We start from the raw sequence: 228,812 nt of genomic DNA on the forward strand, positions 1-228,812 counted from the left end.
GCGTGGCGTTCGCGTGGTCGGCCTGGACCTCCAGCGCCTCGAGTTCGTGGCAGAGCGTTCCCTGCGGCGATCGCTCGACGTAGCCGTTCCAGCGATCGCGATCGTCGATCGTGGCGAGGCGGACATCAATACTCATGTCGCCGATCCCTCCACAACGGCGGATAGATCGGTCGGTACTCGGTGTTGCATACGCATTCGATCGAGTCTGACGTACTTTGTAAGCGATCTATTTACGTTCCCGATCGCACGGAGCCACTGTCACCCTGATTTCGTTCGCTAAACGACTTCCGTGTAGGCTCGCCGTACGGGTCGTCAAGTCCCCCACTCACCCCGCGATCAGTCTCGGACGGCGTCCGGTTTAGCGACCGACACCGTCGACGATTCGGTCGGCCTGGCGAGGAATCCCGCGGTCCGGGTAGCGAGACCCTATCGACGGTCAGGCTGATCCTGAGGCCCACGCGTCGACAGCCTTCGCCCACTCTCGACAGCGCGTCCATCCGTTCGAAGCGAAGGTGCGGACCTGAACTCGTAGTAAATAGGGAATAACAAGGATCGAAATAGCTGTACCCACGTGACACTAGATGAGCTACCACTCTTCGCACGACGGCTTCCTTTGCGAGAAGCTCGTCCTCACGGCCGGTTTTCTCGCGGTGATCGCCGGCGTTGGAATCGCCCACCGCACGCCTGCATCGGGATACGAACTCTCGATGTACGCGATGACGCCGTCGATCGTCTGGATCTGTCTGGGCATCGCCCTCCTCAGTTCGCTTTCCGTCGCCGTCGCGTTTCGGGCGCGGGCCGTTCGGAGTCTCCGTGCTGGTGCGCTCCTCCTTGGTGGCGCCGTGACGACCGTGTTCGTCGGTATACCTATCATCCGCGGCTACCACTTTAACGGACACAACGACGCGCTGACGCATCTCGGCTGGGCATCCGGCATCAGTGACGGCGTTATCTCCCCGTTCGAGCTATTTTATCCAGGTATCCATACTGTCTCTGTCGTCATCAGTTCGACGCTGGACGTTCCGCTGACCCGGTCGCTCCTCTACGTGTCACTGCTAGCTACTCTGGTATTCTTCGTCTTCGTTCCGCTCGCCGTTCGCGAAATCGATCCTGACCCGTCGTCCGTCGTCGTTTCGGCGTTCTGTGCATTTTTGCTCTTGCCGATCACGACGATCACGACGAATCTATACCCGCATGCGATGTCGCAGACGATACTGCTCTCTGCACTCCCAATTTACGTCCTATTGAAGTACATCACTACAGATTCGCTCACACGGATATCGGCGATCGGCGTCCTGTTTTTCGTTCTTACCGTTGCGACCGTCGTCTATCATCCGCAGTACCTTGCCCACATGATCATCGCCGCCGCCGGAATCTGTTCAGTGCAGTATTTCGCGAAACGGGTTGGATACGGAGGGGCCATCGACGCGCATCGTCCGCTATACGGGCAGGTTCTTCTGATGATCGTGGTGTTCGTACTGTGGTCCGGTAAGCACGGGTTCTTTGCTGGGTTCGCAAGTCGTGCTCTCGGTTCGGCTATTACGTTTCTGCTGACTGGATCGGGTCAAGCAGGCCACTCCGTTGCGAGCCAGGGCGCGTCGTTGCAAGCTATCGGCGGCGGGCTTGGTGAAATATTCGTGAAACTGTTCGTCGCTCACCTGGTAGTCTCACTGTTCGCGGGCGGACTGCTCCTTCGATCGATGTTCAGGGGTTACTCGATCCGATTTCCACACGTTTCCGCTGTCGGCCTGTACATCACAGTGGTTCTCTTCAACCTGGGCTTCCTGTTCGTCCTGTATTTCGTCAGCCAAACGTCCGAGATGTACTTCCGAGTCTTCGGACTCATGATGGTTTTCGTTACGATATTTGGGGCCGTAGCGATCAATCGGACGGTCAATGTCGCGAGTCAGATGGTCGATCAGCGAATCGTCAACGGCGTCTTCGTCGTCGGCTGTGGAGTTTTGCTCGTGCTGTCGCTCCTTTCGGTGTATCCGTCCCCCTTCGTGTACAATCAGTCACATCACGTTTCCGAGATGCAGATGTCCGGATACGAGACGGCGTTTTCGAACCAGGATGCTGAGATCGAATTCGTCGGATTTCGGAACGCCCCGAACCGATACGACGACGCGCTCAGAGCCGACGCCGATCGCAGTCGGGGCCACGATTCGGTTTCGGAATCCACCTTCGAACAGCCACTCAGATCTGCTTATGAGGAGGAAACGTATCTCGTCCTCACCAGGATCGATTACGAGCGGGAAGTGAGTGCGTACGAAGGGTTGCGATACTCCGAAGAGGATTTCGCGGTCGACACCGCGCAGTCGGGAATCAACAGGGTCCAATCCAACGGGGAGTACGAACTCTATCACCTCACCGGGAGTGCCGAATAGCGGTCAGTCGGACGTCCGGTCGTCGTCCGAAACGCCCTCTTCCCTATCGTCTCCGCCGAACGAACTCACAACGACGCCTTAACGGCGACGAAATACCACCTGCGACGGATCTCTTTCGAGTATTGGACTACGAACTAAATGCAACACTGGATCGTTATCGGGTATACGATGTTCCATCTCACCGGATTTCAAAAGGACTGTCTCTTCGCGATCGCAGTCGACGGTCCACGTCGAATCGGGTCGATACGGCGAACCCTCGATCGATGTTACCGATCGATATCCGAAGAACGCGTCGAAAGCGCGCTCTCTACGGCGCTTCGAACGGGATACGCCGAGAAAACGTCGGACGGGACCTCGGCCCGGTACTCGATTACGGAGCGCTGTGAGCGACAGCTTGCGGGCGGGCTCCTCACGCAGGTCGTCGAAGAGGGGCCGAAGAACGGACTCGTCAGGGTGTCGAACGTCGTCTACCACAATCTCCCGCCACGAGTTGTCGTGGCAACGCGGCGCTGGGCAAACGCCCTTCGGTACGATGCGCCACCCGATCCGACGCAGCGGATATGGATCGACCCCGACCGAATTACGCGGCGGATGGACGTTCGAGCGTTCAGTAACAGAAACGATCGGGGGAAGGTAGTCTCAGGGGAGTGGGACCGTGTGATCACTTCCTTCGCCGATCATCCGATCTACTGGGGGCTGGAAGAACGATTCGCGAACGGAGCGCCGTGGCGCGAAACTCCGTACTTTCGCTGGTGCAAACTCCGGCTCGAGGGGCGGGGTCGGGCATTCGGCTGTACGACGGAATCGCAACTGCTCACGGAACGCTGCGAATTCGTCGACGACCTGTACACCAGTATCGCGGAGAACGGATACCGAACACAGGATCGGACGGACGTGCAGTACGGTCACCGGCGCCACGATCAGTCGACAGAGATAACCGCCAACGTCGGCAGAGACGGGGAATTACTCCTCTACGACGGCCACCACCGGCTCGCGATCGCGAAACTTCTCGACGTCGAAACCGTCCCGATCGAGCTGGTCGTTCGCCACAGCGAGTGGCAAGCGGTACGAAACTCGGTACAGGCTTCGGTCACCACCCCCGGTGATGAACGGAAACCGAATCGAATCGATCATCCCGACTTGCGAACGCTCGGCGATACCTGACCGGTCCGATCGAATCGCTCGGCGATCCAAGTAACGTCGATTTGGCCCGTTCCATGACCATTGCTCGCTCACGACGTCGTTTCCGTAACTGCTCTAGAATTTCGGCCAGGAGGGAACTACCCGGTTCCGCCCGCTTATCGTGGTAGCGAGCTGAAAGTAACGCCGGAGGATATCAGTCGTTCAGCTATTTCGAGTCAGGCAGGTATCGACGGAGAAACGGGATCTTCAGGTTCAAGCGCTGTTCGACGGCCGACACCGCGAGTCTATCCTCCGGCTGGAGACAGCCGGTCGTCGCGACGAGGCCGAGGCTCGCCAGTCCGACGCCACACAGGAATAGCGGCAGCGTAGTGAGCGTCAACGAAACCCAGTTGTCGATGACCAGGGCTACCGGAAACAGGGTCGCAGGCAGCACGACGAACGTCCTCGTAGACCACTTCGAAAACGGTGTGATGCCGTATTTTAGGTTCAAGATCAGATACACGATCAGGTTTAGCGTCACGAACGATGCCGCAGAGGCGACGGCCGCGCCCAGATATCCGTACCGGGGGATGAGAACCAGGTTCAGGATCACGTTGCAAAGGAAGGCGATGCCGTTCGAGATCATGATCGCGACGGTGAATCCCAGCGCGGACAGTGTTTCCCTGTTTCGTCCGAACGAAGCACTCGTGAAAAATCCGAGAGCGAGTATCGCCAGCGCGGTTCCCGCTTCGTGGTATGGTTCGCCGAAAACGATTCGCAGGACGTCCGTCGGATAGACCACGAGGGTGAGGAACAACGGGAACGTGAGGACGTACACCCACTTAGTCGTCAACTTGTATATCGCATTGATCTCCGTCTGCCGATCGTTGGCGTCGAGTCGCGAAGCGAGTGGAAGGTACAGGAATCCGAACGACGAGAGAATTAGCAATAATCCGCTCGCGAGCGGGTAGGCCGAACTGTAGAGTCCAACTTCGTACGACGGGCGAAAGTACCCGAGCATCAACGTATCGGTCCGGGTCAACAGCCGGGAGAGAATTGTCGCGAACACGAGCGGAACCGAAAAGACGATCATTTCACGGATCCGGAGAGTGACGTCTCCCACTAGCGGAACGAGGCGGTTCAGTAATCCGTACGCGACGACCGATGCGATCGCTGCAGCGCCGACGTACGCCATCCCCGCGGCCTGAATGCCGAACCCGAGGAACAGGAACGTGACGAGGAGTACGATCCGGGATACCGGGTAGACGAGATCGTTCGCGTACGTCCTGTAGATCGTGTTCTCCTGACCGCGGATTCCCGCAACTCCCAACTGGAGGCCGACGACCAACGGAACGCAGACGAGAAAGAACAGGAGTAACGTCCGCGACCCGTCCGTCTCGAAAAACGTTCCGAAGAGCAAATCGATATTGGCCATCAGAACTCCGACGAGGACGAGACTGCTCAGACTGGCGATTAAAACCCCAGTTACCCACGCTCCTCGTTTATCACGCTTCGTGTCGTATCGCGACATGAAACGCGGAATGCCTTCTTTGACGCCCAATATGCTGATAGTCGTCCCGAACGTCAGTATCGCGAGGCCGATACTCACTTCCCCGTAGGCGTCCGGCGTCAGCAGTCTGGCGATGATCACCCGCTCTCCCAGTTCCGTGAGCGAATAGATTACCTGTCCGATGAAGATCAATGCGGCGCTTGATACGAGTTTGTCGACGTCCGATTTTTTGACTTTCATTCTACGTATCCGAGACTTTCTAGCCGATTGACAACCTCGTCATCGGCACCCGGATCGGTTTCCGTACCGTATTTAACGTCGATGTAGTGACTCCTCTCTGTCGAGCGACGGACGAGTTCATCTGGAACGGTTCCAGTCATCCCTTCTGGAACCGGTTGACCAAGCAACGCCATGGCGATCGGTGCGACGTCGGTTATCGAGAGGGATTCGGCCAGCGAGCCGTCGGCAAACCCGGGACCGGCCCCAATGAAAACCCCTTCTGATTTGTGGTTGTATTTATCGATCGGGACGAATTCGGTGCCCAACAGGTTGGTCGCGACGAGATTGTTCATCTTCGCCGGCATAAATAGCACGTCGCACGCCGCCTCTGCGTGCGGTCCATCGTAGACGGCTTCGCGTGGTTTCACCCACTCGAAAGCGAGTTCTCCGTCGGGTGTGCGTAACTCGGAGAGGATCTCGATGAGTTCGTCGCGAACGCGATCGTACGCTGATTCGCTCACCACGCCCGCCGGTTCCCGTCCGTCCAGATTGATCCGGACGCCGAGTTCCGGACCGCTTCGACAGTACGCCATCGATCGTCGCCAGTCGACGTGCTCTCCGATCCCTGCAATAGCGCCGTCGGGCAGTATCCGTTGAACGGCGTCCTCTACATTCAGTCGTTGTGCGACGGAGTAGACGTCGCCGGGCGTTACGTTGACCGTCGAGAGCAGTGTTTCGACCGCTGCTATCGATCGCGCTCTCGCTCCTCCCGAATCGGGTGCTCGCTCGTTGTTCGTTAACTCGGTCTTCGTTTCTCCCAGCGTCGGGGTGTTCCCGTCCGTCGTCGCCTCTACGAACCCATGTCGCCGAAGGATTTCGTTGATGTATACGTTGTATCCGTCAGTGCGGCCGATGCCGTGATCCGAACAGACGAGTATGTTCGCGTCGTCGACGGTCTCGAGTATCGATCCCAGAAGTGCATCCGCAGCCTGGTACACTCGCTCGAACGACGATTCGTCCTGGAATTTGTGGAAGACGGTGTCCGTTTTTTGCATCTGAACGATCGCGAGTTCCCAGTCCGATCGCTCGAGTACTTCTACTGCTGCCCGCCGCCGGTGATCGATCAACGAGACGAACTCGTCGACGGTAACGTCGATTTCCGAATCTCCTTCGTTGGGCGCGTAAATCCGGTACTTTTCCCCGATTGCCGTCGAAATATCCTCGCGGATCAATTCAGGGTAGCCGTCCGTCTCCTCCGGAGCGAGATATCCGGGCACGATCGTTCCGTCGATCGGTTCTGCGGGATGCGTAACCGGCACGTTGAATACGACGCTAGGAACGTCTCGAGCCGAAAGGTAGTTCCAGATTGCGGGTGATCTGACGTGGTTCCGCGTGACGACGGACGCCTCGTCCGGATACGTCCCCTGGAAGTCGAAAAACGAGTAAACGCCGTGATGATCGGGGTCGACACCCGTACACAGGGAGGGCCACGCACTTCCCGTCCACGGCGGGAACGTTGATTCGAGAGTCGTTTCGATACCGTCGGACCGAATTGCGTCGAAATGAGGAAGATCGAACCGGTCTAGATAATCGAACGACAGTGCATCGAATCCGAGGATGATCGTTTTGCGGGATGACATGAGTGATTCGTTCGTCTCTGAACGAGAGAAAGATTGGCCAATATGAGCCTTTGTTAGGTATGAATTATACCAAATCACGTATTTCGCCCAACGAAGAACGCGAATTGGGCACGACCTACCGGGCCGTTCGTCTACGCGTTCTCGGATCAGCAGTCGAAACACTGGCCGTAGATCGGTTCCGATTCGAAGGTACCGTTCGGCTGGAAGAAATGACCGGTAAACCGTACTGATCGGTGACGGAGGTTCCCTCGGCCGAATACCCGGCCGTTCGCTGCGCTACCGTAGGCCGGTCGGGACCCCGGCCGTTAGGCCCCAAGTAAGGTGATCGTTTCTCGATCCGAGTCGTCGTCGGTCGCCGCGGACACTTGGAATTCGATGTCTCGATACACCGTGAGGGTCTCGGTAGTGAGGGTAACCGTCGTCGACTGTCCCGGATCGAGAGAGACCGTATCGCTATCGACCGTGTACCCACTCACCTTCAGGGAGACGTCGTCGGTTCCACCGCCTTTCCCAGTGTTTGTGACTTCTACGCGCACGTTTAGGTCCTCACCTGCGGGGAGGGGGGCGTTTGTCTTCACAATTGAGATGTCGAAGACCGGTTCGCCGTCTGTCTGGTCGTCCTGCGTGCTGTAGTCGTCCGGGTCGATCGCCTCGCCGTCGACGTAGATGGTCGGTCCGTCTTCGATTTCAACATCGAGTAACTCGCCGGTGAATTCGAATCCGTCGATGCCACCACGGACGAATCCTTCGATCGACTGCTCACCGACGGTCGCGTTGTTTCCCCACTCGCTCAGGTCGTCCCGCTTTGCTACCTCGCCGTCGAACAGGAGTCGATAATCGGACCGCTCCGAACTCCCTTCGCCATCGATCCGTAGCGTCGATGCCGATTCTGAATCGTCTCCATCCTCGCCGTCGTCTTCGGTCTCGTCAGAGGTGGCGTTCTTCAGGTCCTCGTCGAACGGATCGACGTACTCCCGTCCGCCTGACGCGGCCATCTCCGCCGATGTCGGTACACCGCCCTCCGAGAGAACCGATGCAGTGGGTGACTCGGTCAGGTTCGTAATGTTGACTTCGGCGCTCCCCGGGCCTTCTGCGACGAGGTTGGGTGCGTCAGAATTGACGTAACAGTCAGTGACGTTCAGGACGCAGCGGCTCCCGCTCGATTCGTCGTGCATCCGCGCGTGGAACGTGTTACCTCCTTCCGGATCGGACGGGGAGACGTAGAAACAGGAGTTCTCAACGCGAAGGTTATTGTTGTGCCACGCCCAGACTCCGCGTGCCGTGCGCGAACTCCCGGAGATGTAACTCCCGCGCTCGAGATCCGGGTCGTCGACGATTCCCACGGAATTTCGGACGATCGAGCCCGACGTCCCGATGCGGAACTGGGACACCGTGTTGTTGCAGTGATAACAATTTTTGTATGCGACCGTTCCACCGCCACCCTGTCGACCGGGACGGTCTGCGTACGAGGCGTTGTTGCCCATCCCTTCGATGTACGTGTGACGAATATCGATATGCCCGGAGTGTGACGGGCGAATGTATATTCCACCCATCGGCGTGTTGGACGACTGTTCGTCGTCTGGCGTGGGGAGGTTACTGATGTAGACGTTTTCGACCGTTCCGTTTCCACTCAACAGCATGTGCTGGTTGGCGGCCGAATCGTTCGATCGATCGCCGATGCCGTAGAAACCGATATTACGGACGGTGAAGTCGTCGACGTCCCGGGCGCGAATCGCGAACGTCGCGCCGGCCGCGGTTTGATCGATGAGTTTGTTCTCGAACGTTTCGCCGTCGTCGAGATCGTAGGTTACCGCTTCGTTCGCGTCGAGTTCGATCACGTCGTACTCTTCGCTCGCGCTCGCTGATCCAATCGCTGCAGTGCTCGCGATTGCCGCCGTCGCAGCGCCTGTCAATTTCAGATACGATCGTCGGCCCAGAAGGGAGTCGCTATCCGCCTCCGCGTCGGGCGTAGTCGGTGTGTACTCGCTGCCATCTGCGGGTCGTTCCACCATATTCGATCAAGCGAACCTGATTCTCAAGGGATTGTGTATGTCCAAATCCACTCTTTATATGATCGTGACTATCAGGATCAGCTGTCAATCAGGATTGTGCTACTGTCCAGCTACCGTACTCCGTCCGTTCGACGAGCGAAACCACGAACGTCGATCCGAGAGACGGGTGAGGTTCGGGTCCCGGAACAGAGTAGCGGTACGTACGGCCGCGTGTCCGGCACCGATATCGTAGCAAATCGGGACGATCAGATCGCACGTCCGCTGTCCGACTGGTCCGGAACGTCGCTGTTCGTACTAACACGACTGGTGGCGGATACCGATCGTCCGACCATGGTCTTTACAAGCGGTCTATGAGAATGTCCTGTGGCCTGACCCCGAGGCGATTCGCTGTCTCCAGGTAGTGCCGGAAACGGGACTCGAGTCGGTCAGGCGCTCGCGTGACCGACCCGTTTCTGATTGTCACCTACACGTCTGTTACAGAAGGTGAGTTCGATCGCTCCCTGCGTCGATCATTACCCCGCGTCTGTGGCGGCGATCCCGCCTCGGTGGGTTACGTCTGGGGCCTGCTCGCGGTACAGTTCGAGCAATTGGGTGGTGATATCTTCCCAGGAGTACCGTTCGAGGATCTCGGAGCGATTCTGGCGACTCATCTGTTGCACTCGTATTGGTGACTCGAGGAGGGACCGAAGTCCACTGTGCAGGTCGTCTACGTCCCCCGACTCGACGAGCACGCCGTTTTCGTCCCCGATCACTTCCGGAATGCTCCCGACGGCCGTCGAGACGATCGCGTTCCCCCCGGCCATCCCTTCGAGCATCGCGATCGGGAGTCCTTCGGCGTAGGTCGGCAGAACGTATATCGAGCCCTCGTTCAGTAACGATCGTTTCTTCTCCTCCGACACGTAGCCGTGATAGGTTACGTTCTCGTGTTTGTCGGCGAGATCGCTGACCGTGTCGGATAGCGGCCCCTTGCCGGCGAAACTCGCCCGGAACTCGACGTCGCTCGATCGCTGCAGTTCGTCGACCGCTTCGACGAGTTCCTCGACCCCTTTTCGAGCGATCATATTGGAGACGAAGACGACGTGCGGCATGTCGTGTTCGAACGTCGGATCGTAGTGGCCCGGTTCGACGGCGTTCGGGAGGACGACGATCCGACTTCGGTCGGTCCGTTCCGAGACGACGTCTTTCCAGTACTCAGAGAGGACGACGATCCGATCGCTCGAATCGAGCACGAACGACTGGTACCAGGCGACGAGTCGCGAGTCGGTCTCGACGAACTCGTCGAACGAAGACCCGTGGACGTGTAACACGACCGGGCGTCGCCAGACGAACTTGGTGAAGAGAACGTACACCGAGGAGCGGTAGAACGAGTACCGGTACGACGTGTGAACGTGGACGATATCCGGCCGAGACCGAAATGGGAACGTGAGTGCGGCCCACAGCCCCATCACGACGGCGTTCAGGAACCACAGAACGCCGCTTCCCGCCGGCGGCATCGCCATGTCGTGGCTCTCGACCGAGAGCCGATCACGGAGGCGACGGTGTTGTTCCTCCACGTACTGGTGGATTCCCCCGCCGCCGTACGTTCCAACGATCAATACGCGCGTCTGATCTGTCGCCATCCTGTTGACGTCGAGCGTACGCGGAATTTGTTATGTCCCGACTGAAGGGACGAACGCATCGGAGGCGATTTTCTGAGGCGGGTGACGACAGCCGCATGCATTCCATTCGATAGCTGATTCGCAAATCGACTTTCGGACTCGCGTATCAGGAATCGTCCATGGTTCGGGAACGAGGCGGACCCGCGTCCCTCCGGTAGGCAGCCGTGATTGCTCGTCACTCGCCGTTGATAATTCGGGTATGGGCTCCGATGAGTGCGTCCTGTAGGCTCAATTCGGTAAGAGTCGTCTCCCGGTCGACGATCGACGATCGGATCTCACAGTCGCGAACCGTCGCGTTCGGGAAGACGATCGAGTGCTCGAGGTGCGTATCGATCACTTCGGCGTCGGCCATGATCTGGACGTTCTCACCTACCGACGATCGATCCACCGTCGCGGTTTCCGCAACGTGGGTTCGACCGTCGAGATACCACGCGAGCGCGTCCAGGTAGCTCTCGGGTGTCCCGATGTCGAACCAGGCTTCGTCGAAAGTGAACGCGAAAACGTCCGCTCGATCCTGAAGCCATTTGACAAACCAGCCGGGCTCGTCTGGATTGTTCCCCTCCTCGAGATACGTCTCCAACCGATCGAGCGTTGCTGTCGGAAAGCCGTAACAGGCGATCGAGACGAGGGTGCTGTTCGGATTTCGCGGTTTCTCCTGGAAGTTGGTCACGCGATCGTCCTCGAGTTCGACGACGCCGTAGGACGTCGCCCGGTCGGCGGTTTCCACGTCGTAGGCCGCGATGCAGGGTGCGTCGGTTCGCTGAAAGAAATCGACGAACTCGCCGACGTCGAAACTGAGCAGGTTATCCCCTGCGATCACCACGGTGTCTTCGTCGATCCCCTCTCGATCGACGAGTTGGGCCAGCGCACCGATGACGCCGAGTTTCTGGCTCTCGGCGGCCGTCGCTTCGACCGTCAGCGTGGGCTTCTCGAACCGGCTTTCGGAGAGGTATTCGTCGAAGTGACCGGCAAAACGCCGGTTCGTACTGACGAACACGTCGGAGATCCGCTCGTCGGCCTCGAGTTCGGAGAAAATGCGATCGATCACGGTCGTATCGCCGATGGGTAATACCATCTTCGGCCGCTGCTTCGTGATCGGCCACAGCCGAGTCGCGTAGCCGCCGGCGAGGACGATTGCCTTCATGAACTCGTATCGGGTCACCGGACGATCACGTATAGTTATGAATTTGATAACTACTGACCGGCGTTCGTTGCAGTACGCGAGGCTCTCGTCGTCGCGCTCTCTGTTCGCTTCCGTCGCTCTCCTAGCCGGAAACGGGCATATAACCAATATCGAAATACACGAATCGCGACATACTCATGACCGAGGGCGTACGCGACACGGACCGATCGCTCAGAGTATCGGCCGACTCGCACCCGGATGCGTCGATCGGCCGCGTGTTCCCCTGGGGTGTCTGAATCGGATGCGCCTCCACGGCTTTTACGACGGAACCCTGTACGGATCGCGCTGTCGAACCGTCCTTCGCGAATCTTCGTCCGGACCGGAGCCGTTCACACCGATCGGAGAACTACCTGTCCCTCCGACGGGCCGGGACAGTCTCCCCTACCACGTCAAAACGACCCGCGGACTGAAGTCCGCCCTCAGCCGGGTCGTCGGACGGTTTCCGTCGGTCAACGTCTGGCCGATTTCCGAAACCGACCTGCTCGCGACTGCAGACAGGTACGTGTTCGTTTCGCGAGACGGCGGCGCGACCTGGGACGTCAGTCGAACGCTTCCCGACTCTTCGAGCACGATGGGTGTGCTCCCGAGTGGGCTCTGCGTTCACGACGACGTGATCTATCTCGGCGAGTATCCGCTCGCTTCGTCGGACACGCCGCGAATTCTCCGTTCGACCGATCGCGGCGAAACGTGGTCGACAGTGGCCGAACTCGAGGGGATCCGCCACGTACACTCGATTCAGACGGATCCGTACACCGGCGACCTGTGGATAACGACCGGGGACTCCGGTGCGGAGTGTCGGATCGGCCGGCTTCGAGACGACGAGTTCGAACCCGTCGGGAGCGGGAGCCAGCTGTGGCGGGCCGTCGAACTCGCGTTTACTCGCGATGCGATCGTCTGGGGAGTGGACAGCGTCTATCGGGAGACGAATCCGATCGTGAGGGTCGACCGAGATGAATTCGACGACGATCCGTCACCGGAGGTTCTCTACGAGGGGCACAATTCGATCTACTACGCGACGACGGTATCGATCGATTCGCGGACCTGGATCGTCGTTACGACTGCGAGGGAGGCTGGAACGGACAGTACCGGTCCGGCGGATCAGCGGGCTCGTTCCGGCCGAGCGCGGGTTCTCGCCGCCTCGTCCGCGACTGATTTTACGACCTGGCACGAACTCGCATCCTACGGGAAGCGGTCGGTTCCCGTGGATCGATGGAATCCGCGTGACGTTGCGCCGATTGCGAACGCGTACGTCTTTCTCACGGCCGATCCGACCCGTGGTGTCGTCACGAACCCGTACAATACCGCGCGGGACGACGGGGCGCTCGTCCTGTACACGCCGGCGTTTTTCGACACCCTCGAATCGTCGCGTTCGCGTGTCACGGGTGCTCGGCTGGCGTAATAGACTCGATTCTCGTCTCGTTTCAGACACCTGGACAATAGCGGGGGCTCTCCTCTCACCGATCGGATCGAAACTGCCGTTTCGACTCTCCGTCCCGTGACGCTACATGTAACCGAGATCTTTGAGCTGTGCCTGAACGTCGGAATCGATCTCGCGAGTCCTGGACTCGACGGGGTCGCTCTCACCGAAGGCTCGCACTCGCTCGGAGAGCGTCTCACGACACTGGTCCAGAATGGCCTCGTCCGGACCGGGGAGCACTTCGTCCGTCGAGCGATCGAACAGGAACTCCTCGCTCGCGTCGTTTCGGACGTACTTGTAATCGGCGTCGGCGGCGATCCGCCACCGGGTGATGTCGGCCGGCGCATTGCGGCCGGCGTGTGGCACGAAGTCCTCGACGATCGCAACGTCACGGGTGTACCGACCTGGATCGTAGCCGCCGTCTCGGACGACATCGAAGAGGCTGGGCAACTCGAACATGTCGTCGACGGATTCCCCGCCCGACTGGCCCGGACGCTTGACGAACAGTGGGACGTTCAGATTGATGTCACGAACGTAGTGTGGTGGGTTTCCGTTCCGATCGTAGTCGCCGAGTGTCTTCCCGTGGTCGGAACAGACGATCACCAGCGTGTCGTCGAACGTCCCGTTCTCCCGGAGCATCGCGAACAGTTCGCCGACTTTCTCGTCCTGGTACCGCAAACTCGCGTCGTAGTATTCCATCACCCGCCGCCGTTCGTCTGGAGCGAGATCCCGTTTGCCCATGACGTACGCGAGCAGTTTCGTATTGAGGATGCGCGGTTCGATCGAACTCGGGGGCTCCAGTCCGAGCTGGCGGAACGAGCGCTTCGGCGGGAAGTACGGACTGTGTGCTTCCATGAGGTTCATGAAGGTGAACGTCGGGGCGGACGACCGGGCTGTCCGCTTCAACCAGCGCCTGGCTCGAGTCACGAGATTATCGGTGAAGAATCGACGTTTTAGGACGAACGCGGGTTGGCGCGCCGCTTTTCCGAGTACCGTGTGACCGGCGGAGAGCGCCCGGTCGCGCACCGAGTGCATCGAGTCTTCCCTCGATCGGGAAATCTCGAGATCCCACTCGACGTACTCGTCGAAACCCCGATTCAACCCCGACAGGGATCCAACCCAGGGATTGTTCGAGAACCCACCGGTTCGGTACCCCTCGTCGGACAGGTGTTCGGCGAGCGTCGTCGTTTCGTCGGGAAGACGATTCATTCGATCGGAAAAGCCGTTCGTCACGCGGTGTTCGGACGGGAACTGTCCCGTAAACATCGACGTATGTGACGGTAACGTCCACGGCGTCGACGTGATCGCGTTCTCGTAGGTCGTCGCGCGGTCACTGAAGCGTGACAGTACGGGTGTCGTGGGTCGATCGTTGGCGTACGCCGAGACGCGATCCTTGCGCATCGAATCGAGCACGAGAAACAGAACGTTCGGTCGGTCGGGCATAGCTACCTGTGTGTTCCCGAGACAGTCCTTTGTTAGACACATTCTACCCGCGATATCGGTTGGCAGACCGTCTTCGATCCGATCGAATACGTCTCTACTTCGTTCGGTCACCCGGTTCGACGAGCGCGGTTATTTCGTCGCTCGCTCGGTGGCTTCAGTTCGCGACCGCTGAACGGGGAGTCGTTCGTCGGCCCGGCAGGCAAGCAGGTACTCCGACAGCGCGTACGACATCCACGCCTGACACCACCGCATCAGCGTCACGCGTTTGGTGTGATAGCGGTACTTGCGGTAGTAGAACTGTCCCTCGCGGACCTGCAGGTTCTCGAGGACCCACTGGAGGATCTGCTCTGCGAACTCGAGATCGCCCTCTCGCGTGAACACGAGCAGTCCCTGCGTGCTCGCGTGGATGTCTCGCGGATAGGCGTTCCGTTCGTCGAAGTTCGGCGCTCCGTCCGATTCGAACAGTTCCTGACGGTAGAACTCGAGGGCCGTGGAGAGCGTCTCCTCGTACCGCTGGTCGTCGACGACGTCCCGGTATCGCTGGAACGACTCGATGATGAACCCGTTGTGATGGTTGTCCATCGACAGGTGCGAGGCGTCCGCGGGGATCCGGTACGGCCAGCCGCCGAGGTCGGTCTGCTGTGCGGCGACGTGGTCCAGTATCTTCGTCGCGTGCTCACGGAGGCCATCGTCTCCGAAGTACTCGTAGAGATCGACGAGCATCTGCGCGCCGAGAGCGGCCGCGTTGAGCGTGTAGGAGTCCTCGGGATGATTCATGTGGTAATCGATCTTCGCACCCTCCGGTACCTCCCGGTAGTTCAGGTCCTCGATCAGGAACGCCGTCGCCGATCGCGCGACCGCGGCGTACCGATCGTCGCCGCCGTCGGCGCGCGCGGCGCGCAACAGCGCCTTGACCGCGTAGGTCGTGGAGACGATGTCCGCGTCGTTCGGAACGCCCTTGCAGTGCATGTGCTGGATCTCGTGCCGGTGACCCCCGCAGAACCCGTTGTACCCGGTGCACCGTTCGTCCAGGAGCCACCCGACGAGCCGTTCCGCCTCCGCGAACGGATCGAAATCGGGTGTCGGTAGCCGACCCGACGTCGAGAGGACGTGGTAGTTCAGATTCGCCATCGAAAACAGCGCGACGCCCTTGTAATTGCGGCGGTGTTCGACGCGGAGGAGCGGCCGCACGTTTATCGGCGCCCGTTTGACGACCTCCTGAACCGCGAGGTTGAGCCACCGGTTCTCGATCGGAACTCCCCGGAGGAGTTTGCTGCTCATCCCGTCGCCGTAATCCGGGCCGGCGTAGTCCCGCTCTCGGGCGTACTCGAGCGTCGCGTCGAGAACGGAACCGTATCGATCCAGCGGGCGCGGTTCCGTCTCCGAGTCGGCCGGGCCGCCGGTCCGTCTCACGTCCGCACCCTCCAACTGGCGCTGTGAGGAGGCCGCACTCAGCACCTGATTCGCGACCAGATCCGAAATACTGTGAGACTGCATCTATTGCCATCTCGAAAATTGTATATATTATTATACGCTCGTTACCGTGCCTGTGACCGTCCGTTCGAGACGGACGTCGATCTTAGTCGGTGCTGAACGCCTCGCAACCGGTTCGAGGCAACTCCGAAGAGGTCCTCGATCGATCCGACAGGACCTCTCGAACGTGGGATCGATAGAGACGCTCCGGATTCGTCGACGCCGAACGCCGACCCTGCTAGCCGATCGATCGGAGCGGGGCGGTGTCCAGGGCCGCCGGAGAGTCCGGTCGAACCCGACCGCCGTCGATACGCCGTCAGCCGCGCCGCCGTTTCGCCGTGATCAGCAATCCGGCACAGAGAAGCGTGCCAACGGTCAGGCCGATCCCGATCCCGTAGAGGGACGACGGCGACGAGGGCGTCTCGTCGTCTTCCTGCGCCGGTGCGACGGTTACGGACGAAAGCGACGAGACGTTCGCGGTGAACCGATACGCGTCGTCGGATTCATCATGAAGCGTCGTCGGCGATTCGGTCCACGCCTCTCCGTCCTCGACGTAGAGCGCCACTTCCTCCGGCGCTAGCTCCCGGTCTTCCAGATACGATTTATTGACGGTAAACGAAACGGTTGCTTCGGCGTCGCTGATACCTGCCTCAGTCGTGATCGACAGATCGGTGAACGTCTCGTTCCCGCCCGGCAACGTCGACGGGGCGCCCGTTCGACCGTTCGCGAACGAAATCGAGCCGTCGGAGTCGACGTTACTCAACTCGACCTCCTCGAATTCGATCGCGTCGTTCGATCCCGTCGTCGGCGTCACTGCCACGCGATCGTCCGGGTCCGCGCCCGTGATCGTCGCCGAGATCCCGTCGTCAGTCTGTTCGTAGGTAACGGACGGGTCGTCACAGGTTCCGGACCGGATCGTAACGGGTTCGTCCATCGACAGGGATTCCCGATCGGGGTCCTCGGCGCTCCCGGAGAGGACCTCCCAGTCCGTGAGTTCGCCGTCCTCGAAGAAGTCGGGATCGTACAGGTCCTCGTTGTCGTAGTGTTCCGCCTCCTCGTTGAACGCCGGGTGGATCGTCACGGCGAACTCGCCGTCGAGGCCGCCCCGGATCGCCCCGCCGTCGGTGCGAGCCTCGGACCAGATCCAGGACGCGCCCGCGTACCGTTCGCCGCGGTACCACTCTGCCATGTTCGTTTCACTGTCGTAGAGGTCGTCCTGGACGACCCACTCGGCGTCGCTCGGGAGTCCGACGACGTCGAACGTCGCAACGCCGCCACTCGTCTCGCCGCCCAGCCGATCGTGAACCATCACCAGGCTCGTTCCGTTCGTGCCCTCGTGGAGGAAGAGGATGCTCGTATCGTCCTCCTGGAGGTGCGTCGTCCCGTGCGAGCTATACTGTCGTTCGACGTCCGCTGGATGCGTCTCGTGATTCCGGTAATCGTAGAACTCTTCGACTGATTCACCCGATCGTATCGGTTCGATTCGCTGGCACTCGCCGCCCTGTTCGACGACGTACGAATCGCTCTGCTGGGCGGGGGAGGGCGCCGACGCCGCGGCGGTTTCGATCCCGGCCTGGTGTATCGGCGCGGCCGCGCCGCTACCGAGCAGTGCGATCGCGGTGATCACCGCGAGGAGTGTGCGTCCGTTCATAATCCTGTTCCCGTTCGTCTCGTCTCGACACCGACCAGCCGTTCGCGATCCGGTCGGTCCGATCGTCTCGCTCGTGGGGTCACGGTCGGGCCATCGCTTCACACGTACTTTGTAAGTAATCTATTTCCGTCATCCGCGATGATCGGTTCCGATCGGCACCGGCCGACTCGCGGCCGAGGAAAACGTCTAGGCTCGCGTTACGACAGCCCGAACCGGTATGGAGGACGTCCCGAAAATTGCCCGTTCTCGAGAGTTTCGTGAGATCTGTGGCGTCTGTGCCGTCGCCCTGCCGAAGCGATCGAACGGCGTCGGTTGCCGTTTCTCTCCCGCCGTTCTACTCCTGCAACGGCGGAGTCCGCCCGTTTCGAACGGCAGTATCCGACAACTAACAATGGGCGCCACTGTTGAGCAGTCGATAATTGATACCGCCTATGAAAGACGTACTGACGAAACCGTTCGCGGTGCTCCAACGACGAGGCAGATCGTATCTCGCCGGCGCACCGGTCGACCTGTTTCTCACGGGTGCATTCGTTCTCGTCGCGACCGTCCTGCTGGCCGTCGTGGACGTCTCATCACTGCTCGTCCGCGCGGCGATCGGATTTCCGCTGTTGTTCCTCGTCCCGGGGTACGTCACCGTTTCGACGTTGTTTCCGCGGGAGTCGCCCGCGCGCGCAACTGTAACCGACACGTCGCTGCTCGTCACGCAAACCCGATCGATCAGCGATGTCGAGCGCGCAGCGCTCTCGTTCGGCCTGAGTTTTGCCCTGTTACCGCTGCTCGGACTGGTGATCGCGGCTACGCCGTGGGGATTTACCCAAACCGTCGTCGTCGGAACGGTCAGCTGCTTCGCGCTGATCGGCATCGCAGTCGCGACCGCTCGGCGGCTCCTGGTTCCCCGGGACGCTCGATACGAAGTACGATTCGGTCGTCGACTCGAGGCCCTGCGTACGGCGATCTTCGGGACGAATTCGACGATCCAGACGGCCGTCAACGTCGCGCTCGCGCTCAGTATGCTGCTTGCGCTCACGTCGGTCGGATACGCGCTCGTCTCGCCACAGCAGGGTGAACAGTACACCAGTCTGCAGTTGCTCACCGAGAACGAGTCGGGTGAACTCGTCGCGTCGGGGTACCCGGAGGAGATCCAGCCGGGAGACTCGATCCCGCTCGTCATCGGGGTCGAGAACCAGGAACAGCGGGATCTGAATTACACGGTCGTCGTTCAGGAACAGCGCGTCGAGGATGGAGAGGTCGTCGAGCGAACGGAGTTACGCCGGATCGATTACGTAGTCAACGACGGCAGCACCGCGTACGGCGAGCGCGATATCACGCCCACCACTGCGGACGGACCGGTCCGGATTTCGGTCCTCCTCTACCAGGACGAGGTTCCCGATACGCCGACCCAGGAGAACGCCTATCGATACACGCACATCTGGACCGAGGTGACCGAATCGGCCGGCGTCGATGCGGACGAGAGCACGGGCGGTGACGAAGGTGGCGGTGGTGACGAAGGGGAGACGGACGACGAAACTGACGATGGCGGCGACGAAGACGAGACGGAACCGGACGACGGTGACGGAGACGAAGACGAGGACGAAGATGCGGACACCGACGACGAAGACGAGGACGACGGTGACGGAGACGAAGACGAGGACGACGGTGACGGAGACGAAGACGAGGACGACGGTGACGGAGACGAAGACGAGGACGACGGTGACGGAGACGAAGACGAGGACGGAGATGCGGACGATGATGACGGTGAGGAATGACGACATTGTACCGATCGGCGGACTACTGGCCGAGCCAGGTGGAGCCACGACTGTCGCCAGCGCACAGGAGGCCGCCGACGAATCGGCCGCCTACTCGTTCGTCCGGGGCGACGACTGCACTCCCGTCGAACCCCTCGTGACGGGTACGGCGTGGGGACGTTCGCAGTCCCGGTCGCGGTGGGCGGCGATCGAGTCGGCAACCGTCACGCTCGACGGCCCGACAACGGACACCGCCGGAATCGGACGGTACGACCGACGTGACGGTCACGGAGGAAGACGGAAGCGACGTGAGCGGGATCGGCGGAACTGCGGTCGTCGTGTCGGCGGCGATATCGCTGCTCGCGATCGGCATGCGTGCTCGACGGACCTGATCCGGACTCGACGGCGTGGTTTGACTCCGTTCCGACTCCGTTGCCCATCGCGAGCGGCCGACTCGTGGCCGGTGTCCGCCGCGCTTCGAACCACGGACGTCGCGGGGCGCCGTCGGCTGTTCGACGGGTGATGGCGCTCATTACGGCATGCGCTACGCGCGTCCTACGGGGTACAGCGGCGTCGTGTTTCGCCCGTTCAGTCCGATCGTCCGCGGGAAACGGCGGGTTTCGCGAATCGATCGCCGATGCTCTCGGCACCGTATCGTTCCGCGTTTCGAAACCGGAACGTTCAGCGGAGCAAACGATGTCATAACAATTGGAAGAAACGGTGTCGTCCGAGGTGAGATGAACCAGTCTCAGAAAGATCGAAGTCCCAATCGGCTGCGCTCGGTGATCGCAACGATCGCCATCGTGACGGCCGTCGTCATCGGTTCGACGGTTGCCGTCGCCATGGTCGGTACGGCCCAGGCGCAGGAAGACTCGGACAAGTACTCGGTGATTCAGGGGGACAAGTGTATCAACATCGAACCGCTCGGATTCGGGCATCAGTCCTCGGAAGAGTTCTACGACTATCGGACTCCGGATACCGAACCGAATTCGTCAACGTATAGTTCGCACGGAACGATGAATCTCCAGGAGGACGATACGAGTATCCTCTTCCTCCACGAGAGCAGCGACGGCCTCAGTCTCGCGTTCGTCCACGATCGAACCAACGGCAACACCTCCGGCGGTGCGGCGACGTTCCAGATCGGTGACCTGCCGGAAGACGGCGAGTGGGTCGTCGAAGACGACAGTTACGACGGCGCCGACGACGAGTTCGACCACCGCAACGATTCGAGTCGCATCTCCTGGGCCTGGTCCGAAGGCCGATCCGACGGCGCCGTCTTCAACGGGGGACTCGAGGACGACTTCGCGATCGAACTCTACCCGGCGTTTAACGACGAAGCCGACCTCGACATCTACGACGGCGAGATCACGGACTGGGAGGTTATTTCCGGCCCACCCAACGATCGCGAGCGGACCTCGCTGGATATGAACGAGCCGATCACGATTCAGTCCGGCGGTTGCGATTCGTTCGGCGTCACCGAACTCAACGTGGACGACTCGGTGTCGACGGATGAGCCCGTCGACATCGAAGCGGTCGCGGAGAACGACGGCGAGTCGACGGTGACCACGACCGTCGAGTTCACGGTCGACGACGAAACTGTTGACAGGAAGGACGTGACGCTCGAACCCGGCGAGTCGACGTCCGTAACGTCGACGACCGAGTTCAACGAATCGGGAACCTACACCGTCGCGGCGGGCGAGCAATCGAAGGATGTGACCGTCGACGAGGGCGAATCACTGCCCGGCTTCGGCGTCACCGCAGCGGCGCTAGCGGCGCTTCTGGCCGCACTCGTCGCTCGCTATCGGCTGTAGCGCGTTCCCGTTAGATTCGCTGCCCCTCGCTTACCCGGACGTCCACAATCGTTTCCCTCTTTTCCGCTCGTCCGCCGGTGGAAGGGGCGGTCGTTCCACCGCTCCACTCGCGGTCTGCGATCGACCCGAACACGCGGTTTGCGATCGTCGTATCTGGTTTCACGCGCCGAGCACCGATCACCGTCGGGACGCGTCGATCGCGCTCCGATCGAGGGTCCGTCTCGAGTGTCGGTGCCGAGTTTCGTCGTTCGATCGGGTTCGATATCGCCTCGATGGGGACGCGTCGCTCTTTTCCTCGTTCGATCGCCGTCCGACCCCCGTTCCCCGATCCGGGCTACTGCCCCGGGTGGGGCTCTCGTCGGGGTTTCGCAGGCGGGCCGCCGCGGTTCCGACTGCGGTCCTCGATGACGTCGCGGTAGACGCCGTGGATCCGTTCCGCCATCCGCTCCTTGCTGATTCCGTTCGCCTGCTCCCGCCCGTTCGATCGGTCCCCTCGTTCGAGAATGGACGCGAGCGCGAGGCGGAGTTCGTCGTCGGTGTGACACACTTTCGACGGCGTCACTCCCGCGAGTCGTTCGCGGACGTCGCCCACGTCGAGCGACACGATCGGGAGGTTACACGCCATCGCCTCCTTGACCACGTTCGGCGATCCTTCGCGGTCCGAGGTTAACAGGAGACAATCCGCGGCATTCATGTACAGGGGCATCCGCGAGTGTGGTACGTCGCGGGCGGTCTGGAGATGTATCGGTTCGGGAACGTCCGTTCGAACCGCGTCCACGACCCGTTCCGCTCGCGGATAGTTCTTCACCTCGCGTTCGGGTTTGTATGGAAAGAGTACGTGTTTCGCGTCCGGGTCCCATCCGAGGCGATCGATCGCCGTCGACCGCGGCATGGGTTCGAACAGCTCGAAATCGACCCCGTGCGGAATGACGTAGCACTCCTGTTCCAGGTCGCGTTTCATCGCCTCGGACATGACGATCGTGGCGTCACAGTAGTTCGAACACAGCCTGCTGAGCCAGCCGAGTTCGCCGTCCAGGTCGGTACCCCAGAGCGACAGGACGACCGGGAGGTTCGGCTGCGCCAGTGCAAAGGGCGCCGTCAGTCCGTAGTTCGCGTGAACGAGATCGTATGATCCGAACGACTCTTTCAGCACGGTCGGGTGAAATCGGAGGTAGTCGAGGATCGAGCGACTCGTGTTCGCCGTAACCGTTCCCGGTACGGAAAGGGTCGTACACTCGATACCCCGGTCCTCGAGAGCCTCCACCTGGAGTGCAAACGGTGGTGAACTCTCTTTGGACGTCAAATTGAGAACATTCATGCTGAGAGGGGGTTCACGAGACGGTTTTCGACTATCAGTCTTTGTTATCTCCTCATCGTCAGTTGTACGTGTGAATTAGCGAAGATCAACGCGTGTGACTGTCCGGTGTACCGGTTCGTTTTCACTACCGTTCTACGTCGATACCGCCCTCTGTAGGGGGTGTCTTTGCGCTACTATCGGCGCATTTTGTAATTTGCTTTGCAATACTGTGCCGAATATATCAAATATACTCGGTCGATCACGTTGTGTCAGATCGCCGTTCTCGCCGGTTCGCCGCGGTTCGTCCGGCGCGATCGACGCTTCGAAGTCCGCTGCATCCGTCCTTCCGCGCTCTGCGATCGACGGCAAAGCGACTCCGGCGAGCACGGTGTACCGTTCTACTGAGTATAAATGGCTACTACAGCCTATCATAGCCTGCATAACAAGGACGAACCCGACGGATAGACCGATAATGTCACATGCGGGATCTGGTCCGTCGCTAGGGAAGCGTGCACTTCTCGTCGTCGGGTTTCTCGCGCTCTCCGCCGCCGTGCTCGCGGCCCATACGGCGCCGGCAAGCGGGTACGAACTGTCCCCGTATACGGAGACGCCCATCGTGTTCTGGACGTTGTTCGCGTGTACAGTCGTCGTCGCCGCGATCGTCTCGCTCGGGTCGACGACACCCGGGAATCGCCGTGCAGCACTCCTCCTGGGCGGGGCGGCTGCGGCGGTATTCGTCGGGCTGCCGTCGCTCCGCGGATACCGCTTTTACGGTGCCGGCGACGCGCTCACGCACCTCGGCTGGATGCGTGGCATCGAGGCGGGAACGTTTCCCCCATTTGCGCTCGAATATCCGGCGTTGCACACGCTCGCGGTCTTTCTCTCCGCGACCCTCGACGTCCCCCTCACCCGTGCAGCGACGCTGGTCATCGTACTTCTCGCCTGCCTGTTCGTGCTCTTCGTGGCGCTTTCGACTGATGTCGTGTTCGACGGTCGTTATAGCACCGCCGTCGGCACGTTCTCGGCGCTGCTGTTCTTGCCGATCACGACGCTCAGCACGTTTATGGTGCCACACGCGATGTCGCAGGCGATCCTCTTCTCGTCGGTCGTCTTCTACCTCTTTCTGCGGTACGTCAGTCCCACCGACTCGCTTCGACGTCGATCCGCGACGGGGCTCGGCCTTTCGATCGCGCTGATCGCTCTGGTCGTGTACCATCCGCAACTCGCGGCGCACCTGCTCGCCGCCCTGTGTAGCGTGTACGCGTTACAAAGACTCTACCGTCGGTTCAGATCGAACCATCCGATCGCGAACCACCGCTCGATCGTCGGCCAAATGGTCGTCCTCAGCGCCGCGTTTCTCGTCTGGACGTCGAACCACGGGTTCTTCACGGGCGTGATCGAGCACGCCGCGTCGAGCGCCGCCGCGTACTTCCTCGCCGACGGGTCGGCCGGCGAATCAGTGGACTCTCAGAGCGCCTCCCTCAGCGAACTCGGCGCGAGCGTCCCCGAACTGTTCCTGAAACTCTTCGCCCCGAGTCTGGTTTTCATCGCGCTGCTCGGCCTCGTGGTGCTGTGGACGATCCTCGAGCGCGACGGAACGATGACCCGCGGGACCGACGGACTCCTTCCCTACTTCATCGCCAGCCTGTCCGGGCTGAGCGTGATTTTCGCGCTGTACTATCTCGGTTCCTACGGGACGATGTACTTCAGGGTGCTCGGACTGATGTTGCTGCTCATCACGATCGTCGGCGCCGTCGCCGCCTCAGCCGCCATTGCCGGACTCTCGCGCCGACTTCCCACCGGAATCGTCCACGGGGTCGCGGTCGCCGCGTTCGGGCTATTGATCCTTTTCTCGCTGATCGCCGTGTTCCCCTCACCGTACATCTACAGCGCGTCGCCCCACGTCACCGAAATGTCGATGTCAGGCCACGAGACGGCGTTCGAGAACCAGGATCCGGAGATTACGTTCGCCGGCATTCGGGCCGGGCCGAACCGCTACGCGGACGCCTCGAACGGCGACCTGGAGCGGACGAGACACTACGAGGGGGTTACCGGCGAAGAGATCGACGAGGGCCTGACGGAACAGTCCGCCGACGACAGATATCTCACGGTAACCCAGACGGATCGCGAACGGGAAATCCGCGCGTTTCAGGAGTTGCGCTACACGGAAGCACAACTCGATTCGATCCCGTCCCAGTCCGGCGTTAACCGCGTGCAGACGAACGGCGAATTCGAGCTGTACCACGTTCGCGGAGAGGGCGAGTGATCGCTCGTTTCCGGCCGGACCGCAGGACTCGAACCGCGAACCGGTAACCCAGTCGGACGCCCGATACTCATGCGCGTAGAAAATAAGATTGCGCGAGATCGCCCGTGCGCGGAACAGCCGTCCCTCACTCCAGGTATCCGAGCCCCCGAAGCCGATCCTCGACGTCGTCTCTCTCCTCGGAGACGGAATCGTTCGCCTCGTCCGTCGTCCGCTCGACGTACCGTCGGGTTCTGACGGTGCCGATCGAATCCCGATCGAATATCTCCTCGAGGATTCGACCGTCGGCCGCTTCCGGAATCGGTCGTCCGGCCCCGTGAAGGACCGTCGGTGCGACGTCGACGACGGACGCGTCATCGACCCTGACGCCGGCGTCGACGGATGGTCCCCACGCGAGGAAAACCCCCTCGGGACGGTGACTCGCTGCTTTGTTTCCGGCCGGTTCGAACGGGTCGTCAGTCACGTTCGTCTTCTCCTCGTACTCCCCGCGTCCGACCGCGATCAGGTCGGGCGCGTCGGGATCGGTCTGGAACAAGTCGTCCCCGTCGCGAACGTCGAGCACGCGGTTGCCCGTGTCGGGATCGGTCACTTCGGACAGCGCGGTCGCGACCTCGTGTTTGACCGTCTCGACGTCGCTCGGTGGGACGATCCCGTGCTCGAATCGCTCAGTGTCGTTGATGTAGATCTGACTCGGATCGTGGGCGAACGCGACGGTGTCGTCGAAGTCGACGTCGTACAGCCAGTGGTCTCCCGGGATCTGTTCGGCGACTCTGTCGACGATCGTGTCCGGGAGGTGGGTGACGAGCGCGGTAGGCGTGATCCCGACGCGATCGAGCGAGTCGAGGACCGTCGCTTTCGTCACGCCGAGTCGCTTCAGGGAACGGCGCGCGCCGTCGTTGTCCTTGCGAGTGAGGAATCCCTCCGCCGAGAGCAGCGAGTTGAGGTTGACGAACGTCGAGATGGGACCGAACCCGTGATCGGAGACGACGTACAGCGTCGCGTCCGCCTCGGTCGCGTACGCCATCGCCTCCCCGATGATCTCGTCCAAGTGTCGGTAGTGCTCGAGGATGACGTCTTCGTCCCAGATGAGGTGCTGGAGCCGATCGGGGGCGGTGTAGACGAAGAAGAACAGTTCCCAGTCGCGCTCTTCGGCGAGTTTGTTCATCAGCGCCCGCCGCGCCGACACGAGGTTCTCCAGGTCGTCGACGAACCGATCCTCGTCGTCGGCGTACTCGCTCCAGTCGAGGGCGATTCGGTACTCCGGAATCTCGCGTTCGATCTCGTCGCTCAGCTCCGGCGGATGGGTGAACCCCTCGCCGATCTCGGGCGTGAACATTCCGGAGACCATCGCCCCGTCGATCTCGTCCGCCGGATACGTCATCGGGACGTTGCCGGCGACGGCGGGCGATACGATGTCCCAGAGTGCCGGCCGACGGCGATCGGTCCCGTCGTACCACCGATGGGTGTAATCTCCCTCTAGCGCGTGGAAGCCGTAGATGCCGTGTTTGTCGGGCCACGTTCCGGTCGCGATCGACGGCCAGGCGAGCGGTGTGGTCGGCGGGCTCGTGCTCGTGAGGGGTCCCGACGCCCCTTCCTCGAGCAGTTTCCCGACGTTCGGCAACTCCCCCGTTTCTCCCCACTTGCGAAGGAGATTCCACGGAACGCCGTCGATTCCCAGTACGAACGCTCTCTCTGCTGTATCTTCGGTCATGATATAAGAACGATCTCTCCGTTCGACTGTCCGGTGGTACTGCCGATCCGGCCATTGTTATTCGTCGCTTGCGCGATCGGGCCGCTTCGGAGAACGGAACCGCCCGCAGGCCGCGGAGCAAGTTGCTTTCGGGCACCCGACGGAGTGCGACGGAATCCGGGCGATCGGGCTGCGATTCCGATCAGCGTGAGGCGGGCCCGGATCTCTTGCCCTGTCGTCGCGACCGTTTGGGCCGGTGCCGTGGCGCTCGACGGTTCCAGATCGATTTCCGCGCGGGCGATTGCAGGACCCATCGACGCTCGCTGCGCACCGGCCGTGCGGGGCGGTAGTTTTCGAGTACACGTCGGTATTCGCGGCGAACAGTCGGTAGATAGATTATAACAATGGATGCTCCGTCTGCGAGTGATGAGTAGATGAATCGGTACGATTCAGGCGACGATACCACGACGGTAGCGACCGGTGAAGGCCAGTCCGAGACCGTCACGGCCACTGACGACGGCGGCGTCTCCCTCGCGTCTCGTAGTTCTGTTTCGCGCCCGGCGTCGTCGCCGGCCCGATGGTGTGACGGTCCGAGATATCGGCTACGTGAAACGACCGTCGACGCCGTCCGGGATGTCGATCGTCGCCCGGGGTATTGTCTCGCCCGGCCCGCTGGGATCCGTGACGTCCCCGGAGTGGTACGATGAGTTCGGCGGCCCGCTCGGACGCCAAAACGGTTATCGTCGGCTTCGACGGGATGGACTGGCGCTACGTGTCCCGCTTTTCGGACCGACTGGACGTCCTCCCGGAACTGCAGGAGCGCGGCGTCTCGGCCGATCTGACGTCGACGTTTCCACACTGGACCGGGAGCGCGTGGCCGTCGATGTACACCGGGGTCACGCCGGACCACCACGGCGTGTTCGACTTCTTCGACTACGAGGGCTGTTATCCGGATTCGGCCGCGGCGGTCACGAAAGCGGACGTCGAGGCGCCGGCGATCTGGGACTATCTCACCGATCGCTCGATCCCGTCGGTCGTGATGAATCTCCCGGTGACCCATCCCGCCGAACCGATCGAGGGCGCTCTCGTCCCCGGCTATCTCGCGCCGGAGGACGCACCCGGCTACCCCGAGGGAATCCGCGACGAGATCGCCGACGCGATCGGTGAACCGTACCGGATCTACTCCGAGTACGAGACGGCCGCCGATACCGACGTGAAAATCGACGGCTACGTCGATCTCGTCGACCACCGCGGCGCGGCCGCAGAGCACCTGCTCGCGTCGAGGGACTGGCAACTGGCGATCGTCCAGTTCCAGAAGACCGACGCCGTGTTTCACAATTCCAGCCGGACGGCGGACTTCGAGCGCGTGTACGCGGCCGCCGATCGGGCGCTCGGACGGGTTCTGGACGCGTGCGACGACGATACGAACGTTATCGTCTGTTCCGATCACGGCATGGGTCCGGTCGACGGCTACCAGATCCACGTCAACCAACTCCTCGAGGACTGGGGGTATCTCGAGTCCTGTCGCAATCCTACCGGTACCGGCGGCTTCAAACCCGTAGCTGAAGACGAGTCGACGGACGGTTCGGTCCCCGACGAGATGTTCGACCAGCTGCTCGCGTTCTCCTCGAAGGTCGGACTGTCGCCGTCGAGGGTTCACGGCGTTGCCGATCGCCTCGGTATCGCCGAACCCCTCGTCCGGGCCGCTCCGGACTGGGTCACCCACGGCGTCGAACGCGGCGTCGACTGGGAGACGTCGGCCGCCTACTGTCGGAGCCAGTCCGAACAGGGGATTCGCCTCAACGTCCGCGGCCGCGATCCGTCCGGCGTCGTCGATCCGGGCGAGTACGAGTCCGTCCGGACCGACCTCGTCGATCGGCTCTCGAACCTGCGGACGCCCGACGGGAAACCGGCGTTCGAACTCGTCAAACGGCGCGAGGAGGTCTACGACGGCCCTCGGACGACCGGGGCCTGCGACATCCTCTTCAGGACGACCGGGATGAATCACGTGATCTGGCCGAAACTACACGGGGTGCAGTTCCACCCGATTACGTCTTTCGACCACAAGCGAACCGGCGTCTTCGTCGCCGCCGGACCGGACGTCGACGCGGCCGCTGACGTCGATCGCCTCTCGCTGACCGACGTCGCACCGCTTGCGATGGCGCTTCTCGAGCAACCGGTTCCCGAGCGGATGACCGGGAACGTACCGTCGTCGCTCGTCACCGCTTCGTATTCGCGGGCCGCGTACGACACCGCCGTCGGGGACCGTGGCGTGTACGAACAGGATCAGGACGACGTACGAGAGCGACTGAGCGACCTCGGCTACCTCTGATGACAGACGAGACGGACGACCTCGCGAAAGTCCTCCTGAGTGCGGGCCTCGTGTTCGTCGGGGCCCTCCTGGAGAACTTCGCACGGCTGGCGGAGCGGGTCCTCATCGGCCGCTCGTTGTCGGCCGACGCGTACGGCGAGTTCAGCATCGCCCTGGCGATTCTGACCCTCTCGTCGACGTTCGCGATGGCCGGATTCAGCCAGGGAATACCGCGGTACATGGCCCGCTTCGACGACCGGGCCGACGAACGGGGCGCGTTGCTCACCGGTCTCGTCGTGACGCTGCCGATCGCGCTCACGCTCTGTGCCGTCCTCGTCCTCGCCGGAGACGTGATCGTCGCGACCCTGTTCGAGAGCATCGAGTCACAGTTGTTGCTCACGCTGTTCGTCGTCACGATTCCGCTCGTCATTACGTTTCAACTCGGAATCGCGGCGATTCGCGGGTACGAAAACACCTCGTACAAGATCCTGACGCAGAACGTCACCTATCCGGGCGTCCGTCTCCTGCTCCTCGGCATCTTCCTCTCTCTCGGCGTCGGCGTCCACGCGACCGGGTACAGTTACCTGATCGCCGCCGTCGTTACGACGCTCGTCACCTACGCCCTCCTGCGACGATTGGTCTCTCTCACGGGTCCGTCGCGGTTTCACGTTCGGGAGATGACGGCCTTTTCGGTGCCGCTGATCGTCTCGACGGTCGCCGCGACGCTCCTGACGAAGACCGATACGCTCATGCTGGGATACTTCCGGGCCTCGAGCGAGGTCGGAGTCTACAACGCCGCGTTTCCGCTGGCGAACTCGCTCGTCGTGATCCTCGGCACGTTCGGATACATGTATCTCCCCGTCGCCTCTCGTCTCGACGGCGACGGCGAGCGGGAGTCGATGAACCGGGTGTACCAGATGACGACCAAGTGGGTGTGCGTGTTGACGTTTCCGCTGTTCGTGACGTTCGTCGTGATGCCGTCCGACGTAATCGCACTCGTCTTCGGCCAGCAGTACGCACGCGGCGGCATCGCCCTCGCGATACTGTCGATCGGCTTTTTCACCAATGCCGCGGTCGGCCGAAACCGGGAGACGCTCTCGGCGCTGGGGTATACGAAATTCATCCTCATCACGAACGTTTCCGCACTGGGGATCAACGTCGTCGCCAACGTGGCGCTCATCCCTCGCTACGGATTCGTCGGAGCGGCGATCGCGTCGGCAGGTTCGTTCGTCGCGATGAATCTCTTCGTGTACCTGTTCCTGGCTCGGAAGTTCGATATCCGTCCGTACAACCGAACTTCGCTTCGACTGCTCGGATTACTCCCCGTGCTCGTCCTCCCGATGGGCTTCGTGCTCGACGGCCTCCTTCCGGCCACGCTCACCGGAGTCGGTCTCTTTCTCGTGAGTACGAGCCTGCTCACGCTCCTCGTCGCGGCGGGGTCCGGGGCTCTCGAACACGGTGACATCGTCATCGTCGAGTTCCTCGAGGACGCGCTCGGCACCGAAATTCCGTACGTCCGCGAACTGATTCCGGACCCCGAGTGACGGGTCACGACCAGTTGACCCCCGTTTGTTCCGCATTTCGCAAACGGTTCGCCGTTGCTCGATCAGTCAAGGCGGTTCCGGTATTTCGTTTCGTTCCCGACCTCTGTGATAACGACTGATAGCAACCCCTCTTATAAGCAAACAGGCAAACCTCGCCTTTCATCATAGTCACGTTCGTTGCCAACCTACTTGTGAACCCGCCTCACCCCCGCTCTGTGTGGTACTTTTCGACCACTTTCAGTTGTTTCTGATCTTCTGCCTTTAAAGACTGTACCTGTTAACAGCTGGTTAATTCCGGATAGGGGTTTTCCGACGGGCTGTATGACCGATAAGACCGGAGACGAGTTCGATTCAAATAGGAGGATCAGTCGCCGCTCGTATCTCACGGCCACTGCGGGAGCGATCGCCGCTACAGGCGTCGGAACGGCGAGCGCGTCGAACGACTTCGAGGTGATCGAAGTCGGTGCGGGCGAGACCTACGACGTTAGAATTGGCAATGGAGAGAGTCTAGAAAATGTCCTCATCGATATTACAGCTACCGGTGCGGGCTACCGAATTATCGCGAACGGCGACGACTGGTCGATCAGAAATCTCGGTGTCAGGGGGAAGTGGGATTACGAGCCAAACGGTTCACCGTTCGCGTGTCAGGTTCGGAGTGAGAACGCAACTGCGGTAATCGAAAACGTATATCTCGGCGACGGGACGACAGCATCGGGGACTCTCAAATGGCGTAATCCGACCGGCATCTTTGTTCACGCCAATCACGCCGGGACGTTAAAAATTCGAAATCTAAACGTGCAGGGATATATGGGCCGAGGTGTCTACGCGGCTGGTCCGGGTAACGGTGCCGAACATCCCGCACCCGGGGCCGGCGGAGAAGTTCATATCGAGGATTCGTACGCCAGTAATAACCGCTCGACCGGGTTTAGCCTGGGATCGGAGGGGAGTTACTGCAAGAATTGCGTAATGGTTGATAACGTCGTTCGGGACTACTGGGGCTACTACGAGCACACCGAACTCATCGATTGTGATGTCGGCGGCGCCCCGAACTCGATCAACGTCGGCAACGGAAGCTGGGACAAAGGACGCCGAGCCGAGATCACGGCGACCGATACTCGCTTTGCCGAAGCGGACGTCAAACTGGTCTCGGATACGAACCAACTGCACGGGGATTCGGTTGGTCGGCCGCGAGATCAGTACCCGGATGGTGTCCCGACGTCACCGGAAGAAGCAGCGTCGGGCAGCGGGTTCAGTTCGAGTGACAGTTCGTCCGACGTTGATGGGTCCTCCGGAGAAACCGACGAGAACGAACTCTCGAACGTCGTCGTCTTCGACGGCACCGGAACCAGCGACACGACGGATTACGAGTTCGTCGTTACCGAGGCGGTCGAACCGAGCACCGACGACGACGCAACGATCGACCCGGAAGCCGAAGTCGATGGCACGCACGCGAGCGGCGTGGTGGCCAACTATCTCGACGCCTGGCGGTTCAACGGCGAAATCGAACAGCTCAGCGTCGACGGCGACGCGACCGTTCGTGTGAACGGCGTCGAAGTCGATCCGGATGACTTCGACGACGTTGACGACGGCAGGACCGTACTCCCGAACGTCGTCGTCTTCGACGGCACCGGAACCAGCGACACGACGGATTACGAGTTCGTCGTCAATGAGGCGGTCGAACCGAGCCTCGACGACGACGCAACGATCGATCCGGAAGCCGAAGTCGATGGCACGCACGCGAGCGGCGTGGTGGCCAACTACCTCGACGCCTGGCGGTTCAGCAGCGAAATCGAACAGCTCAGCGTCGACGGCGACGCGACCGTTCGCGTGAACGGCGTCGAGGTCGATCCGGATGACTTCGACGACGTTCTCGAGAGCGCGTTCTGACCGTCAGTCTCGGCATTCTACCGTCAGCGAACGGTATCAGTCTCGTCCGGGGACCGCTGATCCGTCACACTGAATCAGCTCCGAACATTTCTGACGGAGTGGCCAGAGCGCCGTCTTGGTATTCAATTTTCAAGTCCGGAAACGTGTAGCGATTGACGGCTGTACTGTGGTCTATCCCCTGTTTGTCGAACTCATCGAATTCGTGTGTGGGGAAACTCTCTCGGCGCCCTGAACAGGGGGATCTGCGAGACCCTCGGCTACCAGAACGGCTGTGTAAATAGCGTTCAGTCCGTACGGTCGATAGGATTCGTGGTTATCGACGATCGCATCGATTTGCTCTTCCGATAACGGTGCGATGCTGGAGGATCTCGTGAGAACTGACCGTATCTCATTCGAGATGTCGGTGGTGGTACCGGGCTTATCCTTGAGAACGCTGACTGTGAGGTCGTACAATCGTCGGTGTTGGGTTAGGAAATCGTACACGAGTTTCTTTATTTTGTACTCGGTGGACGTGAGAGGTGCTCCGAAGTCGGCATACTCGAACTCGAGGAGTTCGGGGGCCAACTCGCGAAGGAATGCCGAATAGAGAGTGCGGTCGCGCTTTTGGCTGTCCGGGCAATTGATAGCGTACTCGAAAAACGGGAGTGAATAGAACGGCGTGACGCTCCACGCGTAGTACCGGTTGCGGTCCTCGCCGTGATGGAGCAGATTGAACCCGCGTTCTCGAAACTGGAAGTGAACGTATCGTTGGTCCAGATCCGATTCAGGATACGACAGTAGTTGTTCGTGGATCGACTCTAGAAGACGCCGTTCGTCTATATTTGCTACGTCGGCGGCTTCTGCTGGTGGAATATGACCGTTGGTCTCGATAAGCAGATCGATGAGACTTTCCATGGTCTCCGGGTGGCGAGGGGGAGTGAGATCGACGAGTAATTTATCCCCACCATCGCCCGTGACGTACGTGATGCGATCGTGGTCATCGCGTAACTGCTCGAAAAAGTCGATGATGAAGGACATTCCCACCCCATTCATCCCCTGTTTCATATCGAGCAATTCGGAGCGATTGGTTTCGGACTTTTCTGCGGTATATTTGCTCCACTCCACCCCGAGCGTAGCTGCAATAGATTCGGCGACGTCGAGCTCCGATTCGTATAGCCCTTTCGTATTATCGAACGTGGCTGTCGTAAATGGCACTTCCGCAGCGTGGTACCCTGCAGCGACTGCTCGAGAGTCGAGTCCGCCACTCAGAGACAGTACGGAGGTCGATCGAACCCGCTGTCTGTTCTTACAGGCGGATACAAACCGGTCGGCCAGGTTCTTTGCGTTCTCTTCAACGCTTCTATCGGCGTAGTCGTCGGTCGAGAAGTCGAACTGGTGCAGTCGTGTTAGTGAAATGTCGGATTCAGATACATGAAGCAGGGAGCCCGGGGGGATCGAATTCACATCGGCGAACGGTGTTCGAGTCCCGAGCGTGTGTTTGAAAAGCAGTTGCTGAGCGACTGCCAGTTGATCGATATCGAGGGGAGACCCGCACCGGCGTGCGAATTCACGGACGAACTTCAACTCACGCGAAATTATCGTTGTCTCTCCGATCGTCGTATAGTACGTCGGGAGGCGGGCGAGCACGTCGGTGAGCAGTGTAACTGTCTCATCGTGTTTCCAGTAAATCGTTACGAGGAAATCACCGTCCTGCTCGAGAAGCCAGTCCCTGAGATCGTCGTGGCGCCGTTCAGAGACGAGGGTTATCAGAGCATCGGGCGTAATCCGTGACTCGTACATCTGTCCCTCGACGAAAAGAACGGCTCTGTCGGTCTCGTAGCGATGTACTGGATACTCCCTGTACCCGGTCTTGGTAATTATCGTTCGGGACGAGGCGATTTCCCGATCGATCTCATAGTTGTCGAGAAAACGGATCGAATCGAAGAGACCCCGCATGTCGTTTATGTTGTCTCCATACGATCCGTGTAGTACGCTCAATCCGGGCATTAGTGGTTTTTCACTCGACCCGACTATTTCGTTATACAGAATGTACCGAAATCGGGTCTGTGGTTGCCGGGAATAACACAATATTTTTGCTATATTCGGTCTCGGATCATCGGTGTTTCCTCGGAAGGGGTACTCAACTTAGAAATCACGAGTCGTGTTTCTCACCCTGCTTCGACGACTCCGCGGAGAGCGGGGCCGAGATCGCGACCAGACGGTTCAGGAGATGGTGACCGCAGGACCGGTGGAGCGACCGGATCGGTGAAGCGCTGTAGACGATATTTGCTGTCGGGCGCCGATCGGTTCCCGTTCGATGCCGTCCGGAATTATGCGGCCCGACTGATCGACGGATTTCCAGCCCTTTCGGCCCTCTCGGAGGGGCAGGACTACGACACACGGCCTCACGGGTGAGAATCTCACTGATGAAATTTCCCCCACCATATAATCGGCGCACTCGTTAATGAGGTCTTAGTTCCGTTATGGGGGTTTTTCCTGACCCGTATGTTCGACAAACCAGACGCCGACCACGAATCGTCCCGACGACTGAGTCGCCGCTCGTATCTCACAGCGGCAGCCGGAGCGGCGGCGACGGTCGTCGCAGGCTCTGGAATCGCGTCGGCCGACGACGAGTACGAAACCGTCGAAGTCCCGGAGAACGGGACCTTCCAGCGAAAACTCAGTGACGGTGACGTCCTCGAGAACGTCCTGATCGACATCTCGGCGACGGGCGCGAGTTACGACATCGACGCGAAAGGCAGCGACTGGACTATCCGGAACGTCGGCGTCAAGGGAGCGTGGGACCACGAGCATCCGACGTCGCCGCTTCGAGTCGCCGCCGCCGCCGACTCCACGTGCCGAATCGAGAACGTCTACCTCGGCGACGGCGTGATTCCGGATCTCCCGGCGTCGTCCAATCCGACGGGCATCTACGCCTGGTGGGACCACGCGGGCACGATCGAGATCGATCGCGTGAACATTCAGGAACACCCCGACAACGGGATCTACGGTTCCGCGCCGGGCAACAGTAGCGATCATCCCAATCCGGGCGGCGGTGGCGAGTTGCACGTGACTAACTCGTACGTCCGCGCGGGGAAGACGGCCAGCATCCGCCTCGGGACGGACGGCTCCTACGCGGAGAACTGCGTCATGTGGGGCAACTCCCACCGCGGGTACTGGGGCTACTACAACGAAACCGAACTGATCGACTGCGACCTCGGCGGTTCGCCGACGGACATTCACGTGGGATCCGGTTCGTGGAGTGCCGGACGCGAAGCGACCGTCTCCGTCGAGGATTGCCGCTTCGAGGCGACGGAAACGGCCCAGAACACGAACGAGATCGTCGGTTCGTCCGTCGGCGAACCCGAAGACCGGAAACCCGACGGCGTCCCGACGACGGCGACTGAGGCGGCGTCCGGCGGCGACTGAACTCCTTCTGTACCGCACTCGGTCGCGATCGCCGATCGACCGCCGGTAATCGCGGATTTCCACCCGGTAGTGTTTCGTATCGACCGATACGTCTTCGATCGGATCGAACGACATATCGTGCGAACTGATCCCACAGAGACTCTGACTACGAGGTCATAAAGACTGTACCGGTTAACGGTGTTTTAATTCCGGATCGGGGGACTCGGCTGAGTTGCATGACCGACAAGCGCGATTCGGATCGACGGTTGAGTCGCCGTTCGTATCTCACGACAGCAGTCGCCAGTTCTGCTGCTCTTTTCGCTGCCGGAACCGGGATGGCTTCGGAAACTGAGGAGTACGACGTCGTCGAGGTTCCACCGGGTGGAACGTTCCAGCGGACACTACGGGACGGCGACGTTCTCGAGAACGTCCTGATCGACATCTCGGCGAAGGGTGCGAGTTACGACATCGACGCGAAAGGGAGTGACTGGACTATCAGGAACGTCGGCGTCAAAGGAGCGTGGGACCACGAGCATCCGACGTCGCCGCTCCGGGTCGCCGCCGACGCCGGCTCCACCTGCCGGATCGAGAACGTCTACCTCGGCGACGGCGTGATTCCGGATCTCCCGCCGTCGTCCAATCCGACGGGCATCTACGCCTGGTGGGACCACGCGGGCACGATCGAGATCGATCGCGTGAACATTCAGGAACACCCCGACAACGGGATCTACGGCTCCGCGCCGGGCAACAGTAGCGACCATCCTAACCCGGGTGGCGGCGGTCAGTTGCACGTGACCAACTCGTACGTCCGCGCGGGGAAGACGGCCGGCATCCGCCTCGGGACGGACGGCTCCTACGCGGAGAACTGCGTCGTCTGGAACAACGCGCACCGCGGCTACTGGGGGTACTACGGTAACACCGAGGTCATCGACTGCGACTTCGGCGGATGCAGAACGGATCTTCACGCCGGATCCCGTTCGTGGAACGCCGGACAGAAGGCGACCGTCTCCGTCGAGAACTCTCGCTTCGGTTCGACGAACAGGGCAACGAGTTCCAACGAAATCATCGGTTCGTCCAGCGGCGCCCCCGAACACCGGATCCCCGACGGCGTCCCGACGTCGGCGGCGGAAGCGGCGTCGGGAGGCGGATCCGTATCCACGTCGGAGGAAACGGATTCTACGTCGGTGGAGACGGATAACGAACTCGAAAATACGCTACTCGTCGACGGGAGCGCGAACGGCGACGTCACTCAGTACGAGTTCACCGTCTCCGGGGCTACCGAACAAGCGACGTACGAGGGCGCCTCGATCGACGACGAGGACACGATCGACGGTGGCCAGGTTACCGGTGCCGTCGCCGACTGGCGGGACGCGTTCCGGTTCAGCGGTGACCTCGAGGAACTGACCGTCGACGGACCGGGTCGAGTCATCGTCAACGACGAACCGGTCGATCCAGCGGAGTACGGCGACGCTCAGGGATCGGACGATCAGGACCTGCCCCCGCACGCGCTGGTGATCGACGGGACCGAAACCGACGGGACGACGTCCTACTCGTTTACCGTCGACGGCGAGGTCATCGCCTCGAGTTATCGTGATGCCTCGATCGATTCCGGCGACGTGATCGACGACCGAACCGTCGACGGGTCCGTCGCCGACTGGATCGACGCCTACTGGTTCGACGGCGACATCGTCGACTTCAGTCTCTCCGGTGACGCGAGCGTCGACGTGGAGTACAACGTCCGTCAGTAATACCCTCGTACGTCGCTCTCGAACCTCGATCGCTGTCCACCCCTCGAGCGTTTCGGTCGGTCTCTTCCGTTTCCGTTCGTCTCGCGGTCGCTATCGTTCCCGTACTGTCCTTCGGTCCTGGTTTCGTTCGTTTCCGAATCACGCAACTGACGATGAACGACTCGGCACGTCTACCCGACGAGAACGGCGTGCGCCTACTGTCCAGTAGGGTTACTGCACGTTCGTCGCGTTTGGTAGTAGACGGATAATTACTATTGCTGCATTTCACAGACTAATCGGACATATCCGGAAGAATGATCGAACGTTCACCCAACATATTCGTCCTGACGATCGATTCGCTCCGGGGGGATGTATACGACGAGCTCATGCGGGAGGTCACCGCCAGTATCCAGGGAGTCGAATTCACGAACGCGTTCGCGTCCGCGAGCAACACCGGAAGTTCGATGCCGGCGCTGGCTGCCGGGGTGTTCTGCGACCGCGTCGCGAACGGCTCTCCCAATCTCAAACTCGGCGTATCGAGGGACGACGACGACGTCGTCACGATGGCGGAGGCGTTCGCCGATTCGGGATACGACTGTTCGCTCTGGAGTGACAACGTCATCTTCGGATCGGAACGGAATTACGACCGCGGGTTCGCCGACGGTCGGACCGGGACCCCGAGCTGGAAAAAGCGCGCGCAGAAACTCGTTCAACGGACCGGTTCCGATCGGTTCTTCAACGCGTGCCGGTGGGCGTACTTCAACGTCGTCGGTCGTCTCGAGGAACGGATCACCGCTGAGAGCAATTATTACGTCTCCGCCGACACGCACCACCGGGCGGTTCTCGACTCCCTCGAGGGAACGTCCGGCGGGCAGATGCACTGGATCCACTACATGGACGTCCACCATCCGTTCGAACCGCCAGCCGACTATCTCGCGTCCCGATCGCTGAACACCGATCGCAGTCCGTCCGAACTCGGCGAACTCTCGTCCCGGGCGATCATTCAGAATCGCGGCGAGGGAGTGACCGACGACGACATCGAGGATATCGTGCAGGCCTATCGTGCCGCCTGCGAATACTTGCGAGACCGACTCGTCGACTTCGTCGAGAATCTCATCGACCGCGATCACTACGTTCCGGGTCACGACGTGATCGTTCTCACTGCGGACCACGGGGAAGGGTTCGACCGCGAACGCCACGGAATGCTCGGTCACACGCCGACACCATCGTTTTGGGACGATCTCGTCCACGTTCCGCTCGTCGTCAGCCATCCGGACTGGGATCCGGGGACGATCGATTGTCAGGTCAGTCTGATCGATCTCATGCCGACGATTCTCCACGCCGTGGACGTCCCAGTTCCGCCTTCGGTCGATGGAACGGCTGCCGCCCAGCCGACCGAGCTGTGTCGGGAGCACGTCTTTTTCACGGCGACCGGCCCGTACAGAACCTATCACGGCGTTCGGAGCGACTCCGGCCGGAAACTCTTCTCCGACCGAATCAGTGATTCCGAGTCCGTCGAACTGACCGGTTCCGACGATCGCGGCGATCAGGATCACGAACGCGTGGTGCTCACTTCGGTGGACGATGCCACCGAGTCGATCGAGTTCGAATGCCGACTCGATGCGAACGCGCGTCCGTCCGAAACGGGTGCCCGGGAGCAGTGGCGGGACCTGCGGCGACGACTCCGCGAACACCGGGGCCAGATCGCGACGAGGCGATTCGACGAAATGTTGAGCGAGGAAACGGTGGCCCAACTCGAGCAACTGGGCTACGTCGATAACATTCGTTGAGAGTCGCCGAGAGCGGTGTGTTCTCCCGTTGTGGGCCGCCAGTTGGAGTCCGTCGGCCGACGCCCGGATGGCTCGACGAGACGCGAGTCGGAGATCACCGCGTTCGATGCAGAATTCGGGCGGAGAGTCGATCGAGGACGAGAAACGACGGACGTGAAACCGACTCTTCGGTCCGAGATCGCCATCGGAAACCGGCGCAGGACCGAGCCACGGACGCGTACGCATTCGCCCCTCGATACGCGGCCGTGCCGCGACATACCGACCGGACGGCTGCTGTCGCTACCCTTTGGTGAGCGAGCCTGACAACTTCTGGTAGGTCGACTTCGCCAGTTGCATCTCGAGCCCGGCCGATTCGACCACGTAGTACGGGCGAAGTTCGCCGTTGAACTTGCCCTTGTACTCACAGAGCCGTTCCGTGTTCGCGCCGACGAGGTCGTACCCTTCGATCGAGTCGAACTGTGGATCGGTCACGAGATCCTCGAGGATCGTCCGATGCAACATGGTGTTCACGCTCACGTTCTCGTAGGACGCGACGACGCCCCCCTGCCAGTAGTAGGCGAGATCGTTCGAGAACAGGGTGACGATACCGCTCTGGTACTCCCCGTCCAGGTTCCGCGCGACGTAGACGCGCCAACGATCGTCGTCCAACGAGGACAGGAGATCACGGAGGAACGCGCGGGACATCGGTGCGATGTCGCCGTGCTTTTCGAACTGGTCCACGACGTCGTCGTAGATTCGCAGAGCGGAGTCGATCCCTTCGGTTTCGATCGAGAGGTCCACGTCGTCCAGGCGACGCATTTCGTTCCGGAGACTCTTGCTGAACCCTGCCATGGCCTCCTCGATGTCGGTGGCGTCGGCCACGTCGACGACGTACGTGAACTCGGGTTCCATCGCGAGGTCGTTCCAGCCGTAGGGCCGCGGATCGGCGTAGTCGAGCGGACAGGTCATCCGGAAGAGCGTCGTCCGATCGTCGAGGCCGAGTGCGTCGATCACCCCGTTAGCCAGTTCGCTGTTGATTTGCTCCCACTTGCGTTGCTTCGGGCTGTGGGGGTCGATGATCGGACCGAGTCGGGGGACCCCCTGGGAAACGGGCGGTGAGAACACCGCTCGGCCGATCGATCGATCGGCAACGAACAGTGGAACCATCCCGACGATGTGGTCCCCTTTGTACGCCGCATAACAGTGCAGTTCCGCGTTAGAATAGTCGTCGAGGACGGATAGTGCGTCCGGGTCGTGAAATATCTCGAACCCGTTCGCCGGAAGCGCATCACTCCATTCCTCGAGACCGATTCGTTCGATGTCCATACTACTCTCCGGTGGGGTAGCGACGAGTCTTGTTATTCACACTGTACGGTTTCGATGATACTCATTGGCGACGATTAACGGTCCGTAGGCGGGCCGCTCGGTTCGCGACGGGTTCGATCCGCAGCGGAAGCGATCGATTCGCCCTGGTCCCCGTTCACGACGATACCAGCTTTCCGTTCGTGATCGATCTCGTCCACGTCCTGCGAGGGTTCATACGGATCGTTGTAACGTTTTCCTGGTGATCGCCCAGCCGGGGCGGCGATCACCGGTAACGAATCACAACAGACCGTATCGGCCGATGCACGGCCACCGTTCGAACGGCATTATCGACCAGTTCCTTCGGTTTGGCCGTTCGACGGGAACGATCGGCGGCCCGTCGGTTCGTTCCGATGATCGGTGGTCGTCGATCGGTACTGATCCGATCGGGACCAGCCGTCGGCGGGGAGTATCCCCCTGCTACTGTCCCGGACGAGTCGCCCGGATTTTCGGTGCCGTCGGATACGGGAGGTATGAAGTAGATAACAAACCCCGTCGATTGCCTCATCGTCCGATCAGGAGACGGTGGCCTTCAGCATGAAATATTTGTTTTTCACGAACACGCCTGCACACGTTCACCTGTACAAACACGCCGTCCGGGCGCTTCGCGAGGAGGGCCACGAAACCCTCATTCTCGCTCGTGACTACACCTGCACGATCGACCTCCTCGAGTGGTACGATCTGCCGTACGAGGTGTACGGCTACTGCGATACCTCGAAGGGGTCGCTGTTGAGTCGCCTGCCGGCCCACTACGTCCGGGCGTTCCGGTTGGCGCGACGGTTCGATCCGGACCTGATCTTCGGGATGGGGAGTTACGCGGCCCACACCGGTGCGGTTGCCAGGGCGCCGACGGTCCTGCTGATCGACTCCGAGCCAGCGTCGCTGGACCACACGGTCTCGACGCCGTTCGCTCGTGCGATCCTCACGCCGAACACGTTCAGGAAGGAACTCGGGGACGACCACTACGTGTTCCCCGGGTTCAAGGAGTGTGCGTACCTCCATCCGGAGATTTACACGCCCAATCCGTCGATCCGGGACCAGCTCGGCCTCGGGTCCGACGAACCGTACGCGATCGTCCGCCTCAACGCGTTCGGTTCGCAACACGACGTCGGCAAGCGGGGGATAACGGGTGAGCAACGCTACCACCTCATCGAACGGTTGAGCGACGAGGCGACGGTTCTCGTCTCCGACGAGGGTGCCGAGACCGATCTCGAAGGGCTGCCTGCGCGCCCGTTCGACCTCCACCCCGCCCTGATGCACGACGCGCTCGCCGAGGCGGAGTTGTTGGTCGCCGACACGCAGACGATGGTGACCGAGGCAGCGCTGCTCGGGACGCCGGCGATCCGGTCCAACTCGTTCGTCGGCGATTCGGACATGGGGAATTTCGTCGAACTCGAGGAGCAGGGCCTGATCCACAACGTCGCCGCCTTCGACGACGTGTTAGAACTCTCGGTGTCGCTGCTCCAGGACGATCGGACCGACGCGGAGTGGCAGCGTCGGCGGAACGATTACCTCTCGGATAAAGCGAACCTGACGGACCTGATCGTCGACGTCGCGTCCGTTCGGGGCCACGTCGACGAACTCGAGTCGCTCTCCCGGTTCGAGCGCGCGTCGGGCAGGACGCCCACAGCGACCGTTGGCGTCAATGGGGACTGATCACTGACCCGGTCGGACGTCTCGCGGTCTCCGTACGACGGGGACAAGAGCCGATCGATACCGACTGCGCTGCCCGTAGCGACCGATCGGATTCCGATGGTCGATCGGTTCGTAACTCAGCCCTGCCACTACGACCGTCGTTCAGTCGGGTGAGGACTCGGTGGCCTCGAGAGAATCGTCCGGCTGATCGGGGTTCGACGGCCGAGAGTCGTCGGTCGACCGATGATCGAGGATCGTACAGAGCCGTCGCGGCGTCCCGACCCACGCGCCGCGATCGAGCGCCGTTTCGACGAGCCAGCGGTAGAGCGTCCGGTAGCCGGGGAACTCCCGGTCGTTGAAATACCGGGGGTGCCAGAGCGCCGTCATCACGGCGTCGTTGGCCGCGGCTTCGGCGAGCAACTCGTCGCACCTGTCGCGGGCGGCGTCGAAGTTGGTGCTGGGATCCGGGAGGGCCTGTTCCATGATCGTCAGCGGAAACACCCGGAACTCGTCGCCGAACGGACGGATCGGCCGGTAGCCTGCAGTGAACCCGCACGTCGTCCCCGATCCGAGGCTGGCGTCGTAGCGGAGGCCGATCGATCGATAGTGCCGCCACGTCTCCGGGACGGACAGCCTGAGATGGTGCTGTCGCCCGCCCGCGACCGGTCCGTCGAGCACCGACTCGAGGACCGCCTTTTCCTCGCGTAACCGGTCCGGATCGGTCGCCGTGTGGTAGGACCCGTGGAGGCCGACTTCCCAGCCGCCGTCCGCGAGATCCCGGATCACGTCGACCATCTCGGGCGCGGTCACGTCGTACCGACCGAGGTGTTCGATCCAGTTCGACGCCGAGAACCAGTCGCGCGCCGGCCGATCGGCGAGCAGGTGCTGTTCGTTCAGGAAGTAGAACGCAGAGCGGACGCCGAGGTCCTCCTCCAGCGCCATGAGTTCCTCGAACTGCCAGTAGGGATTCGACGAGGAGAGGGCCGTTCGGAGGTGATAGCCCGGTCGACCCTGGGCGGCCCGGTAGAACGATCGGAACCCCTTGTACGGCCGGTCGACGTCGTGGGTCAGACAGAGGGCAAAGGACGCGTCGCCGGGGACCGGATCGTCGTCCCGTGATGCGTCGGCGACCCACTCCGGCGTCGCCGAGTGCGCCGTCCCACGGGTCTCGTCGCTCATTGAACCACCGCCCCCGTCGGGACGTTCTCCACCGATCGGTCCGATGGGTGCGTAAACCGTCTGCTGATCGAGTGCGCGGTAACCATGGATCGGTCGAACTCGTCAGTTCGATGAACTGGAAGTAGCTTAGTAAATAGTCGCATTACGAGGATCTTACGCCTGATACTCGGGGATCGCACCGGGCCGATCGGCGGCGTTTCGCACCGTTCGATCGCCCCCTGCGTTCCGGATGCACGGTTACGAAAGACTTATTTTCAGTTCTGGAATACTGTCCGGTATCACTGTCTGATGGGCCTCTCTAACTTGCTGTCCACGCTGCTCCCCGCGTCGGACTCCGAACCGGAGCCGGAAACGCCGGCGTCGGCAGCCACTGCCGAAGATGCGACCTCCACGGACGTCGTCCACGAGTGTCGAACCTGCGGCACCAACGTATCGGCCGACACGGTTCGCTGTCCGGCCTGTGATGGCGAGGACATCGTGACCTACTCGATCGACTGAGTCGCTCGCCGGGCGTGACTGTCGGTCCGGTCGTCCGGCGGTACTTCGAGCGGTTCGTTCTCCTCGGCGTCGAGCCAGATCGCGATCCCGAGCGAGACGATGCCGAGCAAGACGGCGACGAACGACGCCAGGGCGGCGGTGAACCCGTCGCCGTCGCCGGCCGCTCGCCGGATCGAAGCGGCGAGTCCAGCCCCGCCACCGACCAGACCGGTCGTTCCGGCACCGTAGAAGACGACCGCGGGGTGGAACTCCTGAACGACGTACCGCGTCTTCAGCCGCCAGAGAAAGCTGCGGAGCAACAACAGGGAGACGAACCTGACGAACGGCAGGTACCGGATACTGCTCTCCTCGTCGCCGTAGACGGCCGCCATCGGCACGTCCGCGACGCGACAGCCGTGGACGTTGAGGTGCGTCAGCAGGTGATTGAGGAACCCGTACCGATCGGTGATCGCGTCGAGGTCGAGTTCCTCGATCGTCTCCCGGGAGATGGCGGTGTAGCCGTTCTGCGGATCGCCGATCGACCAGTAGCCCGAGGCGAACTTCGAGAGGCCGGTCAGCATGGCGTTGCCGACGAATCGGAACGTCGACATCCCCTCCCGATCGTCGGGGGAGCGCAGCCGGTTCCCCTTCGCGTAGTCGGCGTCGCCGGTCGCGACGGGATCGACGATCAGGTCTAAAATCTCGGGATCCATCTGGCCGTCGCCGTCCATCACGGCGACCACGTCGATCCCGTCTCCAGCGGCGCGTTCGTAGCCCGTCTTCACGGCACCGCCGGGCCCCCGGTTCTCCTCGTGGCGGATCGGGATGACCCGTCGGCTCTCGCCGCCGTCGGCGATCGTCTTCGCGGATTCGGTCCGCTCGTTGATCCGGGCGGCGACCCGCTGAATCACGTTCCAGGTGTCGTCCGGCGACGCGTCGTCGACTACGTAGATCCGATCGACGAACGCGGGGATGGTCTCGATCACCCGGCCGACGAACGCCTCCTCCTCGTAGGCGGTCACGACGACGCCGATCGAGTTGCCCTTATACATCCTCGCCCCCGTCGGTCTCGGTGCGACCGGGTTCGGTGGACAGGTTATCCGACGTCGGGCCGGTAGAGAGGTCTTCCCGACCGAACTCGCGCGGCGGGCGGCCGTCGCGAGACCCGGCGAGCGTGTACGTCCGGTGACCGGTGCCCGCAAGGTCGAGCGCGTCGCGGCCGTCGACGACCACCATCGGATCGAGGTCGGCCCACGGGATCCGATCGAACGCCTCGTGAGGGGTCACGACGACGGCGGCATCGAGGTCTGCGTCGGCGAGATCGTCGATCGCGAGCGGGCGGGCGCCGTAGGCCGCCGGATCGACGAGCGGGTCGACGCCGGCGACGGCCGCGCCGCGCTCGTCCAGTTCGTCCACGACGTCGAGCGCCGGTGAGGCGCGAGTCTCCTCGACGCCGGGACGGTAGGTCAGCCCGAGCACGGCTACAGAGGCGTCCGCGAGGTCGGTCCCGACGACCGCGAGTTCCCGCTCGAGGCGATCGACCACCACGGACGGCATGCCGTCGTTGACGTCGCGAGCGGTTCGCGTCAGCGCCATCGGTTCGTCCAGTTCGGAAAGCAGGAAGTGGGGGTAGTAGGGGATACAGTGGCCGCCGACGCCGGGGCCGGGATCGTGCAGCTGGCACATCGGCAGGTCGTTCGCGGTGTCGATCGCCTCCCGGACCGAGACGTCGAGTTCGTCGGCCAGCCGACCCAGTTCGTTCGCGAGGGCGATGTTGACGTCGCGGTAGACGCCCTCGAATACCTTCACAGCCTCCGCGGTGGTCGCGTCCGAAACCGGGTGGATTACGTTGCTCGAGAGTTCGTCGTAGACGATCGCGGCCGCGCGAGTGCTCGCGTCGTCGACGCCGCCGACCACCTTGGGGTACTGGCCGCGGATGTCCCGCAGTGCGGTTCCCGAGGAGGTCCGTTCCGGGCAGAACGCGAGGCCGAACTCGCCCGGTTCGAGTCCGCTTTCCGCCGCGAGATGCGGCAGGAGAACGTCCCGGCAGGTCCCCGGCGGGAGGGTCGATTCGGCGACGACCAGATCTCCGGGTTCCAGGCCGCCCGCGATGTCGTCCGCGACGGATTCGACCGTGGTGAGGTTCGGCCGATCGTCTTCGTCCAGTAGCGTCGGAACGATGACGACGTGTATCCGCGCGTTCGCGGCGGCCGCCGGCCCGTCGGTCGTCGCGTCGAGTCGATCCGCACTGACCTGGTCCGCGACGAGGTCGTCGAGACCGGGTTCGCCGACGACGTGACTCTCGCCCGCAGTGACGGTCTCGACGACGTCCGGATCGACGTCGACGCCGGTCACGTTCCCCGTCGTTTCGGCGTAGACCGCGGCCAGCGGCAGCCCCATCTTGCCGAGTCCGTAGACGGCAACCGGGATCTCGCCCCCGGTCAGGGCCGCCCGCAGTCGGTCTTCCGACCGTTCGGAGTCGTAGAGTCCGATCGCGTCGCGATCGGTCGTCCGCTCCCGGTCCGTCACGCTTCCACCTCTCGTTCCCGTGCGGTGCCGTCGTCCGCGATGAGCGAGTCGATCCGCTGGATCGTCTCGAGCGCGGCGATGCCGTCTTCGGGGGTGACTTCGGGTGCCGAACCGGTCCGGACGGCGTCGACGAACGCCTCGAGTTCGTGACGCAGCGGTTCGCCGTTCGAGACTCGCGGCCGTTCGACGACGCTCTCGTGTCGGTACCGATTCTGCCCGTCGTCCGTGAGGTACTCGGGATACGAGTCCCGATGGATCAGGACGGACTGTTCCAGGTAGTCGACCTCTACGAGGCACTCGCGGGCGGTCACCGTCAGTTTCCGGACCTTCTTCTGCGTCAGGCGACTCGCCGTCAGCGACGCGATCACGTCGTCGTACTGCATGGTTGCCGTCGCGTACTGGCCGTTCTCGGTTCCCGTCGCGGTCATCGCGTTCGGCTGTTCGTCGAGGATCGACCCGACGACGTCGACGTCGTGGACCATCAGGTCGAAGACGACGTTCCCGCGAGCCGTCCGATCGACCGGCGGTCCGAGCCGCTCGGCTTCGACGGCGATGACGTCGAGGTCGTCGATCAACTCGGTCAGCGTCTGGACGGCGGGGTTGAACCGCTCGATATGGCCCACCTGCAGCACCAGACCCTCCTCGCGGGCCTGCGCCGCGAGCGCACGCCCGTCCGCGACCGTCTCGGCGATCGGTTTCTCCACGAGGACGTGGGTCCCGGATTCGAGACAGGTCGAGACGACGTCGTCGTGGACGTGTGTCGGTACGGCGACGGTCACGAGGTCACAGTGATCGAGCAGCGCCTCGGTGGTGACGGCCGTGGCTCCGAACTCGCCCGCAACTCGGCGGGCGACGGTTCGGTCCCGATCGCAGACACCGACGAGGTCGACGTTCGGGAGTTCGCTGTACACGCGTGCGTGGTTCTCGCCCATCGAGCCGACGCCGATGACGCCGGCCCGGAATCGATTGTCGTCGGTCATGAACTGGTGTAGTGATCCCGCACTGCTTCGACCACGGTCCGGCGGTCACGCTCGGAGAGACCGGGGTGAACGGGCAGGGAGAGCACGGCGTCGGCCGCCCGCTCCGCTCGCGGCAGTCGCGTCGCGGCCGTGCTCACCGACTCGTAGGCGGACTGGCGGTGGATCGGCGTCTCGTAGTAGACGGCGCTGTCGACGCCGTGGGCGTCGAGCGTGGCCGCCAGCGCCGATCGATCGTCCGTCCGGACCGTGTACTGGTGGTAGACGTGGCGATGCCCCCGCGGCTCCGTCGGCGTCTCGATCGGCAGGTCGGCTAGTTCCTCGTCGTAGACCGCCGCGTTCTCCCTGCGGGCGTCGTTGAACGACGGCAGGCGTTCGAGCTGGGCGCGTCCGATGGCCGCCGCGACGCTCGTCAGGCGGTGGTTGTGACCGAGTTCGACGTGGTCGTAGCCGCCGGTCCCGGTTTCGCCGCGACCGTGGTTGACGTAGCGGGCGACCCTGTCGGCGACGTCCGCCCGGGTCGTTGTGACCATACCGCCCTCTCCGGTCGTCATGTTCTTCGTCGGGTAGAACGAGAAGCAGGCGGCGTCGCCGAACTGGCCGACTCGCTTGCCCCGGATCGTCGCGCCGTGGGCCTGGCAGGCGTCTTCGACGACGAACAGGTCGTGCCCGTCGGCGATATCGAGCAGCGCCGCCATGTCCGCGGCCAGCCCGTAGAGGTGGACGGGCAACAGGCCGACGACGTCGTCTCGTTCCCCGACGATCCGCTCGACGTCGTCGGGATCGATCGTGTAGGTCTCCGGGTCGATGTCGGCGAAGACCGGCGTCCCACCCGCGAGCCTGATGGCGTTGGCGCTCGCCACGAACGAGAACGGAGAAGTGACGACCGCGTCGCCCTCCTCGAGGCCGAGTGCCTCGAGCGCGGCGTGCAGGGCCGTCGTCCCGTTCGAGGTCGCGACGCCACGGTCGGCCCCACAGAAGGCGGCGAATTCCTTCTCGAAGGCTCTCACTTCCGGCCCGTCGGCGAGCGTGCCGTCCTCGAGAAGCGACTGGACCCGATCGACGGCGTCCCTGCTGAGGGCGGGATCGGCGATCGACACCCTGCCCTCACCGTCGGCCGATCCGAGCGAGTCAGCGCCACTCCCGGCGTCGCTGGGTTCCGTTCCGGCGTCGATGCCCGTCTCGACGTCGGTATCGGTGTCTGTGTCCGTCATGCGAGCTGGTTCGGTCCCTCCAGGGGCTCGGGAAGCGATCGTTCGGTGGCCGGCGCTCCGACGGCGAGCGTGTCGGGCGGCACGTCTTCGGTGACCACCGCTCCCGCAGCGACGAACGCGTTCGCCCCGACCGTGACGCCCGGGAGAACCGTCGCGTTCGCACCGATCGACGCGCCCTCCTCGATCGTCGGGCCCTCGAGACCGTCGTCCGTCCGGATCGGGTAGTCGTCGTTGGTCATGACCGCACCCGGACCGACGAAGACGTTGTCCGCGATCGATGTCTGGGTCGGGACGTAGACGTTCGTCTGCAGGCTCACGTGGGAGCCGATCGTCGTCTGGCCGTCGATGACGGTCTTGGTCCCGACGAGCACGTCGTCGCCCGCGGTCGTCCCCTCGCGGATCAGCACGTCGTGACCGGTCCTGAAGTCGTCGCCGATCGTCACGTCGCCGTAGACGATCGATCCGGCCCTGATCGTCGCCCCGTCGCCGACCCGCGTCGGGTCGTCGAACTCACCGTAGCCGACGGTGGCGCCGTCGTCGACGGTGCAGTTCGTTCCGCTGACGAACTCAGCCACGGCGATACACCCCGGTTACGGTCGGCCGTACCGACCCGCTCGTCGTTCGTTCGTCGATGAGATCCGTGCCGTTGATATGGTACATGGAGTATCGATACCCGCGTGGGCAATCGTCCTGACACAGCCGGTAACGAGGCTTTGTTATCCCCGTCTTGAGTGGTTCGTAGTCACGAACTACAGCGGGAACGAAACCGGGATCGGGAGACCGTCGTCCTGGAACCAATGGAACACGAATTCTGCGTCTCAGGTCGTTCTCGATGCTGGAAACGTTGGCTTAGCCGTCAGTCACGAGGCCCAACTGGTACAATTCCCTTTCTCGAGGGTAGCTGAGCGATAGTAAAGGGTCTCAGTGTGTCACACTGTCGTGTGCGGTATCCGAACACACCCGAGGCCGGGACCGCGAGCGCATCCCATGACTGACAGTGAACTCACCCAAGCTGAACTGTTCGACGTGTTCAGCAACGCCCGGAGACGACGGACGGTCCAGTACCTGAAACGAAACGGTGGCACGTGTGACCTCGCGCCCCTCGTCGAGCAGGTCGCCGCCTGGGAGAACGAGACGTCCACCGAAGACGTAACCCGGACGCAACGTCGCCGTGTCTACATCTCGCTCTACCAGACGCATCTGCCCATGCTCGAGGATCACGGCATCGTCGACTGGAACCCCGACGATCACACCATCGAGCTCCTGCCCAGCGCGGAGCTGTTCGAACCCTACCTCGACCGACGCCTCGAGGACCAGCGATCGTGGCACCGGATCTACGCGTCGGTGACGTCCCTCGGCGTCGTCGGACTCGCGATTTCGTGGTTCTCGATCGGCCCGCTGTCGACCGCGATCGCGCCTGCCGTCGCCCTGGTAGTATGTGTCATGGTTCTCTTTATCGCGCTCGCACAGCACGTCGCCCGCCGGCCCGATATCGGCCGCTCTCTCGGGAGCGCTGGCCGGTAACGAACCCGTTTTCAGTCACCGTTCGGGTCCGTCGACGGCTCGATCGACCGGCCGTCGACTCGCTGTTCTGCCGTCCGCGGTCGATCGTCGGTCCTCGCCGCGTCCGGCGTCGATACTGCGTCACGTGTCGCCGAACCCGTCGACGACCTGCCGTCAGTTGCGTTCGCCCGGGAGTGCGATCGGCGGCCCTACCCCGTCGTGACCGTCACCCAGAAGTAGGTGTCTTCCAGCGCGTTCTCGTTGGTCGGCTCGGCCGGCGGTTCCTCGTCGTACAGGAGGACGCTGATCCGAACCGTCTCGCCGGGTGCTGCGGTCGGCGTAATCCCCTGTTCGCCGGTTCCGGTGTTCCCATCCGACACGGTGGCGTCGATCTCGCGTAGCCGTTCTCGCTCGACGACCTCGCCGTCTTCGACGGTCTGTTGCTGGACGACGACCGTGTAGTCCTCGTGGTCACCCTCCTGGTTCTCGATCGCGATCGTGACCGGGATCGTCTCACCGGGAGCGATCTCGTCGGGTAGTTCGCCGGCGACCAGGTCACCCTCCTCGTTCTCCGTGTACAGTGCCAGTTCGGTAAAGCCGCCCGCCGAGGCTGGCGCGAGCAGAGCGAGCACCAGTGCCCCGCCGGCGACGCCGATCGCAACGACCAGCACCACCGAAGACAGTCTGATCGTACCGCTCCCCGTCCCCCGGAGTCGTCCGAGTGCGGCCAGCGGCGACACGGTGAACCGCTTCGACTGTGGCGTCCGAAGCCGGCGAACGACGCCCAGTTGTGCCAGTCCAACCGTCACGACGACGAGGCCGACCGTCGACGACGCCGTATCGAATCCCCGGTCGGTCAGGGGGAGCGCGAACGCCAGCAGCGCCACGATGGCCAGCGAGAGCGGAATCGCCAGTCCGACCCGTTCGATCGCGTCGATACCGCGGGGTCGCTGTTCGCGTCGTCCCGTCGCCACGGCCTGGCCGTCACGTGCGGCGGCCGGGAACAACAGCGAGACGAGGGCGTATCCCGGAAGGAACAGCACGAGCGGGATCGTCACTGCCAGCCGTAGTGTACTCCCGTCCGGGAGATTCGATATCACGACGAAGGCCAGGAGCGCCGCGGCGGACACGATCGCGAGATCGATCGGGTACTGTCGGACGCGTTCGAACCGCGTCCAGGTGTTCGTTCGATGACTCATCGATGCGTCACCACGTCACCCAGTTGTCGTCGGCTGCAGACGATACGTCGTCCATATCCGACTCGTAGTTCGTTTCCGATCGCTTTGTTATGTCACTCGTACGTGCCGACGACGATTCGTTTCCGAGAAAGCTATGCCGATACGGCGACACCGGTTCGCCGACGCGATTCGGCCGGGGAAAACCGGGTCGAGTCAGGCTGAGCCAGGGCGACGGCGGCCCGAGAAGGTAGCGGCACCGCTGATACTGGGGTCGATCGACACGGCCTGATCACTAGAAGTCGACGTACTGTTCTTCCCACTCCCGTCGCTCCTCGATCTGCTGGCGACCGGCGTCGGTGATCGCGTAGTAGTTCGTCCGTCGATCCAGTTGTCCTTTCTCGACCAGTTCCTTGTTGACGAGGGTGTCGAGATTGGGATACAGACGGCCGTGATTGATTTCGGAGCTGTAGTAGGTCTCGACTTCGTCTTTGACGGTCTGGCCCGACGGTCGGTCGGCACCCGCGATCACGTACAGGAGGTCTCGCTGGAAGCCGGTCAGATCGTGCATTGCTCAATCACACTGACCGTTCCACTGAGTAGATATTTGTTATCCGTATCATACAGCCGTATTAGTGCTTCTTTCAGAATTCGATCTCCGGACGAAACTGTCCGTTCCGGCGACAGTTCTCCGTCTCGAACGTTCACTGCGATTGGTCGGTCTGGTTAGCTTTCGGTGCGTGCAACCGTCACCTCGATTCCATCTGCCCCGATCCTGACGGAGAGAGTCTCGGCCCGCGCTTCGTAGGCGGTCGTGTGTGACCCGTCCTCGTCGAACCGCACGCACTCGGCCAGCAGGTCGCTTTCGAGGAGATTGTTGATTCGTCGATACACGGTCGCCGAGGAGCTATCCGTTCGTTCGGTCAGTTCTTTCGCCGTCTTCGGACCGTCGCTCGTCGCGACGAGAATCGTCCGGGCACACTCGTCCCCGAGGACGTCGAGTTGGGCTGCCGGTTCGTCCGAGGGCTCCGATCGCGTGTTACTCGCTTGCGTTGACATGCTCGTGATCACCCATAGTCGCCGGGTCGGTTCGCTCGCTCTCGGTCTCGAGAGGCGTCAGTGCTCGCTGTTGGGGCTCGCAGTCCACCACTCTCGCGAGGTCCTCCATTTCTTCCAGCGATACAATCGGTAAGCGATAGTGGTATTTTATAACGATGTACTTTATTTTCCGAAGGACGCTCATTCGATCGCGAAACAATACGTTACGATCGAGAAATTATCGGTTTCCGCGAATCGACGCGAGATTCAATCGGTTGTTTTGCCGTCGAATGCAGGCCAACCCGAGTGAATTCACGTTGAGATCCAGTTCTCCGAACGGCCGGTAAGTGGCTCCCCCACGGCTTGTACCCCCGAATACTGGTCGGAAACTGCGTGTTTCGCGCCCCGCCGAACCGCATCGGAGGTGAACGGTCTACGTCCTTTATTCACGTCTGCTTCCCTGTGATGGGTGATGCCGGACGAGTGCGTCCCACGAGGCCATCGGCCACCGAGTTCCGAACTCCGGCCACGGGGACGACTGCGGTTCGTGCCCGACTCTCGACGACCGCACACCCGCAACCCCACTCGTTCGTGTCCAAACCCCCCAACATGACTCCCACACAGCACAACTGGAAGCCGATGGAATCGTCGACGGCAGGTGCCCGCTGTCGAAACTGCGGAACCCACGTCACGCAGCAGTTCGCGCGCGTATTCGGTGACAACGGGGACGTCGTCCACGGCTGTCCCGCCTGCACGACCTATCGGGAGATGCAGTCCGGCGGGCATCTCCCCGGCGACTGATCGCCTGCGTTGCGGTCCTGATCGTTCGTCCACGTACCGAACTCGCCGATCCTGCCGGTTTTATTCTCCCGCGAGACACTCCGCAACGAATACCGCACGTTAAAGTTAGTGGTTAGCGAACAGGGTAGTACATGGTACGAGGTGGTGGACTGTCCGTCGATCGCGTTTTCTCCCCGATCAATGTCCGTTCAGAGGAACCGAACTGAGTCGCTCGCGGAAAGCGAGGTCTTCCACATCCTCGGAAACGATAGACGGCGGGCTATCGTCCAGTTGCTCGCCGCCGAGTCGGGGACGGTCGACGTCTCCGACGTCGCCACCGAAATCGCCGCGAGCGAATCCGACTCCTCGCCCGTCCCGAACAACCTCTACAAGAGCGTCTACGTCTCGCTCCAGCAGACGCACCTGCCACAGCTCCAGGAGGACGCCGTCATCGAGTACGACTCCGATGCGAAGACGATCCAGCCCGGTCCGAACTTCGACGACGTCCTCACGTACGTCGACGGCGAGGACACCGATCGATCGTCGGTGCTCAGGTTGCATCTCGGGCTCTGCGTCCTCGGACTGGTCGTGATCGCACTCGCGGGACTCGAACTGCCGCTCTTCGTCGCGATCGATCCCGTCCTGTCGAGCGTTCTCGTGATGCTCGCTGTCGCCGCAAGCAGCCTCTACAGTCTGTTTTCCTGATCGGCTCGTTCTCCCGGCCGCCTTCCCGATCGGTTCCCTCGATCCGATCGTCGGCGTGTCGTCCGGGCGTGGGTACAACGTCGGGGCGCGATCGACGCTCTCTAGCGTGTCGAGTCGATCGGCCCTGTACGCCCCTCGATAAAAAGACGCCCTGTCCGTTGGGTGGTAACGACAGTTAGCTGTTCGCGTAGCCGATTACCGCTGCGTCCGCCTCGGTATCGTTGTCGTCGGTTTCGTTGTCGTCGGTCTCGTTGTCGTCGAAGTCGTCACCCTCGTCGTCGAGGCCGTCGTCTTCGTCGGTTTCGTTGTCGTCGAGACCGTCGTCGTCATCGAGTTCGTCCTCCTCTGCTTCGGTCAGTTCGATATCGGCGACCTCACCGAACTCGTCGCTGAGGACCATGTGAACGTACTCGCCGGGTTCGATGTCGGACGTGTCGACGTCGAACTCGACGGTTTCGTTCTCCCCAGCGTCCAGCGTCACGTCCTGTGAGTCGACGAGGTCACCCTCGAGTCGGAACTGGATCTCCTGGGTGTCCTCCTCGTCGTTGGGGTTCGAGACATCGGCGGAGACGGTGATCTGGTCACCGACGGTCGCGCTTTCCGGCGCGTCGAGGTTCGCGACGGTGAAGGAGTCGGATTCCTCCTCGTCGAGGTCGTCACCGTCGTCGGTGACGTTGTCGTCGGTGTCGTTGTCGTCGAGATCGTCGCCGTCATCAGTGACGTTGTCATCGAAGTCATCACCGTCGTCAGTGACGTTGTCGTCGTCAGTGACATTATCGTCATCAGTGACGTTGTCGTCGAAGTCGTCATCGTCGTCGGTGACGTTGTCTTCGAGGCCGTCACTGTCGTCAGTGACGTTATCGTCGAGGTCGTCTTCCTCCTCGACGTCGTCCATCGGCTCCTCTACTTCGTCTTCGTCGGTGACGTCACCGATGACGAACACGTAGACGGTCGCCTCTTCGATGGTAATCTCGATGGCGCGATCCGCCTCGTCGGGTTCCTCTTCGACGGGTTCTTCCTCAACCGGTTCTTCGTCGACCGGCTCTTCCTCAACCGGTTCTTCGTCGACCGGTTCCTCTTCGTCAGGTTCTTCCTCGGCAGCTTCGACCGTCAGCGTCGCGGTCTGGTTGGCGTCTTCGGTGTACACGCCGTGCGTGTAGTCACCGGGTTCGAGCGCTGCCGTATCGATCCCTTCGAACGTGACGGTCTCGTTCTCGTCACCGGCCAGGGTGACTTCTTCGCTCGCGAGCGCCTCGTCGTCGACGCGGAACTCGACCGTCTGCGTGGCCTCCGCTTCGCCGGTGTTCGTGATCGTCGCGGAGACGTCGATGACGTCACCCTGGGTGACGGTCACGTCCATCGGCTCGAGATCACTGACGTCGAAGACCCCGGCTTCGGGCTCTTCGGTTTCTTCGGAGTCGTCAGGTGCTTCGTCGACCGATTCCTCGTCGACGGCGCCGTCCTCGACGGTAACCACGGCGTCGTCGGTCACGGGTTCGCCGTCAGGCGTGAGGTACGGACCGTCCTGTTGCCCCTCGGTCTCGACGAAGTCGTACGTCTCATTGTTGTTCGTGTCGCGGTGGGGCATCGCGATGAGGGTCTCGTCCTCTTCGAGCGGTTCGTCGAGCGTCACCGTGACGTTCTCGTGCGTTCCCGGCTCGAGATACTCGGAGGTGCCGACGACGCTCCCGATCACGTTACCCACGAGCAGGCTGCTGTCGTGGATCGTGACGAAGCCACCGCTGGCCATCGTGACCTCGTCGACGACGACCGTCTCACCGTCGGTCGTCTGGTCCTCGAACGTCACCATCGCCGACTGGGTTTCGTTCTCGGTATCTTCCTCGAGACCGTCATCGGGTGTCTCATTGTCCGCCGTCTCGTTATCGTCGTCCGAGACCGTCTCGTTATCGTCGTCCGAGACCGTCTCGTTGTCTGTCTCGATATCACCGTCGCTGGCGTTGTCGTCCTCCTGGACGGATGCCGCAGGGGCAGCCCCTGCAACCATCGCCCCGCTCGAGGACAACAGCATCAGCGCAGTGAGTACTACGAGTACTTGATTGCGTGCGTTCATGTCTTGTGCCGTGAAGGCATTCCCGAATCGATGGCTGGAGCGTATAAACCGACACTACCATTACGGCGAGAAACTGGATACTACGCGCGCAGCGGCGGTTTCAGTGACACGTTCGACGCTGGAAAACCACGATTGCTGATACTCCTCGATCGCGACTCTGTCATCATCGACAGACGATCGGCTCCGGAATCGCCCGATCGGACAGTGCAACCGAGAGCGTTAGTCGTTCTGCGGACGTTCCGGCGATTTCGAAGCGGTCGGTTCGTGGCCGGACAGGCACACCAGGTTTTCCCGCCCGAGACGGAGTTTCGTCACCTGCCCGTCCTCCTCGAGATCCGCGAGGAGTCGGCTCACTTTCGCTTTCGACCAGTCGACGGCGTTGACGATTTCCGACTGTTTCATTCGGCCCCCGTTCTCGGTGATTAACTGACGGACTTTCTCTCGATCGGTCAGGAACTCGTCGGTCCCCGTTTCGGAATCGGCCGTCGACGTCATCGAGTTCGCGGCCTCGAGTCGGTTCCGGAGCGCGAGAACACCGCCGAGAACCGCCAGCGCAACGATCCCCGCTAGCGCTGCCAGGTGAGGCCCCCATTGGAGTTGTACGGGTACCACCGGCTGGACGGCGTCCGAAATCGCCGTGAGAACGGCCGATGATGCGAACGCGACGGCGGTTATCGATGTGTGGAGGGTCATGGCAGCTAGCATGGGTAGTCCTCGCTCACGGTTCTCCCGTCCTGTACCGTCGTGACCGGTCTACAAAGTATTTCTTATAAGACATGTTGTGTTACGATTCGGTCTGTATCTCATCCCGTGTGGAACGTTCGATCGACCAGCCCGCAGGGGAGTTCGGCGTCGGCCGCATTCAGTAGGTGCCTACCGGTTCCTCCTGTCGGCTCGCCGGTCGGTACGGACGTCGTTCGTGAGGCTGATACGCAGTTGCTCGAGGGGTCGAATAAACACGAACGGACGTTCGTAACTATTAGCGCGAATTATATCCGAGTTTGCGGAATAAGTGATTGTTTCGATGATTGTACGTCCACACTACATGCTCGCGGACGTGTTTTTCTCCAGTACTCTTATTAGGTTCGAGACCTGCCAGTACACTAACGCACCCGTCACTGTGGCATCGATCCTCGCGAACCACGTTCGGGTACGGGCTACACAGATGACTTCGCTCACACAGACGATCCGGGCCTGGTCACGCGCATCCGACCACGTCGTCGCGAGTATGCGGGAAGCGAACAGGGCGACGTTCGCCGCACTGGGAGTTCCCACGACGGCGGACGACCGCGACGGGGCCGGTGGAATGACAATCGCCGACACCGGTGACGAGCAGTCGATCGGCGACGCGTCGTCAGCGTCGACGATCGCTCACGAGGAGTGGACGACCAGTCGGACGGTCGACGACCCGTCGGCGATCGCCGTCGGCGACACCGTGACGTTCGCCAAGACGATCGACGAATCGGACGTCGCGGACTTCGCGTTCGCCAGCGGCGACACGAACCGGCTCCACCTCGACGATTCGTTCGCCGGGCAGACCCGGTTCGGCGGCCGGATCGCACACGGCACGCTCGTTTCCGGTCTGATCAGCGCCGCACTCGCCCGGATTCCGGGCGTCACCGTCTATCTCTCGCAGGACCTCGAGTTCCGCGGGCCGGTCGCCGTCGGTGACGAGTTGACGGCGACCGTGGAAGTCCTCGAGGACCTCGGTGGCGACCGGTACCGCCTGGAGACGATCGTCGAAACCGCGTCCGAACCCGTCGTCACCGGTGAAGCAGTGGTCCTCGTCGACCCGCTTCCGGACTCGGCCGTCTAGACTCCCGGCACGCCGGCGGCCTCGAACCCCATCACGCCGAGGATCGCGAGGACGTACAGGACGACCAGGACCGAGAGCCAGGCGACGATGGTGATCGCGGCGGCGTCGACCCACCCGCCGGGATAGCGCGCGTTGATCACCGCGAGGTACGCGATGAAGACGAGCAAGGGGCCGAGTAACGGGATCCATCCGAAGAAGAATCCCACGAGCCCCCAGACGATCGCCCCGATGAGTGCGGTGACGATGGCGTACGTGTAGTCCGCCGCGTCGACGACCACGCTTGCACCGACGTAGATTCCCAGTGCACCGATGAGTAGGCTCACGGTGAAGACGATCGCGCTTTCGAGTAGCGTCATACGGATCAGTGAGGCCGTCGATACCGATAGTTATCTCTCACCTACGCCGATGAGAAGCGGGGTTACCGACCCGTGCGGTGGCGATGACGCGGTTTCAGGCTCTCGGCCCCGTGGACGAAATCAAGCAGTGATTTCGTAACGGTTATCGACCGTTTTGTCCCCTCAGCGAGGTGGTTCGAGACGGTCCGGTATCGACGAACGTCGTCGATCCGAACTCGATTCTCGAAAACTGGGCGCGTGGTCAGCTGTAACTGGTGTGTTCGGCGTTCTGGTCGGCCGTCCCGTCCACGATCGGCGCGATGGACGTCCCGTCGGCGAGCGATCGAAGCCCCGATTCGAGGCTCACGCGGGGTTCGAATCCCAGTTCCCGCGTCGCCCTGGTGAGGTCGGCACCGCTGTGCCTGATGTCGCCGGTCCGTGGCTCCCGGTGGACGATCGGGGACGACGAGTCGGTCACGTCACGGATCGTCTTCGCCAGGTCCTCGATCGAGACCCGATCGCCGGTGCCGACGTTGTACGCGGCTCCGACCTCGTCGGTCGTCGCCGCACGCAGGTTCGCCCGGACGACGTCGCTGACGTGGACGAAGTCGCGCGTCTGGTCGCCGTCGCCCTCGATCGTGATCGGCTCGTCCGCGCGCGCCTGCTCGAGGAACGTCGAGATCACGCCGCTGTAGGGGCCGCGCTGGCGGGGGCCGTAGACGTTGAAGTACCGCAACGCGACGGTGGGCAGATCGTACAGGTCCTCGTAGAGCCGGGCGTACTGGTCGATCGCAAGCTTCTGGACGCCGTAGGGCGAGGTCGGCTCGGCCGGGGCGGTTTCCGGGACCGGCAACTCCGACGGGTGGCCGTACACGGCCGCGCTCGAGGCGAAGACGACCCTGGCGTCCTCCTGTCTGGCCTGCTCTAGCACCAGCAGGCCCGCGTCGAGGTTGGTCCGGTTCGACCGGCGCGGTTCCTCGACGGTCCGTGAGACGCTGACGACCGCAGCCTGGTGGAAGATTACGTCGACGCCGCGAGCGGCCTCCTGGAGCGCGATCGGGTCGCGAACGTCGCCCTCGATCACCGTCACGTCGTCGGACAGGTGCTCGCGAGATCCGGTCGAGAAGTCGTCGAGAACGCGAACCTCGTTGTCCGGAACCAGGGTCTCGACGAGGTGGCTGCCGACAAACCCTGCACCGCCGGTCACCAGTACCGTCCTGTCGCGGAGCCGTTCGGGCGCGTGTGTTCCCATCGTCCTCGACCACGGGCTTTGCGGTGTTTAGTATCGCTTCGGTACCAGCGGCTACGCCCGTCCTACGATCGAGTACCCCGTCGATACAGGTCCGTCGACCGCGTGGCCGCCTCGACCGGCGAGCGGGCAACAGAACCTATATGCGCGCCCCTCCACAACCCCCGGCAATGACCGTCGACCTCGTCGTGCGAAACTGTACCGTCGTGACGCCCGCGGGGCGGACCCCCGGGGCTGGCGTCGCTGTCGAGGACGGCCAGATTGCGGCCGTCGGCCGGAGCGGTCGACTTCCCGAGGCCGATCGGGTCCTCGACGCCGACGGCGCCGTCCTCGTCCCCGGCATCGTCGACTGCCACATCCACAACCGCGAACCCGGCCTCGAGTACAAGGAAGACTGGGAATCCGCGACCCGCGCCGCAGCGGCGGGCGGCGTGACGACCGTCGTCGGGATGCCCAACACCGACCCGGTCATCGATCGGCCCGAGCACCTCGCGTTGAAATACGAGCGCGGCGAGGCGTCGGCACACGTCGACTTCCAGAGCTACGCGGTCGTCACCTCGGAGAACCTCGACCTGATCCCGGACCTCGACCGAGCGGGCGTCCTCGGCTACAAGATCTTCCTGGGGTCCACGGTGGGGGACGTCCCGCCGCCGAACGACGGCGAGATACTCGAAGCGATGGAGCGGATCCGCGAGACGGGCAAGCGACTCGGCTTCCACGAGGAGAACGGGGAGATCATCGACCACTACACCGAACGGTTCAAAGCGGCGGGGCGGAACGAACCGATCGATCACTCCCACTCGCGGCCGGTGATCGCGGAGCAGGAGGCCGTCGAGCGGATGGTCACCTTCGCCGAGGAGACGGACGCGAAGGTCCACATGTTCCACGTCTCGTCGGGGTCGGCCGCCGAGGCCGTGGCCCGCGGAAAGGACCGGGGCGTGGACGTGACCGCCGAGACGACGCCGCACTACCTCTGGTTCACCGAGGACGTGATGCGCGAAAAGGGGAACCCGGCGCGCATCCAGCCCCCCATCCGCGACGCCGCGGAGCGGGAGAAACTGTGGCGTATCGGCATCGACGACGGCGCGATCGACTGTTTCGCGACCGACCACGCGCCGCACACCCCCGAGGAGAAGATGGTGGACGATCCGTTCGGCGACACCTGGGACGCTATCTCGGGCTTCGTCGGCCTCGAGACCGAGGTGTCGGCGATGCTCACCTTCGTCGACCAGGGCCGGTTCACGCTCGAGGAGTGGGTGCGCCGTCACTCGACCCGCCCCGCGCAGGTCTGGGGGATGTACCCGCAGAAGGGGTCGCTCCAGATCGGTACCGACGCCGACTTCACGATCGTCGACCCCGATCGGGAGTGGACGCTCGAGGACGCGTCGGAACTGCACTCGAAGAACTGCGTGACGCCGTTCGAGGGCGAGTCGTTCGTCGGGAAGGCGATCGCGACCGTCGTCCGCGGCGAGGTCGTCTTCGAGGACGGCGAGGTGGTCGGTGAGTCGGGGTACGGGACTCGAGTCACAGTAGACGAGGCGTAGGGAGCGGAACGCAGTCCCTTCCGGATAGCTATCGGAAATAGCCGTTTTCGACGGTCGTGACGCGAGAGAGTGGGTCAATACAGTTACAGGTACGTTTCGATCGAGAATCGATCGATCAGTGACGACCTGCGATCCCCCTCGACTGCGAAGCCGTTCCCTGACGAGATAGAGGGGTTCTCTAGCCGGTATCCTGCCTGTGTATATATACGCCCCTCCGTGTCGCCCGTTCTGGTACCCTAATTCAGGGGACTCGGCCTTCGGCTGGCTCGAAGGCTCGTGGCGCGGTGTGGCCGCGTCGTGGGGGATCACCTCGCGGTGACTGTCCCCTGATCAGGGGGTGGAAACCTATGACGGAACAACCAAATTCGAATCCGGTTTCGAGGCGAAACGTTCTGGGGGCACTCGGCGCGATCGGCGTCGGTGGAGCTCTCGCAGGTGCAGGGACGAGTGCGTTTTTCAGCGACAAGGAGACTTTCGACGGCAACCAGCTCGTTGCCGGTGCGCTTGATCTCAAGGTCGACTGGCAGGAACATTATAGCGACTGGAGTGACGACGAACTTGACGGGATAGACGAAGAAAACGTGATGATGGAGAAACCCGAAAACTCAGAGGATTACGTCGGTTTCCCCACGCAGGCCGAGGAATACCTCCTGTGGGTCCACGAAGATGACGTCGGTCAGTTCATGACGAACACGGCTATCGAGGCGTTTCCGGATACCGATAATGACGGATACCAGGATATGCCAGATGGATGGACGAAACCGAAGTCACCCAATTACTTCTGTAATGTGGATGCCGATACTCCATACGTGCTCAACTCGGGCTGGCGGACCGATTCCAGTGGGGAAGGAGGAATCGGTGGCGAACCGAACCCTCAAGTGACGGCACCCGGGGATCCGTTGATCAACATAAGCGACGTCAAGCCGGGTGACTTTGGGGAACTGACACTCAGCTTTCATCTGTGTGATAATCCTGGTTACGTCTGGCTGACAGGTGCACTGGTTGAGGCGCGAGAGAAGGGGACCACTGAGCCAGAATCTAAAGACCCGCATGAAGAGGGAGATCCCTATGAAGTTTCAACCTCGATAGACAACAATGTCGAACTACTCGATGCAATCCAAACGCAGTTCTGGATAGACGACTCCGACGAGGGCGACGCTGAACCCGGCGATAATATCTATCAAGACGATGAACGACTGCTCTTCGAGAGTCCGCTTTCGCTGCGGGAAGCCCTGAGGCTTCTGGAATCCGAAAACGAGGGTATCGGGATTCCACTCCAACCCGAAGCCGATAATAACGACCTTACACCCGGTACCTGTGATCCAAAAGGGTATGACAGAGATGAAGAGGTTGAAGGGAATCCGACCTGTGAGGATTACGGGTTGGTTGAGGCGATCAAAATCGAAGCAGAGTCAGATGACGATCTCCTCCTTCCTGAAGCAGAAGAGAATGCGTGCGAGACATACACGACACCCTATGGTGATATCAAAGTATGTGTTGAGGAAGTTAAGGACGAAGATGATGATACAGAGGTGAGGGGGATCAGTTGGGAAACAGATCCTGGCGATTCTGATGGATTCTGTGTAGACAAGGTTATCATCAAAGGCGGTCCAAGGGCGACTGTATATGACTACGACGGCGGTAGCAGTGGCGATGAGCAATCGCTAACCCCCCCTGACAATGCAGGAATCAGTCACGTGAGTTTCTGCGTCTCCCTCGAACCTGACGGTGATGGTGACCGCGAATGCTTCGAGAACTCGACAACTAACTATGTCGGCTTCTCGTGGTGGCTACCGGTCGACCACGCCAACGAGATCCAGACGGACTCCGTGTCGTTTGACCTCGGCTTCTACACCGAACAGTGCCGCCACAACGACGGCTCCGGCATGGAACCCGAAGACGAGAAGAAGGAGGAGTGATTATCGCGGTCACGTCGTGAATCGGCGGTGGCGATTTTTACGGTCGTCGCCGTTCGCGTCACTCGTTATGTCCCGTGTCAGCCCGAGCGTCGATCCGCGTCCGGTGTCGACGTCTCGAAGCAGTTGCTCAACGCCGACGTCAACTATCACTTCCGATCGTTTCGAAGAACCCACACAAATGAAACCGACCACACAGTAGACGGCCGATGAGAGGAGGGATCACCATACAGGCGCATCTCCTGGAGTACGCCGACCGATTTACGCGACGAACCGTCGCTTTCGGTCGCGATCGGGGCACTCTTGTCACCCAGTGAGCGTTCGCGTTCGTCTTTCTTACGTTCGGGGTTCAGAAGTTCGTCGTCTCGGGACCGTCACCGGTCGACGAACCGATCATCGCAGTTGCGGACGCAAGCCGAGTCACGACGATCGTTCCCGTCGCCGTACTGCCAGCGATCGTGGGTGTCTACGAGGTGCTGCTCGGGCTGTGCTTTCTCCGCAACCGACTCGGGATCGCGACGCTGCTGTTCGTTCCGCACCAGGTCGTCGCGTTCCTCACGCTCGCGCTCGTCCCGTCGATCGCGTTCGCGCCGCCGATTCCGTTCGCGTACGACGCGTTCGGCGCATTCGTCCTGAAAAACATCGTGTTCGTCGGAGCGTTCCTGCTCCTGCTTGCCGGCACGGAACATACGGATTCGGACGAGTAGTCGAACGCGATCGATTCGTCCCATGATCACAGGCGCAGAACACCGACGGGCGGGCAGAGCCCTCCGACGTCGAAAAGCGAGGGCCTCAGTATTCGGGATCGGCAATGACTGACTCGGCGTCTCCGTCCTCGGGGTCGGTATCCGATTCCTCTCCGTCTTCACTCTCTGCCTCGATTTCGGATTGAGATTCGTTTCCGTCGGTTTCGTTCCCGGAGTCGGTCGCGTTTTCGTCGTCCGTGACATCCTCGTCAGTTCCGTCGGAGACGTTCTCGCTGTCGACCGTTTCGTTGTCCGTTTCAGTCTCGTTGTCCGTCTCGGACGCGTTCAGAGCCCCCTCAGTCTCGGTGTCGGTTTCTGCGATCGTCAGGGTACCTGACTCCGTCTCGTTTTCGACGGTGACTGACCAGTTGAGTTCACCGGCTTCAGACGTGTTGAACCCGTAGCTCGCGTTCCACGACTGGCCCCCGTCGAGTGTAACGCTGTCCGCTTCGATGGTCTCGTTGCGGACGACGATTTCGTACTCGGTGACCGTCGGTCTTGAGCCGTCGTTCGCGAGGGCGACCTCGAGCGTAGCGTTCTCGCTCGCGTTGACCCGGTCGGGCGCGTCCACCTCGAAGGCGGTCGGGCCCCACTCGGCGGCGCCGATGCTGTTGTCCTCGAACGTGCTCTCGTCCGAGAAGAACCCTGCCGTCGGCGCGATCGGAACGGCGGCGGCCGTCGCACCCAGGATCGCTATCGCCGCGACGAGCCACACGACGCGCGATCGAGTCATCGCTCGCCCTCCGTCCTCGCGGCATCGTTCCGTGCGCCGGGCTCAGGAGCGTCGTCGGCCGACTCCAACGCGGGCGCCTCGATCGTCTCTCCCTCGAGTGCCGGAGGTTCGCCACCGTCGCCGTCCGGACCGAGGATCGCCTCCAGAACGCGATCGACGGTCGGCGCATAGCCGAACTCCCGGAGCAGTTGCCAGCTCCCGGACGCGACGAGGAGCAGTCCGGGTGCGATCACGAGCGCGAAGAGCCCGAGACTCGATCGGGCGAACAGCAGGAGGTAACCGAGGTACGGAACGTGGACGTGAAGCGTCCCCTGGGCGTACTCGGCCGGGATGTAGCCCTCGTCAGGGTCCTCGTTCGCGTCACCTTTCGTCCGGACGTATCGCTCACCGTTCTCCTCCCGGACCTCGACGACGCGATGCGTGAGGGTCCCGGCGTCGGCACCGCTTCCGTCCTGGAACGTGACCACGTCGCCGGACTCGATCGCTTCAGGGTCGACGTCTTGCGTAATGATGACGTCGCCCGATTCGATCGTCGGCTGCATGCTGTCGGAGGTGACGATGTAAACGTCGTCGCCGCCGACGAGGCCCGGGAACGTAACGAGACCGACGAACACGAGCAGGGCCGCGAGAACGATCCCCACGGTGGCGTACCAGACGGTCGTTCGGTTCATGGCTCCACCTCCGCGACCGGCGGGTCGGAGTCGCCGCCGAGTCGCATCCGCCGATCGTACCTGACGTGGAACGCGGCGGAGATCGTAAAGAGCAGCGTGACGAGCAACGCCCCGCCGAGCGGAGCGACGAACGAAAACGGCGGCAGTCCCATCCACAGCGTCCCCACGAATCCGAGGCTGAGGATTCCGAGTCCGGCGTAGTACTTGCTCCACGGGATGTCCTCGTGTGGGACGACGTCGAGGTAGACCTCCAGTTCGGCGGCCGCGTCGGTGAGTGCGATCGTTCCACGGCCCTCCTCGAAGGAGACGATCCCCCCGTCGTCCAGTTTTGGCAGGTGCGACTGCCGAAGCGCGGTGTACACGCGCATCCGCTGTTCGTAGGTCACCTCCTCCGGCGACACCTCGTTCTCCCAGGCGGCGACCTGCGTGACGAGGTCCCGGAGTTCGACCGCGTCGCCTCGTTGTTTGAGACAGTGAATGACGTATCGCCGCCGGCGACAGCTCAACATCTTGAACGCCACGTCCTGTGACAGCGTGGACGCGTCGTCCGGGGACTCGCCGACGAGGTGTGAAACGCTCGCCGACTTCATGTCCCCGACCGGCGATCTGTTTCGGCTCGGGTCTCCGTGGCTGTCGCCACTCCCGAACCGGTATTGGACAGTTCAGTCGCTATTCCCCCAATCGTACGCATCGGTCCCCCCATCACGTCGTCGTTCCTGTCAGGTGTGGTTAGTTATGAGCAAGATAGACAGTCGTCGGAAGACACGTGAATCGGTTTGGTCGACAGTATATGATTTCTGCAGCCGATTACTGTCCCGAAGGCCGGAGATACCATTCACAATAGATACGTCACGGTGAAGTATCGGGAACCGGAACGATCCGCGGCAGTATTCAGCGCGTAACGCGTTTCGGGGACAGTCTCCGCTCGAACGGGGATCCTCGCTCCTCGCTCGAAGCGCCGCCTGTATTGCCACGGTGTGGACATCCGATCCGGTACTCGTATCCGTTCCCAGATCCTGAAAGTAGTGCTCACTTTATATGTTCTCGCTGGCCGTGCCACCGACTAACGTGGTACGATGACCGAGACCGAACCCGAGACGACCAAGACCGAACACCTCAGATCGGTGTATCTCTCCGTCACCGGCGGCGATACGGAGCCGGTGGTCGAACCGCAGGCGACGGAGTCGAACACGCGCGAACTCCCGGACGATCGGCCCGCGGAGGCCGTCGGGCCGGCCGAACACCACGGCCTCGACGACGCGATCGACGATCCCGAACCCGGCTAGCTCACTCCAGATCCGCGCCGATCGCGTCCTCGATCGAGGCGTACCCGTCCCGCTGGAGCAACGCGACCAGCCCGCGATTGATCCGCTTCGCGGTCGAGGGACCGCCGTAGACGAACCCGGTGTACAACTGGACGAGCGAGGCGCCGGCCCGGATCTTCGCGTAGGCGCTCTCGGCCGAGTCGACGCCGCCGACGCCGATTATCGGCAGGTCGCCGTCCGTGTACTCGGCGATCGATCGGACGACGGCGGTGGAGCGGTCTTCGATCGGCTTCCCGCTGAGTCCGCCCCACTCCTCGCGGTTCGGCGACTCGAGTCCCTCTCTGCTCGTCGACGTGTTGGTCGCGACGATGCCGTCGAGGTCGAACTCCCGGACGATGTCGACGAGGTCGAAGATCGACTCCTCGGGCGAGTCGGGGCCGATCTTGACGAGGATCGGCACGTCCGCGTCGTTCTCGGCTTCGAGCGTCTCGAAGATCGATCGGAGGTGCTCGGGAGAGCCCTCGTCGAACTCCTCGGGCGTGTTCGGACAGGAGACGTTCACCACGACGTAGTCGGCGAACGGCGAGAGTCGATCGAAGACCCGGCGGTAGTCCTCGATCGCCTCGGACTCGGAGGACGAGTTCATCTTGCCGATATTGACGCCCATCGGTACGTCGGGCGTGCCGTCGCGTTCGAGGCGGTCTTTCACGCGCTCCATACCCTGGCCGTTGAAGCCCATCCGGTTGACCATCGCCTCGTCCTCCCGGAGGCGGAACAGTCGGGGCCGGTCGTTCCCCGGTTGCGGGTACGGCGTGACGGTACCGATCTCGACGAAGCCGAAGCCGAGCGCCGCGAGGGCGTGGGTCACCTCGGCGTTCTTGTCGAAGCCCGCCGCCACGCCGACGGGGTTCGGGAACGTCGCGTCGAACAGGTCGACCTCGAGTGCCGGGTGCTCGTACCGGTAGGCGTACGACAGCGCGGTCCGCGTCGGCCACGTCGACTGGACGCCCCTGAGCGTCCGCTTGCCGAGGTCGTGGGCGGTCTCGGCGGGGAGTGTGAACGCGAGGGGGCGCACCCGCGAGTACAGCGTCATCGGGCGTACTTCGGAACGGCGGTCAGGTAAACCCCTCGAAACGACGCGTCAGGCGCGTCCGAACCGTCCTCTCAGGCCGCCTCGAGCAGCGCCATGATCGCCCCGCCGCCGCCGACGCTCATCCCAACGAGGCCGCGATCGACGTCCGGGTCGTCCCGCAGCTGGTAGGCCAGGCTGGTCGCGAGCATCCCGCCCGAAGCACCGATCGGGTGGCCGAACGCGACTGCACCGCCGCAGGGGTTCATCGCCTCGCGGGGAATGCCGAGTCGGTCCATGACGTACACCGACTGGGCCGCGAAGGCCTCGTTGATCCAGTAGGCGTCGACGTCTCCGGCTTCCAGCCCGTTTCGATCGAGCAGTCCCGCGACGACGTCGCCGACGGCCTCGTTGAACTCGTCGGGATCGCGGTAGACGAGATCGTAATCGACGAGTCGCGCCAGCGGGTCGAGTCCCCGATCGGCCGCAGCCTCCGCGTCGGCGAGCAAGACGGTCCCCGCGCCGTCGCTGAGTTTCGAGGCGTTTCCGGGCGTGATGGTGCCGTCCTGGCGGAACGCCGTCGGGAGTTCCGCGAGGTCCTCGAGCGTCGAGTCCGGCCGCGGGCCCTGGTCCTCGGTGACCGTCCCGCCGCCGGACTCGACCGGGACGATCTCGTCGTCGAACGCGCCGCCGTCGATCGCCTCGGCCGCCAGTCGGTGGCTCTCGAGGGCGTACTCGTCCTGGGCTTCGCGGGAAATTCCCTCCCGATCGACCAGCCGCTCGGTGATCTCGCCCATGTGGACGTCGAGGTTGACGTCCCACAGCGAGTCGAGGATCATCGAGTCCTTGATCTCGACGTCGCCGTGGCGACGTCCCTTCCGGTAGTCCGGCAGGATCCACGGCGCGTTCGTCATCGATTCGAAGCCGCCCGCGATGGCGAAGTCGGCCCGCCCGGCGTCGATTCGATCGGCCGCGAGCGCGATTGCGCGCAGTCCCGATCCCGACGCCTCGTTGACCGTCGTGACCTGGGTCTCGTTCGGAAGCGACGACTCGACGACGGCCTGTCGACCCGGTACCTGCCCGATCCCGGCCTGGATGGCGTTCCCGAGGCCCACCCAGTCGACGGCCTCGTCCGCGACGGACACGCGATCGAGCAGGCCGTCGATCGCGATCCGTCCCAGTTCGACGGCCTCGACGTCGGCGAGCGAGCCGAGGAGCGTCCCGTGTGGCGTTCGTGCGCCGTCGACGAGCACGACGTTCGTCTCGGGTTCGTGGTCCGGCATACCGTTAGCTGACGTGACAGGTACGAAAGAACGTTACTGTCCCGGACCGCGGCGCTCGAATCCGTCGCCGATCGTCCGGTCACTTACGCGTCCGCGGCCCGTCGATCGATCGACGTAGCGTCCGGGCCGAACTCCCGTTCGAGCAGGTCGGGAACGTCCGCGGCGGTCACGTCCGAGTACCACTCGTCGCGCGGCTGGATCGCGATCGCCGTCCCGTCCGCGCTACAGAGACCGAGACACGCCGTTTCCGTCACCGCGATCGGCGACCAGAACGCGTTCCGCTCGCGGAGCCAGGACCTGACGGCCGCCACGACCGCGTCCGCGCCGGCGTCGGCACAGCAGGCGTACTCCGAGTCGCGATCGTTCGTACAGACGAGTACCTGCGCGCCGATCCGCTCGCGTTGCTGGGCAGTGCGCCGGTTCATGCGGTGATCGGCTCGTTCTGCGTCGATGCAGCGTCGTCGACCATCCCCGCGCGATCGTGGAGCCACGCGAAACCGCCGGCCACGATCGCCCAGAGCGCGGCCTGGCTGAAGACGGTCAGGGCCTGGAACGCCGTCACCAGGTCGGCCGGCAACGGTGTCGTGGTGATCGTCGGCGTCACGAGCGGCAGAACGGTGACGGTCACGGCGACCGGAAGCGCACCGACGACGGCGGCGGGTCGCCAGTCCCCGATTCGCGTCGACGTCAGTCTATAGCCGAGGATCGACGCCGTCGCCACGATCGCGCCGAGGGCCATCAGCCCGGCGTAGATCGCGATGCGCGCGTCCGGCCCGAGCGACTGTTCGGCACCCGGCGTCGCCGGCGGGAGCACCAGCCAGGGAGTGACCGAGACCGTCAGGAAGCCGGCCCCGGCGAGTACGACGGCCTTGACGCGACCGCGTCCGGGCAGTGCCGGTTCGAGGAAGTAGAACGCGAGCGCGAACAGGCCGCCGAGGAGGATCCCCCAGAGGACGCCGCTCCCGACGCTCACCACCGCCGTCGTCGCCTCGCTGACCGCGTGTGCGGACTCGGCCGCCCCGTGTGCGTGGTCGTGTCCGTGACCGGCCTCGTGGTCCAGTTCTTCCATGTACTCGACGAGCGGGTTCGCCACCGCGGCGAGGTAGCCCCCGTAGCAGACGCCGCCGATCGTTCCCGCGAGGACGCCCCGCTGGAGGTAATCGACGAGCATCAGTGGCAGGTAATTCCGGCCCCGTGCCGGAAGTTGTGCATCGCGTCGTGAGCGATCGGTTCCTGCAGGAACAGGAGCGTAAAGCCGATCGCGGCCGCGAAGAGGACGATCGCCGCCAGCTGGAGCGGCGTGAGGTCTGCGCGTGCGGTGTCGATTCGGTCGTGAACGGTGTCGGTCGTGGCTTCCATAAACTCAGATTTCAATACTGAAATTGAATTTGTAAAACTTCCGGTCCCGATCGGAACCGCGAGCGTCGTCACTCCGTCTGGTGAGCGAAGGGGGACGGCGTCCGTCGAATCCAGTCCCGATCGACGACTCCGAGACGACCCGGAAGTCGTCGCCGAAATCCCGGCGCTGACCGGCGGATAACGAAATCGTTTTCCTGCGGGTACCGCTTGGTCCGATTAACGACTGGAGTCATGAGTATCCAACGACGGTCTCCACGAGGGAGCGCCAATGGCGGCTGAACGCCTGCTCGTCCCGCTGTCGGACACGGTGACCGTCCGGCAAACGGTCGGCTACGCCGTCCGGGACGCCCTCGAGTCGGCGGACTCGCTCGAGTGTCACCTCGTCGTCGCGTTGCCCTACGACGCGGACGTGCCCGAGAGCGACCGGCAACGCGAGGACGCGGAGCAGTTGCTCTCGCGGGCCCGAAACTGGGTCGAGGAGGACGCAGATGACGCCGACGTGACGATCGAAACCGCGACGCTCGGCGCCGACGAGTACCTCTTCGGTCCCCGCGACTACGCCGATAGCTTCGGCGACTACGTCGACGCACACGGGATCAATCGGATCGTGCTCGACCCGGAGTACCAGCCCGGCGTCACCGCACAGCTGCTCCAGCCCCTCGAGCGCGAACTCGATCGGCTCGGTCTGCCGTACGACGAGGCACCGGTCGAACGGCCGGCCCGGCACGGGCGACTCGTCGGGACCGGCGAGAGCTTCGATCGTCTGTTCGCTCTCTTCTGGATCTCCTACGGGTTCTATCTCGTCCTCGGGGATCCGACCTACTGGTTCGACCTCGTCACCGGCGCGGCGGTCGCCGGCATCGTCGCCGTCTCGCTCGCACAGGTGACCTTTTCGGTGCCGCTCGATCGGGTCCAGTCCCCCATCCGGACCGTGCGGTTCGTCGCCTACATCCCGTACCTGCTCTGGGAGATCGTCAAGGCCAACATCGCGGTCTCGATCGTGATCCTCCGGCCGTCGATGCCGATCGAGCCGACGTTGACGCGCGTCAACGCTCGCGTGAGAGGCGGCCTGCCGCTTCTCGCGCTCGCGAACAGCATCACGCTCACGCCGGGCACGCTGACGGTCCGGGCCAACGACCAGCAGCTGCTCGTGCACACCCTGATTCCGTCGGCCCGAGAGGACCTCTTCGACGGCGGCCTGGAACGGGCGATCCGGTTCGTCTTCTACGGCCGCGAGGCGGCTCGAATCCCTACGCCGCGCGAGCGAGACGACGCGGAGATCGTCGGGGGTGACGAACTGTGACGCCGATTCCGCTCTCCGAGGTCTTTCTCGCGACCGCGACGCTGTTCGTCGTGCTCGCGATCGCGATGTTCTATCGCGCCGTCGCGGGACCGACGACGCAGGATCGACTGCTCGCCGTGAACGTGCTCGGGACGAACACGGTCGTGATCCTCGCCCTGCTGGCCGCGGCGCTCGACCAGCCGTGGTTCTTGGACGTCGCGCTGATCTACGCCCTCCTGAACTTCCTGCTGTCGATCGCTATCTCGAAGTTCACCGTCGAGCGGGGTGGTGTGCTGTGATCGAGACGATCCGGTTCTGGCTGATCGTCGCCCTCCTCGGACTCGGCGTGCTCTTCACGCTCGTCTCGACGGTCGGGGTGCTCCGACTGCCGGACATCTACTCGCGAGCCCACACCGCGTCCCAGACGGACACGCTCGGGGCCGGCTTCGCGCTCGCCGGCGTCGCGCTGGCGTTCGGGTGGCAGCACGCGACGGTCTACACCGTCCTCCTGCTGTTCTTCGTGTTCCTCACGAACCCGACGGCGGCACACGCGATCGCCCGCTCCGCGGCGGAGACCGGCGTCGAGCCCCTACTCGCCGACGACCCGAACGACGAGTCCGACGTGACCGTCGACGCCGGGGGTGAGTCGCGATGAGCGCGTTCGCGTACGCGCTCGCCGTCTTCCTCCTCGCGACGGCGGTCGCCACGGCGCTGTTCCGGGACGTGTTGTCCGCGATCATCGTCTTCGGAGCCTACAGCCTGGGGATGGCGATCCTCTACACGTTCCTGCTCGCGCCCGACGTGGCCATGACCGAGGCCGCGATCGGTGCCGGCGTGACGACCATCCTGCTGTTGCTGACGATCGTCCGGACGACGAGACCCTCGACCGATCGGCTCGTCGAGCGGGTCGACGTCCCGGCAGTCGTCGTCGTGGGGGCGTTCGTCGTCCTCCTGTCGGCGACGGTACTGCCGGAGATGTATCCGGTCGGCGACCCGTCGGCCCCGGTCTGGTCGAACCCGGACGTCACGCAACACTACATCGAGAACGCGTACGAGGAGACGGGGGTCCACAACGCCGTCACCGCCGTCCTCGCTGCCTACCGTGGGTTCGACACCTTCGGTGAGGCGGTCGTCGTCTTCGCCGCGGGAATCTCGACGCTGCTCGTACTGAAACGCGAGGTGTTCGCCTGAATGTCCGAATCCGTCGACGATACCTACACCGAGAGTCAGGTCATCATGACCGCCGTGAAGATCCTCGCCCCGTTTACGCTCACGTACGGGATGTTCATGATCCTCCACGGGGCCGACACGCCCGGCGGGAGCTTCCAGGGCGGCGCCATCGTCGGCGTCACCGTCCTCATGCTGGGGTTCGCCTTCGGCATCGATCCGACCCGACGGTGGCTCCGCAACTCCTTCCTCGTCGGGCTCGTGACCGGCGGCATCGCCATCTTCGCCGGGATCGGGCTGGGGACGATCCTGCTCGGCGGGAACTTCCTCGAGTACGATCGGATCTATCCGACGCTCGGCATCAAGGGCAAGTGGGGGATGGAGGCCATCGAGGTCGGCGGCATCGCGCTGATCGTCTCGGGGGTCGTCATCACCCTCTTCTTCGCGATGGCCGCGGGGTTTACGCCCGTGCGCCGCGGTGGCGAACCCACCGAGTCGTCCACCTCGACGGTACCCGCCGACGAGACCGATCGGGAGGTGAGCGACGATGATTGAACTGCTCGCCAGCCGCTACGCCTACCTCCTGCTGTTCGTCCTGCTCGGGATCGGGATGTACATGATCATCGCCAACGAGAACCTCGTGAAGAAACTGATCGGCGTCAACCTCTTCCAGACGGCCATCTTCCTGTTCTTCATCGCCATGGCCTACGTCGAGGGCGGTGCCGCACCGATCGTCCCCAACGAGGGGAGCGAGGTCGCCAGTCCGCTCCCGCAGGTCATCGTGCTGACCGCCATCGTCGTCGGTATCGCGCTGACCGCGGTCGGACTGGCGCTGATCATTCGCATCTATTCGGAGTACGGGACGCTCCGCGAGGACACCCTCAGGGAGGTGCGTTCCGATGAGTAACGTCGACCTGCTCCCGGCGCTGCTGATCGTCGCGCCGATCGTCGCGGCGACGCTCCCGATCGCGCTCGGCCTGCGGTACGATCGAACTGGATGGGCCGTCGCGGCGGTCACGACGACCGGCCTGGTCGCCGCCGCCGTCGCCCTCGCCAGCGAGGTCTACACGGCGGGTCGGGTGATCCACAGGCTGGGTGGCTATCCCCGGACGTACGGGATCGAACTGGTCGCGGACCAGTTCTCGATGCTGATCGTCCTGCTCGTGACCGGCGTCGCCGCCGGCGTCCTCGCGTACACGCGCCGCGGCGGCCCGCGCGGGAACACCTTCTACAGCGCGTACCTCCTGCTGGTGGGCGGATTGCTCGGCATCTCGCTGACCGGCGACGTGTTCAACCTCTTCGTCTTCCTCGAGATCACGAGTCTCGCGACCTACGCGCTGGTCGCCAGCGGCGACGGCGCCGAGTCGGCGGTCGCCGCCCTCAAGTACCTGATCCTGGGGACCGTCGCCGCCTCGATGTACCTGATCGGCGTCGCCTTCGTGTTCATGGCGACGGGGACGCTCAACATGATCGAACTCGCGTCGGCGATTCCGGCCGCCGAACGCCCGCTCCTGGTTCGGGCCGGGCTCGGATTCATGATCGTTGGCTTCGCCACCAAGGTCGCCCAGTGGCCCGTCCACACCTGGCAGCCGAACGCCTACCAGCGGGCCCCCGACGGTGCGACGCCGCTGATCGCGGCGCTGGTTTCGTCGGCTTCCGCGTACGCCTTCGGGCGGCTGATCGTCACCGTCTTCGAGGTCGACTACCTCGCCGCGACGGCGAACGCGGCCCCGATCGTCCTCGCGATCGGCTGCGTGAGCGTCCTCGCGGGGACGACGCTGGCCGTGATCCAGACCGACGTCAAGCGGATGCTCGCGTACTCGTCGGTCTCGCAGTTCGGCCTGATCGTGGCCGCCTACGGCGTCGTCATCGCCGGCAGTTCCGAGACGGCCCTGGTCGGCGCCGCGATCCACCTCGTCGGCCACGGCCTGCTGAAAGCCGGTCTCTTCCTGGCGGTCGGCCTCGTCGCGGCGAGCTACGGCGCTCGCACCGTCGACGAGTACGCCGGTCTCGCGAAGGAACGGCCCGTCGTCGCCGGGTCGATGGCCGTCCTGCTGTTCGCGCTCGTCGGGATCCCGCCGAGCGTCGGCTTCGTCGGCAAGTGGTACATCGCCCTCGGTGCCGTCGAGTCCCAACTGTGGCCCGTCGCGGCCGTGATCGTTCTCAGTACGATGCTCACCCTCGCCTACGCTGCCCGCCTGCTCGAGAAGATGTACTTCACGCACCCGCCCTCGATCGAATCGATCCCGTCGCCGGAACCGGTCGCGACGGACGGCGGCGACGCCACCGCTCCGGACGGGGCGTCTCCTGACGCCGTCTCGATCGGCATGGTGGCGATCGTCGTCGCCGCCGCGCTCGCCGCCGTCGCGCTCGGCTTCGCCGGTGGCGCGATCGCCGACCTGCTCGCCCCATTCCTGACGGAGGTGTTCAACTGATGGTGGAATCGATCCGACCGCTCGCCGCCGTTCTCGTCTCGGCGATCGCGGTGGTCCTGATCGTCGCGTCGCACCGCCGACCGAACGTCCGCGAGGGGTGGTCCGTCCTGGCCGCGCTCGCGAAGTTCGCCATCGTCGCCAGCATGCTCCCCGGCGTGCTGGCCGACGAGGTCTACGTCTGGCGGCTCAGCGACGCGATCGGCGTCCAGTTCCTCGACGGGGTCGACTTCGTGTTGCGCGCCGATCCCCTCGGGGTGTTCTTCGCCCTGCTCGCCAGTTTCCTCTGGATCTTCACGTCCTTCTACGCCGCCGGCTACATGCGCGGCCTGGACGAACACGCCCAGACACGGTTTTTCGCCGCCTTCGCGGCGAGTCTGTCGACCGCGGTCGGGATCGCGTTCGCCGGAAACCTGGTGACGATCTTCGTCTTCTACGAACTGCTGTCGCTCGTGACGTACCCGCTCGTCGCCCACAACGAGGACGACGAGGCCCGGATCGCCGGCCGGAAGTACCTCGCCTACACGTTCTTCGGCGGCGGGGTCTTCCTGCTCGCCGGGACGGTGATGGTCTACTGGCTCACCGGTCTCGTCGGCACCTCGACGACGGCGTTCGAGGCCGGCGGCATCGAACTGCTCGCGGAGGCGGCGGCCGCCGAACCCGCGTACGCACAGGTCACGTTCTTCCTGCTGATCGCCGGCTTCGGCGTCAAGGCGGCGCTGATGCCGATCCACTCCTGGCTCGCCGACGCGATGGTCGCGCCGACCCCCGTCTCCGGCCTCCTCCACGCGGTGGCGGTCGTCAAGTCCGGCGCGTTCGGCATCGCGCGCGTCATCCTCGACGTCTACGGGCCGGGATTGATCCACGACCTGCCGCTTTCCGTCCCCGGTATCGGCGAGGTCGGGCTGAACATTCCGGTCGCGCTCATTGCCGCGTTCACGCTGACAGCGGCGAGTATCATCGCGCTCCGCAAGGACCACCTCAAGCGCCGGCTCGCGTACTCGACGACGGCACAGCTCTCATACATCGTGCTCGGCCTCTCGCTGTTGCACCCGTACGCGGTCGTCGGCGCGCTGTTTCACATCCCCGCCCACGCGTTCGCGAAACTCACCCTGTTCTTCTGTGCGGGGGCGATCCACGTCGAGACCCACACCGACTACATCAGCGAGATGGCCGGCATCGGGAAGCGGATGCCGCTGACGATGACCGCGTTCACCGTCGGTGCGGCCGGCATGGCCGGCCTGCCGCCGATCGCCGGCTTCGTCAGCAAGTTCTACATGCTGATCGGGGCCGGCGACGTCGGCGGGAGCTACTGGCTGTTCGCCGGAGCGCTCCTGCTCTCGGCCGTGCTCAACGTCGGCTACTTCTGGCCGGTCGTCTACACGGCGTTCTTCGAGAGCGAGGACCGCCACGACGCGAAACCGCTGCTCGAGTTCCCGCGGGGTGGCCTGCTGCAGTCCTACGCCGGTGAGGACGCCGAGCAGATCGCCGCCGACGGCGGCGAGACGAACCGCTCAGAAGCGCCGGACACGACGGGGTCGACCGACGAGACCGACGCGGACGACGAGGAGTACGAGTACGCGGTCGACGAGTACTCGAGCGATGCCGAGATACCCGACCGATCCGAGGGCGAGCAGGTCAGCAGCGTCGACCACCACGGCGACCACGACGACCACCTCACCGGCGGCCCGCCCGCCGAGGGCTGGCAACGCCGCTCGCCGTTCGCCGAGAGTACGTGGCTCATGCTCGCGCCGATCGCCGTCATCGCCACGGGAGCGATCGTCCTCGGCGTCGGCCCCGACTACGCGGTCTTCCTCGAACTGGCTGTCCGGATCGTCGAGGGCGTCTTCGGGATGCCGTTCGAGGAACTGAGTAACGTGCCGTTCGACGACCTCATGACGGAGGTGACCGACTGATGGAACTCGAACTCCTGTCGCTTGCGTACCCGCCGCTCGTGGTCTTCGCGGCGGCCTTGCTCGTGCTCGTACTGCCGCGGCTCGCCGGGTTCGCCGTCGGGGCGCTCAGCCTCGCGGCCGTACTCGCCATCTCGCTCGTCGCACCGTCGGGCCAGCACCTTGCCGGCACCTTCCTCGGGTTCGAGGTCGTCCCGTACTACGTCGACGACTTCTCCCGGATGATCGGCCTCGGGCTGGGCTTTTTGGGCGTCTGTAGCGTCGTGTATGCCTACTCGAGCGAGGCCAGCGAGACGCTCGTCGCGTTCGCGCTCGCTTACGTCGCCTCGTCGCTCGGGGCGGCCTTCGCGGGCGACTGGCTCGTCCTCCTGTTCATGTGGGAGCTGATGGCCGTTACCAGCACGCTGGTAGTCTGGCACTACGGCGGGGAGGCGGTCCGTGCCGGCTTCCGGTACGCCATCTTCCACGGCACCGGCGGGGTGCTCGTGATGATGGCGGTCGCCGTCCACTACGTCCAGGTCGGGTCGTTCAGCTACGCGGCTCACGACGGGATCGCCGGCGGGATCCCGGCCGTTCTCGCGGTCCTCGGAATGGGCGTCAACGTCGCGTTCATCGGCTTTCACACCTGGCTGCCCGACACCTACCCCCGACCGCACATCGCGGCCTCGGTGTTCCTCTCGGTGTACACGACGAAGACGAGCGCGTTCGTCCTCTACCGGGCGTTCCCGATCGGCAGCGAGAGCGAACTCGCGATCTACGTCGCGTACATGGGCGGCCTGATGTCCGTCTACGGCGCGACGTTCGCCCTGCTCCAGCACGACATGCGGGCGCTGCTGTCCTACCACATCCAGGCCCAGCTGGGCTACATCGTCGCCGCGATCGGCATGGGTGCGGCGATGACCTCCGAACTCGCCGTCGCCGGCGCGCTGTCGCACCTGTTCAACAACATCCTCTTCAAGAGCCTCCTGTTCATGGCCGTCGGCGTCGTCATCTTCCGTACCGGCGAAGAGGACCTCTACGAGCTCGGCGGCCTCTGGCGCGAGATGCCTCTGACCGCGATCGGGTTCGGCCTCGGCGCGCTCTCGATCACCGCGATTCCAGGGTTCAACGGCTACGTCAGCAAGGGGATGATCTTCGACGCGGCCGATCCGGGCTACTACGGCCAGCCCGAGTACCAGGCGCTGTACTGGCTGCTCTGGCTCGGCGCGATCGGCACCCTCCTCTCGTTCATCAAGCTCGGCTACTACGTCTTCTTCCACGGCGAGAGCGACTTCGAGGTCCCGGACGCAAAACCCGGCCAGACTGTGGCGATGCTCGGCCTCGGCGCTGCCTGCCTCCTCTTCGGGGTCTGGTGGCAGGGGCTGGCCGACCTCGCGCCGACGCTTCACGGCCACGCCGGCCACTTCTCGTTCGCCTACCCGGGCGGCGAGAGCGAAATCCACCCCTACAGCCCCAGCCACCTGGAGACGGCCGGAGTCCTGACTGCGGTCGCTGCCGTCACGTTCGTCCTCGTGCGAAAGCCGCTCTCGAAACTCGACCTCGGTGACCCGGCGATGATCGTCTACCCCGCGACCTACGCCGTCAGCCGGTGGACGATGCTCGCGGTGACGGAAACCTACGCCGCCGTCGACGCCGCCGTCGTCGGCGCGGTCAAACGGAGCTACTGGGTCGGGAACAATCCGGTCCTCGCCGTCGACGCGGCAGCGGGCCGACTCCCCGACTGGATGGTCGACGTCGACGAGCGCCGGCCGACCGACGGCGGCCGACCGTCGACGATCCACCTCCGGGCCGGTATCGGGACGACAGTGCTCCTGCTGACGCTCCTCCTGACGATCGTCCTGTGGCTGCTCGTCTGAGGTCCCGATCCTCCTGCCTCACGCGAGGATGACGATGCTGTCGGCTCGACACGCCGGACAGACGCGTTTCGCGCCCACGACGTCGTCGTCGACGAGCAGCCAGTTGAGTTCGTTCGCGGACCCGTGCCAGCCGCAGTGTTCGCAGTCTGCGTCCATGGATTGCCCTACGTCACGGGGTGTCATACTCCTTTTTTCAGGGACACTGGACGGTTCCGGAGCCGATCGCATTCGGACCGATCAACTCGGGGCGACACCACTGGGGGCGACTCAGAAACGTCGCGAACCCACTCCGGTTGTCCGGCGTTGCACTATCGGGCCGGTCCCGCTACCCTCAGTCGGTCGTCTCGTTCCGACTCGTCTCGTCATCGGTATCGAGTAACGACGGCTGATCTTCGGGGACGGCGATCGACTGCTCGTCGACGGATGCCCGAAGCGCCGGTTTCGAGGAGGTCGCCTCCCGACGGTATCGATCGTCGTCTGGATCGGCCCGGACGCCGCTCGGCGTCAGGTAATCGCCGTCGACGTCGACGTCCGCTTCCCGGCAGAGTCGTTTGAGGACCGATCGCGCACCTTCCGTCGTGATCGCCGGTGGCGCGATCGATCGGTCGCGGGCGAGTTCCCGTGCCGTCGACGACGAGAGCAGGGCGTCGATCTCCGCCTCGTCGTGGCCGCGTTCGGCGAGGACCTCGCGGACCCGACGCGCGATCGACGGGGCGTGGCGCGTCGGGAACAGCGGCCAGTCGTTCGCGGGCGGATCGAGGACGACCCGGTACTTGCGAAGCGGAGTCCGGGCCGGGGCAGGGAGCGGCACGTCCTCGAGTCGCTGGGATTTCCCCAGCACCCTGATCGTCCCGGTGTAGAAGTCGACGTCGTCCCAGGTCGCGCCCATTCTGCGGTCGTCTTCCGGCACTCGGAACAGTTCCGATCCCCGCACACCAGAGTGGGCGAGCATCGCGACCATCGCGTACTCGCGCAGGCGGGAGCGACGCTCCGTGGACTCCTCACCCGAGGACTCGAGCGCCCGGTCGCGGACGTACCGTTCCAGTGAGCGACGTTGCTCGGCCGTCCAGGACTCCGTCTCGGATCGATCGTCTCCCGACGGCAGTGCCGATTCGGCGTGGGTCGTCGCGGCCGGGTTCTCCTCCAAGATGCCCCCGCGGACACACCACGAGAGGAAGGCCCGGACGACCGCGTAGTACGTCCCGGCAGTTGAGGCCGTGTACTGGCCCTGTGCCGTCCGATCGTTCAGTTCGGCCGCGTAGGCGCGCATGTGCGCCGACTCGAGTTCGAACAGCGACGTGACGCCGTACTCGTCCGCGAGCCACTCCGCCCAGCGGCGCAGGATCGACTCTGCGTTCGTCGCGTACGTTCCCGCTCCCGACCCGTCCGGATCGCCGACGGCCTTCCGCTGGAGGTACGCGTCGATCGCGTCCACGACGGCGACGGCGTTCACTGGCCGACCACCCCGATGGCCCCTGACCACCGACCCCCGTTCGACGGGGACCGATCGACGGCACGCAGGTGCCCGCGACGCTCCGGACGAGACGTCGGGCTGGCGGAATCGACGCCGTGGATCATCTATGTGGACGCTACCGTTCCACGACCCTAAAGCTGTGTTTTTGCACACCGGCGGAACACGCGACCGGACGACACGGATGCGAACGATCCGGCTTCGGAACGACAGTCGCTACTGCCGGGCGATGCACATCCGATCGCGCGACGGCTGAGCGATCGGTTCCAATAGTTACTACAGCAGTTGTTGCAAACACTATTTCTCTATTCGTTCCGAGGGGTGATTTTATCGTACCGATGCCCCCGACGCACGTCGCGTATCGGATCTGCGGCAACCGACAGTGAGTCACGGGCGACCTGTGCGTCTGCGATCGGCGGCCACCACGACGAATACGACGGTCCAGATCACGACGACAGCGATACTGCGGGCGAGCGTATCGGGCGGATAGAACGCTTCGGTCGCGTTCCGCCAGCCGTGAAACAACATCGGCAGCAAGACGCTCCGCCCGGTCCCGTCGTAGAGCCAGGCGAGGAGCACGGAAATGCCGACTGTCTGAAAGCCGAACACGACCGGGTTCGTCGACTCGAACGGCAGGGTCGAAGACGCGAGCAGCGGGAGGTGCCAGAGCACCCAGACGACGCCGACGACAGCACCACCGCCGAACACGCCGTATCGACCCTCGACCAGCGGTTGTGCGACGCCTCGCCAGCCGATTTCCTCCTGACCGCCGCCGACCACGGTCGCGTACACGAAGACGAGGGGAAGAACGTAAACCGGCGGCCTGTACGAAGCAGTCGGCTCACCGCCCGCCGCGACGAAGATCACCCCCGCGATCAGCAGGATGCCGACAGGGAGCCCGAACGCGAGGAGGTACCACTGGAGCCCGACCCGCCAGCTGAGACGGCGCTCGAGCCAGCCTCGAACGCTGTCGCCGCGCGACCGAACGACCGCCAGCGCTCCGATCGCTGGCCCGAACGCGCCGAGTGACGTCAACTCGATGCCGCCCAGCGGCATTGCATCGACGAACGAGGGGACGAGCAGCGGGCTCCAGACGATCCACGAGACGGCGAAGGTGACCAGCAGAAAGAGCACGACCTCGCGGCGCTCTGCGGTCGCGTCGCCCACGACCGTCTTGGCCGGGTGAGCGGGCATGGTCGTTCCGTCCCACGCGTCGGAAATAAGCGAACTGCTGGTTCTCGTCTGCCGAGAGGGTGGCGAAGCGACCACGTCGCGCCGCTCGTGTGGGACTTGTTCGACCGGCGCGGCCTCGCTCTCTCATGGCAAACGTTCGCCCGCTGACGCTTCTCGGATATCGAATTGGCTTGGCTCGCCTCGAACAGCATTGGTCTGCGCTGCTTTGATGGACTGTCCGCGCGCATTCATAGTCGTGACAGCACCGTACGGGCCCGGCTTTCGCTCACTCACCTCGGAGGTCCACGATCACCGGCCACCGATCGACGGCACCATTCCGAACTGGCTCTCGGGGACGCTCGTTCGCAACGGCCCCGGACGATTCGAGGTAGGCGGCCACCGAGTCAACCACTGGTTTGACGGACTAGCGATGCTCCGGCGGTACGCCTTCGACCGCGGAGAACTGCGATACTCCAATCGCTTCCTTCGGACGGACACCTACGCCGACGCGATGGCCGGCCGGCTCACTGGTCAGTTCGCTACCGATACCCGCGGCTGGATGCGCGTCTTCGAAGCGCTTCGCTCGTTCGGTCTTCCCAAGCCAACCGACAATACGAACGTCCACGTCGCGCGGATCGACGGCGAGTACGTCGCGCTCACCGAGGCTCCACGCCGAGTCGCGTTCGACCCTGAAACGCTGGAGACGCGCGGCGAGTTCGCGTTCGACGACGACCTACCCGAACATCTCTCCGCTGCACATCTCGTCGATGATCCGCATCGCGAGGAAGTGATCGGCTTTGCCACCCAGTTCGGCAGGACGCCGCAGTATCATCTGTATCGTGTTCCACAGGGGAGCCGTCGGCGAGAGGAAATCGCCTCGATCGACGCTCGCGGCCCGGCGTACATCCACGACCTCAGCGTTACCCCCGAGCACGTACTCCTCGTCGAATCACCGCTCGTCCTGTCGGTGCTCCGAGCGCTCAATCCGTTCTCCCAGGGCGCACTTGACTTGTTAGACTGGCAGCCCGATCGCCCGACCCGCGTCCTCGTCGTGGATCGAGACACCGGCGAACTCGTCGCAGATCCGCTGTTCGAGGCGGTGTTCACGTTCCACCACGCTGGCGCCTATCTAGACGATGAGACGATCGTACTGGACCTCGTAGAATTCCCGGACAGCGACATCGTCGATGCGTTGGATCTGGACGCCCTCGAGGACGAGGGATTCCAGTCCGTTCCGGACGGTCGACTCGTCCGGTATCGTATCGACGGCGATACGAATACCGTCGATCGGTCACGGCTGTACGACGGAGGGATCGAACTGCCGCGCCTCGCCCGCCAGACCGTCGGTCGCCGACACCGCTACGTGTACGGCCAGGCAACTGACAGAGCGGGGGCAAACGGACTAGTGAAAGTCGACTGCGAGGCAGGCACCGCCCACGAGTGGTGGGAACGATCGGTCTATCTCGAGGAACCGATCCCGATTCGACGCCCCGACGCCACGAGCGAGGACGATGGCGTCGTGTTGGCGACAGCGCTCGACGTCGATCGCGAGCAGACGATGGTCTTGATCTTCGACGCAGAAACCCTCACGGAGCAGGCGAGAGCGTACCTCCCCCATCCGGAGCCGTTCGGGTTCCACGGTCGGTTCTTTCGAGACGTATAGCGGTCCGTTCGACAGATCGGTATCTCGATGGCTTCAACAGAGAACGGCGTCCCCGTACGTCCGCCAGTTGGAAATCGTGGCCGTCCCATCGGTAGAATCTGCCAGCAGGTAGCCCCCGAAAGCGGGTAACCAGATGACTAAGCGGATAACCCTACCAGTCATGATTCGTGGCCGTCGATCCAGTGCCGTACCACATTCTCTCGACCAGAAAAATCGGGATACTTTTCATATGTATCCCGAAACCATCCGGTAGCAGTGAGTGAGGAGACCGACCTGTCGACGGTGCTCGCCGTTCTCGACGACGATTACGCGCGGCAAATCCTCACCGAAACGAGCGTCGAACCCATGTCTGCTAGCACATTGAGCGAACGGTGTGACGCCTCCCTGCCGACGATTTATCGGCGTCTCGACCGTCTCGAAGAGTGTCAACTCGTAACCGAAGAGACGGAACTCGCCCCGGACGGGAACCACTACAGCATCTACAGTGCGAACCTCGATCGACTGGAACTGTCCCTCGAGGACGGGTCGTTCGAACTCGAACTCACCTACCGGGAGGAAGACGTCGCCGACAAGTTCACGCGAATGTGGGAGGGGTTGCGATGAGCCGCGAGGTCGTCCGGATCGGCGAGGCGTCCGTGTTCGAACTCCTGACCATCGCGACCCTCTTTCTCGTCGCGATCATGGGGACGCTCATCGCCTACCAGGCCTACCGGGGGTACCGGCGCAACGACGCCCGGTCGATGCTCTATCTCGCCGTCGGCCTCCTGTTGCTCACCCTGTGTCCGTTCCTGATCAACGTCGCGATCAACACGATCGCCAGCCCCGACCAGATCGTCACCGTGTTCTTCGAGAACGTGAGTCGACTGTTCGGACTGGTCGCGATCATGTACTCGCTGTACGGCGGCCACTAGCGAACAGGGCGTGGGGAGGCGACCGGCGACGATCGACGAGTCCGGTTACGGTTCGGGAGTACCAGTACCGACCACCGAAGAGCCACGGCGTTTGGCGAGAACCGAAATCGGGGCGACGGGTACCGATCGGAGGGCCGAAGCAACTGGAACGGACGACGGGAGGACGACGTCACGGGAGGACCGTGACACACGCGTCGTCGGTCACTCGGACGGTATCGAGCGAGACGGTCTGCTGTACCGATCTACCGGAGGAACCGCGAGGCGGCCGCGGCTGCACCGGAAACGACGTACAGTAGTCCGTGAGTGGGAACCGGTTGGTGGGATTCGGATTCCGTCGTTCCCCATAGCAATCGTCTCGCGGTTCCCCCTTCAACCCGCCCGCGTGTTTTCTAGGTCGGAAAACGCGATCGGATCCCTCGTGTCGGGGCGGCCCACTCCGGGGAGACAGTCCGGTCCTGATCGCGCAATCATATCAGTTCCGAACGGTAATCCGATACCTAAACGCGTTTCGTACCGCGAACGGGACACGGCGGTACGACTGTTCGGTCAGCCTACCGTCGGTTCGATCGCGTGACTGTCATCGAGGTCGAGGGGAAAGCAGACCATTAACAATGCGCGTACCCGTTAGAGGGTGGACAACGCCGATCGATGGATGTGCTCGCCCTCACGACGTACGACGATGCCCCGTTTATGGATCAGCAGATCACCGCACTCGAGCGACTCGGCGTGTCGTTCGAGCGTCTCACCGTTCCGGGGCAGGTGTCGGCGAGCGAATCCCGGAGCGCGAGCGACTACCTCCGATTCTTCCCCCAGGTGATCCGGGAGGCCCGCAACGAGTACGACCTCGTCCACGCCCACTACGGACTGACGGCCCCGATGGCGCTCGCCCAGCGTCGACTCCCGGTCGTGCTCACCCTGTGGGGATCCGACCTCAACGGGCCCGTGAGCCCCCTCACGCGGCTGTGTGCGCCGCGCTGTGACGAGGTCGTCGTCATGAACCAATCGATGAAACGAACCCTCGGCTCGGACTGTACGGTGATCCCGTTCGGGATCGACCTCGATCAGTTCGAGCCGGAAAACCGGGACCGAGCGCGGGCCAGCGTGGGCTGGCCGGCCGACGAATACCACGTCCTGTTTCCCTACTCCCCGGATCGAGGCGTCAAGAACTACCCGCGGGCGAAACGGATCGTGGCGGCCGTCGACGAACGCCTCGATCAGCCCGTCAACCTGCAGGTCGTCCACGGCGTCGATCACGGGACGATTCCGACGTACATGAACGCCGCAGACGCCCTGTTGCTCACGTCGGACAACGAGGGCTCCCCGACCGCCGTCAAGGAAGCCCTGGCGTGTAACCTCCCCGTCGTCTCGTTCGACGTCGGCGACGTCCGACGGCGACTCGCGGGCGTCGACCCGTCGACCGTGGGGACGACCGACGCCGAACTCGTTCGCGGACTGGTCGACGTCCTCGAGCGGGGCGATCGATCGAACGGCCGCGCCGCCGTCGCGGAAGTGAGCCAGTCGGTGACGATCGATCGGGTACTCGACGTCTACGAACGAGCGGTCGGCCGCCCGATCGCCGCCGATCGGCCGGAAGCGACCGCCGACCGGCGGTGACGACCACCGCCGCTACTTTTCGGTGACCGAGAGGACCTTGCCGGCGGCGACGGTCTGGCCCATGTCGCGGATGGCGAAGCTTCCGAGTTCTGGGATCTCGTCCGACGGTTCGATGCTGAGCGGTTTCTGTGGCCGGACCGTGACCACGGCGGCGTCCCCCGACTGAATGTAGTCGGGGTCCTGCTCCGCGACCTCGCCGCTCGATGGGTCCATCTTCCGATCGAGCGACTCGATCGTACCGGCGACCTGGGCCGTGTGGGCGTGGAAGACCGGGGTGTAGCCGGGCGTGATCACGCTCGGGTGTTGCATCACGACGATCTGGGCCTGGAACGTCTCGGCGACCGTCGGCGGGTCGTCGGCCGGGCCGCAGACGTCGCCGCGACGGATGTCGTCCTTGCCGATGCCGCGGACGTTGAACCCGACGTTGTCACCGGGTTCGGCCTCGGGGACTTCCTCGTGGTGCATCTCGATCGTCTTCACCTCGCCGCCCACGTCGCTTGGCTGGAAGGAAACCGAATCGCCGGTTCGCATCTGGCCGGTCTCGACCCGTCCGACCGGTACCGTGCCGATCCCGGAGATCGTGTAGACGTCCTGAATCGGCAGGCGAAGCGGGGCGTCGGTCGGCGGTTCCGTCTCCGGCAGGTCGTTCAGGGCCTCGAGGATCGTGAGGCCGTCGTACCACGGCGTGTTGTCGGAGGAGTCGGCGACGTTGTCGCCCTCGAACGCCGAAATTGGGATGAAACTCGCGTCTTCGGTGTCGAAGCGGACCTGATCGAGGAGTTCCTTGACCTCCGCGACGACCTCGCGATAGCGGTCCTCGTCGTAGTCGACGAGGTCCATCTTGTTGACGCCGACGATCAGTTCGTCGATGCCGAGGGTGCGGGCCAGGAAGACGTGCTCCTGGGTCTGGGGCGCGACGCCGTCGTCCGCGGCGACGACGAGGACGGCGTTGTCCGCCTGCGACGCCCCCGTGATCATGTTCTTCACGAAGTCGCGGTGACCGGGCGTGTCGACGACCGTGAAGTAGTACGTGTCCGTCTCGAACTCCTGATGGGCGATGTCGATCGTCAGGCCGCGCTCGCGCTCCTCCGCGAGGTTGTCCATCACGTAGGCGAACTCGAAGCCGCCCTTGCCCTTCTCCTCGGCTTCCTGGCGGTGCTGTTCGATGATGTGCTCCGGGACGCCCCCGGTCTCGAACAGGAGGCGTCCCACCAGCGTGCTCTTTCCGTGGTCGACGTGACCGATGATGGCCAGGTTCTGGTGGGGTTTGTCCGTCATGGCTCTTCACTGAAATCTACGTGGCGATCCCCCAAAGTTCTTGGTGGCAGTTAGCACACGACAAACGCGATAGCAACGGCCGAAATCGATTCTCGTCACGTCGACCGGTACCGAGTCCGCCGGCGGAGAACGAAACCGCGGTACGGTCGCGTCGATTACGGTTCGACGACGAGTTTCCCGAACACGCTGTCCTCGATCACGGCCCGCTGAGCCTCGCCCGCGTCCGCGAGGTCGTACGTGTCCGCGACCTCGATCGAAAGCGCGCCGGTCTCCATGAGGTGGGCCACGCCCCGCAGCGGCACGCGGAGGTCGGGCGTGTTGAACATGCTCATGAACTGGTAGGAGACGTCCTTCGATCGGGCCGCGCCGTCGTTCGTGAACCCTGGATCCGGCGAGTTCTCGCCGATACCGACGACCCGGGCACCGGTCGCGGCCACGTCGGCGTCGAACTGGAGGTAGTCGTCGAGTCGGTGGTCGAGTACGACGTCGACGCCGCCGTCGGACGCCTCGAGGACGGCCTCCGCGAGGTCGTCCCGATCGTAGTCGAGCACGGTCGCCGCGCCGTACTCCTCGAGGGCGTCGTGGTAGTCGGGCGAGGCGGTGGTGAGGACCCGCGCGCTCACCGCGGCCCCGATCTGGACGGCGGCGTGGCCCACGCCACCGGACCCGCCGTGGACCAGGCAGTACTCGGCCGGGTCGAGCGTCGCGTGATCGATCAGCGCCCGCCAGGCGGTGACGGCGACGACGCCGGCCGCCCCCGCTTCCGTCACGTCGACGCCGTCGGGGAGGTGAACGACGCGATCGGTCGGGACGGTCGCGTACTCGGCGTAGCTTCCCTGGAATGAGCCGTTGCCGATCCCGGTCCCGAAGACGCGATCGCCCGCAGCGAACGCCTCGACGTCGTCGCCGACGTCGGCGACGGTCCCCGCGAAGTCGACGCCGGGGGAGAACGGAACGGCGACGGGTTCGTACGATCCGTCCCGGAAGTAGGTGTCGACGGGATTCACTCCTGCGGCACCGACCTCGACGAGGAGTTCGTCCGCACCCGGGTCGGGTCGATCGACGTCGTCTACCTGCAACACGTCCGGCCCGCCGTGCTCGTGAAGGCGTACGGCTTGCATGTCGTTTGGGCCCACGCACCGAACCGTCATAAGAATGCAGATCGCTGGCGACGGATGGGCCGCGGACGGTCGCAGCGGGACGCGATCGGAACGCCCGGCACTGTACTGCCGCGACGGAACGTTTTACCCGGTCGGCGCTGGACCCACTGCTATGGATATTCATCACACCGCGATCGAGGTCTCCGATCTCGACGCGACGAAGGCGTTCTACGAGGACGGGCTCGGCCTCGAGTACAGCTACGACTTCCACGTCGACGGGACCCACAACTACTACGTGACCGGCGAGACCGCAGACACCGAGATCCAGTTCGTCCACGACCCAGACGACGACGCGCCGATCGACGCCGCGGGAATCGTCCACCTCGCGATCCTCGTCGACGACGCGGACGAGACCTTCGATCGGGTGGTCGGCCGAACCGACTGTCCGGTCGTGCGCGAACCGACGACGATCGAGGCGGCGAACGCCCGTGCGGCGTTCGTCGAGGATCCCGACGGGTACGAGGTCGAACTCTTCTCGCGTCTCGAGTGAGGGCGCAGGACGGGACGTCGCCGTGGCCAGTCACCGTCCCACAGGTTCTTCAGGAAACTCCTCCTGCAGCCGGTATGCAGTATCTCGTCGGCACCGAGTCGGTCCACACGACGGCAGCGATCTGTGACTACCTCGACGATCGGGCGACGAGCGACGACGAAATCACAGTCATTTCCGTGGCCCCGCCCGAGTCGCCCGCCGCGCAACGGGACGGGCGGGAGGCCCTGAACGTCGCCCCCGTCCGACTGGCGGCGATCGGATCGGTCGAGACCGAACTCCGCGAGGGCGAACCGGCCGCGGAACTGCTCGCGGCCGCCAACGAAATCGGCGCGGACGAGATCGTAATCGGCGCTCGCGGCGGCAGTCCAGAAGCGACCGCGGCGGTCGGATCGACGGCCCAGGAGATCCTCGCGAACGCGGTACGGCCCGTCGTGGTCGTCCCGATCCCCGACCTGTAGCGGTGGATCGGGGGTGAGTCACCGGGTTCGACGGGTCGGTCTCGAGGGTCGGCGGGTAGATTTATGCTCGCCGAGCGAACAGCCGTGGGAAATGGTCTCGCCGCACGACAGTTGGGAAGACGTCGAGAAGGGGTATCGGACGGAACGCGTCGGCGTGTTCGTCGAGCCGAGATCGATCGGGGGCGACGGCGGACCGACGCGATCGGAGCCGGACACCGGAGAACCGGCCGCGACCGTCTACGCCGTGACGATGCGTCGGCCGCTTGGAAGCGCCCTCGAAACAGAAGCCACGCTGGTCTCGTTCGACGACGGCAGGACGGCCTGGGAGTACGCGAACCTGGTCACGCACTTCGTCGCCGAATCCGCCGACGCGAACTTCGCGGAGTCACAGCTCCGGGGCCGGGTCGAACCGCCGGCCGATCGGTGGGAGCCGGACGGGCCAGTCTCCGACCGCGTCGCGCTTGCCGTGTTGCGCGAACAGGTCGGCCACCACGCGGACAAGATCGACCACCTCGTGAACGGGACGCCGGCGCTGGCGGAGTGAGCGGGCGATCGAACGACGTGCGGTTCGACTCCCGCCAGCGACTCGTGTCAATCGTCGCTCGTCGTCGTCTCCGGCCGGTAGCCGCGGCTGATAACCTTCCAGCGCCCGCTCGCGAAACGGTAGTAATTGATCGCCGCTGGCGTCGCGGTTTCCGCGACGAACGCGATGTAGAGCCCCGCAACCCCGAACGCCGGGATCGATACGCCGGGAACCGCCACGCCGAGCAGCGGGATCGTCCCCGGCGAGGGGATCGAGAGGCCGACGGCGCCGAGATACGCGATCGGGATCGCGAGCCCGAACATCCCGAGCAACTGGCCGTAGAACGGCCACCGCGTATCGCCGCTGGCCTTGAGCGCACCCGCTGCACCGGTGTAGACTCCCTGCAGGACCACCGCCACGCAGGCCGCGTGGACGAGCGAGACCGCGGTCGGAACCGACAGTTCGCCCGGATCGGTCGTGAACGCGAGGACGATCGGTTCGGCGAAGACGGCGACGATCGCGGCCGAGACGAGGTAGACGGCGACCGAGAACCGGACGATTTCGCGCCCGTACTGCTCGGCCCTGCGCTCGTCGCCGGTCCCGAGTTCTTGCCCGACGAGGCTCGAGGCCGCGAGGCCGAACCCCCAGCCGGGCGTGTTCATCAGCCCCCAGACGCGCCGGGCGATGACGTAGGCCGCGACGGTGTCCGACCCGAAGACGTCGACGATCGCCAGCATCGGGAACTCCGCGACGGTCCAGACCAGTTTCGTCCCCATGACGGGGAGGCCGATCGTTGTCAGGTCCCGAACCGTCCCGGCATGGACGTAGCTCCCCAGCGGATCGACGCTGACGGAGAACGTCCCCACACCCGGGAGCCGGCCCGCGACGAGTCCGGTCGCGAACGTCACGGTAACGACGACGTTCGAGAGGACCGTGCCCATCGCCGCCCCGGTGACGCCCATGTCGAAGCCGAAGATGAGCACCGCGTTGAGGACGATATTGGCGACGGCTCCGCCAGCGCGGACGACCATCGGCGTCCACGCGTCGTCCATCCCGACGAAGGTTCGGCTCCCGATCAGGTTGAGTCCCGCAAAGGGAATCCCGAACCCGACGATCCGCAGGTACGTCGCGCCGAGGTCGATCGCTTCGGGATCGGAACTGAGAAGCGAGATCAGTTCGGTCGGGTACGACCAGAAGACCGCGGTGATCGGCATCGACAGGAGGACGACGAGCAACGCGCTCGATCGAATCGCCTGGCCGAGTTGGTCGAACGCCTCCGCGCCGTAGCGCTGGGAGACGAGCGCGATCGTCCCGCCGGCGACGCCGCCGCCGACGGTGAACGCGAGTCCCCAGAACGGGGAGGCGAAGCCGACGCCCGCGATCGCGGCCGGGCCGACGGCGATCCCGACCATCGCGACGTCGACCGCGTTCTTCGACATCCGCGCGAGGCCGGTGATGATGCGCGGCCACGCGAGATCGGCGGTGCGGCGCGCTCGCTCGGCCTCGATGAGGCCGACGCTGGCGAGCGCGAGCCCGATCCAGAGGATGGACAGCCGGATCGGGTTCGGCGGACGGGAGACCACGAGAATCGGCTTGAGCTATCCAACTGCGACAAAAAGACCTTCCCGACGCGGCAGAGGCCACCGGTTTCGAAACGAAACAACTGGTACGATCCCGGGACCGCGGAACGAGCATGTCGGAGAACGGATTCGTCACTCGACGACGAGGACCGGGATCGACGACTCGGTCGCGACCTGCTCCGAGACGCTCTTTCGCAGGAATCGTTCGAGTCCCCGATTGCGGCCCATGACGATCAGGTCCGCTCCCGCCTCGTCCGCGTAGTCGAGGATCGCCTTGTGTCGCAGCCCGTGGGTAACGGTCGTTCGAACGTCCTCGACGCCCGCGTCTTTCGCGCGTGTGGCGACGTACTCGACTGCCTCCTCGCCGATCGGTTCGAGATCCTCGAAGTCGATCCCCGGCGCGATTTCGGCGGAGTTGATGACGTAGAGGGCGTGGACCGTCGCCCCGTGGACGGACGCGAGTTCGATCGCCTCGTCGATCGCCCGCCTCGTGTTGTCCCGTCCGTCGGTCGGGATCAGAATATCGTCGTACATGGGGAACCGTTCGACCACGTGCGTAAAAAGTGCTGAGATGGGCGCGAGACGCCTCCCGACGCGATCCGCCCGGGGATCCAATCCACCGGACGCCGGTTACAGCCGTTCGACGATCGTCGCGATCCCTTGCCCGAACCCGATACACATCGTACAGAGCCCGTACCGATCGCCGCGGCGATCGAGTTCGTGGACCAGTTTCGTCAGCAGCGCCGATCCGGTCGCACCCAGCGGATGCCCGTGAGCGATCGCGCCGCCGTTGACGTTCGTCCGGTCCCAGGGCGCACCGGTCTCGTTGAGCCACGCGAGCACGACCGAGGCGAACGCCTCGTTGATCTCGAACAGGTCGACGTCGTCGATCGTCATATCGGCCTTCTCGAGGACGTTCTCCGTCGCCGGAATGGGACCCGTGAGCATCGTGATCGGATCGACGCCGACGACCTCGGTCTGGACGATGCGCGCCATCGGCTCCCAGCCGCGTTCGTCGGCGGCGTCCGCGCTGGCGACGAGCACCGCGCTCGATCCGTCGACGATCCCCGAGGAGTTGCCCGCGTGGTGGACCCCCTCGCCCTCCGGCCGGAACGCGAGCGGCAACTCGGCGAGCGTCTCCGCGGACGTGTCCGGCTTCGGGTGACCGTCCTGCTCGACCGCGATCGTCTCGCCGTCGAGCGTCGTCTCGACGGGGACGATTTGAGAGTCGTACCGACCCGCCTCCCAGGCCTCGGCCCAGCGCTGCTGGGAGTCGACCGCGACGCCGTCGACGTCGTCCCGCGTCAGGTCCCACTCCTCGGCGATCCGTTCGGCCGACTCGCCCTGGCCGATCGCCTCGTCGTAGTGCTCGAAGTAGGTGTCGGTGAGCGCCTCCCGATCGATCACGCCGGTCTCGGCCTCGCCGTCCGAGCCCATCGGGACGCGGGTCATGTGCTCGACGCCGCCGGCGACGATCACGTCCTGGAAGCCCGCCCGGATCTCGCTGGCCGCCCAGTTGACCGCCTGCTGGCCGGAGCCGCACATCCGGTTGAGCTGGACCCCCGGTACCTCGTCGCCCCAGCCGGCCACGAGCGGCGCGAGCCGTCCGATGTTCAGCCCCTGCTCGCCGACCGGCGTCACGCAGCCGTAGACGACGTCGTCGACGATCGCCGGATCGAACTCGGTGCGCTCCTCGAGCGCCCGGAGCGGTTCGGCGGCCAGATCCTGCGGGTGCGTGTCCCGGAACGCGCCCCCGCGGTCGCCAAAGGGTGTCCGTACTGCGTCGACGATCACTGCGTCATCCATACCCGAAGGAGGTCTGGCTCACGATATCAAAGTACGGGATCGGGCCACCCGGGGCGACGATTTGTGGGACCCGATCGTCGCCGCTCAGACCCGGTCGAGCGACGCGAGCCACTCGAACAGCCGATCGAGGACGCGCGCGTCGGCCTCGTCGGAGAAGACGTGTCCCTCTCCCGCGAACGCCTCCACTACCACGTCGGTCTCGAGCGCGCTCGCGGCGTCGAAACTGTGATCGATCGGCACCGACTCGTCCGCGCGCCCGTGGAAAATCGCGACCGGGACGTCCTCGATCGCGTCGACGACCTCGTCGAACGGATAGTCCGCCAGGTCGTCGAAGAACCGTCGATCGATCCACCTGTCGTCGTCGAACCGACGGGCTCCCTCCTCACGGACCACCGACTCGTACTCGGCGAACGCGTCGTTTCGCGTAACCGGCGCGCGGGTCGCGATCGCCGCCGGGGCGACCCGATCGCGGGCCGTCGCGTGGAACGCGACCTTGCCGCCGAAACTCGATCCGAAGAGGACGAGCGAGGCCGGGTCGAAGTGGTCGACGACCGCCGCGAGATCGTCGAGTTTCGACCCGAGCGGCTGGTCGGCGAAGACGCCGTCGGACTCGCCACAGCCCCGTAAGTCGAACCGGACGGCGTTGAAACCCTGGTCGACCGCCCGCAGGGCGCGTCGTTCGTAGCTCCCGGACTTGTCGCTCAGGAAGCCGTGACAGAACACGACCCAGCGGTTCGAGGTGGCGGCGTGGTGGACGGCAGCGACCGATTCGTCGTCGGTGACCGCGATACGGTGTCGCTCGGCCATACCGCTGACTAGCCCGGCGGAGCAGTATAGTCGTACGGACCGGAAAGCGGTGGCTCACGATCGCGATCGAAGCGGGTGAGAAGAGGGCGGTGAGAGCACCCTGTCGGACGCGTCGATCGCGCCCGGGCAGACCGTCGTTCGACGGCAACTCGCCGACACCGGTGACGATGCCGGCGTGGGGGTTCCTGACGCCGAACCACGATCGAACGGCTCGTCCGCGTCAGTCTTCGACGTAGATTTCGGGGTCGACGACGGCGTCCGTGGAGAGTCCGCCGCGGTTGACGATCGTCACGTCGGCCACCTCGCCGGAGAACCGGAAGCGCTGCGTATCGGCTTCGACGGCCCCTTCGGCGGTCGTGCCGGAGACGATCGTCGCTTCCTCGGACGCGACGGCGTCCATCATCTCGATTTCGCCGTCGACGGTGATTTCGAAGCTCGCTGGCGTTCCCTGACCGTCGACCGTGATGACGTTCGGGAGGGCAGTTTCGTCTGTGCGCTGGTCCGTATCGAGACCTTCCATACCGGGCAACTTCGGCAGTTGGGCATAAGCTTTACCCTCTGATTATCACTAGTAATTAGCGAATGTATCCTGCGGCAAAACGAATCGAGCGGGACCGGGGACGCGAGCGCCGCAGTCAGGTATCCACGCTTATTGCGCTGGGGGGCGAACCCCCGGCGCGTGAACGCCGATCACCGGGACGCGGATCGCTGCACGCTGTGTGGCACACCCGTCGGTCCGGCGACCGGGGACGGACCGACCGGGTTCTGTTCGTCGGGTTGTCGGGAGGTCCACCGGGCGCTCGGGGCGGACGAACCGGGTGGTGACGGGGGCGCTCGGCCGACGGAGACGACCGATCGGACGGGGGAACGGGCCGATCGATCCGGGCCGACGGACCGGACCGGGACAGCGGCCGACGAGGACGGAGACGACGGCCGCGAGGAGGACGAAGCGGGAACCGAACGGGCGTACTTCCGGATCGATGGGATGTACACCGCCTCGTGCGAGACGTTCCTGGAATCGGTGGCCGAGGCCCAGGACGGCGTCACCGGCGCCGCGGCGAGTTACGTGACGGAGTCGATCCGGGTCGACCACGACCCCGATCGCGTCTCGAAAACGGCACTCCGGGACGCGCTGAGCACGATCGGTTACACCGCCTACCCCCGGGACGAGGCGACGAGCGAAGTCGACGGCGACGGCGGTTCGACCCGCCGCGATCGCGAGATGGCTGGGATGCGGAAACGACGCAGCGAAGACCTGTTCGAACTCCGGTACGTCGTCGGTATCGTCTTCGGGTCGTTCCTGCTGGTACCGTACGTCACGATCTTCTACCCCGTCTACCTCTCCGCGTTCACCGACTGGTGGATGCTCGAGCTCTACGAGGGCGCCTTCGGGGGTCTCGAGGGTCCCCGCCTGTTACCGCTGTTCGCCGGACTGACGGCCGCGATCCTCTACCTGACCGGGAGGCCGCTGTTGCGCGGGGCGTACGTGAGCCTGAAACTCCGCCGGCCGGACACCCGATTGCTCGCCGCACTCACCATCGTCAGCGCGTTCCTGTACGGAACGGCGGCGTTACTGCTCGGGCGTAACGACGTCTACTTCGACCTCACCATCCTCGTCGCCGTGCTGGTGATGGGGGCCACGTTCTACGAGACGATGGTCAAGCGACGCGCGATGAACCGGCTCACGGACCTCACGGTCTCCCAGGTCGACGACGCACGACGGCTCGAGGGCGACGGCACGACGACCGTTCCCGTCGGCGACCTCGAATCGGGCGATCACGTGCTCGTCCGCGAGGGCGAGCGCATCCCGGTCGACGGCGTCCTCGTCGAGGGGCCGTGTACGGTCGACGAGGCGATCGTCACCGGCGATTCCCTGCCCGTGACCAAACGGGCCGGCGACGACGTCGTCGGCGGATCGATCGTTCGGGGAGACGCCGCCGTCGTCGCCGTCGGCGATCGAACGACGAGCAGCATCGATCGCCTCACAGAGACCGTCTGGGACGTCCAGAGCGCGGATCACGGCGGGCAACGCGTCGGCGATCGGCTCGCCATCGTCGCGCTCCCGATCGTGCTCGCCGTTGCCGCGGTCGTCGGCCTCTACGGCCTCACGCGCGGCGCGACCGCGACGACGACGGTGCTTCCCGCGTTGCTCGCCGTGATCGTCGTCAGTCCGTGGGCGCTCGACCTCGCGACGCGGATTTCCGTCGGCCGGCACCTCCAGGCCGCGCTCGATCACGGCATCGTCGTCTTCGACGAGAGCATCTTCGAGCGGATCCGGGGCGTCGATACGGTCGTCTTCGACAAGACCGGGACCCTGACGACGGGCGAGATGACGGTACTCGAGAGCCACGGGCCGGCCGACCTGTTGCGCACGGCCGGCCGCCTGGAACGGCGGAGTTCGCACCCGATCGCCGCCGCGATCGAGTCGGCGTTCCTCGACGACGCGGGTGACGGGAGCGAGAGCGGCGGCGAGGGAAGCGGTCGATCGGATCGCCACCGGGCCGATGGCGGACGGGCCGATCGCCGCCGGACGGACGGCGGGCAGGCCGATCGCGAACGCGGCCACGAGATCGACGAGTTCCGGAGCCACGAGACCGGCGTGGAGGGCGTCGTCGACGGCGATCGGGTACTCGTCGGCCACCCGAACCTGCTGACGGATCGGGGGTGGACGATCGAGCCGTCGATCGCCGATCGGATCGAGAGCGCCCGCGAATCGGGGCAGATACCCGTCGTCGTGGGGCGCGACGGGACCGCCGAGGGCGTGATCGTCGTCGGCGACGAACCACGGGCCGACTGGGCGGAGACGGTGACGACGCTCCACGACCGCGGCGTCGAAATCGTCGTGCTCACCGGCGACGATCGGGCGGCCACCGACGTCTTCCGGGATCATCCCCACGTCGACCGGGTCTTCGCGGGCGTCCCGCCGGACGGCAAGACCGCCGCGATCCGCCGGCTGCGCGCCGACGGCCGCGTGGCGATGATCGGCGACGGGACGAACGACGCGCCCGCGCTCGCCGCGGCCGACCTCGGACTCAGCCTCGGCAGCGGCACCGCGCTCGCCGCCGACGCGGCCGACGTCGCGATCGTCGACGACGACCTCTCGGCCGTCGATCGCGCGTTCAGGCTGGCGACGGCCGCGCGCAAGCGTCTCAAGCAGAATCTCGGGCTGGCGCTCGTCTACAACGCCATCGCGATCCCGATCGCGCTCGCGGGCTTTCTGAACCCGCTGGTCACGACCGGCGCACTCCTCGTCTGTGCGGGGTTGATCGCGGCGAACGGGTCGCGGCCGTTGCTCCGGTCGTAGTCCGACCGATCGTGGGACGCGAGGGCGTCACCGGCCAGCGCGAAAACCAGTGAGAACGTCGAACGCGACTGCCGGATTCAGTCGTCGTGAGCGAGCGAGCGCGATACGAACGCCGCGTTGTGCTCGTCGACGAGGTTCTGGAGGCGAGTCGTCTTTTCGACCGCGAACGTCGCGGGCGCATCGGCCGTGATCGATCGCGTCGTCCCGCCGATCGTCTCGGACTGCCGTGGGGGCGCAGTCGCGGCGGATCGCGGCTTCGTGTGTCGAATGCTCATTGCTGGATCGGGCGCTACTTCCCCCTTTCCGCCAAACCATAATAAATGTTCATTAAGGTATGTGAGCGCGGCCCACGATCGGAGAGGGGCAATCTCGGGATCGGCCGACTGCGGACGTCACAGCGTATGCGAACGAATAGAAAACCGACGGGATGCAGTATCCAGGACGACGCCATCGAGTGGATCAGTTCGTGGAGACGATCCCCCAGCGGGAACATCCGGCTTCCCCTGCTAAACTGAGTCTACCCCACTTCCGAGCGGGACAGTAATCCAATTCCGTAGTTTAAAATGGCGATAGTGGCACTATCCTCGGTAGATGAGTAACGAGGAACCATCTGGGGTAGCGCGGTCCCGGTATACCCAGCATGGTGACGTCGAAATGGAGCGACGAGGAGACACGGTGTTCCCCGACTTTCGATTCCCGGACAATCCCGGCATGGACGCGGTCCCCGACGAGGAGATCGGGTACCCGCTCGGGCCCGTCCCCAAGGGCGAGGGCGTCGAGTACGCGTTTCCCGGCGAACCGGAGGAGTATCCCGAGATGGATTTCCGACGGCTCGCGAACGACCTCCCCGACGGCCGCACGATCCCGAACACGACCTATCTGACCCACGCTATTCACAAGCACCCTGCGATCTTCATCCCGCACATCCCGAGTTACATCATTCGCCAGTTCACGACGCCGGAGAACGCGGACGGCGATCGGCCCCTCGTACTGGACCCGTTCTCCGGAAGCGGTACGTCGGGCCTCGAGGCCAAGGTCAACGGGCGCGACTACCTCGGCGTCGAGATCAACCCGCTGTCGCGTCTCGTGTCCGAAGTCTCGACGTCGCCCATCCCCCCGACGACGCTCGACCGTGCCGAAGACCGGTACCTCGACCTGCTCGACGGGACGGACGACAGGCGCTACGAGGAGTACGACGCGGAGTTCCTCGATCGGACGGGCAAGGACCACTGGTTCGAACCGGCCGCCATCCGCGGCCTCACTCGGGTCCGCAAGGCGCTCGCAGCGTTCAAGCGAAGCGACTTCGATCCGTTCGACGGCCTCTCCGACGGCGAGCGGGCGGCGGTAGACGACCGCGATCTCGATCGCGACGAACTCCACGAGCGGGTGACTCGCTGGCTCACGCTCCTCATCGCGAACACCGTGTTCGAGGTCTCGAACGCGGATCCCGGGGTCTCGAAAGCCTACAAGTCGAAGAAGATGCGGCGGAAGATCGAGGCCGGCGAACACCCGCCGGACGTGCTGGAGACCCACCGGGAACAGATCGCGGAGACGAAAGGAACGCTCGTCGAACTCTGGAACGACATCTACGGGACGAACTACAGCGGCGAGACGGGACAGCGCACGTCGGGCGGATTCACCGACGACGGCGATTTTCGCGGGGAGCAGATCGACGGCAACGACGCGCACGCCGCCGAGGTGGATATCCGACTCGGCGACGCCCGGACGTTCAGCTTCGAGGAGTACCAGGGACAGGTCGACCTCGCCGTCACGTCCCCGCCGTACATCAACGCGATGAACTACTATCGCGGGTCGAAGCTTCGCCTGTTCTGGCTGTACGACTTCCTCGAGGAGGACGAGAAGTTCAACGCGACCGAACTCCGGAAATCGATCGTCGGCACGAACGCCGTCTCGATGAGCACGGTCGACCGCGACCTGCCCGCGACGCTCCGGAGTATCTGGACGGGAACCGACGAGGAGTTCGAGGCGACCCGCCTGCCCCACCTCGACGAGGACATCGAAGCGATTCACGAACTCGACCACAACCAGGCCGAACGGAAGGCCTACGTGACGTGGTCGTTCTTCGGGGTCGACATGCTCCAGAACCTCGCGCGGGTGTACGAGCACCTGAAGCCGGGCGGCTACTACTTCTTCGTCATCGGCGAGAATACGATCGGGGAGCGCCTCATTCACTCCCACAAGTACGTGGCCGACATCGCACAGCACCTCGGAACGTTCGAGGGAACCGGCGGGGACTTCGACGCGGACGACGGGTTCCGACTGGTCGGGTCCGCGTGGGACGAAATCACGAACCGCGACCTGTTCAAGGGCCGCAAACACGAGGGTGGCGTCATCGAGTGCGAGTGGGTGACGATCCTGCAGAAACCGCCACGCGAATCCGAGTGAGCCGCCGTCGGCGCTCCGCCGATCGGATACGGGACCGCTCGTCTGTCCCGGCGAAATCGTTCGGATCTCGACACCGTCACGGGAGACCGTGATACACCTCTTTACCGCTGGTTCGTGAGAGACCCGTCTGTATCATGGGAACAGTAGACGTTGCGATCGGCGTCGACGCGGACTGTGTCGCCGGTTGGCTCGGCTCCTACGGCGGGGCGGACTCCCCCGCGGACCTCTCCCGGGGACTGGCCGCCGGGAACGAGGGGATCCCGCGGATGCTCGCCCTCTTCGACGAGCAGGACGTCGAGACGTCGTGGTACGTCCCCGGTCACACGATCGAGACCTTCCGCGACGAGATCGAGGCGGTCGCGGCCGCCGGCCACGAACTCGGGGTCCACGGCTACTCCCACGAGAACCCGACCGACCTCTCGCGGGAGCAGGAAGACGAGATCCTCGAGGTGTCGATCGACCTCATCGAGGACGTCACCGGGTCGGAACCCGTCGGCCACCGGGCGAGCTGGTGGGAGTTCAGCGAGAACACGCCGGAACTGGTCGAGAAGCACGGCTTCCTCTACGACAGTAGCCTCATGGAGCGGATGTTCGAACCGGGCTGGATGCGCAAGGGCGATCACTGGGAGAAGATCGACTACGACAAGAGTCCCGAGACGTGGATGGAGCCCTACCAGTACGGCGAGGAGACCGACGTCGTCGAGATTCCGATCAGCTGGTACCGGGACGACATCCCGCCGATGCTGTTCATCAAGCAGCCGATCTACCACGCGGGGTACAAGGACCCGGAGATGATGTACGAACAGTACTACAAACGGCAGTTCGACTACCTGTACAACCGCCGCGGCGCGGGGGTCTACACCTTCACGATCCACCCCGACATCCACGGTCTGCCGCACATGATCTCCCTGTTCGAGGAGTTCATCCAGTACGTCACGGGCCACGAGAACGCCCAGTTCGTCACCCTCGAGACGATCGCCGAGAAGTTCAACGATGACCCGTCGGTGTACGAGACCGAGAGCGACTACGTGTGATCGTCGGGGGACGATGCGCGGTCGGGACCGGCGAACGACTCCCGGATCGCCGCCGCGTCGTCGAACGCCGCGAGTGCGAGTGTCAGCCGTAGCCTGGCCTGCTGGGCGGACAGATCGCCGGCGAAGATCGCACCGTATTCGCGCAGGCGCTCGCCACCCCCGTCGCCGCCGTAGACCGGGGTGACGCGGCCCTCGAGACAGCGGGACGTGACGACGACGGGAACGCCATCATCGATCGCCTCGCGAACGGCGTCGGCGAGTCCCGCCGTCGCGTTGCCCAGTCCCGTGCCTTCGAGGACGAGGCCGTCCGCGTCCCGATCGAGCGCGGCCCCGACCAGGTCGCCGGTGACGGCGCTCCCGCTCGTGATCGTAAAGACGGCCGCGTCGAGCGACGTCGCGTCGATCGATCGCGTCTCGCTCCGCGGCGGGCGGTGAATCGCGACGCCGGCCCGATCGACGGTCGCGACCGGGCCCGCGTTGCGCGAGCGGAACGCGTCGAGCGCGGACGTGTGGGTCTTCGTCACTGCCCGCGCGCCGTGGATCGTCCCGTCGAACGCGACAAACGTCCCGCCGGCGTCGCGCTCGGCGAACGCTCGCCCGGCCCGAACCGCCGTCAGGAGATTGGCCGGCCCGTCGGGGCTCACCTCGTCCGGTCGGCGCTGGGCACCCGTCAGCACCACCGGTGTCTCCGGTTGCACGGTGACGTCGAGGAAGTAGGCCGTCTCCTCCATCGTGTCCGTCCCGTGGGTCACGACGACGGCGTCGACCGACGGATCTGCGTCGAGTTCGGCCACCCGTTCGCCGATCGACTCAAGCGTCTCGCCGTCTATCTCGTAACTGGGGACTCGCGCGACGTCCTCGACCGAGAGCGCGGCGATCGACTCGAGTTCGGGGATCGACTCGAGGAGTTGCGCCCCCGTTCTGGTCGGCTTCGCGCCGGTCTCCGCTTCTGTACTCGCGATCGTCCCGCCGGTGCTGAGAAGGGTCACGTTCACAGGGGCCGCTTTCACGCACGCGACCGAAAAGCCAGGTGGGTACCCCGACAGCGGTGACGGTCGGAATCCGTGGGGATGGTGGTGCGATCGAGTGGCACCGGCTACGGGTCCGGCTCATCGATGCGCATGCCGGGGACCGAACCGTGGGGGCGAGTCGCGATCGTACGGAGGGTGGTTTCTCGATCAGAAGTTCGTGGACGGTTTTTAAGCGACAGGGTATCGATACTCGGATAACGAGGCCAGAGGATGGACGAAGCGACTCAGGAGGAGGTCACCGAAGCGATTCGAGAGATCGAGGAGGAGGACGCGGAGTCCGACGATCTGATCATCGCGGACGGGTGACTGTCGCCAAGGTCGGAGGTCCAAACCAACCGCCCCGCCTCCGCACTGTCGCCAAGGCGACAGTGCCAAAAACTTACACCGCCTCGTCCTACCTCCGCGCGTAAATCTCCAGCTGAAGCACACGAAACGGAAGATCGTTTTCTGATCGGACTGAAGTTTCGGGTCGTCGAGACCGGTGCGGGACTGGACCTCGAGTTCGTGTCACTCCACAAGACATTTACCATCTGCTAGTGATCGAGGACCATGTCCCCAAACCGTTGGGCACTTGTTTTCCTCCTGATCGGGCTGATCTTGCTTCCCGGACCAGCCTACGCGATCGGCGTTGAACGGCTCGACGGGCCGGACAGGGACCGGTCTTCGGCGGGCTACGTGGCGACGCCGATCAATGCGTCGAACGATTCGCTCTTGGCCCAGAAATACAGCAGGCAAATTTCGTTCCAGGCTGAGGACCTCACGTACCAGCACATCGCGAGGAACTACCGTGCCCCGAACGAGACCCAGCGCGTACTCGAGCGTGCTATCCGGAACGGCACAGCGACAACCAGTAGTCAGGCTGTTCGCGCCGATCTCCAGCAACTCGCGGGTAACTATACGTTCCTCACGAGTTCTTACGACGCGTACTACAGCTACTCGATTTCGACGTCGGCAGACACCACGACGGTCCGGACGACCGCCGCAAACGACTCCACGATCGCACGTGCGGTCCGCGACGAACTCGTCGTCACCTACGGAGAGCTTCCGACTGCCCAGCAAGCGACGTTCGACAAGATCCGGAACGCTACGGAAGCATCCGACCAGCACGACTATCGTCCGTGGTCGGACGAACCCGTACCCGACAAGCCGCTCGTCGAACGCGATGGGACCCACTACGCCGTCGAGGTGGTGTCCCACACGGACGACATCAACTTTCCCGACGGGTTGTTCCTCGGGATCGTCGCATCTGCTGTCGGTCTCGTCTCCCTACTCGCGTCGGGAGGGATCCGGCTGTATGGTCGGTGGCGGGGCTGAGTAGCGCGTATGTCCCGCCTGCACTCATATCCGATCGCGTTCGTGCTCCCGCCGAGAAGCGAATAGCGATCGACACAAGCAGATCACGCGTAAGTGACCCATCGGCGACCCCCATCGAAAGCGGAACCGAACACACCCGTCAGTAATCGCCGAGCACGCCGAGCCGTCGCGCCCGGCGCGTCGCGTACTGGAAGACGACGTAGCCAAGCGCCACGTAGCCGGCCGCGATCGCGACCAGCAGCCCCACTTCGATCGGCGTGAACTCCCAGAGGCGGGTGCCGTCGAGCATCGCGCGCTGGAGGAGGGCGCTCCCGTGGGCGAGCGGGAGATAGCGCATCCAGCCGAGGTCGAACGCGGGGGCCGAGATGAGCACGACGAACCCGAACTGGAGCAGGTTGAGCCAGTTGCCGATCTGCTTGTAGAGGACGGTGACGCCGCCGGCCGCGAGGCCGAGGCCGAGCACCGAGACGATGCTGAGCGTCGCGACGACGACGATCGTCAGGAGCGGCAGTTGGAGGGCCGTCCCGCTGATCGCGATCATCACCGCCAGGATGATCGTCGAGATGACGAACGTCCGCACGATCTTCGCGACGCCTTTCAACAGCGCGACGGGCGCGAACCCGAACGGCGTCATCACGTGGCGTTCGAGGGTCCCCCACTGCACCTCGCTCGCGATGTCGTTCGAGATCGAGGAGTACGCGCCCACCGAGAGCGTCCAGAGGAAGTAGCCGACGATGATCCCCTCGAGCGAGTCGGTGAGCGCCTGGCCGGCGACCATTCGACCGCCGTAGAAGAGGACGCCGAAGAAGAACAGCGAGATGACGATCCCGCCGATCGCGTTCGCCGGATACCGGACGAAGATCAGCAACTCGCGGTAGAGGACGGCCCGCGCGAGGTGAGAGTAGCCGGCGGGGCGGGGCGTCTCACCGCCGCCAGCCGTCCGGGGCGCGTCGCCCGGGTCTCGTGACGACGCGGGGTCATCGATCCCCCCGGTCGATCGCCGTCAGGTCGACGAACACGTCCTCGAGGTCCGGTTCGATCGTCCGCACGCGATCGAGCGTGACGTTCTCGGCGCGGAGGTGGCCCAGCAACTCGTACAGTCCGTCGCTGTCCGTCGTCACGTCGATCCGGGCACCGCTGTCGCGCGGGTCGACGCCGATCGTCTCGAACCGCTCCCGGAGGGTCGACACGATCGCCGCGTCGAGATCGCGACTCGTGATCTGCACCCGGTGCATGTCGGTCCCGGAGAGCAGAGCCGCGACGGTATCGTCCGCCACGATCTCCCCGTCGGACATGATGAGGACGCGATCGCACACCGTCTCGACGACGGCCATGTCGTGGCTACTGAGGACGACGGTGAGCGCCTCCTCCTCGACGAGTCGTCGCAACTCCCGCTGGAGCGTTCGCGAACTCTCGACGTCCAGTCCCAGCGTCGGTTCGTCGAGGAAAACGACGTCCGCGCCACCGGCGAGGACGCTCGCCAGCGACACCTTCTGTTTCATCCCGCGCGAGAGGTCGCGGACGGGGACGTCCGCCTTCTCGGCGAGCCCCAGCTGCGCGAGGAGCCGCTCGTGGCGATCGCTCACCGAATCCGGATCGACGCCGCTGATCGTGGCGAAGTACCGCAGATTCTCCCGGACGGTCAGGCGCCAGTAATCGTTGCGCGCACCCTCGAGCATCGCGTCGACGGACGCGTAGGCGTCGCGAGGCCGATCGTAGACGTCGACACCTCGAATCCGAACGGAGCCTGCGTCCGGCAGGACCATGCCGAGAATCGACTTGATGAGCGTCGTCTTCCCGGCCCCGTTGGGCCCCAGCAGTCCGACGATCGATCCGGTTTCGACGTCGAAACTGACGTCGTCGACGGCGGTAATCGCGTCCGGACCGTCGCCGAACCGCTTGCACAGCCCCGTAACGGAAACGGCGACGTCGCGACCCTCGATCGTCGACGTCTCACCACTTCCGGGGACGCTACGGGTCGGTTCGGATCCCTCGCCGATGGCCATCTCCTCGACCCGGGACCGACTGGAGTCGTCCGCAGCCACCTCCTCGCCGAGCGGGGTGCCGGCACCCTCCCTGCTCGTCGGCCCACGGGTGTCTCGCACGGTCACGGTACCGGTTTAAGTGAGCCAGCTACAAAAACGCGAGGTCGCCGTTCCTCCCGCTGGATTTCGGTGGAACGGGCCGCCGGCGGCCCGAAATCAGCGGTCGATCCAGCTATACGGGCAGTTGCAACGCGAGACTGTACATCTCCCCGACCGCTTCCTCGCCGATCGCCGTCGCGAGGTCCTCGGCCGCGGCTGACAGGGGTTCTCCCAGTTCGCTCGATACTTCCGACGCCGCAGTCCGCGTCACGTCAGCGTGGGCCTCGAGGTGGCTCGCGGTCCACGGAACCGGATCCAGCAACGTCCGCTTCCGATCGAACTGCCACCCGTAGCCGACGAACAGTCGCCGGAGCACCGCCGCCGGATAGAACGTCAGCGCGGGTCGGCCCGCGGCCAGTTCCGTCGCGGCGTTCTCGAGCGCGAAGAGTTCGCGCACCGCGGCGTCGTCGGGGAGCGGTTCGTAGTCGTCGACGACGAGATGACAGCCGGGGGCGGCGACGCGAGTCACCTCCGCTGCGACCGGTTCGAGCGACGCCGGCGGAAGCACGTTGAACAGGCCGTGAGCGGTGATCAGTTCGATCGAATCGGTCGCCAGCGGGAGGCGTCGCACGTCCGCCTCCAGCACGGCGGTCCGGTCGGCGTCGCCGTCGACTCGATCGGTGTCGTCGCCGGTCCCCCGTTCAGCGTCGTCCTGGACTCGCTCGCGAACGATGGTCGCGTGGTCGCGGTCGTTCGTGACGGCGTAGACGCGACTCGCACCGGCCGCGAGCAGGCCGGCGGTCGTGTTGCCGACGCCCGCGCCGGCTTCGAGGCACACCCGCCCCGTGACGGGGCGATCTGCGAGCGCGGTCGTGACCGTTTCGGGGACGTCCATCGCTGGGATCGTGGTGCTGGAACCCACTCGCCGGGTTCAGTGGTGGAGTTGCTCGGGAACGGGACTCTCCTCGTGGCGTAGTCGCTCGACGAGCGATCGCTGTGCGGGTTCGGCCATCCCGTCGTAGCGGTCGGCGGCGTCGAGGACCATCGCGACGAGTTTCGGGTCGCCCGGGCTGACGACGCTCGTCAGACCCTGCGAGGCCGCGAAGTCGAATCGCTCCTCGATCTCGGCGGGCGTATCGACCGGCTCGTACCAGTTGGCGTACGGACGGTCGGCCTCCGGCAGTTCGTCGGTCGAAGGCCACGGCCCTTTCGTGAAGGCCTTGATGCCGAGCGTCCCAACGTCCAGTTCGGTCGCCCGCTCGAGCACTGCCTCGTAGTCGTACTCGTCGTCGTCCTTGCCGACGACGACCGGGTTCAGCGGGAACATCACGGTCGCCAGATCGTCGATTCGATCGAGCGCGTCCAGGATGAGGGCAGGATCGCCGTGACTGGTCAGCCCGATGTGATCGACGAGTCCCTCGTCTCGAGCCTCGCGGAAGGCCTCGAGTGCGCCGCCCTCGCCCGTGATCGTCTCGAGTTCGTGTTCGTACTCGAGACCGTGGATCTGGTAGAGATCGATCGTCTCCACGCCGAGACGGTCGAGCGATCGCTCGAGTTTCCGCTTCGCGCCCTCGTACTCCCGTTCCTGCGTCTTGCAGCCGAGAAAGATCTCCTCGCGGTGCTGGCGGAGCTTCGGGCCCAGTTTGAGTTCCGCGTCCCCGTAGGTCGGGGCGACGTCGAAGTGATTGACGCCGTGGTCGAGCACGAGTTCGACCAACTGGTCGGCACCCTCCTGCTCGAGCCAGTTGAGTGCGATCGCGCCGAAAGTCAGTACGGTGCTATCGTGGCCGGTGTCGCCCAGCGCGCGCGTCTCCATACCGCGATAGTCGGATCCGGCGAATATAAGTGTACATTCCGACGGCCCGGGACGCCGAACACGGCGACGGGTCACGGGCGGTTCCTGCAGGACCGATCACCGGCCGACTGGACTCGACTGCGAGCGAGACCCGGGTGCTGGTGGCGTTAGAGCCCCTGATAGGGGCCCGCCTTCGCCGCCGTCAGCCGATCGACCTGGTCCGCGGAGAGGTCGATTTCAGCGGCGGCGAGGTTCTCTTCGAGTTGGTCGACCGTGCGCGCGCCGACGATCGGCGCGGTGACGCCGTCGCGGTGCATGAGCCACGCGAGCGCGACCTGTGCCGGCGACGCGTCGACCTCCGCGGCGACCGCGTCGAGTTCGTCGTGCAGGTCGAAGTTCGCCTCGGTGAGGTACGACTCCCTGAACCGACTCGATTCGGCTACCTTCGACTCCTCCGGGAGGTCCTCGTCGCGGGAGTACTTCCCGGTCAGGAATCCCTGGCCGAGCGGGCTCCACGGACAGACCGCGAGGTCGCGCTGGCGGGCGAACTCGAGGTAATCGCCCTCGATTTCGCGGTCGACGAGGTTGTACCGGGGCTGGAGGACGGTAAACGGTTCCCAGCCGTGTGCGTCCGCGATCGCGTTCGCACGCGCCACCTTCCACGCGTTCGGCCGCATGGTCGACGCGCCGAGGTAGTGGACCTTCCCGGATTCGACGAGCCCGTTCAGCGTCTTCATCAGTTCGTGGGTCGGCGTCGCGTCGTCCCAGCGGTGGATGTAGAGGACGTCAACGTACTCGACGTCGAGTCGATCGAGAATGGCGTCGACGCGGTGACGGACGTTCTTCCGGTTCGTCCCCTTGCTGTTCGGATCGCCGTCGCGGATCTGCCAGTACACTTTCGAGGCGATCGTGTAGCGCTCCCGTTCGCGATCGGCGAGCCAGTCGCCGATCCACCGCTCGCTGTCGCCGCCGCCGTAGACGTCCGCGGTGTCGATGTACCGGCCGCCGGCCTCGGCGTAGGCGTCGAGCAGTTCGTGTGCGCGCTCCTCGGAGATTTCGAGGGTGCCGTCCTCCGTCGTCCGGCCGAAGCGCCACGTCCCGAACTGGAGTTCGCTCGTCTGGATCCCGGTGCGCCCGAGCGGGACGAAATCGAGATCGATCTCCGCGAGTGAGTGTGCCATCCGGTGAACGTTGGCGGGTTCCGGACAAAAAGGGTACAGAAAGCGGCGAACCATCGGTCCCGTCGAAAACGATCGACGGTAGACACGTATCGGTCACGCGTGGCTGGCGGGAGGGACACGCGGCGGCCTTTAAGTCATCACCGGGAACATGTTCTCGTCCCTTCCCGATCCGTAAGAAGTGGCTCGACCCGTTATACATCGGCTGTTCTTACGTCGAATCGTTATGAGTGATCGTATCGGCGCTCCTGGACTCGGACTCTCACGACGCGAATTCGTCGCCGCCACGGGCGGCATCGCGGCAGCAACTGGCCTGGCCGGCTGTACGAGCCAGGGGGCCGTGCAGGACTCCGAGGGGGCGGCGTCCTCGGACGACGCCGACGACTCGGACGACTCCGATCTCCCGTGGACGAGTTCTCCCGAGGTCGTACAGGTCGACGAACAGGGCGGCAGCGTGACGTTGCGATCGGTGACGTCCCGGCACGCCGTCCACCCGATGGACTCGATGGGTGGACCGGTGGAACTCCCGCAGGTCTGGGCGTTCCAGGCCGACGACCGCGACCCGAGCGTTCCGGGGCCGATCCTCCGGACGACCGAGGGCAACGACATCGAGGTCACGCTGGACAACACGGACGCGGACATGCCGCACACGTTGCACTTCCACGGGGCGAACAAGACCTGGGAGAACGACGGCGTGCCGACGACGACCGGGATCACGGTCGAACCCGGAGAGAAACACACCTACACCATCCCCGCGAACGTCCCGGGGACGCACCTCTATCACTGTCACTACCAGACCCACCGCCACATCGACATGGGGATGTACGGCATCTTCCGCGTCGATCCGGAGGGGTACGACCCGGCGGACAAGGAGTACTTCTTCACCCTCAAGGACTGGGACTCGCGCGTGAACCGACAGATGGCCGGCGAAGACGTCGACTACAGTCCCCGCCAGCGCAACCCCGACGTGTTCACGATCAACGGCAAGAGCCTCCCGCGGACGCTCCACCCCGAGGAGGGGTCGCCGATCATCGTCGATCACGGCGACACGGTTCGCCTCCACATGGTCAACGCGGGCTACATGTCCCACCCGATGCACACGCACAACCACCGGTTCCGGCTCGTCGAGAAAGACGGCGGCCAGATCCCCGAGGCCGCCCAGTACGAACAGGACGTGACCAACGTCGCCCCCGCAGAACGCCATACCGTCGAGTTCGAGGCGAACGCCGACCCTGGTATCTACCTCATGCACTGTCACAAAGTCAATCACGCCATGAACGGGAACTCCTACCCCGGCGGGATGGTCAACGGCATCGTCTACCGTGACGCGATGGATACCGATATCTTCTCGGATCTCATGGCGTACGCAGGCTACGAGGGCTGAACGACCGAGACACGGGAGTATTGACGCATCCGCGATCGAACGACGGCCGTGCGATCGGCGGAAGAACGGCCACAGCGTCGCCTTCCGAGGGCTCACACTGGTAGCGGCACCGTCAGGTCGGGAGGTGGGATTCGAGTTGCGACGAAAGCGCGGACCGGGCCACGGTCTCCGTCCGGCCTGACCCGGTCCCGGTCCCCATCTCCTTGAATCCCGTTCCCGTCGGAACGAGTACGACCGACTCGTCCCGATCGATCGCGCCGCGTTCGGTCAGTTGGACGACCCCCGCGAGCGGTGCCGCCGACGCCGGTTCGACGCAGAGGCCGCTCCGCCGTGCGAACTGTCGCTTCGCCGTCCGGATCTCGTCGTCGGTAACGGAACACACTGCACCGCCCGTCTCCCTGACTGCGGTCAGCGCCCGGGTGCCGCTGGGCGGGTCCGGGTTCCCGATCGAGTGGGCGATCGTCTCCCCGACCTCACCGGGTGGCAACGCCGAGACAGCGTCTCGATCCGCCTCGAACGCGCGGGTGATCGGATCCGAGGCGGCCGTCTGGACGAGATACAGTCGCGGCGGTTCGTCGATCAGCCCGGCTTGCTGGAGGTCGAGGAGTCCGCGCCAGATCCCGCTGGCGAACCCGCCCGAACTGGTCGGGAGCGCGATCGCGTCGGGCGTCTCGGGGGCCATCGCCTCGTAAATCTCGAACAGCGCGGTCTTGTAGCCGCTGATCCGTCCCGGGTCGTCGCTGAGCAGAAACGATACCGGCAGTTCCCGGTTCAGATCCAGCACATCGTCGTACAATCCCCCGTAATCGCCCTCGACCCGCAGGATCGTCGGGTCGTACTGGGCGATCAGTTCCAGCCGGCCCGACGGAATGTCGTCGGGGACGAGGACGACGCACTCGCGGCCGCGGCTAGCTGCGTGGGCGGCGGTGCTCATCGCCATGTTCCCGTAGGAGACCGTCCCGACGGCGCCGTCGCTCCGCTGGAGCGCCCGCGAGACCGCGATGGCACTCCCTCGATCCTTGTACGAACCGGTCGGGTTCTCGCACTCGTCTTTGACGAACACCCGACAGCCGGCGACCTCGTCGAGTCCTCGGCTTCGAATCAGCGGCGTGTCTCCGGCCGCGGTGGCGAGCCCGTCGAGTTCGGAGAGTGGGAGAACCGCCGCGTAGCGCGACAGCCCGCGTTCGTCCCCGCAGTTATCCAGATCGAACTCGTGCGCATCGATATCGAACCAGAGCGGTTCCCCGCAGTCGCACCGAACCCGATCGGCGTCCCGATAGATTCGATCGCACCGATAGCAGCCCGTCGATAGAGTCATGGATCGTCCATCGACGGAGTCGGTGATATTCCTGCTGAAATCGCGATCGACTGCCGCCGACTCGGACGCCGCGTTCGTCGACGAACGCGGCGTCCGTACGACCGACGAACTCGTTGGCTGGCATCGCGGGAGTTTTGCTCGCGTCTCGAGTCGGGACTCGATCACGTGCCGTATCGAGTATCTCGAAGATGTCGGATTTCTCGCTACTAACTGCGAAGTCTGCTCCATGCGCTCTCGGTCGCTCGAACGACGATCGACGAAATCGGCCGACGACGACTTGTTTGTTGTCCTAACCATCATGCTGACTTCGATAATGGCGTCATTGTCGTCGACACTGAATCACGAGAACTCGTTCGTCCTTCTGACGGGGTTGGAGATCGTCTCGGCACTGCTCACCGAGAAGCGACGAGGCGCTGGTGCTCGGGTTTCATACACCGGTCCTGGACGACTCGCACGCCAGCGTCTTCTGCTCGGGCGACCGCATCGTCGTCGTGAATGCCGAGCTGGAGCCAGACGACGTCGACGTCGTCGCGGTCGAGCACCTCGTCGACGATGCCGGATACCTCGTCACTCGGCCGGAATACGTCGACGATATCGATGTCTTCGTCGACGTCGGAAAGCGAGTCGGCGGCCGGCTTTCCGAGGACCTCGTCCGCGTTCGGATTGACCGGGACGATCTCGTAGCCCTGCCGCTGGAGATACGCCGGTATCTCGTGGGCGTCCTTGCCGGGCGTCGACGAACAACCGACAACGGCGACGGTTTCTCGTCCGAGTATCTCTCGCACTTCGGCGTCCGTTTCGACGGGCATACCCCGTGGTACGGGTTGGATCGGGAAAACAGCACTGTCGTCGCGACGGCGAGTACTGCAACAGGGGGGTCGATCGTGGGGCCGCCGGTGTCGGACGCGAACGCGACACTCGCGGGTCGGCCGATCGAACCGAACGACGGGGATGACGGCGGTACCGTCACCCACAGTAACAGTTGTCGTCGGGGCAGAACGTCGGTTCCCGGTCACCGAACGAGACGCCGAGCGTCGCCAGCGAACTCCGCAGTCGCTGGCCGGCGGTCGTCTCGGGCCGGACCATCCCGCCGACGGCACCCGTCGGCGACTCCCCGGCATCGATCGTCGTGAGCACGGCCCGCTGCTCGGGGTCGATCACTGCGATGTGGTTCGCGGTCTGGACGGGAACGTACAGTTTCTCTCGGTGGGGACCCCACGCGCCGGATATCGCACTCCCGCCGACGTCGAGTTCGCGGTCGACGGCGCGCTCGTCGAGGTCGATCACCGTCACGGCGTCGATATCGGGAGTGAAGAGGTAGGCTGCGTCGGTGTCGGGGGCGACCTCGCTCGTGATCGGTGGCGCCGATAACCCATCGTCTCGAGTGACGCGCTCGAGTTCGACTGGGTCCTCGGGGTCGGAAATGTCCCAGACGCTCTCGGATCCACGACGCGGAATATCCGGGTCGGGGCCGAGTTCGCCTTCGCCGTTCTCGACCAGGAGCAGATCGCCGTCGAACGACGCGGTACACATGAACGGCAGGACGTTCCCTTCCCTTACGGGATCGCCGACGTCGACGCGAGTGACGATTTCGAACGGATCGACGCGGACCACGGTCAGCGTCTCGTTCGCGATGTCCGCCACGAAACCGTACTCGCCGTCCGGAGTCAGCGTCGTATCGCACGGGCCGGTGTACCCGACCTCGATTTCGCCCGTGACCTCGCCGAACGTGTCGCTCTCCCGATCGGCGTCGATTCGGAGGAGGACGTGGTCCGGCGGATCGTCCGGGTCGGGATCGATGGTCGTCGATCCGCCCGCGGCGACGAGCAGGTGGTTCCCGTCCGGCGTCAGGTTCGGGTAGTTCGGCCCGAATCCAGTCTCGATCGCCGCGACCTCGTCGACCGCGTGCTGGTCGAGGGCCCTGACGCCGCCGGAGACGTTGAGCCAGAGCGTATCGTACGCCGAATCGACGTCGGTGCCGTACTGGTTGGCCGGAAACGACGCCGTCGTATCGATGAAGACGGTCTCGATCAGTTCGTCGGCGGCGGCGTCGATGATGCTCAGCGTTCGATCGCCGTTGTTGAACACGTACACCGTCGGCGCACGCTCTCCGTTCGAATCGGACAGACAGCCCGACAGCGTCGCCGTCGCGGTCGTTCCGATGGCGGCCGACGATTGCAGCATTCTGCGCCGATCGATCCCGTTCCGGAACGGGTCCGTCGCAGCCGGATTCGTTCGAAACCGATCCTGTCTGCTCCCGCTGTCCCCTCCCTCGTCGCCCATACGTGGGTTACGACCTGCCGGTAATAAATACTGAAACGCGCCTGTGCGTCGATCGCACACGACCAACGTCGGGTTGTTGGGGACGCGCACCTCCCGACACCTATGCGAGACGGACGAAAACCCGGCGGCATCTCCAGGCGGTCCGTTATCGGCACGATCGGGGGCGTCGGTCTCGCCACCCTGGCAGGCTGTCTGGACACCGCCGGTGATCCCGATCGCGGAGCGGGCGACGAGGACGCGTCGACCGGCGGCCCGCCGACTGCCGACCGATCGCTCCCGGAGGAGTACACGACTCGAGAACTCGACGACGCGAGTCTCTCGGGCGGGCCGGGACAGGACGGCATCCCGTCTATCGACGATCCACAGTTCGCCTCGGCCGACGATCCGCCGCCGAACCTGGCGGACGGCGATCCGGTCTTCGGCGTCGAACTGAACGGCGAGGCGAAGGCCTACCCCCAGTACGTCCTCGTCTGGCACGAGGTCGTGAACGACGTCGTCGGCGACGAACCGGTCGCGGTGACGTACTGCCCGCTGACCGGAACCGCCCAGGGTTTCTTCCGCGGCGAGGTCGAGTTCGGCGTCTCCGGACGGCTGATCAACAGCAACCTCGTCATGTACGATCGCGGGACGGAGACGTGGTGGCCCCAGCTACTCGCCTGGGGGATCCGCGGCCCGCACGAGGGGGAGTACCTCGACGAGTTCCGGGTGACCTGGACGACGTGGGAGCGGTGGCGCGAGGCGTATCCGGAGACGGTCGTGCTCACCGAGGAGACCGGCCACATTCGAAATTACGGCGACGATCCCTACGGGAGATACACTCCGCCGAGCGGCTACTACGACAACGAGAATACGCTGTTCAGTCCGCTGGCGACCGACGATCGGTTCCCCGCGAAAGCGGTCGTCGTCGGGGCCCGGAACGCCGATGGCGCGCTCGCGGTTCCCAAAGCGACCCTCCGCGAGCGCACGGTCGTCGAGGGGCCGGTGAACGACGTTCCGTACGTAACCGTCTACGACGAGGGACTCGACACGGGCCACGTGTACCGGAACCCCGACGACGAGACGATCGAGGTCGACGAGGGGAGATTCACCGTCGGCGGTGACGAATACGAGGCCGACGAACTCCCCTTCGAGCGCGAAATCGCGTTCGACGCGATGTGGTTCACCTGGTACGGCTACTACTCGTCGACGGTGGTCCACGAATGAGTTTCGAGCACCGATTCGATCCGAATCTAACGCAACGCGTCGACGAGACGGTGGCTGCGACGACGCTCGTCGTCCGGCGGTACGATTCGCTGGCGATCGCGGCCCTCGTCGCGATCGGGTACCTCGCGGCCTTCCTCTGGGCCGTCGGCGACCTCGCGTTTCGACCCGATGCGGCGGCGACCCTGATCGTGGTCGACGACCCGCTGGGCCGGATGGTCGAGCGAACCGGCCCGGCGACGTTCGAGGCCGTCGCGCTCCTCGACACCGGTGTCGTTCGACTCCTGGTGTCGCCGCTCAACCTCGCGATCGGCCTCCTGATCGCCGGCCTCGTCGGGATCAATCTCGGACTGACCTACCTCGCGGTCGTGCAGCCGGCGGCCTGCGGGATCGGCGCGGGGTCCGGCCTGCTCGCGTCGGTACCCGCGCTGCTGTCGGGGACGGTTTGCTGTGGCCCCGTCGTCCTGATCGCCCTCGGGATACAGGCGAGCGGCCTCCTGCTGACCACGTTCGCGTGGCTGTTGCCCCTGGGCGTCGCCACGTTACTCCTGAGTCTGGTGTACGTCGCCGGAACGATCGATGTTGCATGAGCACCACGGTGGAGCGACGGAGCGCTCGCGAGAGTCGGTGGCGATCGGCAGGGTCACCGTTCGGCAGTGCAGGGGCAGCGGAGTGCTCATCGGAGCGCCCATCGTCTCCGATCGGTCTCGCGGGTCGCGTACAGTCCGCACAACGGTTTTGTACCGCGACAACGGTGAATGCGTATGGCCAGTTCGTCGCCGTCGCTTCGAATTTCGGGCGCTGTCGGGACGAACGCCCCACGACGCTTCGGCGCGTACCGAAACGGACGACGATGTATTCGTCTCGCTCCCGCGGCCGTCCGCCGCGGATCCCAGGATCGGACCGACTGATTCGAACCAGAACCCGTTCGAACCCGCTCGAAGAGGGAATACGTGACCGATCGCAACCGATTCAACCGATTACACGGCGTCTCGAGACGCACCATCCTGACGACCGCGACCGCCGCCGGCGCCGGAACCATCGCGGGCTGTCTGGACGATACGGACGAGTCCGAGCAGGAGGCCACTCAGGGTGCCGATGACGGCTCCGGGGACGACGACTCCGACGTCAGCGAGGAGGAGCGAGCGTTCGCCGCGGAGATGGTCGAGGCGATCGACGACGACCTCTCGGTGACGGACTGGGAGTTACACGGCATGTTCATCCCAGAGTACACGGACAGCGGCGGTCTGGAGGCCGACGCCCAGATCCTCGGAGACGCCTACGCAGACATCGTCGACCAGGGGTTCGATCGGCGGGCGATGCCGACCGCACTCGAGGACGACGGAACCGTGGACTTCATGGTCTTTCTCGAGACGGAGTGGGCCACCGCGTACCTCGACGGCGACTGGTCGGCGGACGAGTACTACGCGGAGATCGAAGACTCCGAACACTGATCCGGGAAGGGTGCCGACGGCCATCGCCCGACGTGAGACGTCGACTCGGACGCGACGCCGACGTCCTTTTACCTCGCTGGTCGACGCTTTCTCGGTCGTGTCTCGCGGGCGAACACCCCCGATCGCTATTTACGCGTCCCCGGAGTCCATTCGGCCAGAATGGCCGATTTTGACGTCCTCGTAATCGGTGGTGGCACAGCCAACAACGTCGCCGCGGCGGCGGCGGATCGCGGACTCGAGACGGCGCTCGTCGAGCCGGGACCGCTCGGCGGAACGTGTCTCAACCGGGGCTGTAACCCCTCCAAGATGCTCATCCAGGCGGCGAACGCGGTCAATCACGTTCGGGATGCCGAGCGGTTCCACGTCGACGCCGGCCTCGACGGGATCGACTGGGAATCCGTCGTCACCGAGATGGACGACCTGCTCGGCGGAATCGCCGACGACATGGCCCAGCGATACCGCGAGAAGGACCATCTCACGCTCTTCGAGGAACGAACAGCGTTCGTCGACGACCGGACGGTCGAACTCGACGGCCGGGAGGTAACTGGTGAGAAGGTCGTCGTCGCGACCGGCAGCAAGCCGGTCGTGCCGCCGATCGAGGGACTCGACGAGATCGACTACCTGACGAGCAAGGAGGCGCTGTACCTGACCGACCCGCCGGAGAGTCTCGTCGTTCTCGGCGGTGGGTACATCGCGGTCGAACTCGGCTACGTCTTCGAGTCGATCGGGACGGACGTCACCCTCGTCGAGATGATGGACGCGCTCGTTCCCCGCGAGGACGGCGACGTCTCCGAAGCGTTCACCGAACTCGCGAGCGATCGCCACGACGTCTACACCGGGCACCGAGTGACGGCCGTCGAAGCGGTCGGTGACGGTCACCGGGTCCACGCCGAAACCGAGGACGGCGAGACGATCGCGGTCGAGGGCGAGGAAGTTCTCGTCGCGCTGGGTCGACGGCCGAACACCGACGCGCTCAACCTCGATACTGCCGGTATCGACGTCGACGATCGCGGCTTCGTCGAGACGAACGAGTACCTGGAGACGTCCGCCGAGAACGTCTGGGCGCAGGGAGACGTCGCCGGGAACGCCCTGTTCAAACACTCCGGCGACTACGAGACGCGCCACGTGATCGACAACGTCGTCCACGACGAGCGGCGGGCGATCGATCTCGCCGCGATGCCGCACACGATCTTCACCGAGCCACAGATCGCCGGCGTCGGTGCCACCGAGGACGAACTCGAGGACGACGGTCGCGAGTACGTCGTCGGTCGCGCGGAGTACGCCGACTCGGCGATGGGGCGAGCGAAGAAACTCGAGGACGGCTTCGTGAAGGTGCTCGCGGCACCCGACGGCGAGATCCGCGGCTGTCACGTCATCGGGTACGAAGCGTCGATGCTGGTGCACGAGGCCGTCGTCGCGATGCGGACGGGCGCCACCGTCGACGAGGTGGCCGACACGATCCACGCCCACCCGACGCTCGGGAAGGTCGTCGAGGCGGCGTTCCGGGACGTCTCGAGGTGAGCGTTTCGCTCGTCGGTGACGACGTCTTCGCGCCGTCTATCCCGGAGATGAGTGCTGTGCGGACTCCCCCTGCGGATCGTTCCCGTCGATCAATGCGTTTCTACCGCCGGGAAAGCGACGCTTCGCTCTCGAGGGTGGCGCTCGTGAAGAAGTGCGGGCTCCGGAGAGCGTCCGTACAGTCGGACTCTCAGACGGAATGCTAATATTGTTGATTAGTAAATAATGCTTATGTTTGCGTGGGCCTCTCTCCCACGTATGAAAGACGAGGTTACCGCATCGGACGGTCACGATCGCGCGACGCTCCCGAGCGACGACCTGTTCCGCGTCCTCTCCGACTCGAGTCGACGGACAGTACTGTTCCACCTCCGTCAGCACAGGGCCGCGACGCTCGACGAACTGGTCGACGTGCTCGTAGCGGCCGGTACGGACGACGCTGGAGAGGACGACCGGGTGCAGTTGTACACGTCGTTGCTCCACAGTCATCTTCCATTACTCGAAGACCACGGCCTCCTCGCGTACGATCCGGACGAGCGCGTTGCCGAGTCGACGGGCCTCCGCGGCGAAATCGGCGAGTGGCTGGATCTTGCAGTCCGCCAGCAGATCCGGATCGAAAACACGCGCGAAACGGACGATCGATCTGACGACGAGATCAGGGTGTTGCTCGTCGACGACGAACCCGGTCTCCCCGAAACCATCGGAGCCTACATCGAACGCGAGAACGACGACGTGGCGGTCACGACCGCGGCGAGTGCGCCCGAGGCGGTGTCGGCGCTCGAAGACGAGTCGTTCGACTGTATCGTCAGTGACTACGATATGCCCGCGATCAACGGGCTCGATTTTCTGAAGGCTGTCCGCGAGGCGGATCCGACGCTTCCGTTCATCGTCTTTACCGCCAAAGGGAGTGAGCGAGTCGCGAGCGAAGCGATCGCAACCGGCGTCACCGACTACGTGCAGAAGGGGCCGGACGCCGAACAGTTCGACGTCCTGGTCGAACGGATCCGCAAGGCCGCTATCCGGGACTGAACCCGTCGTCCGCCCGATTCGAGCGAGTTGCCCGGCCTCTCTCGAGGATGGCCGTCTCGTCGGCAGCACGCGCTCGTCGCGAACCGCATCGTGTCACACCCGTAATCGCCCGATCGATGACCGACGCCAACTCCGAGTACGAGCGATTGATCGACCGCATCTCGGACGCGTACTGTGCGGTCGATTCCGAATGGCGGATCACGTACTGGAACGAGCGGATGGCGGCGTGGACTGGCAGTCGGGCAGCGGACGTCGTCGGTGACGTTCTCTGGGATGCCGTGCCGGCGTTTCGCGGATCGCCCCTCGAGTCACACTGCCGTGTAGCCGTGGAAACGCACGAATCACGGTCGATCGAAACGCAGTTCGGCGAGTCGTCTGACACCTGGTTCGAGGTGACCCTCTACGCCGACGCGGACGGCCTGTCGATCGTCGCCCGCGAGATCACCGACCGAAAGGGTCGGGAAGCGGACGTCCAACTCGCGGAAACCGTGTTCGAGAACACGCAGGACGCGCTGTTTCTCATCGACGTCGACGAGGACAGCGACGAGTTCCGACTCGAACGAGTGAACCCCGTCTACGAAGCCCACACTGGACTATCGAACGACGAACTCAGCGGACAGCGGCTACGGGACGTCTTCGGCGACGAGCAGGGGCGCAGCATCCTCGAAAACTACCGCGAGTGTGTCGCCCGCGGTGAGCCGCTCCACTACGAGGAGGTCCTCTCGGTCCCCGACGAGCGGACCTACTGGGAGACGCGAATCGCACCGATCGTCGTCGACGGCAAAATCGAACGGATCGTCGGTGCGACGCGCAATATCACCGAGCGCAAGGAGCGCGAGCGCCGGTACGACGCGATCTTCAATCAGACCTACCAGTTTACCGGGCTCCTCGATCCCGAGGGGACGCTACTGGAGGCGAACGATTCCGCGCTGGAATTCGGCGGGTTCGACCGCGAGGACGTGGTGGGCACTCCACTCTGGGAGTCCGAGTGGTGGCAGATCGGCGCGGACGCCCAGGAGGCACTGAAAGAAGCGATCGAGTCGGCAGCCGACGGCGAGTTCGTCCGGTACGACGAGGAGGTCCAGGGCGCCGACGGGACCGTGATCATCGACTTTTCGCTTCGACCGGTCACGGACGAACGGGGCGACGTCGTCCTGCTCGTGGCCGAGGGGCGAAACATCACGGACCACAAGCGACGGGCCCGGGAACTCGAGCAAAAACGGGAGTTTCTCGGGCACATCCAGTCGGTCGCAGCGATCGGGGGCTGGGAGGTCGACTTCCGGACGGAGACGATGCGATGGACGGACGAGGTCTATCGCATCCACGATCTGCCCCTGGAGTACGAGCCGACGGTCGAAGACGGCATCGACTTCTATCACCCTCGGGACAAAGCGACGATCACGGACGCGTTCGAGCGGCTGCAGACGACGGGCGACGGATACGATCTGGAGTTGCGGATCATCACGAGCGGCGACGAACGACGCTGGGTTCGAACGCTGGGAACGCCGTGGTACGACGACGATGGCGAACTGATCGGTGCCCGCGGCGCGTTCCAGGACGTCACCGAGCGCAAGGAACGCGAACGGACGCTCCAGCGAACCAACGACCGTCTCGAGGAGTTCACCGCCGTCGTGAGCCACGATCTTCGCAATCCATTGACGGTCGCGCAGGCCGCACTCGAACTCGCTCGGGAGAGCGGATCGTCCGAAGATTTCGATCGCATCGAGGCGGCACACGGGCGGATGAACGCGCTGATCGACGACCTGTTGACGCTGGCACGCAACGGCCAGCAGGTCGACGAAACGCAGTCTATCGCACTCGCGGACCTGATCGAGTCGGTCCGTGAGACGATTCCAGGTGACGACGCCACCATCGACGTCGCGCTCGACGACTACCGGATCGAGGCGGACGAGGCGCGATTGCGTCAGTTGCTCGAGAATCTCCTCTCGAACGCGCTCACCCACGGCGGCGACGACGTGACGATCCGAGTCGGTCCGCTGGAGGATGGTCCGGGATTCTACGTCGCGGACGACGGACCGGGCGTCCCGCCTGCGATACGGGACGCGGTATTCGACCAGGGCTTCTCGACGACGGGTGACGGGACCGGCTTCGGCCTCGCGATCGTCAGGGGGATCGCCGACGCCCACGGCTGGACCGTCGACGTGACCGAAAGCGTCGACGGCGGCGCGCGGTTCGAAGTGAACACCGGCGGGTACCCGCCGGACTGACTGGGACCGTCTACGACGGGTCTCCGTCGAAGAGCCGTGAAACCGTCTCGTCGTCCGGAATCCACCCGACGAACTCGCCGCCCTCGAACGGCAGGTCGACCGAGGCGATGTAGTTGCAGAGACCGACGTAGAAGTCGATGAGCAGGCCGGCCGCGACGATCTCCGCCGGCGAATACTTACGAGCCAGTGCGTCGTGGATCCGGTCGGTCACCGCCCCGGACTCGACGGTACGAGCGTACTGGAGCAGAACGAACTCGCGCTTGTCGAACGACGAGAAGTCGTCGCCGCCGATCGCGCGCATCTCGTCGATCGTGACGCCCTTCTCGCGGGCGATGTCGACGTGCTGGTGCCACTCGTAGCGAGCCCGGCGCGCTCAGGCGACGGTGAGGATGACCAGCTCCTTTCGTCGGTCGCCGAGCTCGTCGTAGAGCGTGTTCAGGTACTCCAGCGTGGCCTCGAGCACCTCGGGATTGTGCGCCCACGCGCGGAAGATGTGGCGATCGCCGAGGTACTCGTCGGTGAACAGGTGGTGATACTCTTCCGGGATGTCGTCCAGTTCGAGTAGCGGAAGTCGGGTCACGTGTGATTGGTTGGGAGTCGGTTACTGGGTCGGTGGACTGTGCCGCGGCTCCGAAACGGTGTAGGCGCTCTCGTCGGGCGGACCGGCCTCGAGAAACGCGGCCGCGCGCTCTTCGCCGAGGCGCATCAGTTTCTCAAGGAACGACGGACTGCGATCGACCTTCGTCGAGCAGTGGTAGTTCTCTTCCATCGGAATCCGTCGGACGGCGGTCTTCGAGAACTCGCTCTCGGGGAGGTGCCCCGCGTCGATCCACTCGTTGACGCGCTTGATGACGTGCAACTCCTGGTTCAGCGAGATGTTGCCGGCGAGTTCGTTGCGCCTGTCGGCGATCTCCTCGAACGACGTGGGTTCGCCGTCGATCTCCTGGGAATTGATCTGGATGACCCAGAGTTCGTCCGGCTTGTGGTCGGAATCGACGGTCATGAGGTCGTCGATCGGCGGGTTCTGCGAGAAGAGGCCGTCCCAGTGGAGGTGGCCGTCGATCTCGACGGCCTCGAAGAGCGTCGGAACGGCGGCCGAGGCGAGCACCGCTTCCGGCGTCACCTGTTCGTCGACGAACGTCTCGAAGATGCCCGCGTTGACGTCGACCGTTCCGACGACGAGTTCCGGCGCGTCTCGCGTGCAGAGGTCGGGGATCTCCTCGAACTCGATGTGCTGTTCGAGGGTGTTCCGGATCCCCTCTTTGCCCAGTTCCGGCCCAGGCATCTGGTACGGGCTGACCCGCGGAATCGGCAACCCGCTGCTTTCGAGGCGCGACAGGCCGGTGACCCAGTCGTTGAGGAACCGATCGGTGACGCCGGTCGCCGACAGGTCCTCCCACAGCGCATCGAGGAGTTCGATGGCGCGCTCCTCGTCGGCCGTGACGAGGCCGTACCAGGTCGCGAGCGCGTTGAAAGCCCCGCCGGAGGTTCCGCTGATCCCGACCAGTTCGTATTCGTCTGGCCACTCGCGAAGCAGCCCCTTCAGGACGCCAGCGGTGAACGCGGTGTGACTGCCGCCGCCCTGGCAGGCGATCGCGACGTTCGTCGGCGTGTCGCCTTCGCTGTGGCGTTCACTCATAGGTCGTCGTGTAGCCGCCGTCCCAGAGCAAGTCGGCGCCGTTGAGGTGCCTCGCGTGACTCGAGAATCCGAAGACGAACAGGTTCGCCACCTCGGCGGGCGTCATCATCTCCTTGGTGCGGGCCTGGCCGAGCATCACGTCCTCGATCACCTCCCGTTCGGAGATCCCGCGCTCCTCTGCGGTGTCTTCGATCTGATCGACCATCAGCGGCGTCAGCACGTAGCCGACGCTCACCGAGAATCCGCGGAGGGTTCCGCCGCCCTCGGCCGCGATCGCCCGCGTCAATCCCATGAGTCCGTGTTTCAGCGTGATGTAGGCCGGTTTATCCTGCGTCGCGTAGTGACCGTGCACCGACGACATGTTGCCGATCGCGCCGACGCCGTCGTCGGTCGCCTCGATGTGCGGGATCACGTGCTTCGAGAGCAGGAACGGCGATCGAAGCATGAGATCGTGCATGAAATCGTAAGTTTCCATCGGGAAGTCGGCGATCGACGCGATGTGTTGCATCCCGGCGATGTTCGCGGCGTAGCGCACCGTCCCGAGGTCGGCGGCTTCCTCGACCGCCGCTTCGACGGCGTCGTCGTCGGTGAGGTCGCCCTCGATCGGGACGACGCGTCCATCGGCGTCGATAGACGTCGCGACGTCGACGGTTTCCTCGAGCCCCTCCTCGTCGATGTCGACGGCGGCGACGGACAGCCCGTTGGTCGCGAGGGCGACGCTCGTCGCCTGGCCGATGCCCGACCCGCCGCCGGTGACGATCGCGACGGTGTCCGACGTGAAACGGTCGTCAGGAACGCGAAGGAAGTCGTTTGCGGACAGTTCCGGCGGGTGCAGTTCGGGAGTGTCGTTCGGCATGGGGGCAGTACTCCGACGATCGGCATATAAGCTACCCGGTCACGCGAGCGCGGTGCACGGGAGCGAAAAACGGCGTCGATAGGAGCGGTCCGGAACGCGTCACCAGAGGGAGCGAACGATCGCCATCGTTCCGTCCCTGGCCAGGCGACGCCCCTGTTCGTGGACGCGCTCCCAGTCCCGGTCGAACTGGGCGTAGACGTCGTCGTCTTCGATCCGGAGGAGCGTCTCGTCGTTGGCGACCAACCCGTTTCTGCTCAGGTTCTGGGACCCCGTGTAGACGAGGCGTCGGCGTCTCGTTTCGCCGTCCACGTCGACGTCGGCGTCGACGAGCATGGTCTTCGAGTGGACGTTCGGCGACCGCCACGGCGTCACTCGGCCCACCGCCGTCGTCGGATACTCGAGTACGGCCGCGCCCGCCCGTCGCAAGCGCTGGCCGACGCCGGATTTCTCACCGTTGAGGATCACCTCGACCGTACAGCCCCCGTCGACGAGTTCTGCGATGCGATCGACGATCGCGGAACGCTTCTCGTTCCAGATCGAGTACATGAATCGGATCGTCGCGTCACGGGACGGAACGACGGTCTCGAGGGCCGCGAGGTGAGTGTCGAAGTCGGATCGAGGGGAGAAGTACACCGTCGCCGAGTCGGTCTCCGCAGTACGATTGTAGTGGGGGTCGGTGTCGCCGGCGGCCAGTTCGTTCCAGTACTCCCGGTAAACGTCGTACAGGTCGTCGTCGCCGCGGAACACGACGGACGTGTTGTGGAGAAAGCGCTGGGTGTTCGTGAGGTTCGACGAGGACTGCCACACGACGTTCGACTCGCCGTTGTTCAGTTCTTCGACGAGGAGGAACTTATTGTGGTTCCTGGAGACGCCGATCCCTCCGCCCGCGGTGATCGAGATGCGATCGCTCGACTGTCCACGGAGTCGCTGGATCGCGTCCGCCTCGGCGAGGTGGTCGTCCACCAGGACGTTGACGTCGACGCCGCGGTCGGCGGCCGCGAGACACGCTCTCGCCACGTTGGTTCGCGTGAACGCGTACAGGGAGAGGTGTACCGCCGTCCCGGGCACCGCCCGGTTGAGCAGCTCCAGTATCGTTCGCTCGTGGACGTCGTCGGGCCTCCCCAGCGGCGACGGGTAACTGAAAATGGGCTCGATCCGGGGCGCAGAGGCGCGACTCGACCACGCCCGGTTCGTATCCGACCCGAGCACGACCGATCCTCCCACGCCTATCGAACCGACTGCCCCGAGAAGGGATCGCCTGGTCCTGCTCATGCGTACTGGGCGACGGATCGCCGCCGGGACGGCGCGATCGATCGGTGTTCGGGGGGCCGGCTATTCGTGTCGATCGGCGAGTGCGGTTGCCAGAGGGTCTCGGCTGTCATCGGAGGAAGGCGGTATCGATCGATGATCGCAACCGAGCGTGGATAGTCGGTGCCCTGAACCAGTCCAGCGTTTACGTTCCGGCGGGTCGCTCGGCAGATTTCGCCCGAACGTACCGGGACGTGAGTCGGGGGATGACCGCGTCGATCGGACTCCGGTCCGAGTATCGGCGGACGTCGTTCACCGATCGATCGCGGGTACCGATCGCCGTGGACGACGGGCGCTCAGAACTGGACCGTCGTCGCGAGCACGGTCGTCCCGACGAGGCCGAAAATGACGCCGAGACCGACATCCATCAGGTCGCTCGGGACGTGCTTGCCCACGTGCGTCCCGATCGTCCCGCCGATCAGGACGCCCGGGATCGTCCACGCGCCGACGACGATCGACGGGACGGCACCGAGCAGGAGCCACTTCGCCGTCCCGTAGTCGACGAGCCCCTGTTTGACGTACGATCGAAGCCCGTTCCCCATCCCGAAGACCTCCGTCAGGAGCCCGGCACCGATCGCCTGGGCCGGCTGGAGCCCGACGACGAGCAGGAAGAACGGATTAAAAAAGAGCGCCCCCGAGACGCCCGAGGCGAGCGCGACGGTCGAAAACAGGATCGAGGCGGGGAATATCCACCAGTGGGCGAGAAACGCGTCCATCGGAAACGAACCGATCGGTGGGACCGGTGCGAGCAACCGCTCGGGCACTATCACGACGAGTTCAGCGAGAACGTCGAGGTCTCCCGACAGCATCGGGTAGAGTGACGAAACTGAAACGGGTAACGTCGATGGGGACGTGTATCGCGCGTACCCGACCGTCCAGCGTCGTCGACCGGTCGGGCGAGGAACCGAAGATCGGCGGGATCGATCGACTCGGCCGATCGCCCCTCCGTCGACGACCTTCTCGAGCGAGTCGACGAACTCGCGTCCACCTGTGCGTGACGGCGCCTCGATCCCGTCTCGAAGCCCGTCGAGTAGATGGGGGCTGAGCGGCGCTGTATCGGGATGAAATCCGCGGTCGTGCACGGTTCGTGCACCACCAGTAAACGGGTATATTCCCGTACAGACAAGATGACGCGTATGACTGACGTTTCGGATCGACTGTACGACCTCCCGCCGAGCGCGAAACTCGTGTTGAAGGTCCTCGAGGTCGACGGCGCGATGACGCAGGGACAGATCGCAGCCGAATCCCGTCTGAGCAAGCGAACGGTTCGGTTCGCACTCGAGAGCCTCCGCGAGGCCGACGTCGTCCAGGAAGGTGTCTACTTCCGCGACGCACGGAAATCGCTCTACTCGCTCGCCGACTCGATGTCGACCGACGAGTCGACGGCGGCGAGCGACTGACCGACCCCTGCAGGTCCCGCCGAAACCGTCTTTCCTCGTCGGACGCCCGTACCGAAAGCATTCGCGAGACGGCACCGGTTCCGACGTCTCTCGTCCCGCCCGTGGAACACGGTCGCACGTCCGCAGACGCCACCCTCTGCGATCAGAACGGCGTCATAGACCGACGGCCGCATTCGTCGATCGATCGTCCCTTCAGAAATTCGAGCTCCGCGCCTCGAGCGCGCCTTCAGTCACCTTCTGCCGACGAGTGAGCGTTCGCCTGCTGCCGTACCGAGGGGGCGATCGCGGGAACGTCCTGCGGATCGACCGCCCCATCGGCTTCGAGTTCGGCGAGCGACTTCGGGAACTCGCGGAGGCTCTTGTGGATCGCGATGCCCGCTTTCGCGCCCTGCCCCATCGCGACGGGAATCTGGTTGTGGCCGGGGGTCAGGTCGCCGACGGCGTAGAGGCCGTCGACGCTCGTTCGGCCGTGATCGTCGACGACGACCGTGCCGTCCTCGGTGAGGTCTGCGCCGAGAGATGCCGCCAGGTCGTTGTTGTAGTCGGACCCGTACATCGCGAAGCCGCCGCGATAGTCGCGGACGGTGCCGTCCGCGAACTCGAGTGCCTCGAGCCAGCCGTCCTCGCCGTTGCGGACGCCGGTGACCGCTTCGTGAACGACATCGACGGGGTGGTGCTCGAGCAGCACCTCCGTCTCGTCGCTCCAGTCGGGGTCGTCGCCCCGCAACAGGAGGTCCACGTCGTCGGTGAAGTTGAGCATAAGCATCGCGACGGTGGCGGCGCTATCGCCGTTGCCCATCACGTACACCGGTTCGTCGACGAACATGTACGCGTCGCAGTGGAGACAGTAGTGGAGTCCACGCCCGGTTCGGGGCAGCGGTGGCTCGGGTCGACCGTCGGCGAACCCGGTCGCGAGGACGACCCGATCGGCGACCGCCGAGCCGTCGGACGTCTCCAGGTGGAACGATCCCTCGCGCAGATCGATCCCGGTGACGAACTCCCGGCGGTAGTCCGCGCCGTACGATCGGAGCTGGTCGATCGCCGTCTCGAGGAACTCGTTCCCGGAGACGGACTCGGGGATGCCGATGACGTTGTGGGTCTCCTGCATCATCGCGGCGCGGCCGCCGCCGCGATCGAAGACCGCGGTTTCGTGTCCGAGTCGCGTCGCGTACAGGGCGGTCGTCAGGCCGGCCGGACCGCCGCCGACGACGGCGACCTCGTAGCGGTTCGTCGATGCGGATTCGGTCGATGTTGTGGAGTCGGTTGGTTCCGTCACGTTCGGTTACCTTCTGTAACCCCGTTACTCGTGGTTGTCTATAAGTGCGAGCCAACCGTTCCGTCACCGGGTTACCTCTCGGTAACCGGGTGCGGAGCGGACGGCGAACGAACCCTCCCGATTGCGAAGAGAAAGTAACTACAGGTAACTAGCTAACAACACGTAACTATATGATGGCTCGGTCCGTTCCGTCGGATATGGACGAATCGACAGACCGACTGGAGGTGTGGTGTGCGGGCGAAGACTGGTGTCCCGTCACGTCTACCGCGACGTTGATCGGCAAGAAGTGGCACACGGTGGTCCTCCACCGGTTGCTCGACAACGGACCGCTCGGGTTCAACGCGCTGAAAGCGGAGGTCGGCGGGATCTCGAGCAAGGTCCTCTCGGACGTCCTCGACGATCTCGAGGAGAAACAACTGGTCGACAGGGAGATCGTGAGCGAAAAACCGGTACGCGTCGAGTACTCGCTGACCGAGCACGGCGAATCGATCGAGCCAGTCATTCAGGAAATGGCCAGGTGGGGCCGCGAACACCTGGTGGCTGCGGCGGACGAGGAGAGTTCGATCGCGTGAGAGACACGGAGTCGTCGGGAGCGAAAGGGGCGAGCGGAAACCCTTAGGGCGGTCGCTCCGAACGACGACCGTGAGCGAAAATCGCGTCGTCCAGGGCCGCATGGTCACGGCAACGAAACTCGCGGAGTTGATCGAGGACGACTCGGTGATGGAAGTCGACTCGATCGAGGAGGCAGAGCGGGACTGTCCCGATTGTGGCGGAAACGTCCTGCAGGTCGGTTACATGCCGTCCGTGACGGCGTTCGTCACCGGCTGGAAGTGCCAGGACTGCGACTGGAGCGAGACCGATCGGGACTGATCCCGGCCGCGTGACGAACGCGGGGATGGTCACGGAGTCGATCGCTCTCACGTGATCGGTCTCGAGCGTCGGCATCGGACTCCCGGGTCGCCGTCGATCGTCAGCGTCGGCGTTACGCGGCGTCGACTGCCCGGACGATCGAGTCCGTCGGGCCTACCAGACGGTCCATTCGAGCACGAGGACGAGCGCGCCCAGGAAGAGGTGTTCGCCGTCGACGACGAACCCGTAGAACAGCGGTCCCCGATCGGGCGTCGCGAACGGGATGTACGCGCCGACGTACCCGTTGAACGCGAGGAGGACGAGGAACTCGGGCGACAGCACGCCGGCCGCGACGGTCACGAGGACGACCGTCGCGACGAGGACGTTCGCCACCTGCGAGACGATCCGGGTCCAGCCGGGCCCGAACGTATTCGGGACGGTGCGAATCCCTTCCGCGCGATCGCCCTCGATGTCCTTGACGTCGAAGATCACCGCGGCGATCGTGATCATCGCGCCGACGTAGGCGGTCAGAAACAGGATCTCGAACTGCCACGGCCGGCCGAAGTAGTAGCCGACCCCCAGCGGGATCAGAGCCCACGCCGCGCCGACGAACAGGTTCTTCACGAGGAACAGGCGCTTGACACCCCCCGTCGAGTACAGGATCGCGGCGAGCAGTGGCACGATCATGAATCCGACGCCCGGAACGTCGAGCACGATCGCGAAACCGATCGCCGCGAGATAGAGCACCGTTCCGACGGCGAGCCAGATTCGGCCGTACTGCTTGATGAACGCCGCGCGCTGGGGGACGTTCGCCTCGTCTTCCTCGAGATCCGTGAACCGGTTGACCGTGTAGACGAACATCGTGACCGCGACGACGATGAAAAACGGGCGCGGGTCAGGGGGCAGGTCCGCGAGTCCGATCGTCGTGACGACGACGCTCGCCGCCGAGATGGAGATGAAGACGTTGCTGTGAACGAGTACGCGCAGGACTGCTGCCACCGACGAGAGCCACTGGCGCCGGCGGTGAGCAGCGATCGACCTCGTCATCGACGATCACCGCTACGATCGGGGTGCGTCCGGGTGATCCGTTTTCGATCGGGGTGCGGTCGAACGACCGGTGACGGCCACCCGTCCCGATCGAGGCCCGCGTCGAACACGCGGTACTCGGCGGGACCGAATCGGGGGCGGGATCCGTCCCTCGTGGATCCGGAACGGCGATCGGGTGGAAACGCGCTACCAGGAGACACCGGTTGTCACTGCTTGGAACTGTACGGAGTCAAGCGCTTCGGTGTCACCGGTGGTCTCGCTCGGTCCTCGGGCACCTCGTCGGCTGCCGTCGCTCGCCGCTACCTGTCAGACGAACGCCCTCCCCGAGTGGAAACTGGCAGGATTTAAGCAACGGCGGAACACCCGTTCGAATGGCCATGAAATTACACGAGTATCAGGCGAAGCAGGTCTTCGCCGACGCCGGGATTCCGACGCCGGCGTCTCAACTCGCCTCCGACGTCGACGGCGTCGTCGCCGCGGCCGAGGAGATCGGGTACCCAGTAGCAGTGAAAGCGCAGGTCCAGGTCGGCGGCCGGGGGAAAGCCGGCGGGATCAAACTCGTCGAGGACGAGGACGAGGCCCGCGACGCGGCCGACTCGATTCTCGGGATGGATCTCAAGGGCTACCACGTGGACCGCGTCCTCGTCGAGGAAGCGGTCGACTTCACGAACGAACTCTACGTCGGGATCACGATGGATCGCGGCGAGGGCAAGCCGGTCGCGATGGTCTCGACCCGCGGCGGCGTCAACATCGAGGAAGTCGCCGAGGAAGACCCCGACGCGATCGCGCGCGAGCACATCGACCCCTCGTTCGGGATGCACCCCTACCAGGCCCGCAAGGCCGTCTACGACGCGGGCGTCGATCGGTCCGTCGCGCGGGACGTCTCGAACGTCCTCATGACCCTCTATGATCTCTGGGAGAGCCGCGACGGCTCCGACGCCGAGATCAACCCGCTGATGGTCACGGCCGACGACGAGGTCATCGCGGCCGACGCCGTGATGAACATCGACGAGGACGCGCTGTTCCGCCAGCCCGAACTCGCGGAGATGGAAGAGGAGGCCGCGGGCGGCGACGAACTCGAGCAGAAGGCAGACGAGTACGACTTCGACTACGTCCGCCTCGAGGGTAACGTCGGCATCATCGGCAACGGCGCCGGACTCGTGATGACGACGCTCGACCTCGTCGACCACTACGGCGGCGAACCCGCCAACTTCCTGGACGTCGGTGGCGGCGCGAAGGCCGCCCGAATCGCGAACGCCCTCGACATGGTCTTCTCTGACGACAACGTCGAGAGCGTCGTCTTCAACATCTTCGGCGGGATCACCCGCGGCGACGAGGTCGCCAAGGGGATCAACGAGGCTCTCGAACAGTTCGACGAAATCCCGAAGCCGGTCGTCGTCCGACTGGCCGGCACGAACTGGGAGGAAGGCATGGAGATCCTGAACGAGGACCTCGTGACGGTCGAACAGACCCTGGAGGACGCGGTCCAGCGTGCCGTCGAGTACGCTGAGGAGGTGGAAGCATGAGTGTACTAGTCGACGACGACACGCGCGTCGTGGTACAGGGCATCACTGGCGGGGAAGGCAAGTTCCACGCCGAACAGATGATGGAGTACGGTACCAACGTCGTCGCCGGTGCGGTCCCCGGCAAGGGCGGCCAGGAAGCCGCCGGCGTCCCCGTCTACGACACGGTCCACGAAGCCGTGGAAGAAGAGAACGCCGACACCTCGGTCATCTTCGTCCCGCCGGCGTTCGCGGGCGACGCCATTTTCGAGTCGCTCGACTCCGGACTCGACCTCGCGGTCGCGATCACGGAGGGCATCCCGACCCAGGACATGGCCCGGGTCAACAAGCGACTCTCCGAGACCGACACCCGACTCATCGGGCCGAACTGTCCCGGTCTCATCACGCCCGGCGAGGCCAAACTGGGCATCCTCCCCGGCAACATCTTCGCCGAGGGGAACGTCGGCCTCGTCTCCCGATCGGGCACGCTCACCTACCAGGTCGTCGACAGCCTGACCCAGCGCGGGATCGGCCAGACGACCGCCATCGGCATCGGCGGCGACCCGATCATCGGCACCGACTTCGTCGACGCCCTGGAACTGTTCGAGAACGACGACGAGACGGACGCGATCGTCATGTGCGGCGAGATCGGCGGCGAAGACGAGGAGGAGGCCGCCGCCTACATCGACGAGCACGTCGACACCCCCGTCGCCGGCTTCATCGCGGGTCGCACCGCCCCGCCGGGCAAGCGCATGGGCCACGCCGGCGCGATCGTCTCCGGTTCGGGTACCGGCACCGCCGAGAGCAAGATCAACGCGCTCAACGACGCGGGCGTCCCCGTCGGCGACACCCCCGAGGAAGTCGCCGACCACATCGAGGAGTTCCTGGACTAACGCTGCGCTCGCCGTTCTCGATATCCGCTCTCTCTCTCTTTCTGATTCGTTCTCCACCAGCGGGTTGCGATCGAGCGCCAGCGAGCGAATGTCGAAACGGAACCGGACGCGGTGGCGCGTCGAACGGTGCCGAACCGACAGTGGGAACGGGCGAACCGATCGACCGCGCCCGCCGTAGAACGTGTTGTCGGGAGCGCTAGAACAGTCCGCCGAGTTTCGATCGGAGCCAGCCGAAGAATCCCGACGAGGTCTCGTCCTCCGGCTTCGCGAGGCTCTGTTCTTCGTCCTGGACGACCAGCGAGGTTTCGTCGGCATCGTCCGCCGACGGCGAGTCCGGATCGGTTTCGGCGTCCGGGTCGGCCGTCGATCCGGCCTCGGCCTCGTCCTCGTCGCCGAGTGCGTCTTTGACGTCGTCGTCGGCTGCCACGGCGGTCTTCGATCCTCCGTCATCGCTCGACGACGGGGGAGTCTCGGACGAGGACTCGTCGGTCGGTCCGGCCCGGTCCTCGTCCGACACCAGGATCGAGCCGCCGGACGGCGACGACTCCGAGGAGTCGCCGTCCGGATCGGTGGCGGACGACGCCTCGGCGTCACCCGGTTCGTTGGCGGCTTCGACCGTCCCCTCCGAGGGCTGATCAGCCGCGTCGGCCGTCTCGCTCGCGTCTATCGCATCGGCCGCGGCGGTCGCGCCGTCATCGGACCCGCCGTCCTCGGCTCCCGAGTCCACCCAGAGGAACTCCTTTTCCTTCGTTCGTCCGGTGAGCAAGAGATCCTCGAGCGCGTCCTCGTCCATGAGCAGGTCGTCGTCGACGGTCGTTTCCGCCGCCGGATCGTCCGCACTCGCGATGATGTCCTCGGGACTCTCGTCCGCGAGCACGTCGTCGGTGTCGTCCCCCACGTCCGTCCGGAGCTGATCGAAGACGTCTGCGGCCGTCTGGTCCTCGATCGCATCGTCGTCCGGCGACGCGTCGTCGGCCTCGCGATCGGCCGCTCCCCCCTCGACCGACTCCTCGATCTCGCCGAACAGTTCGTCCGCACTCGGTCCCGCCTCGAACGCCCCGTCCCTCGCGGTTTTATCTGCGGTACTGTCGGTCATACAGTCGTTCAGTACCAATAGATTATCACATCCCTTTAATTTTTGGAATTTTTGTCAGTTGGGACGAGTGATACAACTGAGACATGAGTGTAGTGGCCGTTGCCCGGTTCTAACGCCCATCGAATTTGACATACGTCTACCAACGTTCGGAGAAGTGTCTCGATATATCGATTCTCGTGGCACGATACGTCACCGGCAGGAAAGCTACGCGCTACCAGTAGGTCAGTCGACACGTGACGGTCGGACCGGAAGGACACACCGGGGATCGGAATCGAACGAACGATGGTCCTCGAACCTGCCTTCAGGGAATCCCACGACCGCACAAACGGTCGACACCGCGAATCGCAACGCGACAAAGTATTTACTACTCTCACTAACAGGAACGGGTATGCGCCGCCCGACGCGCCGCGCCCTCCTCGCAGCGACCGGAACCGTCGCGATCGCCGGCTGCCTCGACGGCCCGAGCGATTCGACCTCCGACGATCTCGATGACGACGATGGACAGACATCGAACGGCGACTCGTCGCTCCCGCCCGGCGGGACGTCCCTCGACGGGTGTCCCGAGTACGACGTCGATCGGGTCGTCGCCGCCCACGAGATCGATCCCGACGAGACCGCGATCTACCTCGTCCCGTCGGCCGAGACGATCGCCGGGAACGAGCGGATCACGTTCACGCTGGCCAACGAGACGGACAGCGACTTCATGCACAACCCGTTCCGCTGGCACCTCCACAAGCGGGTCGACGATCGGTGGCACTACGTCGCACCGAGGGGGTGGAATCAGCCGCTTTCCACCCTCGAACCCGGCGGGACGCACGACTGGGATCTGAGGGTCGACAACGCGGCCGTCGAAGACGGGGCATCCGTGCGCGATGCGAGCAGTGGACGCGATCCGATCGCCGGACTCGGCGGCGGGACCTACGCCTTCGGAACGCGAGGCCGGTTCGACGACGGCCCGTACGACGGGACGATCGGGTTCTGTGCGCGGTTCGAACTCGACGCGGACGACCTCGCGCTGACGCCGACGAACGCGATTACGAGCACCGAGTGGGAGGGCGACACGCTCGTCGCCACGTCCGACCGGGGCGATCCCGAGAGCGAATACACGCGACGGGGCGCGTACGAACTCGTTCGGACCGACGACGACGTCGCCGGCACCCCGCTGATCACCGAGACCCTGCTCCGGAACGACCAGTTGCGGGACGTCGTCGCACTCGCCCGCGACCACGACGCCGATCGGGTCCGACTCGAGGAGTACAACGGGACCACCCCGATTTTCGGCAACGACGAGGACGGCCACTACGAGTACGACGGCGACACCTACGAGGTTTCGACGAGAGAACTCGAAGACGAGTAACAGCGACCGTGTCACGGCCCGAACGTGCAAATGCCGTGACGGTCCCCAACAGTTATAGGTTCGTCAACCGAGGTTCGGATCGTGGTTTACGAGACGAACAACGAGACGGTCGACGACGCGCTCGAGCGGGTCCTGGCCGGCGGGCGACTCGATCGGACCGACGGACTCGCGCTGATGGCCCAGCCGGTCGACCCGCTCGCGGAAGCCGGGGCGGCCGTCCGCGATCACTTCGGTGACGGCACGGTCGACGCCTGCTCGATCGTCAACGCGAAGGCGGGCAACTGCGCCGAGGACTGTGGCTTCTGTGCGCAGTCGGTCCACTTCGACACCGGTATCGACACCTACGGCTTTCTCGGCCCGGAGAAGATCCTCGAAGCGGCCAAACGTGCCGAACGCGACGGCGCACAGCGGTTCGGGATCGTCGTCGCCGAGAAGGGCGTCTCGAAGGACCATCGCCCCGAGGAGTGGGCGGAGGTTCTCGAGTCGATCCGACTCGTCCGGGACGAGTGCGACCTCGAGGTCGACGCCTCGCTTGGCATCCTGACCGAGGAAGAGGCCGCGATACTCGCCGACGAGGGGATCAACCACTACAATCACAACATCGAGACCTCGCCGCGGTACTTCCCCGAGATCGTGGACTCCCACTCCTTCGAGGATCGGGTGGAGACCCTCGAGATCGCCAAGGAGGCCGGCATGGACCTCTGTGCCGGCGTCATCCTCGGCATGGGCGAGACGCCCACCGATCGGGTCGAGGCCGCGATCGCCCTGCAGGACATCGGCATCTCCTCGCTCCCGGTGAACGTCCTGAACCCGGTCCCTGGCACGCCGCTGTACGAACAGGGCGTCGACATCACGACCGAGGAGATCGTCAAGACGGTCGCGGTGTACAAACTGCTCCACCCCGAGTCGCGAGTGCGACTCACGGGCGGTCGCGAGGCAAATCTCGATCCCGCCGAGCAACACCTGCCGCTGGAGGCTGGCGCCGACGGCCTGCTCACGGGAGACTACCTCACGACGGAGGGGCAGTCGCCCGGCGAGGACATCGAGATCGTCGAACGGGCCGGGCTGGAACCCAATCGGGAGGTCAACGACTTCGATCCCGAGGCGGTGAAGGACCGTCACGGCGCGTCGACGGAGTCTTCGACCGAGACGGCGGCGAGTACGGGCGCGGAACCGGGAGACGACTAGCGGCGCAACCGACGACTAGCGGATCAACGGCTCACCACGACACCGACAGCCATGGACGAAATCACGTTTGCGGTACTCGGAACCGGCGGTATCGGACGACGAACGCTCGAAGTCAGCCAGCACAAGGACGCGCTCACCCCCGTCGCGGCCTGCGATCGCCACGGCACCGCGATCGACGCCGACGGACTGGACGTCGACGAACTGCTGGCGGCGACGGAGGGGAATATCGACAACGAAGTTGCGACGGACGGCGGAATCGGTGCGACCGCCGCCGACAGCGAGGGCGGCGTCAAACAGCACGGCGAGGACCGGGGGGTCGTCGCCTCCGCGCAGGCCCGTCCCAGCGAGGACCCGATCCAGGATATCATCGACCACGGCGATCGGATCGACGCCGTCCTGCTCGCACTGCCGAACTACGAACACGACTTCATCCCGCGCGTGGCCGATCGGTTCGTCGAGGGCGGCTACTCGGGCGTCATAGTCGACGTGCTCAAGCGATCGCGCGTGATCGACATGCTCGACGATCGGAGCGACGCGTTCGAGGAACAGGGAGTCACGTTCATCTGTGGTGCGGGCGCGACCCCCGGCTTCCTCACCGGCGCGGCCGCACTGGCGGCCCAGTCGTTCGTCGAGGTGACGGACGTCGACATCCACTGGGGCGTCGGTCTCAAATCGGGGTACGAGGACAATCGCGGCACCGTCCGCGAGGACATCGCACACCTCCCCGACTACGACATCGAGACCGCCCGCGACCTCTCCGACGACGAGATCGAGGCGATCATCGACGAGCACGACGGCGTCATCGAGTTCGAGGACATGGAACACGCCGACGACGTGCTCTTGGAGCGCGCGGGGATCTGTGACGCCGACGCCGTCAGCGTCGGTGGGGTGCTCGACGTCGAGAGCGACGAGAAGCCGACGACGACGACTGTCTCCGTGACGGGAACGACGTTCGACGGCGAGACGGCGACGAACACCTTCCAGCTCGGCGACGAGACCAGCATGGAGGCGAACGTCAACGGCCCCGCGCTGGGCTACCTGAAGGCCGGCGTCCGGCGGTATCGTGCCGGCGAGTACGGCGTCTTCGGGCCGGCCGAACTGATGCCCGGGTTCTGAGACCCCCAGGTGGTACCGCACCTCCGGTCGAATCACACGTTCGGACCCCGATATCGACCGCGACAGCACTCGCCGACACGGTTGGCGTCGGATTCGGTCGCGTCGATCGGAACCGTGAAAGTGAAATCACGTCGTTGACTCGATTCACTCGAATGGACGATCGCGACCGCGGGTTCGACCTGGAGGGGCGACTCCGCGCCCTCGAGGCGAACGATCTGAAGCGAGCGCTGGCCCCCGCCGATCGGGTCGCCGAGCGCGGCTACTTCGCGGCGCCGTCGGGCGGCGACCTGCCGGTGCTCGAGGCCGACGAAGCACTAGTCTTCGCATCGAACAACTACCTCGGGTTGACCGACGACCAGCGCGTCCAGGACGCGGCCCGACAGGCCGCCGCGACGGTCGGCACGGGGGCCGGGGCTAGCCGCCTGGTAACCGGCGATACGCTGGTCCACCGCGACCTCGAACGGCAACTCGCCGAGACTAAGGGGACCGATCGCGCGCTCGCGTTCTCCTCGGGGTACGCCGCCAACGTCGGGACGATCGCCGCACTGTCCCCCGACGTGATCTTCTCGGACGAATACAATCACGCGAGTATCATCGACGGCTGTCGGCTCTCGGGGGCCGAAACAGTCGTCTACGACCACTGCGACGCCGCGAGCCTGCGGTCGAAGCTCGAAGCGCGTGCCGATCGCCCCGGGGCCGAGACGGAGTCGTGGCTGATCGTCACCGACTCGGTGTTCAGCATGGACGGCACCGTCGCGCCGCTCGAGGCGATCTGTGACGCCGCCGAGGCGGTCGGCGCGTGGGTCATGGTCGACGAGGCCCACGCGACCGGCCTCTACGCCAACGGGGGCGGCGTCGTACAGGCGGAGGGGCTCGACGACCGGGTCCAGATCCAGCTTGGGACGCTGTCGAAGGCGCTCGCCAGCCAGGGCGGCTACGTCGCCGGCCGCGACGCCCTGATCGAGTGCCTGATCAACGACGCCCGATCGTTCGTCTTCTCGACGGGGCTGAATCCGCCAGCCGCCGCGGCCGCGAGCGAAGCGTTGCACGTCGCGCGTCACGGGAGCGCCCGGGAACGACTCTGGGAGAACGTCTCCCACCTCCGGGACGGGCTGGAGTCGATGGGATTTCGCGTGCTCGGGGACTCTCAGATCCTTCCCGTCATGGTCGGCGATCGAGGCGACGCGCTCGCCCTGGCCGACGCGGTGCGAGATCGGAACGTCGTCGCGCCGGCGATCCGGCCGCCGACCGTCCCCGAGGGGACCAGCCGGATCCGCGTCGTGCCGATGGCGACCCACGACACCGACGACGTCGTGGCCTGTCTCGAGGCGTTCCAGGCCGCCGGTCAGGAGGTCGGGGTGCTGTGACGGATGCCGACGCGCCGATCGCGGTCGTCGGCACCGACACCGGCGTCGGCAAGACCGTGGTCACGGCGGGGCTCACGCGCTGGTTCCGCGAGGAGGGGCTCGAGGCCCGGGCGATCAAACCCGCCCAGACCGGCCACCCGCCGGACGACGATGCGGGCTTCGTCGCCGAGGCCTGCGAAGACGACGACGCGGCGATCTGTCCCCGGTATCTCGAGCCGCCGCTCGCACCGCGCGTCGCCGCCGAGGAAACCGGCGAGACCCTCACCTACGGGTCGATCCTCGCCGCCTGCCAGCAGGCGATCGACGCGACGCCGGTCCCTCTCGTCGAGGGAATCGGCGGCCTTCGCGTACCGCTGGCCGGCGACAGCGAGGTGATCGACCTCGTCGCGGACTGTTCGGCCGCGGCGATCGTCGTCACGCGATCGGGACTCGGGACGCTGAATCACACGGCACTGTCCGTCGAGGCACTCCGTCGCCGCGGCGTCCCGGTCCGCGGCATCGTCTGCAACGAGTACGAGGGTGCGACGCTCGCGGAGCGGACGAATCCGGCCGAACTCGAACGGCTGACGGGGGTACCAGTCGAGACGGTGCCGCCGCTGTCGGGATCCGATCCACAGCGACTGGCCGAGGGGGTTCGCGACGCGCTCTCGCCGGCGTTTCGCGATCGGCTCTCGGCGGGCGAGTTCTAGACTGGCGGGGTCGGCCGCCGTTCGTTCTCGACGCCGGTTCCGGTCCCCTCCTCGAGGCCGTCGATGAGAGAGGAGACGATCTCCGATTTCCGGTGTTCCACCTCCAGGTGGACCCGAAGATTCGTCTGCTCGCCGTACGTGTCCGTACAGAGGGGGCATTTGTAATCGTTCATCGGTAACCGCTCACCGTCGAGTACTGTCATCGGTCACCGACGTAATAGTGTCGATCACTCTATATCTCGACATATTCTGGGGTAATAAAACCGAGTTGAACGGCCCGCAAATTCCCGACCGGCGGCGCGACGATGACCCGATTGCGAGCCCGGACTACATGAAGTCCGTCAGTCCGGACTGGTCGTCGTCCGGGTCGTCGGCCGACTCGGGTTCCGCCGACTCACCCTCGTCGGCGTCGTCAGCCGACTCGGTCGTGGCGGTGAGGGTTTGCTGGCTCTTCCCGTTCTCCGTGTCGGTAGCGCCCTCTTCCGCCGTCGCCGACGACTCGGTCGCGACCCCGTCGCTCGCGTCTTCGGCCTCGAAGAACGCGTTCCCCGAGTGAGCGACCGTCTCTTCGTCGCGCAGTTCCCGGGCGTCCTCGACGATCGACTCGACCTTGTTGGTGTCTTTCCCGCTGCCGGTGACGAACGAGACGTCCCCTTCGTCGAGGTCGTAGATCGCGGCCATCCGGACGGTGAGATCGCGGTTCTTGCAGTGGTGGGTTATCGCCGAGAGGAAGGGGAGAATCTCGCGGCGGGCCGTCGCGACGCTCGTTCCCTCGCGTTCGGCGATGCGTTCGGCGATCGCGTCCCGGGTGTTCCGGGTCCCCTTGGTCCGTCCGAGTTTCGACCAGTAGCTCGGCGGGCCGTACCGGGTCCAGCCGCCTTTCGGTTCGCGGCGGGAGGCGGCGACGCCGGCGGTCATGTTGTCCGTCGCGTACCGCCAGTAGGAGTAGTCCTGCGTGGCCCGGACGCGGCCGAGCCAGCGATCGGCGTTCGAGAGGAACTCGTAGGCGTCGGCCAGTTCCGCGCCCTCGTAGTCTTTGGGCACGTTGTCCTCGATCCAGTTGAGCAGGTCGTCCGGCGTCTCGTCGACGTCGTAGGACGCCCGGAGCGCGCCCTCGGCGTCCTCCTCCTTGATCAGCGCGTCGAGGTAGTCGAAGATCCCCTCGGTGGTGTCTCGCTCGCTCGTGACCACGTCCTCGACGGTCAGCCGGTCGGCCTCCTCGGCGACCGCCTGCAGGTCGTTGACCGCCGATCGGAGGTCGCCGCTCGTGTTCTCGGCGATCGCCTCGAGCGCCTCGTCCTCGTACTCGACTCCTTCCCGTCGGCAGATGTCTCGCAGGACGGGCACGATCGATCGCTTCGAGACGTCCCGGAACTCGATCGTCTCGCAGGCACTGCGAAGCGACTGGCTCATGTCGTAGAACTCGTTGGCCACGAGAACGATCGGCTGGTTGGCGTCCTTGACGACCCGCGTGACTTCCCTCGAACCGCCGTAGTCCGCGTTCCCGTGGAAGTTGTCCGCCTCGTCCAGGACCACGAGTCGGCGGCCCGCGCCGCCTGCCGTGAGGGTCCCGGTTTTGGCGGCTTCGCCGGCGATCCGTTCGATCACGTCGGCCCCGCGGCTGTCGCTGGCGTTGAGTTCCATCACGGGCCACCCCATGTCGCTGGCCAGCGCGTGGGCGGCCGAGGTCTTCCCGACGCCGGGACTGCCGTGGACGATCACCGCGTCCCGGTGCTCGTCCCAGGTCTCGGCCCACTGCTTCAGTTTGTCGCGGGCCTTGTTGTTCCCGCGTACCTCCGACAGGGTCGTCGGGCGGTACGTCTCCGTCCAGTCACTCATTGGACACAGGTTGGTGCGAGTCGCGTTTAGTGGTTGCGGAGCCTCACTCTTCGGCGACCGTCTTCAGGTCGATGCGGGACGTGACGTCTTCGTACGTGTCGTCGCTCGAGACGATGGGGTCCCCGTCGGATTCGACGAGATGGAGCGCGTCGAACGGCGTGAACCCGTGGTCTTCGACGTACGTCGCCGCGGAGACGACCGTTTCTACGTCGCCACGCACCTCGACGAGGGCGGCGGCGTTCGTGACGATGCGTTCGGTATTCCGCTCCTCACGGTAGGCAACGAGAAGGAGTTCGACGAGCGTGAACTGCGACGTCCACAACTCGTCCTGGGAGTCCCGATATACGGTTTCAGCGGCCTCTCCCAGCCAATCTTCGTCCTTGATGAGCGCGAGAAGAAAATCGGTTTCGGCGTACATCTAGCGTCCGGCCTCGTCGAGGGCTGCTTCGCGTGCTTCGTCGCGGAGTTCGTCGGCCGACTTGTCGATATCCGAGAACTCGTCCCTGAGTGCGTCGAGCGGGTCGTCGGCGATCGGGATCAGCTTGATCCCATCGTGAAGCTGAACGACGTGATACCGATCACCGTACCGCTCTCTGACGTCTTTCGGAAGCGTCAGACGACCGCGATCGTCAAGGGTTACGTCGGACATGTATCGGCGTATGGTGGGTAGAGATAAAACTATTCCCCGAATCGATCAAGATTCCCACTCTGGGATCGTTCGGACGGGGTTCGACTCGCTATCCACGACCCGATCGAGTGATCCGATCCGGTCCCGACACCGAACTCAACCCGACGGTTCCTCAGGTTCCGTGACGGCCTCGCCCACGATTACCCGCGAGACGCGCGTTCCTTCCACCGCTTCGACGGTCACCTCGTAACCGTCGGCCTCGATCGCGTCGCCGACTTCGGGCGGGCGCCCGAGGCGGTGCAACACCAGCCCGCCGATCGTGTCGAACGCGTCGCTCTCGAACTCGGTTTCGAGGAGGTCGTTCACCGCCGCGAGCGTGACGCCGCCGTCCATGGCGTAGCGTCCGTCCGCAAGTTCGTCGATCGAGGGTTCCATTGTCGCAGTGTCGAACTCGTCCTGGATCTCGCCGACGACCTCCTCGATGACGTCCTCGATGGTCAGGATTCCCTCGAAGGCACCCCACTCGTCGATCACGACCGCCATCTGGACGTTCTGCATGCGGAACTCGGTGAGGACCTCGTCGATCCGGCGGGTTTCGGGGACGATGATCACCTCTCGAGCGAGGTCGCGTGCAGTCGGCTCGTCGGCTCCCCGATCCGCCGTCCGATCCGCGGCCTCGATAGCCTGAAGCACGTCCTTCGCATGCACGAACCCGACGACGGGCTGATCCGCGTCGTCGTCGACGACTGGAAACCGGGTGTAGGTCCCGCTGGCGGCGACGCGTCGCAGTTCCGAGAGAGGCATCCCCGCGCGAACGGTGACGACGTCCGGCCGCGGGACCATCACCTCGCGGGCGATCGTCTTGCCCAGGTCGAAGATCGATTCGATCATCTCGACCTCGTCCATGTCGACGGTTCCCTGCTGGCCGGACTGGGAGACGATGCGCAGGATCTCCTCCTCGCTGTGGGTCTCGTCGCTCTCGGACGCCGGCTCGACGCCGATGAGTCGCGTAAAGAAGTTCGCCGTCCCGTTGAACACGACGATGCCGGGGAGGAAGACGTAGTAGAAGAACTTCATCGGCGCGGCGACCAGCAGCGCGATCCGCTCGGCATCGGCGATGGCGAGGGTCTTCGGCGCGAGTTCCCCGAAGACGACGTGCAGGAACGTGATGATGCTGAACCCGATCGCGATCGCGACCAGGTGAATCGACCCCGCCGGCAGCACCGATCCCAGGACGGGTTCGATGAGCGAGGCGATCGCCGGTTCGCCGGCCCACCCGAGCCCCAGCGACGCGATCGTGATGCCCAGTTGGGTGGTCGCGAGGTAGTCGTCCAGGTTCTCCTCGGCCTCCTGGAGGAGTTTCGCCGACCGTCGTCCCTCCTCGACGAGCGCGTCGATCTGGGTCGGCCGGATCCTGACGTACGCGAACTCCGCCGCGACGAAAAAGCCGTTCAGGATGACCAGGAAGAACGCGAACGCGAGGCGACCCAGCGAGAACGCGAGGTCTACCATCGGCCTCCCCTCGCCGACGTCGATCGACCCGGCTGCGCCGGTACCGGGGTGGGCGCACTCCGTCTTCGACGCTCGATTCGGCTGATTCGTCCGTCCGATCCGGGCGACCGGCGGTCGCCGATCGGTGGGCGAGATGTGCCGGCAGTCCAATCGCCGGGAGCCACGATCATACGGACACTTGGCACAGGGCTTACAAAACCGTGCCGCAAGCGCTCTCCCCAGTCGCGTCAGTAGCGAGTGACCTCGGTCTCTCGGTAGCGATCCCAGGTGATCCCGGAGACGATAACTGCCCATGGCCCGAAGGCCGTCCATGAACGTCGCGATCGTCACCGTCGGTGACGAGTTACTGGCCGGAACGACGACGAATACGAACGCGTCGTGGCTGGCCGAGCGGATCACCGATCGTGGGAGTTCGGTCGAACGGATCCTGACGATTCCCGACGATCGGGCCCTCATCGCCGACTACGTCGCCCGCTGGGGCGAACGGTTCGACGCCGTGATCGTCACCGGCGGGATCGGCGGCACCCCGGACGACGTGACGATCGAGGCCGTCGCGGAAGGACTCGGGCGCGACCTCGTGGTCCGCGAGGGGATCCGCGACCGCCTTCTCGAGAAAGCGGCCGCGTTCCGCGAGGAGAACCCGGATCTGGTCGCGGAGTACGACCTGCAACTCGACGTCGACGCCGCGGCCTCGATCCCCGCGGGCGCGACGCCGATCGTGATCGACGATGGCTGGGCCCCGGGCTGTGTCGTCGAGAACGTCTACGTGTTCGCGGGGATCCCCGACGAGATGCGGGCCATGTTCGAGCAGGTGGCCGCGGAATTCCGTGGCGAGTCGGTCGCGGAAACGCTGTACACGCCGGCCCCCGAGGGAGCGCTTCACGACGCGCTCGAGGCGGTCACCGATCGGTTCGACGTCGCGGTGGGGAGCTATCCCCGGAGCGAGCACCGACCCGGCCGGATCCGCGTCTCGAGTACCGACCCGGAGACGGTCGCGGACGCGATCGCGTGGCTCCGTGAGCGCGTGGAGACGACCGACTCGCCGTCGGCGAGCGATGGAGAAACGGAGTAGCCGCCGCGCGGCTCCCGGTGTGGGGGCCGCTCAGTCCGATCGCCGGTCCTCGGCGATCCGCACGAGCACCGTCACCAACCCGGCGACGGTGAGCACGAACCGCTCACCGCTGGCGGCGATCGGGAAGACCCGCTCGACGCCCGTGGCGGGTTCGTCCCGCGTCGGATCGACCCCCGTCCGGTAGTGGGTGTCCTCGGTCGTTCCGCGGGCCGTCGACTCGGCGACCTCCCCGGTCTCGAGTTCGACGAACGTCTGGACGATCCCGCGCTGATCCGTCACGAGCAGTTCCCCGGAGAGATCGTAGAACCGATCGTGAAGCGGCCAGAAGAGATTGACCCCGTTGAAGAAGGCGTCGAAGAGGACGTGTGCGAACAGCACCGCGGCGAGCGTGGCCCACGCGACGCGACGACCGTAGTCGCCCCACCGATCGCGGAGGGCCGATTCCTCGCGGATCGCGCCGTCCCACAGCACGACGGCGGCGGGGACGAGCACGATCCAGACGTTGTGCAACGCCGCGCGGTGCGTTCCGGGGACGACGATCCCGATCAGCGTGTCGAGATCGAGGAGCGCGGTACACCCCATCACGATCAGGATCGCCCGGGTATCGAACTCGTCGCCGAGCAACGCGATCCCGAGCACCCCCGCGAACGCGACGTGGACGACCGTCGATGGCATATCGGATCGACTCGAACCGCGGGGGCTTCACTGTTCGGGCGTTCGAACGGTCACTCCCGCCGGGGGAACATCAGCGGTACAGCGACAGATAGAGCATCCCGAATCCGATAATAAACGGGATGGTCTCGACGATCCGGAACAAGGTCGACAGCGTCGGGACCTGCGAGACGATCGTGGTGAGTGCGACGCCCATACTGAGAAACGCGAAGCCGATGAACGCGGATTCCAGCCGCTTCGACTGGTTCCTCCGGTACGACTGGAAGCTGATGAGGGTCAGTCCCAGCGCGAGCGCGAAGACGATCATCTGCATCATCATCAGGACGGCCTCCGCGATCTCATTCATGGCGCCCGTCACCTCCCGGATACAGTGGGTCGCGGCTGTCGTTGTGGCTCATCGTCTCTCCTATGTTGCACCGAGTTCGTCCCAGAGCTGCGAAAACCGGTCCGGGAGGTTTTCTTCGCGGAAGATCCGCACGTCGTACTCGTCGTCTTCCAGTGAAATGACCGTGCTGTTGAAATTGGACTGAAACTCCTTGTAGTGGTTCCCGTCGTCCGCGACGAGGGTGCGATGCTTGATGAGGTCGTAGTCTTCGAGGAGTTCGAGGCGTCGATAGATCGTCGGCTGTGAGAGGTCGAGTCGGTCCGCCAGTTCCTTCGCCGAACAGGGTTCGCGGCTGATCGAGGCGAGGACGGTCCTGGCGTGTTCGTCCCCGATCATGTCGAGAATGTCTTCGATGGAGGACTCGTCATCCATGTGCAGTTCCTATAGAGAGATGGAGCAAAAGACTTTCCCAGTTTTCGAACCGTCACTATGCCACGGAGTAGTTCTCTCCTGATAGGTCGCCGGTCGATCGAACGCGGACGGCCAGCGACGGGATCGATCGCGTCCCGTTCCGGCGGGGTGTTCTCACGCTGCGAAAATACCTATATATACCCCTTCTCCTCGTCCGAAGCCACTGGTGGTGCTATATGACCGATCGGTGTGATGGGCCGGTATGGCAACGACAGATGGTGTGTCAAACGGGATGACCGAACCGTGTGCCGTATGCGACACCGATACGCTACACGAGGTGTCGGTCCAGCTCGTAACCGAGGCAGGAGACGGGGAGAACGCCCAGTATTCGCGCGAACCCTACCGCGTCCGCGAGTGCCAGCGCTGTGGCAACCGCGAGAGTCAGCGGATGAACAACGCCTGAGGGACCCGCTTTTGTTCCTGGAACGACGGTTCTCCTGACGGCAAGAGCGGTCATTCGTTCTCGGCCGCGCGACGCGTCTCGACGATTCGAAAGAGTACCGTCCCGAGTCCCGCGACCGTGAGTACGAACAGTTCTCCCGTGTCCGCGATCGGGAACGTCCGTTCCGCACCCGCGGCGGGCTCTCCGGGTGTCGGGTTGAACCCGGTCGAGTAGTACGTATCTCGGGTCGTGCCGCGGGCCGTCGACTCGGTGATCCGCCCGCCACCGTCGTCGAACTCGACGAACGTCTGTTCGATCCCGCGCTCGGTGGAGAGAATAATCTCGCCCGAGAGATCGTAGAACCGATCGTGGATCGGCCAGAGGAGGTTCGCCCCGTTGTAGAACGCGTCCAGCAGGACGTGTGCGAACAGGACCGTGACGATGGTGACCCAGAGGACCCGGGTTCCGTAGGCACCCCATCGCGCGCGGACGGCCGACGCCGAACGGAGGTGGCCGTCCCAGTACAGCACCGCGCCGGGAACGAGAATGAGCCAGACGTTGTGAAAGAGCGCCCGGTGTGCGCCGGGGACGTAGATGCCGATCACGGTGTCGAGATCGATCGCCGCCGTCAGGACCATCACGGCGAGGATCGCCTTCGTATCGAACCGCTCGCCGAGCAACGCGGTCCCGAGGAGACCGGCGAGAGCGACGTGGACGAGAACCGAGGGCATATGCAGTCTGTGTTATGCTACCAGTATTCAATATATGCGCGCCTCTCGGTGCGCGCGACGGCGACGCGAGAGGCCGTGGCTTGCCGCCCTCCCGGTCGATCTTCAGAAGCTACTTGGCGCGACCACGCAACCGACGCACATGGGCGGACGCGGACCGAAACGAGAACTCGCAGAGAAGATTGCCGGGGAGATCACGCTGAGTACCGAGCCCGGTGCCACGTTACGCAAGTGGCGAACCGATTTCGGCGTCTCCCAGACCGACCTGGCTGCGGAGATCGACGTCTCCTCGTCGGTCATCTCCGACTACGAGAGCGGGCGCCGCGAGAGTCCCGGGATCGGTGTCGTGAGCCGCCTCGTCTACGGCCTGCTCGCGATCGACGAGCGCCGCGGCGGGGATCGCATTCGCCAGTACGGTCGCGTGCTGTCGGCCGGATTCGAGAGCGACGTCGTCTACGACCTCCGGGAGTACGCGACGTCGATCCCGCTGTCCCGGCTGTACGACGCGATCGACGCGACCGAAGTCGCGTCCGGGTCTACCGACCGGATCAGCGGCCATACGGTCATCGACAGCATTCAGGCGATCACCCGGCTCTCGAGCGAGGAGTTCTTCCGGCTCTACGGCCAGAGCACGAACCGCGTCCTCGTGTTCACGGGCGTCACGCGCGGCGAATCGCCGCTGGTCGCCCTGCGCGTGGTCAACCCGACGCCGAACGCCGTCGTCCTGCACGGGATCGACGAACCCGACCTGTGGGACCACGCCGCCGACCTGGCGCGGATCGACGGCTACTCGCTCGCCGTGACGACCGAACCGTTAGACGAGTTGCTCGACAACCTCGTTTCCCTCGAGTGACTGCGTTACCGTGACCGACCGCCGTCGACCGTTCGATCGGGCCGATCGCCTGACGATTGCGGTGACCGTCGTCTTCCTCGCGACGCTCGCGATCGTCGCCATCGTCGACGCGGCGATCGGCTGGCTCCTCTGGAGCGTCGCGATGGTCTCTCTCGTCGGGACGGTGCTGGTGCTGGTCACACGATCGTCGCCCGACGAGTGACTCCGAATCGGGAGGGTCGATTCAGGCGATCTGGTCCTCGTACTCGTCGGCGGACAGGAGGGTGTCGAGTTCGCCCGTGTCGTCGGCGTCGATCTCGAGCATCCAGCCCTCGCCGAACGGGTCGTCGTTGACGAGTTCCGGCGCGTCGAACAGCGCCTCGTTGACCGCCACGACTTCGCCGCTGGCGGGGGCGTAGAGATCGGACACCGCCTTGATCGACTCGATGACGCCGAACTCCTCGTCCTGGGTGACCGCGTCACCCTCGTCGGGGAGTTCGACGAAGACGACGTCGCCGAGTTCGTCCTGTGCGAAGTCGGTGATGCCGACGCGGACGACGCCGTCGGTTTCTTCTGCCCACTCGTGCGATTCCTGGTACTGCCGGTCTTCGGGAATTTCGAAACTCATGGTCGTTATACCGTATCGATGAAGGGAAGGGGTTCAACTCTTGCTTTTTTCGACTGGCCGCGGACGACGACCTGCAACGTCGTTCCGGGATCGGCGTACTCGACCGGGACGTAGCCGAGGCCGATCGGTTTCTCGAGGCTCGGACTCATCGTGCCGCTGGTGACCGTCCCGATGACGCGGCTCTCGGTGGTGGTGATGTCGTAGCCGTGCCGGGGAACGCCCCGATCGATCAGCGCGAAGCCGACGAGTTTCTCGTCGACGCCCTCCTCGTGAACCCGCGCGAGCGCGTCCCGACCGACGAACTCCGTCTCGAGGTCGACGGTGAAACCGATCCCGGCCTCGTAGGGCGTCCGCGGGTTCGACTCGGCGTCGAAGTCCTGCCCCGAGAGCAACAGGCCGGCTTCGACCCGCAGGGTGTCGCGGGCCCCGAGGCCGCAGGGCTGACAGTCGAGCACTGACCAGATCGTCTCGGCCTCGGACCAGGGGACGATCAGTTCGAACCCGTCCTCGCCCGTATAGCCGGTACGAGCGGCCCAGCACCGGACGTCGTCGATCGTCACGTACCGTGCCTCGAACCGATTCAGGTCGGTGACCGGATCGTCGACGACCCGATCGACGAGGTCGGGTGCGTCGGGGCCCTGGACGGCGAACATCGCGTACTCGTCGGTCCGGTTGTCGACGGTCGCGTCGAGGTCCCACTCGTTCCGGTGGGAGATCCAGCGTTCGTGGGTCGCCTCGTCGGTCCCCGCGTTGGGGACGAAGAGGTAGGTCGGGTCGCCGCTTCCGGTCGATCGATCGCCATCCCCGTCCGGGAGTCGGTAGATCACGGTATCGTCGATGATGACGCCGTCCTCGTTCGTGATGGTCGCGTACTGCGAGTCGCCGACGTCGAGTCGCGTGACGTCGTTCGACGTGAGCCGTTGCATCAGCGTCGTCGCGTCGGGGCCGGTGACATGAATCTGGCCCATGTGGGAGACGTCGAACTTCCCCGCGTCGGTGCGAACGGCCTCGTGTTCGGTACGAATCGAATCGAATTCGACTGGCATGTCCCAGCCGCCGAACTCCGTGAACTTCGCCCCCAGGTCGTCGTGAATCCCACGCAACGGCGGCGTCTGAAGCGGCATATTCGGGTGGACACTCTCGGGATAGTAATGTCTTTTCGTCAGTCGGTCGAGCGCGGCCGATCGGGGATCGGTTCGAGCACGATCGGTCCGGCGGCCGAACGATCGACTCACACGTCTACGGTCGATCGCGAAAGAGAAGACGAGCGTGTGGTCAGACGGTCCCGTGCGGGTCGTCGCTACGGTTCGTCCCTCGACGTGTTACGTTCCGAGTTCCTCGATCGTCACCGTGTAGGAGCCGCTACCGCTATAGGCGTCGACGAGGATTCCCAGTTCTTCGTCGCCCGAGAGGTCCACCTCGATCTCCTTCTGGCTGTTCGTCGAGGTCGAGGCCTCGTCGTAGTCCCAGGTGCTGGGAGTCCGTCCGTCGAGCGTCAGGTAGAGGTCGAAGTCCGCGCCGGACGGGCCGTCGAGCGTGACCGTCGCGGAGCAGGGGTTCGCCGTGTCGAGCGTGTATGTGTAGGCGTCGCTGCCGCTACCCCAATAACCGCCGCTGAGGGAGCCCTCGACGGAGTCAGTCGCGGTCTCGTCTCCGCACTCCCCGTCATCCGGGTCGTCCGGATCGTCGGGGTCGTCAGGATCGTCCGGATCGCCGCCGTTGACGATGTTGAGCGCGTCGACCCGACCGGCACCCTGTTGATCGCCCGAGAGCCCGATGTCGACGGCGCTGTTTTCGAGCCGTTGCCAGAGATCGGCGGGCGAGTCGTCGGGGTTTATGCCCTTGCCGAGGGCGGCGACGCCGGAGGCTACGGGACACGCCATCGACGTCCCCGAGAGCGACTCGTAGGAGCCACCCGGGACTGGAGCGAGCACGTCGACGCCCGGGGCGGCGACGTTGATCTCGGGTCCCCGGTTCGAGAAGTCCGCGAGGTTCTCGTTCTGGTCGACCGCCGAGACCGCCATACAGTTGTCGTACGCGGCCGGGTACGAGACGGCCCCGCCGTCGTTACCCGCCGCGGCGATCGGCAGGGAGCCGTTCTCGTAGGCGTAGTCGATCGCGTTGCGCATGGTGTCGTTGGCGCCACCGCCACCCAGGGACATGTTGACGATGTCGGCACCCTGGTCGGCCGCCCACTGGATCGCGTCGGCGATGTCCGAGAGGGACCCGCCGCCGTCCGAATCGAGAGCGCGCCCCGAGATGAGCCGACAGTTCGCGATGCCCGCAGTGCCCTCGGCGTTGTCGGTCGTCGCTGCTGCACAGCCGGCGACGTGGGTGCCGTGGTTCTCGCTGTCGACGACGGGAGCGGGATCCTCGTCGTCGTCGACGAAGTCGTAGCCCTCGTCGCCCTCGAACCGATCGGCGAGGTCGGGATGGGTGTAGTCGACGCCCTGATCGACGACGGCGACGGTCACGTCCATCGAGCCCAGGGTGGTGTCCCACGCCTGGTCGGCGCGAACCTGTTGAGGGGCGTACTGGTCGCCGAACTGCGGGTCGTTCGGTTCTAGCTGGGTGTAGTACGTGGCGTTGCGCTCGGCGTACTCGATGCCGGGCTGGCGCTCGAGTCGGTCGATGGTCGAGTCCATCGTTCCGGCCCGATCGTCGGGCATCTCGACGGCCACGTACCCGAGTTCGTCGTTCTCGTGGACGACCGCGGCTTCGTCGGGAACGTTCCGTTCGACGGTCGCCTGGGCGCTGGCGATACCGACGCCGTCGGCGGTACCGACGAGGATTTCGTCCTCTTTCGGACCGGGCGTTCGACCGGGCGTCGCGGAAGCGACGCCACCCATTCCGAAGAAGGCGGCGAGGGTACCTGCTGCTTTGAGTACGGATCGACGATCGATGTGGACGTTATTTCCTTCCGTCATGATACACAATCATAGAAATTATACTGGTATTAAATTCTTACTAAACTCAGTTATAATCAATACTATGACGACACGACGAGAAGGAGTCGCGGATAATCCTCTCGACACCTCCATTTTGACTGAGAGTTCATAACGTTCATACAATTTTAGCATAGAATAAATATAATGCAAGTTCTTTTCCTGCAAGTATTGCCATTCGCTTCATCGATGATCGGTTGCCGCCTACGAGCCCGGAACGGTGTTTCAGCCGCGTTCTCGGACGCCAGATCGATCGTTCTACAGGGCGATCGTCGCGCGACGGCGAGAGGAATCAGGCGATCGGAAACGCGGCGATACGCCCTGTCCATCGAACGACGACGGCGATCCGTCACACCTATCTCCGGCGAGGGGAAACGGGCGTGCATGTTAGACCGCGTTCGCGCCCGTCTCGCGCCCGATGCCGAGGGATCACCGACCGTCGGCCTGTTCGTCGACGGGCCGAACGTCTTCCGCGACGAGTTCGACGTCGACCTCGACGACCTTCGGACGGCAGCGCGGGAACTCGGCCGTGTCGGCGTCATTCGCCTCTATCTCGACGAACACGCCACGCCCGGACTCATCCAGGCGGCCGAGGCCCGCGGCTTCGAGGTGGTCGTGACCAGCGGCGACGTCGACGTCAAACTCGCCGTCGACGCGACCGCGCTGGCGAGCGAGGGCACGTTCGATCGTCTCGCCATCGCCTCGCGCGACACCGACTTCAAACCCGTCCTCGAGTACGCGGGAACCGTCGGGGTCGAGACCGTCGCGATCGCCCCGGGGTCGTACGGTCGATCGGACGCGCTCCGGAACGCGGCCGACGACGCGATCACCCTCGGGACCTGATCGATCGTCGCTACCGGCCCGCTTCCCGGATCGTCAGCGTGTACGCACCGCTTCCGGACTCGGCGTGGACCTGAATGCCGAGTTCCTCCTCACCCTCGAGCGGGACTGTCACGGTCTCGCTGGCGCCGGCGTCGGCGCTTCCGTCGTCGTAGTCCCAGCGGGTCGGCGATCGCCCGTCGAGGGTCACGTAGAGGTGGAAGTCGGCGTCCGTCGGCCCCTCGAGCGTGAGCGTGACGGAGCACGGATCCGTCGTGTTGGGGGAGTAGCTGTAGCGATCGCTTTCGCCCCACCAGCCGCCGCTGAGTTCGCCGTCGGCGCTCGCGGTGACCGTTTCGTCGCCGCACTCGCCGCCCGACTCCTCGTCGTCGCTCTCGTCTCCCCCCTCGGAAGACGGGGCGGTCGTCACCGCGGCACCAGCGTCGACGCGGCCGTGGCCCTGCGCGTCGGCGTCGAGGCCGACGTCGACGGCGGTCTCCTGGAGGTGTTCCCGGAGGGCTTCGCGCGAGAGGTCGGGGTGGGCCGATCGCACCAGGCCCGCCACGCCGGAGACGACCGGCGCGGCCATCGAGGTGCCCGACATCCGTGCGTACCCGTCCCAGGGGACGGCCGAGACGAGCATCGTCCCCGGTGCCGCGAGATCGATCCCCGGCCCCGTGTTCGAGAAGGAGGCGATCGCGTCGTCCGCGTCGACCGCCGAGACGCCGATCACGCTGTCGTACGCCGCCGGATACGCGACGCTGTCGGTCCCCTCGTTCCCGGCTGCCCCGACGAGGAGACAGCCCCGATCACGCGCGTACTCGCACGCGTTCGCGAGGGTCGCGTAGTCGCCGGCCGTCCCGAGCGAGAGGTTGACGACGTCCGCGCCGGCGTCGGCGGCCCACGCGATCGCGTCGGCGATGTCGGACAGCGAACCGCGACCGGACTCGTCGAGCGCGCGGACGGAGAGCAACGAGCAGTTGCTGATGCCCGCGTGGCCGGTGGCGTCGTCGGTTTCGCCCGCCGCGATCCCCCCGACGTGGGTGCCGTGTCGTTCCTCGTCGCTCGCCGGATAGGGATCGCTCCCGTCGCCGACGACGTCCTCGCCGCGCCGATCGTCGATCGTCTCCGCGACCGCCGGGTGATCGTACTGGATACCCTGGTCGACTACGGCGATGACGACGTCCTCGTCGCCGAGTGTCGTCTCCCAGGCGGTCTCGCAGTCGATCTGCTGGGGGGCGTGCTGGATGTCGTAGTGGGGGTCGTCCGGCTCGGCGATCGCCTCAATCGTCGCGTTCTCCTCGACGTACTCGACCTCGTCGGCCCGGGCGACCGCCTCGACGAACCGCTCGCGGGCCCGATCGGACGCGTCCGCGGGAAACGAGACGACGGCGTAGCGGATCCGCTCGTTACGCCGGACGACGTCGACGTCGCCGGGGACGGCAGAGCGGACCGCACGTCGAACGTCCGAGACCGACTCGGAGAGGCCAACCACGAGTTCGTCGTTCCGGGGACCGGGATCGCGGCCCGAGGTCGCGCTCGCGATCCCCGTGGAGCCGAGCAACCCGCCGATCGAAAGCGACGTCAGGAGCGTTCGCCGATCGACCGACGGAGTGGTGTCCCGATCGCTTGAGCCATCGTGTGGCATGGAGTGACGGTCACCACGGCGTGAAATTAGTAAACGTTTGTCGAACAGAGTATCCGTTCATTAATACTATTTTTAATAACGACCCGTCAACTGAAAACGATTTGTTGACTTAAAGCGTGAACTGGTGCATCCGACCGTTGAAACGCCCCGCTAGAGGGGGTGAAACCGAACCTGCGTTTGACAACCGGACGACGGTCTCGGGATCGCGATCGGCACCGCGACCTATCACGGATGCGAGGCGGAACGGATTGAGCGCGCGTCATCTAAACGAATCGAGCGCACGTCGTTCCCGTTACTCGCGTGCGCGATGGATGGTCGAAAAGTCGATGAATTTTCCCGCCTCGATCGCCGACTCCGACGTATGATCGACGACACACCGGTGCTGGACAACCACCTCCACCTGGATCCGGACAACAATCGCGGCATCGACGCCGTCCGGGACTTCGCACGGGTCGGCGGCACCCACCTGCTCGTGGTGAACAAACCCTCCTGGCACCTCGGGGTCGAGGCCGACGCGGGCGAGGACTTCCGTCCCGTGTTCGAGCGGACGATCGAGATCGTCGACGAGGCCACGGCCGAACTCGACGGGCGCGCCTGGCCGGTGCTCGGAGTCCACCCCGGGCTGATCTCGCGGCTCGTCGACGATCGGGGCTACGCGCCCGCCGAAGCCCGGAAGATCATGCAGGGCGGCCTCGACGTCGCCGCGGAGTACGTCGAGCGCGGCGACGCGCTGGCTCTGAAGTCCGGCCGTCCCCACTACGACGTCACCGATGCGGTCTGGGACGCTTCGAACGACGTCGTGCGCCACGCGTTCGACCTGGCCGCGGACCTCGACTGTGCCGTCCAGCTCCACGCCGAGGCGAGCGAGGACATGACGGCGGTGACCGACTGGGCCGAGGCGGCGGGACTGCCGGCCCACCGGGTCGTCAAGCACTACGCGGGCGGCCGACTCGAGGGCCCGATCCCGAGCGTCATGAGCGAGAAAGACCGTCTCGAGGTCGCCGCCGACCGTGGCGACCCGTTCCTGATGGAGACGGACTACATCGACGATCCCGATCGACCGGGGGCCGTCCTGGGCCCCAAGACCGTCCCCCGAAGGGTCTCGTGGCTCCTCGAGAACGGCCACGACGAGGCCGTCCGGAACGCACACGTCGAAACGCCCGAACTGGTCTACGGGATCGATACCGAGGCCACGCTCGCGGACGCGAACCGATAACTCGAGATTACCGGCGTCGACAGGTCTTCGAACCGAAACGTCACGCGCACCGGACGGTGTAGAGAAAGGCATTTCAAGCGGCCGGTGTAGGTGTCTGTATGAGCAATCCGCCGACCGAGTTCTACTCGGAGGAACGCTGGCAGAACTGGATCGATCGCATCAAAGACGAAGAGATCGATCCGGAAGACGAATCGTCGGCCCGACTCCTGCTCAACCTGCAGGACGACACGGCGATCGCGATCGCGAAGATCGTCGCGGCCTACGACGACGGCGAACTCGGTGAGGAGGAGGCCCTAGAAGAGATCAACGACGTCCGCGAGATCGTCCTCGGCGAGGTCGAGATCGAGGACGAGGAGAAGTTGATCCTCGTCGACGGCGTCCAGACGAGCCTCGTCTGCGTCTTCTTTGCCGCCGAAGAATACATCGCCACCGGCCCGGCCGACGACGGAAGCGTCGGCGACTACCTGGGGGCCGCGGCGGACGCCGAGGCCGAGGAGGATCTCGACGCCGCGCTCGGCTACGCCGCACAGGCGGGGACCCTCATCATCGACGGCGAGGAACTCGATATGGGCGTCGCGGAGGACCTCGAGTACGGACTCGTTACGGAGTGGATCAACGGACTGGACAGCCTCCAGAGCGCGATGAGCGACCCCGAAGTCGTCGAAGAGGACGAGTAACGCGGCTCCGAACGGCGCCGGACCGTTCGATCGCGCCCGATCGGTGCGTTCTCGCGGATCGACTCGTTGCATTCAAATAGCCGCCGCGACTGGTACCGGGTATGCAAGACCAGGGACGATCTACGCGCAAGCGCACCGGCGGCCGACTGAAGAACGTTCGCAAGCGCCGCAAGAACGAACTCGGACGGCTGCCCACCGAGACGCAGGTCGGCGAACCCCGCTTCCGGACCGTCGACGTCCGCGGGAACGACACCAAGACCCGCGCGCTGGCGACGAACGTCGCGAGCGTCAACAAGGGCGACGAGACCGTCAGCGCCGACATCGAGGACGTCGTCGAGAACGAGGCGAACCCGAACTACGTTCGCCGGAACATCATCACGAAGGGTGCCGTCATCGAAACCTCGGAGGGCACCGCCCGCGTGACGTCCCGTCCCGGCCAGACCGGTCAGGTCAACGCCGTTCTGCTCGACTAGTCTGCTGACCCGTTTCGATCTCGATCAGGTGCTGGCTCCCGCATAGCCTCGCGACCCGGTCGGCGCGTTCGGGCCGGTAGCGACGACAGTTTTTTGTTATTCTTCGAACGAGTCCTGCGTACGTTGTCGGCGTTCGTCGGACTACTATCGATCGGCCTCGTCCTTTCGCTGGCACTCGGCGGACTGGCCGCCACCGTCGTCGGTGTACCCGTTCAGGACACGCTCCTCGGCGTCGTGGCCGTGATCGGTGCACTCCCCGCGCTCGTCCAGCACCGCCTCCATCAGCAATTGGAGTTCGAAAACGGCCCGCTGTACGACCACCTCTCCGAGAACTGGACCTGAGCCGAGGGTGATCCGTCCGTGTTAGCCGATCGGAAGGGACGCGCCCAGCCTCAGGGACGTGGCGCTGCCTTCTGGAGCGCGGTTTCCGCGATGTTGCCGCCGTAGTCGGCGCTCCGGGAGAGCGAGTCGACGATCAGCCCGAGCGACTGGGCCTGAACGGGGTCCAGGTCCCGGAGCATGTCGTCGATCCGTCGCGTGTGCTGGTCGATCTCGATCACCGCCTCGCGGGCGGCGTGTCCGAGTCGGTTCGCCTCCTCGGTTTCGTCGGCGACCAGCGCATCCATCGACTTCTCGAGGATGTCGAAGGCGTCCTCGTGCAGGGCGACGAGCGCCTCGGCCACGTCGGGTGGAATCTCGTCGAGTTTGAGCGCGAGGTTGCTGATCTTGGCGGCGTGATCCGCGACCCGTTCGAGCTGGCGGGCGCTGGAGTGGAAGTCGAAGCAGTCCTCGCGGGGGACGCCGAGTTCTTCGGCCGCACGCGGGGACCGAAGCGTCGCCCGGAAGATCCGGGAGACGACCAGCCAGAGCCGATCGACGTCGTCGTCGCGCTCGGTGACGTCGTGGGCGATGTCGTCGTCGTTTTCGATGAGGGCCGTGATCGCGTCCTCGAGCATCGACTGGGCGATCAGGCGCATGCGGGAGACGGCGTTGACGATCGACAGCTCCGAGGAATCGAGCAGATCCTGGATGACGACGCTGTCGGTGGTCTCTTCGAGTACTTCGACGCCGACCAGTCCGTGCGTGGCGTTGCGAATGGCGCTTCGCTGATCAGTCGTGATGCGGGCCCCCTCGAGACGGATGATGTCGAAGCCGCTGACGTACATCGTCATCACGGCGCGAGTCAGTCGCTCGCCCTGGAGGTCGGTGACGTCGAGGGTCCCCTCCTGGCGATCGGTCTCGCTTCTGGGCGTCAACAGCAGCGTATCGTCTTCCGGGTAGAACTCGACCGTCGTCCCAGCGCCGACGTCGTTGTCGGTCGCCCAGGATTTCGGCAGCGAGACGGTAAACGTAGACCCGCCCGTTACCTGCACCTTTCGCGTCTCCATACGCGCGGTTTCGGCCGTGTATCAATAAATCCATCCACCTCTATGGACGCCGACATCCGGACGGAAGAATACGATACCGACGCTGTACCGGTAGTTCGGCGGAAACGGCTCCGGGGTACGGTCGCCGATAACGGGTTCGAACGGACGGGTATGTAGATCTCGTCGCGGTGCGATCGCGAGTGTCGACGAGTTCGGCCGTTCACTGCGTCGCGAGAGTCGAGACGCGGCCGATCGAACGCGGCGAAACAGCTCGAGCGCACTCACCGGGGCGTCGGCAGGTCGGAGGAACTCGACTTCGGGTCGGCCGCATCTATATATCTTCGGCCCGTCGCTGTCGAAAACTCCGTCCCTGAACGCAGTTCGGATCGCTCCGATCGATCTACGTGCGAGAGAGTGACATACGTATGGCGAAGCGGGCCAGCGCTGCCATCGGTCGTCGGGCTGACATCCTCGCCAGGAATTACATATCTCTATATAGGTCTCATAGTAGTCTACTTATCTACTGTGTGGCTTCGATCGGATGATGTCGAGAGATTCCACGGCGTCACTGTCGACCGGATCAGGTCGGCGTGATTTTCTCGCCGCGGCAAGCGTTGCTCTCTCCGGGGGACTAGCGGGCTGTACCGGAGTCTTCGCCGAAGAGGGCAATCAGGTAAACATCGCGGGAAGCAGCACTGTCTTTCCCGTGACTGAGGCGATCGCCTCCGCGTTCTCAGAAGAACACCCGACCATCAACCTCTCGATGAGTAAAACCGGGACCGGCGGTGGATTCGGGAACTTCTTCTGTGCGGGACGGACCGACATAAACAACGCGAGTCGGGGGATCGCCGACGCGGAGGTCGAACAGTGCGGAAACAACGGCATTACGCCGATCGAATTTCAGGTCGCGACCGACGCGCTGACCGTCGTCGCCAACCCCGATGCAGACTGGTTCGACTGTCTTACCGTCGAACAGCTCCAGGAAATCTGGCGCGCCGACGGTGCCCAGCGCTGGAGTGACATTGACGAGGAGTGGCCCGACGAGGAGTTCGAACTGTACGGCGCCGCGACCACCTCGGGCACGTTCGACTACTTCAACGAGGCAGTTCTCGGAGAGGAGTTGAACCACCGGAGCGACTACTACGCGACCGAGCGCGATCGAACGATCGTTCAGGGGGTCCGCGGTTCGGAGGCCGCGATGGGCTACTTCGGCTTCTCGTACTACAGCGAGAACCCGGACTCGATCAAGGCGATCGAGATCGACGACGGGAGCGGCTGCGTCGAGCCCTCGATCGAGACGGCCAAATCCGGCGAGTACACGCCCCTCTCACGGCCGTTATTCATTTACGTGGCCAAGGAATCGCTCACTGAACCCGCGGTGCAGGACTTCGTCCGCTTCTACATGGAACAGGCCGCGACGGATCTCGTCTCCGAGGTCGGCTACGTGCCGATCACGGAGGAGACGCGCGACGAGAACCTCGACGACCTCGAAACCGCGATCGAGGAGGTGACCGAATGAGCGCTCCTGACTTCTCCCACGACGACATTCGCACGGTACGAGGAACCGCGTTTCGGTACCTCTTCATGCTCTGTGCGCTCCTGTCGATTCTCACGACCGTCGCGATCGTCCTGACGTTGCTCGTCGACGCAGTCGATTTCTTCGCACAGGTCTCGCCCGTCGAGTTCCTCACGGGAACGCGGTGGAGCCCGACGAACGAGCCGATCGCGTTCGGCGTCCTGCCGTTGATTTCGGGGACGCTGACCATCACCATCGGCTCGGCGCTGGTCGCGCTCCCGATCGGGCTGTTGACGGCGATCTATCTCAGCGAGTACGCCTCCGAGCGTCGGCGGGCCTACCTCAAGCCGGCACTCGAGGTGCTGGCGGGCGTCCCGACGGTCGTCTACGGCTACTTCGCGCTCGTCTACGTCACGCCGGCGCTGGACGCGTTCCTGCCGTTGTCGACGTTCAACGCGCTGTCGGCGTCGATCATGGTCGGCATCATGATCATCCCGATGGTCTCCTCGATCAGCGAGGACGCCATGAGCGCAGTGCCGGATTCGCTTCGGCAGGCCAGTTACGGCCTCGGCGCGACGAAGTTCACCGTCTCGACGTCCGTCGTCGTACCGGCGGCGCTGTCGGGAATCTTCTCGTCGTTCATCCTCGCGCTCTCGCGGGCGATCGGCGAGACGATGATCGTCGCGATCGCCGCGGGACAGACGCCCCGGATGGCCGACGTGACCGATCCGGCGGGGTTGTTCCTGGACTCGATCCAGACGATGACCGCCGCGATGGTCCAGATCGGGACGGGCGACATCGTCGGGCAGGGCGTCGCCTACAAGAGCCTCTTCGCGGTCGGACTGACCCTGTTCGTCATCACGTTCGTCATGAACCTGATCAGTGAATTCGTCGCGTCGCGCTATCGGGAGGTGTATCGCTAATGGCAGCCGACACTCGGGACGCACCTGTCGACTCCGGATTCGGCCACATCAGTCGACGGAAAGACGTCGCGTTCCGCCTGCTCGCGCTGGCGGCAACGCTCGTCGGAATCGTCTCGCTCGCCATGTTGCTGGCGAACGTCGCCGTCGACGCCGTGGGCTGGCTCGACTGGGGATTCCTCACGAGCCCACCCCATCCGAACCCGTACGAGGCGGGATTCCTGCCGGCACTGGTCGGCTCCATCGCGATCATGCTGCTGATCGCGCTGATCACGTTCCCGCTCGGCGTCGGCGCTGCGGTCTACCTCGAGGAGTACGCCAGCGACGGCTACCTCACGCGGTTCATCCAGCTCAACATCGCCAACCTCGCAGGCGTCCCCTCGGTCGTGTACGGCCTGCTGGGGCTTGGCCTGTTCATCGGCCTCTTCAACATCGGCTACGGATCGGTGCTGGCGGCGGCGTTTACCGTCGCCCTGCTCATCCTGCCGATCGTGATAATTTCGGCCCAGGAGGCCATCCGGGCGGTACCCGATTCACAGCGGCAGGCGTCCTACGGGATGGGCGCGACGAAGTGGCAAACGATCCGGAACGTCGTGCTGCCGCGAGCCATGCCCGGGATCATGACGGGGACGATCCTCGCGCTGGGGCGAGCGATCGGTGAGACGGCACCGCTGATCATGATCGCTGCCCCGACGACCGTCTTCGGCATCCCCAACAGCCTCCTCAGTAAGGTTAGCGCCATGCCCCTGCAGATCTACAACTGGGCGTCCTACCCCGAAACGGAGTTCCAGTACGGCGTCGTCGCCGCCGGCGTCGTCACACTGCTCGTCGTACTGCTGACGATCAACTCGATCGCGATCCTCATCCGGAACAGATATCAGCGGAGGACCTGACAATGACACAAGAAGCAATGACTTCCTCAGAGGCGGAACAGACCGACGACCAGCAAAGCGGACCGACGCCGGGGACCGACGGCCTCGTCGATCGCGCGAGCGACGACGCCGCCGAGGCGGTCGCCGACCGGACGCTCATCGAGGCCCGCGACCTCGACGTCTACTACGGCGACGACCAGGCCCTGCAGGGAATCGACATGGAGATTCCCGAAAAGCAGGTGACGGCGCTCATCGGGCCGTCGGGCTGTGGGAAGTCGACGTTCCTGCGGTCGATCAACCGGATGAACGACCTCATCGACATCGCTCGCGTCGACGGCGACCTCTACTTCCGCGGGAAGAACGTCTACGACGACGACGTCGATCCCGTCGCGCTCCGGCGCAAGATCGGGATGGTCTTCCAGTCGCCGAACCCCTTCCCCAAGAGCATCTACGACAACGTCGCCTACGGACTGCGCGTCCAGGGGAAAGACGACGACGTCGACGAGAAGGTCCACACCGCCCTCGAGCGGGCCGCGCTGCTCGAGGAGGTCGAGGACCAGCTGGACTCGAGCGGGCTCGACCTCTCCGGCGGTCAGCAACAGCGCCTCTGTATCGCCCGCGCGATCGCGCCCGATCCGGAGGTCATCCTGATGGACGAACCGGCCTCGGCCCTGGACCCCGTCGCGACCTCGAAGATCGAGGACCTCATCGAGGACCTGGCCCAGGAGTACACGGTCGTCATCGTCACCCACAACATGCAGCAGGCGGCACGCATCTCCGACAAGACGGCCGTCTTCCTCACCGGCGGCGAACTCGTCGAGTTCGACGACACCAACAAGATCTTCGAGAACCCCGAGAGCGATCGGGTCGAGGACTACATCACCGGCAAGTTCGGATAACCGATCGTCGACGCGATCGCGTTCCAGTTCCCAGTTCGTTCGTCGCCTATTCCGCACGGGCGGGAACTGTCTGCCGATCGACCAGTTCCGGCCGCGTGATTGCCATCGATCGGGTATCGATCCGCACGTTCGACGATCGTTCGTTGCGAAACGCTACGATGAGCGCAAACTACATCAAGGCTGAACAATAGGGCAGACGTATGGCCAGAAAATCATACCAGGAGAAACTCGCGGAACTGCGCGAGGACGTCCTCTACATGAGCGAGGTCGTCATGGAACGACTTCGGATGGGACTGGACGCACTGGAGCAGAAAGACGAGGACCTCGCACGCGAGGTGATCACGGGCGACAACGAGGTCAACCAGATGTACCTCGACCTCGAGCAGGACTGTATCGACCTGCTGGCGCTCCAGCAGCCCGTCGCGAGCGACCTCCGGTTCATCGCCGCCTCGTTCAAGATCATCACCGACCTGGAGCGGATCGGCGACCTCGCCACCAATCTCGGCGAGTACACGCTCGACTCCCAGCGCAACCTCTTCCCGGACGTCGACGTCCAGGAGATGGGAGACCTGACCCTCGAGATGATCGAAGACGCGATGGACGCTTACGACGCCGAAGACACCGACGCCTGTCGAGAGATCGCCGAACGCGACGACGACCTCGATCACTTCGCCGAACGCGCCAGCGAGATCGTCGTCCGGGACCTCATCGAGCGGGAACTCGAGTCGCCGAACGAGGTCGAACGCCTCCTGCAGGACGTCTCGCGGCTCTTGCTGACGATCCGCGACCTGGAACGCGTCGGCGACCACGCCGTCAACATCGCCGCACGGACGCTCTACATGGTCGAGAACGACGACGAACTCATCTACTGACTCGTCACGACCGCCGCGCCGTTCGACGACCTCTGCGAATCGGTCCCGGCCGCTCACCGGCCGGTTCCTGCTTCTCACCCAGGGGGCGAGATCGAACAGTACAGGACGACGATTCACGTCTCGTTGACGCTCCAGCGCCGACGGAGGCCGATCGCGAGACACCTCCGTTCTCGCCGGCACGCTGACGCCCCTCGTTGCGTAGGATTCTACTGACCAGCCGCTGAGTGGCCGCCCCGGCCCCGCGGGTGCAGGCAGTGGCGGTTTGGGAAGACGTCGCGCTAGGGGGACCATGTCTGCAACGTTCACCGACGGCGACGTCGAGAAGCGGGTCGAGAACGCGAACGGCGAGACGATCGGGACCGTCACGGCGATCGAGGACGACGTCGCGTACGTCGAGCCTCGCTCGGGCGTGATGGATTCGATCAGGGCGACGATCGGCTGGGGCCGGGGCCACGAGGACGCGGTCCCGATCCGGGACCAGGCCGTCGACGAAATAACGGACGAGACGATCCGCCTCGAGATCGAGTCGCTGGACGGGGACGACGCGGCCGTCGACGACGCCGACCGACGCGACTCAGCCGCCGGTCCCGATCGGGGCGGCGAAACTGACGTGGGGGTCGATCGGCCGATCGACGATCCGGGCGACGGTGTATCGCCGGAGACCGCCGACGCCGACGATCGGGACGATCCGACGGCCAGCGTCGACTCCGAACGCCACGGAGGCGGCCCCGAACGTGAGCCAGACGGGACGGACGACGGAGGCGTCGAACCGGCGATGGAGACCGACGCGGAACTTCAGGACGAACTCGATCGCGGGACGAAAATTCAACCGCCGGCGGACCTCGACGAACTCGAGTCGGGGGTCGCAGTCGACGAGAGCGAACCGGGCACGTCGATCGACGAGCCCGCAGAAATAGATGATACAGACGACGTGGAAACGATCGACGAACCGACGCGTCCGGACCCCGGATCGCCGACGGCCGATCGAGACGCGTCGAACACGGACGGCGAGTGGAGCGCCACGGAGGGCCCGGGCGGCGAGGGAGACGACAGCGAGGATCGAACTGCCGATGGCACGTCCGCGCTCGCCGATCGACTGGATCGCGGAACCGATCTGGAAGAGGCTGTCGACGACGAGGGACCCGATGAGGAGTGCCGGGGGACGGCCGCAGCCGAGGACCTCGATACGGGGACCGATCTCGAATCGGTCGCGACGGACGAACGGGGGATGGACGAGGAGTCACCGCGGGATCTGGCAGCCGAACTGAACGACGGACTCGACCTCGAAGCCGCCGCGACGAGCGACGAACGGAACTCGACCGACGGAACGTCGACGGAAGAGATGGACCTGGCCGACGCCATGGGGACCGGTGTCGACGTCGAGGCGGCCGTCGAGCCCACCAGCGAACGGGAGACCGAGATCGGCCCCGACACGCTCGCCGGAGAGACGACCGACGCCGAAGGACGAGTCGAATCCGAGACGGCCGAACAGCCCCACGTCGACGCCGAGGGCGGATCGGAGTCCGACGCGCCGGGTGTGGGGGTCGGCAGTGTGCGACCGGAAACCGGGATCGCGGGGCACACGGCGCTCGACCGCGAGGAAGCGATGGACTGGCCGTCGGGCGCCGTCGGCTCGAAAGCGCGGGTTCCCGACGCCGCAGTCGAAGGTGACGACCCCGCCGATGACGATACCGACGATCGTAGCCGACGGGCCCGACGTAGCGGGTCGTTCCCGGCGGAGACACTGCTCGCCGCACAGCGAACGGCCATGGCGGGATCGACGACGATGTTCGCACAGGGGATCGCGATCCAGCGAGCGCTCTCCGAGGCAACGCTGAGCGCACTCGAAGGGAGTGTGGCGCTCCAGCGATTCGGACTCGATGCCGTACGAGCGGGGACCCGCGCATCACGCCGCGCGGTTGCGGAGCAGACGGAGACGCAGAGGGAAACCAGTGGTGCTCACGGGCGCGGGCGATCGGGGTCCCTGGCATCCGCTGTGTCGGATCTGTGCGCGGCTCACGCGCAGCTACTGGACGTCGTGGAGCAGGAACTCGAAGCCGGTATCGACGCCGTCGACGAACTCGCCGACGACCAGATCGATGCGCTCACGGTCGGTACCGACCTGCTGCTGGCGGCCGATCGAGAACTCCACGACGAAAAAACGGTGAGTCCCGATAGTCGGGACCTCGAACGACTCCTCGATCGAACCCGGGAGGTGTACGCACGACTCGACGAGAAGTTCGAGGTACGCCGTCACGACGCTACCGAAGACCTCCCGGTACAACGCGAGGCGCTCGAACGGCACCTGCAGTAGGACGTCGTGACGGCACGCCGCGAGTGCGACCGTCTCCGCTACTGCGTGCCGCGAGCGATCCGTCGGCGCTCGGAATTATTCGGATTCGTTGTCTTCGGATTCGTTACCGTCGGTTTCGTTGCCGTCGGTTTCGTTGCCGTCGGTTTCGTTGCCGTCGGTCTCGTTACCGTCTTCACCCATGCCGCCGTCACCGCTTTCGACCTCGATCGTGCCGCGCATCGTGCTTTCGTGCGGCCGGCAGACGTACTCGGCCATCTCGCTGGTGATCTCGTCGATCTCGAGGGTCTGGGTCTCGCCTTCTTCCCCCACCTCTTCGGTCGAATAGTCGTCGACGACCTCGTCGTTCTCGTCGACGATCTCGATGTTGTGCATCTGGCCGTCGAGGTTCTCCCACGTGATGTTGTAGGATTCGCCCTCCTGGAGGACGAGCGTCGGGTTCTCCTGGTCGGCGATCTGGTCCGGCGCCTGGCCCATCCAGGCCTGAACTTCGGCACCGAGTTCGATCTCGTCGTCGGGGCTGATCGCCTCGCCGCCTTCTTCACCGTCTTCGGTTTCGTTTCCGTCCCCAGTTTCGTTATCTCCTCCGGCACCGCCGTCTTCTTCGGCACCGCCGTCTTCTTCGTCACCGGGGCCACCGCCACCGTCCGCACAGCCTGCAACGAGCGTCGTTACTGCCGCGGCGCCTGTGAACTGGAGCATCCGTCGTCGGGAAAACTGGTCGTCACGTTCCATACACGCCTGTGAGGGATCGATACCGATAATCAATAACCCGTCACTTGCTTGTTAGTCAAAAGGGCGTATGCTCAGGACCGCTGAAAGGCCGATCGAAGACCGCGAGTGTCGACGCTCGCAGGATCGATTCTGTCGAACCCGAACGTACAGCCCCCGTGAGAATTGCCCGCGTTCTGTAGTACCCACTGAAAGTCAATGCACACCCGACCGCAAAGCTGTCCTGCGATCGGTGTGTACATCGTTTCAGTGGCTACGATATCCGTTCCCGTGACCGTGCGGGCGTTCGGGGACGCAGGTTAACAGTTGGGCCGTGTCGACGACGTTTCGCGTCTCGAGCAGGAGTTCGGCCGCCTCGCGCACGGTAAATTCCGCGTCGAGGGCGACGCCGTGACACCGCGTGTAACACTCGAGCCACCGGTTCATCGCGGCCTCCAGCGCGGCGAACTCCGCCTCGGAGAACGGAACCATCCGACCGCCGGTCCGGGCCTCGACGTAGAGCCAGATGGCTCGACCCGCCCCGTTCCGGAGGTACTCGATCGCGTCGTCGGCCGTCGTGGTGTACGGATCGACGGCCGCCCGGTCGCGCTCGGCCTGGCGGGCGAGCGCGGCGATCCGCGGTCCGTAGCGACTCACGACTACCCCTCGCGATACTCGACGCCCTTGCCGCCGCGGGGGTGTTCCCACTCGGTGTCGGCGACGATCGCGCACGTGCCACACTCGACGCAGGGCTGGGTGTCGAGGCTGACGACGGTCTCTTCGGTGCCGTTCCGTTTCACCTCCTCCGAGCGGTAGCAGCCCCCGCCGTAGTCTTCGGCGCTGACCGGGCAGGCGTAGACCGCGGCGCCGCTGGCGTCGAACGACTCGTCGGTGAGTTCGATGTGGGGATTTCCGACGTCCGTGTCGTAGGTGAGGTCGCCGATGCGTTCCTCGAGCGACGGTGGTTCGACCTCGCTGTCCCAGTGGATCGTCTTCCCGTGTTCCTCGCCGATGATCGCCGGCACGGTGACGTACCCAGTCCGGGTGTCCGGCAGCATCGACACCATGAACGGCGAGTTGTAGGCCCGCTCGAGGACCCGCTTCGCGATCGGGTTGCCGATCGCGACGGAGCCGATCGGCGAGTCGAGCACCGTCTCCACGACGTTCGTGACGGCGTCGCGCTCGCCGACGGTGCGGGCGAGGTCGTACCGACGGGGTCGAAGCTTGTCCATCGTCCCCGAGTCCTCGAGCAACTGGGCGTAGCGCCGGCCGGCCGCGGCCGGATCGGCGCTGCCGCGAGTCGTCGCGAACGCGTCGGCCGCCAGCGCGCCGGCGGTGACGGCGTGGTTCATCCCCTTGATGATCGGCCCCTGGGCCTGCATCTGCCCGGCGGCGTCGCCAACAAGGACGAGTCGATCCTGGTACGGTTCGGGGTGTGCGACCTTCTTCGAGTCCGGCACGAGTTTGGCGGCGTACTCGCGCTCGTGGTACTCGTCGCCGAGCCACTGGGCGAGCACCGGATGCGTCAGCAGAGCGTCCAGTAGCTGGTGGGGTTCGGCCTGCTGTTCGACGAGACTGTCGAGGTGGAAGACGGTCCCGATCGACAGCGAGTCCTCGTTCGTATACAGGAAGCCACCGCCGCGGACGTCCTCGAAGAGGTCGCCGGAGAAGAGGTGGGCCACCCCTTCGTCCTCGTCGATCGAAAACCGATCGTCGACCACGTCCGGGTCCATATCGACGACGGCCTTGACGCCCTGGAACCACTCGTCGGGTTTCTCCCAGTCCATCAGGCCGGCGTCGCGGGCGAGTTCGGAGTTGACCCCGTCGGCCGCGACGATCAGGTCGGCCTCGATCGGGTCGAGTTCGTCGCAGGTGACGCCGACGATCTCGCCGTCTTCTTTAAGGAGACCGTTCACGCGAACGTTCGTCAGCACGCCGCCACCCGTCTCGCTGGTCTTCTCGTGGACCCGTTTCTCGAGCCACGAATCCATCCTGCGGCGGAGGACGGCGTCGCACCAGTCGGTGTCGTGCTCGTGGAGATCCGTCAGGTCGAACGTCTTGACCTTGTTGCCGGCGACGTTGTGGATCCGGTAGTCCGTGACGGGTCGTTCAGCGGCGGCCTCGCGAAAGCCGTCGAAGAGGTCGTCGATCGTGTAGGGAGCCGACCCCTCGGCGTAGATCAACCCGCCGGAGACGTTCTTCGATCCCGCTTCGGTCCCGCGTTCGAGGACGAGCGTCTCGACCCCGTGGTCGGCCAGGCGTGCTGCGGCCGCGGCCCCGCCGGGTCCGCAGCCGACGACGATCGCTTCGTAGTGTTCGTGGTCGTCAGTCATCGTGGTCACCTCCGCCCCCGTCCGCAACTGCCTCGAGTTCGATAGCGCCCGATTCGACGGCCGCGGTGAGGTCGGGAAGCACCTCGAAGAGGTCGCCCTCGACGAAGTAGTCGCTGAAGTCCCTGATGCGCGCGTCGGGATCGGTGTTGATCGCGACGATCGTGTCGGACTCGTCCATGCCGACCTTGTGCTGGACCGCGCCGGAGACGCCGGCCGCGATGTAGAGGTCGGGCGCGACGACCTGTCCGGTCTCGCCGATCTGGCGTTCCTCCTTCGAGTACTCCTCGACGTGGCCCTCGAACTCGTACGAGGAGGTCACGATCCCGCGGGTGATGCCGAGTTCGGCGTCCTCGAAAGCGTCGACGAGGTCGAGTCCGAGTTCCATTCCTCGGGTGGGATCGTCGGCGATGCCGCGGCCGAGACAGACGATCACCTCGTGGCCCGTGAGATCGATTCCCGCCTCGAGTCGATCGTACTCCGTGATCTCGACGCGGAACCAGTCGTCCTCGAGTTCCATGTCGTGTTCGACCACCAGCCCCTCGCGATCGGGGTCGCGCTCGATCGGATCGAAGCTCCCGGGGATGACCGAACACCCCTGCGGGTGGAAGTCCCGTCCGGGGTTGTCCAGACAGAGGATCGTCGAGTACTCGAAGCCGGAGAAGTCCGGCCGCTTCATGTGCAGGACCTTCTCGAAGGTCTTCTTGACGCCGGGTTCGCCGGTTTTCACGGGGTTCGAGACCTCGTTCTCCTCGATGAAGAGGTCCGAACAGTCCGACGCCAGCCCGGAGTCGAGTTCGGCCTGCACCTTCGCCGAGAGGTCCCGGCCGTTGTTCGTCGCCGGGAACAGGATGTAGCGCGGTTCGTCGTAGTCGCGCCAGTCGGTGCTCTCGGCGGTGCCCTCCCCGCGGGCCATGTGTGCCGAAATCTCGGTGTAGGGCTTGTGCAGGAACCGTGCGAGCCGATCGTCGTCGTGGTAGACGGCGACGTCGGACCCGTAGGTGATACACTCCTCGGCCAGTCCCTCGCAGTCCTCGCCCATGAGGAACGCGACGACGCGTTCCTCGTCGCCGTACTCCTCGGCGAACCCGTCCATCAGTTCGCGGGCCTTGCCGAGCATCTCCTTCGAGACGTCGAGCAACTCGCCGCCCTGGGTCTCGCAGAATACCCACATGTCCTCGTAGTGGCCGTCCTCGAGCGCCCGGACGTGTTTCTTGTCCCGCGTAGGATGGGTGAGTCCGTCGTCTTCCTCTCCCTCCTCGTCGGCCTCGTCCGCATCCTCCGCGTCCGTTTCGTCTGCCTCTGCCTCCTCGGCGTCAGCGTCGTCGACCGCCTCGCCGTCGGCCTCCTCGCCGACGTCCTCTTTCGTCTCCTCGTACTCGCCTTCCGTCTCCGTCCCGTCTTCGACGCCGTCGGCGTCGCCGCCGATCGCGTCGAGTCGGTCGCGGACGGCCTCGCGAGCCGTCGTCCGGTCCTGGCCGGCCTGCTCGGCCTCCAGCACCGACTGGAGCGTTTCCTCGTCGTCGATCGTCTCGAGTTCCTCGGTCAGTTCCTCGACCGTGTAGTCGTCGGGATCGATCGCCGTCATGGTCAGTCACCCGCCTCCGCGGCGTACGGTTGCATCTCCTCGAGCACCTGTTCCATCCCGCGCTCGTCGTCGGGATCGATCACCGTGGCCTCGCGCTCCGAGGGCGCTTTCGGGATCGGATCGACGGACGAGACGATCGTCGGCGACCCGTCGAGCCCGATGTAGTCGGGATCGAGGTTCAGGTCCACCTGGCTCCACGTCGTCAGGTGCTCGTCGTGGTCGGCCGCGCGGTCCTGCGTCTCCGCCCGGAGTTGCTTGTGGGTCAGCCGATGGGACGCCTTGCGGTAGGACGGCTCGAACTCGGGATCGGTGACGATCATGCAGGGCATCGGCGCCTCGACCGTCTCGATCTCGTCGACGTCGCCCTCGACGAGCCGTTTCGCACGGACCGTCCGCCCGTCGGGGTCGACGTCCAGCGCGAGGACGTGGGTGACGATCGGCCAGTCCATCGCCCACGCGGTTTGCGGGCCGGTCTGGCCGGTCTCCCCGTCCGCGGACTTGAATCCGGCGAAGACGAGGTCGACGTCGCCGACCTCCTCCTGGTACTTCTCGAGGCCGGCGCTCAGGGTGATCGCCGTCGCCCAGGTGTCCGAGGCGGCGAGTTCCCGATCGGAGAGCAGGTAACTGTCGTCGGCGTAGACCGACTCCATTCCCTCCTGGAGGACCTCGGCGTAGCCCGGCGGCCCCATGCTCATCCCGCTGACGTGGCCGCCGTGGCGAACCCTGGTCTGCAGGGCGGCCTGGTAGGCGAACTCGTCGTTCGGGTTCATTACCGTCGGCGTCTTGCCCCGCTCCAGGTGACCGTCCTCGTCGAACGAGACGGCCCCCTCCGAGAAGTCGGGGACGCCCTTGGTCAGTACGATCGATCGCATGTATACCTCCGTCTCTTCGGTATGGTCTCGCGTATCATGCCCGTTCCGTCCTATCGGAGTTGATACTAATAAGAATGTGGGTGGGAATCACTCGCAGAAAACCGGAATCGAACAGTTCGCCGGACGGCACCGACGAACTCGCGACGAAAACGAGTCGATCGCGCGGAACGAACGGCGTTTAAATTGACTGTCTTCGACCGGCGGGAGAGACGGAGTGCGCAGCTTACTCGACGTCCCGTTCGGTCGTCCCCATCGTGATCTCGCCGTCGGCACGGATCGTACCGTCTACCTCTGCGCCGGGGCCGAGTTCGAGGTCCGCACACGAGACGTCCCCGAGGACGCGGGCGTCGGCCGCGATCGTGACGTCGCCGTCGCGGGTCGTGACGTCGCCGTGGACGCGGGTCTCCTCGCCGACGGTCACGTCGCCGCGGCCCCGGAGGCTGCCGAAGACGTTGCAGTCGGCACCCACGTCGATCGTCTCCGCGCGGACGTTGCCGTGGAGACGGCAGTCGTCCCCGATCGTCGCCGGCGTCGAAACGCGCCAGGCGTCGTCGCCGACCGACGCGTTCCGCGGGATCACGAGCGGTTCGGCGTCGGGGTCGTCCTCGTCGGTGAGTTCGGAGACGAGTTGCTGGGCCGCGTCCTCCTCGCCGATCAGCAGGAGGTGTTTGAGGTAGATGAACAGGAAGACGATCGTCGGCATGGGGTTCCGGATGACGATCCAGCCGTTGGCCTCGAACCCCTCCTCGATCTCGACGTCGTCACCGATGTCCAGATCGCCGGCGACTTTCATCTCGCCGCCGACGTGGACGCGTTCGCCGATGTACGCGTCCTGGCCCACCAGCACGTTGTCGGCGACCTCACACCACATGTCGAGGCGGCAGTCGCCCTCGGCCTCGATGTCGCCGCCGAACTGGACGCCCTCGCCGGCGAGGACGTTCCGGCCGCGCACGCCGAACTCGACGGTCGATCGGCCGCCGACGAGGACGTCACCGTCGGTCTCGAGGGCGACTTCCTTGGCTTCGGTCCCGTCCGGAACGACGAGTTCGTCGAGCGGATCCCTGCTGATGGCCACACTCACATCAAATGAACACACCCACTATTAAACCTCTCGCGTCGTCTGCCGTCCGTCTGACGGCCCTGATCGACAGATTGTAGTCGATCGCTCGGCGGGCGTGTGGATTCGAAGTCGATCGCAGTCGTCTCGTTTTTCACCCACCACCACCTACGACACGCCATGACTACGCTCGCGTTCGACGACGACGGCGTCGACGTCGTCTACGAAGGAACCGAATTTCGCCTCGACCGAGACCTGATCGAGGAGGCGATCGAGAAACCGTACCACGACGTGACCGACCACGAAGTGCTGAAGATCGTCGCCGAACAGCCGAACCTGCAGGGCGAACCGCGGCGAGTCGGCGACATTCTCGACTGATTCGGCGTCGCGGTACCCCGGGATGCTCGCGTCATCCGGTTCGCGAGTGCGTTACTCGCCGTCGGTCTCGCGGCCCCCGGCGTCGCCGTACCGCCGCGCGGCCGACTCGAATCCCGCCTCGTCGAGTTCCCGACTCCGACGGTGTTCGAGCGCGGCGATCGCGTCCGGGTCCGGTGCGGCGTCGTCGGTGATGCGGGCCCAGGAGTTGTGGACCTTCGAATGGCACCACCGACAGAGGTAGACCGTGATCTCGTGGGAGAGCGTGTCGCCGTCGCGTGCGTAGGAGAGGTGGTGTTCCTCGAGGAGCGGCCGTTCGTCCGAGTGCGCCATGCGCTTCGCCTCGAGACCACAGCGAACGCACTCGCGATCGCGGTTCCGGGATCGAAAGTGCGGGCAGTCGGCCCACGTCTCGTCCGTTTCGGGGTCGACGACGGGACAGGCGTAGTCCGCCCGTGCGCGTTCCCGGGCGAACTCGGGGTCGTGCTCGTAGTGGTCGAAGGCGTACCTGCACGTACCCTCGCCCGTCAGGTGATCACAGACGCCGGCGAACGCGTAGGGATCGTCGACGCCGACGGAGGTTCCCTGCGGCGTTTTCTCCATCGCCGCCACGTAGGACTCGCGGACAATTGAATCGCCCGGTGCGTGACCCCGGAGCCGTCCGGAGTGTGAGCCACCTCGCCGGCGGTACCACCGCCGTCCGGGGATCAGCGACCGGTCGGGAGCTTTTTCTCGTCTCCGACCCCACTCGAGCGCGTGCGCCTGGTTCACGACCCGGTCGGGGACGGCGATGAGGCCGTCCTCGCGACGACCATCGACGTCGCGGACTCGCTCTGGAGCCAGACCCGCGGCCTCATGTTCCGCCGATCGCTCCCGGACGAGTACGCGCTGGTCTTCGAGTTCGGCGCGGCCAGGACTCGCGACGTCCACATGCTGTTCGTCCCGTTCCCGATCGACGCGGTCTGGATCGTCGACGACGAGGTCCGGCGCGTCGAGCGGCTGCGACCGTGGCGGGGGTTCGCCCGCGAGGCGGCCGATCGGATCGTCGAACTGCCCGCCGGCGCGGCTGCGAGCGTCGAACCCGGAGATCGACTGCTTCTCGAACGACCGGACTCCTGAGCCGTCTCATACGGTTTACTGTAAGTCATTTCCGGCGCAACCGCCGCCCGGATCGCGGTTGCGCCGGTACATCGTTACAGCAATCCGTATCAGTCGACGATCACCAGTTCGCCGTCGTCGACGCGAACGTCGAGCAGGCTCGTCACTGGCCGATCGAGGTCGTGATCGCCGTCGACCCGCCGGAGGACGACGACGATGTCCTGCAGGTCCGCCCCGCACTCCTCCAGCGCGTCACAGACGGCCTCGATCGTCCCGCCGGAGGAGAGGACGTCGTCGACGAGCACCACGCGGTCGCCGTCGTCGATCCCGTTCAGGTAGAACTCGCTCTCGCCGTAGCCGGTTTTCCCGCGGACGGCGACCTCGTCGGGGAAGCCGTAGGCCCGCTTGCGGACGACGACGAAGGGGACGTCGGCCGCGAGCGAGAGCGCGGTTGCGTGGTGGATCCCCATCGCTTCGGGGGTGACCAGTTTGTCGACCCGGGAGAGATCGACCCGGTCGCGGATGCCGGTCGCGATCGCTCGCAGGACGTCCGGTTCGACGGGCGGAATCCCGTCGGTGACGCCGTGGACGAAGTAGTGATAGCCGTCCCGATCGACGACCGGCGCGTCGCGAAGCGATCGCGCCAGCGGCTCGAGCGTGGAATCCATACTCGAGTCCCGCTACCACGGGCACTGGAAAGGGTGTTCGGGTCGCGCCGGTCGCGACGGCGGGTGGGCAGATGGTACCGTGACCGGCGAACTTAAGGCGGGCCCCTTCGATAGGACGAGATAGAATGGCACGAGATTCGTTCTCAACGCCGGACGAGGATAGAGGAAGTCGGGGCAACCCGGCTGGGCGCGAAATTCCGCGACGAACGTAGTCGCAGTTCATCACTCTTGCCTGCACATCACTCCACCGAGCAGACGATTCCATCCGATCGTACCGTCCGCCTTCTCGATACGACGCTTCGCGACGGCGAACAAGCCCCCGGCGTCTCGCTTTCGCCCGACGAGAAAGTCGAAATCGCCCGCGCGCTAGAGCGCGCCGGCGTGGCCGTCATCGAGGCCGGAAGCGCCTGCACCGGCGCGGGCGAACGGCAGGCGATCTCCCGGGTTACCGATCTCGATCTCGACGCGCGCGTAACCAGTTTCTGCCGCGGGATGCGGCCCGACATCGACCTCGCGCTCGACTGTGACGTCGACGGGATCCACCTCGTCGTCCCCTCAAGCGACCGCCACGTCGAGGACAAGGTCGGCACCTCCCGCGAGGACAACCTCGCGAAAACCGCCGAACTCGTGGAGTACGCGGGCGACCACGATCTCTGGGTCGAGGTCATCGGCGAGGACGGCTCCCGGGCCGACCTCGATTACCTCGAGGACCTCATGGGGACCGCCCTCGACGCCGGGGCCGATCGAACCTGTTTCGCCGACACCGTCGGCCACACGGGCCCCGAGCGCACCGCCGAAGCCGTCTCGCGGCTCGCCGACCTCGGGCCGGTCAGCGCCCACACTCACGACGACCTCGGACTGGGCGTCGCGAACGCGCTCTCGGCCGTCGCCGCCGGTGCGGACCTCGTTCACTGCACCGTCAATGGCCTCGGCGAACGCGCCGGCAACGTCGCCCTGGAGGAGGTCGCGATCGCGCTCGCCCACGTCTACGACGTCGAGACGCTCGAACTCGAGGAACTGTACGACCTCGCACAGATCGTCTCGCGGGCGACCGGCGTCCAGCTCCCGCCGAACAAGGCCGTCATCGGCGAGAACGCCTTCACCCACGAGAGCGGGATCCACACCGACGGCACGCTCAAGGACGACAAGATGTACGAGCCCTACGCGCCCGAGACCGTCGGGCGCGAACGCCGACTCGCGCTCGGGAAACACACGGGCCGTGCCGGGGTCGCGGCGACGCTCGAGGAACACGGCGTCGACGCCAGCGGCGACGAGGTCGCCGCGATCGCGAATCGCGTCACCGAACTCGGCGATCGGGGCCGGCGAGTTACCGACGCCGACCTGCTGGCCATCGCCGAGGACGTCACCGGCGACGACCGCGAGCGCGTCGTCGAACTGCTCGACCTCACGGCGACGAGCGGCGGTGCCGTCCCCACGGCGAGCATCCGCCTCGACGTCGACGGCGAGGAGCGCGTCGCCAGCGGCACCGGTTCCGGCCCCGTCGACGCCGCCGTCTCCGCCGTCCGCGAGGCGCTCGGCTCCGCGGCCGACGCGGAACTGGAGTCCTATCACGTCGACGCGGTCACCGGTGGCACCGACGCGGTCGTCACCGTCGAAGTAACGATGGCGCGCAACGATCGCTCGGTCACCGTCGCCCGGAGCGAGGCCGACATCACGCGCGCGAGCGTCGAGGCGATGGTCGACGCGCTCGACCGATTGCTGGCGACGGACGCACAGCCCCTCGCGCCGGCCGACGACTGAGAGCGAGCACTCGCCGCAATCGAGTCCGACCGCTCGCCCGCGGGTCGCCGCACCCGATCGCTGTCCGCCGAATCGATCGCTGTCGCTCCCTTTTCCAGCCGTTTGCGAACTCGCAACAGTGCCCTTCGCAGTTACAACGCTGCAACGGTGTCGTATCCGGCCACTGATCCCGAGTAGTCGTCCGATAACAAATTATCACTTGTGATGACAGTACTTTCGCAATGAACGGTGATCGACAGCACGATCGATCGGAGACAGCGGACCGGGGAATAACGCGACGCTCGTACGTTCGACTGGCAGGCGCACTCGGTGTCGGCAGCGGCATCGCGGCCTCGCCGGCGACGGGATCGGGCGGGAACGACGTCGCTGGAGCGACCTCCGGCGAGGGCGCCAGCCGACAGGGACTCACCGTCACCGATTCCGGAGCGGCCGTAAGCGAGGACGTCACGCACCTCGACTTCGACGGGTCGCTCTCGCCGGTCAGCACCACGGACGGCGAGGACGGGACCCGGCGCGTGCGAATTCAGCCCCGGGACGAGTCGTCGTCCCCGAACATCGTCGACGTGCGGGACGACCTCGACGTCGAACCCGAGGAAGACGACGTCTGGGGTGCGATCGACGACCACTACCGATCGTTCAGACCGACCGAGCGGAACCACCGCTACGTGATCCCACCCGGAGAGTGGTACGTCGAGACCGACAACGTTCACTTCGACGCCCACGAGTTCCTCGGCATCGTCGGAGACCCGTTCGCCACCCTCAGGGTCACCGATCAGGACGTCGATCGGATGATGACCGTCGGACAGATCGACGACTCGCTCCCGCACGCCCAGCGGACGGTGATGAAAGACCTCCAGGTCGACATTCGCGGCGAGTACGACGCGGGGATCGGCCGCTGGTACACCTACTCGTACGGTCTGATCGAGAACGTCTCGATGCGCGGGCGACGCGACAGGCGCAACCCCGACTACGGCGGCGATCGGCACACGATCATGGTCGACGGGCGGCAGTTCACGACGACGAACATCATCCGCAGCTGTTACCTGACCAACGGCGACACGCCCTACGATCGGGACACCCACGTCGGCCACGCGATCCCGTTCAGTTCGGAGATCTACAACCGCGGCACGAACATCTGGGAAGGGTGCCAGGTGAGGGGATACATCGACAACGGAATCTACGTCTCGAACAACTCCGGACGGAACGTCATCACCGGCTGTTACGTCCGCGACTGCTCGGGCGCGGCGATCCGCATCGGGGCCAACGACTACGTTCGGGACTGTCGCATCACGATGACCGATCAGCCGGCGTACCCGTGGTCCGGACTCTGGCTCGAGAACGGCGGGGGCCAGATCGTAGACGGACTCACCATTCGGAACACGATCGAGAAGAACACCGAGATCGTTCGGCTGACCCAGGACGGCCCGGCGAGGCTGTCGGGCGTCCACATCACCGACGAGGGGGGCAACGGACGTGCGATCCGCGTCGCCGACAACGACGACGCGCGCACGGTGTTCGAAGGGTGTACGATCACCGATCGAACCAGTCCGAGCGTCTCCGACTACGCGGTGTACGTCCGCTCGTCGAACGTCGTCTTCAAGGACTGCGAGTACGACCTCGACTCCCAGACGGACCAGGATCGCCACGGATTCTTCGTCAGTAACAGGGGCACCGACGTCGACCGACTCGTCATGCACAACAGCGACATCGACGCCGACGGTGCGAGCCTCAGGTTCGGCGAGAGCGGGCGGGCACACAACATCGAGAACGCCGTCTTCGACGGCCTCGTGATGAGCGACCCCGGCACGACGCTCACTGACGTACTCTGGGTCGGCAACCGCCACCAGGGAGACACCGTCTTCCGCGGTGAGCGATCGAACTGGAAGGGCGACTTCAACTTCGGGTTCACCCTCTGACCCGTCTGGGCGCGGGCGACGCGGCCCCATCCGTGTACCGACGTGCCCAGATCGGATTCGAACGACCGATCGCGTAAGTGACGGCCTACGACGGTTCTATCGCCCGAAACGGTCGATTTCACTCCGGATACTTTTCGTATCAATTACGTTCTCATCGTAGCGAATGTCACGAAAAACGAGACGATCGTTCGTAAAGTCGGCCGGCACGCTGTCAGTGCTCGCCAGCGCCACGACGGCCGGAATCCCGGACGCTCCGTCCGAATCACCGTTGGCCCGTGAGACCAGTTCGACGAGTCGGTCCGACGACTCGCTTCGCGACGTCCTCTCACAACTCGGCCCGCGTCGCGCCCTCATGGCGAACACCCGCTACGAGACCGGAGTGTACGTCGTCGAGGGCCGATCGTCGACCGACTCGGACCCGACGGCAGTCGTCGTCGCGGGCCAACACGGTATCGAACCGGCAGGCTGGCTTACCGCGATGCAACTCACCGGGCTCACGATCGAGGCCGGCAGACTGGTGGTGATCCCGTTCGCGAACCCGCCCGCGATCGTCCAGGGTCGCTACCGGACGAGCGACGGCAACATGAACCGACAGTTTCCACCCGGCGAAGCGCCGACGTTCGACGCGGCAGCGGCGATCTGGCGCGAGATTCGGCGTCACGAACCGGACGTGATACTCGATCTCCACACCTCACACGGCATCTACGCGTCGGGGGTGAACAGCGGCGTCGGACAGGTCGTCTTCCCGACCGCAGCCGGCCGCGACACCGCGGTCAGCGCTACCGAGTGGGTGAACGACGAATTCATCGCGCCGTCGGCCTACGGCCCGGAGTACGAGTTCGCGATCGGCACCGTCCAGGGCAAAGCGGATCGCCCCCTGCTCACGCACAAGGTCGGCCACGACCTCGACGTGCCGGGCTACCTCGTCGAAGTCACACGGCAGGAGACGACGCTCTCCGATCGACTGGCCTGGCAGACCGCGATGGCGACGAAACTGCTGGCAGAACACGGGGTGACGCCGACGACGGCGTAATCTCGCCAGCCGCAAAGAATCACGACGGTTCGGGCCCGATCGGACTCCCTGCGCGATCCCGTCAGTGGAACGGCTGGCGACTGAGGACGCCCCACGGATCGAACAGGTAGACGACGGCGAGAAAGAGCGCGAGGAGGACGACGAACAGTCGGGCGATCGCGCTCGCCGTCGACGGAATCCCCGGTTCGAGCGTGAGTGCCATCACTCCCGCGACGCTGATCCAGAGGATGCCGACGATCGTTCGCTGGCGACGGTCCATGGGTGTCCCTTCGGGTCGCGGGATAAGAAGCTCTCGAGTTGCCACGAGCGTCGGCCCGTTACTCCCCGGGGTATGCTGGACCGATGCAGATTCGACCACACGAGTCACGTGAGCGAACCGAAATCGACCGTCCCATCGTCGAGGACCTCCTTGCGGTTGTCGGTCTGGCCGACGTCGTCGTAGGCGACCGGCCCCTCGACCTGCTCGGCCTCCGGTCCCGGTTCGTTGCCGACGTAGACGACGTTCGGGTTCGTACCGATGTCCTCGAGGAGTCGGAACGTCGAATCCCTGTCGTCGGTGTAGGCGTCGATGACCTGCCGGGCCTGTTCTTCGTCGGTGATCCCGGCGTCCGATACCGGATTCGCTTCGCCGTCCTCGAGAATCGCGAGCGCCTCCTGGACCTCTGCCGGCGTGATCTCCCGGCTCTCGTACCGATCGACGGCGTCCTCGATCGCCGCCTCGGACTCCTCGATCACCGCGTTCAACTGGTCTTCAGCGGCCGCGAGCGCGTCCGGGTCGGCGGCGTCCTCGCTGCCACCTCCGATCAGCGCGTCGAGTACCGCCTCGACCTCGTCGTCCGCCCCATCCTCGCCGACGGCCTCCGTGACGGGGTCCTCGACGATGCCCCGAACGATCTCTCTGGCGGCCTCGTCCGCCGCGGCTTCGGGGTCGTCTTCCTCCTCGGCGTCGATCACGTACTGCAACTCGCTCGCCTCGACCTCATCGTCGACGTAGAGCGCGGCCTCGATCTGCTCCTGGTCCCACTCCCCGGGGACGAACGACATCTCGAGCAGGTCGACGTCGCCCTCCACGAACGCGTAGGCCTCTTCGATCTCCTCCCTGCTGGGGCTCTGTCCGTCGACCATCTCCGCCGCCCGCGATCGACCGACGTTCTCCAGGTACTGCCGGGGGACGCTCTCGGGATCGTTCATGTCGCCGAAGTTGATCGCCTGGGGCGGACAGGCGTCCTCACAGGCCGTCGTTCCGATCATCTCCTCGCCCTTGGTGCCGTCCTGGCGGGTGGCACAGAACGTACACTTCTGCATGGTGCCTCGCGGACTGCGGCTGCTGACCCACCGGCCGCGCTCGTCGATCATGTGTTCCTCGTCGATTTCGCTCGCCGGTACGTCCGGTTCGTCCCACTGGAAGTAGTTGACGCCGTACGGACAGGCGACCTGACAGTACCGACAGCCGATGCAGACGTTGTAGTCCGTCAGCACGAGTCCGTCCGAATCCCGGGTATGGCGGGCCGTCGTCGGACAGACCTTCTCACACGGTGCGTCGGTACAGTGTTGGCAGGGCCGGATGAGTCGATTTCGACCCCCGGGCGTGCTGTCCTCGAAGTCGAGGATGTACATCCAATTCGCACCCTGGTCCCAGTTGTGCTCCTCCGCGCAGGCGGTGACGCAGGCGAGACAGCCGTCACACCGCTCCAGGTCGAGGGTCATGCCCCACTGGGTGCCCTCGCCGTCTCCGAACTCGCCGCCTTCCTCCTCGTCCTCCTGGGCGGCCGCGAGGGCCGGTTCGCCGTCCGATTCCGCCGTTCCCCAGGCACCCAGTCCGACCGCACCGGCACCGGCCCCCACCTTCTTCATCACGTCGCGACGCGACGCCTCGTCGACCCCGAACCGCGACAGCGCCTCGTCGACCCGGCCGCCGTCCCCGGACTCGATCGGCCGCTCGTCCTCGCCGAACTCGGCCAGCACGTCCTCGTGGTACCGGTCGTGAAACGCTTCCTCCGACAGTTCCCCCTTCGTCACCTTCATCGCGTCTTCGGCCATCTCGAGGCCGAGATCCGTATCGTACTCGGTCGCTTCGAGGGACGCCTCGAGTTCGTCCTGCCAGTCTTTTCCGAGTGGATGGAACGGTTCGTCCGCCGAGTCACCGTCCTCGTTCGAACTCATCGATACCCCTCTCTCCGGACCGTTGTGCCGTCATAAAACGCGACCATTGGTAGCTACTGACAATACAGATGACCAGCCCCGGGCGAATAAAAAATCACCTTGCATTCGACGGGGATTCGGTAGTTCGATTTCTGCCCGCAGGGCCCCGAAAATCCCGATCGACGGCGATCCTCGATCGGATCGCGAGCGAGAGTTCGTCGGGATCGAAGTGCCGCTACGCGTCGCTCACCGTTGTTGATCGCCGTAGAAGCGCCGAGAGGGAGATTTGAACCACGCCCGAGAACCTGCTCACTGCGTTCGCAGAACCTCGGTCTCATTCACATCTCCGACGTCGTTTTCCAGCAACGAAATGATTCGCGCCGCTGTGCGGCGCTCATCGAATTGTTGCTGGAAAAGCGCCGAGAGGGAGATTTGAACTCCCGAGTCCGTGAGGACAGCAGATTTCGAATCTGCCGCCTTGGCCGGGCTAGGCTATCTCGGCTCACTCCTATCTATCCGGGTGGTGTTTTTACCCGTTTCGATTTTTGGCAGGGGTGCCAGGGAGTCACGTTCGCCGCCCGTACCCGATCGAGGGCTCCGGTGACGACCCTAGCCGGTGTTCTTCATCCCGGCAGCGATCCCTTTCACCGTCAGCCGGAGCGTCCGCTCCTCGATGTCGGTCCGGTGAGTCCGATCGAGGAGGTACGTCTGGAGGAGGTTCAGCGGATCGACGTAGGGGTTACGCCGTTCGAGGTTCTCGCCGAGCCAGTCGCGCGTGTGGAGTTCCTCGCGCTGGCCGATCTCCTTGATCAACTCGGCACCGCGTTCGTACTCGTCGGTCAGTCGCGGGAAGAACCGATCGCGGAGGTCGTCCTCGGCCAGGTCCGCGTACTGGTCGGCGATCTCGAGTTCCGTCCGGGACAGCGAGAGCGCGGCGTTGTCGAGCGTGGTCTGGAAGAACGCCCACTCGTCGTACATCTCCTGGAGTGTCTCTATCGACCCACCGTCGTCGAGATAGGCGTCGACGCCCGTCGCGATGGCGTACCAGCCGGGCAGGATGCACCGCGACTGGGTCCAGGAGAACACCCACGGGATCGCCCGCAGGTCCTCGACGGTGCGCTCGCCGCTTCGCGACGCCGGTCGCGACCCCAGATCGAGGTCCTCGATGACGGTGATCGGGGTCGCCTGCTCGAAGTACTGGACGAAGCCCTCGCTCTCGAGGAGGTCGCGGTACTCCTGCCGGGCGGCGTCGGCCATCGTCTCCATCGCCTCGATCCACTCCTCGGGGATCTCCTCTTCGGGCTGGTCCATCGCGTACAGCCGCGATCGGAGCTGCGCGTTGACCATCTGCTCGATGTTTCGCTCGGCGATCCGGGGATTGGCGTACTTCTCTGCGATCGCCTCGCCCTGTTCGGTGAACTTGACCTGCCCGGTGACCGTCGAGTTGGGGAGCGCGAGCAGGGCCTCGTTCATCGGGCCGCCACCCCGGGAGATCGAGCCGCCGCGGCCGTGGAACAGCCGCATCGTCACGTCGTGGTCGTCGCAGATCTCGGCCAGTCGGCGCTGGTTCTTGTACAGCGACCAGTTGGCCGCGAGGAAGCCGTTCTCCTTGTTCGAGTCGGAGTAGCCCAGCATGATCTCCTGGGTCCGACCGCGGGCCTCGATGGCCTGACTGTAGGCTTCGTTCTCGAAGAGGGTGCCCATGATGCGCCGCGCCCCGGAGAGCGCGTACTCCGTTTCGAGGAGGGGAACGATGTCGATCCCGCAGTGTTCCGGCAGGGAGACGACGTCCGCCTGGTCGGCGAGGAACAGCACCTCGAGAACGTGGCTCGGTTCGTCGTTCATCGAGATACAGTAGGTGTCGATCGCGTGAACGCCGTACTCGCTTTGCCACTCGGCGAGACTGTCGAACAGCGTCAGGACGCGGGTCGACGCGTCGGAGAGATCCTCGGTGTCGGAAAGGTCGATGACGGGTTCGTCCTGCAGAACCGCCTCGGTCAGCCACTCGACGCGTTCGTCCTCGGAGAGCGCGCGGTAATCGATCCCCTCCGACTCGAGGGCCTCCGCGATCGCGTCGGTGTGTTTCTGCTGGTGTTCGCGCAGGTCGAGACTGGCCAGCGAGAAGCCGAAGGTGGCGACCTGTCGACGGATCGGATCGACGTGGGCGTCGACGACGACCTCTGCCCCGTTGGTCCGGAGGCTATCGGCGATGTACTCGAGGTCCTCGAGCAGTTCGTCGACGTCGTCGTAGCCGCCGGGACGCACGTCGCCGACGCGCTCTATGCGCTCGCGCATCAGTTTGAGCTTCTGCCGGTAGGGTTCGCCGGGGTAGCGCTCCTCGGCGGTCCTGGCGCTGCCGGGCAGCCGTTCGCGGTCCTCCTCGAGCGAGGCCTGGAACTCCGAACCGGCGTCGATGCGACTCCCGTCCTGGCTCAACACGCCCGAGAGGCGCTTGAGCTGTTCCCGGTACTTGTCGAGGACGACCTCGCGCTGGCGTTCGAGCGTGTTCGCCGTCACCTCGGGCGTCACGTAGGGGTTCCCGTCGCGATCGCTCCCCGCCCAGGAGCGGAATTCGAACAGTTTCGGTATCTCGAGGTCGCCCTCGACCTCCTCGTCGATCGCGTCGGCGAGTTCGTCGTAAACCTCGCCGACGACGTCGAACAGCGTGTTCTCGAGGTACCACTGGACGTTCCGGGCCTCGTCCTCGGGTTCGGGCTGGCGACGCCGAACCTGCGGGGTCTGCCAGAGGCTCGTCACCTCGGCGTCGATGTCCCGCCACACTTGCTCCGACTCTTTGTTCGTCAGTAGCCGCTCGTCGAGGGTCTCGAGGTACGTCGAGACCGTCCGGAGCTTCGACTTGACCGTCTTGCGACGGGCCTCCGTCGGATGCGCCGTGAAAGTGGGCTCGATCAGGACGTCGTCCAGCACCTGTGTGACCGTCTCGGTATCGGTCTCTCCGAGTTCCGCGGCCGCCGTTTCGAGACTGTCCGCGAGGGTCCCCTCGTGGGATTCGGTTCGGAGCGATCGGACCCGCTCGCGTTCCTCGGCGAGGTTGATCAGTTCGAAGTAAGTCGTGAACGCTCGCGCGACGATTCGCTGTTCGTGGGGCGACAGCCTCTCGAGTTCCGTGATGAGGGGGTCACGGGACTCCAGTTCGTCGGCACGGTAGTCGATCGCTGCACGCCGGCACGATTCGACGGTTTCGAAGGATCGTCGCGAGGTCTGGTCCTCGAGGACTTCCCCGAGCAACGCCCCGAGTTCGCGGACGTCCTGCCGAACGTCCCTGTTATGCAGTGTCATATCCGCCCCGTACGTGTCCGACGCTAAAAATCCCCGTGTCACACGGTTACATTGTCGATAATCGTCTTCCGTGATAGTTACTGTCGGCATGACAGCGAACGGAGATCATCGCCTGCGATCGATCGACCCGGGGCGAGAACCGGGCCGAAATGCACGGCGTTCGCTCCTGGAATCTCGAATATTTACTACTAATATAAATTTTAATGTCACTGTCTATTTTGCCCCGGCCGAGCGGCGCGTCGGAGCGCCGTTCACTTTCGATATTATTGTGACTAGTTGGCAAGGTCCGAATGGGAGGGAGATCGGAATCTCCGGGGCGATGAACGAAGCCGTCAGTCCTCGCGCGCGCCACTCGCGGTGGACGTCGGGTGGAATGCCCTGGGAGACGAATGGAACTCGCGACGATTTCGATCGGGGTTCGAGCTATCGCATTTCGTCAAGTGCCAGCACGGTGTCCGACATGAGCCACGCCGTATCGCTGTCCGCCCGTTCGATGCTGAGTGCGAAAAACGAGTCCCTGCCGTCGTCGACCGTGATGTGGTAGCCACGACTCCGCAACTGGTCGCTGCCGTCGGTTCCGTTCGATTCGGCTGAAGTCACACCAGCATTCAGGGCCGAGGCCGAATAACGGGCGCGGTTTCTGGATCGGGTGTAGGGACGTCCCACGGGATGACTGCAGGCGACGACGTCCCTCTCGCGTCTCCGAGATCGCCGCCCCTGAACAGTACACTTCGACCCCAGGTGACACCGATGCGGACCGTCGACGATGGGCGACAGTCCAGAGGTGTGTTTTTTGTTCTCCCCCTGAGTATCGAGTGGCATGTGTCACCAGGAAGCACTGTACAGGAGGTGGTGATGATGGCGCGATCGACGGATGCGATCGCCGCACTCTTCGAACGAGCGGGGATCGAGACGGTCTTCGGGTTTCCCTGCGAGCAGATGGATCCCTACTATGCGAGCATCGACGGGTCGACGGTCAGGCACGTCCTCGCCCGGAGCGAGGCGAGCGCGGCCCTGATGGCGGACGGCTACGCGAGGGCCGCTCGTACCGCGGGCGTCGTCGACGGGGTCAGCGGCCCCGGTGCCGCGTACATCGGCGTCGGACTCTGCGAGGCCGCCGGCGCGTCCTCGCCGGTCGTCGCCCTCACCGGCGGGAACGATCGGGAGACCCGCGGAAACGGCGTCATCCAGGACGGGGACAACGAGGCGATCCTGGACCCGTTCGCCGAGGCGACGTTCGACGCCGAAACGCCCGGCCGCGCCGTCGAGGCCGTCGAGAATGCACTCCGGATCGCCACCACCGGGGTACCCGGTCCGGCACACGTCAATCTCCCGGAGGACGTCATGACGGGCGAGATCGAGCGGGAACCCCGCGACGACGTCTCCGGAACCTATCCGCGGACCCGACCGGCACCCGATCCGGACGACCTCGACGCGATCGGCGATCTGCTGGCGGCGTCCGACAGCCCCGTGATCGTCGCCGGTGAGGGCGTCGTCCGCGCGGACGCGACCGACGAACTGACGCGCTTCGCGACGGCGGCGGACGTCCCCGTCGTGACCTCGATGAACGGAAAAGGAGCGATCGCGGAGACGGACTCCCACGCGCTGGGCGTCGTCGGTCGCTGGGGATTCTGCCAGGTGGCCAACGACGCCGTCGCGGACGCGGACTTGGTTCTCGGCTTCGGAACCCGATTCGGCGAACTCACGAGCGTCGGCTGGTCGCTGGTCCCCGAGGACGTGGCGCTGGTCCACGTCGACCTCGATCCGGCCTGGCTCGGCCGCAACTACGAACCGACGGTCGCCGTCCGGGCCGATCTCAAATCCACCCTCGACGCGCTCGCCGGGACCGCGTCGAGCGCCGACGATCGGGCGGCACGGATCGAGCGACTCGCCGAGAACCGGGCCGACTGGCGCGCCGGGTTCGAGGCGGACCTGACGAGCGACGAGACGCCGGTGAAGCCACAGCGCGTGGTTCACGAACTGAACGCGCGACTCCCCGCCGAGGCGGTGCTCGTGAGCGCGACGAGTTTTCCCGGGTTCTTCTCGGGCGCGTTCTACGAAACCGAGCGGGCCGGCCTCTCCTACCTCCAGGCCAGGGGCAGCGACGGGATCAACGTCTGTCTCCCTCAGGCGCTCGGCGTCAAGACCGCGCTGCCCGACCGGCCGGTCGTCGCGCTCTCCGGCGACGGCGGGATCGGCTACCACATCTCGGACCTCGAGACAGCCGTCCGCGAGGACCTCCCGATCACCGTCGTCGTCACCAACAACGCGTCGCTCGGGTCCTCCAAGATGAGCCAGCTCGGCACCCACAGCTTCGACATGTCCACCGACTTCCACGACGGCGTCGACTACGCACAGGTCGCTCGCGGCTTCGGCTGTGCGGGCGAGACGATCGACGACCACGAGCGGGTCGGCCCGGCGATCGAGGAGAGCCTCGAGCGCGACGTGCCGACCCTGCTGGACGTGCGCGTCGATCCGTACGCCGCACCGCCGTTACTCGTCTGACCGGCCGACCCGATCGTTGCCGGTCTGCCCGGATCGATCGGCGTGGTGCTGGTCTGCCCGGATCGATCGGCGCGGTGCTGGTTTGACCGGATGATCCGCTCGTGATGCGAGGGGTTCAGAAGACCGGATCGTAGACGTCGGCTCCCGTTTCCCCGCACCGCTCTCGCAACGCCTCCCGGAGGAACTCAGCGCCGAGCATGGACTCGACGTCGAACGGGCCGATATCGCCGCCGGAACCGCGTTTGAGGACGTCGTTTACCGTCTCCCGACCGGCGACCCCGTCCCCGACGAGTCGGTAGGCCTCGTTGACCAGCGCGCCGACCACGGGCGTCACGTCGTGGGGGTCCTCGACCTCGGGTATCCGGGGGTCCTCGCCGTCCCACTCGAAGAACCCCGTGCCGGTCTTGGCCCCGAGGTCGCCCGCGTCGACGAGGGCCTCCATCCGATCGCGGATTTCGGGCGGCGGCGCGTACCGATCGCCGTAGACCGCCGCGAGGTTGTCGACCGTCGCGAGGTGGACGTCGATCCCGATGAGGTCGACGAACTCGATCGGACCCCGGTCGAACCCGATCGCTCGCGCGCCGCGATCGACTTCCGCGGGTGAGGCCGCGAGCAGTTCCCAGCCCCCGGCGCACTTGATGCTCGCCGAGAGTCGCGAGAGGCAGTTCGCCCGGAACTCGGCCTCGAGTCGGACGGGCGTGCGATCGATCGCCTCGGCGACCGCCGTCGCGGTTTCGAGAGCGTGTTCGCTGGCTTCGTTGCCCGAGATCTCCACGATGTCGCGATCGATGGCCGGGTTGGCGAAGTGAAAGAGCACGACCCGGTCGGGGTGTTCGAGGCCGGTCGCGATGTCGCTCGGCGTGAGCGACGACGTGTTCGTCGCAACGACGGCCTCGGGTTCGAGGACCGACTCCAGGTCGGCGACGAGGTCGCGCTTGAGGTCGAGGCGTTCCGGGACGGCCTCGACGACGAACTCGTGATCGGCCAGTGCCGCGAGATCCGTCTCGTATTCGATGCTGCTCGCGGGGTCGTCGGGGTCGAACCCGGCCGATTCGAGCGCCTCCGGGAGTTCGGTTCGATGGTAGTCGCGTGCCGATTCGAGCGCGGTGTCGTCGACGTCGACGAGCGTGACCGGAAAGCCACCGTTGGCCAGGAGGCCCGCGATGTCGCGGCCCATCAGTCCGGCACCGACGACGGCAGTCGTCTCTGGAATCATGAGTTCGGAGTGTCGTGAACGCTGTCCGCTGCGTGCGTCCGGATTCGGGTCCGGAACACGTAGTAGAGGCCGCCCGCCGCCAGCAGGCCCGCCCAGAGGGCGAACACCGACGGCGACTGGACGGCGAGTAGTCCGAGCAACGCGAGATTACAGGGGATCGCCAGCGCGGCCATCGCCGTGACGGCCCGCGCCGGGAGTCCGATCGCAGATTCGGCCGCCGCCGCCCGCGTCCGGCCGACCACGATCGCCGCGGCCATCACCGGCACGACGAGAAACGCGCCGCCGAAGCCGAGCAACGAGCCCAGTTGGGCGATCGGGAGCGGCGAGAGCAACGCCCCCACGGAGAGCGCGTACACGACGAGCAGACCCCAGTGTGGCGTGTCGAACCGATCGTTCGTCCGGGCCAGTCTCGACGGCACGAGGCCGTCCTCGGCCAGCACCGCGAGGTACCGCGGGGTGATGATGTAGACGGCGTTGATGCTCGTCGCGATCGCGAACAGCGCGCCCCCGACGACGAACACCGACTGGAGCGGCCCGGGAAGGAACAGCCCCGCGGGAACCGCGAGTGTTTCACCGGCGAGCGCGTCCGTTCCGGCGACGCCGACCGCGACGAAGCCGATCCCGACGTACACGGCGAGCACGAGCGGGACGGTGATCGCGAACGATCGAGGGATGGTCACCGTCGCGTCGCGGACCGACCCGCCGATGTCGACGACGAAGTTCGCACCCAGGCAGACGAAGTAGAGGACCCCCGCGGCCGTCGCGACGCCGATCGCTCCGGTGGGAAAGGCCGGCGTCAGGTTCGCGGTCTCGACCGCCGGGACGCCCAGCACGACGAACGAGCCCAGGGCGACGACCAGGCCGACGAACATAGCTAGCTGGGCCGTCGCGGCCGGTCGAATCCCGAAGAGATTCACGAGCAAAAAGCCCGACAGCAGGAGGACGCCGACGAGGGTCGGGGCAACCGGGACGATCGCGTCGACGTACTGGCCCGCGGTCAGGGCGTACAGCGGCAGGCCCCCGCCGAACATGCTGACGCCGAGGCCCCAGGCCGCGAGAAACGCGATCGGTCGCGAGACGAACCGCGCCGGGTAGCGGTAGTTCCCGCCGGTCGTCGGGAACGCCGCCCCCAGCATCGCCGTCGGCACCAGCCCGAGAATCGCGATCGAGAACGCCAGCACGAAGGCGACCACGACGCCCGGGCCCGCAATGGCGACCGCGACGCCCGTGAGACTGAACAGCGCCCCGCCGACGATCAGGCCGACCTCGATGGCCACCGCCTGCACGAGCGTCACCTCCCCCGTGTGCTCAGACATTGGTCTATGCCACTGTTCCGCACGTGTTCGATCGCCAAAAGTTCTCCCCTGAAGACAGCTTCGCGGCGTCGATCGGAGCAACACGCTCCGTCCGGAAGTTGAACTACGCAAAGGCGTCCCCGGTCGTTCGATTCGCTCGCGCCAGGGGCTGGACTTCTCTACTTCAAATGCCAGATCATCGGCTCGAAAGGCCGGTCGTGTCGGATCCGAACTGGAGACCGACCAGCAGCGATCGCTGAGGAACGTATATTACTCGTGAACGATTTCACGAGTGCGATTATGGGAAGTGTGACGAACCGACCTGTATGAGTCTCGTACTCGTTGGGGCAGTGCTTTCGCTCTGCCTCCTCCCGTCGCTCTTCTTCCTCGGACTCTGGCACGGGCTTCTCCGCATGCAAGGCAGTTCGCTGCTTTCACGCACGAGAACCCGCGCAGGGTACACTGATGCTGATCCGGCGGTCACGTGGAGCGACGTCGTCGACGCGTACACCGACCCACGGAAAACCCTCTTTACGCCCCCGTCCGAGTCGCGGTCATCGACGACTCGTGACGGCCAGTGTGGTGTATGCGCCACGGAAAACGATTCGGTCGCGTCGTTCTGTCACAACTGCTTCCGAAAACTCGAGTGAGACGAGTTCCCGATCGCGTATTGCGGCATCGGACCCTGTCCCACAGTTGCGACTCGCGAGTTTACCCGTCGGAAAACGCGCCGTCCTGGGTTTGAACTCTTGGGAAACGGTCGCTATCGCTTGCGTTTCTCTACTTCAAATCCCATCCGTGCGCGCTTCGCTCCCTCGCAAAACTCGGTCGCTGTAGTGCTCCGTCTGGGATTTGAACCCAGGTCATCGGCTCGAAAGGCCGAAATGATTGGCCGGACTACACCAACGGAGCCAACGCATTCACTGCTTGCTGGGGACTAGTAAAAAGCGTTCCGTTCCGATCGCGGAGTGGCACGTCCTCACGTACTCCGATCGTCGACAGGTTCGAACCATACCGGTGCCGTCGGCCACTGCCGCCGATCGGTGAACGCCGCCGACATCTCAATCCTTTTGACCCCGGAACGCAACGGATCCCGCATGAAATACGTCCGATTTCGCGACCCGGCTGGTGCCGTTCGCCGCGGCGAGTACGACAGCGGTCACGTCCACTTCGGCAACGAAAGCTACGCGCTCGAGGACGGCGCGATCGACGTCCTCCCGCCGTGTGAGCCGTCGAAGATCGTCTGCATCGGGCGCAACTACGCCGACCACGCCGACGAGATGGACTCGGACGTGCCCGATCGGCCCCTGCTGTTCCTCAAACCGCCGAACGCGGTCGCGAGCCACGGTGACACCGTGACCGCGCCCGCGGGAAAGGATCGGATCGACTACGAGGCGGAACTCGGCGTCGTCATCGGCGAGCAGTGTCGCCACGTCCCCGTGTCCGACGCGATGGACGTCGTGGCGGGCTTTACGTGCGTGAACGACGTCTCGAACCGCGACGACCAGCGCCAGGAGCAGAACTGGATCCGGGGCAAGGCCTTCGACGGCGCGGCACCGATCGGGCCCCTGCTCGCGACGCCCGACGAGGTCCCCGACGACGCAGCCGTTCAGTCGCGGGTCAACGGCGAACTGAAACAGGACGGCTCGCGCGAGCAACTCATCTTCCCCATTCCGGAGTTGATCGCCGAGATCACGACCTACATGACCCTCGAACCGGGCGACGTGATCGCGACCGGAACGCCGGAGGGCGTCGGTCCGCTCGAGGACGGCGACGAGGTCGAGATCGAGGTCGAGGGCGTCGGAACGCTCTCGCACTCGATCCGCCGGCCCTGACCGGCAAGTCGTTCGTTCGCGATCGGGCGAGATGACCCGCCGATCGACTCCGGTTCGGGACGTTCCCCGCCATCGGGCCCGAATCGAGTCGAACGATTTTCCCCCGCGTCGATCGAAGGAGGGGTATGACCGTTCGCTTCGGTGCCGTGACCGTCGACTGGCTCGGGTACGCGACCGTCCGCCTCGAGAGCGAGACCGGGGCCGTCATCTACCTCGATCCCGGACGCTACGGCGTCCTCGACGACTACGACGCTCGCGACGGCGATCTCGTGCTCGTCTCCCACGATCACCACTACGACCCGGAGGGGATCCGCCGGGTCGCCCACGAGGACGCGATCGTCGTCGTCCACGAGTCGATCGACGCGAGCGGGATCGATCGCGTCGACGACCAACCGGAGGATCTCCCCTACGAGGTCGAACGCGTTCGCGCGGACGAGTCGTTCGTCCTCGGGCCACTGGACCTGTTCACGACGCCCGCGTACAACGATCCTGCGGGACCACACACCGACGATCGCGGCGAACCGTACCATCCAGCGGGCACGGGTTGCGGGTTCGCCCTCACCGTCGACGGCGTCCGCGTGTTCTGGCCCGGGGACGCCGACGCGCTCCCGTTCCACGAGGACCTCGACGTCGACCTCTTCCTGCCCCCGATCGGCGGGTCGTTCACGATGGACCGCCACGAGGCCGCGGCGCTAGCCGAGCGAATGGATCCGGGACTCGTGCTCCCGATCCACTACGATACCTTCGACCCACTCGAGACGGACGCGGACGCCTTCGTCGTCGACGTCGCGAACCGGGGCGTCCCGGTGGTCCTGGACGAGCACTGACGACCAGTGCTGTACATCTGACAACGGATCCGCGAGTATAAGCCACGAGTCGCCAATTCTCCGATGAGATCCATGTCTGATATTGACGATCGTACACTTTCGAACGGCGGGACGATACCGGTCACCGGTGTCCGCTGGTGGGTGGATCGTAAACCGGGTGAGGAACGTGGCCAGTAAGTCGGACACGGCGGCCGGAACCGCCGAGGCCGACCTCGCGTACCCGTCAGCGGGGTGGGCGGGCTTCTTCAAGAACCACTTCGGCCCGTCGATGCTCTGAGCGCTGATCAGTATCGGGGGGAGCCACATCGTGATCGCGCCGTCGATGGGTGCCAGTTTCGGACTGGTCGCGATCTGGATGTTCGGCCTCATCTACGTCGCGAAGTACGGCGCCTGGGAACTCGGCGTCCGCTAGACTACGGGATGGGCGCGAACCCGATCGAGGGGTACCGCGACCTGCCCGGGCCGAAGAACTGGGCGCTCTGGCTGCCGATCGCCGTGTTCACCGTCATGTACACGTTCATCACGGCCAGCGTCGGCATGAGTTCGGCCGCGTTCGTCGCCGCACTCACCCCGGCGTGGTTCACCGCACCGTGGGCGTACGTGGTCTTCGTCGGCGGTGCCGGCGCGCTCGTGGTCGTGTCCAGGTACAGCCTGCTCGAGAAGGCGCTGATCGGGTTCACGATCGCCGTCGACGTGCTGATCCTCCTCGGCGCCCTCGTCGGCCCGCCGTCGCCCGACCGGATCGCGGAGACGACGTTCGCGGTTCCGGACCTCACCGATTCCGCCTTCCTCGTGCTGTTCGCGGCCGCGGTCGGGTTCGCGCCGACCGGCTTCAGTACGAGCATCCTGATCGGCAGCTGGAGCATGGCCAAGGACGAGGGTGCGGGCGAACTCCGGAAGAAGGGGCTGGATCCGAACGATCCGGCCTACCACGACTACATCCGCGCGTGGATCCGGACCGGCCGGCGCGACTTCAACATCGGCTACGCCTTCAGTTTCGTGCTGATCGTCGCGATGGTGATCCTCGCGACGAACGTCCTCTATCCGAATCCGCCGGAAGACGCCAACCTCGCGTTTGCGATCGGCAACATCCTGAGCGATTCGTTCGGCGCGTGGTCGTACTACGCCATGCTGGTCGGTGCGTTCGCGGCCCTCTACTCGACGGTCATCACGTTGCTCGACGGGGCCGCCCGCGCGACCGGCGACATCGTGCCGATGGCGCTCGAGGACGACAGCATCGATAGCGAGCGCGTGCGAAAACTGGTCGTCGTCGGCGTCGTCGCCGTCAGTAGCACGATGGTCCTCGCACTCGGCAACGTTCCGGTGACGCTGTTGCTGTACGTCGCCGCGGTCCTCGCCGTGGCGGAGATCTTCTTCTACCCGGTGAACTGGTTCATCGTCGAACGGCACCTGCCGGAACCGTTCCGGCCGTCCCGCGCCTGGCACGCGTACTACGCCGTCAGTCTCGTGTTCGTCCTGGTGTTCGGCGCGATGGGGGCGGCGCTCCGACTCGGATTCATCGGCTGAGCCGCCGAGTATCGGTACCCCCGACCGTTTCCACCGACTCCCGTTTCATTCGATTTCCGACCGCTCCAAAGAGTTAGTGTCGCGGTCGGCGTGCGCACGGGTATGAGCGGCGATCGTCCGCGTAGTCCGGATCCCGGTCGCGGCGGGCCGTACTGTTCGAACTGCGGCGATTCCCTCGCGACATCCGCGAACTACTGCACCAGTTGCGGGGCTCCGACGAGGGCCGGGTCGGCGGGGACCGATCGGCAATCGTCCACGACCTCGTCGGGCCGCTCGGGGACCGATCGAGCCGTCCTCGAGCGTCGAATCGCTCGCGCGACCCGGCGGGGCTGGGAACTCGAACACGATTTCGGCGAGCGCGTCGTCATGGTCCGCCGATCGTTCGGAAGCGTGACCGACCACCTGATCGTCGCCCTCCTGACCGTCTGGTGGACGGGCGGATTCGGGAACGCGCTATACGGCGCGTACCGGTACTTCGGTGCCCCCGAACGGCTGGTGCTCCGTGCGGACGAGATGGCGACAGACGGCGCCGCGACTACGGACTCGAGCACGGCCACCGAGGAGGACACCCGCTGGCGAGTGCTGATGCGCCTGACGGCGGCCGTCTGCTGGCTCGTCACCGCCGTGCTCGCTGGCGTTGGACTGCTCGTATCCGCGGCGGCGGTGAGCCTCGTGCTCTTTGCCTTCGCGGCGCTCTTCGCGATCGGTGGGCTCGCCGCGTTGCCGTCCGCTCGGCGGCGACTCGAACGACGCCACCCGGTGACGGCGACCGGCCGGATCCGATCGGTCGACGAACGGGCCGTCGCCGCACCCGACCGACCGTGCGCCGCGTGTGCCGACCCAGTCGATCGGGGCGTCGAACGAACCTACCGCGAGGACGTCTGCCTGTTCGGTCTCCCGCTCTCGATGTCGGACGGAACCAACTACTACTGCCGGCGCTGTGCCAACGCGGAGCACGTGGCGGGTTCAGCAACGACGGACGAGATCACCGACAGGAGGGGAGCAACGCGGACTCGATCGGCACCCGATCGGGATCCGGACGGATCGACGGAGTCAGAGCCCGAACCCGAATCTGAATCCGAATTCGAAGCGTAACCCGATCGCGATCGTACCTGACGATCCGTCCTGGCCGGCGATCCGAACCGTCTCCGCCTTAGAGGACGCCCATCTCACCGAGTCGTTCGGGGAACCATCTCCCTGAACCACGGTTCGACGGGCGTCTAGAGGACGCCCATCTCACCGAGTCGTTCAGGGAGATACGTATCCGTCACGAAATCCAGCCCGCGAGCCGCGAGCGACTGCTGTTCGGACTTCTTCTCGATGTCGAGCTGGAGTTCGATCTGTTCCTCCCAGTAGTCGGTCTGGAAGCGCGGGTCCTCGAGTTCGCTCTCGAGGGCGTTGACGTCCGAGTCCGAGAGCGGATCGGTCGGGAGGTCGTACTCGACGATGTCGGCCGGCTGGATGCCGATGAACTGCGCGTCCGGCGTCGCGAGGTACTCCGAGAGGTGCGCGGACTTGATCGAGCCGTAGGCGACGGAGCCGTAGATCCGGTACGACCACGGGTCACCGTCGGTAAAGACCGTGACCGGGAGGTCGAGTTCGTCGTGCAGGCGCTTCGTGATCCGCCGTGTCGCCCGTGCGGGCTGGCCCTTGAGGTGGACGATCAGCGCGTTGTACTCGTCGTCGAACCCGTTCTCGACGAGCCGATCGCGCATCCCGCCCGTCTCGACGGCCAGGATGAAGTCGGCGTCGCAGTCGAGGAACTCGATCGTATCGGGGTTGTTCGGGATCTGGTAGCCGCCCTCGCCGACGTCCTCCTGGCAGTGGATCTCACGTTCCCCGCGGCGGGTCTGCTCGCGGAGGTGGAGCGGACCCATGATCGTCGCGCCCGACTCCTCGGGGCGCATGTGGAAGTCCTCCCGAGTGACCCCCGAGACGATCTCCAGGTCCTCGATCAGCTGGTTGGACTCGTCCTGGTCGCCGAACTGGGCCTCGTCGTTGTCCCAGCTCTCCGAGAGGTAGTACAGCTCACGCAGGGTCGACGAGCGATCCTCCTCGAGCTGGTTCGCCAGGAACTCGATCGTGTAGACGGCCTTGAGGAGCTTTCGCGCGCCGCGAACGGAGTTGGCCGATCGGGTCGACTCGCGGTCGCCGTACACCCAGACCTCCTTGTCCTCGTCGTACTCGATGTTGGCCTTCGTCCGCGTCGGGACGGACATGTGCGGGATCTCGCCCAGTTCGAACTGGTCGTAGAACTGTGCCGCGAGATCGATCAGCTGCTCTCGTGCGTCCTCGTTGTCTGCGCTCATTGGGAATCAGTTACGGTGAGTTTCTCGCTCTCGACGCCTTTCACGTCGAGATCGAACGATGCGTCGTCGGGGACCTCGTACTCGAGTGCGGCCTCGTCGTCGCTCGAGACGTCCGGCTCCCACTTGACGAACCACTCGCCGTCCATCTCGACGACGCTCGCGCCGTCGGAGAGGTTCCGCGGTTCCGCCGAGACGATGTCGGTCACCTCGAGCGATTCGGTGGTTCCCGAGTGGTTCTCGACGACAACAGAGACGGCCCGTCCGTCGCCGTTCTCCTCGATGTGGCGCTCGACGAGCACGTTGTTCATGATGCGGGCGATCGCGTCGTCGATGTCGGGTTCCGACCGATCGGTAACCTCGGCGACCTTCTCGGCCATCTCCGGCAGGATCTTCCCGAGGACGTTCTGTTTCTTTCGGCGTTTCTGCATCGAGCGGCGCTTGTTCAGGTAGCTCTTGAGGTCGCGGGCCGCCTCGCGGATGGCGAGTTCGATCTCGTCTTCGATCTCGGGAACGTTCGCGACGGCGTCCTTGGACTCGCTGGTGAAGGGAACGTTCGTCGAGGCGACGTGGACCATGATCACCGCGGGACCGTTCGGGAGCCCCGAGCCACCGGGCTGGTCGAGTCCGTAGTTTCGCCAGCCGATCGACTTGACCACGTCGGTAGTCGCACACGCGCCGCGCTGGTAGACGAGCGGAACGCGGTTCGCAAAGCGCATCACCTCCGCGCCCCCCTCCGCGTCGATCTCGCCGCCGTAGGCGATACCGGCCTCGACGATGAACGGATCGCCGCCGTGAACCTCCGCGTCGCGGGTCGCGGCCGAGTAGAAATCGGCGTCGAACTCCTTCTCGAGACCCGCCTGGATCAGGTCGTCGGTGATCGGCGCGAGACACCGCGTCGGCGGGGCCATGATGTCGGTCGCGCGCATCCCGTCGACGAGGTCGCTCGTGGCGTCGCGATCGCCGTCGAGTTCGCGGACCAGCGGCGGGTCGTCCGGAACGGTCGCCATCACGTCCCAGATCGCCTCGGTGACGTTCTCGCGGGCCGTCTCACCGAAGGCGACGTCGTCGTACTCCTCGGTGAGGTCCGCGGCCCGATCGACGTACTCGCGCAGTCGCGTGTGCGTGAGCCGGTGACGGACGTCCTCGTCTGTCTCGTCCTCGAATCGGCCGGCGAGCCGTTCGGCGAAGGCGTGGACGATCTCGTCGTCCTTGCGGGTGCTCGTCGCCTCGTCGGCGAGGTCGTAGCAATCGGTGACGAGTCGCGACTCGTCGGGGTCCTGCGCGTCGTCGCTTGCGTCGTCGGCGTCCGGGTCGGGTGCCTCGACGAGCGTGCGCCAAACGACGTCGACGGCGTTTTCCCGGACGGTGTCGCCGAACGTCGTCCCGTGTTCGGCCTCGACCGCCTCGGCTGCCGCGTCGACGACGTCGAGCAGTTCGTGGTGGGCGATCCGATCGTGCTCGTCGACGGCGTCGGCGATCGCGTCGGCGAACGCGGCAGTGGCCTCGGCGCCCTTGTTCGCGGTCGCCTCGGTGACCGCCTCCCGGAGGTCGATCCCTTCGTGGGTCGCCGGCGGCCGCCAGCGCATCTCGCGCCCGTAGTGGCGATCGCGAAACGCGTCGATGATCGACTCGGCAGTCTTCTTGCCGACGCGGGTGAACTCCCCCTGGAGGAACCCGGAGACGGTCTGGGAGTCCGTCGCCGACAGCATCTTCATCACGGTGCCGAGTTCGACCCCGTGGGGATGGGGACGGATCTCCTCGGTTTCCTCGGGGAGCTGGTCGGTCGCCCGTTCGAATTTGAAGTGCGCGCTGGGTTCGCGGAGTTCGAGACGCGCGTGGGGGTTGACGACCGCCGTGTGCTTGATGTAGTCGTGGAGCTGCTGGCGAGCGCGCATGTTCCCCTCCATCTCGAGTTCGATGCGCGTCCCGTGGGGCCGGTCCCACGAGGTGGTCTCCTCGACGCTGATTTCGGGTTCGTTGTTGTCCGTATCGACGATCAGTTCGAAGTACTCCGCCTCGCTCGCACCCTGGGTTCGGCTGGTGATCTTCGCCGGCTTCCCGCTGGTCAGCTGAGCGTAGAGAACGGCAGCGGAGATTCCGATACCCTGCTGCCCGCGCGATTGCTCGCGGGCGTGAAAGCGCGATCCGTAGAGCAGTTTCCCGAAGACTTTCGGGAGCGATTCTTTCGTGATCCCCGGCCCGTTGTCCTCGACGATCAGGCGGTAGTAGTCGCCCGCTTCCTGAATCTCGACGTAGATGTCCGGGAGGATGCCGGCTTCTTCGGCGGCGTCTAGGGCGTTGTCGACGGCCTCCTTGACGGCCGTGACGAGGCCCCGCGCACCGCTGTCGAAGCCGAGCATGTGCTTGTTCTTCTCGAAGAACTCGGCGATCGAGATCGCCTGCTGGTTCTCTGCCAGCTCCTCGGCGATCCCCGGCTCGTCACCGAGTGTCGACTGGAACGACGTCATCACTCTCCCTGTACTAACGGCGGGGCTAAAAGGTGTGTGCTACCGGACTGAAAGTGAAACGCTCGCGAACGGTTGCGGGTCGCGGCGCGCGCTACCGATCGATCGACTCCGCGAGGCGGAGATAGGGTGCGACAACGCTCCGGTCGACGGCGAGGCCGACGAGTTCGTCGTCGGGATCGTACGTGACGAGACCGGCGTCCGTCAGGTGTGGCAGGTGGGCGTGGACGAGATCGGTGAGAACCCGTTCGTACCACTCGTAGGACCGTTCGCCCTCCCCGAGGACGATGTATTCGGCGAGATCACCGATCGGGATCGACGCCGGTTTCTCGGCGAGATAGGAGAGTGCGTACTGTCGACGCTCGTTCGAGAAGGCGGTAAACAGTGCAGTCGGCGTGATCGTCGTCGACGTCGAGTCCGTACCGTCTGGATGTCGCGTTCTGGATGGCATACTGTCTCCGTACTTCACCTACACGGCGGTCCCTGTGCAACGAGTCTCGCGTCCCGACTTCAGCAGAGTACACCGGGCAGGTACAGACGCCACGCATATAGCCTTTATTGTGCGCCAATAGGCTAGAAAACAAACTGTCCGGGCGGGTGACCAGTTTCCGCGCTCACTCCTCGAGGAGCGACGGTTCGAACGACGATTCGTCGGCCGATCCGCGTTTCTCGATCGTCACCGACCAGTCCGGGGCGTCGGAGACGGGAACCGTCACGTCCCACGTGTTTTCGATGTCGGCACCGCGTGCGAACGCGTCGACGACCAGCGCTTCGAGATCCCGCTCGAAGGTCGCCGTCGCCTCGGCACGCGTTTCTGGAGAGTGATTGGTGTCCATTGGGCTAGAGAGAGTCGAGAACCGCTCGATCTCGTCACGTGTGGATGCGCCTGGGAAGAATAACCGTATTGGTGGTCGAAGGCTTTCAAGAACACGGACACTGTCGATTCGGCGGACTTCCGTTGCTCGATCGATCGGCTCACTCCTCGACCGGCGGCCACTCCCAGGCGTCGCCCTGAACCACGCCGAGCAGTCGTCGACGGCGCTCGGTCAGATCCGCGAGTGCGTCGGCGAACGTCTCGTCGTCGACGGTCGGGATATCTGCCTCGCGGAGCCGATCGAGATCCGGCGGCGGCGGCACCTCCTCGGCCGGGTCGATGAACGCGGTGTCGAGCGTCTCGAGGTAGGCCTGCGCGCTCGAACGGGCGGCCTCGACGAGCATCGGATCCGGCCCGTGACCGTCCGGAACGCCGTGACGGTAGAGGGTCAGTGCCTCGTCGAGGATCGGGACGGCCACGGCCGAGGCGCGATCGCTCTGCTCGCTGTGGTAGTAGTGCAAGATCGGATAGGATTTGTGCTGCTCGGCGAGCGTCCCCAGTTCCGACGCGAGCGACTCGAGCGAGACGTCGGCTCCGCGATGGTCCGCCCCCGCCCATGCCGTTCGGACGAACGCTTCGCTCCGATCGCCCACTCCCGTGACCGAACTGGCGAACGATCGCTTGTCGGAGACGGCACCCAGGACGGTGAGGACGTAAGAGACGCCGAGCGTGACGAAGGCCATGCCGGTGGCCGTCGTGAACGCGCTGGCGATCTCCCAGACGTCGCCGATCGGCGTATAGTCGCCGTTGCCGTCCGTGAACATCGTGTACGCGACGTAGTAGAACCGGCCCGACCAGTCGGCGACGGCCCCGGTGCGGGTGCTGACGAGGGCGTAGGGATGGCTGGCGAAGACGAACGTCCACCCCACCCAGATGAGGCTGACCCACGTCACGAGCGTGAGCGTGAGGATGAGCGGCCCGGCGAGGCTGAGGGTTCGATCGCGATCGCCGCTCACGGCCCGGATTCCCTGCCAGACACCGGTCGTGAGTCGACCGGAGACGGGACCGGAACCGCCGTCGACCCAGAGGGTCGTCCAGAGGATGTCCACGATGACGAGGACGAGCAGGGCGATCCCGACGACGAGATACAGCGGGCGCATTTTGTTTCCGTACAGTCTGGACGTTCATCAACCGTTCCCCGGGGCCTGACGCGGGTTTTTCCGTGTCGACTGGCTCACGTCTCCTCGACGATCTCCACCCGCTGTTCGACGACGTCCGCGAGCACGTTCGCGATCGCTTCGTTCGTCTCCGGGCTGTAGTGACCGCCCTCGCCGCGCTGGACGTACAGCGATTCGACGTCGCCGTCCGGGGGCGAGAGGTGCGTGGCCATGTCGATCGTCTCGAGGGCGTCGTACCGATCGTCGAGTCGGTCGAGCAGGTCGCCGTAGATCGGGCCGTACTCGGCCTCGTAGGTCGCGTACCGGAGTTGCTGGACCATCACGAACACGGGCGTGAAGTCCTGCTCGTCCGCGTAGTCGACGAACGATTCGACGAGCGCGTCGAAGAGGTACTCGTGGGTGTCGAACAGTCGCTCGTGGTACCGGACCCGGGGCCGTTCCATCCGCAGGGCCGACCGGGTCTGGGCCTCGTCGAAGTCGATGCCGGGAATCGAGGTTTCGAGTCGACGCTCGACCTCTTTGCCGCCCGTGTAAAGCGCGTATCGGAGGTGTTCCGGCTTCTCGACGAAGTCCAGCGTGTACGGAGCCGACGCGTGGTGGGGCCTGAACCAGTGGTCGTAGTGGAAGTCGTTCTCCCGCAGGAAGTCGGCCTTCGACTCAAGGTCGAGCAGGTCCGCCTTCTCGTCGACCGGACTCTCGATCCGCCGGAGGTCGCCGTCGTCCATCACGTACCGGGGTTTGACGGCGAGAATGTTGCCGAACTCCTGGTAGTGTTTCCAGACCGAGAGTATCCGGGCGATCGACGAGGCCGTGACGACCACGAACACGTAGTCGGTCGGGTCCTCGGGGTACTTGCGCTCGAGACGCATCAGCGCCTGGTCCAGGCCGTAGTTTCCGCCGCCGTAGTTGGCGACGTGCGTGTCGAGTTCACGGGCCATGTAGTTCTGGAACGTCTCGTCGTTGTCGACCTCCCGGCAGAAACAGTAGGAGTCTCCGTAGGTCGAGACGCTGGGACCGTCGGATTCCCCCCGATCCCTGGCGGGACAGACCCGACTGGCGTACTCGTCGGTGGAGTAGGTGACGACGGTCCGGACCTCTTCGCCCGGGAGGTGATCCCCCGTGTCTTTCTGTTTCTCCCGGTTCGGCTGCGGACACCAGCCCAGTTCGGGGTCGAAACTGCTGAACTTCTCGAGGAGGTCCCGATCGATCTCGGGGAACTCCTCGGTCGCGACCGCGGGTATCCGCTCGAGCGCGGCGTAGGACACCCGCTCCAGCGCGATCGCCGTGACGACGAGTCCGAGCGCGAGCGCTACGTACGGTAGCATTCGCCTCCTCCTATCGGAACCCGAAAGAAGTGCGTTGTGCCGGCAATATCCGACGGACGGGATCGCCGGCAGGGAGCGATCGGCGGCAGAGGCTCCAACAGTGGGGGCGACGACGGCGGGCGTCGTCACTGACCGCACCGATCGGGATTCTGTTCATACTCGATCCGATCACAGTGGGTCACCGCCTGTCCGTCCTCGTCGTGCCTGGCGTGTTTCGCATCAGGATCGTGCTCGGTCGCGTCGCTGGAGTCGTCCTGCATGGTCCGGGCCGATCGAACCTGGGGTATTCGGCGCGAAGAGTCCGGTGCCCGCGGTCGGGGAAGCAGGCCCGCCCGCGACTCACCGGACCACGGTGACCGGCACGGGAGAGTGTCTGACGACGACTTCCGCGACGCTTCCCAGCAGGATCCGGCTGACGCCCGATCGGCCGCGACTCCCGATCACGACGTGATCGTACGGGCCCTCCTCCGCACAGTCGACGATTTCCTTGGCCGGCGATCCGACGCGCGATCGGGTCTCGAGGTCGACGCCGTGGTCGGCGGCGAGTCGCTCCGCGGCCTCGAGTTGCGCGGCGGCCTCGCCGACCAGTTCCTGGAACTCGTCGCTGGTTTCCGCGTCGTCGGCCGCGTTCGGGATGAACGGCAGTGCGGAAGTGTCGACGACGGAGACCGCGACGAACTCGCTGTCGGGGAACAGTTCGAACGCGTACGAAAGCGCCTCGCGAGCGGGGTCGGAGTCGTCGAACGGAACCAGAATCCGCGCGCTCATACCGGTTCGTCCACCCCTACTGCCTTCAGTCTGACACCTGCGCCGGCGATCGAGCGAAACCGATCGCGAGGCCTCGTCGAAACCCACAACCGATGATCGGTTTCGACCGTCGTGCTGAACAGAGAGCGCGAATGTCGCACGAGATCTGACTCGACTTGCGAAGATGGCGATCGCTCAGAACAGGAGAGACTGACCGCGGCACTTAAAGCCACCACCAACATAGTAAGGTCAATGAATCGGAAGTCCGCTGTCTCTGGTCGGGAGGCAGAGATTCTGTTAGTGGAAGACAATCCCGGCGATGTTCGACTTGTCAGGGAATTATTTACAGACGCTGCTATCACAAATACACTTCACGTTGCCACTACTGAACAAGAGGCGCTTGATTTCCTGAATCAGCGCGGTGAGTTCATGGACGCCCCGCAACCTGATCTCGTTTTACTCGATTGGTATCTACCGCAAGCGACTGGTGAGGATGTCCTTCGTGTTATTAGGAATGATCACGAACTGGAGGAGGTTCCCGTGATAGTATTAACAGGATCCGACATGGGAGAAGATTTCCTCGATTCGCCCGAGATCCAGTCCGACGCCTATCTCACGAAGCCGATTGCTCCTGATGAATTCGTCTCACTTGTTCGCTCGTTCGAGTTCTTTTGGCTAACAGTTCTCAGCTCACCATCTGATTCGTAGCACTGGTTAATTCCTATTCTCGACGCAGTATTCAATACGCACGTGTAGTGTACAGGTGACTTCCCGGTTTCGGCGTGAAATCAACGAGACTGTCGTGCTGAACTCGTCCTCTGTATTTCGCACACTGCTTTTGACAGCGACTCGGTAGTTCGCTGAGCCTCTGCAAGATAGAAAGCGCGAATTTGGCACTCGGTAGAGCGTGATCTGTGCAAAGGGTCGGACGCTCAGTATAGGAGAAGTACATACTATTGAGACTGTTTAGGAGAGTCTATCGGCTACTCGCTCGGCGAGTTGTCCAGCAACCCACATACCGACTAAAAACGCTGCTGCAACGACGATGATTCCTGTGGCAGAGGTGACAAACCAGTTGAGTTGAAGGAGAATAAGTATCCCTGCAAAAACCTCGTAAACGAAAAACATGACGGGGAGACCGATTATGAATGCAGAACCGAAATAGACCACAGTGGACATTGCCAGCGAGCGGCGGCGGCAAGTGTTATTTGATGTCATCTTGTTTTAGATTCTATTTGTATCATCATATGTTTTCTCCCAAGAAGCTCTACCAGTAATGCTCAGTTCGCATCCCTACTGATCGGACAATTCACCATCGAAGTGGGTGTAATCAACATCGTGGGAAGAGCGGGTGGGACTCCTTCAAGGCCATCGAACTGTACCTCAATGCGCCGACCGAGGACGTCGTCAACGAGGCGTTCGAGGACGCGGGTCTGGCCTGATCGGGCGGCCGCCGTCGACGCCGGGTTTATGAGGTATCGGAGTGTACGTTTACGTGTACACGTATGGCGACAAAAACGCTGACCATCACGGAGGAGGCGTACGAGCGGCTGAAGGCTCACAAACGCGAGGATGAGAGTTTCACGGACACCGTTCTTCGGCTGACCGAGGCGGATCAGGACGTGATGCGCGGGTTCGGGATGCTCGCTGACGACGAGGGGTTCGCCGAGGCCGCCGGCCGCACCCGAGAGGACCTCGAGGACGCGTTCGCCGAGCGGCGTGAGCAGCGCGACCGCCTCAGGGACGACCGAGGGTCGGCGTGAGCATGATCGCGCTGGACACCTCCTTCCTGATCGACTACCTTCGCGGCGTCGACGCCGCCGGATCATTCCTCGAGCAGCGCGGGGAGCCGATGTACTACGTCCCGGCCATCTCTCTGTTCGAGGTGTACCGGGACGCCGCGTGGTCTGACAGCGAGTCGGTTGAGGAGGTCGCGGCCGGGCTCGACTGGGCCGAGCCGCTCCCGTTCGACGTTGACGCCACTCGAGAGGCGGCCGAGATCCACGCGGAACTGCTCGCGGCCGGGACGCCGATCAACGCGGCTGACGTGATGATCGCCGGCGTCTGTCGCCACCACGGGGCGGTCCTGGTCACTCGCGACGGTGACTTCGAGGCCGTCGACGAACTCGAGACGATCACGTACTGACACTGACGCCGACGCCGTCGACGTCCGGGGGATCGTCATCGACCTCAAGGCCGGTCACCAGGCGGGCCCTGATCACGGTGTCGGTTGCGATGGCCGTGTTCTGGAGGCGACGCGGTTCGCGTTATTCCGATGCCGGTGAAATAATCAGGAAGGGAGCTTCTTCCCCCGGAACTAAGGTTAGGTAAATAGGACAGGAATGAGCTTACTGGTGCCAGTGTAAGCCGTGAACAGATCGAGCGGAGTGAGGCGGTCTCGCTCGAGGACGTTTGCGACCGACCCGACGAGAACGACTGACGTCGGGGTCGTGGTCGTTCGGCCACTTTCGAGACGCCGGAAATCTGGCTGGACTACGGCCGTTTTCGGCGCCTCGAGACGCGAAGAAATCACATCCGACAGCGCCAATCAATAACGGTGATCGGGTGAATTATAAATAATTTGTTACATCGGACACGATCGATAGCTCTCTTGATACTGTGGCTCGCCGTCGTGTTGCCAGGGTTAGGTATACCTCGCCACCAGTCCATTCTCTACGGTGCTGGAAACCGTCAGTCCAGAACAGGCGAGCCCACTTATGGAACCACGAATCACCGTCATCACGTTGGGAGTCAGCGACCTCGAAACGTCATTCGACTTTTACCACGAAGGTTTGGGTTGGCCGACGGAGGGTATAGTCGGAACTGAATTTGAAGGTGGAGCTGTTGCTTTCTTCCCGTTGAATAACGGCTTGCAGCTCGCACTTTACCCGAAACAGCAAATCGCGGAAGACGCGAACGTTGAGGAGGCAACACCCAGTTCTACAGAATTTACCCTCGGCCACAACGTTGCGTCGAAAGAAGCGGTCGATGCTGTACTGAAGACAGCGGACGAAGCAGGCGCAGAACTCACCGACCCACCACGTGATCGTGAATGGGGCGGATATTCAGGTCACTTCCTTGACCCAGACGACCACCTGTGGGAAGTAGTCTGGAATCCGCAGTTCGAGATCGAAGGATAGCCATCAACTCGACGACGTGCTTTCAGGCCTCATTCACCGAGATCTTCGCCTACTCCGGCTTCACCGTTGCATGAAGACTGCTCCAACCCTCACTGATATATTCGCAGGTCTACTGATCGGCAGCTTCAGCACGAACCGCTTGGAATATTCGATGTCGGTTTGCTGCATCCATCCTCTGTATCTCGCAGGCACTACTTGACAGCATTTCGGTAGTTCACAAAGCTTCTGCTGAATAGAAGACGTGAATAGAGTACGGAGAATCCTCGAAAAAAGCGTTCACGGTTCGGTTGGCGGAAGCGTAAACGAAAACGTCGATCCGTCATCTCGGTTTGAGTCAATCCAAATCTCGCCGCCGTGTCGTTCGACGATTCGCTCGCAGACTGCGAGGCCGATCCCTGTCCCGTCGTACTCCTCGTGGCTGTGGAGTCGCTGGAATACCCCGAAAACTCGGTCAGCCTCATCGGGATCGATGCCGATCCCGTCGTCACTGACCGAAACGATCCACTCGTCCCCCTCACGCGTTGCGGAGATCGACACTCGGGGTTCCTGATCCCCGCTGTACTGGAGAGCGTTGTCCAACAGATTCTGAAAGAGTTGGCGGAGTTGGCTGGCGTCACCCTTCACGGCCGGCAGCGGTTCAGCAGTGATTTCAGCACCGGTTTCGTCGACCCGAATGCCGAGATCCGTCAACACATCGTCCACCACTGCGTCGAGATCGACCGGTTCGAAGGACGTCCCCTGTGTTTCGACTCTGGAGTACGTAAGCAGCCCCTCGATCATTGCCTTCATCCGCTCTGCACCGTCAACGGCGAACTCAATGAACTGTTCGGCGTCGTCGTCGAGGTCGTCGCTGTACCGACTCTCGAGCAGGTCCAAGTAGCTCGTGACCATCCGCAACGGCTCCTGGAGGTCGTGGGAGGCGACGTAGGCGAACTGCTGGAGGCGCTCGTTGGATGCCTCCAATTGCCGCCGATACGTGTACCGATCGGTGATGTCGAAATGGGCAACGGCGACGTATCTCCGGTCACCGTCGGTGAACGATGCTGCCCGCATGAGAAACCACCGGTGTTTGTCGGGAGAGTGGCACGGGTATTCGAACTCGAAGAGTTCTCGTTCGCCCGTTAGAATCTCGGATAACCCGGCAGCAGCAGTTTGTGCTGTCTCTGTCTCCGCTTGTCTGGTTATTGTGAGATAGTTGGAACCGATCGTATCTGGCTGAAGCTCGATATCGTTGGCCTCACCGAACTCCTGCCATGCACGATTTGTATACAGGATCCTCCCGTCGTCATCGAGGATTGCAAAGTTAATCGGGAGTGTGTCCACGGCCGCTGGAATAAGATCCTCTGGCTCCCGGCCATTCATATCCGTTTTCAGTTGACTGACGGTAATAAGATTGTTCCCGTCCGGTTGCAGATGACGAAACGTTCTCTGCAGTCAATACGTATTTTTAACCAAGTTCTCGGTAGTTCGTTCGACTGCTACTGAATGGATAGCGCGAATGTCGTACGAGATCTGACCCGATCTGCGAAAGTAATGAATCGCTCAATAGAGGAGAAACGACGCGTGATTCAGCGTGAAGGTATAGGTATCCTGTGACAACGCTATTTAGCCGGCAGAACTGAGTGGTGGAGTGATGACAGAGAGGGACACCTATTTGCGGAATCCGACGCTCGAGTGTATCGCCTCCCGTCACCGACGCGAGTGCCTTCTCGCCCTCAACAGGTGGGGATCGACGCTCCCCGTGAAGCAACTTGCCGCCTACCTTGCTGCCGCGGAGCGGGGGACGCCGTCGCTCGGTACAACGGAGATCGAGGCGATGCAGATGCAACTCACCCACGTTCATCTGCCAGCACTGGAGGCTGCAGACTTCATTTCGTGGGAGGAAAGTGATGGCAACGTCCAAATCGCGCCGCACCCGGCGCTCGACGACCCACGGTTCGAACGGTTACTCAAGATCAACGCCGACGAGGTGGATGAGATACTCTCGGCGCTCTCCCACGAATATCGTCGGATCACGCTGACCGTTCTCGAAGCCGAACGGACGAAGTCGCGAACCGAACTGGCACACGAGATTCGCCACCGTCTGCCGGTAACGGTTCGTCGTGAATTACCGTCACCTGAGGAGATTGGCCACTTACTTCGCCACGTGCATCTTCCGATCCTGGATGAGATCGACGTCATCGATTTTGACCCCACCACTGGTGACGTCACCTACGTCGACCATCCCGTTCTCGAGCGAGTCTTCACGATCATCTTCGAACGTGACGACTCCGCTGTTGAGAAACTGGATGGATTCTTAGACGGCCTTGCTGACTCCTACCAGGAGGCGAGTCAGGGAATGAACACCAACGCGGACTGGCCGCACTTCTGGAACGATCCGTACTATGGATAGCACGCTGGAATTGTGGGCGTACGTCTTGAGCAACATCGGGGCAGTCGCGGCCGGGAGCCTCTTGACCACGCTGAGTTTCCTCGCGTATCGACGAAACAGCGATCAGGCGTCGTATCGGTTTGCCACCCTGGGGTTCGGCCTGATCGTTCTGGGGACGCTCGTTGACCCGGTCTACCTCCTCTGGATGTCGATCGACTATCGCTTGTCGTTCACCGAAATCTTACTCCTTCAGGTCAGTGAAGACCTCTTGTTCGCGGCTGGGCTCGGGCTGCTCTTCTATGCAATTCTCCAGTACGACGGTTCGACTGATTCGACGGCGGATGAACCCGCTCCATCCGAGGACGAGTTACTTTGGAGCCAGCAGTCGCAGAACGATAACTAAGCAGGTCTACTGATCGGCTTCTTCAGCACAAAACGCGTGGGAGAAACGATATTGGCTTGTTGCATTCATCGTCCGTCCCTCGCACGAGATTCCTATCAACTTCTGCGGGTTTCGACAGAGCCGATCGCTTCGCGGTCGTCGACTCGTCCGGTTCCATCAGAGCGCCAGGTAGGGGCCGACGCCGAGGAGGACGACCCCCAGCGCGACTTTCAGCCGATCGGGATCGATCGCGTGAGCGACCCGCCACCCGACGACGACGCCGAGGAGCAACGGGGACCCGATGACGACGGCGAGCGGGAGCAGGACGTTCCCCTGGAGGTAGTAGCCCGAGGCCGCGAACGTCGCGATGAAGATCGACTGGACCTGGGCGACGGCGACGGCGAGCAACATGGGAACGCCGACGAGCACCAGCGCCGGCACGGCGAGCACCGGTCCGCCGATCCCGAGGAGGCCGCTACAGAGTCCGAGCCCCAGGCCGAGGCCGCCGAGTTCGAGACGGCCGGACCGCGACAGCGGGTCGACGTCGAACAGCGGGCTGAACCCGCGGCGCTCCCGGTAGAGGATGATTCCGCCCACCGCCATCGAGACGCCGCCGAGCAGGACGCCGAACAGCGATCGGGGAACGTAGGTGTTCGCCTGTGCGCCCATCAGCGCGCCGACGACGCTCGAGAGGCTGAGCACGATCGCGATCGCGCGGCTCTCGCCGCTGTTCATCTCGCCGGAGTGGACGTAGGCGGCGCTGCCGACGAGGCCGGTCACGATGAACGTCGCGTGTGCGGTTCCGGCGACCTGGCTCGAGGGAAGCGACGTGAGCGAGTAGAGCGCGATCGTCACGAAGATGCCGCCGGGACCGATCGTGGTGATGCCGATGCCGGCGAAGAACGCGATCGCGACGAGCAACAGCGCGAGGGAGAGGTCGAACGGAACCGGGAGCATGACATCACGGGAGCGTTACCCACTCGTCCGTCCGCGACCCGTTAGCACTTCTGCTCCGGGATCGTCGCTGGTCGTGGTCACAGGATGGTCACGATCGTCTCGTAAAGCGACTGGACCGTCAGGAGGCTGCCGATCAGCAGGACGACCCCCGCGGCGAGGAAGCCGAGGTTCTCGTACCACTCGACGTCGTCGTGCCTGTTGACGGCCCCGATGAGCGCGAAGACGGTGATCGGAAGGCCGATCGCGCCGTTGACGGCGGGCATGATGATCGCCATCTGCACGGGCCCGAAGCCGGTGTAGACCAGCATCGGGAGGGCCGTCAGCGCCGAGAGGACGATCAGGCCGACGACGGTCCGCCGGAACGCGGTGTCGCCGAAGACCGTGTGGCGGCCGAGCGACTGGGGCACCATGAACCCGGCGCCGAACAGCGTCCCGGTCGCCGACGTGATGCTCGCGAGGAAGACGGCGAGCATGAAGACGACGAGTGCGGTCTGGCCGAGAATGTCCGCGAGCGGGACGCCCGGGCCGGTCAGCGTCATCTCCCCTTCCGAGAGCGTGACCGCGGAGACGATCATCACGAAGCTGCCGATGAGCAGCGTCGTCGCGATCCCGACGGCGTTGTCCCGCCGATACCGCCAGATGTCGGACCACTCCTTGGTCGGCCTGATGCTCGACTGAATGAAGAAGTTCGGCCAGTAGACGGTCGTCCCGAGCAGGGCGATGATCGCGGTGAGGTAGCCGATCTCGCTCTCGAGCATCGGCTGGAGGCCGGCGGCGACCGACTGCCACGGCACGTCCAGTCCGGCCAGGAGCAGGCCGTACGAGCCGAAGACGGCGAACACGGCCGCCGCGATCGCGGCTTCGACCCGATCGTAGACCTTGAGCTGGACGATGGCGATGCCCGCGCCGGCGGCGAGGACGATCCCGACGATCACGTCGTCGAACACCGGGACGAGCCAGGCCAGTGCCGCGCCCGCGACGGCGTAGTTCGACACGGCCCACAGCGCGGACATCAGCGACATCGAGACGACGACCCCGGTTCCGCCGACCGGGAGTCGATCGACGATGTAGTCCGCGAGCGGTTCGTTGGCGACGGCGAGGCGGGCGCTCATGTCGTGCAGTGCGATGTCGATCAGGAAGGCGAGCGGGAGCACCCACAGCAGGGAAAACGCGAAGTTGGCCCCCGTATCGGCGAGGATGTACACCGAACCGGCACCGAAAACGTTCGCGGCGAACAGGACGCCGAGCCCGTACCGGTAGAGTGCATCGTGGATCGCCTCGCCCCCGGGAACCGCCTGGACGATCTCGGAAGAGGTTGCGGACCGTTCACTCATGTCTGCTCACCTCGACGAGTGACCCAGCGGCTCCGGGTACGCCAGCGACCCCGCTCGTCGGGACGTCCGCGAGCGTCGATCGCGGGTTCGACTGTACCCGGGTCGACTGGCGTGTCGGCCCCAGATGAACGACGCGGAGTGGTCGTCTGCGATTCCGGTTCGTCGGTTCGGTCGAATTGTCCTGACATGTGTCATATGCTCCGGAGACAAACGCTGTCGCCCCCGGTCCAAACTGAGTGGCGCCCGTCTCGCTGTTCGATCGAGGGACAGCGATACGTCGGCTGGTTCGTCTCGCCTGTCTCTGGGTCTCACCGATCCGTGAGTTGAAAGCCGTCGTGTGAAAGCAGCCTATCAATTCGCCGCAGGTGCAAGCCGTTGCAGCAAATCTAGAATCGTTCTCCCTGCGTTTTTCGCCCTGAAGACCGAGTCTCGAAGGGTATCGGGACGGAACGGTCGCGTACGCACCAGTCCCAGACTACTGGTAGATCGCCGATCGGGTGCGATGCTCGCAGACGGTTCTCGGTGACGTCGCCGTCGTTCAGGACCTCCCGGACGGTGCTCGGAAGCGTTCGGTCGCACCCGTTGCTCACGTCGCATCGGTGCTCTCTCGTTACATTGATTCTCGCCGTCGGTCACGCGCTCGCGCGCGTACGTGAAGCTTTATAAGGGGCCGGGCGCTACCCACACACAGGTTTTACATGTCCCAGGAAAGCGAGTACGGCGCCGGACAGATCCAGGTCCTCGAAGGCCTGGAGGCCGTGCGAAAACGGCCGGCGATGTACATCGGCTCTACCGATTCTCGAGGACTCCACCATCTCGTCTACGAAGTGGTGGACAACTCGATCGACGAAGCGCTGGCAGGATACTGTGACGAAATCGAGGTCACGATCCACGACGACGGGTCTGTGAGCGTGTCGGACGACGGACGCGGGATCCCCGTCGACACCCACGAGGAGTACGATCGCCCCGCACTCGAGGTCATTCTGACCGTCCTCCACGCCGGCGGGAAGTTCGACAACAAGTCCTACCAGGTCTCCGGCGGCCTCCACGGGGTCGGCGTGAGCGTCGTCAACGCCCTCTCCGAACGGCTCGAGGCCGAGGTCAAACGCGACGGCGGCGTCTTTCGCCACGCGTTCGAGGCGGGCGAACCCGTCGGCGACATGGAGCGGGTCCGCGACATGGAGCCCGACGAGGAGACCGGCACGGAGATCCGGTTCTGGGCCGACGAGAGCATCTTCGAAGGGAACGACTTCGCCTTCTCGACGCTGTCGAACCGGCTCCGGGAACTGGCCTTCCTCAACTCTGGGGTCCGCATCACCCTCCGCGACGAGCGCGAGACGGACGAGGAGGGCGAGTTCGTCGCCGAGACCTACCAGTACGAGGGCGGGATCCGCGAGTTCGTCGAGTACCTGAACGAGACCCGCTCGGCGATGCACGCGGACGTCATCTACTTCGCGGACAGCGAGCAGAACATCGAGGTCGAGGTGGCGATGCAGGCCACCGAGGAACTCCAGGGCTCGATTCACGCCTTCGCGAACAACATCAACACGCGCGAGGGCGGGACGCACCTGACCGGGTTCAAGACCGCGCTCACGCGCGTCGTCAACGACTACGCCGACGAGAACGATCTGCTGTCGGATCTCGACGAGAACCTCAAGGGCGAAGACATCCGCGAGGGGCTGACGGCGGTCATCTCGATCAAGCACCCCGACCCGCAGTTCGAGGGCCAGACGAAGACCAAACTCGGCAACTCGGAAGTACGAGGCATCGTCGAGAGCGCCATGCACGAGGGCCTGGGCACCTACTTCGAGGAACACCCAGACACCGCCGAGGCGATCGTCGCCAAGGCCGTAGAGGCGGCCAAGGCCCGCAAGGCGGCCCAGAAGGCAGAAGAACTGACACGCCGCAAGTCCGCGCTCGAGTCGACCTCCCTGCCCGGGAAACTGGCCGACTGCCAGACCAAGGATCCCGAGGAGGCCGAACTGTTCATCGCGGAGGGTGACTCCGCGGGTGGCAGCGCGAAGCAGGCCCGGAATCCGGAGTTTCAGGCCGTCCTTCCCATCAAAGGGAAGATCCTCAACGTCGAGAAACACCGGCTCGATCGCATCCTCGAGAACGACGAGATCCGGAACATGATCACCGCGATCGGCGCGGGGATCGGCGACGAGTTCGACATCGAGGACGTCCGGTACAAGAAGATCATCATGGCGACGGACGCCGACGTCGACGGGGCACACATCCGGACGCTCCTGCTGACGTTCTTCTACCGGCACATGCGGCCGCTGCTGGAGGGCGGCTACGTCTACGCCACCCAGCCGCCGCTGTACCGCATCCGGTATCGTGGGAACACGTACGACGCGATGACCGACGCCGAACGCGACGAAATCGTCGAGGAGAAGTGCAACGGCAACCCCTCGCAGGTCCAGCGGTTCAAGGGGCTCGGCGAGATGAACCCCGAACAGCTCTGGGAGACGACGATGAACCCCGAGAACCGCATCCTCAAGCAGATTACGGTCGAGGACGCGGCCGCGGCGGACAAGATGTTCTCCGTGCTGATGGGCGACGCCGTCGAACCGCGTAAACAGTTTATCAAAGAGAACGCACCCGAGGCCGAATGGATCGACATCTAAGCGACGTGGTGAGGTGACTACATGAGTTCAGACGTACCCGATCCGACCGACGTAGAGGCACGAGCGGTAGAGAACGTCCGCATCGAGGACGAGATGGAGCAGAGCTACATCGACTACGCGATGAGCGTCATCGCGGGTCGTGCGCTCCCGCGAGTCGAGGACGGCCTGAAGCCGGTCCACCGGCGCATCCTGTACGCGATGCACGAGATGGGCGTCACCTCGGGCTCGTCGCACCGGAAGTCCTCCTCGATCGTCGGGGAGACGATGGGTGACTACCACCCCCACGGGGACAGCGCCATCTACGACGCGCTGGTGCGGATGGCCCAGCCGTTCTCGATGCGTTACCCCCTCGTGGACGGCCAGGGGAACTTCGGTTCGATGGACGGCGATCCGCCGGCCGCCCAGCGATACACCGAGGCCCGCATGGACTCGATCGCCGAGGAGTTACTCGAGGACATCGACAAGGACACCGTCGACTTCTCCGCGAACTACGACGATCGCCTGCGGGAACCCGACGTGCTCCCCGCGGCGTTCCCGAACCTGCTGGTCAACGGCTCCTCGGGCATCGCGGTCGGGATGTCGACGAACATCCCGCCGCACAACCTGGGCGAGGTGATCGACGCGACGATCGAGTTGATCGACGATCCCGACGCGACGGTCGAGGACCTGATGGAGCACGTCAAGGGGCCGGACTTCCCGACCGGAGCCAACATCGTCGGCCGCGATGCCATCTATTCGGCGTACAAGACCGGCCGCGGGCGGGTTCGCGTGCGCGCCGAGTTCGAGGTCGAGGAGTGGAAGAAGGGGCGCGAACGAATCGTCATCACCGAACTCCCCTTCCAGGCGAACAAGGCGCGACTCGTCGAGCGCATCGCCGACGACGTCAACGAGGGCGAGATCGACGGCATCTCCGATCTCCGCGACGAGTCCGATCGCGACGGCGTCCGGATCGTCGTCGAACTCAAGCGGGGAGCAAACACCGAGGTCGTCAAGAACCGCCTGCTCGAGAACCACCTCGAGCGGACCTTCGGCGTCATCAACCTCGCGCTGGTCGACGGCCAGCCGCGGGTCCTCTCGCTAAAAGAGACCCTCGAAGAGTACGTCGCCCACCGGCGTGACGTCGTCCGCCGGCGCAGCGAGTACGACCTCGAGGAAGCCGAGGATCGCGCGCACATCCTCGAGGGCCGGCTGACGGCAGTCGAGAACGCCGAGGACGTCGTCGACCTGATCCGCAACAGCGAGACCCGATCGGACGCGAAGGAGGCCTTACAGGAGGCCTACGACTTCTCCGCGGACCAGGCCGACCACATCGTCCGGATGCAACTCGGGAGCCTCACCTCGATGGAGGCCGCCGAGATCGAGGACGAGTACGAGGAGGTCCAGGCCGAGATCGAACGCCTGACCGAGATCCTCGAGAGCGAAGCGGAACTGCTCGAGGTCATCAAGGACGAACTCCGGGAGATCAAAGACGAGTACGCCGACGAGCGGCGCACCTCGATCGTCGAGGACCAGGGAACGGTCACCCACGAGGACCTGATCCCCGAGGAGGAGGTGTTCGTCGTCATGACCGAGGACGACTACGTCAAGCGGATGCCGATCGAGCAGTTCGACCCCCAGGGTCGCGGCGGGAAAGGCATCATCGGCGCGGACGTCAAGGAGGACGATCGCGTCGCGACGGTCTTCCGGGCGAACACCCACGACTACCTCCTCTGTTTCACCAACCAGGGGAAGGTCTACCAGCTGAAGACCTACGAGATTCCCGAGATGGGCCGTACGGCCCGCGGCAAATCGGCAGTCAACATCCTCGATCTCGATCCCGGCGAGGACATCACGGCGATCGTCGACACCGACGCCTTCGGCGACGGCGAGTACGTGACGATGGTCACCCGGAACGGCTACGTCAAGCGGACCGCCGGCGCCGAGTTCGACAACATCCGATCGACCGGGATCATCGCCGCCGATCTCGAGGAAGGCGACGAACTGGTCGACGTCGAAGTCACGGACGGCACGCAGGACCTCGTGATCGCGACGGAAGGCGGCATGACGATCCGGTTCGACGAGGACGAGGTGCGTGCAATGGGCCGGAACGCGCGGGGCGTCAACGGTATCAAACTCCAGGATGGCGACGCCGTCGCGGGACTAGTTGCGACCGACGAAGGCGACGAACAGGCGCTGCTGACCGTGACCCGGAACGGGTACGGCAAGCGGACCCGCCTCGCCGAGTATCGCACCCAGTCACGCTACGGCAAGGGGCTGATCGACATCAAGACGGGCGATCGGAACGGCCCGGTCACGGCCGTCAAGGCCGTCTCCGACGACGACCAACTCGTGATGATGAGCGAACGCGGGCAGATCGTTCGCACGCGGGTCGACGAAATTTCGACGGTCGGGCGCAACACCATGGGCGTGATCGTGATGGACGTCGAGGAGGGCGACGCGGTCGCGAGCGTCGACGAGATTCCGGCGGCTGCGGCGGACGCGACGGACGACGAGTCCGAAGAGACCTGAGGAGCGAAGCGGGCAGTTCGATCGGTTTTTCGAGACGTAAAACCCGGCCACACCGTCGGGTTCGGCGCGCTATCGAGCGCGTGTCGATCGAGAGCGAAGACGACGACTCAGTGCTCGGGTTCTTCGGCGGGCGCGAGCATGTCGTCGATGCGCAGGATGAGGATGTTGTTGGTGTCGTCTTTCCCGTCGAGCGAGCCTTCGATGACGAGTTTCGACAGCGGCGTCGGGCCGACCGTCACCGAATCACCCTCCGAGATCCCGTCGAGTGCGCCCTGGATGTGGACTTCGGCGCGACAGAGTTCCGGGTGGTGGACGCTCGAGAGGTCGATCTCCTCGACGATGACGTCCTCGACCGGTTCACCCTCGTGTTCGAGCGGGACCGAGGCCGGGTCGTCCATCTGCTGGATCTCGAGGGCCTCGTAGGCCGCGGCAGTGGGTTTGTACCCCCCTTTCGGTCCGGGTACCCCTTCGACCAGTTGCAAGGCCTTGAGACTCTGCATCTGGTTCCGGATGGTGCCGGGGTTGCGATCGACCTGCTCGGCGATGTCTTCCCCCTTGATCGCGTCTTCGGACTCCTTGTGGAGGTTCGTCAATGCGCGGAGGATTTTCTTCTGGCTCGGGGTGAGTTCGATGGATGACATACTGAATTGTTCGTAATTGATTTCCTTAAACCCGACGGGTGAGGACGGGCGTTTCACTACGAATTTGTCGTTGATATCGGGAGTAGTAAGGAGTTTCTCTTCTCTCTCGGGAGACGGGTTGTCGGAGCCACTGAAACTGTTTGCACATCGATCACACTGTCCGCGATTCTCGCTCGCTTCGCTCGCTCAGAACCGCGCTCTCGTCGTGCGATCGGGCGTGTACTGACTTTCGGTGGCTACGATCGCGACCGTCCGCTCGACGCCGGTCTCAGACCGGCGCGAGCCAGCCCTCGACGACGAGGGCCCCGACGACGTCTTCGAGGAGGAACATGAGTACGAACCCCGCGACGAAGGTCGTGGCGTTGGCCCGGGTGAGGACGGCCTGTGCGTCGAACCGGATGAGGTCCCCGACCTCGATGAGCACCTGCAGGATCGCACCGATCGCGATCGCAAACGACAGCACTGCGAGCAACGTCGACTGTGCGAGACTGCCGAGCCAGCCCCCGACGATCACGGGTCCGCCCGCGAGGACGCCCATCTCGGCGAAATGGCGGACCGGTGGCGTCTCCACGTCGCGGGCGACCGCCGCCACGACGGTCGGCCCCTCCATCACGTTGTGGAGCACGAACGCGAGGACGAGAACCGCGACGAGCGTCGAGTCACCCTTAACGAAGGCGGTGCCGATCCCGAGCCCTTCGCCGACGCTGTGGAGGCCGAGCGCGAGCGCGACGAGGTACGCGATCGCAAGCCCGCTCTTCTCCGTCGAAGCCATCGTCCGCTGCCGCCACGCGCTCGCGGCGTACATGACGGCGAAGGTCGCGCCGACGCCACCGACGGCGAGCGCGGCGGCGAGGGCAGTTCGATCGGCCGCCGCGGTGTACGCGACGACGTCACGGCTCATCTCGAGGGCGATGAACGCGAGCACGCCGGCCGCGAGCGCGAGAAACGCGTGCAGGTAGCGCGGATCGAGGTCGCGCAGGAACGGAAACCACAGCATTCCGATCGCGACCGGGACAATCCCCGCGATCGCGCCGATGATCGTCACGGTCAGGAGGACGTCACCGGTCGTCGCACCTCGGGCATCGATCGTCCCGAACGACATCGTCAGGGCGATCAGGCCGAACACGGCCAGGAGGACGACCAGCGGCCCGATCGCGAGCAGCGGTCGGGGGATCGCCGACGTGAACGAGCGACTCATCGCGGCCGTACACCTCCACGTCGGTGGTGTCGACGCCTCATCAACCCTGGTTTAGACATGTCTAAATAAATACCTTGTCCACGAATTGCCCGGCGCTCACTCGTTCACGGAGGCCAGGACGTACTACGTAACTGTGCGGGCCGGCGACGTGGTCCCCCTCGATCGCGTTTCTACGGTTCGGCCTCTGCGGGTGCGACGACCCGAACCTGGTGGGCGACAGTTTCGGGGAGCGAGACGTCGTCGTGGCCCTCCGATCGCGCCGTCACCATCCCGAACGGGGCGATTTCGACGATCTCGAGTTCGACGCCGGGTTCGACGCCGTGCTCGGCGAGATACGACAGCATCTCGGGATCTCGATCGGCGACCTCCTCGACGATCACGGTGTCGCCCTCGGAGAACGCCGTAATCGAGTCGCCTGCGGAACGATCGGGCGGTTTGAGGTCGGCCCCCGGGATCGGCGAGCCGTGTGGATCGACCTCCGGTTCGTCGAGGGCGTCGGCGACGCGGGCCTCGAAGTCCTCGCTGATGTGGTGTTCGAGCCGATCGGCCTCCTCGTGGACCTCCGACCAGTCGTAGTCCAGGTGTTCGGTCAGGTAGGCCTCGAGCAGGCGGTGGTGGCGAACGACCTCGAGGGCGACCGTCTCGCCCTCCTCCGTGAGCGTAACCCCACGGTACTTCTCGCGGTCGACGAGTCCCCGATCCTCGAGTTTGTCGACCATACTGGTGACGGTCGGCGACGTGACGTCCAGCTCCTCGGCGATCGCCGAGGTCTTGATCCGGTCGTCGGTGGACCGCTGGAGCTGGTAGATGGCTTTCAGGTAGTCCTCCATCACGTCGCTCAGCATCATCGTACCCGGAATTAGAACGGTCTAACCCTAAATCTGTCGCCGTCGATACCGGAAATCGCCACGATCAAACCCCCCTCCATCGTACGACCGCTATGGGAGAGACCGTTCGGATTATCGGTGCGCCGATGGACTACGGCGCGAATCGACGTGGCGTCGACATGGGACCGTCCGCGATCCGGTACGCCGGGCTGGCCGACGAACTCGAGGCGGCAGGCGTCGACCCGATCGACGGCGGCGACCTGCTGATGCCGCGGGCGGAGGAGCGCGACCCCGACGCCGACCAGCCGAGCCAGGGCAACGCGAAGTTCCTCCGCGAAGTCGAGGAGGTCTGCCGGCGGCTGGGCGACGAGGTCGCGGACACGATCGCCGACGGCGCGTTCCCGCTGGTGCTGGGCGGCGACCACTCCGTCGCGATCGGATCGATGCACGGCTCCTCGCGCAATGGCGATCTCGGCGCGATCTGGTTCGACGCCCACGCGGACCTCAACACGCCCGGCACGTCACCCAGCGGTAACGTCCACGGGATGCCGCTCGCCGCGGCGCTGGGCCGTGGCGTCTTCGGCGAGATGGACTGGGCGCGAGCCCCGGGCATCCGCGAGGAATCGATCGCCTACGTCGGCCTCCGGAGCATCGACGAGCGCGAACGCGAACTGGTTCGCGAGAGCGAGATGACGGCGTTCACGATGGCCGACATCGACCAGCGGGGAATGACGGCCGTCGTCGAGGACGCCCTCGCGATCGCGACCGACGGAACCGACGGCATCCACGTCAGCCTCGACCTCGACTGGCTCGATCCGAAGGCGGCGCCCGGCGTCGGGACGCCCGTCCGCGGCGGGGTCACCTACCGGGAGGCACACTCCGCGCTCGAGACCGTCTCGAGGCGCCACGAGCGCGACGGCGTGCTCCGATCGATGGACGTCGTCGAGGTGAACCCCATCCTCGACGAGGCGAACGAGACGGCGACGCTCGCGGCGGAACTCACCGCGAGCGCGTTCGGCAAGCGGATCCTCTAGAACGGGCAAGTGCTGCTCGATTCGACAGGTGAGAACACGACACACGCTGGTTCCTGTTTCAACACCTTTGTATCGGAGTGTTGCTGACTGTCGGGTATGACTGAAAACGTCGTCGTGCTCGGGGCCGGATACGCCGGTGCCGGTGCGATCAAAACGCTCCAGTCGGAGCTCGGGGGCAACGCGCGGCTAACGTGGATCGCCGACGTCGACTATCACCTCGTTCTCCACGAGTCCCATCGCGTGATCCGCGACCCCGACGTCCGATCGGACATCACGTTCCCCGTCGAGGACATCGCCGACCCGTCGACCCAGTTCATCCAGGCGGAGGTCACCGGCGTCGACACCGACGAGCGCGTCGTCGAACTCGCCGACGAGGAAGACGTCGAGTACGACTACGTGCTGGTCGGACTCGGGACGCAGACCGCCTACTACGGCATTCCCGGACTCGAGGACCACTCCCTGACGCTGAAGAGCCTCGACGACGCCCTCGAGATCCACGAGGCCGTCAAGAGCGCGAGCAAGGAGGCCACGCGCGGCGACCCGGCCCAGGTCGTCATCGGCGGGGCCGGCCTCTCCGGCATCCAGACCGCCGGCGAGATCGCGGAGTTCCGCGACAACAACCGCGCACCGATCGAGATCCACCTCGTCGAGGCGCTCGAGGAGATCTTTCCGGGTAACGATCCGGAGATCCAGCAGGCCCTTCGCGACCTCCTGGAGGAGGCCGGCGTCCAGATCCACACGGACGACCCGATCACCGAAGCGAACGACGAGGTCATCGAGTTCGACAAGGGCGAACCGCTCGAGTACGACGTCCTCGTCTGGACCGGCGGGATCACGGGCCGCGACGCGCTCGACGACGCGGACGTCGAGAAGGAGCACAACCGCGTCCACGCCGACGCCACGTTCCAGACCTCCGACGAGCGCGTGTTCGCGATCGGCGACTCCGCGATCATCGACCAGGGAGACCAGCCCGCACCGCCGACGGCACAGGCCGCCTGGCAGGCCGCGGAACTCGTCGGCGAGAACATCGCTCGCGCGATCGAGGGCCGGCCGCTGAAGACCTGGGAGTACGAGAACAAGGGGACGGTCGTCTCCGTCGGCGACAAGGCCGTCGCTCACGAGATCAAACCGGCCTTCGGCGTCTCCCTGCCCGTCGACACCTTCGGCGGCTTCGCGGCCCAGAACCTGAAAAAGATGATCGCAGCGCGATGGATCGCCGACATCACGTCCCTGAACGCGGCCCGCAAGTCCTGGTCGTCGCTGTAGCTCCCGTTCCCCGAGCCGTCGATCGGACGCGTCGACGTTCTCCGCTTCGTTTCGTCCCCCAGCCACGCCGTTCCCGCTCGCGTCAGGTCATCCCCAGCGATTCCTCGGGTCGAACTGGCTCGACGGCACCCGCTTTCGCCGCCCGGTTGTAGACGTACCCCCAGACGACGAACGTCGCGTTCACGAGGTAGACTGGGAACACTAGCAACAGCGGAATCAGGAGCACGATCCCGAAGATCGAAAGGAAGAGGACGAACGCGGCGACGAAAAACGCGACGTAACCGAGGATCGCGAACAGGACCGTCGCCACGATCCCCAGCAGATAGTGTCGCGTGAGGGCGAACGTGACGAACTGGTACTCGAAGACCGTCTCGTAGAGGCTCCCCGTGCCGATCAAAATCGGAACGATCGCGCCCAGGAAATACAGTCCGGCGAACGCGCCGAAAACGACGACGAGATCGAACGCTCCGGATAGCGGTGTGGCTGCGATGGCATCGCCGACGGCACCGGCGGCGACGGAGGCGAGCACGAACGCGATGACCACGGCAAGGGCGATCCCCAGGAGGATGGCACCGTCTTTGGCCAGTCCGCCCAGATCGTCGAACGAGGGCGGTTCCGTATCCCCGCGTGCGGCAGCCCGGCCGATCCGGAACGAGTACCCGGCGGAGAACAGCAGGGGCACGATCAGGACGTAGGTTAGCGACAGCACGGTATCGACGAGGAGGGGTTTACCACTCTTGCCGAGTGGAAACGTGATGGCAAACGACACCAGACCCGACTCGTGAAACCGTGGCCCTGACGTCGTCGACGGTGCTGGTTCCGGACTCGCCGGGTCCCGATTCCGATCGCGAGACTGGCGCGTCTCGTGGTGTGCGGCAGCGGTCGTGGCCCTGCCGCTTGTAGCGTCTTCGGCCCCCCGACGTTCCGTCGCGTTCTCGCCGGTCCAGCCGCCCGACGCGGACGACTCGTCGTCTCCGCCCCACCCGGCCGCGCCGTCGGCTTCCGCCCAGCCACCCGCCGACTCCGTCGCATCGTCCTCGAACCAACCACCTGCCGACGCCGCCCCGTCGTCCTCGAACCACCGTTCCGACGACGCCGCCCCGTCGTCGATCGAGTCGGGAGCCGATTTCGTTTCGACCAGCGGTGACCCACACCACGGGCAGTACGTCGCCTCCCGCTCGAACGACTCCTCACAGTCGCGGCAGTAGGCCATGCGCCGGTGATTCTTTCAGAAAATCATAACTGTTCTGAATCGACGGCTGCCGATCGAATCGACGATCTGGGCCGCGTTCGCGACCGGCGTCACGCCGCGGCGTCGGACTCGGGGTCGCCGTCGCCGATCGCGTCGCTGTTCATCGGACGGGCCGGGACCCCCCCGACCGTCTCCCCGGGGGCGACGTCCTGGGTCACCAGCGAGTTCGCCGCGACGCTTGCACCCTCGCCGATCACGACGCCCGGGAGGACGATCGCGCCGGCCCCGATCATGGCCCGTTCGCCGACGACCACCTCGCCGGTCCGGTACTCGTCCTGGAGGAACTCGTGGCAGAGGATCGTCGCATCGTAGCCGACGATCGCCTCCCGCTCGACGGTGATCAGATCGGGCCAGAAGACGTCCGGCGTCGCCTCGAGCCCCCAGGAGACCCCCGGCCCGACCGTGACGCCGATCCGGCGCAGGAGCCAGCGTTTCAGCCGCAAACTCGGGGAGATCCGGACGAGCCAGACGACCACGTAGTTGATCGCGACCCGCAGCGGATGTCGCGCACGCGTCCACTCTGCGAGGGAGTTTCCGGCACCAGGCGTCGGGTGGGACGTGATGCGATCGTGCCGGCGGGTCCGTTCGTCCGTCACTGACAGGTGGTTCGCACCATCACCTTATCAATTCAATCGATCCGGCATCGCGGCGTGACCCGCGTCGAGAAGACGGACTGGTCGGGTGGCGGGGCGACACCCCGACTTACGCGGAGGTCGAGGGTGACTCGAGTTCGGGACCCGTCCGTTCGCCGGGGAGACCGACCAGATCCCGGAACGCCGCACCGGTCAGTTCACACCGGTAGGCGGGCTTGTACATCATGTTCCGGCCGCCGGCCGCGACCGCGAACGCCGACGCGATTTCGTCCCGGAGGTAGTACTGGGGGCGCTCGTTGCCCGCTTTCACGTAGTAGTCGCTGAGCCTGATGGGGTGCCGATCGAACAGGCCGCCCGGTTCGCGCCCGTCGACGACGACGATCGGTTTGTCGAGGTAGAGGTCGCCCTCGTCGGCCCGTTTCGCGTGCGCGTTCTCGGGATGGGCATCGAGGAGGCGGCGGCGCTCGGCGGCCGGGGTGTCCGGTCGAATCACCGTCACGTCGGCGACGGTCATGTAGCCGACGAGGTACCGGTGGGCCCGATCGCCGCCCGGTCGTCGCAGGCCGGCGTAGAAGCCGACGACGTCGCCGGGCTCGAGGGCCGAGAGTCGCGAGACGTAGCCGCTCGTCCGGTGTTCGCCGTAGGTCAGCGCCTCGAAATTGGGGTCGTGGTGCAGTGGCCAGTCGGCCAGCGCCGCGCCGCTGACGGCCGCGGCCTCGCCGCGGACTGGCTGGGGCTCGATCCGGGTCGTCAGGTCGGCGGCCGTCCCGTCGCGGCCCCGTAACTCCCACGACCCCAGGGTCTCGGATTCGGTCGTCCGCCGGGTCTTCTCCGGGATCGGTACGTACTCGAAGCGACCATCGTCGTACAGCGGCCCCAGCGCACCGAGGTTGGTGCTGTCCGCGCCGACACCCGCGAGGACGACCGTCATGGCAGGCCGTCCGATCGGTGGGACGAAAAAGGCCCCGATCGAGACCGGACGGCCACGAGGCGCGGTGCGGTCAGGACTCGTCGCCTCGCGGTCAAATTTGGCGCGGAGATCCCCGACCCCATCGCGGAGGATCGGACGAACGGAATCGGGGTATATAAAAGCACTCCACGAGAACGCGATCGTATGGAGACACTGCTGCACACCGGTGCCGAACACCCCGACTTGCTCTGGATCGTCGTCTCGGCCGTAATTACCTTCGTTCTCGGGACGGGGATCGGAGCGTACCTGCTCAAACCACGGCTCCGATCCCAGACGGACCCCGACGCCGAGACGACGGAGCGGTAACGGCCCGCTCCCGTCCCGATCGGTCGCGAAAGTCGGTTCGGACTCTTCTGCAAGAACTCTCGAGTTGAACACCCGAGGTATCGCGTAGCGATACCGCTTGCTCCCGATTTCGCGCCACAAAATATGGGACCGCCGAGAATTGAACTCGGGTCCTACGGACCCCATCCGCAGAGGATACCACTACCCCACGGTCCCGCACGTGAACCGATGGTCGTCTTCCGTTTAAGCGTGTCGTTTCGAGACCGGGCTTCGGGGTGGACGATCGACCGGACGGACCCGATCGCGACGAGCGGCCGGGGTCCGGCGCAGATCCGTGGGCGATCGGGCGTCCATCGCGGTGTGCTCGCTCGCACGGAAGACCCGCTCGTGACAGTACTCGTCGGACGTGGTGATGTCCCCGTCCGCCGCCGGCCCACAGAGGTACAGCACGTCCGACTGCGTGACGACGGTGTCGATCACGCGGCGCGCGCTGTCCGAGGACGTGCCGCCGAACAGCACGTCGACCTCGTCGTCGACCACCAGGTCCTGCGCGACGCTCTGTGCGGTGTCCGGATCGAACGCCGTGTCCTCGACGATGATTTCGTACGTCGGCCCCTCCTCGGGGTCGACGGTGTACTCGCCGACGTCGAGGCCGTCGATCGGATCGACGTCGTCGTACTTGTACGCCAGCCCGCCGTAAAACCCCTGCAGAGCAGTCTGTCCGTAATACTGGAGGTCGGCCGAAGTCGGCTGGAACGCGCCGATCCGGATCGTTTCGTCGTCCGGGTCGCCGTCGTCGTCGCTACTGTCCTCCGTGACACAACCCGCGAGTGCGGCCGTTCCGACCGTGACGAGTGCGCTCGATCGCTCAAGTACCGTTCGACGTGTGACGTGCCATACTGAATAATAAAATAACAGTATCTCTCCAAAGAGTGGCAGGTTAACAGGTAAACATACTGTGGGATTCTGCTGACAGAATCGACGCTTGCGGCCGAAAGGCGGATGGGGCGAGAGACGAATGGTGCGTGATCAGACCAGCACCCGTTCGAGGTCGACCACGGTCCCGCTCTCGTCGGCGGGATCGCCGACCAGAACGCCGAGACAGACCGCCGCGCCGTCGGGCGTGTAACAGGCCACGAGGTCGCCGCGATCCGCTTCGTCGTCGACGTCGAACACGCCGGGGGCGTAGACGGGCGCACCCGTGGCGACCTCGCGAGCGGCGCTTTCGGCGATCACGATCGATGGGAGCGGTTCGAGGATGCGTTCGGCGGGCGAGACGACCTCCCGAAGCGGTTCGGGATCGTCGTCCTCGACCCAGAACGCGAGCGCGTCGAGGAACGTGGCGGCCGTGTGGAGGTCGGTGTCGTCGAACGGTTCCGTCATCGTCCGTCGCAGGTGGCCCATGTGGCCACCGGTCCCGAGCGCCAGTCCGAGGTCGTGACAGAGTTTGCGGACGTAGGTCCCGCTCTCACACCGGATCCGCAGTAGAACTCGACGATCGCCGGTCTCGAGCACGTCGATGTCGTAAATCTCGCGCACGCGCAAGCGACGCGCGACCGCGCTCTTGCGAGGCGGCTTCTGGTAGATCGGGCCCTCGAACTCCGCGATGACGGACGCGGTGTCGGCCGGCACGGGGCCGTGACACTCGAGCACTGCAACGTACTCTTTCGCCCCCTCGAGGAAGACCTGCGCGAGCCGCGTCGCGTCGCCGAACATGACCGGCAGACAGCCGGTAACCTTCGGATCGAGCGTCCCGGCGTGGGCCGCCTGGTCGATCGTCGCGTCGACGTCGCGTTCGGCGAGGGTGTCGGCGACGGCGTCCCGGAGCCAGCCGCTCACCTGGTGAGAGGAGGGGCCGGGCGGTTTGTCGAGATTGACGACGCCGAACGTGAGCAGTTCGGCGGGCGATCGTTCCTCGGGTGGGCCACGTAACGTCATCAGAACTGGTAGTCGACACCGGTCACGGGTGCTTTCCCCTCGTCACCGGCGGCCTCGTACTCTCCGACGGCCGTGACGAGCATGTCGAGCACCGCGTTCGGCTCCCAGCGAGCCGTGTTGATCGAGAGATCGTAGATCGTCAGGTCCCTGATGTCGATGCCGTAGTACTCCTGGTATCGCTGGGCCTCGCTCGCCTCCCGCGCTTTCGTCTCCTCGGTCGCGCGGGCGGGATCTTTCTCTTCGCGTTCGGCGATCCGCTCGCCGCGGACGGTCGCCGGCGCGTCGAGCCAGAACCGGAAGTCGGCGTGCTCGCCTGCCAGCCAACCGGCGAGTCGCGACTCGAGCACCAAATCGTCCTCCTCGATCGCGACCTCGCGCAGTCGGCGGTCGAGGTCCCGATCGATCTCGTCGTTCTCCTCGGCGAGTTTGTTGAACTCGAGCGGCGTGTAGCCGCGTTCGTCGGCCAGTTCGCGGAAGATGTCGCCGCCGCTGACGTGGTCGAGATCGAAGGCCTCAGCGAGCAACTCCGCGGTCGTGCTCTTCCCGCTACCCGGCGGGCCGGAGACGGTGAGTAACATATTCCTGCTCCGATGCGGTGGGTAAAATGGGTTTTGATCGGGTGGCGTTTCCCGCGGCGAGTCGCCGCGACACGGCCGCGGGCGAGGGCAAGTCGAGCGAACGGCGACGATCGAGACGCGGGAGTCGGAGTCGCCGGCGTCCGTAGGCCTTACGCCCCGGTCGGCGACATGTCGATGTTCAGCGACTTGCGCAACAGCTGGGTAAAGCCCATCGAACAGAGGAAGTACCAGACGATCCACGCCTGCATCGGACCGAACACCCCAGATTGCCAGGTCGTCTCGCCGACGATCGGCATGACGACGGTCGCGTCACCGACGTCGCCGGCACGGATCTTCCAGTACATCCAGAGGAACAGCGGGATGGTAAGCAGCATGATCCAGACCATCGGCCGGAACTGCTCTTTGAACATCCCGAGGTTCTCCGCCATCGCCTCCATCTGCTCTTCGCGTGCTTTCTCGAGTTCGTTTTCGAGTCGCTCGATCTCGGCCTCGCTCGCGCCGCGCGCTTCGGCCTCCTCTTTGCGTTCTTTGATGTCACTTTGCTTGTCCTGCATCGCCTTCATCCGCTCCTGGTACTTGCCGATGACTTCGGGGTTCATCAGGTTCGCCTGGAGCAGCGTCGAGTACAGGCCCGTCAGCAACGCGACGGAGAGGATCACGGCGTAAAACGGCAGGGCCGAATCCAGCGGCCCGAGCACGAGATCGATGGTGCTCCCGACCGTGTTCTGAACGGGATCGAGCCAGTAGCCGACCATCAGCAGGACCGCTCCTACGGCGGCCGTCTTGTCCCACTGCGACCAGCTCGTGTCTTCGTCGACGTCGGGAACGCCGGCACCGCCGTCGCCGTCGCCGTCGAGCGCCTCGTCGAAGGCCTCGCGATCGGCGATCTCGAATCCCTCGTCCCCGTCGACCAGTACTCCCTTCTCGATCAGGCGGCCCCACTGACCGCTCGTCAGGTCGTCGCGGACGTCGGCCCACTCGACCTCACCGCCGTTTTCGTCGGCCTCATCACGGATGGCCTCCAGGGCGGCTGCCATCGAGGAATCCTCGCTGACGAGGGCGTTGATCTTCTCGGCTGTACGCGTCATCTAGTCGATGGCTAGGCTCGTCCGATATACAAGTGTTTTTCTTCGGCGGGCGCACGCGATCAACGCCTAACCCGGGGCTGCCGTTCCTGAACATCCGACTGGACACGGCCACTGTGGCATCAAATCGTACGCCGAGGATGTCGGAAACGTGTCTGCCGAGGCGGTTCCTAGTCGTTCCTGTCGATTTTGGACGCTGTCACTCAAAACTGTTTAGAGATCAGTCGTTCGAATTCGGCCGTTTTCACCGGTGACGGCCTGACTTCACGACCGACTTCTCACCGACTGCTGTTCGTCAGTATCAACCATCCGATCAGCCGAATTACTTATCTGTCTGATAGTCTTCGGCACAAATATGAGCAGTAGCCGCGGTACCAACAGCCGCGTTCGCCCTAATCGGGGTCAGACGGCGCTGATCGGGATCGTGTTGCTGATCGGGATGGTGGCGACGGTCAGCATGGGCATCTTTCTCGTCGCGGGTGAGGTAGTCACCAGTACGGAGCAACAAACCGAAAACGAACGTGTCGAGCAGGCATTCGTCGAGTTGAGTCAGACGATGACGGGCGCCTCGTCGTCGAACGCTACGACCCATTCGGTCGATATGGATCTACACGATCGTGGCGCGGTCGTGATGAAAAACACGAGCAGGATGACGATCGAATACGGAAACCAAACCGAGGAAATCGACTTCGGAACTATCGAATACGAGGGCGACGACGGAACGAGAATCGCCTACCAGGGCGGTGGCGTCTTCAGGGAAACGGGGAACGAAACGCGAGTCGTGTCTGCACCGCCCGTGAGCTACGTCAACGACCACGATTCGGAGACGCTTTCGTTCCCGATCATCGAACCGACGGAGGAAGGCAGTATTAGTTCGGGCGGGATTTCAGCATCAAAAGCGGGTACCGACATCAAATTCTCCGAGACGGTCGAAAGCAGCGAGGTCACGCTCGAAATACAGGGGCCATACTACCGTGGTTGGGAAGCGTACTTCGAACGTCAGGCCGGTGAGGGTGCGATCGAATCGATCGATCACGAGAATAACTCCGTGACAGTATTATTGTCACAGACCAATTTGGGCAACCTGTATGAAAACGGGGTAGTAACTAGTGGTGATGTTGATGCTGGCGGAAGTGCTGCATCAGGAATAACTGGTCCGGTGCTATACGGGGGAGAGGTGTCCAACGAGGAGAACATTGATGGGGAGGTAAAAAGCGCCGAAGATATCGACCTTGAACCTATTGATGACGAGATCAGTGATAAGATAGAAGCGGCTGATAATGACGTAAATGGCAGCTGGAAGAACATTTCAGACGGAGAGTCTGTCGGTGAAGGCAACTACTTCGCCGGTTCTGACGACAATTTGGATATCGGCGGCTCGGTATTTAACGTATCCAATGGCAATATCACTGTGGTCGTCAATGGCGATCTCAACGTGGGTGAGACGGCCACTGTTGAAGGAACAGAGAACGACCATACTGTTCGATTCTATATAGATGGAGAATTTGACATGAATGATAATGACTTGTACGTGGAAGAAGAATACGAAGGGAGCACTGAAGACGAGATTTACTCTAAGCATTTAGAAATATATGGAACCTCGACGTTTGAGATGGATATGCGTGGGAGTGCACACGGAGAAGGCATAATATACGCACCGGGTAGTGAAATTTCGGGAATAAACGGAGGACAAACCTGGTATGGGGCAATAATCGTCGAGACGCTCACTTTGGGGAACGAAAAAGGTGGTGGCGGTGCTGTAGAACTGGTCTACGACGAAGACCTGGAAGGCGGCCCTACGGTCGAGTCAGACGGTGGCATTCCCGAAATCGTCTATCTTAACATCGTCCAACACGAGATCGACCTCGGCACCTAACGATCGACCCCACCGATTGAACGCAGACTCCCAGTAATATTCTTCTCGTTGAATTCTCAACCGTTTATCGAAGCAAGCCGTTTCCGTCGTACAATTACTACGGTTAGAAATGGAGAAATAAACAGTCTCGAGACGATTGATCGATCGGTCTGTCTTATTAACGATACTGTCATACACGCTGGTATGAATCGGTGTCGGGAGGAGAACGATGCACCGGCCGATCGGGGACAGACGGCACTGATCGGAATGGTATTACTTATCGGGATAGTCGCCACTGTCAGTGTTGGAATTTTTCTCGTCGCGGGGGATGCGATTACCAGTGCGGAAGACCATACCGAAGACGAGCGGATCGAACAAGCGTTCATCGAGATGGGGCATACGATGGCGACTGCGACTACGGACAGTGACGGGGCACGATCCGTTGATTTCGATACCGGTGATTCGGGTGCGATCGCGAAATCAAATGCGGGTTGGATCAGGATCGAAGGCGGTGACGAAGTACTGGTAAACGAATCGATCGGTGCCGTCGAGTACGAGGGTGACGATGGAAGGATTATCGCGTACCAGTCGGGTGGTGTCTGGAACGAACAGGGCAATCAGACGCGGATGCTCTCGGCACCGAATATCGAGTACGATCCCGACGACGAAACGCTGTGGTTCCCGATGACGACCGTCGCCGGTGAGAAGTCACTGAACTCCGAGACGATCTCGGTTGAACACAAGAGTACAGACCCGTTCGAGGACGTCCACTACGTCGAAGACAATACGACTACGATTACGATTCAGAGCGACTACTACCGTGGCTGGGAACGGTTCTTCCGCGATGAGGCCAGTGGGACATCGATCCAGGAGGTCGATCACAACAACCGGACGATCGAAGTGTTGCTCGGATACGACGACCTCGAGGGAGCGTACGATGAGGGGGCAACGGTCGGTGGCGAAGGCGAAAGCGGACTCGATGATCAGCACGATCTTATCGAGGATTACGATGACGGCACTCCAATGCCACCGATTGATGACGTCATTGACGATTTGATCGAAGATGCGGACGGCGGTGACGGTGAGGATATTGACGGGGACCTCACTGACCAAGGTGACTACCTCGAAGATGACGACAACGAGTTAGGGGCCGGGATGTACTACGTCGACGAGATTGACGACGATGTGAAGTACGATTTCAATTTAACAGACGGCGACGTGACCCTGATCGTCGAAGGAACGCTCAATCTCGAGGAGGGCGGGCACCTGAACGTAACGGACCGAGACAGCAGTGACGAGAACGTCTTGCGAATTTACTCTGGCGGTAACGAAACCACAATCGACGGGAAGGTGTGCTACACTGATTGTGAGAGCGATGCATCGGCGATTCAGTACTACGGCCCATCGTATCAGGGCGTAAACTTCGGCCCGGGTAACAAGGGGGAACTCGAGGGGCTGCTCTACGTCGCTTCGGAGCAGGAGAAAGACTGGTGGGGTGGTAATCCTCCCTCCAATTCTTGTAGTGGTGGTAACGACGGAGATAATTACCAGGTTCACGTTCAAGGAAATGGAGAGCTATATGGATCGATCGTCGCGTACTCGGTCTGTGCGAAATCGAATTCCACGGACTTTGGTCACGACGCTGATATTGATGGTGAAGATATCGATATGTTCCCCGAGGATTACGAGCTTCCTCCGCAAATAACGTATCTGAATATTGCGCTCCACGAACTCGACGTCGAAAACGAGTGAGTCCACGCTGTGGCCCAGTTCGAGGCCACCTAACCCAGCTGTAATTTCGCACACGACACTCTCTGAGCGAATCGACCGGGAGACGAATTCCTGTCACACTCTACGTTTCTCAACGTATCACAACACGAGACTGAGGTCGAAAACAGCTACCGGCGAGGATTACGCCGCGTCCTCGATCGTCGCCTTCACGTCTTCCC

At 64.4% G+C, this 228,812-nt stretch carries 207 protein-coding genes, 3 tRNA genes and 5 pseudogenes (2 of these 215 only partly in view); 99 read left to right on the top strand and 116 right to left on the bottom strand.

Going from position 1 to position 228,812, the window contains the following annotated elements:
- Positions 1 to 136 carry the start of a lipid II:glycine glycyltransferase FemX gene (locus tag AC6I6X_RS03610; protein WP_497929132.1) on the bottom strand. 875 nt of this gene lie to the left of the window's left edge, so only the first 136 of its 1,011 coding nucleotides appear in the window; it begins with the start codon at positions 134 to 136; the stop codon falls past the left edge of the window.
- A 445-nt stretch (positions 137 to 581) separates the two neighbouring features.
- Here AC6I6X_RS03610 and AC6I6X_RS03615 point away from each other — a divergent pair, with 445 nt between their 5' ends.
- On the top strand, positions 582 to 2,387 hold the full coding sequence (locus tag AC6I6X_RS03615; RefSeq protein WP_497929133.1) for an MFS transporter: 1,806 nt from the start codon (positions 582 to 584) through the stop codon (positions 2,385 to 2,387).
- A 657-nt stretch (positions 2,388 to 3,044) separates the two neighbouring features.
- Positions 3,045 to 3,551: a ParB N-terminal domain-containing protein gene (locus AC6I6X_RS03620; RefSeq protein WP_497929134.1), complete on the top strand. Its 507-nt coding sequence runs from the start codon at positions 3,045 to 3,047 to the stop codon at positions 3,549 to 3,551.
- A 184-nt stretch (positions 3,552 to 3,735) separates the two neighbouring features.
- Here the strand turns inward: AC6I6X_RS03620 and AC6I6X_RS03625 are convergent, their stop codons facing one another.
- The 5 genes from AC6I6X_RS03625 to AC6I6X_RS03645 all read right to left on the bottom strand — a co-directional run bounded on the left by AC6I6X_RS03625 (position 3,736) and on the right by AC6I6X_RS03645 (position 11,692).
- Complete coding sequence (locus tag AC6I6X_RS03625; protein ID WP_497929135.1) at positions 3,736 to 5,259, bottom strand: flippase; 1,524 nt, start codon at positions 5,257 to 5,259, stop codon at positions 3,736 to 3,738.
- Entirely contained in the window at positions 5,256 to 6,878 is a 1,623-nt protein-coding gene (locus tag AC6I6X_RS03630; protein WP_497929136.1) for an alkaline phosphatase family protein, read from the bottom strand. Before AC6I6X_RS03630 ends, AC6I6X_RS03625 begins: the two co-directional genes overlap by 4 nt.
- 305 nt (positions 6,879 to 7,183) lie before the next feature.
- Positions 7,184 to 8,890: a hypothetical protein gene (locus tag AC6I6X_RS03635; RefSeq protein ID WP_497929137.1), complete on the bottom strand. Its 1,707-nt coding sequence runs from the start codon at positions 8,888 to 8,890 to the stop codon at positions 7,184 to 7,186.
- A gap of 512 nt (positions 8,891 to 9,402) precedes the next feature.
- Positions 9,403 to 10,509, bottom strand: coding sequence for a glycosyltransferase family 4 protein (locus AC6I6X_RS03640; protein ID WP_497929138.1), 1,107 nt, complete (start codon positions 10,507 to 10,509; stop codon positions 9,403 to 9,405).
- 214 nt (positions 10,510 to 10,723) lie between these two features.
- Entirely contained in the window at positions 10,724 to 11,692 is a 969-nt protein-coding gene (locus AC6I6X_RS03645; protein WP_497929643.1) for a nucleotidyltransferase family protein, read from the bottom strand.
- Positions 11,693 to 12,233: 541 nt separating this feature from the next.
- Here AC6I6X_RS03645 and AC6I6X_RS03650 point away from each other — a divergent pair.
- Complete coding sequence (locus tag AC6I6X_RS03650; protein WP_497929139.1) at positions 12,234 to 13,130, top strand: WD40/YVTN/BNR-like repeat-containing protein; 897 nt, start codon at positions 12,234 to 12,236, stop codon at positions 13,128 to 13,130.
- A 102-nt stretch (positions 13,131 to 13,232) separates the two neighbouring features.
- Here the strand turns inward: AC6I6X_RS03650 and AC6I6X_RS03655 are convergent, their stop codons facing one another.
- The 3 genes from AC6I6X_RS03655 to AC6I6X_RS03665 form a co-directional block, all read right to left on the bottom strand.
- Positions 13,233 to 14,591, bottom strand: a complete 1,359-nt coding sequence (locus AC6I6X_RS03655; RefSeq protein WP_497929140.1) for a sulfatase — start codon at positions 14,589 to 14,591, stop codon at positions 13,233 to 13,235.
- A gap of 129 nt (positions 14,592 to 14,720) precedes the next feature.
- The gene (locus tag AC6I6X_RS03660; RefSeq protein WP_497929141.1) at positions 14,721 to 16,088 is read right to left on the bottom strand and encodes a prenyltransferase/squalene oxidase repeat-containing protein; all 1,368 of its coding nucleotides are present in this window, start codon (positions 16,086 to 16,088) and stop codon (positions 14,721 to 14,723) included.
- A 292-nt stretch (positions 16,089 to 16,380) separates the two neighbouring features.
- On the bottom strand, positions 16,381 to 17,715 hold the full coding sequence (locus AC6I6X_RS03665; RefSeq protein ID WP_497929142.1) for a PGF-pre-PGF domain-containing protein: 1,335 nt from the start codon (positions 17,713 to 17,715) through the stop codon (positions 16,381 to 16,383).
- Positions 17,716 to 18,146: 431 nt separating this feature from the next.
- Here AC6I6X_RS03665 and AC6I6X_RS03670 point away from each other — a divergent pair, with 431 nt between their 5' ends.
- Together AC6I6X_RS03670 and AC6I6X_RS03675 are read left to right on the top strand one after the other, a co-directional pair.
- Entirely contained in the window at positions 18,147 to 19,481 is a 1,335-nt protein-coding gene (locus AC6I6X_RS03670; protein ID WP_497929143.1) for a DUF1616 domain-containing protein, read from the top strand.
- Between the two features lie 716 nt (positions 19,482 to 20,197).
- Positions 20,198 to 21,271, top strand: coding sequence for a CARDB domain-containing protein (locus AC6I6X_RS03675; RefSeq protein WP_497929144.1), 1,074 nt, complete (start codon positions 20,198 to 20,200; stop codon positions 21,269 to 21,271).
- Positions 21,272 to 21,605: 334 nt separating this feature from the next.
- On the opposite strand, the gene AC6I6X_RS03680 is transcribed toward AC6I6X_RS03675, so the two are convergent.
- The gene (locus AC6I6X_RS03680) at positions 21,606 to 22,589 is read right to left on the bottom strand and encodes a glycosyltransferase family 4 protein (RefSeq protein ID WP_497929145.1); all 984 of its coding nucleotides are present in this window, start codon (positions 22,587 to 22,589) and stop codon (positions 21,606 to 21,608) included.
- Positions 22,590 to 23,040: 451 nt separating this feature from the next.
- Here AC6I6X_RS03680 and AC6I6X_RS03685 point away from each other — a divergent pair, with 451 nt between their 5' ends.
- On the top strand, positions 23,041 to 24,834 hold the full coding sequence (locus AC6I6X_RS03685; protein ID WP_497929146.1) for a hypothetical protein: 1,794 nt from the start codon (positions 23,041 to 23,043) through the stop codon (positions 24,832 to 24,834).
- 124 nt (positions 24,835 to 24,958) lie between these two features.
- On the opposite strand, the gene AC6I6X_RS03690 is transcribed toward AC6I6X_RS03685, so the two are convergent.
- Entirely contained in the window at positions 24,959 to 26,542 is a 1,584-nt protein-coding gene (locus tag AC6I6X_RS03690) for an alkaline phosphatase family protein (RefSeq protein WP_497929147.1), read from the bottom strand.
- 682 nt (positions 26,543 to 27,224) lie between these two features.
- Between AC6I6X_RS03690 and AC6I6X_RS03695 the strand changes: the two genes are divergently transcribed.
- The 3 genes from AC6I6X_RS03695 to AC6I6X_RS03705 all read left to right on the top strand — a co-directional run bounded on the left by AC6I6X_RS03695 (position 27,225) and on the right by AC6I6X_RS03705 (position 32,263).
- Positions 27,225 to 28,853 (top strand): alkaline phosphatase family protein, encoded by a 1,629-nt coding sequence (locus AC6I6X_RS03695; protein ID WP_497929148.1) that lies wholly within the window; start codon positions 27,225 to 27,227, stop codon positions 28,851 to 28,853.
- The gene (locus AC6I6X_RS03700) at positions 28,853 to 30,376 is read left to right on the top strand and encodes a flippase (protein WP_497929149.1); all 1,524 of its coding nucleotides are present in this window, start codon (positions 28,853 to 28,855) and stop codon (positions 30,374 to 30,376) included. Before AC6I6X_RS03695 ends, AC6I6X_RS03700 begins: the two co-directional genes overlap by 1 nt.
- A 966-nt stretch (positions 30,377 to 31,342) precedes the next feature.
- Positions 31,343 to 32,263 (top strand): hypothetical protein, encoded by a 921-nt coding sequence (locus AC6I6X_RS03705; protein WP_497929150.1) that lies wholly within the window; start codon positions 31,343 to 31,345, stop codon positions 32,261 to 32,263.
- Positions 32,264 to 32,434: 171 nt separating this feature from the next.
- On the opposite strand, the gene AC6I6X_RS03710 is transcribed toward AC6I6X_RS03705, so the two are convergent.
- Entirely contained in the window at positions 32,435 to 34,249 is a 1,815-nt protein-coding gene (locus AC6I6X_RS03710; RefSeq protein WP_497929151.1) for an asparagine synthase-related protein, read from the bottom strand.
- 498 nt (positions 34,250 to 34,747) lie between these two features.
- On the opposite strand from AC6I6X_RS03710, the gene AC6I6X_RS03715 reads away from it, so the two are divergent.
- The 3 genes from AC6I6X_RS03715 (at position 34,748) to AC6I6X_RS03725 (ending at position 39,167) form a co-directional block, all read left to right on the top strand.
- Positions 34,748 to 35,671: a hypothetical protein gene (locus tag AC6I6X_RS03715; protein ID WP_497929152.1), complete on the top strand. Its 924-nt coding sequence runs from the start codon at positions 34,748 to 34,750 to the stop codon at positions 35,669 to 35,671.
- Positions 35,672 to 35,985: 314 nt separating this feature from the next.
- Complete coding sequence (locus tag AC6I6X_RS03720) at positions 35,986 to 37,398, top strand: hypothetical protein (protein ID WP_497929153.1); 1,413 nt, start codon at positions 35,986 to 35,988, stop codon at positions 37,396 to 37,398.
- 293 nt (positions 37,399 to 37,691) lie between these two features.
- Complete coding sequence (locus AC6I6X_RS03725) at positions 37,692 to 39,167, top strand: sulfatase-like hydrolase/transferase (protein ID WP_497929154.1); 1,476 nt, start codon at positions 37,692 to 37,694, stop codon at positions 39,165 to 39,167.
- 279 nt (positions 39,168 to 39,446) lie between these two features.
- Here the strand turns inward: AC6I6X_RS03725 and AC6I6X_RS03730 are convergent, their stop codons facing one another.
- The gene (locus tag AC6I6X_RS03730; RefSeq protein ID WP_497929155.1) at positions 39,447 to 40,472 is read right to left on the bottom strand and encodes a GNAT family N-acetyltransferase; all 1,026 of its coding nucleotides are present in this window, start codon (positions 40,470 to 40,472) and stop codon (positions 39,447 to 39,449) included.
- 573 nt (positions 40,473 to 41,045) lie between these two features.
- Between AC6I6X_RS03730 and AC6I6X_RS03735 the strand changes: the two genes are divergently transcribed.
- A complete protein-coding gene (locus AC6I6X_RS03735) occupies positions 41,046 to 42,164 on the top strand; it encodes a DUF354 domain-containing protein (protein ID WP_497929156.1) in 1,119 nt (372 codons plus the stop codon).
- Positions 42,165 to 42,305: 141 nt separating this feature from the next.
- Here the strand turns inward: AC6I6X_RS03735 and AC6I6X_RS03740 are convergent, their stop codons facing one another.
- Complete coding sequence (locus tag AC6I6X_RS03740) at positions 42,306 to 43,322, bottom strand: polysaccharide deacetylase family protein (RefSeq protein WP_497929157.1); 1,017 nt, start codon at positions 43,320 to 43,322, stop codon at positions 42,306 to 42,308.
- Between the two features lie 288 nt (positions 43,323 to 43,610).
- Between AC6I6X_RS03740 and AC6I6X_RS03745 the strand changes: the two genes are divergently transcribed.
- Positions 43,611 to 43,820 carry a hypothetical protein gene (locus AC6I6X_RS03745; protein WP_497929158.1) on the top strand — a complete coding sequence of 70 codons (210 nt, stop codon included), beginning with the start codon at positions 43,611 to 43,613 and terminating at the stop codon, positions 43,818 to 43,820.
- Here AC6I6X_RS03745 and AC6I6X_RS03750 read toward each other — a convergent pair.
- Genes AC6I6X_RS03750 through AC6I6X_RS03770 form a run of 5 tightly spaced genes read right to left on the bottom strand, consistent with a single transcriptional unit; the run spans position 43,805 to position 49,094 of the window.
- Positions 43,805 to 44,851, bottom strand: a complete 1,047-nt coding sequence (locus AC6I6X_RS03750; RefSeq protein WP_497929159.1) for a glycosyltransferase family 2 protein — start codon at positions 44,849 to 44,851, stop codon at positions 43,805 to 43,807. The two genes, AC6I6X_RS03745 and AC6I6X_RS03750, sit on opposite strands and share 16 nt — an antisense overlap.
- Positions 44,844 to 46,328, bottom strand: a complete 1,485-nt coding sequence (locus AC6I6X_RS03755; protein WP_497929160.1) for a nucleotide sugar dehydrogenase — start codon at positions 46,326 to 46,328, stop codon at positions 44,844 to 44,846. The genes AC6I6X_RS03750 and AC6I6X_RS03755 overlap by 8 nt, the downstream gene beginning before the upstream one ends.
- Positions 46,325 to 47,308, bottom strand: a complete 984-nt coding sequence (locus tag AC6I6X_RS03760) for a Gfo/Idh/MocA family oxidoreductase (protein ID WP_497929161.1) — start codon at positions 47,306 to 47,308, stop codon at positions 46,325 to 46,327. The genes AC6I6X_RS03755 and AC6I6X_RS03760 overlap by 4 nt, the downstream gene beginning before the upstream one ends.
- On the bottom strand, positions 47,305 to 48,519 hold the full coding sequence (locus AC6I6X_RS03765) for a DegT/DnrJ/EryC1/StrS family aminotransferase (protein ID WP_497929162.1): 1,215 nt from the start codon (positions 48,517 to 48,519) through the stop codon (positions 47,305 to 47,307). The genes AC6I6X_RS03760 and AC6I6X_RS03765 overlap by 4 nt, the downstream gene beginning before the upstream one ends.
- Complete coding sequence (locus AC6I6X_RS03770) at positions 48,516 to 49,094, bottom strand: acyltransferase (RefSeq protein ID WP_497929163.1); 579 nt, start codon at positions 49,092 to 49,094, stop codon at positions 48,516 to 48,518. Before AC6I6X_RS03770 ends, AC6I6X_RS03765 begins: the two co-directional genes overlap by 4 nt.
- Positions 49,095 to 49,506: 412 nt before the next feature.
- Here AC6I6X_RS03770 and AC6I6X_RS03775 point away from each other — a divergent pair, with 412 nt between their 5' ends.
- Positions 49,507 to 50,043, top strand: coding sequence for a DUF7344 domain-containing protein (locus AC6I6X_RS03775; protein WP_497929164.1), 537 nt, complete (start codon positions 49,507 to 49,509; stop codon positions 50,041 to 50,043).
- Between the two features lie 188 nt (positions 50,044 to 50,231).
- Here AC6I6X_RS03775 and AC6I6X_RS03780 read toward each other — a convergent pair whose 3' ends face one another.
- The 3 genes from AC6I6X_RS03780 to AC6I6X_RS03790 form a co-directional block, all read right to left on the bottom strand.
- Entirely contained in the window at positions 50,232 to 51,221 is a 990-nt protein-coding gene (locus AC6I6X_RS03780; RefSeq protein WP_497929165.1) for a DUF1616 domain-containing protein, read from the bottom strand.
- A gap of 271 nt (positions 51,222 to 51,492) precedes the next feature.
- Positions 51,493 to 51,768 (bottom strand): PadR family transcriptional regulator, encoded by a 276-nt coding sequence (locus AC6I6X_RS03785; protein ID WP_250142631.1) that lies wholly within the window; start codon positions 51,766 to 51,768, stop codon positions 51,493 to 51,495.
- Between the two features lie 155 nt (positions 51,769 to 51,923).
- Complete coding sequence (locus AC6I6X_RS03790; protein WP_497929166.1) at positions 51,924 to 52,256, bottom strand: helix-turn-helix domain-containing protein; 333 nt, start codon at positions 52,254 to 52,256, stop codon at positions 51,924 to 51,926.
- Between the two features lie 618 nt (positions 52,257 to 52,874).
- Between AC6I6X_RS03790 and AC6I6X_RS03795 the strand changes: the two genes are divergently transcribed.
- On the top strand, positions 52,875 to 53,036 hold the full coding sequence (locus AC6I6X_RS03795; protein ID WP_246969724.1) for a DUF7563 family protein: 162 nt from the start codon (positions 52,875 to 52,877) through the stop codon (positions 53,034 to 53,036).
- A gap of 180 nt (positions 53,037 to 53,216) precedes the next feature.
- Positions 53,217 to 53,720, top strand: a complete 504-nt coding sequence (locus AC6I6X_RS03800; RefSeq protein ID WP_497929167.1) for a DUF7344 domain-containing protein — start codon at positions 53,217 to 53,219, stop codon at positions 53,718 to 53,720.
- A 175-nt stretch (positions 53,721 to 53,895) separates the two neighbouring features.
- Here the strand turns inward: AC6I6X_RS03800 and AC6I6X_RS03805 are convergent, their stop codons facing one another.
- Together AC6I6X_RS03805 and AC6I6X_RS03810 are read right to left on the bottom strand one after the other, a co-directional pair.
- A complete protein-coding gene (locus tag AC6I6X_RS03805; protein ID WP_497929168.1) occupies positions 53,896 to 55,791 on the bottom strand; it encodes a DUF7282 domain-containing protein in 1,896 nt (631 codons plus the stop codon).
- 219 nt (positions 55,792 to 56,010) lie between these two features.
- Positions 56,011 to 56,484, bottom strand: coding sequence for a helix-turn-helix transcriptional regulator (locus AC6I6X_RS03810; protein WP_497929169.1), 474 nt, complete (start codon positions 56,482 to 56,484; stop codon positions 56,011 to 56,013).
- Between the two features lie 472 nt (positions 56,485 to 56,956).
- Between AC6I6X_RS03810 and AC6I6X_RS03815 the strand changes: the two genes are divergently transcribed.
- Complete coding sequence (locus AC6I6X_RS03815) at positions 56,957 to 57,607, top strand: MaoC family dehydratase (RefSeq protein WP_497929170.1); 651 nt, start codon at positions 56,957 to 56,959, stop codon at positions 57,605 to 57,607.
- On the opposite strand, the gene AC6I6X_RS03820 is transcribed toward AC6I6X_RS03815, so the two are convergent.
- Entirely contained in the window at positions 57,604 to 57,963 is a 360-nt protein-coding gene (locus tag AC6I6X_RS03820; RefSeq protein ID WP_250142638.1) for a hypothetical protein, read from the bottom strand. The two genes, AC6I6X_RS03815 and AC6I6X_RS03820, sit on opposite strands and share 4 nt — an antisense overlap.
- A 241-nt stretch (positions 57,964 to 58,204) precedes the next feature.
- Complete coding sequence (locus AC6I6X_RS03825; protein ID WP_497929171.1) at positions 58,205 to 59,194, bottom strand: NAD-dependent epimerase/dehydratase family protein; 990 nt, start codon at positions 59,192 to 59,194, stop codon at positions 58,205 to 58,207.
- A gap of 167 nt (positions 59,195 to 59,361) precedes the next feature.
- On the opposite strand from AC6I6X_RS03825, the gene allB reads away from it, so the two are divergent.
- The 3 genes from allB to AC6I6X_RS03840 all read left to right on the top strand — a co-directional run bounded on the left by allB (position 59,362) and on the right by AC6I6X_RS03840 (position 63,358).
- Positions 59,362 to 60,735: an allantoinase AllB gene (gene allB, locus AC6I6X_RS03830; RefSeq protein WP_497929172.1), complete on the top strand. Its 1,374-nt coding sequence runs from the start codon at positions 59,362 to 59,364 to the stop codon at positions 60,733 to 60,735.
- Between the two features lie 347 nt (positions 60,736 to 61,082).
- Complete coding sequence (locus AC6I6X_RS03835; RefSeq protein WP_497929173.1) at positions 61,083 to 62,654, top strand: SipW-dependent-type signal peptide-containing protein; 1,572 nt, start codon at positions 61,083 to 61,085, stop codon at positions 62,652 to 62,654.
- Positions 62,655 to 63,109: 455 nt separating this feature from the next.
- Positions 63,110 to 63,358 (top strand): hypothetical protein, encoded by a 249-nt coding sequence (locus AC6I6X_RS03840; protein ID WP_497929174.1) that lies wholly within the window; start codon positions 63,110 to 63,112, stop codon positions 63,356 to 63,358.
- Positions 63,359 to 63,443: 85 nt separating this feature from the next.
- Here the strand turns inward: AC6I6X_RS03840 and AC6I6X_RS03845 are convergent, their stop codons facing one another.
- From AC6I6X_RS03845 to AC6I6X_RS03855, 3 genes are read right to left on the bottom strand one after another with little or no spacing between them, the layout of a single operon-like run.
- Entirely contained in the window at positions 63,444 to 64,130 is a 687-nt protein-coding gene (locus AC6I6X_RS03845; protein ID WP_497929175.1) for a hypothetical protein, read from the bottom strand.
- The gene (locus AC6I6X_RS03850; RefSeq protein ID WP_497929176.1) at positions 64,127 to 64,801 is read right to left on the bottom strand and encodes a signal peptidase I; all 675 of its coding nucleotides are present in this window, start codon (positions 64,799 to 64,801) and stop codon (positions 64,127 to 64,129) included. Before AC6I6X_RS03850 ends, AC6I6X_RS03845 begins: the two co-directional genes overlap by 4 nt.
- The gene (locus AC6I6X_RS03855) at positions 64,798 to 65,391 is read right to left on the bottom strand and encodes a DUF7344 domain-containing protein (RefSeq protein WP_497929177.1); all 594 of its coding nucleotides are present in this window, start codon (positions 65,389 to 65,391) and stop codon (positions 64,798 to 64,800) included. Before AC6I6X_RS03855 ends, AC6I6X_RS03850 begins: the two co-directional genes overlap by 4 nt.
- A 486-nt stretch (positions 65,392 to 65,877) precedes the next feature.
- Here AC6I6X_RS03855 and AC6I6X_RS03860 point away from each other — a divergent pair, with 486 nt between their 5' ends.
- Positions 65,878 to 66,087, top strand: coding sequence for a hypothetical protein (locus tag AC6I6X_RS03860; RefSeq protein WP_497929178.1), 210 nt, complete (start codon positions 65,878 to 65,880; stop codon positions 66,085 to 66,087).
- A 1-nt stretch (position 66,088) separates the two neighbouring features.
- Here the strand turns inward: AC6I6X_RS03860 and AC6I6X_RS03865 are convergent, their stop codons facing one another.
- The 5 genes from AC6I6X_RS03865 to AC6I6X_RS03885 all read right to left on the bottom strand — a co-directional run bounded on the left by AC6I6X_RS03865 (position 66,089) and on the right by AC6I6X_RS03885 (position 69,777).
- Positions 66,089 to 67,159, bottom strand: a complete 1,071-nt coding sequence (locus AC6I6X_RS03865; RefSeq protein WP_497929180.1) for a quinone-dependent dihydroorotate dehydrogenase — start codon at positions 67,157 to 67,159, stop codon at positions 66,089 to 66,091.
- A gap of 71 nt (positions 67,160 to 67,230) precedes the next feature.
- Positions 67,231 to 68,418 carry a thiolase family protein gene (locus AC6I6X_RS03870; RefSeq protein WP_497929181.1) on the bottom strand — a complete coding sequence of 396 codons (1,188 nt, stop codon included), beginning with the start codon at positions 68,416 to 68,418 and terminating at the stop codon, positions 67,231 to 67,233.
- A gap of 83 nt (positions 68,419 to 68,501) precedes the next feature.
- Complete coding sequence (locus AC6I6X_RS03875) at positions 68,502 to 68,843, bottom strand: (2Fe-2S) ferredoxin domain-containing protein (protein ID WP_497929182.1); 342 nt, start codon at positions 68,841 to 68,843, stop codon at positions 68,502 to 68,504.
- Positions 68,840 to 69,589 (bottom strand): CbtA family protein, encoded by a 750-nt coding sequence (locus tag AC6I6X_RS03880; RefSeq protein WP_497929183.1) that lies wholly within the window; start codon positions 69,587 to 69,589, stop codon positions 68,840 to 68,842. Before AC6I6X_RS03880 ends, AC6I6X_RS03875 begins: the two co-directional genes overlap by 4 nt.
- Positions 69,589 to 69,777 (bottom strand): CbtB domain-containing protein, encoded by a 189-nt coding sequence (locus AC6I6X_RS03885; protein ID WP_497929184.1) that lies wholly within the window; start codon positions 69,775 to 69,777, stop codon positions 69,589 to 69,591. Before AC6I6X_RS03885 ends, AC6I6X_RS03880 begins: the two co-directional genes overlap by 1 nt.
- A gap of 268 nt (positions 69,778 to 70,045) precedes the next feature.
- Here AC6I6X_RS03885 and AC6I6X_RS03890 point away from each other — a divergent pair, with 268 nt between their 5' ends.
- The 9 genes from AC6I6X_RS03890 to AC6I6X_RS03930 are packed head-to-tail and all read left to right on the top strand — an operon-like array spanning position 70,046 to position 78,427.
- On the top strand, positions 70,046 to 71,080 hold the full coding sequence (locus tag AC6I6X_RS03890) for a monovalent cation/H+ antiporter subunit E (RefSeq protein ID WP_497929185.1): 1,035 nt from the start codon (positions 70,046 to 70,048) through the stop codon (positions 71,078 to 71,080).
- A complete protein-coding gene (locus AC6I6X_RS03895) occupies positions 71,077 to 71,358 on the top strand; it encodes a cation:proton antiporter (protein WP_497929186.1) in 282 nt (93 codons plus the stop codon). The genes AC6I6X_RS03890 and AC6I6X_RS03895 overlap by 4 nt, the downstream gene beginning before the upstream one ends.
- A complete protein-coding gene (mnhG, locus tag AC6I6X_RS03900; protein ID WP_497929187.1) occupies positions 71,355 to 71,714 on the top strand; it encodes a monovalent cation/H(+) antiporter subunit G in 360 nt (119 codons plus the stop codon). Before AC6I6X_RS03895 ends, mnhG begins: the two co-directional genes overlap by 4 nt.
- Positions 71,711 to 72,250, top strand: coding sequence for a DUF4040 domain-containing protein (locus tag AC6I6X_RS03905; RefSeq protein WP_497929189.1), 540 nt, complete (start codon positions 71,711 to 71,713; stop codon positions 72,248 to 72,250). The genes mnhG and AC6I6X_RS03905 overlap by 4 nt, the downstream gene beginning before the upstream one ends.
- Positions 72,251 to 72,781, top strand: a complete 531-nt coding sequence (locus AC6I6X_RS03910; protein ID WP_497929190.1) for an MnhB domain-containing protein — start codon at positions 72,251 to 72,253, stop codon at positions 72,779 to 72,781.
- Positions 72,774 to 73,133, top strand: coding sequence for a cation:proton antiporter subunit C (locus AC6I6X_RS03915; RefSeq protein ID WP_497929191.1), 360 nt, complete (start codon positions 72,774 to 72,776; stop codon positions 73,131 to 73,133). The genes AC6I6X_RS03910 and AC6I6X_RS03915 overlap by 8 nt, the downstream gene beginning before the upstream one ends.
- Positions 73,126 to 74,661: a proton-conducting transporter transmembrane domain-containing protein gene (locus AC6I6X_RS03920; protein WP_497929192.1), complete on the top strand. Its 1,536-nt coding sequence runs from the start codon at positions 73,126 to 73,128 to the stop codon at positions 74,659 to 74,661. Before AC6I6X_RS03915 ends, AC6I6X_RS03920 begins: the two co-directional genes overlap by 8 nt.
- Entirely contained in the window at positions 74,661 to 76,574 is a 1,914-nt protein-coding gene (locus tag AC6I6X_RS03925; RefSeq protein ID WP_497929194.1) for a proton-conducting transporter transmembrane domain-containing protein, read from the top strand. Before AC6I6X_RS03920 ends, AC6I6X_RS03925 begins: the two co-directional genes overlap by 1 nt.
- Entirely contained in the window at positions 76,574 to 78,427 is a 1,854-nt protein-coding gene (locus AC6I6X_RS03930; protein WP_497929195.1) for a Na(+)/H(+) antiporter subunit D, read from the top strand. The genes AC6I6X_RS03925 and AC6I6X_RS03930 overlap by 1 nt, the downstream gene beginning before the upstream one ends.
- Positions 78,428 to 78,445: 18 nt before the next feature.
- On the opposite strand, the gene AC6I6X_RS03935 is transcribed toward AC6I6X_RS03930, so the two are convergent.
- From AC6I6X_RS03935 to AC6I6X_RS03945, 3 genes are all read right to left on the bottom strand, one after another.
- The gene (locus tag AC6I6X_RS03935; RefSeq protein WP_497929196.1) at positions 78,446 to 78,583 is read right to left on the bottom strand and encodes a hypothetical protein; all 138 of its coding nucleotides are present in this window, start codon (positions 78,581 to 78,583) and stop codon (positions 78,446 to 78,448) included.
- A gap of 175 nt (positions 78,584 to 78,758) precedes the next feature.
- A complete protein-coding gene (locus AC6I6X_RS03940) occupies positions 78,759 to 79,880 on the bottom strand; it encodes a tyrosine-type recombinase/integrase (protein ID WP_497929197.1) in 1,122 nt (373 codons plus the stop codon).
- A 405-nt stretch (positions 79,881 to 80,285) separates the two neighbouring features.
- Positions 80,286 to 81,092, bottom strand: a complete 807-nt coding sequence (locus AC6I6X_RS03945; RefSeq protein WP_497929198.1) for a CPBP family intramembrane glutamic endopeptidase — start codon at positions 81,090 to 81,092, stop codon at positions 80,286 to 80,288.
- A gap of 235 nt (positions 81,093 to 81,327) precedes the next feature.
- On the opposite strand from AC6I6X_RS03945, the gene AC6I6X_RS03950 reads away from it, so the two are divergent.
- From AC6I6X_RS03950 to AC6I6X_RS03965, 4 genes and pseudogenes are all read left to right on the top strand, one after another.
- Positions 81,328 to 82,734 (top strand): carotenoid oxygenase family protein, encoded by a 1,407-nt coding sequence (locus tag AC6I6X_RS03950; protein ID WP_497929199.1) that lies wholly within the window; start codon positions 81,328 to 81,330, stop codon positions 82,732 to 82,734.
- 255 nt (positions 82,735 to 82,989) lie between these two features.
- On the top strand, positions 82,990 to 83,337 hold the full coding sequence (locus AC6I6X_RS03955) for an ArsR/SmtB family transcription factor (protein ID WP_497929200.1): 348 nt from the start codon (positions 82,990 to 82,992) through the stop codon (positions 83,335 to 83,337).
- Positions 83,334 to 83,645, top strand: a complete 312-nt coding sequence (locus tag AC6I6X_RS03960; RefSeq protein WP_497929201.1) for a DUF7521 family protein — start codon at positions 83,334 to 83,336, stop codon at positions 83,643 to 83,645. The genes AC6I6X_RS03955 and AC6I6X_RS03960 overlap by 4 nt, the downstream gene beginning before the upstream one ends.
- A gap of 642 nt (positions 83,646 to 84,287) precedes the next feature.
- Positions 84,288 to 85,259 (top strand): annotated as a pseudogene (locus AC6I6X_RS03965) (glycosyltransferase); the annotation flags it as partial.
- A gap of 12 nt (positions 85,260 to 85,271) precedes the next feature.
- On the opposite strand, the gene tuf reads toward AC6I6X_RS03965, so the two are convergent.
- Positions 85,272 to 86,537: a translation elongation factor EF-1 subunit alpha gene (gene tuf, locus AC6I6X_RS03970; RefSeq protein WP_497929202.1), complete on the bottom strand. Its 1,266-nt coding sequence runs from the start codon at positions 86,535 to 86,537 to the stop codon at positions 85,272 to 85,274.
- 155 nt (positions 86,538 to 86,692) lie between these two features.
- Positions 86,693 to 87,658: an NADPH:quinone reductase gene (locus AC6I6X_RS03975; protein WP_497929203.1), complete on the bottom strand. Its 966-nt coding sequence runs from the start codon at positions 87,656 to 87,658 to the stop codon at positions 86,693 to 86,695.
- Between the two features lie 151 nt (positions 87,659 to 87,809).
- Here AC6I6X_RS03975 and AC6I6X_RS03980 point away from each other — a divergent pair, with 151 nt between their 5' ends.
- The 3 genes from AC6I6X_RS03980 (at position 87,810) to AC6I6X_RS03990 (ending at position 89,189) form a co-directional block, all read left to right on the top strand.
- Positions 87,810 to 88,187, top strand: coding sequence for a VOC family protein (locus AC6I6X_RS03980; protein WP_497929204.1), 378 nt, complete (start codon positions 87,810 to 87,812; stop codon positions 88,185 to 88,187).
- A 74-nt stretch (positions 88,188 to 88,261) separates the two neighbouring features.
- Positions 88,262 to 88,645 (top strand): universal stress protein, encoded by a 384-nt coding sequence (locus AC6I6X_RS03985; RefSeq protein ID WP_497929205.1) that lies wholly within the window; start codon positions 88,262 to 88,264, stop codon positions 88,643 to 88,645.
- Positions 88,646 to 88,736: 91 nt separating this feature from the next.
- Positions 88,737 to 89,189, top strand: coding sequence for a hypothetical protein (locus AC6I6X_RS03990; protein ID WP_497929206.1), 453 nt, complete (start codon positions 88,737 to 88,739; stop codon positions 89,187 to 89,189).
- A 47-nt stretch (positions 89,190 to 89,236) separates the two neighbouring features.
- Here AC6I6X_RS03990 and AC6I6X_RS03995 read toward each other — a convergent pair whose 3' ends face one another.
- From AC6I6X_RS03995 to AC6I6X_RS04015, 5 genes are all read right to left on the bottom strand, one after another.
- Positions 89,237 to 90,751 (bottom strand): MATE family efflux transporter, encoded by a 1,515-nt coding sequence (locus AC6I6X_RS03995; protein ID WP_497929207.1) that lies wholly within the window; start codon positions 90,749 to 90,751, stop codon positions 89,237 to 89,239.
- Between the two features lie 129 nt (positions 90,752 to 90,880).
- On the bottom strand, positions 90,881 to 91,282 hold the full coding sequence (locus tag AC6I6X_RS04000) for a universal stress protein (protein WP_497929208.1): 402 nt from the start codon (positions 91,280 to 91,282) through the stop codon (positions 90,881 to 90,883).
- Positions 91,283 to 91,378: 96 nt separating this feature from the next.
- Positions 91,379 to 92,554 carry a thiolase family protein gene (locus AC6I6X_RS04005; protein WP_497929209.1) on the bottom strand — a complete coding sequence of 392 codons (1,176 nt, stop codon included), beginning with the start codon at positions 92,552 to 92,554 and terminating at the stop codon, positions 91,379 to 91,381.
- An 84-nt stretch (positions 92,555 to 92,638) separates the two neighbouring features.
- Positions 92,639 to 93,361, bottom strand: coding sequence for an alpha/beta hydrolase family protein (locus tag AC6I6X_RS04010; protein ID WP_497929210.1), 723 nt, complete (start codon positions 93,359 to 93,361; stop codon positions 92,639 to 92,641).
- 220 nt (positions 93,362 to 93,581) lie between these two features.
- Positions 93,582 to 93,881: a hypothetical protein gene (locus tag AC6I6X_RS04015; protein ID WP_497929211.1), complete on the bottom strand. Its 300-nt coding sequence runs from the start codon at positions 93,879 to 93,881 to the stop codon at positions 93,582 to 93,584.
- A gap of 159 nt (positions 93,882 to 94,040) precedes the next feature.
- On the opposite strand from AC6I6X_RS04015, the gene AC6I6X_RS04020 reads away from it, so the two are divergent.
- Positions 94,041 to 96,665: a heavy metal translocating P-type ATPase gene (locus AC6I6X_RS04020; RefSeq protein WP_497929212.1), complete on the top strand. Its 2,625-nt coding sequence runs from the start codon at positions 94,041 to 94,043 to the stop codon at positions 96,663 to 96,665.
- A gap of 77 nt (positions 96,666 to 96,742) precedes the next feature.
- Here AC6I6X_RS04020 and AC6I6X_RS04025 read toward each other — a convergent pair whose 3' ends face one another.
- Complete coding sequence (locus tag AC6I6X_RS04025) at positions 96,743 to 96,940, bottom strand: hypothetical protein (protein ID WP_497929213.1); 198 nt, start codon at positions 96,938 to 96,940, stop codon at positions 96,743 to 96,745.
- A gap of 379 nt (positions 96,941 to 97,319) precedes the next feature.
- Between AC6I6X_RS04025 and AC6I6X_RS04030 the strand changes: the two genes are divergently transcribed.
- Positions 97,320 to 99,071 carry a DNA methyltransferase gene (locus AC6I6X_RS04030; RefSeq protein WP_497929214.1) on the top strand — a complete coding sequence of 584 codons (1,752 nt, stop codon included), beginning with the start codon at positions 97,320 to 97,322 and terminating at the stop codon, positions 99,069 to 99,071.
- Positions 99,072 to 99,205: 134 nt separating this feature from the next.
- A complete protein-coding gene (locus AC6I6X_RS04035) occupies positions 99,206 to 100,105 on the top strand; it encodes a polysaccharide deacetylase family protein (RefSeq protein ID WP_497929215.1) in 900 nt (299 codons plus the stop codon).
- On the opposite strand, the gene AC6I6X_RS04040 is transcribed toward AC6I6X_RS04035, so the two are convergent.
- Complete coding sequence (locus AC6I6X_RS04040) at positions 100,096 to 101,100, bottom strand: asparaginase (RefSeq protein WP_497929216.1); 1,005 nt, start codon at positions 101,098 to 101,100, stop codon at positions 100,096 to 100,098. The two genes, AC6I6X_RS04035 and AC6I6X_RS04040, sit on opposite strands and share 10 nt — an antisense overlap.
- Before the next feature lie 585 nt (positions 101,101 to 101,685).
- Between AC6I6X_RS04040 and AC6I6X_RS04045 the strand changes: the two genes are divergently transcribed.
- Complete coding sequence (locus AC6I6X_RS04045; RefSeq protein ID WP_497929217.1) at positions 101,686 to 102,450, top strand: DUF7979 domain-containing protein; 765 nt, start codon at positions 101,686 to 101,688, stop codon at positions 102,448 to 102,450.
- Between the two features lie 139 nt (positions 102,451 to 102,589).
- On the opposite strand, the gene AC6I6X_RS04050 is transcribed toward AC6I6X_RS04045, so the two are convergent.
- The 5 genes from AC6I6X_RS04050 to AC6I6X_RS04070 all read right to left on the bottom strand — a co-directional run bounded on the left by AC6I6X_RS04050 (position 102,590) and on the right by AC6I6X_RS04070 (position 107,510).
- On the bottom strand, positions 102,590 to 103,435 hold the full coding sequence (locus AC6I6X_RS04050) for an ABC transporter permease (protein ID WP_497929644.1): 846 nt from the start codon (positions 103,433 to 103,435) through the stop codon (positions 102,590 to 102,592).
- Positions 103,428 to 104,561, bottom strand: a complete 1,134-nt coding sequence (locus tag AC6I6X_RS04055) for an ABC transporter ATP-binding protein (protein ID WP_497929218.1) — start codon at positions 104,559 to 104,561, stop codon at positions 103,428 to 103,430. The genes AC6I6X_RS04050 and AC6I6X_RS04055 overlap by 8 nt, the downstream gene beginning before the upstream one ends.
- Before the next feature lie 106 nt (positions 104,562 to 104,667).
- Positions 104,668 to 105,429: a class I SAM-dependent methyltransferase gene (locus AC6I6X_RS04060; RefSeq protein ID WP_497929645.1), complete on the bottom strand. Its 762-nt coding sequence runs from the start codon at positions 105,427 to 105,429 to the stop codon at positions 104,668 to 104,670.
- Positions 105,430 to 105,465: 36 nt separating this feature from the next.
- Positions 105,466 to 106,350 carry an aldo/keto reductase gene (locus AC6I6X_RS04065; protein ID WP_497929220.1) on the bottom strand — a complete coding sequence of 295 codons (885 nt, stop codon included), beginning with the start codon at positions 106,348 to 106,350 and terminating at the stop codon, positions 105,466 to 105,468.
- A 146-nt stretch (positions 106,351 to 106,496) separates the two neighbouring features.
- Positions 106,497 to 107,510, bottom strand: a complete 1,014-nt coding sequence (locus tag AC6I6X_RS04070) for an aldo/keto reductase (RefSeq protein ID WP_497929222.1) — start codon at positions 107,508 to 107,510, stop codon at positions 106,497 to 106,499.
- A 223-nt stretch (positions 107,511 to 107,733) separates the two neighbouring features.
- Between AC6I6X_RS04070 and AC6I6X_RS04075 the strand changes: the two genes are divergently transcribed.
- Entirely contained in the window at positions 107,734 to 108,891 is a 1,158-nt protein-coding gene (locus tag AC6I6X_RS04075; RefSeq protein WP_497929223.1) for a multicopper oxidase domain-containing protein, read from the top strand.
- 112 nt (positions 108,892 to 109,003) lie between these two features.
- On the opposite strand, the gene AC6I6X_RS04080 is transcribed toward AC6I6X_RS04075, so the two are convergent.
- The 3 genes from AC6I6X_RS04080 to AC6I6X_RS04090 form a co-directional block, all read right to left on the bottom strand.
- On the bottom strand, positions 109,004 to 110,209 hold the full coding sequence (locus AC6I6X_RS04080; protein ID WP_497929224.1) for a threonine synthase: 1,206 nt from the start codon (positions 110,207 to 110,209) through the stop codon (positions 109,004 to 109,006).
- A gap of 392 nt (positions 110,210 to 110,601) precedes the next feature.
- On the bottom strand, positions 110,602 to 111,018 hold the full coding sequence (locus AC6I6X_RS04085) for a CoA-binding protein (RefSeq protein WP_497929225.1): 417 nt from the start codon (positions 111,016 to 111,018) through the stop codon (positions 110,602 to 110,604).
- 157 nt (positions 111,019 to 111,175) lie between these two features.
- The gene (locus AC6I6X_RS04090; RefSeq protein WP_497929226.1) at positions 111,176 to 112,492 is read right to left on the bottom strand and encodes a YncE family protein; all 1,317 of its coding nucleotides are present in this window, start codon (positions 112,490 to 112,492) and stop codon (positions 111,176 to 111,178) included.
- Positions 112,493 to 112,594: 102 nt separating this feature from the next.
- Here AC6I6X_RS04090 and AC6I6X_RS04095 point away from each other — a divergent pair, with 102 nt between their 5' ends.
- The 6 genes from AC6I6X_RS04095 (at position 112,595) to AC6I6X_RS04120 (ending at position 119,918) form a co-directional block, all read left to right on the top strand.
- Positions 112,595 to 113,695, top strand: a complete 1,101-nt coding sequence (locus tag AC6I6X_RS04095; protein WP_497929227.1) for a DUF3179 domain-containing protein — start codon at positions 112,595 to 112,597, stop codon at positions 113,693 to 113,695.
- Entirely contained in the window at positions 113,692 to 114,282 is a 591-nt protein-coding gene (locus AC6I6X_RS04100; protein ID WP_497929228.1) for a hypothetical protein, read from the top strand. The genes AC6I6X_RS04095 and AC6I6X_RS04100 overlap by 4 nt, the downstream gene beginning before the upstream one ends.
- A 363-nt stretch (positions 114,283 to 114,645) precedes the next feature.
- Positions 114,646 to 115,146: a hypothetical protein gene (locus AC6I6X_RS04105; RefSeq protein WP_497929229.1), complete on the top strand. Its 501-nt coding sequence runs from the start codon at positions 114,646 to 114,648 to the stop codon at positions 115,144 to 115,146.
- Between the two features lie 159 nt (positions 115,147 to 115,305).
- A complete protein-coding gene (locus AC6I6X_RS04110) occupies positions 115,306 to 116,667 on the top strand; it encodes a dihydrolipoyl dehydrogenase family protein (protein ID WP_497929230.1) in 1,362 nt (453 codons plus the stop codon).
- Positions 116,668 to 116,922: 255 nt separating this feature from the next.
- A complete protein-coding gene (locus AC6I6X_RS04115; RefSeq protein WP_497929231.1) occupies positions 116,923 to 117,690 on the top strand; it encodes a response regulator in 768 nt (255 codons plus the stop codon).
- A 116-nt stretch (positions 117,691 to 117,806) separates the two neighbouring features.
- Positions 117,807 to 119,918 carry a PAS domain-containing sensor histidine kinase gene (locus AC6I6X_RS04120; RefSeq protein WP_497929232.1) on the top strand — a complete coding sequence of 704 codons (2,112 nt, stop codon included), beginning with the start codon at positions 117,807 to 117,809 and terminating at the stop codon, positions 119,916 to 119,918.
- Positions 119,919 to 119,928: 10 nt separating this feature from the next.
- On the opposite strand, the pseudogene AC6I6X_RS04125 reads toward AC6I6X_RS04120, so the two are convergent.
- From AC6I6X_RS04125 to AC6I6X_RS04145, 5 genes and pseudogenes are all read right to left on the bottom strand, one after another.
- A pseudogene (locus tag AC6I6X_RS04125) lies at positions 119,929 to 120,498 on the bottom strand (carboxymuconolactone decarboxylase family protein).
- Between the two features lie 21 nt (positions 120,499 to 120,519).
- Positions 120,520 to 121,557, bottom strand: coding sequence for a patatin-like phospholipase family protein (locus tag AC6I6X_RS04130; protein ID WP_497929233.1), 1,038 nt, complete (start codon positions 121,555 to 121,557; stop codon positions 120,520 to 120,522).
- Positions 121,550 to 122,413, bottom strand: coding sequence for an SDR family oxidoreductase (locus AC6I6X_RS04135; protein ID WP_497929235.1), 864 nt, complete (start codon positions 122,411 to 122,413; stop codon positions 121,550 to 121,552). Before AC6I6X_RS04135 ends, AC6I6X_RS04130 begins: the two co-directional genes overlap by 8 nt.
- 99 nt (positions 122,414 to 122,512) lie before the next feature.
- On the bottom strand, positions 122,513 to 123,622 hold the full coding sequence (locus tag AC6I6X_RS04140; protein WP_497929236.1) for a phospholipase D-like domain-containing protein: 1,110 nt from the start codon (positions 123,620 to 123,622) through the stop codon (positions 122,513 to 122,515).
- 395 nt (positions 123,623 to 124,017) lie between these two features.
- Positions 124,018 to 124,530 (bottom strand): TSUP family transporter, encoded by a 513-nt coding sequence (locus AC6I6X_RS04145; protein WP_497929238.1) that lies wholly within the window; start codon positions 124,528 to 124,530, stop codon positions 124,018 to 124,020.
- Between the two features lie 327 nt (positions 124,531 to 124,857).
- Between AC6I6X_RS04145 and AC6I6X_RS04150 the strand changes: the two genes are divergently transcribed.
- A complete protein-coding gene (locus AC6I6X_RS04150; RefSeq protein WP_497929239.1) occupies positions 124,858 to 125,121 on the top strand; it encodes a winged helix-turn-helix transcriptional regulator in 264 nt (87 codons plus the stop codon).
- A 226-nt stretch (positions 125,122 to 125,347) separates the two neighbouring features.
- On the opposite strand, the gene AC6I6X_RS04155 is transcribed toward AC6I6X_RS04150, so the two are convergent.
- A complete protein-coding gene (locus AC6I6X_RS04155) occupies positions 125,348 to 126,397 on the bottom strand; it encodes an NAD(P)/FAD-dependent oxidoreductase (RefSeq protein WP_497929240.1) in 1,050 nt (349 codons plus the stop codon).
- Between the two features lie 197 nt (positions 126,398 to 126,594).
- Here AC6I6X_RS04155 and AC6I6X_RS04160 point away from each other — a divergent pair, with 197 nt between their 5' ends.
- Positions 126,595 to 126,969, top strand: a complete 375-nt coding sequence (locus AC6I6X_RS04160) for a winged helix-turn-helix transcriptional regulator (RefSeq protein WP_497929241.1) — start codon at positions 126,595 to 126,597, stop codon at positions 126,967 to 126,969.
- Between the two features lie 70 nt (positions 126,970 to 127,039).
- Entirely contained in the window at positions 127,040 to 127,267 is a 228-nt protein-coding gene (locus tag AC6I6X_RS04165) for a DUF5795 family protein (protein WP_497929242.1), read from the top strand.
- A 153-nt stretch (positions 127,268 to 127,420) separates the two neighbouring features.
- Here AC6I6X_RS04165 and AC6I6X_RS04170 read toward each other — a convergent pair whose 3' ends face one another.
- A complete protein-coding gene (locus tag AC6I6X_RS04170) occupies positions 127,421 to 128,293 on the bottom strand; it encodes a UbiA family prenyltransferase (protein ID WP_497929243.1) in 873 nt (290 codons plus the stop codon).
- Positions 128,294 to 128,670: 377 nt separating this feature from the next.
- Between AC6I6X_RS04170 and sucC the strand changes: the two genes are divergently transcribed.
- Both sucC and sucD read left to right on the top strand, forming a co-directional pair.
- Complete coding sequence (gene sucC / locus AC6I6X_RS04175) at positions 128,671 to 129,819, top strand: ADP-forming succinate--CoA ligase subunit beta (RefSeq protein ID WP_497929244.1); 1,149 nt, start codon at positions 128,671 to 128,673, stop codon at positions 129,817 to 129,819.
- A complete protein-coding gene (gene sucD, locus AC6I6X_RS04180; protein ID WP_497929245.1) occupies positions 129,816 to 130,688 on the top strand; it encodes a succinate--CoA ligase subunit alpha in 873 nt (290 codons plus the stop codon). The genes sucC and sucD overlap by 4 nt, the downstream gene beginning before the upstream one ends.
- A 196-nt stretch (positions 130,689 to 130,884) precedes the next feature.
- Here the strand turns inward: sucD and AC6I6X_RS04185 are convergent, their stop codons facing one another.
- On the bottom strand, positions 130,885 to 131,784 hold the full coding sequence (locus tag AC6I6X_RS04185) for a hypothetical protein (protein WP_497929246.1): 900 nt from the start codon (positions 131,782 to 131,784) through the stop codon (positions 130,885 to 130,887).
- Between the two features lie 388 nt (positions 131,785 to 132,172).
- Here AC6I6X_RS04185 and AC6I6X_RS04190 point away from each other — a divergent pair, with 388 nt between their 5' ends.
- The 5 genes from AC6I6X_RS04190 to bioD all read left to right on the top strand — a co-directional run bounded on the left by AC6I6X_RS04190 (position 132,173) and on the right by bioD (position 137,501).
- Entirely contained in the window at positions 132,173 to 133,141 is a 969-nt protein-coding gene (locus AC6I6X_RS04190) for a hypothetical protein (RefSeq protein WP_497929247.1), read from the top strand.
- Between the two features lie 81 nt (positions 133,142 to 133,222).
- Positions 133,223 to 134,329, top strand: coding sequence for a biotin synthase BioB (gene bioB / locus AC6I6X_RS04195; RefSeq protein ID WP_497929248.1), 1,107 nt, complete (start codon positions 133,223 to 133,225; stop codon positions 134,327 to 134,329).
- Between the two features lie 51 nt (positions 134,330 to 134,380).
- Positions 134,381 to 135,445 (top strand): (S)-8-amino-7-oxononanoate synthase BioU, encoded by a 1,065-nt coding sequence (gene bioU, locus AC6I6X_RS04200; RefSeq protein WP_497929249.1) that lies wholly within the window; start codon positions 134,381 to 134,383, stop codon positions 135,443 to 135,445.
- A gap of 152 nt (positions 135,446 to 135,597) precedes the next feature.
- The gene (locus AC6I6X_RS04205) at positions 135,598 to 136,812 is read left to right on the top strand and encodes an aminotransferase class I/II-fold pyridoxal phosphate-dependent enzyme (RefSeq protein ID WP_497929250.1); all 1,215 of its coding nucleotides are present in this window, start codon (positions 135,598 to 135,600) and stop codon (positions 136,810 to 136,812) included.
- A complete protein-coding gene (gene bioD / locus AC6I6X_RS04210) occupies positions 136,809 to 137,501 on the top strand; it encodes a dethiobiotin synthase (RefSeq protein WP_497929251.1) in 693 nt (230 codons plus the stop codon). The genes AC6I6X_RS04205 and bioD overlap by 4 nt, the downstream gene beginning before the upstream one ends.
- Here bioD and AC6I6X_RS04215 read toward each other — a convergent pair.
- The 5 genes from AC6I6X_RS04215 to AC6I6X_RS04235 form a co-directional block, all read right to left on the bottom strand.
- Positions 137,498 to 137,674 (bottom strand): C2H2-type zinc finger protein, encoded by a 177-nt coding sequence (locus tag AC6I6X_RS04215; RefSeq protein WP_497929252.1) that lies wholly within the window; start codon positions 137,672 to 137,674, stop codon positions 137,498 to 137,500. The genes bioD and AC6I6X_RS04215 overlap by 4 nt on opposite strands.
- 154 nt (positions 137,675 to 137,828) lie before the next feature.
- Positions 137,829 to 139,340 (bottom strand): replication factor C large subunit, encoded by a 1,512-nt coding sequence (locus AC6I6X_RS04220; RefSeq protein ID WP_497929253.1) that lies wholly within the window; start codon positions 139,338 to 139,340, stop codon positions 137,829 to 137,831.
- Positions 139,341 to 139,383: 43 nt separating this feature from the next.
- Positions 139,384 to 139,758 (bottom strand): PIN domain-containing protein, encoded by a 375-nt coding sequence (locus AC6I6X_RS04225; RefSeq protein ID WP_497929254.1) that lies wholly within the window; start codon positions 139,756 to 139,758, stop codon positions 139,384 to 139,386.
- On the bottom strand, positions 139,759 to 139,989 hold the full coding sequence (locus AC6I6X_RS04230; RefSeq protein WP_497929255.1) for an AbrB/MazE/SpoVT family DNA-binding domain-containing protein: 231 nt from the start codon (positions 139,987 to 139,989) through the stop codon (positions 139,759 to 139,761).
- Between the two features lie 135 nt (positions 139,990 to 140,124).
- Entirely contained in the window at positions 140,125 to 141,480 is a 1,356-nt protein-coding gene (locus AC6I6X_RS04235; RefSeq protein ID WP_497929256.1) for a hemolysin family protein, read from the bottom strand.
- A gap of 310 nt (positions 141,481 to 141,790) precedes the next feature.
- Between AC6I6X_RS04235 and AC6I6X_RS04240 the strand changes: the two genes are divergently transcribed.
- Complete coding sequence (locus AC6I6X_RS04240) at positions 141,791 to 142,552, top strand: competence/damage-inducible protein A (protein ID WP_497929257.1); 762 nt, start codon at positions 141,791 to 141,793, stop codon at positions 142,550 to 142,552.
- 30 nt (positions 142,553 to 142,582) lie between these two features.
- Here the strand turns inward: AC6I6X_RS04240 and AC6I6X_RS04245 are convergent, their stop codons facing one another.
- The 3 genes from AC6I6X_RS04245 to AC6I6X_RS04255 all read right to left on the bottom strand — a co-directional run bounded on the left by AC6I6X_RS04245 (position 142,583) and on the right by AC6I6X_RS04255 (position 143,981).
- The gene (locus tag AC6I6X_RS04245; protein WP_497929258.1) at positions 142,583 to 143,227 is read right to left on the bottom strand and encodes a metal-dependent hydrolase; all 645 of its coding nucleotides are present in this window, start codon (positions 143,225 to 143,227) and stop codon (positions 142,583 to 142,585) included.
- A 70-nt stretch (positions 143,228 to 143,297) separates the two neighbouring features.
- Entirely contained in the window at positions 143,298 to 143,570 is a 273-nt protein-coding gene (locus tag AC6I6X_RS04250; RefSeq protein ID WP_497929259.1) for a DUF7521 family protein, read from the bottom strand.
- A 60-nt stretch (positions 143,571 to 143,630) separates the two neighbouring features.
- Complete coding sequence (locus tag AC6I6X_RS04255) at positions 143,631 to 143,981, bottom strand: ArsR/SmtB family transcription factor (protein WP_250141794.1); 351 nt, start codon at positions 143,979 to 143,981, stop codon at positions 143,631 to 143,633.
- Between the two features lie 241 nt (positions 143,982 to 144,222).
- Here AC6I6X_RS04255 and AC6I6X_RS04260 point away from each other — a divergent pair, with 241 nt between their 5' ends.
- The gene (locus AC6I6X_RS04260) at positions 144,223 to 144,423 is read left to right on the top strand and encodes a DUF7835 family putative zinc beta-ribbon protein (protein WP_497929260.1); all 201 of its coding nucleotides are present in this window, start codon (positions 144,223 to 144,225) and stop codon (positions 144,421 to 144,423) included.
- A gap of 50 nt (positions 144,424 to 144,473) precedes the next feature.
- On the opposite strand, the gene AC6I6X_RS04265 is transcribed toward AC6I6X_RS04260, so the two are convergent.
- Entirely contained in the window at positions 144,474 to 145,133 is a 660-nt protein-coding gene (locus tag AC6I6X_RS04265; protein WP_497929261.1) for a metal-dependent hydrolase, read from the bottom strand.
- 139 nt (positions 145,134 to 145,272) lie between these two features.
- Here AC6I6X_RS04265 and AC6I6X_RS04270 point away from each other — a divergent pair, with 139 nt between their 5' ends.
- Together AC6I6X_RS04270 and AC6I6X_RS04275 are read left to right on the top strand one after the other, a co-directional pair.
- A complete protein-coding gene (locus AC6I6X_RS04270) occupies positions 145,273 to 145,983 on the top strand; it encodes a helix-turn-helix domain-containing protein (RefSeq protein ID WP_497929262.1) in 711 nt (236 codons plus the stop codon).
- Positions 145,984 to 145,993: 10 nt separating this feature from the next.
- Complete coding sequence (locus AC6I6X_RS04275; protein ID WP_497929263.1) at positions 145,994 to 146,185, top strand: hypothetical protein; 192 nt, start codon at positions 145,994 to 145,996, stop codon at positions 146,183 to 146,185.
- A 21-nt stretch (positions 146,186 to 146,206) separates the two neighbouring features.
- On the opposite strand, the gene gcvH is transcribed toward AC6I6X_RS04275, so the two are convergent.
- From gcvH to AC6I6X_RS04290, 3 genes are all read right to left on the bottom strand, one after another.
- On the bottom strand, positions 146,207 to 146,590 hold the full coding sequence (gene gcvH / locus AC6I6X_RS04280) for a glycine cleavage system protein GcvH (protein ID WP_497929264.1): 384 nt from the start codon (positions 146,588 to 146,590) through the stop codon (positions 146,207 to 146,209).
- A 5-nt stretch (positions 146,591 to 146,595) separates the two neighbouring features.
- Positions 146,596 to 147,714, bottom strand: coding sequence for a glycine cleavage system aminomethyltransferase GcvT (gene gcvT / locus AC6I6X_RS04285; RefSeq protein ID WP_497929265.1), 1,119 nt, complete (start codon positions 147,712 to 147,714; stop codon positions 146,596 to 146,598).
- A gap of 198 nt (positions 147,715 to 147,912) precedes the next feature.
- On the bottom strand, positions 147,913 to 149,517 hold the full coding sequence (locus AC6I6X_RS04290; protein WP_497929266.1) for a S8 family peptidase: 1,605 nt from the start codon (positions 149,515 to 149,517) through the stop codon (positions 147,913 to 147,915).
- Between the two features lie 402 nt (positions 149,518 to 149,919).
- Here AC6I6X_RS04290 and AC6I6X_RS04295 point away from each other — a divergent pair, with 402 nt between their 5' ends.
- Positions 149,920 to 150,378: an NYN domain-containing protein gene (locus AC6I6X_RS04295; protein WP_497929267.1), complete on the top strand. Its 459-nt coding sequence runs from the start codon at positions 149,920 to 149,922 to the stop codon at positions 150,376 to 150,378.
- A gap of 10 nt (positions 150,379 to 150,388) precedes the next feature.
- On the opposite strand, the gene AC6I6X_RS04300 is transcribed toward AC6I6X_RS04295, so the two are convergent.
- Positions 150,389 to 152,002: a S8 family serine peptidase gene (locus AC6I6X_RS04300; protein WP_497929268.1), complete on the bottom strand. Its 1,614-nt coding sequence runs from the start codon at positions 152,000 to 152,002 to the stop codon at positions 150,389 to 150,391.
- 361 nt (positions 152,003 to 152,363) lie between these two features.
- Here AC6I6X_RS04300 and AC6I6X_RS04305 point away from each other — a divergent pair, with 361 nt between their 5' ends.
- The 4 genes from AC6I6X_RS04305 to AC6I6X_RS04320 all read left to right on the top strand — a co-directional run bounded on the left by AC6I6X_RS04305 (position 152,364) and on the right by AC6I6X_RS04320 (position 154,710).
- Positions 152,364 to 153,218 (top strand): TatD family hydrolase, encoded by an 855-nt coding sequence (locus AC6I6X_RS04305; RefSeq protein WP_497929269.1) that lies wholly within the window; start codon positions 152,364 to 152,366, stop codon positions 153,216 to 153,218.
- A 98-nt stretch (positions 153,219 to 153,316) separates the two neighbouring features.
- The gene (locus tag AC6I6X_RS04310) at positions 153,317 to 153,895 is read left to right on the top strand and encodes a DUF2150 family protein (protein ID WP_497929270.1); all 579 of its coding nucleotides are present in this window, start codon (positions 153,317 to 153,319) and stop codon (positions 153,893 to 153,895) included.
- Positions 153,896 to 153,996: 101 nt separating this feature from the next.
- Complete coding sequence (locus tag AC6I6X_RS04315) at positions 153,997 to 154,368, top strand: 30S ribosomal protein S8e (protein ID WP_265112163.1); 372 nt, start codon at positions 153,997 to 153,999, stop codon at positions 154,366 to 154,368.
- Positions 154,369 to 154,491: 123 nt separating this feature from the next.
- The gene (locus AC6I6X_RS04320) at positions 154,492 to 154,710 is read left to right on the top strand and encodes a hypothetical protein (protein ID WP_497929271.1); all 219 of its coding nucleotides are present in this window, start codon (positions 154,492 to 154,494) and stop codon (positions 154,708 to 154,710) included.
- A gap of 50 nt (positions 154,711 to 154,760) precedes the next feature.
- Here AC6I6X_RS04320 and AC6I6X_RS04325 read toward each other — a convergent pair whose 3' ends face one another.
- Positions 154,761 to 155,756: a PhoU domain-containing protein gene (locus tag AC6I6X_RS04325; RefSeq protein WP_497929272.1), complete on the bottom strand. Its 996-nt coding sequence runs from the start codon at positions 155,754 to 155,756 to the stop codon at positions 154,761 to 154,763.
- Positions 155,757 to 156,279: 523 nt separating this feature from the next.
- Between AC6I6X_RS04325 and AC6I6X_RS04330 the strand changes: the two genes are divergently transcribed.
- The 6 genes from AC6I6X_RS04330 to AC6I6X_RS04355 all read left to right on the top strand — a co-directional run bounded on the left by AC6I6X_RS04330 (position 156,280) and on the right by AC6I6X_RS04355 (position 163,128).
- Positions 156,280 to 157,254, top strand: a complete 975-nt coding sequence (locus AC6I6X_RS04330) for a PstS family phosphate ABC transporter substrate-binding protein (RefSeq protein ID WP_497929273.1) — start codon at positions 156,280 to 156,282, stop codon at positions 157,252 to 157,254.
- Positions 157,251 to 158,174 carry a phosphate ABC transporter permease subunit PstC gene (pstC, locus tag AC6I6X_RS04335; protein WP_497929274.1) on the top strand — a complete coding sequence of 308 codons (924 nt, stop codon included), beginning with the start codon at positions 157,251 to 157,253 and terminating at the stop codon, positions 158,172 to 158,174. The genes AC6I6X_RS04330 and pstC overlap by 4 nt, the downstream gene beginning before the upstream one ends.
- Positions 158,174 to 159,064 (top strand): phosphate ABC transporter permease PstA, encoded by an 891-nt coding sequence (gene pstA / locus AC6I6X_RS04340; protein WP_497929275.1) that lies wholly within the window; start codon positions 158,174 to 158,176, stop codon positions 159,062 to 159,064. The genes pstC and pstA overlap by 1 nt, the downstream gene beginning before the upstream one ends.
- 2 nt (positions 159,065 to 159,066) lie before the next feature.
- Positions 159,067 to 159,942, top strand: a complete 876-nt coding sequence (gene pstB, locus AC6I6X_RS04345) for a phosphate ABC transporter ATP-binding protein PstB (RefSeq protein ID WP_497929276.1) — start codon at positions 159,067 to 159,069, stop codon at positions 159,940 to 159,942.
- 200 nt (positions 159,943 to 160,142) lie between these two features.
- Positions 160,143 to 160,814, top strand: a complete 672-nt coding sequence (gene phoU, locus AC6I6X_RS04350; protein WP_497929277.1) for a phosphate signaling complex protein PhoU — start codon at positions 160,143 to 160,145, stop codon at positions 160,812 to 160,814.
- A 289-nt stretch (positions 160,815 to 161,103) separates the two neighbouring features.
- The gene (locus tag AC6I6X_RS04355; protein WP_497929278.1) at positions 161,104 to 163,128 is read left to right on the top strand and encodes a DUF8593 domain-containing protein; all 2,025 of its coding nucleotides are present in this window, start codon (positions 161,104 to 161,106) and stop codon (positions 163,126 to 163,128) included.
- 75 nt (positions 163,129 to 163,203) lie between these two features.
- On the opposite strand, the gene AC6I6X_RS04360 is transcribed toward AC6I6X_RS04355, so the two are convergent.
- The 6 genes from AC6I6X_RS04360 to AC6I6X_RS04385 all read right to left on the bottom strand — a co-directional run bounded on the left by AC6I6X_RS04360 (position 163,204) and on the right by AC6I6X_RS04385 (position 169,701).
- On the bottom strand, positions 163,204 to 163,860 hold the full coding sequence (locus AC6I6X_RS04360; protein WP_497929279.1) for a plastocyanin/azurin family copper-binding protein: 657 nt from the start codon (positions 163,858 to 163,860) through the stop codon (positions 163,204 to 163,206).
- Positions 163,861 to 164,103: 243 nt separating this feature from the next.
- Positions 164,104 to 164,493 (bottom strand): DUF8055 family protein, encoded by a 390-nt coding sequence (locus AC6I6X_RS04365; protein ID WP_497929280.1) that lies wholly within the window; start codon positions 164,491 to 164,493, stop codon positions 164,104 to 164,106.
- A 2-nt stretch (positions 164,494 to 164,495) separates the two neighbouring features.
- Entirely contained in the window at positions 164,496 to 166,169 is a 1,674-nt protein-coding gene (locus AC6I6X_RS04370; RefSeq protein ID WP_497929281.1) for an FAD-dependent monooxygenase, read from the bottom strand.
- Positions 166,162 to 167,754 carry an electron transfer flavoprotein subunit alpha/FixB family protein gene (locus tag AC6I6X_RS04375; RefSeq protein ID WP_497929282.1) on the bottom strand — a complete coding sequence of 531 codons (1,593 nt, stop codon included), beginning with the start codon at positions 167,752 to 167,754 and terminating at the stop codon, positions 166,162 to 166,164. Before AC6I6X_RS04375 ends, AC6I6X_RS04370 begins: the two co-directional genes overlap by 8 nt.
- A gap of 2 nt (positions 167,755 to 167,756) precedes the next feature.
- Positions 167,757 to 168,626 carry an electron transfer flavoprotein subunit beta/FixA family protein gene (locus AC6I6X_RS04380; protein WP_497929283.1) on the bottom strand — a complete coding sequence of 290 codons (870 nt, stop codon included), beginning with the start codon at positions 168,624 to 168,626 and terminating at the stop codon, positions 167,757 to 167,759.
- Between the two features lie 223 nt (positions 168,627 to 168,849).
- Positions 168,850 to 169,701, bottom strand: a complete 852-nt coding sequence (locus AC6I6X_RS04385) for a polymer-forming cytoskeletal protein (protein ID WP_497929284.1) — start codon at positions 169,699 to 169,701, stop codon at positions 168,850 to 168,852.
- A 162-nt stretch (positions 169,702 to 169,863) separates the two neighbouring features.
- Here AC6I6X_RS04385 and AC6I6X_RS04390 point away from each other — a divergent pair, with 162 nt between their 5' ends.
- Positions 169,864 to 170,061, top strand: coding sequence for a DUF5800 family protein (locus AC6I6X_RS04390; RefSeq protein ID WP_250141766.1), 198 nt, complete (start codon positions 169,864 to 169,866; stop codon positions 170,059 to 170,061).
- A gap of 51 nt (positions 170,062 to 170,112) precedes the next feature.
- Here AC6I6X_RS04390 and AC6I6X_RS04395 read toward each other — a convergent pair whose 3' ends face one another.
- On the bottom strand, positions 170,113 to 170,661 hold the full coding sequence (locus AC6I6X_RS04395; protein WP_497929285.1) for a DUF7097 family protein: 549 nt from the start codon (positions 170,659 to 170,661) through the stop codon (positions 170,113 to 170,115).
- Positions 170,662 to 170,814: 153 nt separating this feature from the next.
- Between AC6I6X_RS04395 and AC6I6X_RS04400 the strand changes: the two genes are divergently transcribed.
- Positions 170,815 to 171,177 carry a DUF192 domain-containing protein gene (locus AC6I6X_RS04400; RefSeq protein ID WP_497929286.1) on the top strand — a complete coding sequence of 121 codons (363 nt, stop codon included), beginning with the start codon at positions 170,815 to 170,817 and terminating at the stop codon, positions 171,175 to 171,177.
- An 89-nt stretch (positions 171,178 to 171,266) separates the two neighbouring features.
- On the opposite strand, the gene hpt is transcribed toward AC6I6X_RS04400, so the two are convergent.
- A complete protein-coding gene (hpt, locus tag AC6I6X_RS04405; RefSeq protein WP_497929287.1) occupies positions 171,267 to 171,824 on the bottom strand; it encodes a hypoxanthine/guanine phosphoribosyltransferase in 558 nt (185 codons plus the stop codon).
- A 228-nt stretch (positions 171,825 to 172,052) separates the two neighbouring features.
- On the opposite strand from hpt, the gene AC6I6X_RS04410 reads away from it, so the two are divergent.
- From AC6I6X_RS04410 to AC6I6X_RS04420, 3 genes are all read left to right on the top strand, one after another.
- Positions 172,053 to 173,585, top strand: coding sequence for a (R)-citramalate synthase (locus AC6I6X_RS04410; protein ID WP_497929288.1), 1,533 nt, complete (start codon positions 172,053 to 172,055; stop codon positions 173,583 to 173,585).
- A 221-nt stretch (positions 173,586 to 173,806) separates the two neighbouring features.
- Positions 173,807 to 175,501 (top strand): right-handed parallel beta-helix repeat-containing protein, encoded by a 1,695-nt coding sequence (locus tag AC6I6X_RS04415; RefSeq protein ID WP_497929289.1) that lies wholly within the window; start codon positions 173,807 to 173,809, stop codon positions 175,499 to 175,501.
- Between the two features lie 163 nt (positions 175,502 to 175,664).
- Entirely contained in the window at positions 175,665 to 176,534 is an 870-nt protein-coding gene (locus tag AC6I6X_RS04420) for a M14 family metallopeptidase (RefSeq protein ID WP_497929290.1), read from the top strand.
- Between the two features lie 61 nt (positions 176,535 to 176,595).
- Here the strand turns inward: AC6I6X_RS04420 and AC6I6X_RS04425 are convergent, their stop codons facing one another.
- From AC6I6X_RS04425 to AC6I6X_RS04445, 5 genes are all read right to left on the bottom strand, one after another.
- Complete coding sequence (locus tag AC6I6X_RS04425) at positions 176,596 to 176,793, bottom strand: hypothetical protein (RefSeq protein WP_250141758.1); 198 nt, start codon at positions 176,791 to 176,793, stop codon at positions 176,596 to 176,598.
- Between the two features lie 104 nt (positions 176,794 to 176,897).
- Complete coding sequence (locus tag AC6I6X_RS04430) at positions 176,898 to 178,697, bottom strand: 4Fe-4S ferredoxin N-terminal domain-containing protein (protein WP_497929291.1); 1,800 nt, start codon at positions 178,695 to 178,697, stop codon at positions 176,898 to 176,900.
- A gap of 396 nt (positions 178,698 to 179,093) precedes the next feature.
- Positions 179,094 to 179,178: transfer RNA gene (locus AC6I6X_RS04435), tRNA-Ser, on the bottom strand.
- 107 nt (positions 179,179 to 179,285) lie between these two features.
- Complete coding sequence (ppc, locus tag AC6I6X_RS04440; protein WP_497929292.1) at positions 179,286 to 181,976, bottom strand: phosphoenolpyruvate carboxylase; 2,691 nt, start codon at positions 181,974 to 181,976, stop codon at positions 179,286 to 179,288.
- A 423-nt stretch (positions 181,977 to 182,399) separates the two neighbouring features.
- Positions 182,400 to 182,576, bottom strand: a complete 177-nt coding sequence (locus AC6I6X_RS04445; protein ID WP_497929293.1) for a hypothetical protein — start codon at positions 182,574 to 182,576, stop codon at positions 182,400 to 182,402.
- A 255-nt stretch (positions 182,577 to 182,831) separates the two neighbouring features.
- Between AC6I6X_RS04445 and AC6I6X_RS04450 the strand changes: the two genes are divergently transcribed.
- Positions 182,832 to 184,481 (top strand): thiamine pyrophosphate-binding protein, encoded by a 1,650-nt coding sequence (locus AC6I6X_RS04450; protein WP_497929294.1) that lies wholly within the window; start codon positions 182,832 to 182,834, stop codon positions 184,479 to 184,481.
- Positions 184,482 to 184,596: 115 nt separating this feature from the next.
- Here AC6I6X_RS04450 and AC6I6X_RS04455 read toward each other — a convergent pair whose 3' ends face one another.
- A complete protein-coding gene (locus AC6I6X_RS04455; protein ID WP_497929295.1) occupies positions 184,597 to 185,697 on the bottom strand; it encodes a 3-hydroxyacyl-CoA dehydrogenase family protein in 1,101 nt (366 codons plus the stop codon).
- Complete coding sequence (locus tag AC6I6X_RS04460) at positions 185,694 to 187,013, bottom strand: APC family permease (RefSeq protein ID WP_497929296.1); 1,320 nt, start codon at positions 187,011 to 187,013, stop codon at positions 185,694 to 185,696. Before AC6I6X_RS04460 ends, AC6I6X_RS04455 begins: the two co-directional genes overlap by 4 nt.
- Positions 187,014 to 187,318: 305 nt before the next feature.
- Here AC6I6X_RS04460 and AC6I6X_RS04465 point away from each other — a divergent pair, with 305 nt between their 5' ends.
- On the top strand, positions 187,319 to 187,642 hold the full coding sequence (locus AC6I6X_RS04465) for a zinc ribbon domain-containing protein (RefSeq protein ID WP_497929297.1): 324 nt from the start codon (positions 187,319 to 187,321) through the stop codon (positions 187,640 to 187,642).
- 187 nt (positions 187,643 to 187,829) lie between these two features.
- On the opposite strand, the gene AC6I6X_RS04470 is transcribed toward AC6I6X_RS04465, so the two are convergent.
- Positions 187,830 to 187,904: transfer RNA gene (locus AC6I6X_RS04470), tRNA-Glu, on the bottom strand.
- A 185-nt stretch (positions 187,905 to 188,089) separates the two neighbouring features.
- Between AC6I6X_RS04470 and AC6I6X_RS04475 the strand changes: the two genes are divergently transcribed.
- From AC6I6X_RS04475 to AC6I6X_RS04490, 4 genes and pseudogenes are all read left to right on the top strand, one after another.
- Positions 188,090 to 188,827: a fumarylacetoacetate hydrolase family protein gene (locus tag AC6I6X_RS04475; protein ID WP_497929298.1), complete on the top strand. Its 738-nt coding sequence runs from the start codon at positions 188,090 to 188,092 to the stop codon at positions 188,825 to 188,827.
- 125 nt (positions 188,828 to 188,952) lie between these two features.
- Complete coding sequence (locus tag AC6I6X_RS04480; protein WP_497929299.1) at positions 188,953 to 189,654, top strand: MBL fold metallo-hydrolase; 702 nt, start codon at positions 188,953 to 188,955, stop codon at positions 189,652 to 189,654.
- A 157-nt stretch (positions 189,655 to 189,811) separates the two neighbouring features.
- Positions 189,812 to 191,181, top strand: a pseudogene (locus AC6I6X_RS04485) (Nramp family divalent metal transporter).
- Positions 191,182 to 191,283: 102 nt separating this feature from the next.
- Positions 191,284 to 192,276 carry a zinc ribbon domain-containing protein gene (locus AC6I6X_RS04490; protein WP_497929300.1) on the top strand — a complete coding sequence of 331 codons (993 nt, stop codon included), beginning with the start codon at positions 191,284 to 191,286 and terminating at the stop codon, positions 192,274 to 192,276.
- A 125-nt stretch (positions 192,277 to 192,401) separates the two neighbouring features.
- Here the strand turns inward: AC6I6X_RS04490 and AC6I6X_RS04495 are convergent, their stop codons facing one another.
- The 8 genes from AC6I6X_RS04495 to AC6I6X_RS04530 form a co-directional block, all read right to left on the bottom strand.
- Positions 192,402 to 193,490 carry a DNA topoisomerase IV subunit A gene (locus AC6I6X_RS04495; RefSeq protein WP_497929301.1) on the bottom strand — a complete coding sequence of 363 codons (1,089 nt, stop codon included), beginning with the start codon at positions 193,488 to 193,490 and terminating at the stop codon, positions 192,402 to 192,404.
- Positions 193,487 to 195,958 carry a DNA topoisomerase VI subunit B gene (locus AC6I6X_RS04500; RefSeq protein ID WP_497929302.1) on the bottom strand — a complete coding sequence of 824 codons (2,472 nt, stop codon included), beginning with the start codon at positions 195,956 to 195,958 and terminating at the stop codon, positions 193,487 to 193,489. Before AC6I6X_RS04500 ends, AC6I6X_RS04495 begins: the two co-directional genes overlap by 4 nt.
- Before the next feature lie 91 nt (positions 195,959 to 196,049).
- Entirely contained in the window at positions 196,050 to 196,406 is a 357-nt protein-coding gene (locus AC6I6X_RS04505) for a DUF7344 domain-containing protein (RefSeq protein ID WP_497929303.1), read from the bottom strand.
- 163 nt (positions 196,407 to 196,569) lie between these two features.
- Entirely contained in the window at positions 196,570 to 196,791 is a 222-nt protein-coding gene (locus AC6I6X_RS04510) for a hypothetical protein (protein ID WP_497929304.1), read from the bottom strand.
- A 139-nt stretch (positions 196,792 to 196,930) separates the two neighbouring features.
- Complete coding sequence (locus AC6I6X_RS04515; protein WP_497929305.1) at positions 196,931 to 197,929, bottom strand: two pore domain potassium channel family protein; 999 nt, start codon at positions 197,927 to 197,929, stop codon at positions 196,931 to 196,933.
- A 74-nt stretch (positions 197,930 to 198,003) separates the two neighbouring features.
- A complete protein-coding gene (locus AC6I6X_RS04520; protein WP_497929306.1) occupies positions 198,004 to 199,272 on the bottom strand; it encodes a hypothetical protein in 1,269 nt (422 codons plus the stop codon).
- Between the two features lie 125 nt (positions 199,273 to 199,397).
- Positions 199,398 to 199,532 carry a hypothetical protein gene (locus AC6I6X_RS04525; RefSeq protein WP_497929307.1) on the bottom strand — a complete coding sequence of 45 codons (135 nt, stop codon included), beginning with the start codon at positions 199,530 to 199,532 and terminating at the stop codon, positions 199,398 to 199,400.
- 79 nt (positions 199,533 to 199,611) lie between these two features.
- On the bottom strand, positions 199,612 to 200,040 hold the full coding sequence (locus AC6I6X_RS04530) for a universal stress protein (protein ID WP_497929308.1): 429 nt from the start codon (positions 200,038 to 200,040) through the stop codon (positions 199,612 to 199,614).
- A gap of 231 nt (positions 200,041 to 200,271) precedes the next feature.
- On the opposite strand from AC6I6X_RS04530, the gene AC6I6X_RS04535 reads away from it, so the two are divergent.
- Entirely contained in the window at positions 200,272 to 200,727 is a 456-nt protein-coding gene (locus tag AC6I6X_RS04535; RefSeq protein WP_497929309.1) for a response regulator, read from the top strand.
- 258 nt (positions 200,728 to 200,985) lie between these two features.
- Here AC6I6X_RS04535 and AC6I6X_RS04540 read toward each other — a convergent pair whose 3' ends face one another.
- Entirely contained in the window at positions 200,986 to 201,198 is a 213-nt protein-coding gene (locus tag AC6I6X_RS04540) for a hypothetical protein (protein WP_497929310.1), read from the bottom strand.
- A gap of 170 nt (positions 201,199 to 201,368) precedes the next feature.
- Between AC6I6X_RS04540 and AC6I6X_RS04545 the strand changes: the two are divergent.
- The 4 genes and pseudogenes from AC6I6X_RS04545 to AC6I6X_RS04560 form a co-directional block, all read left to right on the top strand.
- Positions 201,369 to 201,461, top strand: a pseudogene (locus AC6I6X_RS04545) (site-specific integrase); the annotation flags it as partial.
- Positions 201,462 to 201,524: 63 nt separating this feature from the next.
- Positions 201,525 to 201,782, top strand: a complete 258-nt coding sequence (locus tag AC6I6X_RS04550) for an antitoxin VapB family protein (RefSeq protein ID WP_497929311.1) — start codon at positions 201,525 to 201,527, stop codon at positions 201,780 to 201,782.
- A 2-nt stretch (positions 201,783 to 201,784) separates the two neighbouring features.
- Positions 201,785 to 202,165 (top strand): type II toxin-antitoxin system VapC family toxin, encoded by a 381-nt coding sequence (locus AC6I6X_RS04555; RefSeq protein ID WP_497929646.1) that lies wholly within the window; start codon positions 201,785 to 201,787, stop codon positions 202,163 to 202,165.
- 532 nt (positions 202,166 to 202,697) lie between these two features.
- Entirely contained in the window at positions 202,698 to 203,159 is a 462-nt protein-coding gene (locus AC6I6X_RS04560; RefSeq protein WP_497929312.1) for a VOC family protein, read from the top strand.
- 276 nt (positions 203,160 to 203,435) lie between these two features.
- Here the strand turns inward: AC6I6X_RS04560 and AC6I6X_RS04565 are convergent, their stop codons facing one another.
- Positions 203,436 to 204,521 carry a PAS domain-containing sensor histidine kinase gene (locus AC6I6X_RS04565; RefSeq protein WP_497929314.1) on the bottom strand — a complete coding sequence of 362 codons (1,086 nt, stop codon included), beginning with the start codon at positions 204,519 to 204,521 and terminating at the stop codon, positions 203,436 to 203,438.
- Between the two features lie 271 nt (positions 204,522 to 204,792).
- Here AC6I6X_RS04565 and AC6I6X_RS04570 point away from each other — a divergent pair, with 271 nt between their 5' ends.
- Together AC6I6X_RS04570 and AC6I6X_RS04575 are read left to right on the top strand one after the other, a co-directional pair.
- Complete coding sequence (locus AC6I6X_RS04570; protein ID WP_497929315.1) at positions 204,793 to 205,551, top strand: DUF7344 domain-containing protein; 759 nt, start codon at positions 204,793 to 204,795, stop codon at positions 205,549 to 205,551.
- The gene (locus tag AC6I6X_RS04575) at positions 205,544 to 205,933 is read left to right on the top strand and encodes a DUF7521 family protein (RefSeq protein WP_497929316.1); all 390 of its coding nucleotides are present in this window, start codon (positions 205,544 to 205,546) and stop codon (positions 205,931 to 205,933) included. Before AC6I6X_RS04570 ends, AC6I6X_RS04575 begins: the two co-directional genes overlap by 8 nt.
- A gap of 156 nt (positions 205,934 to 206,089) precedes the next feature.
- Here the strand turns inward: AC6I6X_RS04575 and AC6I6X_RS04580 are convergent, their stop codons facing one another.
- Positions 206,090 to 206,869: a sulfite exporter TauE/SafE family protein gene (locus AC6I6X_RS04580; RefSeq protein ID WP_497929317.1), complete on the bottom strand. Its 780-nt coding sequence runs from the start codon at positions 206,867 to 206,869 to the stop codon at positions 206,090 to 206,092.
- 77 nt (positions 206,870 to 206,946) lie between these two features.
- Complete coding sequence (locus AC6I6X_RS04585) at positions 206,947 to 208,203, bottom strand: NRAMP family divalent metal transporter (protein ID WP_497929318.1); 1,257 nt, start codon at positions 208,201 to 208,203, stop codon at positions 206,947 to 206,949.
- Positions 208,204 to 208,901: 698 nt separating this feature from the next.
- On the opposite strand from AC6I6X_RS04585, the gene gyrB reads away from it, so the two are divergent.
- Together gyrB and gyrA are read left to right on the top strand one after the other, a co-directional pair.
- Positions 208,902 to 210,833: a DNA topoisomerase (ATP-hydrolyzing) subunit B gene (gene gyrB, locus AC6I6X_RS04590; RefSeq protein ID WP_497929319.1), complete on the top strand. Its 1,932-nt coding sequence runs from the start codon at positions 208,902 to 208,904 to the stop codon at positions 210,831 to 210,833.
- 21 nt (positions 210,834 to 210,854) lie between these two features.
- Entirely contained in the window at positions 210,855 to 213,341 is a 2,487-nt protein-coding gene (gyrA, locus tag AC6I6X_RS04595; RefSeq protein WP_497929320.1) for a DNA gyrase subunit A, read from the top strand.
- A 107-nt stretch (positions 213,342 to 213,448) separates the two neighbouring features.
- On the opposite strand, the gene AC6I6X_RS04600 is transcribed toward gyrA, so the two are convergent.
- The 3 genes from AC6I6X_RS04600 to AC6I6X_RS04610 form a co-directional block, all read right to left on the bottom strand.
- Complete coding sequence (locus AC6I6X_RS04600; protein WP_497929321.1) at positions 213,449 to 213,982, bottom strand: Rrf2 family transcriptional regulator; 534 nt, start codon at positions 213,980 to 213,982, stop codon at positions 213,449 to 213,451.
- A 268-nt stretch (positions 213,983 to 214,250) separates the two neighbouring features.
- Entirely contained in the window at positions 214,251 to 215,180 is a 930-nt protein-coding gene (locus AC6I6X_RS04605; protein ID WP_497929322.1) for a ZIP family metal transporter, read from the bottom strand.
- 170 nt (positions 215,181 to 215,350) lie between these two features.
- The gene (locus tag AC6I6X_RS04610) at positions 215,351 to 216,028 is read right to left on the bottom strand and encodes a metal-dependent transcriptional regulator (RefSeq protein ID WP_497929323.1); all 678 of its coding nucleotides are present in this window, start codon (positions 216,026 to 216,028) and stop codon (positions 215,351 to 215,353) included.
- A gap of 92 nt (positions 216,029 to 216,120) precedes the next feature.
- Between AC6I6X_RS04610 and rocF the strand changes: the two genes are divergently transcribed.
- Together rocF and AC6I6X_RS04620 are read left to right on the top strand one after the other, a co-directional pair.
- Positions 216,121 to 217,041 carry an arginase gene (gene rocF, locus AC6I6X_RS04615; RefSeq protein WP_497929324.1) on the top strand — a complete coding sequence of 307 codons (921 nt, stop codon included), beginning with the start codon at positions 216,121 to 216,123 and terminating at the stop codon, positions 217,039 to 217,041.
- A gap of 96 nt (positions 217,042 to 217,137) precedes the next feature.
- Positions 217,138 to 218,307 (top strand): NAD(P)/FAD-dependent oxidoreductase, encoded by a 1,170-nt coding sequence (locus AC6I6X_RS04620; protein ID WP_497929325.1) that lies wholly within the window; start codon positions 217,138 to 217,140, stop codon positions 218,305 to 218,307.
- A gap of 82 nt (positions 218,308 to 218,389) precedes the next feature.
- Here AC6I6X_RS04620 and AC6I6X_RS04625 read toward each other — a convergent pair whose 3' ends face one another.
- The 3 genes from AC6I6X_RS04625 to AC6I6X_RS04635 all read right to left on the bottom strand — a co-directional run bounded on the left by AC6I6X_RS04625 (position 218,390) and on the right by AC6I6X_RS04635 (position 221,083).
- Positions 218,390 to 219,520, bottom strand: coding sequence for a DUF4013 domain-containing protein (locus AC6I6X_RS04625; RefSeq protein WP_497929326.1), 1,131 nt, complete (start codon positions 219,518 to 219,520; stop codon positions 218,390 to 218,392).
- A gap of 89 nt (positions 219,521 to 219,609) precedes the next feature.
- Positions 219,610 to 220,155: an acyltransferase gene (locus AC6I6X_RS04630; protein ID WP_497929327.1), complete on the bottom strand. Its 546-nt coding sequence runs from the start codon at positions 220,153 to 220,155 to the stop codon at positions 219,610 to 219,612.
- 106 nt (positions 220,156 to 220,261) lie between these two features.
- Positions 220,262 to 221,083 (bottom strand): Nmad3 family putative nucleotide modification protein, encoded by an 822-nt coding sequence (locus AC6I6X_RS04635; protein ID WP_497929328.1) that lies wholly within the window; start codon positions 221,081 to 221,083, stop codon positions 220,262 to 220,264.
- Positions 221,084 to 221,266: 183 nt separating this feature from the next.
- Between AC6I6X_RS04635 and AC6I6X_RS04640 the strand changes: the two genes are divergently transcribed.
- Positions 221,267 to 221,428 (top strand): hypothetical protein, encoded by a 162-nt coding sequence (locus tag AC6I6X_RS04640; protein ID WP_497929329.1) that lies wholly within the window; start codon positions 221,267 to 221,269, stop codon positions 221,426 to 221,428.
- A gap of 124 nt (positions 221,429 to 221,552) precedes the next feature.
- Here the strand turns inward: AC6I6X_RS04640 and AC6I6X_RS04645 are convergent.
- The 5 genes and pseudogenes from AC6I6X_RS04645 to AC6I6X_RS04665 form a co-directional block, all read right to left on the bottom strand.
- A tRNA-Pro gene (locus AC6I6X_RS04645) sits at positions 221,553 to 221,623 on the bottom strand.
- A gap of 123 nt (positions 221,624 to 221,746) precedes the next feature.
- A pseudogene (locus AC6I6X_RS04650) lies at positions 221,747 to 222,325 on the bottom strand (ABC transporter substrate-binding protein); the annotation flags it as partial.
- Positions 222,326 to 222,436: 111 nt separating this feature from the next.
- Positions 222,437 to 223,345 (bottom strand): RNA-guided pseudouridylation complex pseudouridine synthase subunit Cbf5, encoded by a 909-nt coding sequence (locus AC6I6X_RS04655; RefSeq protein WP_497929330.1) that lies wholly within the window; start codon positions 223,343 to 223,345, stop codon positions 222,437 to 222,439.
- A complete protein-coding gene (gene cmk / locus AC6I6X_RS04660; protein WP_497929331.1) occupies positions 223,345 to 223,923 on the bottom strand; it encodes a (d)CMP kinase in 579 nt (192 codons plus the stop codon). The genes AC6I6X_RS04655 and cmk overlap by 1 nt, the downstream gene beginning before the upstream one ends.
- A gap of 149 nt (positions 223,924 to 224,072) precedes the next feature.
- Positions 224,073 to 225,011, bottom strand: a complete 939-nt coding sequence (locus AC6I6X_RS04665; protein ID WP_497929332.1) for a DUF106 domain-containing protein — start codon at positions 225,009 to 225,011, stop codon at positions 224,073 to 224,075.
- 352 nt (positions 225,012 to 225,363) lie between these two features.
- Between AC6I6X_RS04665 and AC6I6X_RS04670 the strand changes: the two genes are divergently transcribed.
- Together AC6I6X_RS04670 and AC6I6X_RS04675 are read left to right on the top strand one after the other, a co-directional pair.
- Positions 225,364 to 226,884 (top strand): DUF7289 family protein, encoded by a 1,521-nt coding sequence (locus AC6I6X_RS04670; protein WP_497929333.1) that lies wholly within the window; start codon positions 225,364 to 225,366, stop codon positions 226,882 to 226,884.
- 183 nt (positions 226,885 to 227,067) lie between these two features.
- Positions 227,068 to 228,615: a DUF7289 family protein gene (locus AC6I6X_RS04675; protein WP_497929334.1), complete on the top strand. Its 1,548-nt coding sequence runs from the start codon at positions 227,068 to 227,070 to the stop codon at positions 228,613 to 228,615.
- 159 nt (positions 228,616 to 228,774) lie between these two features.
- On the opposite strand, the gene AC6I6X_RS04680 is transcribed toward AC6I6X_RS04675, so the two are convergent.
- Positions 228,775 to 228,812, bottom strand: the 3' end of a protein-coding gene (locus tag AC6I6X_RS04680) for an adenylate kinase (RefSeq protein ID WP_497929335.1). 598 nt of this gene lie beyond the right edge of the window; only the last 38 of its 636 coding nucleotides appear in the window; its start codon lies beyond the right edge, outside the window; it ends in the stop codon at positions 228,775 to 228,777.

This window comes from Halosolutus sp. YCN4, from assembly GCF_059736495.1.

Coding starts and splice junctions, on each gene's coding strand:
- AC6I6X_RS03615 (WP_497929133.1), top strand. CDS start 582: ATGAGCTACCACTCTTCGCACGACGGCTTCCTTTGCGAGAAGCTCGTC.
- AC6I6X_RS03625 (WP_497929135.1), bottom strand. CDS start 5,259: ATGAAAGTCAAAAAATCGGACGTCGACAAACTCGTATCAAGCGCCGCA.
- AC6I6X_RS03630 (WP_497929136.1), bottom strand. CDS start 6,878: ATGTCATCCCGCAAAACGATCATCCTCGGATTCGATGCACTGTCGTTC.
- AC6I6X_RS03635 (WP_497929137.1), bottom strand. CDS start 8,890: ATGGTGGAACGACCCGCAGATGGCAGCGAGTACACACCGACTACGCCC.
- AC6I6X_RS03640 (WP_497929138.1), bottom strand. CDS start 10,509: ATGGCGACAGATCAGACGCGCGTATTGATCGTTGGAACGTACGGCGGC.
- AC6I6X_RS03645 (WP_497929643.1), bottom strand. CDS start 11,692: ATGAAGGCAATCGTCCTCGCCGGCGGCTACGCGACTCGGCTGTGGCCG.
- AC6I6X_RS03655 (WP_497929140.1), bottom strand. CDS start 14,591: ATGCCCGACCGACCGAACGTTCTGTTTCTCGTGCTCGATTCGATGCGC.
- AC6I6X_RS03660 (WP_497929141.1), bottom strand. CDS start 16,088: ATGCAGTCTCACAGTATTTCGGATCTGGTCGCGAATCAGGTGCTGAGT.
- AC6I6X_RS03665 (WP_497929142.1), bottom strand. CDS start 17,715: ATGAACGGACGCACACTCCTCGCGGTGATCACCGCGATCGCACTGCTC.
- AC6I6X_RS03670 (WP_497929143.1), top strand. CDS start 18,147: ATGAAAGACGTACTGACGAAACCGTTCGCGGTGCTCCAACGACGAGGC.
- AC6I6X_RS03675 (WP_497929144.1), top strand. CDS start 20,198: ATGAACCAGTCTCAGAAAGATCGAAGTCCCAATCGGCTGCGCTCGGTG.
- AC6I6X_RS03680 (WP_497929145.1), bottom strand. CDS start 22,589: ATGAATGTTCTCAATTTGACGTCCAAAGAGAGTTCACCACCGTTTGCA.
- AC6I6X_RS03685 (WP_497929146.1), top strand. CDS start 23,041: ATGTCACATGCGGGATCTGGTCCGTCGCTAGGGAAGCGTGCACTTCTC.
- AC6I6X_RS03690 (WP_497929147.1), bottom strand. CDS start 26,542: ATGACCGAAGATACAGCAGAGAGAGCGTTCGTACTGGGAATCGACGGC.
- AC6I6X_RS03695 (WP_497929148.1), top strand. CDS start 27,225: ATGAGTTCGGCGGCCCGCTCGGACGCCAAAACGGTTATCGTCGGCTTC.
- AC6I6X_RS03700 (WP_497929149.1), top strand. CDS start 28,853: ATGACAGACGAGACGGACGACCTCGCGAAAGTCCTCCTGAGTGCGGGC.
- AC6I6X_RS03705 (WP_497929150.1), top strand. CDS start 31,343: ATGGTTGATAACGTCGTTCGGGACTACTGGGGCTACTACGAGCACACC.
- AC6I6X_RS03710 (WP_497929151.1), bottom strand. CDS start 34,249: ATGCCCGGATTGAGCGTACTACACGGATCGTATGGAGACAACATAAAC.
- AC6I6X_RS03715 (WP_497929152.1), top strand. CDS start 34,748: ATGTTCGACAAACCAGACGCCGACCACGAATCGTCCCGACGACTGAGT.
- AC6I6X_RS03720 (WP_497929153.1), top strand. CDS start 35,986: ATGGCTTCGGAAACTGAGGAGTACGACGTCGTCGAGGTTCCACCGGGT.
- AC6I6X_RS03725 (WP_497929154.1), top strand. CDS start 37,692: ATGATCGAACGTTCACCCAACATATTCGTCCTGACGATCGATTCGCTC.
- AC6I6X_RS03730 (WP_497929155.1), bottom strand. CDS start 40,472: ATGGACATCGAACGAATCGGTCTCGAGGAATGGAGTGATGCGCTTCCG.
- AC6I6X_RS03735 (WP_497929156.1), top strand. CDS start 41,046: ATGAAATATTTGTTTTTCACGAACACGCCTGCACACGTTCACCTGTAC.
- AC6I6X_RS03740 (WP_497929157.1), bottom strand. CDS start 43,322: ATGAGCGACGAGACCCGTGGGACGGCGCACTCGGCGACGCCGGAGTGG.
- AC6I6X_RS03745 (WP_497929158.1), top strand. CDS start 43,611: ATGGGCCTCTCTAACTTGCTGTCCACGCTGCTCCCCGCGTCGGACTCC.
- AC6I6X_RS03750 (WP_497929159.1), bottom strand. CDS start 44,851: ATGTATAAGGGCAACTCGATCGGCGTCGTCGTGACCGCCTACGAGGAG.
- AC6I6X_RS03760 (WP_497929161.1), bottom strand. CDS start 47,308: ATGACCGACGACAATCGATTCCGGGCCGGCGTCATCGGCGTCGGCTCG.
- AC6I6X_RS03765 (WP_497929162.1), bottom strand. CDS start 48,519: ATGACGGACACAGACACCGATACCGACGTCGAGACGGGCATCGACGCC.
- AC6I6X_RS03775 (WP_497929164.1), top strand. CDS start 49,507: ATGACTGACAGTGAACTCACCCAAGCTGAACTGTTCGACGTGTTCAGC.
- AC6I6X_RS03780 (WP_497929165.1), bottom strand. CDS start 51,221: ATGAGTCATCGAACGAACACCTGGACGCGGTTCGAACGCGTCCGACAG.
- AC6I6X_RS03785 (WP_250142631.1), bottom strand. CDS start 51,768: ATGCACGATCTGACCGGCTTCCAGCGAGACCTCCTGTACGTGATCGCG.
- AC6I6X_RS03790 (WP_497929166.1), bottom strand. CDS start 52,256: ATGTCAACGCAAGCGAGTAACACGCGATCGGAGCCCTCGGACGAACCG.
- AC6I6X_RS03795 (WP_246969724.1), top strand. CDS start 52,875: ATGGAATCGTCGACGGCAGGTGCCCGCTGTCGAAACTGCGGAACCCAC.
- AC6I6X_RS03800 (WP_497929167.1), top strand. CDS start 53,217: ATGTCCGTTCAGAGGAACCGAACTGAGTCGCTCGCGGAAAGCGAGGTC.
- AC6I6X_RS03805 (WP_497929168.1), bottom strand. CDS start 55,791: ATGAACGCACGCAATCAAGTACTCGTAGTACTCACTGCGCTGATGCTG.
- AC6I6X_RS03810 (WP_497929169.1), bottom strand. CDS start 56,484: ATGACCCTCCACACATCGATAACCGCCGTCGCGTTCGCATCATCGGCC.
- AC6I6X_RS03815 (WP_497929170.1), top strand. CDS start 56,957: ATGACTTCGCTCACACAGACGATCCGGGCCTGGTCACGCGCATCCGAC.
- AC6I6X_RS03820 (WP_250142638.1), bottom strand. CDS start 57,963: ATGACGCTACTCGAAAGCGCGATCGTCTTCACCGTGAGCCTACTCATC.
- AC6I6X_RS03825 (WP_497929171.1), bottom strand. CDS start 59,194: ATGGGAACACACGCGCCCGAACGGCTCCGCGACAGGACGGTACTGGTG.
- allB (WP_497929172.1), top strand. CDS start 59,362: ATGACCGTCGACCTCGTCGTGCGAAACTGTACCGTCGTGACGCCCGCG.
- AC6I6X_RS03835 (WP_497929173.1), top strand. CDS start 61,083: ATGACGGAACAACCAAATTCGAATCCGGTTTCGAGGCGAAACGTTCTG.
- AC6I6X_RS03845 (WP_497929175.1), bottom strand. CDS start 64,130: ATGACTCGATCGCGCGTCGTGTGGCTCGTCGCGGCGATAGCGATCCTG.
- AC6I6X_RS03850 (WP_497929176.1), bottom strand. CDS start 64,801: ATGAACCGAACGACCGTCTGGTACGCCACCGTGGGGATCGTTCTCGCG.
- AC6I6X_RS03855 (WP_497929177.1), bottom strand. CDS start 65,391: ATGAAGTCGGCGAGCGTTTCACACCTCGTCGGCGAGTCCCCGGACGAC.
- AC6I6X_RS03860 (WP_497929178.1), top strand. CDS start 65,878: ATGACCGAGACCGAACCCGAGACGACCAAGACCGAACACCTCAGATCG.
- AC6I6X_RS03865 (WP_497929180.1), bottom strand. CDS start 67,159: ATGACGCTGTACTCGCGGGTGCGCCCCCTCGCGTTCACACTCCCCGCC.
- AC6I6X_RS03870 (WP_497929181.1), bottom strand. CDS start 68,418: ATGCCGGACCACGAACCCGAGACGAACGTCGTGCTCGTCGACGGCGCA.
- AC6I6X_RS03875 (WP_497929182.1), bottom strand. CDS start 68,843: ATGAACCGGCGCACTGCCCAGCAACGCGAGCGGATCGGCGCGCAGGTA.
- AC6I6X_RS03880 (WP_497929183.1), bottom strand. CDS start 69,589: ATGCTCGTCGATTACCTCCAGCGGGGCGTCCTCGCGGGAACGATCGGC.
- AC6I6X_RS03885 (WP_497929184.1), bottom strand. CDS start 69,777: ATGGAAGCCACGACCGACACCGTTCACGACCGAATCGACACCGCACGC.
- AC6I6X_RS03890 (WP_497929185.1), top strand. CDS start 70,046: ATGGCGGCTGAACGCCTGCTCGTCCCGCTGTCGGACACGGTGACCGTC.
- AC6I6X_RS03905 (WP_497929189.1), top strand. CDS start 71,711: ATGAGCGCGTTCGCGTACGCGCTCGCCGTCTTCCTCCTCGCGACGGCG.
- AC6I6X_RS03910 (WP_497929190.1), top strand. CDS start 72,251: ATGTCCGAATCCGTCGACGATACCTACACCGAGAGTCAGGTCATCATG.
- AC6I6X_RS03915 (WP_497929191.1), top strand. CDS start 72,774: ATGATTGAACTGCTCGCCAGCCGCTACGCCTACCTCCTGCTGTTCGTC.
- AC6I6X_RS03920 (WP_497929192.1), top strand. CDS start 73,126: ATGAGTAACGTCGACCTGCTCCCGGCGCTGCTGATCGTCGCGCCGATC.
- AC6I6X_RS03925 (WP_497929194.1), top strand. CDS start 74,661: ATGGTGGAATCGATCCGACCGCTCGCCGCCGTTCTCGTCTCGGCGATC.
- AC6I6X_RS03930 (WP_497929195.1), top strand. CDS start 76,574: ATGGAACTCGAACTCCTGTCGCTTGCGTACCCGCCGCTCGTGGTCTTC.
- AC6I6X_RS03935 (WP_497929196.1), bottom strand. CDS start 78,583: ATGGACGCAGACTGCGAACACTGCGGCTGGCACGGGTCCGCGAACGAA.
- AC6I6X_RS03945 (WP_497929198.1), bottom strand. CDS start 81,092: ATGCCCGCTCACCCGGCCAAGACGGTCGTGGGCGACGCGACCGCAGAG.
- AC6I6X_RS03960 (WP_497929201.1), top strand. CDS start 83,334: ATGAGCCGCGAGGTCGTCCGGATCGGCGAGGCGTCCGTGTTCGAACTC.
- tuf (WP_497929202.1), bottom strand. CDS start 86,537: ATGACGGACAAACCCCACCAGAACCTGGCCATCATCGGTCACGTCGAC.
- AC6I6X_RS03975 (WP_497929203.1), bottom strand. CDS start 87,658: ATGCAAGCCGTACGCCTTCACGAGCACGGCGGGCCGGACGTGTTGCAG.
- AC6I6X_RS03980 (WP_497929204.1), top strand. CDS start 87,810: ATGGATATTCATCACACCGCGATCGAGGTCTCCGATCTCGACGCGACG.
- AC6I6X_RS03985 (WP_497929205.1), top strand. CDS start 88,262: ATGCAGTATCTCGTCGGCACCGAGTCGGTCCACACGACGGCAGCGATC.
- AC6I6X_RS03990 (WP_497929206.1), top strand. CDS start 88,737: ATGGTCTCGCCGCACGACAGTTGGGAAGACGTCGAGAAGGGGTATCGG.
- AC6I6X_RS04000 (WP_497929208.1), bottom strand. CDS start 91,282: ATGTACGACGATATTCTGATCCCGACCGACGGACGGGACAACACGAGG.
- AC6I6X_RS04005 (WP_497929209.1), bottom strand. CDS start 92,554: ATGGATGACGCAGTGATCGTCGACGCAGTACGGACACCCTTTGGCGAC.
- AC6I6X_RS04010 (WP_497929210.1), bottom strand. CDS start 93,361: ATGGCCGAGCGACACCGTATCGCGGTCACCGACGACGAATCGGTCGCT.
- AC6I6X_RS04015 (WP_497929211.1), bottom strand. CDS start 93,881: ATGGAAGGTCTCGATACGGACCAGCGCACAGACGAAACTGCCCTCCCG.
- AC6I6X_RS04025 (WP_497929213.1), bottom strand. CDS start 96,940: ATGAGCATTCGACACACGAAGCCGCGATCCGCCGCGACTGCGCCCCCA.
- AC6I6X_RS04030 (WP_497929214.1), top strand. CDS start 97,320: ATGGAGCGACGAGGAGACACGGTGTTCCCCGACTTTCGATTCCCGGAC.
- AC6I6X_RS04035 (WP_497929215.1), top strand. CDS start 99,206: ATGGGAACAGTAGACGTTGCGATCGGCGTCGACGCGGACTGTGTCGCC.
- AC6I6X_RS04045 (WP_497929217.1), top strand. CDS start 101,686: ATGTCCCCAAACCGTTGGGCACTTGTTTTCCTCCTGATCGGGCTGATC.
- AC6I6X_RS04060 (WP_497929645.1), bottom strand. CDS start 105,429: ATGGACGTCCCCGAAACGGTCACGACCGCGCTCGCAGATCGCCCCGTC.
- AC6I6X_RS04065 (WP_497929220.1), bottom strand. CDS start 106,350: ATGGAGACGCGCGCGCTGGGCGACACCGGCCACGATAGCACCGTACTG.
- AC6I6X_RS04070 (WP_497929222.1), bottom strand. CDS start 107,510: ATGGCACACTCACTCGCGGAGATCGATCTCGATTTCGTCCCGCTCGGG.
- AC6I6X_RS04075 (WP_497929223.1), top strand. CDS start 107,734: ATGAGTGATCGTATCGGCGCTCCTGGACTCGGACTCTCACGACGCGAA.
- AC6I6X_RS04080 (WP_497929224.1), bottom strand. CDS start 110,209: ATGACTCTATCGACGGGCTGCTATCGGTGCGATCGAATCTATCGGGAC.
- AC6I6X_RS04085 (WP_497929225.1), bottom strand. CDS start 111,018: ATGCCCGTCGAAACGGACGCCGAAGTGCGAGAGATACTCGGACGAGAA.
- AC6I6X_RS04090 (WP_497929226.1), bottom strand. CDS start 112,492: ATGGGCGACGAGGGAGGGGACAGCGGGAGCAGACAGGATCGGTTTCGA.
- AC6I6X_RS04095 (WP_497929227.1), top strand. CDS start 112,595: ATGCGAGACGGACGAAAACCCGGCGGCATCTCCAGGCGGTCCGTTATC.
- AC6I6X_RS04100 (WP_497929228.1), top strand. CDS start 113,692: ATGAGTTTCGAGCACCGATTCGATCCGAATCTAACGCAACGCGTCGAC.
- AC6I6X_RS04110 (WP_497929230.1), top strand. CDS start 115,306: ATGGCCGATTTTGACGTCCTCGTAATCGGTGGTGGCACAGCCAACAAC.
- AC6I6X_RS04115 (WP_497929231.1), top strand. CDS start 116,923: ATGAAAGACGAGGTTACCGCATCGGACGGTCACGATCGCGCGACGCTC.
- AC6I6X_RS04120 (WP_497929232.1), top strand. CDS start 117,807: ATGACCGACGCCAACTCCGAGTACGAGCGATTGATCGACCGCATCTCG.
- AC6I6X_RS04130 (WP_497929233.1), bottom strand. CDS start 121,557: ATGAGTGAACGCCACAGCGAAGGCGACACGCCGACGAACGTCGCGATC.
- AC6I6X_RS04135 (WP_497929235.1), bottom strand. CDS start 122,413: ATGCCGAACGACACTCCCGAACTGCACCCGCCGGAACTGTCCGCAAAC.
- AC6I6X_RS04145 (WP_497929238.1), bottom strand. CDS start 124,530: ATGCTGTCGGGAGACCTCGACGTTCTCGCTGAACTCGTCGTGATAGTG.
- AC6I6X_RS04150 (WP_497929239.1), top strand. CDS start 124,858: ATGACTGACGTTTCGGATCGACTGTACGACCTCCCGCCGAGCGCGAAA.
- AC6I6X_RS04160 (WP_497929241.1), top strand. CDS start 126,595: ATGGACGAATCGACAGACCGACTGGAGGTGTGGTGTGCGGGCGAAGAC.
- AC6I6X_RS04170 (WP_497929243.1), bottom strand. CDS start 128,293: ATGACGAGGTCGATCGCTGCTCACCGCCGGCGCCAGTGGCTCTCGTCG.
- sucC (WP_497929244.1), top strand. CDS start 128,671: ATGAAATTACACGAGTATCAGGCGAAGCAGGTCTTCGCCGACGCCGGG.
- sucD (WP_497929245.1), top strand. CDS start 129,816: ATGAGTGTACTAGTCGACGACGACACGCGCGTCGTGGTACAGGGCATC.
- AC6I6X_RS04185 (WP_497929246.1), bottom strand. CDS start 131,784: ATGACCGACAGTACCGCAGATAAAACCGCGAGGGACGGGGCGTTCGAG.
- AC6I6X_RS04190 (WP_497929247.1), top strand. CDS start 132,173: ATGCGCCGCCCGACGCGCCGCGCCCTCCTCGCAGCGACCGGAACCGTC.
- bioU (WP_497929249.1), top strand. CDS start 134,381: ATGGACGAAATCACGTTTGCGGTACTCGGAACCGGCGGTATCGGACGA.
- AC6I6X_RS04205 (WP_497929250.1), top strand. CDS start 135,598: ATGGACGATCGCGACCGCGGGTTCGACCTGGAGGGGCGACTCCGCGCC.
- AC6I6X_RS04215 (WP_497929252.1), bottom strand. CDS start 137,674: ATGAACGATTACAAATGCCCCCTCTGTACGGACACGTACGGCGAGCAG.
- AC6I6X_RS04220 (WP_497929253.1), bottom strand. CDS start 139,340: ATGAGTGACTGGACGGAGACGTACCGCCCGACGACCCTGTCGGAGGTA.
- AC6I6X_RS04225 (WP_497929254.1), bottom strand. CDS start 139,758: ATGTACGCCGAAACCGATTTTCTTCTCGCGCTCATCAAGGACGAAGAT.
- AC6I6X_RS04230 (WP_497929255.1), bottom strand. CDS start 139,989: ATGTCCGACGTAACCCTTGACGATCGCGGTCGTCTGACGCTTCCGAAA.
- AC6I6X_RS04235 (WP_497929256.1), bottom strand. CDS start 141,480: ATGGTAGACCTCGCGTTCTCGCTGGGTCGCCTCGCGTTCGCGTTCTTC.
- AC6I6X_RS04240 (WP_497929257.1), top strand. CDS start 141,791: ATGAACGTCGCGATCGTCACCGTCGGTGACGAGTTACTGGCCGGAACG.
- AC6I6X_RS04245 (WP_497929258.1), bottom strand. CDS start 143,227: ATGCCATCGACGGTCGTCCACGTCGCGTTCGCGGGGGTGCTCGGGATC.
- AC6I6X_RS04250 (WP_497929259.1), bottom strand. CDS start 143,570: ATGAATGAGATCGCGGAGGCCGTCCTGATGATGATGCAGATGATCGTC.
- AC6I6X_RS04255 (WP_250141794.1), bottom strand. CDS start 143,981: ATGGATGACGAGTCCTCCATCGAAGACATTCTCGACATGATCGGGGAC.
- AC6I6X_RS04260 (WP_497929260.1), top strand. CDS start 144,223: ATGGCAACGACAGATGGTGTGTCAAACGGGATGACCGAACCGTGTGCC.
- AC6I6X_RS04265 (WP_497929261.1), bottom strand. CDS start 145,133: ATGCCCTCGGTTCTCGTCCACGTCGCTCTCGCCGGTCTCCTCGGGACC.
- AC6I6X_RS04270 (WP_497929262.1), top strand. CDS start 145,273: ATGGGCGGACGCGGACCGAAACGAGAACTCGCAGAGAAGATTGCCGGG.
- gcvH (WP_497929264.1), bottom strand. CDS start 146,590: ATGAGTTTCGAAATTCCCGAAGACCGGCAGTACCAGGAATCGCACGAG.
- gcvT (WP_497929265.1), bottom strand. CDS start 147,714: ATGCCGCTTCAGACGCCGCCGTTGCGTGGGATTCACGACGACCTGGGG.
- AC6I6X_RS04290 (WP_497929266.1), bottom strand. CDS start 149,517: ATGACGGAAGGAAATAACGTCCACATCGATCGTCGATCCGTACTCAAA.
- AC6I6X_RS04295 (WP_497929267.1), top strand. CDS start 149,920: ATGTTAGACCGCGTTCGCGCCCGTCTCGCGCCCGATGCCGAGGGATCA.
- AC6I6X_RS04300 (WP_497929268.1), bottom strand. CDS start 152,002: ATGCCACACGATGGCTCAAGCGATCGGGACACCACTCCGTCGGTCGAT.
- AC6I6X_RS04305 (WP_497929269.1), top strand. CDS start 152,364: ATGATCGACGACACACCGGTGCTGGACAACCACCTCCACCTGGATCCG.
- AC6I6X_RS04310 (WP_497929270.1), top strand. CDS start 153,317: ATGAGCAATCCGCCGACCGAGTTCTACTCGGAGGAACGCTGGCAGAAC.
- AC6I6X_RS04315 (WP_265112163.1), top strand. CDS start 153,997: ATGCAAGACCAGGGACGATCTACGCGCAAGCGCACCGGCGGCCGACTG.
- AC6I6X_RS04325 (WP_497929272.1), bottom strand. CDS start 155,756: ATGGAGACGCGAAAGGTGCAGGTAACGGGCGGGTCTACGTTTACCGTC.
- AC6I6X_RS04330 (WP_497929273.1), top strand. CDS start 156,280: ATGTCGAGAGATTCCACGGCGTCACTGTCGACCGGATCAGGTCGGCGT.
- pstC (WP_497929274.1), top strand. CDS start 157,251: ATGAGCGCTCCTGACTTCTCCCACGACGACATTCGCACGGTACGAGGA.
- pstA (WP_497929275.1), top strand. CDS start 158,174: ATGGCAGCCGACACTCGGGACGCACCTGTCGACTCCGGATTCGGCCAC.
- pstB (WP_497929276.1), top strand. CDS start 159,067: ATGACACAAGAAGCAATGACTTCCTCAGAGGCGGAACAGACCGACGAC.
- phoU (WP_497929277.1), top strand. CDS start 160,143: ATGGCCAGAAAATCATACCAGGAGAAACTCGCGGAACTGCGCGAGGAC.
- AC6I6X_RS04355 (WP_497929278.1), top strand. CDS start 161,104: ATGTCTGCAACGTTCACCGACGGCGACGTCGAGAAGCGGGTCGAGAAC.
- AC6I6X_RS04360 (WP_497929279.1), bottom strand. CDS start 163,860: ATGGAACGTGACGACCAGTTTTCCCGACGACGGATGCTCCAGTTCACA.
- AC6I6X_RS04370 (WP_497929281.1), bottom strand. CDS start 166,169: ATGACTGACGACCACGAACACTACGAAGCGATCGTCGTCGGCTGCGGA.
- AC6I6X_RS04375 (WP_497929282.1), bottom strand. CDS start 167,754: ATGACGGCGATCGATCCCGACGACTACACGGTCGAGGAACTGACCGAG.
- AC6I6X_RS04380 (WP_497929283.1), bottom strand. CDS start 168,626: ATGCGATCGATCGTACTGACCAAGGGCGTCCCCGACTTCTCGGAGGGG.
- AC6I6X_RS04390 (WP_250141766.1), top strand. CDS start 169,864: ATGACTACGCTCGCGTTCGACGACGACGGCGTCGACGTCGTCTACGAA.
- AC6I6X_RS04395 (WP_497929285.1), bottom strand. CDS start 170,661: ATGGAGAAAACGCCGCAGGGAACCTCCGTCGGCGTCGACGATCCCTAC.
- hpt (WP_497929287.1), bottom strand. CDS start 171,824: ATGGATTCCACGCTCGAGCCGCTGGCGCGATCGCTTCGCGACGCGCCG.
- AC6I6X_RS04415 (WP_497929289.1), top strand. CDS start 173,807: ATGAACGGTGATCGACAGCACGATCGATCGGAGACAGCGGACCGGGGA.
- AC6I6X_RS04420 (WP_497929290.1), top strand. CDS start 175,665: ATGTCACGAAAAACGAGACGATCGTTCGTAAAGTCGGCCGGCACGCTG.
- AC6I6X_RS04425 (WP_250141758.1), bottom strand. CDS start 176,793: ATGGACCGTCGCCAGCGAACGATCGTCGGCATCCTCTGGATCAGCGTC.
- AC6I6X_RS04430 (WP_497929291.1), bottom strand. CDS start 178,697: ATGAGTTCGAACGAGGACGGTGACTCGGCGGACGAACCGTTCCATCCA.
- ppc (WP_497929292.1), bottom strand. CDS start 181,976: ATGACACTGCATAACAGGGACGTTCGGCAGGACGTCCGCGAACTCGGG.
- AC6I6X_RS04450 (WP_497929294.1), top strand. CDS start 182,832: ATGATGGCGCGATCGACGGATGCGATCGCCGCACTCTTCGAACGAGCG.
- AC6I6X_RS04455 (WP_497929295.1), bottom strand. CDS start 185,697: ATGATTCCAGAGACGACTGCCGTCGTCGGTGCCGGACTGATGGGCCGC.
- AC6I6X_RS04460 (WP_497929296.1), bottom strand. CDS start 187,013: ATGTCTGAGCACACGGGGGAGGTGACGCTCGTGCAGGCGGTGGCCATC.
- AC6I6X_RS04465 (WP_497929297.1), top strand. CDS start 187,319: ATGAGTCTCGTACTCGTTGGGGCAGTGCTTTCGCTCTGCCTCCTCCCG.
- AC6I6X_RS04475 (WP_497929298.1), top strand. CDS start 188,090: ATGAAATACGTCCGATTTCGCGACCCGGCTGGTGCCGTTCGCCGCGGC.
- AC6I6X_RS04480 (WP_497929299.1), top strand. CDS start 188,953: ATGACCGTTCGCTTCGGTGCCGTGACCGTCGACTGGCTCGGGTACGCG.
- AC6I6X_RS04490 (WP_497929300.1), top strand. CDS start 191,284: ATGAGCGGCGATCGTCCGCGTAGTCCGGATCCCGGTCGCGGCGGGCCG.
- AC6I6X_RS04495 (WP_497929301.1), bottom strand. CDS start 193,490: ATGAGCGCAGACAACGAGGACGCACGAGAGCAGCTGATCGATCTCGCG.
- AC6I6X_RS04500 (WP_497929302.1), bottom strand. CDS start 195,958: ATGACGTCGTTCCAGTCGACACTCGGTGACGAGCCGGGGATCGCCGAG.
- AC6I6X_RS04505 (WP_497929303.1), bottom strand. CDS start 196,406: ATGCCATCCAGAACGCGACATCCAGACGGTACGGACTCGACGTCGACG.
- AC6I6X_RS04510 (WP_497929304.1), bottom strand. CDS start 196,791: ATGGACACCAATCACTCTCCAGAAACGCGTGCCGAGGCGACGGCGACC.
- AC6I6X_RS04515 (WP_497929305.1), bottom strand. CDS start 197,929: ATGCGCCCGCTGTATCTCGTCGTCGGGATCGCCCTGCTCGTCCTCGTC.
- AC6I6X_RS04520 (WP_497929306.1), bottom strand. CDS start 199,272: ATGCTACCGTACGTAGCGCTCGCGCTCGGACTCGTCGTCACGGCGATC.
- AC6I6X_RS04525 (WP_497929307.1), bottom strand. CDS start 199,532: ATGCAGGACGACTCCAGCGACGCGACCGAGCACGATCCTGATGCGAAA.
- AC6I6X_RS04530 (WP_497929308.1), bottom strand. CDS start 200,040: ATGAGCGCGCGGATTCTGGTTCCGTTCGACGACTCCGACCCCGCTCGC.
- AC6I6X_RS04535 (WP_497929309.1), top strand. CDS start 200,272: ATGAATCGGAAGTCCGCTGTCTCTGGTCGGGAGGCAGAGATTCTGTTA.
- AC6I6X_RS04540 (WP_497929310.1), bottom strand. CDS start 201,198: ATGTCCACTGTGGTCTATTTCGGTTCTGCATTCATAATCGGTCTCCCC.
- AC6I6X_RS04550 (WP_497929311.1), top strand. CDS start 201,525: ATGGCGACAAAAACGCTGACCATCACGGAGGAGGCGTACGAGCGGCTG.
- AC6I6X_RS04555 (WP_497929646.1), top strand. CDS start 201,785: ATGATCGCGCTGGACACCTCCTTCCTGATCGACTACCTTCGCGGCGTC.
- AC6I6X_RS04565 (WP_497929314.1), bottom strand. CDS start 204,521: ATGAATGGCCGGGAGCCAGAGGATCTTATTCCAGCGGCCGTGGACACA.
- AC6I6X_RS04570 (WP_497929315.1), top strand. CDS start 204,793: ATGACAGAGAGGGACACCTATTTGCGGAATCCGACGCTCGAGTGTATC.
- AC6I6X_RS04575 (WP_497929316.1), top strand. CDS start 205,544: ATGGATAGCACGCTGGAATTGTGGGCGTACGTCTTGAGCAACATCGGG.
- AC6I6X_RS04580 (WP_497929317.1), bottom strand. CDS start 206,869: ATGCTCCCGGTTCCGTTCGACCTCTCCCTCGCGCTGTTGCTCGTCGCG.
- AC6I6X_RS04585 (WP_497929318.1), bottom strand. CDS start 208,203: ATGAGTGAACGGTCCGCAACCTCTTCCGAGATCGTCCAGGCGGTTCCC.
- gyrB (WP_497929319.1), top strand. CDS start 208,902: ATGTCCCAGGAAAGCGAGTACGGCGCCGGACAGATCCAGGTCCTCGAA.
- gyrA (WP_497929320.1), top strand. CDS start 210,855: ATGAGTTCAGACGTACCCGATCCGACCGACGTAGAGGCACGAGCGGTA.
- AC6I6X_RS04600 (WP_497929321.1), bottom strand. CDS start 213,982: ATGTCATCCATCGAACTCACCCCGAGCCAGAAGAAAATCCTCCGCGCA.
- AC6I6X_RS04605 (WP_497929322.1), bottom strand. CDS start 215,180: ATGAGTCGCTCGTTCACGTCGGCGATCCCCCGACCGCTGCTCGCGATC.
- AC6I6X_RS04610 (WP_497929323.1), bottom strand. CDS start 216,028: ATGATGCTGAGCGACGTGATGGAGGACTACCTGAAAGCCATCTACCAG.
- rocF (WP_497929324.1), top strand. CDS start 216,121: ATGGGAGAGACCGTTCGGATTATCGGTGCGCCGATGGACTACGGCGCG.
- AC6I6X_RS04620 (WP_497929325.1), top strand. CDS start 217,138: ATGACTGAAAACGTCGTCGTGCTCGGGGCCGGATACGCCGGTGCCGGT.
- AC6I6X_RS04625 (WP_497929326.1), bottom strand. CDS start 219,520: ATGGCCTACTGCCGCGACTGTGAGGAGTCGTTCGAGCGGGAGGCGACG.
- AC6I6X_RS04635 (WP_497929328.1), bottom strand. CDS start 221,083: ATGACGGTCGTCCTCGCGGGTGTCGGCGCGGACAGCACCAACCTCGGT.
- AC6I6X_RS04640 (WP_497929329.1), top strand. CDS start 221,267: ATGGAGACACTGCTGCACACCGGTGCCGAACACCCCGACTTGCTCTGG.
- AC6I6X_RS04655 (WP_497929330.1), bottom strand. CDS start 223,345: ATGACGTTACGTGGCCCACCCGAGGAACGATCGCCCGCCGAACTGCTC.
- cmk (WP_497929331.1), bottom strand. CDS start 223,923: ATGTTACTCACCGTCTCCGGCCCGCCGGGTAGCGGGAAGAGCACGACC.
- AC6I6X_RS04665 (WP_497929332.1), bottom strand. CDS start 225,011: ATGACGCGTACAGCCGAGAAGATCAACGCCCTCGTCAGCGAGGATTCC.
- AC6I6X_RS04670 (WP_497929333.1), top strand. CDS start 225,364: ATGAGCAGTAGCCGCGGTACCAACAGCCGCGTTCGCCCTAATCGGGGT.
- AC6I6X_RS04675 (WP_497929334.1), top strand. CDS start 227,068: ATGAATCGGTGTCGGGAGGAGAACGATGCACCGGCCGATCGGGGACAG.